This is a genomic window from Streptomyces aidingensis (assembly GCF_900112355.1).
In the GTDB taxonomy this organism is placed as follows: Bacteria; Actinomycetota; Actinomycetes; order Streptomycetales; family Streptomycetaceae; genus Streptomyces; species Streptomyces aidingensis.
In genome coordinates, this window is record NZ_FOLM01000002.1 from 55,238 (window position 1) to 261,517 (window position 206,280).

182 protein-coding genes, 4 tRNA genes, 1 pseudogene and 1 riboswitch are annotated in these 206,280 nt (G+C 73.7%); of the genes and pseudogenes, 81 read left to right on the plus strand and 106 right to left on the minus strand.

Going from position 1 to position 206,280, the window contains the following annotated elements:
* Window positions 1-100: 100 nt before the first annotated feature.
* Window positions 101-673, plus strand: a complete 573-nt coding sequence (locus tag BM242_RS04790; RefSeq protein ID WP_093837812.1) for a GtrA family protein — start codon at window positions 101-103, stop codon at window positions 671-673.
* Window positions 674-682: 9 nt separating this feature from the next.
* Here BM242_RS04790 and BM242_RS04795 read toward each other — a convergent pair whose 3' ends face one another.
* The 4 genes from BM242_RS04795 to BM242_RS04810 all read right to left on the minus strand — a co-directional run bounded on the left by BM242_RS04795 (window position 683) and on the right by BM242_RS04810 (window position 4,088).
* The gene (locus BM242_RS04795; RefSeq protein ID WP_093837400.1) at window positions 683-1,939 is read right to left on the minus strand and encodes an ATP-binding protein; all 1,257 of its coding nucleotides are present in this window, start codon (window positions 1,937-1,939) and stop codon (window positions 683-685) included.
* A gap of 12 nt (window positions 1,940-1,951) precedes the next feature.
* Entirely contained in the window at window positions 1,952-2,629 is a 678-nt protein-coding gene (locus BM242_RS04800) for a response regulator transcription factor (protein WP_093837401.1), read from the minus strand.
* Window positions 2,630-2,754: 125 nt separating this feature from the next.
* Window positions 2,755-3,375, minus strand: coding sequence for an ATP-binding protein (locus BM242_RS04805; RefSeq protein ID WP_245833833.1), 621 nt, complete (start codon window positions 3,373-3,375; stop codon window positions 2,755-2,757).
* Window positions 3,376-3,698: 323 nt separating this feature from the next.
* On the minus strand, window positions 3,699-4,088 hold the full coding sequence (locus BM242_RS04810; protein WP_093837402.1) for an STAS domain-containing protein: 390 nt from the start codon (window positions 4,086-4,088) through the stop codon (window positions 3,699-3,701).
* Between the two features lie 355 nt (window positions 4,089-4,443).
* Between BM242_RS04810 and BM242_RS04815 the strand changes: the two genes are divergently transcribed.
* Entirely contained in the window at window positions 4,444-5,349 is a 906-nt protein-coding gene (locus tag BM242_RS04815) for an RNA polymerase sigma factor SigF (RefSeq protein WP_093837403.1), read from the plus strand.
* A 149-nt stretch (window positions 5,350-5,498) separates the two neighbouring features.
* Here BM242_RS04815 and BM242_RS04820 read toward each other — a convergent pair whose 3' ends face one another.
* Complete coding sequence (locus BM242_RS04820; protein ID WP_245833834.1) at window positions 5,499-5,948, minus strand: SSI family serine proteinase inhibitor; 450 nt, start codon at window positions 5,946-5,948, stop codon at window positions 5,499-5,501.
* 157 nt (window positions 5,949-6,105) lie between these two features.
* On the opposite strand from BM242_RS04820, the gene BM242_RS04825 reads away from it, so the two are divergent.
* On the plus strand, window positions 6,106-6,819 hold the full coding sequence (locus BM242_RS04825; protein ID WP_093837404.1) for an MOSC domain-containing protein: 714 nt from the start codon (window positions 6,106-6,108) through the stop codon (window positions 6,817-6,819).
* Between the two features lie 27 nt (window positions 6,820-6,846).
* Here the strand turns inward: BM242_RS04825 and BM242_RS04830 are convergent, their stop codons facing one another.
* The 8 genes from BM242_RS04830 to BM242_RS04865 all read right to left on the minus strand — a co-directional run bounded on the left by BM242_RS04830 (window position 6,847) and on the right by BM242_RS04865 (window position 16,043).
* Window positions 6,847-8,298: an MFS transporter gene (locus BM242_RS04830; RefSeq protein WP_093837405.1), complete on the minus strand. Its 1,452-nt coding sequence runs from the start codon at window positions 8,296-8,298 to the stop codon at window positions 6,847-6,849.
* Between the two features lie 106 nt (window positions 8,299-8,404).
* On the minus strand, window positions 8,405-9,646 hold the full coding sequence (gene hutI / locus BM242_RS04835; protein WP_425443809.1) for an imidazolonepropionase: 1,242 nt from the start codon (window positions 9,644-9,646) through the stop codon (window positions 8,405-8,407).
* Between the two features lie 37 nt (window positions 9,647-9,683).
* Complete coding sequence (locus BM242_RS04840; protein WP_093837407.1) at window positions 9,684-11,054, minus strand: formimidoylglutamate deiminase; 1,371 nt, start codon at window positions 11,052-11,054, stop codon at window positions 9,684-9,686.
* A 106-nt stretch (window positions 11,055-11,160) separates the two neighbouring features.
* Window positions 11,161-12,390, minus strand: a complete 1,230-nt coding sequence (locus tag BM242_RS04845; RefSeq protein ID WP_245833836.1) for an allantoate amidohydrolase — start codon at window positions 12,388-12,390, stop codon at window positions 11,161-11,163.
* On the minus strand, window positions 12,387-14,051 hold the full coding sequence (gene hutU / locus BM242_RS04850; RefSeq protein WP_093837408.1) for a urocanate hydratase: 1,665 nt from the start codon (window positions 14,049-14,051) through the stop codon (window positions 12,387-12,389). Before hutU ends, BM242_RS04845 begins: the two co-directional genes overlap by 4 nt.
* A 121-nt stretch (window positions 14,052-14,172) precedes the next feature.
* Window positions 14,173-15,063 carry a MurR/RpiR family transcriptional regulator gene (locus tag BM242_RS04855; RefSeq protein WP_093837409.1) on the minus strand — a complete coding sequence of 297 codons (891 nt, stop codon included), beginning with the start codon at window positions 15,061-15,063 and terminating at the stop codon, window positions 14,173-14,175.
* Window positions 15,020-15,214 carry a DUF397 domain-containing protein gene (locus BM242_RS04860; RefSeq protein ID WP_093837410.1) on the minus strand — a complete coding sequence of 65 codons (195 nt, stop codon included), beginning with the start codon at window positions 15,212-15,214 and terminating at the stop codon, window positions 15,020-15,022. Before BM242_RS04860 ends, BM242_RS04855 begins: the two co-directional genes overlap by 44 nt.
* The gene (locus tag BM242_RS04865) at window positions 15,198-16,043 is read right to left on the minus strand and encodes a helix-turn-helix domain-containing protein (protein WP_093837411.1); all 846 of its coding nucleotides are present in this window, start codon (window positions 16,041-16,043) and stop codon (window positions 15,198-15,200) included. Before BM242_RS04865 ends, BM242_RS04860 begins: the two co-directional genes overlap by 17 nt.
* A 124-nt stretch (window positions 16,044-16,167) precedes the next feature.
* Here BM242_RS04865 and BM242_RS04870 point away from each other — a divergent pair, with 124 nt between their 5' ends.
* The 4 genes from BM242_RS04870 to BM242_RS04885 are packed head-to-tail and all read left to right on the plus strand — an operon-like array spanning window position 16,168 to window position 17,721.
* Window positions 16,168-16,380, plus strand: a complete 213-nt coding sequence (locus tag BM242_RS04870; protein ID WP_093837412.1) for a hypothetical protein — start codon at window positions 16,168-16,170, stop codon at window positions 16,378-16,380.
* Between the two features lie 5 nt (window positions 16,381-16,385).
* Window positions 16,386-17,048: a P-loop nucleotide/nucleoside kinase family protein gene (locus BM242_RS04875; protein WP_342746938.1), complete on the plus strand. Its 663-nt coding sequence runs from the start codon at window positions 16,386-16,388 to the stop codon at window positions 17,046-17,048.
* Window positions 17,049-17,077: 29 nt separating this feature from the next.
* Window positions 17,078-17,329 carry a hypothetical protein gene (locus tag BM242_RS04880; protein ID WP_093837413.1) on the plus strand — a complete coding sequence of 84 codons (252 nt, stop codon included), beginning with the start codon at window positions 17,078-17,080 and terminating at the stop codon, window positions 17,327-17,329.
* Window positions 17,329-17,721, plus strand: a complete 393-nt coding sequence (locus BM242_RS04885; RefSeq protein WP_093837414.1) for a type II toxin-antitoxin system VapC family toxin — start codon at window positions 17,329-17,331, stop codon at window positions 17,719-17,721. The genes BM242_RS04880 and BM242_RS04885 overlap by 1 nt, the downstream gene beginning before the upstream one ends.
* A gap of 11 nt (window positions 17,722-17,732) precedes the next feature.
* Here the strand turns inward: BM242_RS04885 and BM242_RS04890 are convergent, their stop codons facing one another.
* Together BM242_RS04890 and BM242_RS04895 are read right to left on the minus strand one after the other, a co-directional pair.
* The gene (locus BM242_RS04890) at window positions 17,733-18,170 is read right to left on the minus strand and encodes a VOC family protein (protein WP_093837415.1); all 438 of its coding nucleotides are present in this window, start codon (window positions 18,168-18,170) and stop codon (window positions 17,733-17,735) included.
* 1 nt (window position 18,171) lies between these two features.
* Window positions 18,172-18,786, minus strand: coding sequence for a DinB family protein (locus BM242_RS04895; protein WP_175541272.1), 615 nt, complete (start codon window positions 18,784-18,786; stop codon window positions 18,172-18,174).
* A 62-nt stretch (window positions 18,787-18,848) separates the two neighbouring features.
* Between BM242_RS04895 and BM242_RS04900 the strand changes: the two genes are divergently transcribed.
* Together BM242_RS04900 and BM242_RS04905 are read left to right on the plus strand one after the other, a co-directional pair.
* A complete protein-coding gene (locus tag BM242_RS04900) occupies window positions 18,849-19,850 on the plus strand; it encodes a helix-turn-helix transcriptional regulator (protein WP_217652370.1) in 1,002 nt (333 codons plus the stop codon).
* Between the two features lie 65 nt (window positions 19,851-19,915).
* Window positions 19,916-20,296 (plus strand): hypothetical protein, encoded by a 381-nt coding sequence (locus BM242_RS04905; RefSeq protein WP_093837416.1) that lies wholly within the window; start codon window positions 19,916-19,918, stop codon window positions 20,294-20,296.
* A gap of 361 nt (window positions 20,297-20,657) precedes the next feature.
* On the opposite strand, the gene BM242_RS04910 is transcribed toward BM242_RS04905, so the two are convergent.
* Window positions 20,658-22,034 carry a cystathionine beta-synthase gene (locus BM242_RS04910; RefSeq protein ID WP_093837417.1) on the minus strand — a complete coding sequence of 459 codons (1,377 nt, stop codon included), beginning with the start codon at window positions 22,032-22,034 and terminating at the stop codon, window positions 20,658-20,660.
* 197 nt (window positions 22,035-22,231) lie between these two features.
* Here BM242_RS04910 and BM242_RS04920 point away from each other — a divergent pair.
* The 3 genes and pseudogenes from BM242_RS04920 (at window position 22,232) to BM242_RS04930 (ending at window position 26,188) form a co-directional block, all read left to right on the plus strand.
* Window positions 22,232-23,383, plus strand: a pseudogene (locus BM242_RS04920) (SGNH/GDSL hydrolase family protein).
* A gap of 117 nt (window positions 23,384-23,500) precedes the next feature.
* Entirely contained in the window at window positions 23,501-24,721 is a 1,221-nt protein-coding gene (locus BM242_RS04925; protein WP_093837420.1) for an acetyl-CoA C-acetyltransferase, read from the plus strand.
* 414 nt (window positions 24,722-25,135) lie between these two features.
* Window positions 25,136-26,188, plus strand: coding sequence for a hypothetical protein (locus BM242_RS04930; protein ID WP_093837421.1), 1,053 nt, complete (start codon window positions 25,136-25,138; stop codon window positions 26,186-26,188).
* Here the strand turns inward: BM242_RS04930 and BM242_RS04935 are convergent.
* Entirely contained in the window at window positions 26,178-26,816 is a 639-nt protein-coding gene (locus tag BM242_RS04935) for a CGNR zinc finger domain-containing protein (RefSeq protein ID WP_093837422.1), read from the minus strand. The two genes, BM242_RS04930 and BM242_RS04935, sit on opposite strands and share 11 nt — an antisense overlap.
* 109 nt (window positions 26,817-26,925) lie before the next feature.
* Between BM242_RS04935 and BM242_RS04940 the strand changes: the two genes are divergently transcribed.
* Window positions 26,926-27,810, plus strand: a complete 885-nt coding sequence (locus BM242_RS04940) for an alpha/beta fold hydrolase (RefSeq protein ID WP_093837423.1) — start codon at window positions 26,926-26,928, stop codon at window positions 27,808-27,810.
* Window positions 27,811-27,848: 38 nt separating this feature from the next.
* Here the strand turns inward: BM242_RS04940 and BM242_RS04945 are convergent, their stop codons facing one another.
* Entirely contained in the window at window positions 27,849-28,214 is a 366-nt protein-coding gene (locus BM242_RS04945; protein WP_245833838.1) for a hypothetical protein, read from the minus strand.
* Window positions 28,215-28,305: 91 nt separating this feature from the next.
* On the minus strand, window positions 28,306-29,151 hold the full coding sequence (locus BM242_RS04950; RefSeq protein WP_093837425.1) for a Bax inhibitor-1/YccA family protein: 846 nt from the start codon (window positions 29,149-29,151) through the stop codon (window positions 28,306-28,308).
* A gap of 584 nt (window positions 29,152-29,735) precedes the next feature.
* Between BM242_RS04950 and lanL the strand changes: the two genes are divergently transcribed.
* Both lanL and BM242_RS29210 read left to right on the plus strand, forming a co-directional pair.
* The gene (lanL, locus tag BM242_RS04955; RefSeq protein WP_139238260.1) at window positions 29,736-32,489 is read left to right on the plus strand and encodes a class IV lanthionine synthetase LanL; all 2,754 of its coding nucleotides are present in this window, start codon (window positions 29,736-29,738) and stop codon (window positions 32,487-32,489) included.
* Window positions 32,490-32,533: 44 nt separating this feature from the next.
* Window positions 32,534-32,683, plus strand: coding sequence for a VenA family class IV lanthipeptide (locus BM242_RS29210; protein ID WP_175541273.1), 150 nt, complete (start codon window positions 32,534-32,536; stop codon window positions 32,681-32,683).
* 280 nt (window positions 32,684-32,963) lie between these two features.
* Here BM242_RS29210 and BM242_RS04965 read toward each other — a convergent pair.
* From BM242_RS04965 to BM242_RS05015, 11 genes are all read right to left on the minus strand, one after another.
* A tRNA-Leu gene (locus BM242_RS04965) sits at window positions 32,964-33,048 on the minus strand.
* A gap of 226 nt (window positions 33,049-33,274) precedes the next feature.
* On the minus strand, window positions 33,275-34,600 hold the full coding sequence (locus BM242_RS04970) for an SAM-dependent methyltransferase (RefSeq protein WP_093837428.1): 1,326 nt from the start codon (window positions 34,598-34,600) through the stop codon (window positions 33,275-33,277).
* 174 nt (window positions 34,601-34,774) lie between these two features.
* The gene (locus BM242_RS04975; protein WP_093837429.1) at window positions 34,775-36,148 is read right to left on the minus strand and encodes an NAD(P)/FAD-dependent oxidoreductase; all 1,374 of its coding nucleotides are present in this window, start codon (window positions 36,146-36,148) and stop codon (window positions 34,775-34,777) included.
* 428 nt (window positions 36,149-36,576) lie between these two features.
* The gene (locus tag BM242_RS04980) at window positions 36,577-37,572 is read right to left on the minus strand and encodes a Ppx/GppA phosphatase family protein (protein ID WP_093837430.1); all 996 of its coding nucleotides are present in this window, start codon (window positions 37,570-37,572) and stop codon (window positions 36,577-36,579) included.
* On the minus strand, window positions 37,569-38,168 hold the full coding sequence (locus tag BM242_RS04985) for a DUF501 domain-containing protein (RefSeq protein WP_093837431.1): 600 nt from the start codon (window positions 38,166-38,168) through the stop codon (window positions 37,569-37,571). The genes BM242_RS04980 and BM242_RS04985 overlap by 4 nt, the downstream gene beginning before the upstream one ends.
* A 123-nt stretch (window positions 38,169-38,291) precedes the next feature.
* A complete protein-coding gene (locus tag BM242_RS04990) occupies window positions 38,292-38,801 on the minus strand; it encodes an FtsB family cell division protein (protein WP_093837432.1) in 510 nt (169 codons plus the stop codon).
* 176 nt (window positions 38,802-38,977) lie between these two features.
* Window positions 38,978-40,258 (minus strand): phosphopyruvate hydratase, encoded by a 1,281-nt coding sequence (eno, locus tag BM242_RS04995; protein ID WP_093837433.1) that lies wholly within the window; start codon window positions 40,256-40,258, stop codon window positions 38,978-38,980.
* A gap of 315 nt (window positions 40,259-40,573) precedes the next feature.
* Complete coding sequence (locus BM242_RS05000) at window positions 40,574-41,239, minus strand: LysM peptidoglycan-binding domain-containing protein (protein ID WP_093837434.1); 666 nt, start codon at window positions 41,237-41,239, stop codon at window positions 40,574-40,576.
* Between the two features lie 4 nt (window positions 41,240-41,243).
* Window positions 41,244-41,440, minus strand: a riboswitch (cyclic di-AMP (ydaO/yuaA leader).
* A gap of 238 nt (window positions 41,441-41,678) precedes the next feature.
* Window positions 41,679-42,893, minus strand: coding sequence for a LysM peptidoglycan-binding domain-containing protein (locus BM242_RS30725; RefSeq protein ID WP_093837435.1), 1,215 nt, complete (start codon window positions 42,891-42,893; stop codon window positions 41,679-41,681).
* Window positions 42,894-43,093: 200 nt separating this feature from the next.
* Entirely contained in the window at window positions 43,094-44,392 is a 1,299-nt protein-coding gene (locus BM242_RS05010; protein ID WP_093837436.1) for a cytochrome P450 family protein, read from the minus strand.
* On the minus strand, window positions 44,349-45,950 hold the full coding sequence (locus BM242_RS05015) for a sensor histidine kinase (RefSeq protein WP_093837437.1): 1,602 nt from the start codon (window positions 45,948-45,950) through the stop codon (window positions 44,349-44,351). The genes BM242_RS05010 and BM242_RS05015 overlap by 44 nt, the downstream gene beginning before the upstream one ends.
* A gap of 190 nt (window positions 45,951-46,140) precedes the next feature.
* Here BM242_RS05015 and BM242_RS05020 point away from each other — a divergent pair.
* A tRNA-Gln gene (locus BM242_RS05020) sits at window positions 46,141-46,213 on the plus strand.
* 48 nt (window positions 46,214-46,261) lie between these two features.
* On the opposite strand, the gene BM242_RS05025 is transcribed toward BM242_RS05020, so the two are convergent.
* Window positions 46,262-47,062 carry a protein kinase gene (locus BM242_RS05025; protein WP_093837438.1) on the minus strand — a complete coding sequence of 267 codons (801 nt, stop codon included), beginning with the start codon at window positions 47,060-47,062 and terminating at the stop codon, window positions 46,262-46,264.
* A gap of 437 nt (window positions 47,063-47,499) precedes the next feature.
* On the opposite strand from BM242_RS05025, the gene BM242_RS30025 reads away from it, so the two are divergent.
* The 3 genes from BM242_RS30025 to BM242_RS30030 all read left to right on the plus strand — a co-directional run bounded on the left by BM242_RS30025 (window position 47,500) and on the right by BM242_RS30030 (window position 48,994).
* Window positions 47,500-48,276, plus strand: a complete 777-nt coding sequence (locus BM242_RS30025) for a Scr1 family TA system antitoxin-like transcriptional regulator (protein WP_245833839.1) — start codon at window positions 47,500-47,502, stop codon at window positions 48,274-48,276.
* Window positions 48,273-48,494, plus strand: coding sequence for a DUF397 domain-containing protein (locus BM242_RS05040; RefSeq protein ID WP_093837439.1), 222 nt, complete (start codon window positions 48,273-48,275; stop codon window positions 48,492-48,494). Before BM242_RS30025 ends, BM242_RS05040 begins: the two co-directional genes overlap by 4 nt.
* 149 nt (window positions 48,495-48,643) lie before the next feature.
* Window positions 48,644-48,994 (plus strand): hypothetical protein, encoded by a 351-nt coding sequence (locus BM242_RS30030; protein ID WP_245833840.1) that lies wholly within the window; start codon window positions 48,644-48,646, stop codon window positions 48,992-48,994.
* Here the strand turns inward: BM242_RS30030 and BM242_RS05050 are convergent.
* From BM242_RS05050 to BM242_RS05080, 7 genes are all read right to left on the minus strand, one after another.
* The gene (locus tag BM242_RS05050) at window positions 48,976-49,395 is read right to left on the minus strand and encodes a hypothetical protein (protein ID WP_093837440.1); all 420 of its coding nucleotides are present in this window, start codon (window positions 49,393-49,395) and stop codon (window positions 48,976-48,978) included. The two genes, BM242_RS30030 and BM242_RS05050, sit on opposite strands and share 19 nt — an antisense overlap.
* 3 nt (window positions 49,396-49,398) lie before the next feature.
* A complete protein-coding gene (locus tag BM242_RS05055; RefSeq protein WP_175541274.1) occupies window positions 49,399-50,085 on the minus strand; it encodes a DUF697 domain-containing protein in 687 nt (228 codons plus the stop codon).
* Window positions 50,086-50,190: 105 nt separating this feature from the next.
* Window positions 50,191-50,961 (minus strand): response regulator transcription factor, encoded by a 771-nt coding sequence (locus BM242_RS05060; RefSeq protein ID WP_139238261.1) that lies wholly within the window; start codon window positions 50,959-50,961, stop codon window positions 50,191-50,193.
* Complete coding sequence (locus tag BM242_RS05065; protein ID WP_093837443.1) at window positions 50,946-52,472, minus strand: sensor histidine kinase; 1,527 nt, start codon at window positions 52,470-52,472, stop codon at window positions 50,946-50,948. The genes BM242_RS05060 and BM242_RS05065 overlap by 16 nt, the downstream gene beginning before the upstream one ends.
* Window positions 52,473-52,573: 101 nt before the next feature.
* Window positions 52,574-53,971, minus strand: a complete 1,398-nt coding sequence (locus tag BM242_RS05070; protein ID WP_093837444.1) for a serine/threonine protein kinase — start codon at window positions 53,969-53,971, stop codon at window positions 52,574-52,576.
* Entirely contained in the window at window positions 53,968-54,537 is a 570-nt protein-coding gene (locus BM242_RS05075; protein WP_139238263.1) for a DUF3824 domain-containing protein, read from the minus strand. The genes BM242_RS05070 and BM242_RS05075 overlap by 4 nt, the downstream gene beginning before the upstream one ends.
* A 316-nt stretch (window positions 54,538-54,853) precedes the next feature.
* Window positions 54,854-56,770, minus strand: coding sequence for an HsdM family class I SAM-dependent methyltransferase (locus BM242_RS05080; RefSeq protein ID WP_093837446.1), 1,917 nt, complete (start codon window positions 56,768-56,770; stop codon window positions 54,854-54,856).
* Window positions 56,771-56,990: 220 nt separating this feature from the next.
* Between BM242_RS05080 and BM242_RS05085 the strand changes: the two genes are divergently transcribed.
* Both BM242_RS05085 and BM242_RS05090 read left to right on the plus strand, forming a co-directional pair.
* Window positions 56,991-57,809, plus strand: coding sequence for an Rv1352/Rv1906c domain-containing protein (locus tag BM242_RS05085; protein ID WP_139238264.1), 819 nt, complete (start codon window positions 56,991-56,993; stop codon window positions 57,807-57,809).
* A 198-nt stretch (window positions 57,810-58,007) separates the two neighbouring features.
* Window positions 58,008-58,673 (plus strand): Rv1352/Rv1906c domain-containing protein, encoded by a 666-nt coding sequence (locus BM242_RS05090; protein WP_093837448.1) that lies wholly within the window; start codon window positions 58,008-58,010, stop codon window positions 58,671-58,673.
* Window positions 58,674-58,676: 3 nt separating this feature from the next.
* On the opposite strand, the gene mfd is transcribed toward BM242_RS05090, so the two are convergent.
* The 5 genes from mfd to BM242_RS05115 all read right to left on the minus strand — a co-directional run bounded on the left by mfd (window position 58,677) and on the right by BM242_RS05115 (window position 67,650).
* Window positions 58,677-62,252 carry a transcription-repair coupling factor gene (mfd, locus tag BM242_RS05095; protein WP_093837449.1) on the minus strand — a complete coding sequence of 1,192 codons (3,576 nt, stop codon included), beginning with the start codon at window positions 62,250-62,252 and terminating at the stop codon, window positions 58,677-58,679.
* A gap of 222 nt (window positions 62,253-62,474) precedes the next feature.
* Window positions 62,475-62,993, minus strand: a complete 519-nt coding sequence (locus BM242_RS05100; RefSeq protein WP_093837450.1) for a GNAT family N-acetyltransferase — start codon at window positions 62,991-62,993, stop codon at window positions 62,475-62,477.
* A 207-nt stretch (window positions 62,994-63,200) separates the two neighbouring features.
* Window positions 63,201-65,786 (minus strand): ABC transporter permease, encoded by a 2,586-nt coding sequence (locus tag BM242_RS05105; protein WP_093837451.1) that lies wholly within the window; start codon window positions 65,784-65,786, stop codon window positions 63,201-63,203.
* Complete coding sequence (locus tag BM242_RS05110) at window positions 65,783-66,568, minus strand: ABC transporter ATP-binding protein (RefSeq protein ID WP_093837452.1); 786 nt, start codon at window positions 66,566-66,568, stop codon at window positions 65,783-65,785. Before BM242_RS05110 ends, BM242_RS05105 begins: the two co-directional genes overlap by 4 nt.
* 419 nt (window positions 66,569-66,987) lie before the next feature.
* Window positions 66,988-67,650: a DUF4352 domain-containing protein gene (locus BM242_RS05115; protein WP_139238265.1), complete on the minus strand. Its 663-nt coding sequence runs from the start codon at window positions 67,648-67,650 to the stop codon at window positions 66,988-66,990.
* A 428-nt stretch (window positions 67,651-68,078) separates the two neighbouring features.
* On the opposite strand from BM242_RS05115, the gene BM242_RS05120 reads away from it, so the two are divergent.
* The 3 genes from BM242_RS05120 to BM242_RS05130 all read left to right on the plus strand — a co-directional run bounded on the left by BM242_RS05120 (window position 68,079) and on the right by BM242_RS05130 (window position 71,256).
* Window positions 68,079-69,383, plus strand: coding sequence for a DUF6716 putative glycosyltransferase (locus tag BM242_RS05120; protein ID WP_093837454.1), 1,305 nt, complete (start codon window positions 68,079-68,081; stop codon window positions 69,381-69,383).
* A gap of 242 nt (window positions 69,384-69,625) precedes the next feature.
* Entirely contained in the window at window positions 69,626-70,264 is a 639-nt protein-coding gene (locus tag BM242_RS05125; RefSeq protein WP_093837455.1) for a SurA N-terminal domain-containing protein, read from the plus strand.
* Entirely contained in the window at window positions 70,261-71,256 is a 996-nt protein-coding gene (locus BM242_RS05130; protein WP_093837456.1) for a nucleoside triphosphate pyrophosphohydrolase, read from the plus strand. The genes BM242_RS05125 and BM242_RS05130 overlap by 4 nt, the downstream gene beginning before the upstream one ends.
* A 28-nt stretch (window positions 71,257-71,284) precedes the next feature.
* Here BM242_RS05130 and BM242_RS31020 read toward each other — a convergent pair whose 3' ends face one another.
* A complete protein-coding gene (locus BM242_RS31020) occupies window positions 71,285-72,391 on the minus strand; it encodes an SUKH-3 domain-containing protein (protein ID WP_342746939.1) in 1,107 nt (368 codons plus the stop codon).
* A 127-nt stretch (window positions 72,392-72,518) separates the two neighbouring features.
* Between BM242_RS31020 and BM242_RS05145 the strand changes: the two genes are divergently transcribed.
* Both BM242_RS05145 and BM242_RS05150 read left to right on the plus strand, forming a co-directional pair.
* A complete protein-coding gene (locus BM242_RS05145) occupies window positions 72,519-73,496 on the plus strand; it encodes an HNH endonuclease (protein WP_093837457.1) in 978 nt (325 codons plus the stop codon).
* A gap of 8 nt (window positions 73,497-73,504) precedes the next feature.
* Entirely contained in the window at window positions 73,505-75,772 is a 2,268-nt protein-coding gene (locus BM242_RS05150; RefSeq protein WP_093837458.1) for an SUKH-4 family immunity protein, read from the plus strand.
* Window positions 75,773-75,817: 45 nt separating this feature from the next.
* Here BM242_RS05150 and BM242_RS05155 read toward each other — a convergent pair whose 3' ends face one another.
* The gene (locus BM242_RS05155; RefSeq protein ID WP_093837459.1) at window positions 75,818-76,207 is read right to left on the minus strand and encodes a YciI family protein; all 390 of its coding nucleotides are present in this window, start codon (window positions 76,205-76,207) and stop codon (window positions 75,818-75,820) included.
* Window positions 76,208-76,468: 261 nt separating this feature from the next.
* On the opposite strand from BM242_RS05155, the gene BM242_RS05160 reads away from it, so the two are divergent.
* From BM242_RS05160 to BM242_RS05175, 4 genes are all read left to right on the plus strand, one after another.
* Window positions 76,469-77,476, plus strand: a complete 1,008-nt coding sequence (locus BM242_RS05160; RefSeq protein WP_093837460.1) for a coiled-coil domain-containing protein — start codon at window positions 76,469-76,471, stop codon at window positions 77,474-77,476.
* A 151-nt stretch (window positions 77,477-77,627) separates the two neighbouring features.
* A complete protein-coding gene (gene glmU / locus BM242_RS05165) occupies window positions 77,628-79,103 on the plus strand; it encodes a bifunctional UDP-N-acetylglucosamine diphosphorylase/glucosamine-1-phosphate N-acetyltransferase GlmU (protein WP_093837461.1) in 1,476 nt (491 codons plus the stop codon).
* Window positions 79,104-79,247: 144 nt separating this feature from the next.
* Entirely contained in the window at window positions 79,248-80,225 is a 978-nt protein-coding gene (locus BM242_RS05170; RefSeq protein ID WP_093837462.1) for a ribose-phosphate diphosphokinase, read from the plus strand.
* Between the two features lie 255 nt (window positions 80,226-80,480).
* Window positions 80,481-81,065: a 50S ribosomal protein L25/general stress protein Ctc gene (locus BM242_RS05175; RefSeq protein ID WP_093837463.1), complete on the plus strand. Its 585-nt coding sequence runs from the start codon at window positions 80,481-80,483 to the stop codon at window positions 81,063-81,065.
* Window positions 81,066-81,152: 87 nt separating this feature from the next.
* On the opposite strand, the gene BM242_RS05180 is transcribed toward BM242_RS05175, so the two are convergent.
* Complete coding sequence (locus BM242_RS05180; protein ID WP_093837464.1) at window positions 81,153-83,300, minus strand: peptidoglycan recognition protein family protein; 2,148 nt, start codon at window positions 83,298-83,300, stop codon at window positions 81,153-81,155.
* 285 nt (window positions 83,301-83,585) lie between these two features.
* Between BM242_RS05180 and pth the strand changes: the two genes are divergently transcribed.
* The 3 genes from pth to BM242_RS05195 all read left to right on the plus strand — a co-directional run bounded on the left by pth (window position 83,586) and on the right by BM242_RS05195 (window position 85,942).
* Window positions 83,586-84,194, plus strand: coding sequence for an aminoacyl-tRNA hydrolase (gene pth, locus BM242_RS05185; protein WP_245833841.1), 609 nt, complete (start codon window positions 83,586-83,588; stop codon window positions 84,192-84,194).
* Between the two features lie 104 nt (window positions 84,195-84,298).
* Window positions 84,299-84,793, plus strand: a complete 495-nt coding sequence (locus tag BM242_RS05190) for a hypothetical protein (protein ID WP_245833842.1) — start codon at window positions 84,299-84,301, stop codon at window positions 84,791-84,793.
* 249 nt (window positions 84,794-85,042) lie between these two features.
* Window positions 85,043-85,942 carry an LPXTG cell wall anchor domain-containing protein gene (locus BM242_RS05195; RefSeq protein WP_139238266.1) on the plus strand — a complete coding sequence of 300 codons (900 nt, stop codon included), beginning with the start codon at window positions 85,043-85,045 and terminating at the stop codon, window positions 85,940-85,942.
* A gap of 61 nt (window positions 85,943-86,003) precedes the next feature.
* On the opposite strand, the gene BM242_RS05200 is transcribed toward BM242_RS05195, so the two are convergent.
* The 3 genes from BM242_RS05200 to ppc all read right to left on the minus strand — a co-directional run bounded on the left by BM242_RS05200 (window position 86,004) and on the right by ppc (window position 91,178).
* Window positions 86,004-87,551 carry an MFS transporter gene (locus tag BM242_RS05200; protein WP_093837467.1) on the minus strand — a complete coding sequence of 516 codons (1,548 nt, stop codon included), beginning with the start codon at window positions 87,549-87,551 and terminating at the stop codon, window positions 86,004-86,006.
* Entirely contained in the window at window positions 87,433-88,194 is a 762-nt protein-coding gene (locus BM242_RS28795; RefSeq protein ID WP_139238267.1) for a hypothetical protein, read from the minus strand. Before BM242_RS28795 ends, BM242_RS05200 begins: the two co-directional genes overlap by 119 nt.
* A 200-nt stretch (window positions 88,195-88,394) precedes the next feature.
* Entirely contained in the window at window positions 88,395-91,178 is a 2,784-nt protein-coding gene (ppc, locus tag BM242_RS05205) for a phosphoenolpyruvate carboxylase (RefSeq protein ID WP_093837468.1), read from the minus strand.
* 352 nt (window positions 91,179-91,530) lie between these two features.
* Between ppc and BM242_RS05210 the strand changes: the two genes are divergently transcribed.
* Together BM242_RS05210 and BM242_RS05215 are read left to right on the plus strand one after the other, a co-directional pair.
* Window positions 91,531-92,601 carry an acyl-CoA desaturase gene (locus tag BM242_RS05210; RefSeq protein ID WP_093837469.1) on the plus strand — a complete coding sequence of 357 codons (1,071 nt, stop codon included), beginning with the start codon at window positions 91,531-91,533 and terminating at the stop codon, window positions 92,599-92,601.
* Complete coding sequence (locus BM242_RS05215) at window positions 92,598-93,317, plus strand: TetR/AcrR family transcriptional regulator (RefSeq protein ID WP_093837470.1); 720 nt, start codon at window positions 92,598-92,600, stop codon at window positions 93,315-93,317. Before BM242_RS05210 ends, BM242_RS05215 begins: the two co-directional genes overlap by 4 nt.
* A 130-nt stretch (window positions 93,318-93,447) precedes the next feature.
* Here BM242_RS05215 and BM242_RS05220 read toward each other — a convergent pair whose 3' ends face one another.
* Entirely contained in the window at window positions 93,448-93,858 is a 411-nt protein-coding gene (locus BM242_RS05220; protein ID WP_093837471.1) for a rodlin, read from the minus strand.
* Window positions 93,859-94,108: 250 nt separating this feature from the next.
* On the opposite strand from BM242_RS05220, the gene BM242_RS05225 reads away from it, so the two are divergent.
* Complete coding sequence (locus tag BM242_RS05225; protein ID WP_093837472.1) at window positions 94,109-94,606, plus strand: MarR family winged helix-turn-helix transcriptional regulator; 498 nt, start codon at window positions 94,109-94,111, stop codon at window positions 94,604-94,606.
* 24 nt (window positions 94,607-94,630) lie between these two features.
* Here BM242_RS05225 and BM242_RS05230 read toward each other — a convergent pair whose 3' ends face one another.
* The 12 genes from BM242_RS05230 to rsmI all read right to left on the minus strand — a co-directional run bounded on the left by BM242_RS05230 (window position 94,631) and on the right by rsmI (window position 108,428).
* A complete protein-coding gene (locus tag BM242_RS05230; protein ID WP_093837473.1) occupies window positions 94,631-95,380 on the minus strand; it encodes a response regulator transcription factor in 750 nt (249 codons plus the stop codon).
* Window positions 95,381-95,666: 286 nt separating this feature from the next.
* Window positions 95,667-96,869, minus strand: coding sequence for a galactokinase (galK, locus tag BM242_RS05235; RefSeq protein ID WP_175541275.1), 1,203 nt, complete (start codon window positions 96,867-96,869; stop codon window positions 95,667-95,669).
* A 55-nt stretch (window positions 96,870-96,924) separates the two neighbouring features.
* Window positions 96,925-97,908: a UDP-glucose 4-epimerase GalE gene (gene galE / locus BM242_RS05240; RefSeq protein ID WP_093837474.1), complete on the minus strand. Its 984-nt coding sequence runs from the start codon at window positions 97,906-97,908 to the stop codon at window positions 96,925-96,927.
* Complete coding sequence (gene galT, locus BM242_RS05245; protein ID WP_093837475.1) at window positions 97,905-98,966, minus strand: galactose-1-phosphate uridylyltransferase; 1,062 nt, start codon at window positions 98,964-98,966, stop codon at window positions 97,905-97,907. The genes galE and galT overlap by 4 nt, the downstream gene beginning before the upstream one ends.
* Before the next feature lie 228 nt (window positions 98,967-99,194).
* Window positions 99,195-99,878, minus strand: a complete 684-nt coding sequence (locus BM242_RS05250) for a response regulator transcription factor (protein WP_093837822.1) — start codon at window positions 99,876-99,878, stop codon at window positions 99,195-99,197.
* Between the two features lie 169 nt (window positions 99,879-100,047).
* Window positions 100,048-102,018: an outer membrane protein assembly factor BamB family protein gene (locus BM242_RS30730; protein ID WP_139238268.1), complete on the minus strand. Its 1,971-nt coding sequence runs from the start codon at window positions 102,016-102,018 to the stop codon at window positions 100,048-100,050.
* Between the two features lie 204 nt (window positions 102,019-102,222).
* Window positions 102,223-104,172: an ABC-F family ATP-binding cassette domain-containing protein gene (locus tag BM242_RS05260; RefSeq protein WP_093837477.1), complete on the minus strand. Its 1,950-nt coding sequence runs from the start codon at window positions 104,170-104,172 to the stop codon at window positions 102,223-102,225.
* A 35-nt stretch (window positions 104,173-104,207) separates the two neighbouring features.
* The gene (locus BM242_RS05265; protein ID WP_093837478.1) at window positions 104,208-105,128 is read right to left on the minus strand and encodes a 4-(cytidine 5'-diphospho)-2-C-methyl-D-erythritol kinase; all 921 of its coding nucleotides are present in this window, start codon (window positions 105,126-105,128) and stop codon (window positions 104,208-104,210) included.
* Entirely contained in the window at window positions 105,125-106,075 is a 951-nt protein-coding gene (gene rsmA / locus BM242_RS05270) for a 16S rRNA (adenine(1518)-N(6)/adenine(1519)-N(6))-dimethyltransferase RsmA (RefSeq protein ID WP_093837479.1), read from the minus strand. The genes BM242_RS05265 and rsmA overlap by 4 nt, the downstream gene beginning before the upstream one ends.
* 97 nt (window positions 106,076-106,172) lie before the next feature.
* Window positions 106,173-107,027 (minus strand): TatD family hydrolase, encoded by an 855-nt coding sequence (locus tag BM242_RS05275; RefSeq protein WP_093837480.1) that lies wholly within the window; start codon window positions 107,025-107,027, stop codon window positions 106,173-106,175.
* A gap of 58 nt (window positions 107,028-107,085) precedes the next feature.
* Complete coding sequence (locus BM242_RS05280; protein WP_245833844.1) at window positions 107,086-107,388, minus strand: hypothetical protein; 303 nt, start codon at window positions 107,386-107,388, stop codon at window positions 107,086-107,088.
* Window positions 107,389-107,450: 62 nt separating this feature from the next.
* Entirely contained in the window at window positions 107,451-108,428 is a 978-nt protein-coding gene (gene rsmI, locus BM242_RS05285) for a 16S rRNA (cytidine(1402)-2'-O)-methyltransferase (protein WP_175541299.1), read from the minus strand.
* Between the two features lie 303 nt (window positions 108,429-108,731).
* Here rsmI and BM242_RS05290 point away from each other — a divergent pair, with 303 nt between their 5' ends.
* Both BM242_RS05290 and BM242_RS05295 read left to right on the plus strand, forming a co-directional pair.
* Entirely contained in the window at window positions 108,732-110,438 is a 1,707-nt protein-coding gene (locus BM242_RS05290) for a dolichyl-phosphate-mannose--protein mannosyltransferase (RefSeq protein ID WP_093837823.1), read from the plus strand.
* 120 nt (window positions 110,439-110,558) lie between these two features.
* The gene (locus BM242_RS05295; protein WP_093837483.1) at window positions 110,559-112,211 is read left to right on the plus strand and encodes a penicillin-binding transpeptidase domain-containing protein; all 1,653 of its coding nucleotides are present in this window, start codon (window positions 110,559-110,561) and stop codon (window positions 112,209-112,211) included.
* Window positions 112,212-112,269: 58 nt separating this feature from the next.
* Here the strand turns inward: BM242_RS05295 and BM242_RS05300 are convergent, their stop codons facing one another.
* From BM242_RS05300 to BM242_RS05315, 4 genes are all read right to left on the minus strand, one after another.
* Complete coding sequence (locus BM242_RS05300; RefSeq protein ID WP_245833845.1) at window positions 112,270-113,064, minus strand: energy-coupling factor ABC transporter ATP-binding protein; 795 nt, start codon at window positions 113,062-113,064, stop codon at window positions 112,270-112,272.
* A 29-nt stretch (window positions 113,065-113,093) separates the two neighbouring features.
* Window positions 113,094-113,828: a cobalt ECF transporter T component CbiQ gene (cbiQ, locus tag BM242_RS05305; protein ID WP_245833846.1), complete on the minus strand. Its 735-nt coding sequence runs from the start codon at window positions 113,826-113,828 to the stop codon at window positions 113,094-113,096.
* Window positions 113,829-114,009: 181 nt separating this feature from the next.
* Window positions 114,010-115,044, minus strand: a complete 1,035-nt coding sequence (locus tag BM242_RS05310; RefSeq protein WP_093837485.1) for an energy-coupling factor ABC transporter permease — start codon at window positions 115,042-115,044, stop codon at window positions 114,010-114,012.
* A gap of 205 nt (window positions 115,045-115,249) precedes the next feature.
* Window positions 115,250-117,502 (minus strand): MMPL family transporter, encoded by a 2,253-nt coding sequence (locus BM242_RS05315; RefSeq protein ID WP_093837486.1) that lies wholly within the window; start codon window positions 117,500-117,502, stop codon window positions 115,250-115,252.
* A 238-nt stretch (window positions 117,503-117,740) separates the two neighbouring features.
* Here BM242_RS05315 and BM242_RS05320 point away from each other — a divergent pair, with 238 nt between their 5' ends.
* Both BM242_RS05320 and BM242_RS05325 read left to right on the plus strand, forming a co-directional pair.
* Window positions 117,741-121,091: a S41 family peptidase gene (locus BM242_RS05320; RefSeq protein WP_093837487.1), complete on the plus strand. Its 3,351-nt coding sequence runs from the start codon at window positions 117,741-117,743 to the stop codon at window positions 121,089-121,091.
* Window positions 121,092-121,199: 108 nt separating this feature from the next.
* Window positions 121,200-121,424 (plus strand): hypothetical protein, encoded by a 225-nt coding sequence (locus tag BM242_RS05325; protein WP_093837488.1) that lies wholly within the window; start codon window positions 121,200-121,202, stop codon window positions 121,422-121,424.
* Window positions 121,425-121,504: 80 nt separating this feature from the next.
* Here the strand turns inward: BM242_RS05325 and BM242_RS05330 are convergent, their stop codons facing one another.
* Genes BM242_RS05330 through BM242_RS05340 form a run of 3 tightly spaced genes read right to left on the minus strand, consistent with a single transcriptional unit; the run spans window position 121,505 to window position 124,882 of the window.
* Window positions 121,505-122,395 (minus strand): SDR family oxidoreductase, encoded by an 891-nt coding sequence (locus BM242_RS05330; protein ID WP_093837489.1) that lies wholly within the window; start codon window positions 122,393-122,395, stop codon window positions 121,505-121,507.
* A gap of 1 nt (window position 122,396) precedes the next feature.
* Window positions 122,397-123,347, minus strand: coding sequence for an alpha/beta fold hydrolase (locus tag BM242_RS05335; protein ID WP_093837490.1), 951 nt, complete (start codon window positions 123,345-123,347; stop codon window positions 122,397-122,399).
* Window positions 123,344-124,882 (minus strand): flavin-containing monooxygenase, encoded by a 1,539-nt coding sequence (locus tag BM242_RS05340; RefSeq protein WP_093837491.1) that lies wholly within the window; start codon window positions 124,880-124,882, stop codon window positions 123,344-123,346. The genes BM242_RS05335 and BM242_RS05340 overlap by 4 nt, the downstream gene beginning before the upstream one ends.
* Before the next feature lie 151 nt (window positions 124,883-125,033).
* Here BM242_RS05340 and BM242_RS05345 point away from each other — a divergent pair, with 151 nt between their 5' ends.
* Window positions 125,034-125,891, plus strand: coding sequence for a MerR family transcriptional regulator (locus BM242_RS05345; protein WP_093837492.1), 858 nt, complete (start codon window positions 125,034-125,036; stop codon window positions 125,889-125,891).
* Between the two features lie 24 nt (window positions 125,892-125,915).
* Here the strand turns inward: BM242_RS05345 and BM242_RS05350 are convergent, their stop codons facing one another.
* Complete coding sequence (locus BM242_RS05350) at window positions 125,916-126,575, minus strand: TetR/AcrR family transcriptional regulator (RefSeq protein WP_093837493.1); 660 nt, start codon at window positions 126,573-126,575, stop codon at window positions 125,916-125,918.
* A 144-nt stretch (window positions 126,576-126,719) separates the two neighbouring features.
* On the opposite strand from BM242_RS05350, the gene BM242_RS05355 reads away from it, so the two are divergent.
* On the plus strand, window positions 126,720-127,766 hold the full coding sequence (locus BM242_RS05355) for an ABC transporter permease (RefSeq protein WP_245833847.1): 1,047 nt from the start codon (window positions 126,720-126,722) through the stop codon (window positions 127,764-127,766).
* A gap of 128 nt (window positions 127,767-127,894) precedes the next feature.
* Here BM242_RS05355 and BM242_RS05360 read toward each other — a convergent pair whose 3' ends face one another.
* Window positions 127,895-128,380, minus strand: coding sequence for a GNAT family N-acetyltransferase (locus BM242_RS05360; RefSeq protein ID WP_093837826.1), 486 nt, complete (start codon window positions 128,378-128,380; stop codon window positions 127,895-127,897).
* A gap of 99 nt (window positions 128,381-128,479) precedes the next feature.
* Here BM242_RS05360 and BM242_RS05365 point away from each other — a divergent pair, with 99 nt between their 5' ends.
* The 3 genes from BM242_RS05365 to BM242_RS05375 all read left to right on the plus strand — a co-directional run bounded on the left by BM242_RS05365 (window position 128,480) and on the right by BM242_RS05375 (window position 130,506).
* Window positions 128,480-129,280: an exodeoxyribonuclease III gene (locus tag BM242_RS05365; RefSeq protein ID WP_093837494.1), complete on the plus strand. Its 801-nt coding sequence runs from the start codon at window positions 128,480-128,482 to the stop codon at window positions 129,278-129,280.
* A gap of 156 nt (window positions 129,281-129,436) precedes the next feature.
* Window positions 129,437-129,970: a hypothetical protein gene (locus BM242_RS05370; RefSeq protein WP_093837495.1), complete on the plus strand. Its 534-nt coding sequence runs from the start codon at window positions 129,437-129,439 to the stop codon at window positions 129,968-129,970.
* 299 nt (window positions 129,971-130,269) lie between these two features.
* A complete protein-coding gene (locus tag BM242_RS05375; protein ID WP_093837496.1) occupies window positions 130,270-130,506 on the plus strand; it encodes a hypothetical protein in 237 nt (78 codons plus the stop codon).
* A gap of 141 nt (window positions 130,507-130,647) precedes the next feature.
* Here the strand turns inward: BM242_RS05375 and BM242_RS05380 are convergent, their stop codons facing one another.
* Window positions 130,648-132,075: a helix-turn-helix domain-containing protein gene (locus BM242_RS05380; protein WP_245833848.1), complete on the minus strand. Its 1,428-nt coding sequence runs from the start codon at window positions 132,073-132,075 to the stop codon at window positions 130,648-130,650.
* Between the two features lie 215 nt (window positions 132,076-132,290).
* On the opposite strand from BM242_RS05380, the gene BM242_RS28400 reads away from it, so the two are divergent.
* A complete protein-coding gene (locus tag BM242_RS28400; protein WP_107365086.1) occupies window positions 132,291-132,455 on the plus strand; it encodes a lasso RiPP family leader peptide-containing protein in 165 nt (54 codons plus the stop codon).
* A 5-nt stretch (window positions 132,456-132,460) separates the two neighbouring features.
* Here the strand turns inward: BM242_RS28400 and BM242_RS05385 are convergent, their stop codons facing one another.
* Together BM242_RS05385 and BM242_RS05390 are read right to left on the minus strand one after the other, a co-directional pair.
* On the minus strand, window positions 132,461-133,288 hold the full coding sequence (locus tag BM242_RS05385; protein ID WP_093837497.1) for an endonuclease/exonuclease/phosphatase family protein: 828 nt from the start codon (window positions 133,286-133,288) through the stop codon (window positions 132,461-132,463).
* On the minus strand, window positions 133,285-134,388 hold the full coding sequence (locus BM242_RS05390; protein WP_093837498.1) for an aldo/keto reductase: 1,104 nt from the start codon (window positions 134,386-134,388) through the stop codon (window positions 133,285-133,287). Before BM242_RS05390 ends, BM242_RS05385 begins: the two co-directional genes overlap by 4 nt.
* A 77-nt stretch (window positions 134,389-134,465) precedes the next feature.
* Here BM242_RS05390 and BM242_RS05395 point away from each other — a divergent pair, with 77 nt between their 5' ends.
* Entirely contained in the window at window positions 134,466-135,086 is a 621-nt protein-coding gene (locus BM242_RS05395; protein WP_175541277.1) for a nucleotidyltransferase family protein, read from the plus strand.
* Window positions 135,087-135,144: 58 nt separating this feature from the next.
* Here BM242_RS05395 and BM242_RS05400 read toward each other — a convergent pair whose 3' ends face one another.
* The 3 genes from BM242_RS05400 to BM242_RS29215 form a co-directional block, all read right to left on the minus strand.
* Window positions 135,145-137,295 carry a B12-binding domain-containing radical SAM protein gene (locus BM242_RS05400; RefSeq protein ID WP_093837499.1) on the minus strand — a complete coding sequence of 717 codons (2,151 nt, stop codon included), beginning with the start codon at window positions 137,293-137,295 and terminating at the stop codon, window positions 135,145-135,147.
* Between the two features lie 256 nt (window positions 137,296-137,551).
* Window positions 137,552-137,731 (minus strand): hypothetical protein, encoded by a 180-nt coding sequence (locus tag BM242_RS05405; protein ID WP_093837500.1) that lies wholly within the window; start codon window positions 137,729-137,731, stop codon window positions 137,552-137,554.
* Complete coding sequence (locus tag BM242_RS29215; RefSeq protein ID WP_175541278.1) at window positions 137,725-137,901, minus strand: hypothetical protein; 177 nt, start codon at window positions 137,899-137,901, stop codon at window positions 137,725-137,727. Before BM242_RS29215 ends, BM242_RS05405 begins: the two co-directional genes overlap by 7 nt.
* A gap of 591 nt (window positions 137,902-138,492) precedes the next feature.
* On the opposite strand from BM242_RS29215, the gene BM242_RS05410 reads away from it, so the two are divergent.
* From BM242_RS05410 to BM242_RS05430, 5 genes are all read left to right on the plus strand, one after another.
* Window positions 138,493-139,344: a helix-turn-helix domain-containing protein gene (locus BM242_RS05410; protein ID WP_342746943.1), complete on the plus strand. Its 852-nt coding sequence runs from the start codon at window positions 138,493-138,495 to the stop codon at window positions 139,342-139,344.
* Complete coding sequence (locus BM242_RS05415; RefSeq protein ID WP_093837502.1) at window positions 139,341-139,553, plus strand: DUF397 domain-containing protein; 213 nt, start codon at window positions 139,341-139,343, stop codon at window positions 139,551-139,553. Before BM242_RS05410 ends, BM242_RS05415 begins: the two co-directional genes overlap by 4 nt.
* A 243-nt stretch (window positions 139,554-139,796) precedes the next feature.
* Window positions 139,797-140,027: a hypothetical protein gene (locus tag BM242_RS05420; protein WP_093837503.1), complete on the plus strand. Its 231-nt coding sequence runs from the start codon at window positions 139,797-139,799 to the stop codon at window positions 140,025-140,027.
* A 156-nt stretch (window positions 140,028-140,183) separates the two neighbouring features.
* Window positions 140,184-142,094, plus strand: a complete 1,911-nt coding sequence (locus tag BM242_RS30045; RefSeq protein ID WP_245833850.1) for a serine/threonine-protein kinase — start codon at window positions 140,184-140,186, stop codon at window positions 142,092-142,094.
* Complete coding sequence (locus tag BM242_RS05430) at window positions 142,091-142,921, plus strand: hypothetical protein (protein ID WP_093837504.1); 831 nt, start codon at window positions 142,091-142,093, stop codon at window positions 142,919-142,921. The genes BM242_RS30045 and BM242_RS05430 overlap by 4 nt, the downstream gene beginning before the upstream one ends.
* Before the next feature lie 51 nt (window positions 142,922-142,972).
* Here the strand turns inward: BM242_RS05430 and BM242_RS05435 are convergent, their stop codons facing one another.
* Entirely contained in the window at window positions 142,973-143,164 is a 192-nt protein-coding gene (locus BM242_RS05435) for a hypothetical protein (RefSeq protein ID WP_093837505.1), read from the minus strand.
* Window positions 143,165-143,373: 209 nt separating this feature from the next.
* On the opposite strand from BM242_RS05435, the gene BM242_RS05440 reads away from it, so the two are divergent.
* Entirely contained in the window at window positions 143,374-144,156 is a 783-nt protein-coding gene (locus tag BM242_RS05440; RefSeq protein WP_093837506.1) for a maleylpyruvate isomerase family mycothiol-dependent enzyme, read from the plus strand.
* 125 nt (window positions 144,157-144,281) lie between these two features.
* Window positions 144,282-146,153: a serine/threonine-protein kinase gene (locus BM242_RS05445; protein ID WP_093837507.1), complete on the plus strand. Its 1,872-nt coding sequence runs from the start codon at window positions 144,282-144,284 to the stop codon at window positions 146,151-146,153.
* 17 nt (window positions 146,154-146,170) lie between these two features.
* Here BM242_RS05445 and lanKC read toward each other — a convergent pair whose 3' ends face one another.
* From lanKC to BM242_RS05490, 9 genes are all read right to left on the minus strand, one after another.
* Entirely contained in the window at window positions 146,171-148,774 is a 2,604-nt protein-coding gene (gene lanKC, locus BM242_RS05450; RefSeq protein WP_093837508.1) for a class III lanthionine synthetase LanKC, read from the minus strand.
* Window positions 148,775-148,778: 4 nt separating this feature from the next.
* On the minus strand, window positions 148,779-150,062 hold the full coding sequence (locus BM242_RS05455) for an MFS transporter (protein WP_093837509.1): 1,284 nt from the start codon (window positions 150,060-150,062) through the stop codon (window positions 148,779-148,781).
* A gap of 109 nt (window positions 150,063-150,171) precedes the next feature.
* Window positions 150,172-150,363, minus strand: a complete 192-nt coding sequence (locus tag BM242_RS05460; protein WP_093837510.1) for a hypothetical protein — start codon at window positions 150,361-150,363, stop codon at window positions 150,172-150,174.
* Window positions 150,364-150,522: 159 nt separating this feature from the next.
* A complete protein-coding gene (locus tag BM242_RS05465) occupies window positions 150,523-151,167 on the minus strand; it encodes a GAF domain-containing protein (RefSeq protein WP_093837511.1) in 645 nt (214 codons plus the stop codon).
* The gene (locus BM242_RS05470) at window positions 151,167-152,066 is read right to left on the minus strand and encodes a S8 family peptidase (RefSeq protein ID WP_093837512.1); all 900 of its coding nucleotides are present in this window, start codon (window positions 152,064-152,066) and stop codon (window positions 151,167-151,169) included. The genes BM242_RS05465 and BM242_RS05470 overlap by 1 nt, the downstream gene beginning before the upstream one ends.
* On the minus strand, window positions 152,063-155,314 hold the full coding sequence (locus BM242_RS30735; protein ID WP_093837513.1) for an adenylate/guanylate cyclase domain-containing protein: 3,252 nt from the start codon (window positions 155,312-155,314) through the stop codon (window positions 152,063-152,065). The genes BM242_RS05470 and BM242_RS30735 overlap by 4 nt, the downstream gene beginning before the upstream one ends.
* Window positions 155,314-155,607: an aroma-sacti cluster domain-containing protein gene (locus BM242_RS31100; protein WP_425443810.1), complete on the minus strand. Its 294-nt coding sequence runs from the start codon at window positions 155,605-155,607 to the stop codon at window positions 155,314-155,316. The genes BM242_RS30735 and BM242_RS31100 overlap by 1 nt, the downstream gene beginning before the upstream one ends.
* A 19-nt stretch (window positions 155,608-155,626) precedes the next feature.
* Window positions 155,627-156,361 (minus strand): iron-containing redox enzyme family protein, encoded by a 735-nt coding sequence (locus tag BM242_RS05485; RefSeq protein WP_093837514.1) that lies wholly within the window; start codon window positions 156,359-156,361, stop codon window positions 155,627-155,629.
* Window positions 156,358-157,440, minus strand: a complete 1,083-nt coding sequence (locus tag BM242_RS05490) for a radical SAM protein (protein WP_093837515.1) — start codon at window positions 157,438-157,440, stop codon at window positions 156,358-156,360. Before BM242_RS05490 ends, BM242_RS05485 begins: the two co-directional genes overlap by 4 nt.
* A 442-nt stretch (window positions 157,441-157,882) precedes the next feature.
* On the opposite strand from BM242_RS05490, the gene BM242_RS05495 reads away from it, so the two are divergent.
* Complete coding sequence (locus BM242_RS05495) at window positions 157,883-159,802, plus strand: AfsR/SARP family transcriptional regulator (RefSeq protein ID WP_093837516.1); 1,920 nt, start codon at window positions 157,883-157,885, stop codon at window positions 159,800-159,802.
* 16 nt (window positions 159,803-159,818) lie between these two features.
* Here BM242_RS05495 and BM242_RS05500 read toward each other — a convergent pair whose 3' ends face one another.
* The gene (locus tag BM242_RS05500; protein WP_107365087.1) at window positions 159,819-160,814 is read right to left on the minus strand and encodes a helix-turn-helix domain-containing protein; all 996 of its coding nucleotides are present in this window, start codon (window positions 160,812-160,814) and stop codon (window positions 159,819-159,821) included.
* A gap of 541 nt (window positions 160,815-161,355) precedes the next feature.
* Here BM242_RS05500 and BM242_RS05505 point away from each other — a divergent pair.
* The 4 genes from BM242_RS05505 (at window position 161,356) to BM242_RS05520 (ending at window position 165,069) form a co-directional block, all read left to right on the plus strand.
* Window positions 161,356-162,297 (plus strand): ATP-binding cassette domain-containing protein, encoded by a 942-nt coding sequence (locus BM242_RS05505; protein ID WP_093837518.1) that lies wholly within the window; start codon window positions 161,356-161,358, stop codon window positions 162,295-162,297.
* A complete protein-coding gene (locus tag BM242_RS05510; protein ID WP_093837519.1) occupies window positions 162,297-163,133 on the plus strand; it encodes an ABC transporter permease in 837 nt (278 codons plus the stop codon). Before BM242_RS05505 ends, BM242_RS05510 begins: the two co-directional genes overlap by 1 nt.
* 62 nt (window positions 163,134-163,195) lie before the next feature.
* Window positions 163,196-164,398 (plus strand): sensor histidine kinase, encoded by a 1,203-nt coding sequence (locus BM242_RS05515; RefSeq protein WP_139238269.1) that lies wholly within the window; start codon window positions 163,196-163,198, stop codon window positions 164,396-164,398.
* A complete protein-coding gene (locus tag BM242_RS05520) occupies window positions 164,395-165,069 on the plus strand; it encodes a response regulator (RefSeq protein WP_093837521.1) in 675 nt (224 codons plus the stop codon). The genes BM242_RS05515 and BM242_RS05520 overlap by 4 nt, the downstream gene beginning before the upstream one ends.
* Window positions 165,070-165,335: 266 nt before the next feature.
* Here the strand turns inward: BM242_RS05520 and BM242_RS05525 are convergent.
* From BM242_RS05525 to BM242_RS05555, 7 genes are all read right to left on the minus strand, one after another.
* Window positions 165,336-165,409, minus strand: a tRNA-Ala gene (locus tag BM242_RS05525).
* A gap of 62 nt (window positions 165,410-165,471) precedes the next feature.
* The gene (gene sepX / locus BM242_RS05530) at window positions 165,472-166,548 is read right to left on the minus strand and encodes a divisome protein SepX/GlpR (RefSeq protein ID WP_093837830.1); all 1,077 of its coding nucleotides are present in this window, start codon (window positions 166,546-166,548) and stop codon (window positions 165,472-165,474) included.
* A gap of 128 nt (window positions 166,549-166,676) precedes the next feature.
* Window positions 166,677-167,312: a GNAT family N-acetyltransferase gene (locus tag BM242_RS05535; RefSeq protein ID WP_093837522.1), complete on the minus strand. Its 636-nt coding sequence runs from the start codon at window positions 167,310-167,312 to the stop codon at window positions 166,677-166,679.
* Window positions 167,309-167,875: a MogA/MoaB family molybdenum cofactor biosynthesis protein gene (locus BM242_RS05540; protein WP_093837523.1), complete on the minus strand. Its 567-nt coding sequence runs from the start codon at window positions 167,873-167,875 to the stop codon at window positions 167,309-167,311. The genes BM242_RS05535 and BM242_RS05540 overlap by 4 nt, the downstream gene beginning before the upstream one ends.
* Entirely contained in the window at window positions 167,872-168,351 is a 480-nt protein-coding gene (gene moaC, locus BM242_RS05545; protein ID WP_093837524.1) for a cyclic pyranopterin monophosphate synthase MoaC, read from the minus strand. Before moaC ends, BM242_RS05540 begins: the two co-directional genes overlap by 4 nt.
* A gap of 81 nt (window positions 168,352-168,432) precedes the next feature.
* Window positions 168,433-169,731, minus strand: coding sequence for a molybdotransferase-like divisome protein Glp (glp, locus tag BM242_RS05550; protein ID WP_425443811.1), 1,299 nt, complete (start codon window positions 169,729-169,731; stop codon window positions 168,433-168,435).
* Window positions 169,724-170,650 carry a UTP--glucose-1-phosphate uridylyltransferase gene (locus tag BM242_RS05555; RefSeq protein ID WP_093837525.1) on the minus strand — a complete coding sequence of 309 codons (927 nt, stop codon included), beginning with the start codon at window positions 170,648-170,650 and terminating at the stop codon, window positions 169,724-169,726. The genes glp and BM242_RS05555 overlap by 8 nt, the downstream gene beginning before the upstream one ends.
* Before the next feature lie 119 nt (window positions 170,651-170,769).
* Between BM242_RS05555 and BM242_RS05560 the strand changes: the two genes are divergently transcribed.
* Entirely contained in the window at window positions 170,770-171,381 is a 612-nt protein-coding gene (locus tag BM242_RS05560; RefSeq protein WP_093837526.1) for a 5-formyltetrahydrofolate cyclo-ligase, read from the plus strand.
* A gap of 91 nt (window positions 171,382-171,472) precedes the next feature.
* Here the strand turns inward: BM242_RS05560 and BM242_RS05565 are convergent, their stop codons facing one another.
* On the minus strand, window positions 171,473-174,265 hold the full coding sequence (locus BM242_RS05565) for a penicillin acylase family protein (RefSeq protein ID WP_093837527.1): 2,793 nt from the start codon (window positions 174,263-174,265) through the stop codon (window positions 171,473-171,475).
* A gap of 306 nt (window positions 174,266-174,571) precedes the next feature.
* Here BM242_RS05565 and BM242_RS05570 point away from each other — a divergent pair, with 306 nt between their 5' ends.
* The 5 genes from BM242_RS05570 (at window position 174,572) to mscL (ending at window position 178,945) form a co-directional block, all read left to right on the plus strand.
* Window positions 174,572-176,065 carry a potassium/proton antiporter gene (locus tag BM242_RS05570; RefSeq protein ID WP_093837528.1) on the plus strand — a complete coding sequence of 498 codons (1,494 nt, stop codon included), beginning with the start codon at window positions 174,572-174,574 and terminating at the stop codon, window positions 176,063-176,065.
* A 271-nt stretch (window positions 176,066-176,336) separates the two neighbouring features.
* On the plus strand, window positions 176,337-176,693 hold the full coding sequence (locus BM242_RS05575; protein WP_093837529.1) for an FmdB family zinc ribbon protein: 357 nt from the start codon (window positions 176,337-176,339) through the stop codon (window positions 176,691-176,693).
* Window positions 176,690-177,535: an S-methyl-5'-thioadenosine phosphorylase gene (locus BM242_RS05580; RefSeq protein ID WP_093837530.1), complete on the plus strand. Its 846-nt coding sequence runs from the start codon at window positions 176,690-176,692 to the stop codon at window positions 177,533-177,535. Before BM242_RS05575 ends, BM242_RS05580 begins: the two co-directional genes overlap by 4 nt.
* A 138-nt stretch (window positions 177,536-177,673) precedes the next feature.
* The gene (locus BM242_RS05585) at window positions 177,674-178,294 is read left to right on the plus strand and encodes an RcpC/CpaB family pilus assembly protein (protein ID WP_093837531.1); all 621 of its coding nucleotides are present in this window, start codon (window positions 177,674-177,676) and stop codon (window positions 178,292-178,294) included.
* Between the two features lie 78 nt (window positions 178,295-178,372).
* The gene (gene mscL / locus BM242_RS05590) at window positions 178,373-178,945 is read left to right on the plus strand and encodes a large conductance mechanosensitive channel protein MscL (RefSeq protein WP_093837532.1); all 573 of its coding nucleotides are present in this window, start codon (window positions 178,373-178,375) and stop codon (window positions 178,943-178,945) included.
* A 24-nt stretch (window positions 178,946-178,969) separates the two neighbouring features.
* Here the strand turns inward: mscL and BM242_RS05595 are convergent, their stop codons facing one another.
* Window positions 178,970-179,677: an AMP-binding protein gene (locus tag BM242_RS05595; RefSeq protein ID WP_093837533.1), complete on the minus strand. Its 708-nt coding sequence runs from the start codon at window positions 179,675-179,677 to the stop codon at window positions 178,970-178,972.
* Window positions 179,678-179,782: 105 nt separating this feature from the next.
* Between BM242_RS05595 and BM242_RS05600 the strand changes: the two genes are divergently transcribed.
* Complete coding sequence (locus tag BM242_RS05600) at window positions 179,783-180,823, plus strand: P1 family peptidase (protein ID WP_093837534.1); 1,041 nt, start codon at window positions 179,783-179,785, stop codon at window positions 180,821-180,823.
* A gap of 137 nt (window positions 180,824-180,960) precedes the next feature.
* Here BM242_RS05600 and BM242_RS05605 read toward each other — a convergent pair whose 3' ends face one another.
* The 3 genes from BM242_RS05605 to BM242_RS05615 form a co-directional block, all read right to left on the minus strand.
* Window positions 180,961-182,538 (minus strand): MFS transporter, encoded by a 1,578-nt coding sequence (locus BM242_RS05605; RefSeq protein ID WP_093837535.1) that lies wholly within the window; start codon window positions 182,536-182,538, stop codon window positions 180,961-180,963.
* Window positions 182,539-182,773: 235 nt separating this feature from the next.
* Entirely contained in the window at window positions 182,774-183,451 is a 678-nt protein-coding gene (locus BM242_RS05610; protein WP_093837536.1) for a TetR/AcrR family transcriptional regulator, read from the minus strand.
* Between the two features lie 426 nt (window positions 183,452-183,877).
* Window positions 183,878-184,891, minus strand: a complete 1,014-nt coding sequence (locus BM242_RS05615) for a sigma-70 family RNA polymerase sigma factor (protein WP_093837537.1) — start codon at window positions 184,889-184,891, stop codon at window positions 183,878-183,880.
* 441 nt (window positions 184,892-185,332) lie between these two features.
* Between BM242_RS05615 and BM242_RS05620 the strand changes: the two genes are divergently transcribed.
* Both BM242_RS05620 and BM242_RS05625 read left to right on the plus strand, forming a co-directional pair.
* Window positions 185,333-186,646 (plus strand): M6 family metalloprotease domain-containing protein, encoded by a 1,314-nt coding sequence (locus BM242_RS05620; protein WP_093837538.1) that lies wholly within the window; start codon window positions 185,333-185,335, stop codon window positions 186,644-186,646.
* A 136-nt stretch (window positions 186,647-186,782) separates the two neighbouring features.
* Window positions 186,783-188,240: an FtsW/RodA/SpoVE family cell cycle protein gene (locus BM242_RS05625; RefSeq protein WP_093837539.1), complete on the plus strand. Its 1,458-nt coding sequence runs from the start codon at window positions 186,783-186,785 to the stop codon at window positions 188,238-188,240.
* A 214-nt stretch (window positions 188,241-188,454) separates the two neighbouring features.
* Here the strand turns inward: BM242_RS05625 and BM242_RS05630 are convergent, their stop codons facing one another.
* The gene (locus BM242_RS05630; RefSeq protein WP_093837540.1) at window positions 188,455-189,267 is read right to left on the minus strand and encodes a universal stress protein; all 813 of its coding nucleotides are present in this window, start codon (window positions 189,265-189,267) and stop codon (window positions 188,455-188,457) included.
* Between the two features lie 168 nt (window positions 189,268-189,435).
* Between BM242_RS05630 and BM242_RS05635 the strand changes: the two genes are divergently transcribed.
* The 3 genes from BM242_RS05635 to BM242_RS05645 all read left to right on the plus strand — a co-directional run bounded on the left by BM242_RS05635 (window position 189,436) and on the right by BM242_RS05645 (window position 191,516).
* On the plus strand, window positions 189,436-190,098 hold the full coding sequence (locus BM242_RS05635) for a hypothetical protein (RefSeq protein ID WP_093837541.1): 663 nt from the start codon (window positions 189,436-189,438) through the stop codon (window positions 190,096-190,098).
* Window positions 190,089-190,161, plus strand: a tRNA-Arg gene (locus BM242_RS05640). Before BM242_RS05635 ends, BM242_RS05640 begins: the two co-directional genes overlap by 10 nt.
* A 362-nt stretch (window positions 190,162-190,523) precedes the next feature.
* Window positions 190,524-191,516, plus strand: a complete 993-nt coding sequence (locus BM242_RS05645; protein WP_175541279.1) for an NAD-dependent epimerase/dehydratase family protein — start codon at window positions 190,524-190,526, stop codon at window positions 191,514-191,516.
* A gap of 10 nt (window positions 191,517-191,526) precedes the next feature.
* On the opposite strand, the gene BM242_RS05650 is transcribed toward BM242_RS05645, so the two are convergent.
* Entirely contained in the window at window positions 191,527-192,852 is a 1,326-nt protein-coding gene (locus BM242_RS05650; RefSeq protein WP_093837542.1) for an NsdA family TPR-like regulatory protein, read from the minus strand.
* Between the two features lie 206 nt (window positions 192,853-193,058).
* On the opposite strand from BM242_RS05650, the gene BM242_RS05655 reads away from it, so the two are divergent.
* The 7 genes from BM242_RS05655 to BM242_RS05685 all read left to right on the plus strand — a co-directional run bounded on the left by BM242_RS05655 (window position 193,059) and on the right by BM242_RS05685 (window position 197,758).
* Window positions 193,059-193,304 (plus strand): hypothetical protein, encoded by a 246-nt coding sequence (locus BM242_RS05655; protein WP_093837543.1) that lies wholly within the window; start codon window positions 193,059-193,061, stop codon window positions 193,302-193,304.
* 295 nt (window positions 193,305-193,599) lie between these two features.
* Complete coding sequence (locus BM242_RS05660) at window positions 193,600-194,478, plus strand: endonuclease/exonuclease/phosphatase family protein (RefSeq protein ID WP_093837544.1); 879 nt, start codon at window positions 193,600-193,602, stop codon at window positions 194,476-194,478.
* Complete coding sequence (locus tag BM242_RS05665) at window positions 194,475-195,131, plus strand: hypothetical protein (RefSeq protein ID WP_245833851.1); 657 nt, start codon at window positions 194,475-194,477, stop codon at window positions 195,129-195,131. The genes BM242_RS05660 and BM242_RS05665 overlap by 4 nt, the downstream gene beginning before the upstream one ends.
* Before the next feature lie 110 nt (window positions 195,132-195,241).
* A complete protein-coding gene (locus BM242_RS05670) occupies window positions 195,242-195,694 on the plus strand; it encodes a glycine-rich domain-containing protein (RefSeq protein ID WP_139238270.1) in 453 nt (150 codons plus the stop codon).
* Window positions 195,691-196,383: a hypothetical protein gene (locus tag BM242_RS05675; RefSeq protein WP_093837546.1), complete on the plus strand. Its 693-nt coding sequence runs from the start codon at window positions 195,691-195,693 to the stop codon at window positions 196,381-196,383. The genes BM242_RS05670 and BM242_RS05675 overlap by 4 nt, the downstream gene beginning before the upstream one ends.
* A complete protein-coding gene (locus BM242_RS05680) occupies window positions 196,380-197,282 on the plus strand; it encodes a protein kinase domain-containing protein (RefSeq protein WP_093837547.1) in 903 nt (300 codons plus the stop codon). The genes BM242_RS05675 and BM242_RS05680 overlap by 4 nt, the downstream gene beginning before the upstream one ends.
* Window positions 197,279-197,758 carry a GNAT family N-acetyltransferase gene (locus tag BM242_RS05685; protein ID WP_175541280.1) on the plus strand — a complete coding sequence of 160 codons (480 nt, stop codon included), beginning with the start codon at window positions 197,279-197,281 and terminating at the stop codon, window positions 197,756-197,758. The genes BM242_RS05680 and BM242_RS05685 overlap by 4 nt, the downstream gene beginning before the upstream one ends.
* 1,161 nt (window positions 197,759-198,919) lie before the next feature.
* On the opposite strand, the gene BM242_RS05690 is transcribed toward BM242_RS05685, so the two are convergent.
* A complete protein-coding gene (locus BM242_RS05690) occupies window positions 198,920-199,192 on the minus strand; it encodes a hypothetical protein (RefSeq protein WP_093837549.1) in 273 nt (90 codons plus the stop codon).
* Between the two features lie 481 nt (window positions 199,193-199,673).
* Here BM242_RS05690 and BM242_RS05695 point away from each other — a divergent pair, with 481 nt between their 5' ends.
* On the plus strand, window positions 199,674-199,940 hold the full coding sequence (locus BM242_RS05695; protein WP_093837550.1) for a hypothetical protein: 267 nt from the start codon (window positions 199,674-199,676) through the stop codon (window positions 199,938-199,940).
* Window positions 199,937-200,383 (plus strand): hypothetical protein, encoded by a 447-nt coding sequence (locus BM242_RS05700; RefSeq protein WP_093837551.1) that lies wholly within the window; start codon window positions 199,937-199,939, stop codon window positions 200,381-200,383. The genes BM242_RS05695 and BM242_RS05700 overlap by 4 nt, the downstream gene beginning before the upstream one ends.
* A gap of 368 nt (window positions 200,384-200,751) precedes the next feature.
* Here the strand turns inward: BM242_RS05700 and BM242_RS05705 are convergent, their stop codons facing one another.
* The 3 genes from BM242_RS05705 to BM242_RS05715 all read right to left on the minus strand — a co-directional run bounded on the left by BM242_RS05705 (window position 200,752) and on the right by BM242_RS05715 (window position 203,950).
* A complete protein-coding gene (locus BM242_RS05705) occupies window positions 200,752-201,270 on the minus strand; it encodes a DUF6584 family protein (protein WP_139238271.1) in 519 nt (172 codons plus the stop codon).
* A 389-nt stretch (window positions 201,271-201,659) separates the two neighbouring features.
* On the minus strand, window positions 201,660-202,163 hold the full coding sequence (locus BM242_RS05710) for an ABC transporter transmembrane domain-containing protein (RefSeq protein ID WP_217652375.1): 504 nt from the start codon (window positions 202,161-202,163) through the stop codon (window positions 201,660-201,662).
* Complete coding sequence (locus BM242_RS05715) at window positions 202,160-203,950, minus strand: ABC transporter ATP-binding protein (protein ID WP_093837553.1); 1,791 nt, start codon at window positions 203,948-203,950, stop codon at window positions 202,160-202,162. Before BM242_RS05715 ends, BM242_RS05710 begins: the two co-directional genes overlap by 4 nt.
* A gap of 76 nt (window positions 203,951-204,026) precedes the next feature.
* Here BM242_RS05715 and BM242_RS05720 point away from each other — a divergent pair, with 76 nt between their 5' ends.
* Window positions 204,027-205,073: a helix-turn-helix domain-containing protein gene (locus tag BM242_RS05720; RefSeq protein ID WP_093837554.1), complete on the plus strand. Its 1,047-nt coding sequence runs from the start codon at window positions 204,027-204,029 to the stop codon at window positions 205,071-205,073.
* Window positions 205,074-206,280: the final 1,207 nt, after the last annotated feature.

Here is a 206,280-nt window from a genome sequence, read left to right on the forward strand (position 1 = left end):
GCGGCGGCCGGTCCACGGGCCGGGCGGCCGGTCACCCGGCGGCCCGGCCCGTACGGCGTAACCGGACGGCCGTACGGGCCGTCGGCTTAGCATGGCCGGCATGGCGACTGGCACGGCGACCGGCACGGCCGGACCCCGCACGCTCCGCGCCCGGCTGCGCGGGCTGCTGCGCGAGGCGGCCAAATTCGGCACGGTCGGCGCCCTCGGCTTCCTGGTGAACGTGGCGGTGTTCAATCTGGCGGCGCAGGCCGCCGGGCTGGGGCCGCTCCAGTCGGGGGTGCTGGCCACCTCGGCCGCCATCACCACCAACTACCTGGGCAACCGCCACTGGACCTACCGGCACGCGGACAAGAGCGGGCGGCGCCGCGAGGCCGGGCGGTTCCTGCTGTTCTCCGGCGCCGGAATGCTGCTGGAGAACGGCGTGCTGGCGATCTCGCACTACGGCCTGGACCTGACCTCGCCGCTGGCCGACAACATCGCCAAGAACGTGGTGGGCCTGGGCATCGGCTCGCTGTTCCGGTTCTGGTCCTACCGCACCTGGGTGTTCCACGGCGCCCGCACCCGGCACGCGGTGACCGCCGCCGCGCCGGAGGGCCGCCGCACCGGACCGGCGGGGCCCGCGGATGCCGCGGACCCCGCGGCACCGGCCGGCTCCGCCCGCCGTGCCGCATAGCCCCCCGGCCTAGGTCTGGGCCGGGGGCTCGTCGTCCTGGGCACGGCTGAGGAAGAGGGCGAAGACCGGGGGCCTGAGCTGGCGCAGCTCCAGCCGGCCGCCGTCCGCCTCGGCCAGGTCGCGGGCCACCGCCAGCCCCAGCCCGGTGGAGTTCCGGCCGCTCACCGACCGTTCGAAGACCCGGGAGCCGAGCGAGGGCGGCACCCCGCGGCCGGCGTCGGTGACCTCCACCACCACCTGGTTGCCCGCCGTCCTGGTCCGGATCGCCACCGTGCCGCCGCCGTGCATCAGCGCGTTCTCCACCAGCGCCGCCAGCACCTGGGCCACCGCCCCCGGGGTGCCGACCGCGCGCAGTCCCGGCTTGCCGGAGTGCACGATCACCCGTCCCCGGGCCCGGTAGGCCGGCCGCCACTCCTCGATCTGCTGGAGCACGATCTCGTCCAGGTCGAAACCGACCGCCGACTCCATCCGGCGCTCCCGGGAATTGGTGAGCAGCCGCTGCACCACATCGGTCAGCCGCTCCACCTGGTTCAGCGCGATGGAGGCCTCCTCCTTGACGGTCTCCAGATCGTCGGTGGCGATGATCTCCTCAAGCCGCATGGAGAGCGCGGTGAGCGGGGTGCGGAGCTGGTGCGAGGCATCGGCGGCCAGCCGCCGCTCGGCGGTGATCATCCGGTGGATGCGCTCCGAACTGGCGTCCAGCACATCGGCCACCCGGTCCAGCTCCTCCACCCCGTAGCGGCGGTGGCGGGGGCGCGGATCGCCGGAGCCCAGCCGCTCGGCGGACTCGGCCAGGTCGGTCAGCGGGGTCGCCAGCCGCCGGGCCTGGCGCAGCGCCATCACCGCGGCCGAGGCGATGGTGATCGCGGTCACCGCCAGGATGATCAGCAGCGAGCGGCCCACCTCGTCGCTCACCACGGAGCCGTCCTGCCGGACGGTGACGGTCTCGCCCCGGGTGCCCCGCTCGGTGGCCTCCAGCACCGCGCCACTGGGCTCCTCCCCCACCGTGAACGGCTCCTCGCCGTCGAGTTCGATGACCACCTGCCGCTCGGGCTGGACCAGTTCCGCCATGCTCTCCGGGGTGACCGGGCGGCCGGACACCAGCCGGCTCTCCACCTCGGTGACCAGCCGGGCGGCCTCGGACTGGAGCCGGTCCCGGGCGCTGGCGTCGATGGCCCGGGTCTCCACCAGCACCATGGAGATGCCGAAGACGGCGATGACCACCAGAACGACGGCCAGGGTGGAATTGATCAGACGGCGGCGCACGGCGGGGCGGTCTCACCCCTTCTCGAAGCGGAAGCCGACGCCGCGCACGGTGGCGATGTAGCGCGGGTTGCCGGCGTCGTCCCCGAGCTTCTTGCGCAGCCAGGAGATGTGCATGTCCAGGGTCTTGGTGGACGACCACCAGGTGGTGTCCCAGACCTCCCGCATCAGCTGCTCCCGGGTGACCACCCGGCCGGCGTCCCGCACCAGCACCCGCAGCAGATCGAACTCCTTCGCGGTGAGGTGGAGCTCCTCGTCCCCGAGCCAGGCGCGGTGGGACTCGATGTCGATCCGGATGCCGTGCACCGCGGGCGCCGGGGCGTGCTCGGCGGTGCCCCGGCGCAGCAGCGCACGGACCCGGGCGAGCAGTTCGGCGAGCCGGAACGGCTTGGTGACATAGTCGTCGGCGCCCGCGTCCAGGCCGACCACGGTGTCCACCTCGTCGGCGCGGGCGGTGAGCACCAGCACGGGCAGTCCCAGACCCTCGGTGCGCAGCCGGCGGCAGACCTCCAGGCCGTCCATGCCGGGCAGGCCCAGATCCAGGACGACCAGATCGACGTCGCCGCGCAGCCCGGCGCGGAGCGCGCCCGGGCCGTCCTCGCGTACCTCCACCTCGTAGCCTTCGCGTCGCAGCGCTCGGGCCAGCGGCTCCGAGATGGATGCGTCGTCCTCGGCGAGCAGTACTCGGGTCATGGGCTGATGGTAGACGCCGGATGCCGGTGATCGGCGTCCGCGGCGGTGAGGTGCGCGCAGCACCACAGGGAGGCGGATGAGGCGCGCTCCGCGCTCGCGGCGCGGCGGGGGGAGCGCGGAAGCGGTCAGGGGGCGGCTGTCAGCTCGGCCCAGACCGTTTTCCCGGCCGTGCCCCCGGCCGCACCGGCGGGGGCCTCCCCGGGCGCCGCCGCGGGACGGACCGGCAGCTCCGGGACCCCGGCCCCGGAAGGCCGGGAGTCCTCGATGACACCCCAGTCCCGGGAGAGGCGTTCGACGATGAACATGCCATGGCCGCCGGGACGGCCGGGCCGCCGGCCGGCCAGGGGCGCGGGGGTGCCGCCGCCCGCGTCGCTGACCTCGATCCGCAGCGTCCGGCGGGGGCCCCGGCGCAGCCGCAGCTCGCGCGGGCCGGCGGTGTGCAGGCAGGCGTTGGTGACCAGCTCGGAGACGATCAGCAGGGCGTCCTCGGCGGCGGCCCGCCGCTCGTCGTCGGCGGCCGGCAGCCAGCCCCAGTCGTACAGCGCCTCCCGGGCGAATTCCCGGGCGCGGGCCACCGTGCCGCTGATGCCGGACAGCCGCAGCCGACGGACCTGGCCGGGCGCATCGGCCGTACCGCCCGTACCGCCGCCACCGGCCGCCGCGGCCGGAGGCACGGGGGCGGGCCGCGGGCCGCGCGGCCCGGCGCCCTCGCCGCCCGGAGGGAACGGCTGCGCCATCGCGCCCATGCGCCTTCGCCTCCCCTCGGCCCCATGGCCCGGTGATCCAGTGGTCCAGTCGGCCCGTGCCGGACGCCCGCCCGGCCGCGGAACGCCGGGTACCGGCCCTGCCACCGGCCCCGCCGGGGGCCGTCACGGGCACCGTGCCGGGATTCGGATGTCCCCGGCGTCGGATGTGCCAGAACTCCTGCCCTGATAACCGGCTGGGACACCTGCCATCTGTGCGCCATAGTGTGACCCGCGTAACCCTCTGCCGCAAAGTGGTCACACGGCCCGTGGCGCCGGGACCGGTGGCGGTGCCGGTGTGCGGCCGCGGGCCCGGGCGGCGCCGGTCAGGCCCGGTTGCCGGGGACCGCGGCGAGCGCGGCCGCCAGGCTGTCGTGCAGGGTGAAGACCATGCCGGCTCCGGTGATCTCCAGCAGCCGGGCGACCCGGGGCTGCGGCGCGGCGAGGTGCACCCCGCCGCCCGCGGCCTCGGCCTCCAGGCGCGCGGCGAGCAGCGCGTTCAGACCGGTGGAATCGCAGAAATCGAGCCGTGCGCAATCGACCACAATCCACGGACAGCCGCCCGTGACGCAGGCGTGAAGTGATACACGCAACATCTCCGCGGAATGGTGATCGAGTTCACCCTGTGGCTCGACAACGGCGATCGGCGGGAGGCGGCGTGCATCAACCGTGAACCGACGCCGGTGGGCGCTTTCCGGCTGGCCGCCGCGGTCCATGCAGCCCCCTTCAGTTCTGTACAGCTTGCTGACTAGGTTCGAACCATAGCCCTTTGGGTGGAGGCCGAGTACCCGAACAACGCTGACATCAATCTGAATTCGGACATAGCGGACTTGCCTTGCCGAGGTGATCCCGGGTAGGGCTAGAAGAAGGCACGGCATCCGGCGGGCTTGTCCGCACGCCACCGGGGATCATCTTCCCCGATGCCGGGCACTGAATCGAATAGCAGGAATTCCGCGCACGGCAGACAACAGAGCACCCGGAAACCAGCGAGGGAGGCGCCGTACCGGCGGAGCACAGACTGACGACGGCTTCGGCGGCCGTAAGCCGAACCACAACGGAGGACACCTTTCCATGTCACCCGCCCCCCATCCCAACCGAACCGACGCCGATCCCCACACATCCCCCACACCTCACCACCGCCTCACCCCCTCCGCCCCGGCGATGGACGCGCTGCGCGAGGAGCTCGCCGAGATCCCGCCCTACGACGAGGTCGCGCCCTGGGACGCCCGGGAGCTGTCCAAGAGCCTTTTCGAACGGCTGCGGACGCTGGAGGAGGGCACTCACGAGTTCTCCTACGTCCGTAACACGCTGGTGGAACTCAACCTCGCCCTGGTGAAGTTCGCGGCCTCGCGGTTCCGCTCCCGCAGCGAGCCGATGGAGGACATCATCCAGGTGGGCACCATAGGTCTGATCAAGGCGATCGACCGGTTCGAGCCCGACCGCGGCGTCGAGTTCCCCACCTTCGCGATGCCGACCATCATCGGCGAGATCAAGCGCTTCTTCCGCGACACCTCCTGGTCCGTGCGGGTGCCGCGGCGGCTCCAGGAACTCCGCCTGGATCTGGCCAAGGCGGGCGACGAGCTGTCCCAGCGGCTGGACCGCGCCCCGACCGTGGCCGAACTCGCCGAACGGCTCGGCCTGAGCGAGGACGAGGTGGTCGAGGGCATGGCCGCGGCCAACGCCTACACGGCCAGCTCGCTGGACGCCCAGCCCGAGGAGGACGACGCCGAGGGCGCCCTCGCCGACCGGATCGGCTACGAGGACCACGGTCTTGAGGGCATCGAGTACATCGAGTCGCTCAAGCCGCTGATCGCGCAGCTCGCGCCGCGCGACCGCACGATTCTCTCGCTGCGCTTCGTGGCCAACATGACGCAGTCGCAGATCGGCGAGGAGCTGGGCATCTCCCAGATGCATGTCTCGCGGCTGCTCGCCCGCACGCTGAGCAGACTGCGCCGCAGCCTGCTGGTGGAGGAATGACCGCCGCCGGCACCGGCCCTCGCCGATCCCGGTCCGCACGGTCCTCCGAGTCCTGAGACCGGGTCAGGGCTCCGAGGACCAGGCGGCACAGGCCGGGGCCGGTGCCGGAGCCCGCTCAGGGGCGCCGCGGCCCGGCCGCGCGGCGGGGCTCAGAAGGCGAACACCGCGCCGGTGCGGCTGTGCATCTCACAGGTGTTGCCGAAGGTCTCGTGCCAGGCCACCGGCCGGCCGTGCCACGACCCGGTGGCGGACGCCGTCACCGGGTCGTATTCGCGGGTGCAGGGCTGGTCCCCCCGGGGCATCCGGCGCAGCTCACCGCCCGCGCCGTCCAGATCGGCGCAGGCCCGCGCCGGGTCCGGGTGGACGGCCGGCGCCCCGGACCCGGACCGCTGCGCCGCCGCGCCCCGCGGCGGGCAGTCCAGCTCCACCCAGCGGATCCAGGACAGTGCCTTGCCGCGCCCGCTGAGGGTGAGCAGCATCCGGCCCCCGGTCCCGCCGTCCGGCTGCTGCTGTTCACCGGCGGCGGCGGTCGGGGCGACGGCGGCGGCCACGGCGAGCAGCGCCACGGCGGCGGCGGCGAGCAGCGGCTGACGGGCCAACGGTCCTCCCTCGGGCGGGGCGGAGCGGACGGTGCGCGGCGGGCGGGGCCCGACGCCGAGTCTGCCGCCGCGCCACGGCCCCGTCCGGCAGCCCGGCGGCGACCGGGCCGCCCGTTCACCCGTCCGGCCAGGCCGGGACGTTCGTTAGGGTGAGGCCATGCTGCGATCTCCCCAAGAGGGTTCCCCGGCCGCCGCACCCGTCACCGCGCGGGTGCTGTCGGTCAACATCGGTACCGCGCGCGCCAGCGAGCACACCGACGCGGACGGCGGGATGACCGGCATCGGCAAGCGCCCGGTGAACGGGCCGGTGGCGGTCACCGCGCCGGGCCCCAAGGGCACCGGCGGCAGCGGCCTGGCCGGCGACTTCATCGGTGACCTGCGCCACCATGGCGGGGACGAGCAGGCGGTCTACGCCTACGCCCGGGAAGACCTGGACCGCTGGCAGCGGGAACTGGGCCGGGAGCTGCCGGGCGGCGTCTTCGGCGAGAACCTCACCACCCAGGGCATCGACGTCAGCGAGGTGCGGATCGGCGAGCGCTGGCGGATCGGCCCGGACCTGGTGCTCCAGGCCGCCTCGCCGCGCATCCCGTGCCGGACCTTCGCGGGCTGGCTCCAGGAGCAGGCCTGGGTGAAGCGGTTCACCCGGGCCGCCGCCCCCGGGGCGTACTTCCGGGTGATCGAGCCGGGCGAGATCCGGGCCGGGGACCGGATCGAGGTGCTGCACCGGCCGGACCACGAGGTGTCGGTGGCCTTCTTCTTCCGCGCCCGGACCACCGAGCCGGAGCTGCGCCCGCGGCTGATGGCGGCGGGCGACGCGCTGTCCGGCGAGGAGCTCGACTACGCCCGCAGATGGGCCGCGGACCCCTCCTGATCCCTCCCGTCCCCGGCCGGGCGGCGCTCAGGAAGCGGCCGGGGCGGCCGGGGCGGCCGGGGCCTCCAGGGCGCGCCGGATGGCGGCGGCGTTGAGCCGGCGCCGCATGAACCACATCAGGCCGAGGGAGAGCACGGTCACGGTCAGGAACGGGGCGCGCAGCGCGGCCTCCCGTCCGGCGGTGTGCTCCACCGCGGTCACCAGCGCGCCGCCCAGCGCCATACCGATCGGCATGCAGCCCCAGCCCAGCAGCCGGTAGCAACTGTTGACCCGGCCGAGCAGCCCGTCCGGGACCAGGGTCTGGCGCAGCGAGACGGTGATCACGTTCCACAGCACCACGGCCATCCCGGCCAGCACCGAGGCGGCGGCCACCAGCCAGACGGTGGAGGTCGCCCCGATGGTGAGATGGTCCACGGCGAAGACCACGGTGGCCAGCAGCAGACAGCGCGACGGGCCGATCCGGCGGCTGACCCGGGCGGCGAAGAAGCTGCCGAGGAAGCCGCCCAGCGCCCCGCAGGCGGACAGCAGCGCGAACGCCGCGGCCCCCAGGCCCAGGATCTCCTTCGCGTAGAGGATGAAGATCGAGAAGGCGGCGGCGCTCATGGCGTTGGACCAGGCCAGGGCGATGGCCAGCGGGCGCAGCAGGGGGTGGGACCACAGCCAGCGCATGCCCTCGGCGATCTCGGCGCGCATCGGCCGCCGGGGCGGCGGCGGCCCGGCGCCGGCGTCCGCCGGCCGCGGTCCGCGTCCGTCCCCGCGCCCGGCCCGGAAGGAGCCGCGGACGGCCAGCAGCACCAGCACCGACACCAGCGCCGAGACGGCGTCGAAGAAGAACGGCAGGGCCAGCCCCACGCCGATCAGCACCCCGGTGACCGGGCGGCCGACAAACTCGCCGAGCACCATCTGGGCACCCATCAGCCGTCCGTTCGCCGCCTCCAGCCGCTTGCGGTCCACCACCGAGGGCAGCAGCACCTGACTGGTGTTGTCGAAGACCACCTCGCAGCAGCCCAGCGCCAGCGCGACGGCGAACAGCAGCGGCAGGGTGATGGCATCGGCCCAGACCAGCAGGCCGGTGACCAGGACCACGGCGGCACGCAGCAGATTGACGCCCAGCATCAGCAGGCGGCGGTCCACGCGGTCCGCCCAGACGCCCGCCGGAAGGCTGAACAGCAGCCAGGGCAGCCGTACCGCCACGCCCATCAGGGCGACCAGAAGGGCGCTGCTGGTGAGTTCGGTGGTCAGCCAGGGGATGGCGATCAGCACCACGCCGTCGCCGATCTTGGAGACGGTGGACGCGGTCCACAGCTTCCAGAACGCCCCGCCCAGCCCGGGGCCGGGGCCGGGGGGCTGCGTCGTGACCGGGGCCGCCACCAGGCCGGCGGCGCCCGCCCCGTCCCGCTCCCCTTCTTGTTGCTCTTCTTGTTGCTCTTCTTGTTGCTGTTCTTGTTCCTGCTGCCGTTCCGGTGCCTGCCCGGTCATGTCACACCGCCCCCTGCCCTGCCACGCCGGAATTCTCCCGGCACTCTCGCAGAGGCCGGGCGACCGCCACCACCCGTTTCCCCGCGCCGCCCCGGCCGGGCGGTGGTCAGCGGTGGATCAGATGGCGTCCGCGCCGCCACACATCGGTCACCAGCGGCACCCCCGGCCGGTAGGCCAGATGCAGCGGGGACGGGGCGTCCAGCAGCACCAGATCGGCGCGGGTGCCCGGCGCGAGCCGCCCGATGTCGGAGCGGCGCAGCGCCGCCGCCCCGCCCGCGGTGGCCGCCCACAGCGCCTCGTCCGGCGTCATGCCCATCTCGCGCACCGCCAGGGCGATGCAGAACGGCAGCGAACTGGTGTAGGAGGAGCCGGGGTTGCAGTCGGTGGCGAGCGCCACCACGGCCCCGGCGTCCAGCAGCCGGCGGGCGTCCGGGTAGCGGGACCGGGTGGAGAACTCGCAGCCGGGCAGCAGGGTGGCCACGGTCGGCTCCGGGCCGCCGGCGGCCTGGGCGAGGGCGTCCACATCGGCGTCGGTGAGGTGGGTGCAGTGGTCGGCGGAGGCGGCGCCGAGTTCCACGGCGAGCTGCACGCCGGGACCGTAGCTGAGCTGGTTGGCGTGGATGCGGGGGAGCAGACCGCGCCGCCGCCCGGCGGTGAGCACCGCGCGGGCCTGGTCGCCGTCGAAGGCGCCCTTCTCGCAGAAGACGTCGATCCAGCGGGCGTGCGGGGCGCAGGCGTCCAGCATCGGGCCGGTGACCAGCTCCACATAGCGGTCGGGAGCCTCGGTGAACTCGGGGGCGACCACATGGGCGCCGAGGAAGGTGACCTCCTCGGTGCGTTCGGCGGCCACTTTCAGGGCGCGGGCCTCGTCCTCCACGGTCAGGCCGTAGCCGGACTTGGTCTCGGCGGTGGTGGTGCCCTGGCGCAGCATCTCGGCGAGGTGGCGGTCGAGGGTGCGGGCGAGCTGGTGGCCGGTGGCCGCGCGGGTGGCGGCGACGGTGGTGCGGATGCCGCCGGCGGTGTAGTGGCGGCCGGCCATCCGGTCGGCGAACTCCTGGCCGCGCTCGCCGGCGAACAGCAGATGGGAGTGGGAGTCGACAAAGCCGGGGACGGCGGTCCGGCCGCCCGCGTCATGATGACTGTCAGTAGCGGGTGCTCTACTGGTCGGACCGGCCCAGGCGACGCGGTCGTCCTCGATGACGACGGCGGCGTCCGGGATCGTGCCGAGCGGGCCCGCGCCCAGGGAGGGATCATTGGTGACCAGACTTGCGATATTGCTGATCAGAGTCGTCCTGGCGGTCACAGCCCCGTCCTCTCCGTCCTCTCCGTCCTCACTCCCCCTGCTCACCCTGCTCACCCTGCTCACCCTGCCGTCCGCACCGGCCTCACGGCGTGCACAGCGGGGCGATGGCCTCGGCCAGGCTGGCGGCCACATGCGGCACCGTCTGATGCACCCCGTCCCGGACGACATGCCGCCCGGCCACCACGGTGTGCCGGACGTCGGCCGCGGTGGCGGCGAAGATCACCGTCTCGGCGGCCAGCGCCACCGGCGGCCCCGCGGTGCGCACGCTGTCCAGCGCCACCGTGGTGAAGTCGGCCGGCGCGCCCGGTTCCAGGCGCCCGGCGTCCGGCCAGCCCAGGGCGGCCTGGCCGTGCTCGGTGGCGGCGGCCAGCAGGGCGTCCGCCGACCAGTGGCCGCGCCGCCGGGTGCGCATCCGCTCGCCCAGCTCCACGGCCCGGGTCTCGGCGAGGAGATCGATCATGGCGTGGCTGTCGCTGCCCAGGCAGACGGGGCTGCCCGCGTCGCGCAGCGCGGCGCCGGGGCCGATCCCGTCGGCGAGATCGCGTTCGGTGGAGGGGCACAGGCAGACGGCCGTGGCGCTGCCGCCCAGCAGGCCGATGTCCGCCTCGGTGGGATGGGTGGCGTGCACGGCGGTGGTGCCGGGGCCGAGCAGGCCGTGGTCGGCCAGCAGCCGGGTGGGGGTCCGGCCGTGCGCCGCCAGGCACTCCTCGTTCTCCCGGGGCTGCTCGGAGAGGTGGACGTGCAGCGGCGCGGAGCGCTCCCGGGCCCATTCGGCCACGGTGGCGAGCTGTTCCGCGGGCACGGCGCGCACCGAGTGCACGGCGGCGCCGATGCGGCTGGTGGCGCTGGGGGCCAGGGCGGCGGCGCGTTCGGCCCAGGTGTCGGCGGTGCCGTCGGAGAAGCGGAGCTGGGGGCCGATCGGGGGGCGGCCGAAGCCGCCGGCCAGATAGCAGGTGTCGAGCAGGGTGATGCGGATGCCTGCCTCGGTGGCGGCGGCGATCAGCGCCTCGCCCATGGCGTTGGGGTCGCGGTAGCGCAGACCGCCGGGGGCGTGATGCAGATAGTGGAACTCGCCCACGGTGGTGATGCCGGCCATGGCCATCTCGGCGTAGACGGCGCGGGCCAGCTCGAAATAGCTGTCCGGGGTGAGCCGTTCGGCGACGGCGTACATGGTCTCGCGCCAGGTCCAGAAGGAGCCGTGGGCGCCGCCCCCGGTGGTGTCCCGGGCCTGGGAGACGCCGCGCAGCGCGCGGTGGAAGGCGTGGCTGTGGGCGTTGGCCAGCCCCGGGATGGTCAGTCCGCGCAGCGAGACGGCGCCGACCGGAGGGTCGGGGACGCCGCTGCGCACGGACGAGATGCGCCCGGCCCGGTCGGTGGCGATCACCACCCCGGCCCGGACCGCGCCGCCGGTCCACACCTGGTCCGCCCAGTAGGTCTGGGGTGCCAGATTCATCGCCGGCCCTCCCCGCGTTCCCCGGGCCGCCGCCGGCCCGCCGCGGCCGGGGGCGGCGGCGTCGCCGGGGGCGGCGCGGCCGGTGGGCGGCGCGCCGGGTCGCTCCTCAGCCGCATGCCAGCGCCTCCAGTACGTCGGCCAGGGCGGCGACGCCCGCCGCGCAGTCGTCCTCGGTGGCGTGCTCCGCCGGGGCGTGCGAGACGCCGGTCGGGTTGCGCACGAACAGCATGGCCGTGGGCAGGTCGGCGGAGAGGATGCCCGCGTCGTGCCCGGCTCCGGTGGGCAGCAGCGGTGCGTCCCCGAGCAGGGCGGCCAGCCGGTCCCGCAGCCCGTGCGGGAACTCCACCAGCGGGCTGTAGGACTCCCGGGTGACCGCCACGCGCACGCCGTCCCGGGCCCCGCGCTCGGCCGCCGCCCGCCCGATGGAGTCGACCAGCTCCTCCAGGGTGGTGTGGTCCGGTGCCCGGGAGTCCAGCCAGCCGCGGACCAGTCCGGGCACGGCGTTGACGCCCCCGGGCCGGACCTCCACCTTGCCGAAGGTGGCCAGGGCCCCGGCCAGCCGGGCCTTCTTGCGGGCGGCCAGCACGGTGTTGGCGTAGGTGAGCATGGGGTCGCGGCGGTCCGGCAGCCGGGTGGTGCCGGCGTGGTTGGCCTCGCCGCGGAAGTCGAACCGCCAGCGGCCGTGCGGCCAGATGGCGGAGGCCACGCCGACCGGGCGCTTCAGCGCCCGGCCCTGCTCGATATGGAGTTCGACGAACGCGCCGATCCGGGCCAGCCGCCCGGGGTCGGGTCCCAGCCCGGCCGGGTCGTGCCCGGCAAGCTCCATGGCGCGCGCGAGCGTCGTGCCGCCGGCGTCCCGCAGGCCGCGGGCGTGCTCGGGGTCGAGCCGCCCGGCGGCCAGCCGGGAACCGGCGCAGGCCACCCCGAACCGGGCGCCCTCCTCGTCGGCGAAGGCCACCACGCCCAGCGGCCGGCGGGGCCGGGCCCCGCGGCGGTGCAGCTCGTCCAGCGCGGCCAGGGCCGAGACCACGCCCAGGGGTCCGTCGAAGGCGCCGCCGTCGGGCACCGAGTCCAGGTGCGAGCCGGTGACCACGGCGTCCCCGGCGGCCGGATCGCCCAGCCAGGCCCACTGGTTGCCGTTCCGGTCGGTCTCGTGGAGCAGCCCCCTGGCCTTGGCCGCCTGCTCGAACCAGCTCCGGCACTCGGCCTCCGCCGCCGTCCAGGCGAACCGCCGGTATCCGCCGGTGCCGGGGTCCCGCCCCAGCGGCAGCAGCTCCCGCCACATCTCCTGGAAGGAGGCTCCCGGGGCGAACGGCGGCGCTTCGGCGGCGCTCATCGGGCCTCCGTCTCGTTCATCGGGAGGCGGACCTGCTGCCGGCCGGCGATCTGTTCGGCCCGCTCATAGCCCGCGTCCGCATGCCGGATGACGCCCATGCCCGGGTCGTTGGTCAGCACCCGCCGGATCTTCTCGCCGGCCGACGGGGTGCCGTCGGCCACCGTCACCTGCCCGGCGTGCAGGGAGCGGCCCATGCCCACGCCGCCGCCGTGGTGGACGGAGACCCAGGAGGCGCCGGAGGCGACATTGACCATGGCGTTGAGCAGCGGCCAGTCGGCGATGGCGTCGGAGCCGTCCCGCATCGCCTCGGTCTCCCGGTAGGGGGAGGCGACCGAGCCGCAGTCCAGATGGTCGCGGCCGATCACCACCGGGGCGGCCAGCTCGCCGCTCGCCACCATGTCGTTGAAGCGTTCCCCGGCCCGGTCGCGTTCGCCGAGGCCGAGCCAGCAGATCCGTGCGGGCAGGCCCTGGAACCGGACCTTCTCCCCCGCCAGCCGCATCCAGCGGGCCAGCGGCTCATTGTCCGGGAACAGCTCCAGCACGGCCTTGTCGGTGGCCGCGATGTCCCTCGGGTCGCCGCTCAGCGCCGCCCACCGGAACGGCCCCTTGCCCTCGCAGAACAGCGGCCGGATATACGCCGGGACGAACCCCGGGAAGGCGAACGCGCGCTGGTAGCCGGCGGTCTTCGCCTCGCCCCGGAGGGAGTTGCCGTAGTCGAAGACCTCGGCCCCGGCGTCCTGGAAGCCGACCATGGCCGCCACATGACGGGCCATCGACTCCCGCGCCCGCCGGGTGTACTCCCCGGGCTTCTCCGCCGCGTACCGGGGGGCGTCCTCGAACTCCACCCCCAGCGGCAGATAGGTCAGCGGGTCGTGCGCGCTGGTCTGGTCGGTGACGATGTCCACCGGCGCGCCTTCGGCCAGCAGCCGGGGCACCACCTCGGCCGCGTTGCCCAGCACGCCCACCGACAGCGCCCGGCGCTCGCGCCGGGCCGCCACCGCCAGCCGCAGGGCCTCGGTCACGCTCTCCGCCCGCATGTCCAGATAGCCGTGGCCGATGCGGCGCTCGATGGCCCGGGGGTCGCAGTCCACGCACAGCGCCACGCCGCCGTTCATGGTGATGGCCAGCGGCTGGGCGCCGCCCATGCCGCCCAGCCCGGCGGTGAGCGTGAGGGTCCCCGCCAGGCTGCCGCCGAAGCGCTTCGCCGCCACGGCGGCGAACGTCTCGTAGGTGCCCTGGAGAATGCCCTGGGTGCCGATGTAGATCCACGATCCGGCGGTCATCTGGCCGTACATCGTGAGGCCGAGCTGCTCCAGGCGGCGGAACTCCTCCCAGGTGGCCCAGTCGCCCACCAGATGGGAGTTGGCGATCAGCACCCGGGGCGCCCATTCGTGGGTGGTCAGCACGCCGACCGGGCGGCCGGACTGCACCAGCATGGTCTCGTCCGGGCCGAGGGTGCGCAGGGTGCGGACCATGGCATCGAAGGACGGCCAGTCACGGGCGGCCTTTCCGGTGCCGCCGTAGACCACGAGCTGTTCGGGATGCTCGGCGACCTCGGGGTCCAGGTTGTTGTGCAGCATCCGCAGGGCGGCCTCCTGCGGCCAGCCGCGGGCAGAGCGCTCGCTGCCGCGCGGCGCGCGGACGATCCGAGGTGCGGACATGCGTGTCCTCCCACTGACGGCGACACGGCCCCGACGACCGCTATTCATTCACCCTAGGCGATGAATAGGTTCAGTCAACAACACTGTCGCCACCCACCATTTTGCCCGCTTATGGCGCGCTTCACCCGAGGAAGACGCCCCGCTCCTCGGCCCGCGCGTCAAACTCCTCCAGCCGGGTCTGGGCATCGGGCAGCGCGTCGCACATGGCCTCCAGCAGCACCCGGCCCAGCATCATCGGCGCGGCGGCCGTGTCGAAGGACAGCGCCGTCCCCACCGGAGCCGCCAGCAGCACGTCCCCGGGCTCGGCCACCGGGGCGAAGGCGCTGTCCGCCACCGTGACCACGCTCAGCCCGGCCCGCCGCGCCACCGCCAGCGCCTCGCGGACCTCCCGCGGATGGCGCGGCAGCGCAAAGCACAGCAGCGCCCCCGCCCCGGCCGCCGCAGCCGCCTCGATCCGGTCCAGCAGCACCGAGCCGCCCTCGTCCAGCACCCGCACATCCGGATGCACCTTGGCCGCGAAGTAGCCGAAGCCGCGCGCCTGCGCGGCGGCGGCCCGCAGCCCCAGCACCGGCAGCGGCCGGGACCCGGCCAGCAGCCGCCCGGCCCGCTCCACCGGCCCGGGATCGGCGAGCTGCGCCGCCAGCACCCGCAACTGCTCGATCTCGGCCAGCACCGCCTGCTGATACGGATGCGCCCCGCCCCCGGCCCGCGCCCCCGGGGCCTCCTCCGCGCCCTCGCGCAGCGCGCGGCGCAGCGCGGGATAGCCGTCGAAGCCGAGCGCCACCGCGAACCGGGTCACCGAGGGCTGACTCACCCCGGCCAGCTCGGCCAGCTCCACACTGGAGAGGAACGGCGCGTCGGCCGCCCGCCGCACCAGACAGTGCGCGATCCGCCGCTGCGCCGGCGTCAGCCGGTGCCCCTCCACCAACTTCAGCAGCCGCGCACTCGATTCCTCCACCCGCCCGAGTCTATGCAGGCCGCCGCACCATCCCCACGAACGCCCGCCAGGCATCCGCGCGGACCGTCAGACCCCCCGCCCCCGGCACCTTGCCATCCCGCACCGGCACCACACCAGGCACCCCGTCGCGCACCTCAAGGCACTGCGCGTTGTCGTTCCCGCTGAAGGAGGACTTCCGCCATGGACCCTCAACCGCTGGCTTCATTCTCGTAGTCCTTGATGTATCGGCCGATTATTGCGCTGGATTCCTCTTCCGAGAGTGCCAACCTCTGCACCGATTCGTACAGCTCCTCGTAGAAGGCCACTTCCCGGGCGCTCTCCACGGCACGAGCGGTGCCGAAGCTTTCGACAAGGCCGATCGTTCCCCCCTCTTCAAGGTCCAGCAGGAAGAGGCTACCCGACTGCATCCCGTGGTCGTATGCGCGGAAAGGAACGACGTGAATCTTGATCCGTGGATTCTCCTGATATGCGAGGAGTACACGCAATTGTCCGGCCATGACCCGCTGCGAATGCGCTGGGCGCGCCAGAGCAGCCTCGTCGATCACCGCACGATAAAACGGCGGATCATCCTTGCCGAATACCCGGACATGACGCCGGACCCGCGCCGCCGCCTTCTCCGCGATGTCCTCCTCCGAGTCCCAGGGAAGACCTTTGCGGAACTGCGAGCGCGCATAGTCCTCCGTCTGGAGGAGACCGGGAATCACACCGCTGGTGAATGCGCGCAGCCGTACTGCTTCGGTCTCCTTCGAGACGACTTCCCGGGCTCCCGGCTCGATCAGCAGCTCCCGGGCCATTTCCAGCAGGTCGGTGAATTCCCGGTGCGCTCCGAGCTTCTCGTCCAGCATCGCCGCCACCGCGTCGGAGGGGCGCTGCTTCATGGTTTCGATCCTGGCAATGTAGGACTGCGGATAGCCGGTCATGACCGCCACTTCCCGCTGGCTGATGCCGAGTCTTTCGCGGTGCGCCCTGAGCCGCCTCGCGATCATCGCATCCGGGCTCAATACCGACTTGTCCACATGTCGCGCGTCTGCCATTGCTCTCCCGCCCACTACTTCCTGTCGCTGGTATCGGTCCGGGCCGCATCACAGGACCGCCTCTCACCGATAGTTCACGTAGACATACCCGCAGTGAGCGGAAGCGGCCAACGGAGTGAGCCCCATGAACAACAGATCGATGCCCCCGGACCTGTCCGAGGTGCTGGCCCGCCTCAACCGTCAGCTCCGGGAGCTGGACCTGAGCGGCGACAACGCGACCGCCGTCGGCGGGGGCCTGGTGTTCCTCCCGGCCCTGACCCCGGGCGCCACGGCCCGCCTGGTCCGGCTGCTCGGCCTGGCGGCGGTCCGGGTCGCACCGTCCGCCGGGGAGGACTGACCACCGTGGCCTGCCGGCATCTGGGCGGACTCTCGCTGGACGGTGCGGGCAATTCCCGCTGCGACGGCTGCCACGGCGTCATCTACCGCGCCCATGCCGTCGCCGCGATAGGCGGAAGGGACTGGTGCGGCGGTGCCCGCGGCGGCACAGTTGGCCGGATGATCGTGTGGCTGAACGGGACATTCGGTGTGGGGAAGACGACGACGGCGCGGAAGCTGGTGGAGCTGCTGCCCGAGGCCCGGGTGTTCGATCCCGAGATCGTGGGCTTCATGCTGCGGCACTGCATCACCGAGCCGGTCCACGACTTCCAGGACTGGCCCGCCTGGCGGGCGCTCGTGCCGGAGACCGCGGCGCAGCTCCTGAAGCACTACGGCGGCTTGCTGGTGGCCCCGATGACGCTGCTGCGTCAGGAGTATGCGGCGGAGATCTTCGGCCGGCTGGCGGCCGGGGGCGTGCCGGTGCGGCACTTCCTGCTGCATGCGGAGGACGACGAGCTGGTCCGGCGGATCGAGGACGACACGGTCGAGACCGGGGCCCGGCAGTGGCGTCTCGGCCACCTGGCGCCGTACCGCGAGGCCCGGGCCTGGCTCGACGCGGAGGCGGAGGTCATCGACACCACCTCCCTCCCGCCGGACCAGACCGCCAAACTCGTCGCCGCCCGGCTCTAATGCTTCCCACCAAGGGTAGGATTGGACGCATGAGCGGTAGCAAAAAATACTCGATCAGTCTCCCCGAAGACCTCGCCGAGGTGGTACGTGCTCACGTCGGCCCGGGTGGCTTCTCCGCATACGTGGCCGAGGCCCTGGAGCAGCGGGTCGCCATGGACCGCCTGGGAGAGATCGTCGCCCACTTCGAGACCCATAACGACCCCCTCGCCCACGACGACGTGGAAGCAGCCCGCGCCCTGCTCCGCCATGACGAGCACCGCATGGGGCAGGACGCTGCTTGATGCCCGGCACGCTTCTCCTCGACAGCGAGGGACTCTCCAAGCTCTACCGCGACGACCGTTCTGTGGTGGCCTTCATCCAAGCCGCCAGGCAGGAGGGCATCCGGGTGACCACGACCGCCATGACCGCCCTGGAAGCCGACTACGACCGGGTCCACCCCGCCCGTATCCGCTGGGTGCTCTCGCGGATCGATGTCCGTGACGTGACCAGGGAAGTATCGGACCAGGCCGCGGAGCTCCTGCGCGGCAACAGCCTCCGGGGGCACAAGTACGCCATCGACGCCGTGCTGGGAGCCGTGGCCAGGAGAGCACGTCCCCCGGTCACGGTCCTCACATCCGATCCCCAGGACATCGGTCTTCTCTGCGGGCCCGCCATCAGGGTTGTCAAGGTCTGACCGGACTGTCGTCAGTCGAGGCAGAACTCGTTGCCTTCGGGGTCGGTCATCACAAGGTGGCCGGCGCCGAGCGGCGGGTGGGGCTCGAAGCGCCGGACGCGGGTGGCGCCGTGGGCGGCCAGCCGTACGGCCTCCGCCTCCAGGGCGGCCATCCGGGACTCGCCGGTCAGCCCGGGGGCGGCCCGCACATCCAGATGCACCCGGTTCTTGGCCTGCTTGCCCTCCGGCACCCGCTGGAAGAACAGCCGCGGCCCGGCGCCCTCCGGGTCGACCACCGCCGAGGCGTCGTTGCGCCGCTCGGGCGGCACGCCCATCGCCTCCAGGGCCTGCTCCCAGGAGGTGAACCCCTCGGGCGGGTCCATCAGCCGGTAGCCCAGGGCCTCGGCCCAGAACGCCGACAGCGCGGCCGGGTCGGCGCAGTCGAAGGTGATCTGTACCTCGCGTGCCATGTCAGTTCGCCTCCTGCCGGTCGGTCCCCCGCCGGGTGGTGTGCCGGTAGAGATCACGGAGCAGGCACACCTCGGACAGATGGTGGATCAGTTCACGGTTGATGTGCAGCACGAGTTCCGCCATGGGGTGCTCGGCGAACGGGCCCTCCGCCTCCCCGCAGGGGCGGGCGAGGCCGGTCTCCCCCAGGGCCTCGACCCCGGCCCGCCAGCCGGCGTACTCGGCGTCGAGCTGGGCCAGTGCCTCCGCCGCGGTCGGGGCGTAGGAGAACGACTGGTAGTCGGTGGGCGCGCGGCCGAAGTGCGCGGCGTTGCGCACCGCGAGCACACCAACGATCACATGGCCGAGCCGCCAGGCGATGGTGGTGAACGGCGCCGGATCGGGCTCCGGCATGGCGAAGTCGATGGTCATCGCGCCGGACCCGCCCTGCACCGGCGCGGTGCCGGTGCCGCGCGGGCGCACATTCCAGCAGCCGGGCGCCGGCTCCCAGAAGTATTCGTCGTCGGTGAGCCCGGCGAGGCGGTCGCGGACCTGGTGGGTCCAGTGCCAGTCGAACTGGTCGCGCAGCATCGGATTCCAGGTCTGGCCGGTGGTCCGGTGGAGTGTCTGGTGCGTCATGGGTACAGCCTCTCGCCAATAGCGGACAGTTCCGTTCCGTGTTCTGCGGGGACGATGGGACGATGGAGCGCGTGACCGCCGAGGGGACCACCGAGCGGGTGCTGCGGCTGCTGGGGCTGCTGCAGCGCCGGACGTCCTGGACCGCCGCCGAGCTGGCCGCCGAGCTGGGCGTCACCGACCGCTCGGTGCGCCGCGACGTGGAGCGGCTGCGCGCCCTGGGCTACCCCGTGCGGGCCACGGCGGGCGTCGGCGGCGGCTACCGGCTCGGCGCGGGTACCCGGCTGCCGCCGCTTCTGCTGGAGGACGAGGAGGCGATCGCCACGGCCGTCTCGCTGCGCCTGGCGGCGGGCGGCACGGTCGCCGGGGCGGGCGAGGCCGCGCTGCGGGCGCTGGCCAAGCTGGACCAGGTGATGCCGCCCCGGCTGCGCGCCGAGGTGCGGGCGGTGCACGGCGCCACCGAGACCCTGGTCGGGCCCGGGATCGAGATCGATGCCGAGCTGCTGGTGACGCTGGCCCGGGCGTGCCGCGACGCGGTGCGGGTGCGGTTCCGGTACGCCGCCGGGCGTGGCGGCGGGGGCGGGGACGGGGACGGGGACCGGGAACGCGAGCGCACGGTGGAGCCGGTGCGGATGGTCACCACCGGCCGCCGCTGGTATCTGATGGCCTGGGACACCGACCGCGCCGACTGGCGGGTCTTCCGGCTGGACCGGATGCGCGGGACGGTGGCGACGACCTGGCGGTTCCGGGCCCGGGAGCATCCGGACCCGGTCGCCCATGTGCAGCGGTCCGTCACCGGGGCGCCCTACCGGTATCTGGCCCGGGTCCGGGTGCACGCCCCGGCCGGCCGGGTGCGGGAGCTGGTGCCGCCCCAGGTGGGGCGGGTCGAGGAGGACCGGGAACGGGACGGGTGGTGCCTGCTTCTGGTCGGCGGGGACGACCCGGACTGGCTGGCCGCGCAGGTGGCCCGGCTGGGCTTCGAGGCGGAGCTGCTGGATCCGCCGGAGCTGCGGGAGGCCGCCGCGCGGCTCGCCCGCCGTCTGGCGGCCATGGCCGGGCCCGCCTGAGGCGGCGGCAAATGGTGGGGTTAGCCCCCGTGCGCTGGGCGTTGCGGGTCTCTACCGTAGGGGTCATGAGTACTCGTGACCCTGAGCTGAAGAAGGAGCTCGACGCGACCGTGGAGACCCGTAAGGAGCTCGGGGACGCGTACGAGACGGAACTGATCGAGAGCTTCCTGGAGAAGCTGGAGGAGCGCATCGACGCCACCGTGGACAAGCGGGTGCGCCGTCAGCTCGCCGAGCAGCAGCTGCTCACCCGGGGGTCCCGGCGTTCCGCCGGACGCGAGGGCGGCGGGCACGGGCCCGGGCCGGCCTTTGCCCTGGCCGTGCTCTCCCTGGTGCTGGCGATTCCCCTCTCCGCGATCGGCGCCGCCAATCTCGGGCTGCCCGGCCTGCTGGTGGCCTGGGGCGGGGTCGTCGGTGTCAACTACTTCTACTCGACCATGCGGCACTGAGCACACCGGCACCGCGCGCCCGCCGGCGGGCGCGCAAGGGGGGCGGCGGCCCGGTGGCCGCCGCCCCCCTTGCCTTGCCCTTGCCTTGCGCGGGAGAAGGATCAGGCGGGGACCGCCGCACCCCGGCGTGATCGCCAGGGGCGGGACGACGGCGGTCCCCGCGGGACGGCGGCGGCCTGGGTCGTAGGCTCTGCCGCTCGTCCGGGCGCTTGGAGGTCCGGGAGCCGCTCCGGAGGTCCTGGCGCCGACACCAAGAACTCTGCCGGACAGGTGTTAAGGCGTGATTGCCACACCGTGACGGGTCGGGATCAATTGCACGGCACCTCCGGCCGTCTCCGCGCCCCCGGCCCGGCCGCGGCGGCTACTGGGCCAGGAAGGACAGCAGGTCCTGGCGGCTGACCACGCCCCTGGGCCGGCCCTCCACCAGCACGATTGCGGCGTCCGCGGTGCGCAGCGCGGCCATCAGGTCGGCCACCGGCTCGCCGGAGCCGACCTGCGGCAGCGGCGCGCTCAGATGCTGCTCCAGGGCGTCGTCCAGGGTGGCGCGGCGGGCGAACAGCGCGTCCAGCAGATCGCGCTCCACCACCGAGCCGACGATCTCCGCGGCCATCACATCGGGGTGCCCGGCGCCCGGCTTGACCACCGGCATCTGGGAGACGCCGTACTCCCGCAGCACATCGATGGCCTGGCCGACCGTCTCGTCGGGGTGCATATGGACGAACTCCGGCATCCCGCCGGCCTTGCGGCGCAGCACATCGCCGGTCCGCAGCTCGGGTTCGCCCTCCTCCAGAAAGCCGTAGTCGGCCATCCATTCATCGTTGAAGATCTTGCTGAGGTAGCCGCGCCCGCCGTCCGGGAGCAGCACCACCACCACGTCGTCCGGGCCGAGCCCCCGGGCGGCCTCCAGCGCGGCCACCACCGCCATCCCGCAGGAGCCGCCGACCAGCAGCCCTTCCTCACGGGCCAGCCGCCGGGTCATCCGGAAGGAGTCCTGGTCCGAGACGGCGATGATCTCGTCCGGGACCGCCCGGTCGTAGGCGGTCGGCCAGAAGTCCTCGCCCACGCCCTCGACCAGATACGGCCGGCCGGTGCCGCCGGAGTAGACCGAGCCCTCCGGGTCGGCCCCGATGACCTTGACCCGGCCTCCGCTGGCCTCCTTCAGATAGCGGCCGGTGCCGGTGATGGTGCCGCCGGTGCCGACGCCCGCCACGAAGTGGGTGATCCGCCCCTCGGTCTGCTTCCACAGCTCCGGGCCGGTGGTCTCGTAGTGCGAGAGCGGGTTGTGGGCGTTGCTGTACTGGTCCGGCTTCCAGGCGCCGGGGGTCTCCCGCACCAGCCGGTCGGAGACGTTGTAGTAGGAATCCGGATGCTCGGGGTCCACGGCGGTGGGGCAGACCACGACCTCCGCGCCATAGGCGCGCAGCACATTGATCTTGTCCGTGGAGACCTTGTCCGGGCAGACGAAGATGCAGCGGTAGCCCTTGCGCTGGGCCACGATGGCCAGGCCCACCCCGGTGTTGCCGGAGGTGGGCTCGACGATGACGCCGCCCGGGCGCAGCCGGCCCGAGGCCTCGGCGGCCTCGATCATGCGCAGCGCGATCCGGTCCTTCACCGACCCGCCCGGGTTGAAGTACTCCACCTTGGCCAGGACGGTGGCCGTGACGCCTTCCGTCACGCTGTTCAGCCTTACCAGCGGGGTGTTGCCGACAAGGTCGACGATCGACTCGTGATAGTGCATGGGGTCTCCGGTCTGCGCACGTCATCGGGCGGATTCCGGCCGCCCTCAAGGGCAGCACTCTATTGTCCCGCGCAGCACGGACTTCGCCCCGGGTGCATGAGTGGACACACGTTGCAATTGGCGGCAGAACGGGCACGAAACAGAGAGTGTAGGGAAAACACCGGGCGCAACCGCGACACGGAGGAGGCGGTCGGCGGATGTCCATGGCAAGGGTGGCCCGGCGGGTCGCCACGGCGGCGGCCTACGGGGGCGGCGGGATCGGTCTGCTGGGCGGGGTAGCCGCCGGAATCCTGCTGGCCGAGATGCAGATGGCCCGGCGGAGCATCGGCGTCAACGACGACATCCCGCCGGACGCCGACGGGCTGTACGGCGCGGAGTACGGCGGGGTGCCGGGCAGCCGGGTGCCATGACGGCTGGCCTTCCTCGGTGACTCCACGGCGGCCGGGCTGGGCGTGCAGCGGGGCCGGGAGACCCCGGCGGCGCTGCTGGCCGCCGGGCTGGCGGCGATGTCCGAGCGCCCGGTGGAACTGCGCAATGTCGCCCTGTCCGGGGCCCGCTCGGACGATCTGGAACGCCAGGTGGACCTGGTCCTCGGCACCGGCAGGGGCACCGGCGAGGGCACCGGCGAGGGCACCGGCACCGGGGACGCCGCAGCCGGCCCGGGGGACGACGGCCCCGGGCGCCGGCGGCGGACAGTGCCGGATGTGTGCGTGCTGATCATCGGCGCCAATGACATCACCGGGCGGCTCTCCCCCGCCGCCTCGGTGCAGCATCTGTCCCGCGCGGTGGCCCGGCTGCGCGGGGCGGGTGCGCAGGTGGTGGTGGGCACCTGCCCGGATCTGGGCTCGGTGGAACCGGTCTGGCCGCCGCTGCGCTGGCTGGCCCGGAGGGCCAGCCGCCGGCTGGCCGCCGCGCAGACCATCGCCGTGGTGGAGCTGGGCGGGCGCACCGTGTCCCTGGGCGATCTGCTGGGGCCGGAGTTCGCCGCCCGGCCCCGGGAGATGTTCGGCCCGGACCACTACCACCCCTCGGCACAGGGCTATGCCACGGCCACGATGGCGATGCTGCCCACCCTCTGCGCCACCCTGGGCGTCTGGCCGGAGGAAGAACGGACGGCGGCCGGACGGCGGGAGAGCGTGCTGCCGGTGGAGCGCGCCGCGGCCGAGGCGGTGGCCGAGGGCGGCACGGAGGTCACGGCCGCGGACGGCGGGCGCCGCGCGCCCTGGGCGCTGCTCAGGCACCGCCGGCGCCACCGGGTCCGGGCCGGGGAGGCCGAGCCGGCCGTCCCGCGGCCACAGCACAGCACCACCGCCCCGGGCCCCGGCCACGGCCCCGGCGCGGCCTCGTGACCCTTCGGCCGGGTGCGGCTGGAATCACATGCGGCGGGTCGTGACCTTCGGGCTACGCAGGGGTAGCTTCCGACGGGTAACTTCTACTGAACAAGCGCTCAGCCGGGAGAGGCCGCCATGCCCGAAGCCGTGATCGTCTCCGCCGCCCGTTCGCCCATCGGCCGCGCCTTCAAGGGCTCGCTGAAGGACGTCCGGCCCGACGACCTGACCGCCGAAATCATCCGTGCCGCACTGGACAAGGTGCCGCAGCTCGACGCCCGCGAGATCGACGACCTGATGCTCGGCTGCGGCCTGCCCGGCGGCGAGCAGGGCCACAACCTGGGCCGGGTGGTGGCCGTGCAGCTCGGCATGGACCATCTGCCCGGCTGCACCGTCACCCGCTACTGCTCCTCCTCGCTCCAGACGACCCGGATGGCGCTGCACGCCATCCGGGCCGGCGAGGGCGACGTCTTCATCTCCGCGGGTGTGGAGACGGTCTCGCGCAGCGTGAACGGCAGCTCGGACGGCATGCCGGGCACGCACAACCCGCTGTTCGCGGATGCCGAGGCCCGCACCAAGAACCGCGCCGAGCAGGGCGGCGAGGACTGGCACGACCCGCGCGAGGACGGCGGGGTGCCGGACGTCTACATCGCCATGGGCCAGACCGCGGAGAACCTGGCCCGGCTGAAGAACATCAGCCGCCAGGAGATGGACGAGTTCGGCGTCCGCTCCCAGAACCTCGCCGAGAAGGCCATCGCCGACGGCTTCTGGCAGCGCGAGATCACCCCGGTCACCACCCCGGACGGCACGGTGGTGGCCGCCGACGACGGCCCCCGGCCCGGCGTCACCATGGAGGGCGTGGCCGGGCTGAAGCCGGTCTTCCGCCCCGACGGCCGGGTCACCGCGGGCAACTGCTGCCCGCTGAACGACGGCGCCGCCGCGCTGGTCGTGATGTCCGACACCAAGGCGCGCGAGCTGGGCATCACCCCGCTGGCGCGGATCGTCTCCACCGGTGTCTCCGGGCTCTCCCCGGAGATCATGGGCTACGGCCCGGTGGAGGCCACCCGTCAGGCCCTGGCCAGGGCCGGGATGTCCATCGGGGACATCGACCTGGTGGAGATCAACGAGGCCTTCGCCGCCCAGGTCATTCCCTCCTACCAGGACCTGGGCATCGATCTGGACCGGCTGAACGTCAACGGCGGCGCCATCGCCGTGGGCCACCCCTTCGGCATGACCGGCGCCCGGATCACCACCACGCTGCTCAACTCCCTCCAGTGGCACGACAAGCAGTTCGGCCTGGAGACCATGTGCGTGGGCGGCGGCCAGGGCATGGCGATGATCATCGAGCGACTGAGCTGAGCACCCCCGCACGCCCCGCCGGCCCAGGGCCCGGCGGGGCGTGCGGGCGCGCGGTGGCGCGGGGAGGCGCGGGGAGGCGGGAACGCGGGGGCGCACCGGAGGTGAGGGGTGAAGCACATTCGGGTGCGGTTTCGCGCCGGTAGCCGCCGAATGTGATGCAGATCACGGCACATCGTCCCGTTTATGGCAGTGATACCCAAGCGGCCCCAGGTTGTGACGTGCGCCGGACCGCTCCGCGTTCGCCCTGGTCAGAGCCGCATCGCCGAAAGCCCCCGGACGCCGCCCGGCCGATGCCCCGGCGCAGGGGACCAAGGTCCCGTCCAGATAGATGACGTTCCGCTCTGCTCCCCATGGCAAGGGCCGGGAAACCTGAGATAGGAATCAGGGGGACCCAATCCGACTGGGAGATCGTTCGTGAGCGCCATATCCCTCACCCTGCTGGTGGCGGCGGGGCTCTCCGCCGCGCTGTGCGGTGTCACCCTGTACACCGCGCGCAGCCTGCGCACCGAGGTCGCCGCGCTGCGGGCCGAACTGCGGACCACCCCCCGGTTTCCGCCGGCCAGGACGGCGCCGGACGAGGAACTGATCCGCGCGGCGGTCGCCGACGCACTGGCGGACGAGCGGGAACGCGAACTGGCCGAGGCGCGCGCCTTCTGGGCGGAGCAGGAGGTCCGCGAGGGCCGGCTCGGCCAGCTGCTGGCCGCGCGCTGCGATCCGGACATGTCCGAGGTGGACGAGGCCCTGCTGGACGCGCTGCTGGACGGCTGCCTGCCGCCGGGCGACAACGGCGGCGGCACGGCCGGCGGCTTCACCGGTTTCGGCGGCAGCGGCGGCTTCGGCGGCAGCGGCGGTTTCGGTGGCAGCGGCAGCGGGTCCGCCGCCCCCGGCGGGGCCCCCGGCCCCACGGCCGCCGAGGGCTTCACCGTCCCCGGCGCCGGGCCGGTCTTCCTGCCCCGGCAGGGGCCCGCCGGAAGCGGCCCGGACTCCGGGGACGGCGGGGATCCGGCCGAATCCGCGGAGCTGGCCGCCGCCCGCCGCCGGCATCCCTCCAACCCCGGCTTCAGCCTCTCCGGCGAGCCGGTGGACCCGGGGACCGGGGCCCGCGCCGCGGACCCCGGGCAGGAGACGGACCCGGACGAGCCGGGCGACGGCGACGGGGTCTCCTCCGAGGAGGAGCTGGCCCGCACGGCCGGCCGGCTGGCCCGGCTCGCCGAGGACCGCACCCCGCTGGCCGATGTCCGGCCCGGGCCGCTGGGCACCCTGGACGTCTATCTCTTCGCGGACGGCACCACCGTCTGCCTCTCCCCCGGTCACCGGGAGACCGCCGAGAAGCTGGCCGACGCGCTGCGCGCCGGCACCCCGCCGGTGCTGCTGGGCGGCTCCGGGGTCTCCGGCGCCTACGCCCTCACCTTCGCCTGCGGCGGCGAATCCGTCTATCTGCTGGCCGACCGCGTCGTCACCGCCTGAGTTCCGCGCCGGGGCCGCCGGCCCGGGAGTCCGGGGAGTCCGGGGAGTCCGGGGAGTGGTGACGGCGGTAGTAGCGGGCGACCCGGGTGCGGTTGCCGCAGCGGGCGGGTGAGCACCAGCGGCGGCGCGGATGCGCCGGCAGGAACAGCATCACGCAGTCCTCGGCCTCGCACTCCCGGACCCGGGCCACGGCCGGGCCGGTGAGCAGTTCGACGGCGGCCTCCGCCAGCACCGCCGCCAGCACCGCCGCCGGCTCTCCCGGGCGGTGCGGTTCCGCGATCAGGCGCGAGCCGTCCCAGCGCGCCCGGCGTACGGCGGGCGCGGCGCGCTGGGCGTCGTTGAGCCCCCGCAGCGCGGACGCCGGCGGTTCCCCGCCGGCGCGCAGCGCCCGCAGGGCGCCCGCCGCGTCCTCCCGCACCCGGTGGACCGCCGCCAGTCCGGCGGCGTCGGCCGTGGAGCCGGGCGGCAGCGGGCGGCCGTCCCCGAGCGCCCGCTCCAGTTCCAGCCAGGCGGCCAGCGCCGGGACGCTGCCCAGCAGGTCGGCGGTGGCGCCGCCGGGCCCGCGGGGCCGGGTGTTGATCAGATCGAGGGCCAGCGGCTCACCGGTCAGCGGGACGGCATCGGTCATGCCCTCATGCTACCTAATGCGATCTCTCGCCATTGACACATTAGACGTGCCCCGGATATGACTGTCGCGACATCGACTAATGCGTCTTACCCCCTAGGAGCCATGTGTCATGGTGATCGCGCACCTCCCCCGCACCCGGCACCGCCACCTCGACGTGGACGGGGTGCGGGTCTTCTACCGGGAATCGCTGCCGGACCGGCCCGACGCGCCGGTGCTGTTGCTGCTGCACGGCTTCCCGTCCGGCTCGCACCAGTTCCGCCGCCTGATCGACATGCTCGGCGGCCGGTACCGGATGATCGCGCCCGACTACCCGGGCTTCGGCCACACCGAGGCCCCGGAGGGTTTCCGCTACCGCTTCGACCGGCTGGCCGAGGTCGTCGAGGGCTTCACCGACCGCCTCGGCCTGGACCGGTTCGCGCTCTATGTCTTCGACTTCGGCGCTCCGGTCGGCTTCCGGATGGCCGTCCGCCGCCCCGAGCGGATCACCGGCCTGATCGTGCAGAACGCCAACGCCTACGAGGAAGGGCTCAGCGACGCCGCCCGCGACATGATCGCCAACCGGCCCGGGGTGCCCGGCGCCGAGGAGCGGGTCGGCGTGCTGTTCACCCCGCCCATGACCCGCGGCCAGTACGAGACGGGCACCCCCGACCCGGAACTGCTCGCCCCGGACGGCTGGACCCTCGACCAGCACTTCCTGGATCTGCCGGGCCGCCGGGCGGCCCAGGTCGCGCTCGCCCTGGACTACCACACCAATGTGGCCCAGTACCCGGTGTGGCAGCGGTGGCTGCGCACTCACCGGCCGCCCGCCCTGGTGGTCTGGGGCCGCGGCGACCCGTTCTTCACCGAGCGGGGCGCCCGCGCCTATCTGCGCGACCTGCCGGACGCCGGGCTGCATCTGCTGGACGCCGGCCACTTCGCCCTGGAGACCGGGCTGGACACCATCGCCCCCCTGGTGGACGGCTTCCTCGGGCGCCTCGCGGCCCCCGCCCGGTGACGGCGACCGGCGCTGGACCAGCGGCCCGCGGAGGCGGCCTAGGAGGCGGCCTCGCGGAGCAGCGCCAGGGCCTGCCCGGCCTCCCGCGCGGCGGCCTCGCCGGGCCCCAGCGCCCGCACCGCCTCGATCAGGTCGTGGCCGGTGACGGCGAGCTGGTCCCCGACGGCGAAGATCCCGGCGTCGGGCAGGGGCGGCAGCCCGGCGGGGCGGCCCTCCAGGCGCTGCGCCCGCCGCGCCAGCTCGGCGGCGAGCGCCCTGCCCCCGGCGGCGGCGCCGCGCCGCAGCGCGCTCTCCGGCAGCCGCCGCAGCCGCCCGGCCGCCCGCTCCACGGCCCGCTCCAGCGCTTCCAGCTCCGGAGTTACCCGCTCCGGAGTTACCCGTTCCGGCTCCTGTGCTCCCGCCATGCCGCGAGGATACGCGGGCACCAAACGGCCGGGCCGGCCGGCGGAGTGTCCGCCGGCCGGCCCGGCCGCTGTAGGGGTGGAGCCCCGCCGGTCATTCGCCTTGCAGGATGGCGATGATCCGCAGGAACTCCAGGTAGATCCAGACCAGGGTCAGGGTCAGACCGAAGGCGGCCAGCCAGGACTCCTTCTCCGGAGCACCGTAGGCGATGCCGTCCTCGACCATCTTGAAGTCCAGGGCCAGGAAGCAGGCGCCCAGGATGATGCCGATGGCGCCGAAGATCAGGCCCAGCGAGCCGTCCCGCAGGCCCAGGCCGTTGCCGCCGCCGATCATGGCGACGATCAGGTTGATCATCGCCAGGCCGATGAAGGCCAGCGCGGCGGCGATCACAAAGCGGGTGAAGCGCGCGGTCACCCGGATGATCCGCTGCTTGTACATGAAGAGCACGGCCGCGAACACGGTCATCGTGCCGAGCACCGCCTGCATGGCGGCCCCGGGCGCGTACTCGTTGATGTAGTTGCTGATCACGCCCAGGAAAACGCCCTCGACCGCGGCGTAGGACAGGATCAGCGCGGGCGAGGCCTGGCGCTTGAAGGACTGCACCATCGCCAGCACGAAGCCGATCAGGGCGCAGACGATGCCCACACCGATGGGCAGGTCCATCACCCAGGCGACGGTCGCGGTGGCGATCACCGTGCCCAGCGTGAGCGCGGTGCGGGAGACCACGCTGTCGATGGTCATGACCCCGGCCGGGGCCCCGGGGGCGCCCGGGTACGCCGGCGCGCCGGCCTGCTGCTGCGCATAGGGGTTCGTCGGCTGGGCGTACGGATTGGTCGGCTGCGCGTGGGGAGTCGCCGTCTGCGGCCCCGCATTGAACTGCGCGTAGCCACCACCCTGGCTGAACCCCCGGCGCGTGAAGACCGGGTTGCTGCTCCTCATCTCACTCCTCCATGGCCGCTACGGCACGACCTTGTCACCAGAGTAATGCTTTAGCAAAGAGTGCACCGTAGTCCACGGCATACAACGTCGGAAGGGGATGTTACCGTTCCGTCGCTCTCCCTCCCGCAGCGTAAGCCCGGCGGGGTACGGAGTCGCCAGTGGACTACCCCCATCTTTCCCGGAGATTCCTCCCTCGGTGAGATGACGGCAAACGGACGGTCACCGGCGGCCCGTTCACCGGGACCAGGGAACTCATCGCCGGCTTCGCGCTGATCGAGGTGCGTTCCGAGGAGGAGGCCGTCGAACGGGCCTCGCGTTTCGCCGACGTCTTCGAGGCCACCGGCACCGAGGGGGAGATCGGCGTCCGCCGGGTCTCCGAGGGCCGGCGGAGCCTGCCTGATCATCCCTCCGGCGGCCGGGGCCCGCGCGGGCGCACCCCCGAACCGAGAAGTATGTCTGTGCGCTTACCCGATGGGGTGATTCCGGGCAGCGGTGCGTTGGCGTGTCCGCGCCACGGGGCAGCTCCTTCCCCGCCGGCTCCGGTGAACCCGATGCCGCGCCCGGACCGGCGGAAGGGGGCAGTGATGACACATCGCGTGACGGAAGGCGGGCTGGAACACCTTCTCGACAACGCACTCCGCACGACCGGGACCGGCACCCGGTGGACGGTCACCACGGACGGAATGTGGTGCCGGGCGACGCCGGACTCCGGGGAACTGCGCGAACAGGGCTGGAAGCTGCACCTGTCGGCGACGGCCGCCTCGGCCGCGGCGGTCCTGGAACGGGCGCTCGGCGTGCTGCTGAGGGAGGATTCGGTGTTCAAGTTCGCCCGCTCACTGGCCCAGGTGACCATCCTGAACGCCCGCAGCACCCCGCGCGGCAGCTCCGGGAAATTCCTCACCGTCTACCCCGGCAGCGACGAGGCCGCGGCCCGCCTCGCGCGGGAGCTGCACCGGGCCACCTCCGGGCTCGCCGGTCCCCGCATCCTGTCCGACCGGCCCTACGCGCCGGGCAGCCTGGTGCACTACCGCTACGGCTCCTTCGTGGGCCGGCGGCGGCTCTCCGAGGACGGCCTGATGGTGTGGTACGTCCGGGATCCGGACGGCAATCCGGTGGAGGACAAGCGGACCGGCGCGTATCTGCCGCCCCCCTGGGCGATCTCCCCCTTCCCCGAGGAGCCGGGGGTGCCCGTCAAGCCGCCCGCTCCCAGGAGCACGGTCATGCTGGGCGGACGCTTCGCGGTGCGGGAGGCGATCCGGCACACCAACAAGGGCGGGGTCTACCGGGGTACCGACACCCGCACGGGGGCTCCGGTGGTGATCAAGGAGGCCCGGCCGCATGTGGAGGCGGACGCCTCCGGCCGGGATGTCCGGGACTGGCTGCGCGCCGAGGCCCGGATGCTCAAGGAGCTGGGGGGCCTGGGGCTGGCTCCGGAGGCGCTGGCGGTGTTCGAGCACGGCCGGCATCTGTTCCTGGCGCAGGAGGAGGTGCCGGGAGTCACGCTGCGCACCTGGGCCGCGGAGCACTTCCGCGACGCCGGCCCGGACCGCTACCGCGCCGACGCACTGGCCCTGGCCGGCCGGCTGGTGGACCTGGTGGCCGCCGCCCACGCCCGGCGCTGCGTCCTGCGGGATCTCTCCCCCGGCAACGTCGTGGTCCGCCCGGACGGCGAACTGCGCCTGATCGACCTGGAGCTCGCCGTACTCGACGACGGGTCCGCCGAGCCGACCCGCCTGGGCACCCCGGGCTTCAGCGCGCCGGAGCGTCTGACCGACGCGCCGGTGTCCCCCACGGCCGACTACTACAGCCTCGGTGCCACCGCCTGCTTCGTCCTGGCCGGGCGCGTGCCGCAGCTGCTGCCCGAGGAGCCCGCCGACCGCACCGCGGACGCGCGCATGGCCGCCTGGCTGGGGGCCTGCGCCGTACGGCTGCGGCTGCCGGCCGGTGTGGTGACGATGCTTCTGGGGCTGCTGAGGGAGGACCCGGCCGAGCGCTGGGACCCGGGGCGGGCGCGCGCGGCACTGCGGGCGTCCGCCGCGCCGCCGGTGTCCGGCCGTGCCCGCGTGGCCCCCGCCGCCGCGCCGGCGGTCGCCGGGCCCGCCCGGCCGGAGCCGCCGGACGGCGTCGGCGACGCGGTGGCCGGGATCGTGGACTATCTGATCGATTCCATGACACCGGCCGACGACGGACATCTGTGGCCGGTGTCCACCACCGCCGGAGAGACCGGTCCCTGCACCGTGCAGCAGGGCGCGGCCGGCGTCCTGGCGGTGCTCTCCAGGTACTACGAACTCACCGGCGACCCGCGTCTGCCAGGGGTGATCTCCACGGCGGGACACTGGATCGTGCGGCGCACCGGCACCCGCCGGGCCCGGCCCGGTCTGTACTTCGGCGGCCCCGGCACCGCCTGGGCCCTGTACGACGCGGGGCGGGCCGTGGACGACGACCGGCTCACCCACCACGCCCGGGCGCTGGCCCTGGCACCGCTGGAGACCTCCCCCAGCCACGACATCACCCACGGCACCGCGGGCAGCGGAATGGCGGCTCTCCATCTGTGGGAACGCACCGGGGACGCGCGTTTCGCGGAGCTGGCCGTGGCGGCCGCCGACCGGCTGGCCGCCGCCGCCCGCCGCGGGCCCGCCGGGGTGAGCTGGGCGGTACCCGCCGAAGCCGTCTCCCGGCTGGCCGGCAGACACCACCTCGGCTTCGCCCACGGTGCCGCCGGCATCGGATGCTTCCTGCTGAGCGCGTCAGCGGTCTCGGACCGCCCCGCTCACCTGGAGCTGGCCGTGGACGCCGGAGAGCAGTTGCTGTCCCGGGCGGTGGTGGCGGGCGGGGCGGCCAACTGGCCCGCCGAGGCCACCGACCCGCCGACCTCCCCCTACTGGTGCCACGGGGCGGCGGGCATCGGCACCTTCCTGATCCGGCTGCACCGGGCCACCGGCGATCCCCGGTTCGGCGACCTGGCCCGCCGCGGCACCCGGGCGGTGGCGGACCACGCCTCGCGCGCCCCGGTGACCCAGTGCCACGGGCTCGCGGGCAACGGGGACTTCCTCCTCGACATGGCCGACGCCACGGGCGAGGCCGCCCACCGCTCTCTGGCCGGGGAACTGGCCCGCCTCATCCTCGCCCAGCAGGCCCGCCGGAACGGCCATGTGGTCTTTCCCAACGAGTTCGGAGACGTCTCGGCGAGCTGGAGCGACGGTGCCGCGGGAATCCTGGCGTTCCTGCTCCGGCTGCGGCACGCCTCACCCCGGCACTGGATGGTCCGGCCGCCGGCACCGCCCGCCACCACCCCCCGAAGCACGGGAGACCGGCCCCGGCCGGCCTGCCCGTCATGAGCGGCGCAACCCGCGTCGCCGACCCTGCACAGAAGGAGAAGATCATGCCGAACAAGGACCTCGAACTGCTGGCCGAGCTGCACGCACTCCCGGAGACCGAGCCCGTGGAGTTCGAAGGGGCGCAGAACGGGACCTGCGCCTGCATCGGCCTGCTGACCGTGCTGAACACCGTCTGCATCGGCATCACCTGCTGATCAGGCCACCGCAAGGAAAACCTCTCCACGACGGGCACGGCGGGCACACCACCGGTGCTGCCGGCCGCACGGCCGGCGGCACCGGGCGCGCCGTGCCCACCGCCGCCCCACCGTTGCCGCCCAGCGGCGCGCCGGTGGGGCGGTCACTTCCGGGACGGCGCCCGGTGACCACGCACGCCCTGCGCGGAGCCAAGGCGCACCGTGCGCCCACGGTGCGCCCGAACGACGCGGCAGTGACGGCGATATCCGGACGTTGTTGCTGGTCACGGCCTGGGAGAGGTGGTGCCCGGAGCCGGACTCGAACCGGCACGGCCACCAGGCCAGCGAGTTTTAAGCTCACCGTGTCTGCATTCCACCATCCGGGCACAGTTCCCCAGGCCGTTCCGGACATCGGTGTCCTGCCGTAACTGTTCAGAAGCTTATCGTCAGGTCCCGGTCCAACCACCGTGCCGCAAAACAATGTTGTCCGATTTTATGAGTTCCTGATGGGCAGTCAGGGGCTTCCTGGCAGGTGCGAGCGGGGTGCGGCACACGCCGGCACCGGGGGTGCCTTCGGGAATTGACGTGAAACAACCGTCCGGAGCCGGTCGGCTACTGCCAGGTACGGGGGCGCAGCGGCAGACCGGAGCGCCCCGATCCGGTGGTGCGCACCGCGAGCACCTGGTTGACACCGATCTGCGCGCGTTCGAAGGCCAGCGCCGAGGCCGCCATGTAGAGCCGCCAGATCCGCGCCCGGGGCGCCCCGGCCAGCTTCACCGCGTCCTCCCAGGACTCCTCCAGATTCCGCACCCAGGCGCGCAGGGTCAGTCCGTAGTGTTCACGCAGTGACTCCAGATCGCGGATCTCGAAGCCGGCCTCCTCCAGCAGGGAGACCGTCCGCCCGACCGGGGACAGCTCGCCGTCCGGGAACACATAGGAGTCGATGAACGGGCTGAGCCGGTAGCCGCGCTCGTCGGTCACGGGCGGCCGGGCGATCTGGTGGTTGAGCAGCCGCCCGCCGGGACGCAGCAGCGAGTGCAGCCGCCGGGCGTACTCCCGGTAGCGGGCCTCGCCGACATGTTCCGCCATGCCGATGGAGGCGATGGCGTCGTACGGGCCGTCCGCCGTCTCCCGGTAGTCCTGTACCCGGATCTCGGCCCGGTCGGCCAGCCCGGCCTCCTCGATCCGGCGGCGGGCCAGCGCGGCCTGCTCGGCGGAGAGGGTGATGCCGACCGCGCGCACCCGGTACTCGCGCACCGCGTGCAGCACCAGCGAGCCCCAGCCGCAGCCCACGTCCAGCAGCCGGTTGCCCTCGCGCAGCCCCAGCTTGCGGCAGACCAGATCGAGTTTGGCCCGCTGGGCAGACTCCAGATCGGCGCCGTCGCCCCAGTAGGCGCAGGAGTACACCAGGGTGGGGCCCAGCACCCGGGCGTAGAACTCGTTGCCCACGTCGTAGTGGTGGCCGACCGCCTGCCGGTCGCGGTCCCGGCTGTGCCGCAGCCCGCTACGGTGGCGGAGCTCCTCGCGCGGCGGGGGCGGGGGCAGCCCGGGACCGGCCAGGGCAAGCAGCCCGGCCGCGGCGGCGAGCCGTTCCCGCGCCGCACGGTCCCCGGCCGGGCCGGGGCCGGCCCCGGCCGGGACGGCGGCGGGATGGTGCCGGGACGGCTCGCGCTCCCAGACCAGCCCGGCCAGGTTCTGGAGGGCCAGATACAGATCGCCCTCGATGTCCAGTTCCCCGGCCACCCAGGCGCGGGCCAGGCCGAGTTCGCCCGGCCGGTACAGGATGCGGCGCAGCGCGCGCCGGTGCCGCACCACCAGGACCGGGGCGTAGGGCTCGCCGGCCACCTCGCTGCCGTCCCAGGCGCGCAGCCCGAGCGGCAGCGGGGCGCCCAGCAGCACCTCGGCCAGATGGTGCAGCCGCTTCGCAAGCTCTGGCATGACGTCAAGACAACCACTCACGGGCTCCGGTGCGCAGCCCGGCCGGCCCGCCCGGCGCGGCGCGGGCGCGCCGGAGCCCGCCCGGACCGTGCCGCGGCCCGGCCGGGCGCCCCGGGAAGACATCCGGGAGGCGGCGCCCGGCCGGGCCGGTACGGTGCGGTGCGGCCGTGGCCGTCAGACGGCGGTCTTGTCCTTGCGCGGCTCGGCAGCGGCTGCCGCGGCGGCCACCGGCCTGGCGGCCTCGTAGAACTCCTCGCGCGGGTTCTCCATGGCGCCCAGCGAGACCACTTCGCGCTTGAGGAACAGCGCCAGGGTCCAGTCGGCGAAGACCCGGATCTTGCGGTTCCAGGTGGGCACCGCCAGACCGTGGTAGGTGCGGTGCATGTACCAGGCCAGCCGGCCGCGCAGCCGGATGTTCATCCCGCCGAACTTGATCATGGCGACGCCCTTGCGCAGACCGAGACCGGCCACCGCGCCCTTGTTGGCGTGCTTGTAGTCGGCCTGCGGGAAGCCGCGCAGCGCGGCGATCACATTGTCGCCGAGCCGCCGGGCCTGGCGCAGCGCGTGCTGGGCGTTGGGCGGGCACCAGTCGCCCTCGCCCGCCACCAGGTTGGGCACCTGGGCGTTGTCGCCGGCCGCCCAGATGTAGTCGGTGCCCTTGACCTGGAGGGTGGGCTCCACATCCACATGGCCCCGGGGTCCCAGCGGCAGGCCGTACTCGGCGAGCGTCGGGTGGGGCTTGACGCCGGCGGTCCACACGATGGTGCCGGAGTCCGCCTCGGTGCCGTCGCTGAGCACCACATGTCCGTCGACGCAGGACTTCATGGAGGTGCCGAGCAGGATCTCCACCCCGCGCTGCTTCAGATGCTCCCGGCCCCACTCGCCGAGCTTGGGGCCGACCTCGGGCAGAATCCGGTCGGCCACGTCCACCAGCAGGAACCGCATGTCCTCGCGCCGGATGGACGGGTAGTACTTGGCGGCGTCCCGGGCCAGGTCCTCGATTTCGCCCACGGTCTCCGCGCCGGCGAAGCCGCCGCCGACGAAGACGAAGGTGAGGGCCTTGCGCCGGATCTCCGGGTCGGTGGTGGAGTCCGCCTTGTCGAACTGCTCCAGCACATGGTTGCGCAGGCCGATGGCCTCCTCGATGCCCTTCATGCCGATGCCGTTCTCGGCCAGGCCGGGGATCGGGAAGGTGCGGGAGACGGCGCCGAGGGCGACCACCAGATAGTCGAAGGGCACCTCGTAGGCCGGACCGACCAGCGGGGCCACGGTGGCCACCCGGCGGTCCTGGTCGATCGTGGTGACCCGGCCGGTGAGGACCTCGGCCTTGGGCAGCACCCGGCGCAGCGGCACCACGACATGGCGCGGCGAGATGCTGCCGGCCGCCGCCTCGGGCAGGAACGGCTGGTACGTCATGTACGAGCGCGGGTCGACGACGGTGACCGTCGCCTCGCCGTAGCGCAGCTTCTTGAGAATGCGGCGCGCGGCATAGAGGCCGACATACCCGCCACCCACGACGAGGATTCGGGGACGCTCCGTGGTGCTCATGTCTTCGAGTATCCACCCGACCGGCGGGGGGTGCTCGTGAGGGTCTTCACAAGCTTCGAGCGCTTTCTGCTACACTCCGCCGCCCGCTGCCGGCCCGGCCGGTCCGCGGACCGCCGGACGAGTCCGGCTCGGGTCCCGCCACACCGCTTTGAACTGCGGCGACGCCCGGCCGACGGGGGCGGCGCGCCGGGCGTGCGGGCGGCCGTCACCCGGATGTCACCGGGCGGACATACCGCCCGGCGGGCCGGCCGGGGCCCGCAGGGGTTGAGCACCGGCCGGGGAGGCCGCGCCAGGGGCCGGGTGGCCCTCTTCTCATGTGAATAACTTCACGAAGTATTTCCGGGCCCCTCGGGCGGGTTTGCCCCCCGGCGCCCCGGATGTCCGCCCCGGATGCCGGCCCCCGCCGCCCGGCCGGACGGCGGGCCCGCTCAGCCGGCGGACCAGGCGATGCCGTCCAGGATGTCGTGCTCGCTGACCACGAGTTCGGGTGCGCCGAGATACTCCATCACCTGGTCCAGCACCATCGCACCGGCGGTGATGACATCCACCCGCCCCGGGTGGATGACCTTGCGGGCGGCCCGCTCGGCGTGCGTGGAGGACACCAGCCAGGCGGTCACCGCGGCGATCGCCGGGCGGTCGAAGCGGGAATGGTGCACGGCGCTCGCGTCGTACTCGTCCAGGCCCAGGGCCAGGGCGGCGACCGTGGTCACCGAGCCGGCCAGGCCCACCAGGGCGCGCGCCTCGTGCAGCGGCACGGTCCGCTCGGCCTCGGCGAGCGCGGCCCGCACATCGGCGGTGAGCGCCGACAGCCGGTCCGCGGTGAGCGGTTCCACCGGCCGGCCGTCCTCGGTGAGATGGCGCTCGGTCAGCCGGACACAGCCGATGTCCACGCTGCGCGCGGCCCGCACCCCGTCCCCCGGAGTGCCCAGCACGAACTCGGTCGAGCCGCCGCCGATGTCCACCACCAGGGCGGGCGCATCGGGCGCCGGCACCGCCCCGGCGCCGGCGAGTTCCCGGGTGGCACCGGCGAAGGACAGCCGGGCCTCCTCGTCGCCGCTGATCACCTCCGGGAAGACCCCGGTGATCTCGTGCACGCCGCGGGTGAACTCGTCCCGGTTCCCGGCGTCCCGGGAGGCGGAGGTGGCCACGAAGCGGGTGCGCCCGGGCGGCACCCCGTGCGCCCGGATCACCTCGGCATAGCGGCGGCAGGCGGCGAAGGTGCGCTCCAGCGCCTCGGGGGCGAGCCGGCCGGTGCGGTCCACGCCCTGGCCCAGCCGGACGATCTCCATCCGCCGGTCCAGATCGGTCAGGGTGCCGGCGGCCGGGTCGAGTTCGGCGACCAGCAGCCGGATGGAGTTGGTGCCGCAGTCGATCGCGGCCACCCGGACGGGCCCGGGAGCGGCGTCGGGGGCGGGGGCGGTCATGACAGCTCCTCCTCGGAACGCGACGGCCCCGCGGGGCCGTCCGGCAACTCGTGCGCGTTTTCACGAACCGGCGCGGGCGGGGCGGCGGCCGGCACGCACGGCCCCTTGCGCCACCACTCGGGAAGCAGCGCCAGCGCCTCGTCGCCGAGCGGGTTGACGCCGGGCCCGGCCGCCAGGGAGTGGGCGACCAGCACATGCAGGCACTTGACCCGGTCCGGCATGCCGCCCGCGCTGGGGAATCCGGCCAGCACCTCGATGGCGTCCCGGCGGGCCAGATAGTCCCGGTGCGCGCGGCGGTAGGCGGCGGCCAGCTCCGGGTCCCGGCCCAGCCGCTCGGTCATCTCCTTCATCAGTCCGCCGGACTCCAGGGTGCCGATGGCGGAGCCGGCGCGCGGACAGGTCAGGTAGTAGGTGGTCGGAAAGGGGGTGCCGTCCGGCAGCCGGGGAGCGGTCTCCACCACGTCCGGGTTGCCGCACGGGCAGCGGTGCGCCACGGCCCGCAGGCCGCGCGGCGGTCGGCCGAGCTGCTCCCGGCACGCCTCGATGTCGGCGTCGGTCGGCGGGGCCGGCTCGGTCTGCGGGGGCGGGGTTTCCATGCTGCGGGGCTCTGCGCTTCCGGCTCGAAGGATGAGGCCGGACCGGTTTCCGGTCCGGTCGGTACTGGCGGTACTGGCGGTACAGCGGTACGGGCGGTACGGGCGGGCCGCGGCGCGCCGGTCTCAGCGGGTGCGGGGATGGTCGGCACGGTCCACCGTGTCCCAGAGGTTGTCATACCAGGGCCGGCCGGCCGCGCTCCGGTCGCCGCGGTGCCGCCCGTCCGCCGCCCCGGCGCCGTCCTGCGGCCCCCCGGTCCCCGGCACGGTGAAGCCGATCTCACCGGGCCGCACATAATGCAGCCGGCGCCGGGCCTGCTGCTCCACATAGGCCGGATCCTGCCAGCGGGCCTTCTCGTCCCGCAGCTCCTCGACCCGCTCCCGGGTGGCGCGCTCCTGCCGCCGCAGCTCGTCGTTCTCGGCGCGCTGCGCGATGTACTGGCGCAGCGGGTAGGCCAGCGCGACCACCAGCGTGCACACCACCAGCGCCAGCAGGGCGGCCCGGCCGGTCAGCCGGGAACGGCGCGGCGGGCGGCGCAGCCGCCGGTTCTGCGCCCGGTAGACCCGGGCCGCGGCCTGCTCGCCCAGCACCCGCAGTCTGGTGGTCGTGGAGAATCTGCTCCGGCCCGCGGCCATGCGCTCACCCCTTGCCGACCTCGCCGGACTCGCCGGCCCTACTGACCCTTACCGGCCGCCGCCGGCCCCTGGCCGGCGGCCCCGCCGGGACGCACCCGTCCCCGGCCACCGTACGGGACGGCGGCCGGGGACGGGGTGAGGACCGGGCACGGCGGACGCCGCCCGGGCCCCGGGCGTCAGCCCTTGAAGCGCGGGAAGGCGCTGCGGCCCGCGTACACCGCGGCGTCGTCCAGGATCTCCTCGATGCGCAGCAGCTGGTTGTACTTGGCGACCCGCTCGGAGCGGGCCGGGGCACCGGTCTTGATCTGGCCGCAGTTGGTGGCCACGGCCAGGTCGGCGATGGTGACGTCCTCGGTCTCGCCGGAGCGGTGGGACATCATGCACTTCATGCCGTTGCGCTGGGCCAGCTCCACGGCGTCCAGGGTCTCGGTCAGCGAACCGATCTGGTTCACCTTGACCAGCAGGGCGTTGGCCGCGGCCTCGTCGATGCCGCGCTGCAGCCGCTCGGGGTTGGTGACGAACAGGTCGTCGCCGACGAGCTGGACCTTGTCGCCGAGGCGGGCGGTGATGGTCTTCCAGCCCTCCCAGTCCTCCTCGTTCAGCGGGTCCTCGATGGAGACCAGCGGGTACGCCTCGACCAGCTCGGCGTAGTAGTCGGTCATCTCGGCCGCGCTGCGCTGCTTGCCCTCGAAGGTGTAGACGCCGTCGCTGTGGAACTCGGTGGCGGCCACGTCCAGGGCCAGCGCGATGTCCTGGCCGGGGGTGTAGCCGGCGGCCTTGATGGCCTCCAGGATCAGGTCCAGGGCCTCGCGGTTGGAGGCGAGGTTCGGGGCGAAGCCGCCCTCGTCGCCCAGACCGGTGGACAGACCGCGCTCCTTGAGCACGGCCTTGAGCTTGTGGTAGACCTCGGCGCCCCAGCGCAGCGCCTCGGAGAAGGACTCGGCGCCGATCGGGGCGATCATGAACTCCTGGATGTCCACATTGGAGTCGGCGTGCGAGCCGCCGTTCAGGATGTTCATCATCGGCACCGGGAGCAGGTGCGCGTTGGGGCCGCCCAGGTAGCGGAAGAGCGGCAGGTCGGAGGATTCCGAGGCGGCGTGCGCGACCGCGAGCGAGACGCCCAGGATGGCGTTGGCGCCCAGCGAGGACTTGTCGGCGGTGGCGTCCAGGTCCAGCATCGCCTGGTCGATCAGCCGCTGCTCGGTGGCGTCGTAGCCGACCAGTTCCGGGCCGATCTGCTCGATGACGGCGAGCACGGCCTTTTCCACGCCCTTGCCGTTGTACCGGTTCTCGTCCTTGTCCCGGAGCTCCAGGGCCTCGAACGCCCCGGTGGAGGCGCCGGAGGGCACGGCCGCGCGGCCGGTGCTGCCGTCGTCGAGGCCGACCTCAACCTCGACGGTGGGATTTCCTCGCGAGTCGAGAATCTCCCGGGCTACGACGACGTCGATGGACGGCACGAGGTTCTCCTTCGTGTGGGTCAGTCATCAGCAGACCTGAGCCTAGCCGCCCCGGGGAGGCGCACTCGCCGTCCGTTCGGCCCCGCGCGGCGCCGACCGGCCGGACGACGGCCTTCCGGGAGACGTATCCGCAGGTCGGAGCGGGGAGATCTCATTTTGTTTAAGGACTGAAGAAAATCTGGTGGGCGTTCCGCCGGGCACCGGGGGACGGGCCTCGCCGCCCAGTCGGCGAGGACCCGGCCGCCCGGCGCCCGGCGGGGCCGCGAGGGCCGTCCCGGCCCGGCCCGAAGGAGAACCGGGCCGGGACGGGGGTGCTCAGAGGGTGAGCTGCTGGCCCGGGTAGATCAGGTTGGGGTTGTCGCCGATGACGTCCTTGTTGTCGGCGTAGATGTGCTCCCAGGCGGTGCCGTGCGCCTGGGCGATCTTGAACAGGGTGTCGCCGGAGACGACCGTGTACCGGTCACCGGTGGACTCCGCGGCCGGGGCCGGTGTGGTGGGCACGGCCTCCACGGTCACCTCGGCGGGGGCGGGCTCCTCGGCCTGCTCCACCGGGGCGGCCTCCTGGGCCTGGCCGCCGGAGGTGTCCACCTCGGCGGCCGGGCCGCCGGCGGTCAGACCGGCCCGGACACTGCACACCGGCCAGGCGCCGGGGCCCTGCATGGAGAGCAGCTTCTCGGCGGTGGCGATCTGCTGGTCCTTGGTGGCCAGGTCGGCGCGCGAGGCGTACTGGGTGCCGCCGGCGGCCTCCCAGCTCGACTGCGTGAACTGCAGGCCGCCGTAGAAGCCGTTGCCGGTGTTGATGGACCAGTCGCCGCCGGACTCGCACTGGGCGACGGCGTCCCAGGTGGAGACGGAGGCGGCCTGGGCACCGGTGGCGCCGATGACCGGAAGGGCCACGGCGGCGCCGGCCACACCGGCGGCGGAGACGAAACGGGTGGGCTTGGAGGGACGACGGTGACGGCCCTTGCCGGAGAACAGCATGGTTGTTCCTTCTCACCGACGCCTGCGAGGTGAGCTGTCGGGTTCGGGCGGTGAGTGCCCGGCCGGGGCGGAACGTCTGAAGAAACGTTTCGCCGTTGGCTTCACCCCAAGCCGTTCCGAACCGGCCGCGCTGGCTGCGCTGCCGTTCCGGACCGGCGACGTACCTGGGTCCCCCGCTCCTGCCTGCGGTGCTCGCTATGAACGTTGACATCTCCGTGGCCGGCGGCAGGACTCGGCGTTGACGGCCCGGAGCGCCCGTAGGGACGAGCGAGCGCGACACTAGATCGGGCCGGATCACGATTCAAGAACGATGAAGATCGAGTCTCCCGCGTCACTTGACTCCCATTGACACCCATCATCCCAGGTCAGACCAGATGTAAACGGTCAATCCGGGACGGAAAACTCCATCCCGGATCGAGACGATGGTCACACCGGCGGCTCACTCCAGATTGGCGCCGCGGTACTCCGTGGGGGTTTCCGCCGACTCGTCCGGGGTGTCCGCCGGCCTCTCCCCGGCGGCCTCCCCGGCGGTCTCTCCGGCGGCCTCCCGGGAGGAGCCGGCACCGCCCTCAGCCGCCGCCTCCGCGGCGGCTTCTGCCGGGGCGTCAGCCCCGGCCTCGCCGGCGGCCCCGTCCCCGCCCCGGGACTGACCCAGCACCAGCCGCTGCCCCGGAAGGATATGGTCGGGATTGTCCCCAATGACCGTTTCATTGGCCTCGTAGAGCGCGGTCCAGCCGCCCTCCACGGCGTTCTCGTCGGCGATGCCGCAGAGCGAGTCGCCCTCCCGCACCTCGTACTCCGTCACCCCGGCGTCAGCGGCGTCAGCGGCGTCAGCGGCGTCAGCGGTGCCGGCCCCGGCCTCATCGGCGGCACCGGCCGCTCCGCCGGCCTTTCCGGCCCCCTCGGCGGGCGCGGTGTCCTCGCCCCCGGCCCCGGTCCCGGCTCCGGTCCCGGTGCCGTCCTCGCCCGTGGCCCGGGGGGCGGCGCTCTCCGCCGCCCCGGCGGGCGCGTCCCCGTCCTCCGCACGGTCGGCGGCACGCCTGCCGGTGCCCGGGGCGTCGGCAAGCTCGGCGTCGCGCGGATCGGGCTCGCCGCGGTGCCGGCCGCCGGAGCGGTCCGCGGCCTCCTCCCGGGCCTCCTCGGCCCCGGAGCCGGTCAGCACCCCGGTGTCCGAGGCGGCGTCGGCGACGGCCTGTGCCGCGGCCTGCGCCGGTGAACCGGCCGGGGCCTCGTCGCCGGCGCCGTCGGCGGCGCCCTCACCCCGGCTGTACTCCCGCTGGAGCCCGCTGGTCAGCGCGCAGGACGGAAACGCCGCGGTGCCCTCGCCGGCCAGAATGCGTTCCGCCACGGTGATCTGCTGACTGCGGCTGGCCAGATCCGGCCGGTCGGCCAGCTCCTCGCCGCCGTACTGCTGCCAGAGGCTGAGCGGCAGCGCCAGGCCGCCGTAGTAGCCGTTGCCCTCGTTGGCGGTCCAGGTGCCGCCGGTCTCGCACTCGGCGACCCGGTCCCAGGTGGAGCTCTCCACCGCGGCCGCCGACCCCGCCGTCAGCAGTGGCAGTGCCACCCCTGCCACGCCTGCGCCGGTGACCCCGGCGGTGACCAGAACCTGCGGTGCCTGTCGGGGGCGGCGGTGGCGCCCATTGCCGGAAAGCATGACGACCAGTGGACCTTCCTCGGATCTTCGCGGCTCGCAGCAAGCCGCCTGGCAGCCCCGCACCACCCCGCCCAACCGGCCCGGAGACCCGGCCCGTTGCGAACACGGGTGCGGTTGACGGCAGAAGCTAGCCTGCTCTCCCGTCCGGTTACAAGCCGGTCCCGCACGGATCACGCGTAGATCACATTACTGAGGGAGCATCAGTTTTCGTCTTGTCCGAGTACGTGGGTTTGCGGGGTGAAAACAACGGGCAGCGCCCGCAATCCGCGCATAATCAGGCCACCCCGGCGCCGCAACTGGCCGGGGTCCACGGCCAGCCGCAGCTCCGGGAGACGGCTGAACAGCGTGCCGAGCGCCGTCCGGCCCTCCAGCCGGGCGAGCGGCGCGCCCAGGCAGTAGTGGATGCCGTGGCCGTAGCCCAGGTGCTGGCTGTCCTCGCGATGCAGACGCAGCGCGTCCGGATCGCGGAACCGGGCCGGGTCGCGGTCCGCCGCCGCCAGCACCACCAGCACCGGGTCGCCCGGCTCGATGCGCCGCCCGCCCAGCAGCAGCGGCTCGGTGGCGAACCGCCAGGTGGCCATCTCCACCGGGCCGTCCCAGCGCAGCAGCTCCTCCACCGCCGAGGCGAGCAGCCGCTCGTCCCCGGCCGCCGCGGCGGACCGGAACACCGCGCGCTGCTCCGGGTGCGTCAGCAGGGCCAGGGCACCGTTGCCGATCAGATTGACCGTGGTCTCGAATCCGGCGAAAAGCAGGATGAAGGCCATGGCCGCGGCCTCCTCCTCGGTGAGCTGCTCACCGTGGTCGGAGGCACGGATCAGGCCGGAGATCAGATCGTCGCCCGGCTGCCGCCGCTTGCGGTGGATCAGCTCGGCCAGATAGCCGCGCATGTGCTTCACCGAGCGCTGCACGCCGCCGCGTTTCCCCGCGGTGTGCAGCATCATCCCGGCCCAGGTGCGGAAGGAGTCCTGGTCCTCGGCGGGCACGCCCAGCATGTCGCAGACGGCGTAGATGGGCAGCGGGAAGGCGAAGGCGTCGATCAGATCGGCCTCGCCGTCCGCGGCGAAGCCGTCGATCAGCCGGTCGGTGAGGGCCTGCACCCGGGGCGCGAACTCGGCCACCCGGCGCGGAGTGAAAGCCTTGGAGACCAGGCGGCGCAGCCGGGTGTGATCGGGCGGATCGATATTGAGCAGATGGGTCATGAGATTGGCGCTGCGCTCGCCGGGGATGCCCACCCGGCCCCGGGAGTGCTCGGCCGCGCTGTGCCGGGCCGGATTCTTGCTCAGCCGGGGATCGGCCAGCGCCTGGCGGGCCTCGGCGTAGCGGGTGACCAGCCAGGCGGAGACGCCGCTGGGCAGCTCGGTCCGGTGCACGGGCGCGTGCTCGCGCAGCCAGGCGTACGCCGGATACGGATCGTCGGCGAATTCCCGGCTGAACAGCCCGGGGACGGGGCCGTGCTCAGGGGGTGACGGGACTGCTGCTGCCGGTGCCTGCTCGCTCATCGCTCCGTGGCTGGTCGTCATGGCCGGCGGTGCCGCACGGCCCGCCCTCCGTACCGTCGGCCGGCTCGGCCGCCGGCCCGTCCGCCGGTCCGGCGGCCCGCTCCGCGGCGGGGATGACCGCGGAGACCCGGAAGCCGCCGTCGTCGGTCGGCCCGGAGACAAAGCCGCCGCCCAGCGCGGTGACCCGCTCCCGCATGCCGACCAGGCCGTTGCCCCCGCTGGGCAGCCGGGCGCCGGGGCCGTCCGCCGCGCCGCCGCCGGTGGCCGGGGCCGCGTTCTGCACCTGGACCGCTATCTCGGCGGGCCGGTGGGCCAGCCGTATCCGGGTCGCCGCCCCGGCCGCGTGCTTGTGCACATTGGTCAGCGCCTCCTGGACCACCCGGTAGGCGGTGCCCTCCACCTGCGCGGCATAGCGGCGCGGCGTGCCCTCCACCGTCAGTTCCACGGCCAGCCCGGTGGCCCGGGACTGCTCCACCAGCGCCGGCAGCTCCCCCAGCCGGGGCCCGCCGCCGCCCGCGGGCGGGCTGCCGGCGGCGGCACCGGCCCCGGCCGCGCCGTCCGGCGCACCGCCCGGGCCGCCCGCACCGCCCCGCCCGTCCGGGCCGCCGGTACCGGTCCCGTCGTCCGCCCCGCCGGTGGCCGACGGGCCGGCCGCCGAGGAGGCCAGCGCGGCCAGCCGGGCGGCGGTCACCGCGCCGGACGGGGCCGGGCCGCGGTCGTCGGAGCGCAGCACGCCCAGCATGGTGCGCAGCTCGGACAGGGCCTGGCGGCCCATGTCGCCGATCAGCGCGGCATTGCGGGCGGCCTTCTCCGGGTCCTTGGGCGCCACCGCCTGGAGCGCCGCCGAATGCACCACCATCAGCGAGACCCGGTGCGCCACCACGTCGTGCATCTCCCGGGCGATCCGGGTCCGCTCCTCGCGGCGGGCCCACTCGGCGCGTTCCTCGGCGCGCTCGGCCAGCAGGCCGAGCTCCCGCTCCAGGCCGTCGGCGCGCTCGCGCAGCGACTCCACCAGCCGCCGCCGGGCCCTGGCATACATGCCGAACAGCACCGGCGGCACCACATGGGTCATGCCGAACATGGCGGCGATCACCAGCGTGAACCAGCCGGGCAGCGACTGCTCCTGATAGCCGCCGTCCTGGAGCAGATTGAGATAGGTGACGATCGTGGTGCCCACGCCCACCATGCCGGCCAGCGAGGCGGTGATCCGGCGCGGAGCCTCCGAGGTGGCCAGGGTGTAGAGGCCGATGAAGGCCATCAGCACGCCCATGGAGGCGGGCAGCACCGAGATGCCCACCAGCACCACCGCGACCGGCCACTGGCGGCGCAGCAGCAGCATCGCGCCGGCCAGCGCACCGGCGATCAGCACCGGGAGGACCGGCAGGCCGGTGCGGTCGGCGAAGCCGATCCCCTGGAGGGCGCTCTCCAGGGCGGAGAAGAACGCCAGCACCGCGTCGAAGACCACGCTGCGACGCCGGGGCCACCACCACAAGGAGCCCTGCGAGGGCTGGGCGCGGCCGTGCCCTCCGCCGTCGCGCTCCGCCCCCGGTTCCCTCATGGGGACCAGAGTACGGGTAGGGTCCACTCGGTTTCAGCGGGGTTTCGGCCCGCCCGGCAACGCGGCGGTGACCGCCGGGCAACGGCCCGGCGGCGGCGCGGTGCGGGCCCAAGGGCGTCGCGGGAGCGGCGGATCGACTGGCATAGTGTGGAGAGGCAAGCCGCCTGACGGACGAGGGTGGACTTGACTTTCCCCTGTGGTGTAATCAGGCAGCACAATGGGTTTTGGTCCCACAGGTTCAGGTTCAAATCCTGACAGGGGAGCCCTTTCCGCCCCACCCGCGCGCCCCGCCGGGCCCGGGCCCGGGCCCCTCACATGATCTTGGTGATCCCCCGGTACCGGGCCCAGGCTTCGATGGCATCCGCCATGGCCGCGAGCCACGACTCCTCGGGCTTCCGCATCGCCCGCACCCGGATCATCCGCGCGTACGCCACGGCGAACGCGTCAATCGCCTTCGGATCCGCCCACGCCCACGCCGGACACCCCGCCGCCCACGCCTCGGCCTCCTCGGGCGAGTGCCCCGCCGCGACGAGCTGCACGACGAACATCGCCGGGTCGATGAAGGCGGCACCCTGGGTGGGCCAGGACCAGTCCACCACCCATGACCGCTCTGCTCCGATGAGAAAGTTGCCTTCATTGATGTCCGTATGAAGGAGGGCGTCGCCCTTGAACAGGGCGGCGGCTCCCTCGTCGGCCCACCAGTCCCAACGAGTCTCCGGCCAGTCACGGACCACGCCCGGCAGCCCCAGCCTGCCGATGCGGCAGAGAAGATCCACGACGATCGGCAGGTCGGGCGAGCCCGGCGAGAATTCGGTGCACCGGGCCTCGATCGCCTCGAAGCCGATCGCGATCCACTCCTCGTCCTCCGCCGTCCACAGCAGCGCCGGGGCGAGCGACCGGACGAACGGATTGATCGCCTTCTCCCGCAGGATCTGGTCCCGCCGCCCACCCGGCCGGTTGCGCATCGCCTTGACGAAGAACCGCTCGCCCTCCCCGACCACCACCGCCGCAAGGTCCGTGGCGAACCCCCGTGCGGTCGGTCGGATCTCGGTCACCACTCCGGTGTGCGGACGGAGAAGCGCCCGGAAGCCATGGCCAGGATCAATCGTCATGGTCCTGACTCCTCGGGTTCACACTTGCCACCGGAAGCTTCCTTCAGTAGTTGCCGCCATCTTCCAGGACCTTCCCGCTCCTTGTGTCCGCGGTGTGCCGTTGCGGACGGCGGCCCGTGGTCACGACCAGCGGATGCGCGCCCGGGTACCTCCGCAGCACTCCGGGCAGGCGACCTTGAGCGTTTGCCGACACGTCGGGCATCCGTTGTAGCCACAGCAGTCAGGGCACCAGATGCGTCCGTGTCCCGCGCAGCAACCGCAGTGGCTCTCCGGCTTGCGGCCGTTCTCAAAGGATTCGCCAGGGCCGTCACCGTGTTTTGCTCATACCTGCGGCATGCGCACAGGCGCGGGCCAGCCGTTGTCCTATGGCGCACGGCGCATCCGGGGTGCAGGTCTCGCATTCGGCCGCGTGGAGCCGACGGGCGGAGTGCGTTGGGATGAGGTTCCAGGTTCCCGCGCACCGCGTGACGATTCCGGCGCCGATCAGCGACCCTGAAGCGGTGAAGCGCCGGACGTTCGTCGCCGATGCCGGAGCGCTCGCGGCCGCCGCGATCGTGCCCGGCGGAGCGGGGCCGCGGATCGGCGCTGCCGGTGTCGCACGGCTTCGCGCGGGACTCGACAGCCTGTATCAGGTCGACCACATGACGGGCAGCGTGCCGGCCATAACGCAGGCCCGTCACATCGAGAACAAGATCACGCTTGCGCTCGGGGGCGCCTCGTACACGGGCCGTATCGGCCGTGAGCTGCAGACCATGCTCGCCGAGCCGCACGGTCACCGCGCTTGGTACGGCTACGACGGTGGGCGTATCAACGAGGGGCGTGCCGCCCGCATGGAAGCGCTCGCGGCGGCACAGCTTGTCGACAACCCGCTGCTCCAGGTCTCCGTACTGGAAACGCTGGTGCTGCTCGCCGTCAAGGCCGGCCGCTCGCTCACCTTCCTGATCACGGCGGCCGGCACCCCGCACCTCCGGCTCCAGGTGCTGCCGTTCTCGGCCGGGGCTCCGGCCGCGCATATGAAGCCGTTCACCCTCTTGCGGTTGGCGGACTCCTCAACTGTGCTGTACAGCGAGAGCCGGGTGGGCGGCCGGATGTACGACTCCGCTCGCACGGTGACCGCCGCGCTCGATGATTATGATCTGCTCAGGGCACACGCGCTGTCCCCTGACCGGGCGTTGGTCCTGCTGGAGACCCTGTTGAAGGAGTACCGCGCATGAGCGCCGCCCCGGAGGCCAACTCGGCCATATGGATCAGGTCCTCCTACAGCGACGGCAGCGGGGGGCAGTGCGTCGAGTTCTGCCCGTCATTCGCCGGGGCCGGGGTGATCCCGGTCCGGGACAGCAAGGACCCGCACGGCCCGGTCCTGACGTTCCCGGCGGACGGCTGGGCAGGCTTCCTCTCCACCCTCCGGGCGGACGGCCCCGCCGCCGCCTGAGCACCGCCTGGCCGCACACACGACGAACCACCGGGCGGGGAGCCTTCGGAGCTCCGAAGGCTCCCCGCTCACGTCCGCAGAGCAGCGGTAAGTCGATCGTGTGCGGGTGTTCACGGATTCTCGTTCAGGATGCACAGCGGTTTCCGCCCGTGGCGCTGGAGGTGTTCGACGAGGCGCGGGTGGTCGCCGAACCGTGCTCGGTTCAGGAGGCGTGCGGCTGCGCAGAGCTGCGCCCGCCGGCCGTCCGAGAGGACACCGCGTGGTGGAGCAACGTGATGGAGCAGGAAGCCGTCGCCGTAGAGCACATGGACGGAACGGCCACCGCGCAGGCCGAGGACGCCTTCCGGCTGGTGTACGCCGAAGCGTTCGCCGAGCCGCCCCACAACGAGACCCCGGAGACCGGTCTGTCACCTTCGGCAACACCTTCGACCCGTCCAGCGCGCCCAGCGCCGATCTCGGTACTGGCTGCCCTATCGGCGGTCTACTTGGGCGGGGTGTAGCCGTTGGTGCCGTTCACGTAGTCGGAAGGGGAGAGGTACTGGGTGCCGTCGGCGGCGGTGATGGATTCGCCGGGGTCCGGGACGGAGACCGCGCTGCCGCCCTGGATCTCGGTGTGGTGTCCGAAGCGGACCTCGCCGTCCGCACCGGCCGGATCGGCGGCCCCGCCGTCCGTCATCAGGGTGTAGCCCGCGCCGGCCGCGCCCCCGGCCGGGTCCAGCAGGGCGGCCCCGGTGACCGCCGCACCCAGCGCGCCCAGCACCCTGCCGGTGACGCGTCCGGCGCGCTCGCGCTGTTCCTCGTCCGCGTCGAGCGCGGCGGCGACCGCGCGGCCCAGAGAGGTGCCGCCCCGGGTCGCGATACGGCCGGCGGCCATGGCGGCGCCGGTGGCCCAGAAACCCATGGCTCAGCCCTCCTTCCCCGACCGGCGGCCCTTGCGGCCCTCCGCGATCAGGCTGGTGGTGAGCCAGCTGACCGCCCGGCGGTTCAGCTCGGCCAGCAGCAGCTTGGCGATGTCCGTCTTGAGGAATTCGTCGAGCGGCCCGACCTCGTGGGTCGCGACATACTCGCAGAACCCGATCCAGGCGTAGCCGACCGCGGCCGTCCCCACGGTGGCGACCGAGGCGTTCACCGCCGCGCCGGCCACCGAGCCCGCACCGGGGATGAGCTTGACCAGGCTGCCCGCCGCATAGGTGCCGGCGCGGCGGGCGCCCTGGGCGAGCAGCACCGAGCCGAGCACCGTGAGGTCCTTGGCCACCGGCGGGTGACCGTAGTGCTCGGTGATCTTCTGCACCAGCGCCACCTGGGCGAGGGTGAGCGGTATCGCGTCGGCGAACGGCAGCGGCACGGCGCCGACCGCCGCCGAGAATCCGCAGGTGCCGAGCACCGCGCGCTGGGCGGCACGGCGGCTCTCCTTGCGCGCGGTCCTTTCGGCGGCGCCCGAGGTCTCCGTGCGGCGCGGCGGCGCCTCGGCCGAGGCGTCCGGCGCCCGGAACGCGGCAAGGTCGCGCAGGAGGTGGTGCGGGTCGAGCAGTTGCTCGGCCTCGGCGGGGCTGATGATGTCGCGTCGTCGGCTGCTGCCCGGCTGTCTCATGGGATCCTCCCGGTGCCAGCTGTCCCGGCGGGGTGCCGGGCGCTTCGTCCCTGCCAGCATCCGGCAGCGGACGGGCGGGAGGGAGGGAAATGTTCCTACGGCTGGTCAGGTGCGCGGCCGGTGGGTCCGGGAGGTGATCAGCCGGCGCAGTTCGGCGTCCCGGAAGAACCGGAGGTGGGTGCGCGCGAAGCCGTGCAGCTGGGCGAGGCGGGAAGGCCGGTGCTGCCGCAGCATCGCGTCCCCGGCCGCCGTCTCCGGCGGGTGCAGGAACGCGGGCCCGCCGAACGTCCGGTGCAGTTCCTCCACGTGGGGCCAGTGCCGGGCAAGGAACTTGTCCACCGTCTTCACATGCACATGGGCGGTCTGGGCCAGGACATTCCGGTTGGTGTAGTAGGGGAGTTGTTCCCAGATGGCGAGGTCGACGGAGGTCGGGAGGAGGCGGTCCAGCCAGGACGGGCCGTGCGCGGGCGGGCGGTAGCGGTCGCCGCGCAGCGGACCGGAGGGGCGGTCACCGCGCCCGACGGCGGTCACCAGCTCGCGGATCTGGGCACCGGTCGTCTCCTTGGTGATCAGCCCCACGGGGGAATGGAACTCGAAGGCGGCCAGCAGGAACAGCAGACGGTTCTCCTCGCTGTCGGCCGAGTAGATCACCGAAGGAACACCGTGTCCGGCAAGGGACCGCAGGGCGGTGAGTCCGCTGACCGGCTCCCTTCCGAAGTCGAGGTCCACCAGGGCCAGGCCGAAGCCGCCGGTGCGGAGCAGGCCGTCCAGCAGCCGGGGTGCGGGGACCCACACCGCCTCATGGCCGGTGCCGTCCAGGGCACGGGCCACGGCCTCCCCCGCCGGCATCACATTGTCGATCACCACGACTCGCATGACCTGTGCTCCCCCTGTCCGGATTCCCCGAAGTCCGGCGGCTGTACTTGCTCTTCCCCGGCCGGGCTCCGGGTACCCCGGTCACCGGAGTCCTGTGCCCGCCAGTGGGCGGAGGCGACGGTTCCGGAATTCCGGGCCACGTCTCCGGCAGCCGCGGCGGGGCGCCAGGTGAGCTCCCCGCCGTAAACGGTGAGCCAGTGCCGCAGCAGCCGGGAACTGCGGTGGGGCGGCCCGCCGGCCGCCGGGTCCTCCGCCACACCGGGGCCGTTGTCACGGACGGTAAGACACACTGTCGGGGGAGCCGTTCCGGAGGCATCCCGCAGCGCGCAGGACACCTCGATCCGCCGGGCTCCGGCGTTGAACGCATTGGTGAGCAGATCGGGCAGCACCCGCCGGGCGATCTGGTAGTCCACCGGGCCGAGGCTCAGCCGCGCGGAGTCCGCGTCCGTGGTGCAGCAGTCCTGCTGCGGGGCCGGGAAGGTGCGCAGCACCAGCTCCCACAGCTCGCCGAACCGGTGCGGGTCGGCGCGGTCGGAGCCGTACTGGATGTCCAGCCGCGCCTCCTCGGCCTGGAGCATGGCCTCGCGCACCAGACGGCGCACCTCCTGTGGATCGGGATCGGGCTCGTCCAGATACTGCCGGAGCAGGCTGAGGGAGTTGCGGCTGATGCTGTGCAGGGCGACGGCGCTCTCCTGCCGCCAGACCGCCCGGTGAGCCGTTTCGTCGGCGGCTGCCGCCCGCAGCAGCACTTCGTAGCAGGCCCACATCGGGTAGTAGAGCAGCGGTGTGGCGCACAGCGCGGCGTACCACGGCACCGGCAGGACACCGGCGGTGCCGTTGTAGGGGAAGAGATAGGCAACGAGCATCCCGCTGAAGACCAGGGGCAGCAGCGGGCGCAGCCGGCGCAGTCCGCGCGAGGGCGGCTGGTAGGGGCTGTACCAGCCGGCGTCGATCATCGCCTGGGCGGCGGCGGACAGCGAGTACAGCACGCCGAGGACGATTCCGGCGATGCGGATGCCCGGGGACAGGCCGGGCACCGGAAGCGGGCCGGTGAACAGCCACAGAGCGGACAGGGCACCGGCGGTCTCGGCGAAGCCGGAGGCGTCCATGGTGGCACGGCCGTTGACGCCCAGCAGATGGGCGGCGAGACGACGGGCCGGGGACAGCCGGGCGCCGGTGAGCCGCTCCAGGGTGCCCAGCCTGGTGTGCAGGTGGGCGAGCAGCACCGCGGCGCTGGTCACAGAGAGCTGGGCCACGGCGCGCAGGGGCTGCCCGGCGGCGGCGCCGGGCAGCACGAGCAGCAGCCACATCCCGGCGACGCAGGCGGCCCGGAAGTACACGCCCGCGCGCCAGAGACTTGTGCCCGCGCGCAGGGCGACACCGTAGGAGGGCGCGCTGCTCTCGGGTGTGGACACCCCGGACCGGGCGGCGGCGGGCAGGTGGGGCAGTGGCTCGGCAGGCCGGGGTGTCGGGCGGCTGCCCGCCCCGGTGTCCGCGTCGCTGCCGTGCACCCCTCGCCCCCCGTTGTGTGCGTGGGCCGAGCGTAGCGGGGCAGGTGCGGGGCCGGGGTCGTTTCCGGGCGCCCAGCCGGCGGGCGCTTGGGCGAGCTGCTTCAGGCGTAGCTGCCGAGACTGCGCAGGCAGTGCTGTTCGTCCTGGCGGAGCTGGGCGACGACCGGGTCGTACGGGCCGCGTTCGGCGGTGAACTCCTGGATCAGGCGGCGGATCTCCGGCAGCGCGCGGGCGAACTGGCCGGTGTCCAGCAGGGTCGCGGCGTACTGCTTGCGCAGGCTGCGCACCACCGCGGAGGTCTCGCCGTAGCGGGCGGCGGCCATCGGCAGGGCGTTGCTGAGCAGGTCGGCGACCCGGGCGTACTGGCCCTCGGCCAGCAGGCGCTTCACCTCGTCCAGGGTGGCGGAGAGGGTGGGCCCGGCGCCGTGGATGCCGCCGGCCGGGGTGCGGGGGTCGGGATGGCCGTAGCCGTGGGCGGGGGGCTGCGGCGGGCCCGCGGCCACGGACACGGCCGGGCCGGGCGCCGCGGGACGGGCGCCGCGGGGGGCCGGCGGCCAGGGGGCCATCGGGTGCCGGAAGGGGCGGGTCGGGTCCAGCGGGGTGTCCGGCGCCGGGCCGGGGGCCGGGCCGGACAGGCCGTGGCGCGCCAGCAGCGCGGTCAGGCCGGCATGGGTCCGGTGGGCGTCGGCCGGGCGGCCGGCCGGGTCCCGGGCCAGCAGTTGGTGCACCAGGGCGGCGAGTTCGTCCGGGGCGTCCGGGCGCAGGCCGCGCAGCGCGGGCGGGTCGTGGTGCAGCTTCTTGTAGAGCAGCCCGGCCGCGTTGGGCGCGCTGAACGGGGGTCTGCCGGTGAGGAGTTCATAACCGATCGCGCCCAGCGCGTAGAGGTCGGCGCGCGGGCCGACCGGCGGTTCGCCGACGCCCTGTTCCGGGGCCATGTAGACCGGTGTGCCGATCAGGGTGCCGGTGCGGGTGAGGCTGGTGTCCTCGTCGCCGCGGACGGCGGCGATGCCCAGGTCCAGCACGGTCACCCGGCCGTCCGGACGGACCATCACATTGCCCGGCTTGAGGTCGCGGTGCACGATTCCGGCGGCGTGCACCGCCACCAGCACCGAGCTGAGCTGGGCGAGGACGGCCAGCGCCCAGGCCACGGGGTACGGGGCCGTCTCGCCGTGCTCGGCAAGGTGGTCGGCCAGGCCGCAGCCGTCGACCAGTTGCATGACCAGGAAGAGTTCGTCGGCCTCGGCGCCGGCGTCGTAGACGGCGACCAGGCCGGGGTGGTCGATGCGGGCGGTGGCGCGGCATTCGCGCAGGAAGCGGCGGCGCAGTTCCTCGGGGTCGGTGGTGCCGGAGAGGGAGGCCAGGCGTTCGGCGTGCAGCAGCTTGACGGCGATCCGGCGTCCGCCGAGCGCGGTGTCCGTCCCGGCCCAGACCTCCCCCATGCCGCCGCGGCCGAGGGGTTCGGCGAGTTCGTAGCGTCCGGCGAGCAGCCGTGGGCTCACCGGTCGTCCTCCTGCTTGCGCAGCAGTTCGCCCAGCTCGTCGAGCTCATCGGCGACCTGCCGCATGCGCGGGGACGGCCCGGCGGAGGGCTGCGGCCGGGACTGGGGCGGTGCGGGAGGGAGGGTGGCCGGGCCGGGGGCCACCGGGCCGGGCCCGGCCGGGCCCGGGTGGTACGGAGCGGGCGTGCCGTGGCCGTAGGGCCGGTGGTGGGGCGGGTCCATCGGACCGGGCAGCAGCACCCCGGAGGGCGGGGGCGGGCCGGGGAACGGGCCGGGCGGCTCGGGCCGCCAGGGGCCGCCGCCGGCCAGCGCATAGGCCACCCCGCCGACGATCATGCACAGGGCGTAGCCGCCGCCGAGGGCGCTGAGGGTTTCCTCGCTCTCGGTGACCGGGTTCTCCGGAATGCGCCACATCATGATCCCGTAGACCACGGTGAGCGCCAGCCAGCCGGCGAAGACGGCCCAGTCGGCCGGGCGGCCCCGGCGGATGGCGAAGCGCAGCGGCGGCACCCAGGAGAGGAAGCCCAGGGACCACAGGGGGAAGGTGGCGAACAGGACGCGGGCCACGATCTGTCCGTTGCCGCCGCCCCTTCCCGCCGGCGCGGACGCATGGGACGGAACCGGGCCGTACATCGCCACTCCCTCTCCCCCCGTTTCCCCGTTTTCCGCGTGTTCCGCGTGTTCCGCGTGGTCCGCGTGTTCCGCGTGGTCCGCGTGTTTCCGTCCGCCCGTGCGCCCCGTCGCGGGCGGCGGCGGCTCGTTCCCGGGCCGGGCGGAACATCCGTCGGCCGGGACGAGAATATCCCGGGCGGGCCGCCGGACGGGCCGCCGTGGCCGGGACGTGACCGGCCCCGCCGGGCCGGGCCGCCGGCGGGGTGTCCGGTCAGTCGGGGCGGGGGGCGGGAAGGGTGCCGTCGGTGAGACCGTCGACCGCGCCCTGGACATAGCGGCGGCCCAGCGACAGGGTGCGCTCCAGTTCGGCCTCGAAGGCGGCCAGGTCGCGGAAGCAGCGGCCGTAGGCGTGCTGGGCCGCAAGCGGCAGCCGGGGCACCTTCAGCCGGCGCAGGTCGATCCGGGAGGCGGCGGAGGCATAGCTGCTGGCCTGGCGGGTGTTGCGGGTGTTGCGCAGAAAGCCGGCCAGGAACCAGGGGTCGAGCGCCGCCGGGTCGGGACGCAGCAGCCCGGTGTGGCGGTCCCCGGGCGCGAGGGCCGGCCGGCCGGCCGTCTCCTCGGTGACGACCCGCGCGAAGGCGGTGCTGTCGCCGAGCAGCGGGACGAGCACGTCCCCGGGGCGCGGCTCGGGCAGGGTCTCCTCGCCCGAGACGGTGTGCACGGTGAGGGCTCCGCCGCGGGCGAGCTCGGCGAGGGTGACGGTGGGCCGGCCGGCGGCGGGGGCGGGCCCGGCGGCGGGCAGTTCCGGGGTCAGCTCGTGGCTGCGCAGCAGGCCGTCCCGCAGCAGGCCGCGCACCCGGCCCAGGGCGTCCGGGCCGGATGCCTCGGCAGGCGGCGGCAGATGGCGGGCCGGCGCCAGGTCCACGTCCTCGTCCAGCAGGTCGATGGCCGGGATGGCGCGGCGCACGCCGGGGATGCCGATGCCGAGGCCGGCGCCGGTCCCGGAGCCGGCGAAGGCCGCCCAGGCGTCCAGCACGGTGCGCTGCACGGCCGGCCAGTCCACCGGGCGCCGGCCGTCGGAGCGGTGCTCGCGGTGGTGCGGGCCGGCGGCGTCCACCACCAGCAGCCGGGGACCGGGGCCGGGCGGGCCGCCGGGCCGGGTCAGCACCCACAGGTGCAGCGCCAGATTGTGCGGCGGGGCCGCGCCCGCCGGGAGGGCGATCACCGCGCGCAGCGCGCCGCGGCGCAGCAGCGCGGCCCGGATGCGGCGGCCGGTGCGGCGGGAGGCGGCGGCCGGCGGCATCAGCAGCACGGCGGTGCCGCCGGGGCGGAGCCGGGCCAGGGCGTGCTGCACCCAGGCGAGTTCGGATTCGGTGCGGGCCGGCAGTCCGTACTCCCACCGGGGGTCGTAGGTGAGCTGGTCGTGGCCCCAGTGGCGTTCGTTGAACGGGGGGTGGCAGAGCACCGCGTCCACCGTGCGGTCCGGGAAGACATCGGCGCGCAGGGCGTCGCCGGGGTGGATCTGGACGGCCGAGCCGCCGCGCAGGGCCAGCCGGAGGCCGCCGAGGCGGGCCAGGGAGGCGTCGGTGTCCTGGCCGAGGAGTTCGGCCGGCCGGTCGCGGCCGTCGCCGCGGGCGGCGGCGAGCAGGGTGGCGGGGCCGCAGGCCGGGTCGAGCACGGTGGCGGCCGGTCCGGCGAGGGCGGCCATCAGGGCGGCGGCCTCCGGCGGGGTGGGGCTGAGCTGGCGGGAGACGGTGTCCAGGTAGCGGTCGAGGAGAAAGCCGAAGGCGTCGGCGGGGGAGGTCTCGGCGGCCAGGGCGGCGGCGGTGGCGGCGATCGGACCGGCCTCCTCGGGGGTGCGGCTGCCGTGGTCCAGCAGTTGTTCCCCGATCCGGGCCAGGGTCGCGGCGAGCGTGCCGGTTCCGGTGCCGGCGCCGGTGCCGGCGGTGCCCTCGCGGGCCTCGACCAACTGCCAGAGCCGTTCCCGCAGCGGCACCTCGGCCAGCTTGCCGTTGCGGCGCAGCCACCGCTCGATCTCGGGCAGCGCGAAGGTGGGGCTGGTCTGGGTGCCGCCCACCGGGCGGGGGAAGTCCTCGTGGCGCCGCCGCCAGTTGCTGACCGCGGCGCGGCCGACGCCGGCCAGTCGGGCGATTCCGGCGGAGGTGACCTCCGCATCCTGTTCCGGCACTCGGCTCGCTCCCCTCGCTGTGCTGCTGGTCCAGAAGTGTGCACCAGTACCGCCCAGTATTCCGCGACGCCCTCGATACACAGCGATGCTCACCCGTTTCTCGAATCTCGTGTTGACTCGGTTCACAAGTCATGCTGTGATTACCTCACCGGCTCAGGGAGGGCCGGATCACCACGGACTTCGCTCCGTACACCCGCATCCGGGAGGGGACACCACAGCCATGGCTGAGCAGCTTCCGAACACCGTTCCGGCCGTCGAGCGTCCACGGGCCCGCCGCTTCGCGCGGAGGCGGATGCCGGCCCTGGCCGGACTGGCCGCCGCCGCCCTGACCGTGGGCGCGCTGACCGCCTGCACTCCCGAGGAGGACGGCCCCGAGGGCACCGGCGGCTCCTCGCAGGAGGACAGCGGCGGCGGGAACACGGCGGACGAAGGGGCCGAGGGCGCCGAGAACAGCGAGAACGGCGAGGACGGCGAGAACGGCGAGAACGGCGAGGACGCCGGGAACACAGCGGGGGGCGGGTCCAGCGCGGACGGCGGCGACACCGGCGAGGCGATCGACGGCAGCGCGGGACGTCTGGAGGTCGGCACCGACATCCCGCCCGGCCTGTACAGGTCGGTGGACAACGACTTCTGCTACTGGGAGCGGAACAACGGCGGCGAGGACGAGTTCGAATCGATCATCGCCAACGGCACGGTCGAGGGCCAGGCGTATGTGCAGATCGCCGAGACCGACGTCTACTTCGACACCGAGGACTGCGGCGACTGGACCCCGGTGCCGGAGGGTGTCACCGGCGAGCAGGCCACCGAGATCCCCGGCAACGGCGGCACCTTCATGGTCGGCGTGGACATCGCTCCGGGCACCTACAAGTCCGCGGGCAACACCGAGGAGTGCTACTGGGAGCGGCTGACCGACCTGTCCGGCTCCCTGGACTCCATCGCGGACAACAACTTCGCCACCGGCCAGGCCATCGTCACCATCGAGGACGACGACGCCTTCTTCACCAGCAACTTCTGCACCGACTGGGTCAAGCAGGACTGACCGCGCGGCACCCACCGCACGACACGCACCGCACGACCGAGGCCCGGCGGCTCAGCGCCCCGGGCCTCGTCACCGTCCGGGCGCCGCCGGCCCGCGCCGGGCGCCGCCGGATGCGCCCGCCAGCCCTTTTCGGACAGCGCAGCGTATCCGTATGGTCGCTTTCGGCAATCACCGGGTCATCATGGAGGGGAGCGGAAGGTGCGGAGCACCTCGCGACACCAGGGGACGGCCGTCGTCGCCGCCGCCGTCGCCGTCGCGTTTGCCGCGGCCGGGCTGACCGGCTGCGAGGACGCCGCCAGATCGCCCTCCGCGGACGCCGCGCAGGAGTCGGCGGAGGCGGAGAACGGCAAGAACGACGGCACCGCCGAGGGGTTCGGCGGGGACGCGGGCGAGCTGGAGGTCGGCACCGAGGTGCGGCCGGGCCTGTATGTCTCCACCGGCAACGAGTTCTGCTTCTGGCGGCGGGACAACGGCGGCGATGTGCCGGTGGCCAGCGACGCCCCGGTGGGCACCAGCTATGTCCGGATCGACGGGACCGACCTCACCTTCACCACCGAGGGATGCGGCGACTGGCGGCCGGTGCCCGAGCCCGCCCGGGCCCCGGAGGGCGGCCCGGCCCGGAAGTTCCCCGGCGACGCCGGGGTGCTGCTGATCGGTGTGGACATCGCCCCGGGGGTCTATCTCTCCACCGGCAACGACGAGGACTGCTTCTTCCAGACGATGACCGACGCCTCCCACGAGTGGCAGTCCCTGGGCGAGCCCGGCGTCGTGGCCGGCGACGGCACCGCCCGGATCGACGCGACCGAGGAGGGCACCTTTCTGCGCACCATGGGGTGCCAGGACTGGGCCGCCGGGCCCGAGTGACGGTCAGCCGAGGATGCCGGTGAGGAACTCCCCCGTCCAGGCCAGGAGCTGCCGGCCGGTGAGCGGCTTGCCGCCCACCCGGGCGGTGGCCGGGCGGGGCACCAGCACCTGGCCGGTGGCCTGCTTGATCACCGACCCCGGATGGAGCCGCTTCAGCCGCAGCTCCTGCGATTCCCGCAGCTCCACCGGGGAGAAGCGGATCTTGTTGCCCTGGAGCGTGATGTCGGACACCCCGCGGGAGCGGGCCAGCAGCCGCAGCCCGGCGACCAGCAGCAGATTCTCCACCGGCTCGGGCAGCGGCCCATAGCGGTCCGCCAGCTCCTCGCGGACGGCCCGCACGTCCTCCTCGCCGTTGATCTCCGCGATCGCCCGGTAGGCCTGGAGGCGCAGCCGCTCCCCCGGCGCGTAGTCGTGCGGCAGATGGGCGTCCACCGGAAGCTCGATCTTGACCTCCAGCGGCGCCTCCTCGGCCGGCTCCCCGCCCTCCGTGAGCGACTGCCGGTACTCGGTGACCGCCTCGCCGACCATCCGGACGTAAAGGTCGAAACCGACGCCCGCGATGTGCCCGGACTGCTCGGCGCCCAGCAGATTGCCCGCGCCCCGGATCTCCAGATCCTTCATGGCCACATACATGCCGGCGCCCATCTCGGTGTGCTGGGCGATGGTGGCCAGCCGCTCGTGGGCGGTCTCGGTGAGCGGCTTCTCGGGCGGATAGAGGAAGTAGGCGTAGCCGCGTTCCCGGCCCCGGCCGACCCGGCCGCGCAACTGGTGCAGCTGGGACAGCCCGAAGGTGTCGCCGCGCTCCACGATCAGGGTGTTGGCATTGGTGATGTCGATGCCGGACTCCACGATGGTGGTGGAGACCAGCACATCGAAGCGCTTCTCCCAGAAGTCCACCACCACCCGTTCCAGGGCGGTTTCCGACATCTGGCCGTGGGCGACGGCGATCCGCGCCTCGGGCACGGCCTGGCGCAGCCGGGCGGCGGCCCGCTCGATCGACTCCACCCGGTTGTGGATGTAGAACACCTGGCCCTCGCGCAGCAGCTCGCGGCGGATGGCGGCGCCGATCTGTCTCTCCTCGTAGGGGCCGACAAAGGTGAGCACCGGGTGGCGTTCCTCGGGCGGGGTGGTGATGGTCGACATCTCGCGGATGCCGGTGACCGCCATCTCCAGGGTGCGCGGAATGGGGGTGGCGGACATGGTCAGCACATCCACATTGGCGCGCAGCTTCTTGAGCTGCTCCTTGTGCTCGACGCCGAACCGCTGCTCCTCGTCGATGATCACCAGGCCCAGGTTCCTGAACTTGGTGCCGCCGGAGAACAGCCGGTGGGTGCCGATGACCACATCGACCGTGCCGTCGGACAGCCCTTCCTGGACGCGCTGGGCCTCGGCGTCGCTCTGGAACCGGGAGAGCGCCCGCACCTGGACCGGGAACTGCCGGTAGCGCTCGGTGAAGGTCTCCCAGTGCTGCTTGACCAGCAGGGTGGTGGGCACCAGAACGGCCACCTGCTTGCCGTCCTGCACCGCCTTGAAGGCCGCCCGGACCGCGATCTCGGTCTTGCCGTAGCCGACGTCGCCGCAGATCAGCCGGTCCATCGGGACGGACTTCTCCATGTCCAGCTTGACCTCGGCGATGGTGGTGAGCTGGTCCGGGGTCTCGGCGTAGGGGAAGGCGTCCTCCAGCTCCCGCTGCCAGGGGGTGTCCGGGCCGAAGGCGTGGCCGGGGGCGGCCATCCGGGCGGAGTAGAGCCGGATCAGGTCGGCGGCGATCTCCTTGACCGCCTTCTTGGCGCGGGCCTTGGTCTTGGCCCAGTCGGCCCCGCCCAGCCGGTGCAGGCTGGGCGCCTCGCCGCCGACATAGCGGGTCACCTGGTCGAGCTGGTCGGTGGGCACGAAGAGGCGGTCGCCCGGCTGGCCGCGCTTGGCCGGCGCGTACTCCACCACCAGATACTCCCGGGTGGCGCCCTGCACGGTGCGCTGCACCATCTCGATGTAGCGGCCCACACCGTGCTGCTCGTGCACGATGAAGTCGCCGGTCTGGAGGGAGAGCGGGTCCAGGGTCTTGCGGCGGCGGGCGGGCATCCGGGTCCCGGCGCCGCCGGCGGTCTTCTGGCCGGTCAGGTCGGTCTCGGTGAGCACGGCGAGGCGGAGCCCGGGGGCGGTGAACCCGGTCTCCAGCGAGCCGCAGGCCACATGCACCACGGACGGGCCGATGGGGCCGTCCAGATGCGCCTGGAGGCCGGCCGCGATGCCCTCGGAGGCGAGCACCTCGGTGGTGCGGGCGGCCGGCCCGTGGCCCTCGGTGAGGAACACCACCCGCCAGCCCTCGGCCAGCCAGCCCTTGGTGTCGGCCAGCGCACGGGCGATGTCGCCGCGGTAGCTCTCGGGGGCCTTCAGCCCCAGCTCCAGGGTGTCCGCACCGGCCTCACCCGCCGCACCGGTGTCGCCCGCCGTACCGGGCGCCTCGCCGACGGCGGTGAACGGCGACACGGTCCACCACATCATGCCCAGCTCGCGGGCGTGCTCGCGGACCTCGGCGAGCGAGCGCAGCGAGGCCGCGCCCAGGTCGACGGGCGCCTCTCCGCCGCCGGCGGTGGCGGCCCATGAGGCCTGGAGGAACTCGGCGCTGGTGGCCACCAGGTCGGCGGCCCGGGTGCGCACCCGCTCCGGATCGCAGACCACGGTCATGGTGTTGCCGGGGACGACGTCCAGCAGCAGCTCCATGTCGTCCACCAGGGCCGGGGCCAGCGATTCCATGCCCTCCACCGCGATGCCCTGGGCCAGCTTGTCCAGCATCTCGGCCAGCTCCGGATGCTCGGCGGCCAGCTCCGCGGCCCGCTCCCTGACGTGCGGCGTCAGCAGCAGTTCGCGGCACGGCGGCGCCCACAGGCCGTGCTCGGCCACCTCCAGGGAACGCTGGTCGGCCACCTTGAACCAGCGGATCTCCTCGATGTCGTCGCCCCAGAACTCCACCCGCAGCGGATGCTCCTCGGTGGGCGGGAAGACGTCCAGGATGCCGCCGCGCACGGCGAACTCGCCGCGCTTCTCCACCAGCTCCACCCGGCTGTAGGCGGCTGCCGCCAGCGCCTCGGTGACCTCCCCCAGATCCGCCGTCCGGCCGGCCCGCAGCGCCACCGGACGCAGCTCGCCCAGCCCCTTGACCTGCGGCTGGAGAATCGAACGGACCGGCGCCACCACCACCGAGACCGGCCCCGCGGCGGGGTCGTCGGCGCTGGGGTGGGCGAGCCGGCGCAGCACCGCCAGCCGCTTGCCCACGGTGTCGGCGCGCGGCGAGAGCCGCTCGTGCGGCAGGGTCTCCCAGGCCGGGAACTCCACCACGCCCTCGGGGGGCAGCAGCGAGCGCAGCGCCGCGGCCAGGTCCTCGGCCTCCCGCCCGGTGGCGGTGACGGCCAGCACCGGGCGGCCGGTGCGCCGGGCCAGCGCGGCCACGGTGAACGGGCGCGCCGCGGCCGGGCCGATCAGGTCGACATGGTGCCGGTGACCGGCGGACGCCGCCCGGACGGCCTCGGCGAGGGCGGCGTCTTCCACGACAGCATCGAGCAGGCCGTGCAGGCTCATATGGTTTCCATCCCGGTGGCTGAGTCGGCCCGGTGGGCCCGGTGACGGGGCGGGGCACGGAACACAACGAACACACAAAGCGCCCGACACGCGCTGCGGGCCGGGTTCCCTCCAGACTACGCCCCCACTCGCGAAACGCCTGTGGCGGCGGTCGCCCCCCGTGGCCGCCGCCGGGCGGCAGGCGTCGCCGGGTGCGTGCGGGTCCAGTGTGACGGAAGGAGGCTAGAGCCGGGAGAAGGGGGCGGCGTAGTGGAAGGGGCCGCGCAGCACGGCGGGGCAGGCGGCCAGCGGCCGGATCTGGAAGAACTCGCCCCAGGCGGGGTCGGGCGCCAGGATGCCGAAGTCCGCGGCCGGGCGGAAGCCGAAGCGGCGGTAGAAGGCGGGGCTGCCGAGCAGCCCGGCCAGCGGTTCGTCCAGGGCGTCGGCGGCGCCCAGCACCGCGTGCATCAGCGCCGAGCCCACGCCCCGCAACTGGTGGTCGGGATGGACGCTGAGCGGGCCGAGGCCGAGCACGGGGGTGGAGCCGACCCGGCCGCGGGTGCAGACCACATGGCCGAGGATGTCGCCGCCGGGGGAGTCGGTGGCGACCAGGGAGAGCCGGGGCAGCCAGCCCTCGTCCTTGCGCAGCTCGTCGAGCAGGGTGGTCTCGGCGGGCAGGGGGCTGCCGGGCTTGGCGAAGGCGGCGGTGGTGACGGCCGCGACGGCGGCTTCGTCGCCCGGGTTCTCACGTCGGATCAGCACCGCCTCAGTCTGCCGCCCGGGCAGGACCGGCGCAATGGGATTTCGAACACGCGTACCAATTCGAACACCTGGGCGGGCCGGGTGCCGAAGGCCGCGCGCGGCGGCAAGAACCCGCCCCGGGCGGGGGGCTGCCCGGGGCGGGTCCGTCTGCGGGATTGTTCGAGAGATTCCGAGAGATTCCGAGATACCGAGAGATACCGTCCGGGCTCACTCGGTGGCGATGGCCTGGAGAATGTTCATCCGCGCGGCCCGCCGGGCCGGCAGCACCGCCGCCAGCCGGCCGACGATCGCGGCACCCAGGAAGACCGCGATGATCGTCACCCACGGAATCGCCAGGACCTCCATGCCCTCCAGGGCGAGAAGCTGCTGCGCCGCGCCGCCCCAGGCCAGCCCCAGGGCCACCCCGAGCACCGTGCCGAACAGGGCGATCACCACCGACTCCAGCCGGACCATCTTCCGCAGCTGGCTGCGGCCCAGCCCGATCGCCCGCATCAGCCCGATCTCCTGGGTGCGCTCCACCACGGCCAGCGCCAGCGTGTTGATCACGCCCAGGATGGCCACGATGATCGCCAGCGCCAGCAGCCCGTACACCATGTACAGGAGCTGTCCGACCTGCTGCTGGATCAGTTCCTTGTAGTCGGCCTGGTCGCGCACCTCCATCTGCGGGTGCGCCTCCAGGGCGCTCTCCAGGGACGCCCGGGCCTGGTCGGCCTGGCCCGGCTCGGCCAGCGCGAACATGCCCCACGGCAGCGGCATCTGCTCCGGCTCCAGCACCGAGGCGGCGGTCTCCTCGCCCAGGAAGGCACCCGGGGCGTCGAACGACGGCGCCTCGGAGATCGCCCGCAGCGTGACGGTGACCGGCCCGGAGGAGTCCTCGATGTCCAGGGTGAGCTGGTCGCCCACGGCCAGACCGTGCTCCTCGGCGAGGTCCGCGGGCAACGCGATGCCGCCCGCCCGCAGCGCCTCGGACATGTCGCCCGCGACCACCGGGGTGTCCATCATCTCCGGGTAGCCGGGAGTGGTCAGACCCAGGTTCTGGTCGAAGGAGGCGTCGTCCGCGGTGGTGAGAGTGGCCTCCACCTCGCTGACCGCCACCACCGAGGACAGATGGTCCGCGGACCGCACCGCCTCGGCCGCCTCCGGCAGGATCGGCATCCAGTTGGCCGTCTGGATGATGTAGTCCGCACCCAGCGACTCGTCGATCTCCTCGGTCGCCGAGGCCACCATCGAGGTGCCCACCACGGACAGCCCGGCCACCAGTGCCAGCCCGATCATCAGCGCCGACGCCGTGGCCCCGGTGCGCCGCGGATTGCGCAGCGCGTTGCGCTCCGCCATCCGCCCGATGGAGCCGAAGCCGCGCAGCAGCACCGCGCTCAGCGCCCGCAGCACCAGCCCCACCAGGGCCGGGGCGGACAGCACCAGGCCGATCAGGGTCAGCGTCACGCCCAGCGCCAGCCACATCCCGCCGGTGCCCGCGCTGGAGGCGCCGCCGGCCGCCACCAGCGCGCCGAGGCCCAGCACCAGCATGGCCAGACCCACGATGGTGCGCAGCCGGCCGGCCCGCACATCGCCCGGGTTGCCGGCCTCGCGCAGCGCGTCCATCGGGGTCACCCGGGCGGCACGGCGAGCCGGGAGCCAGGCTGCCAGCAGGGTCACCGTGACACCGACCACCATGCCGATCACCGGCACCGAGACGCCGATGGTCAGATCGTCGGTGGAGAGGTTCATGCCCAGCGCGCCCATCAGCGCCATCAGGCCGACCGCGATGCCCAGCCCGGCGGCGAAGCCCAGCACCGAGCCCACCACACCGAGCAGCAGCGCCTCGATCAGCACCGAGCGGTAGACCTGCTTGCGGCTGGCCCCGATGGCCCGCATCAGCCCGATCTCCCGGGTGCGCTGCGCGACCAGCATGGTGAAGGTGTTGACGATCAGGAAGATGCCGACGAGCAGCGAGATGCCGGCGAAGCCGAGCAGCACGTACTGGAGGAAGTCGAAGACCCCCGCGATCTCACTGCGGTTGTCCTCGATGTACTCGTCGGCGGTCCGGATCTGGTAGTCCTCGGTGCCCAGCGCCGCGGCCACCCGCTCCTTGAGCTCCGCGTCGCCGACCCCGGGCGCGGCGTCCACGGCCAGCTCGGTGTAGGCGTCGTCGGCGCCGAGCAGGATCTGCTGGGCGGCCGAGGGCTCGAAGTACAGGATCGCGGCGCCGGGGTTGGTGATGGTGAAGTCGACGATGCCGGTGATGGTCAGCGAGTGGTCGCCGGTGACCGAGATCACCCGCAGCTCCTCGCCGATCTCCAGGTTCTTGTTGTCGGCGGTGGCGCTGTCCACCATGACCTCGCCCGGACCGGCGGGCGCGGTGCCGCGGGCCACCTCGGCGGTGCGCAGCTCCAGCTCGGTCCAGCCGACACCCACGGTGGGGGCGCCCGTGGTGGGGCCGATGTTCTCGTTGTCCGAGTCCACCGCCACGATGGACTCCGAGGCCACCACACCGGTGACCTCGGCCACCCCTTCCACACCGCGGATCTGCTCGGCGGCCGAGGCCGGCACGGTGTCCGGGCGGCCGGTGAGGCTGACGTCGTCGAAGCCGCCCTCGCCCTCCTCCTGGGCGGGGCCCACCATGACGTTGGACGCGCTCTCGGTGAACAGCCGGTCGAAGGTGGCCTGCATGGTGGAGGTGAAGACCAGCGTTCCGCAGACAAAGGCGACGGAGATCAGCACCGCCAGCCCGGAGAGGATCATGCGTCCCTTGTGCGCGACAAAGTTGCGCAGGGAGGTGCGTACCACGGTCATGAGGTGCGCCCCTGGGAGTCGAAGCCGCGCATCCGGTCCAGCACCTTGTCCGCGGTGGGGTCGGCCATCTCGTCCACGATCCGGCCGTCGGCCAGGAAGACCACCCGGTCCGCGTAGGCGGCGGCCACCGGGTCATGGGTGACCATCACCACGGTCTGGCCCAGCTCGTCCACCGAGCGGCGCAGGAAGCCGAGGATCTCCGCGCCGGCCCGGGAGTCCAGGTTGCCGGTGGGCTCGTCGCCGAACATGATCTGCGGCTTGCTCGCCAGCGCCCGGGCCACCGCCACCCGCTGCTGCTGGCCGCCGGAGAGCTCGGACGGCCGGTGACTGAGCCGGTCGGCCAGGCCCACCGTGCTGATCACATGGTCCAGCCACTTCTGGTCCGGCTTGCGGCCGGCGATGTCCATGGGAAGCGTGATGTTCTCGATCGCGTTGAGCGTGGGCAGCAGATTGAACGCCTGGAAGATGAATCCGACGTTGTCCCGCCGCAACTGGGTGAGCTGCTTCTCCCGCAGCCCGGTGAGCTCGGTCTCGCCGATCCAGACCCGGCCGGCGGTCACGCTGTCCAGACCGGCCAGGCAGTGCATCAGGGTGGACTTGCCGGAGCCGGACGGCCCCATGATCGCGGTGAAGGCGCCGCGCGCGATCTCCACGCTCACCTCGTCCAGCGCCAGGACCCTGGTGTCGCCCTCCCCGTACGCCTTGGTCACGCGCTCGGCGCGCGCGGCAACGGCCGTCCCTCCGCCGCCCCCGGTACCCGGTTCCGCTACCGCCGTGGTCACAACTGACTCCTCGATCGAAAATCTGATCCGGTTCTTATCCCGAAGGTAGGGAGCGGCGGCCCTCCCGGTCGTCGCCCCCGAGAACGAACCCGGCGGCGGCGGTGTCCGCAGAAAGTCGCACGGTCCCCTAAGGGGCCTCATTCCGCAGGATGGGGGGCGGCGCCGCGGCAGGCGCAAGCCGAAGTACGGCAAACCGGTACGGCCCCCGGCGAACGGCACGGTCCGCTTGCCGTGGCGGGGCGGCGGGCTCATCCTCCGGTCTGACCCCCGGTCCCCCGCGGGGCGGGTGACGGCGGACGGCGGACGGCGGAAAAAGCCGGCAGCGGACAGCACAAGGCGGCGGCGCCCGGTGCCCACCCCCGCGGGACACTGGACGCCGCCGTGCGGACCGGCAGCCGCCGGCCGGTTTCCCGGCCGGATCAGAGCCGGAGGTTCCAGTACGCCGGATCGAGATCGATGTCCAGCGGATCCACCGTGACATCGATGAAGTCCGCGCCCTCGGGCACATCGAAGGCGACTTCGCCGGTGAAGGTGCGGCCCGGCTTCAGGGTGCCCTGCGGCTCGGCGGCCAGCTCGCCGTCGAAGATCTCCGGCGCCTCCACCCCCGCGTCGCCGGCCCGCGCCGAGAACAGGAAGATGATCTCGGTCTCCTCGGCGCCGTTGTTGGTGACCGTCACGGTCGTCTTGCAGGGGGTCCCGGTGTACTCCACATAGTCGGCCGGGGTATAGGGCTCGGCGGCGGAGAGGGTGACCTCCAGACCGTTCGGGTAGCGGTGCGTCTCCCCCGCGGCGAGGAAGCCCTCGTCCGCCTCGGCGGGCGCGTCCTCCCCGCCGCCGTCCCCGGCCTCGTCGCCGCCGCCGTCCCCGCCGCCGTCCCCGGCGCCGTCGCCGCCGTCCCCTCCGTCGGCGGCGCCGTCGTCTCCCCCGTCGGCGTCCGGCTGCTGCGACGAGCCTTCTCCCGCGTCCGGCGGCAACGGTTCCTCACAGGCGGTCAGCCCGCCCAGCGCCAGTACCGCCGCCGCGACGGCCCCCGCGACCGCCGTCGTGCGCCGTCCCCGGCCGGTGGCCCGCTGCACTCTCATCTCGTCCTCTCCCCTTCCGGATGCGGTGCCGGACCCCCCGTGCGGACCCGGCGATCCCATGGCAGCAGCCCGCCCGCGGCCCCGGCCAGGGGCGGCGGCGAGCTGTTGCCCCGCCGGGACGAAGTCACGACCGGACGGCCGATTTCCGGACCGCCCGGTGAACGCGCCACCCCGCCGGTCCGCCGGGAACACCCACTGACCTGCCCGGTTGACCCACGGGCCAGCTCTGCGTCACCGTTGGTCAACACGGCGGCAAACACGGCGCGGCCGGCGGCGGACATCCCCGCCGGAGCAGCCCCGCGGCGCCGGCCGTCCCCGTCGAGGCGGTCCCGCGGCGGTCCGGCCGGCCCGGTCCCGGGGGCCTCTCGGCTTCGTCACAGCATCGCAACCGGGCACCGGTCCCGGTCCCAGTGAAGGACACTCAACGCATGGGAAGCGCCAGGCCACGCGCCGTCGTATTCGCCGACTCCGACAGCCGCTGGAAGTGGGCCGCGATGACCGCCCGGCAGATCGCGCCGGACCACGCCGTCGACGCGCGGTTCCTGCGCGGCGACTCCATGCCCTCGCAGCGCCAGATCGACGAGGTCGGCATCGTGCCCGACACCAGCAGGGTGGTCAGCCTGCCGGAGCTGGTGACGGAGCCCGGCCTGGCGGAGGCGGACCTGCTGGTGCTGGGCGTCACCGGCGGCAGCGTGCTGGCCGTGATCCACGCGCTGGGCACCGCCTGGCGGGAGCGGGAGCACCGCCCGGTGGTGGTCACCGGCTATGTCGGGGTGGTCTACGAGAACGTGGTGGACGGCGCCGTCCTGCGGGTCGGCGCGGACATCGTGCTGGCCAACAGCGCCGCCGACGCCGACACGCTCCGCGACATCTACGCGGGCGTGGGCGCCGATCCCAAGGCCGTGGTGGAGAGCGCGCTGCCGTACCTGGGCGGCAAGCGCTACGACCCGGAGGCCTGGCGGCGCGGGGAGCGGCCGTTCACGGTCTGCTTCGCGGTGCAGCCCTCGGTCCCGGCCTCCCGCGAGGAACGCGTCGGCATCCTGGCGAAGGCCGCCCGGCACGCCCGGCTGCACCCGGACCGGGAGGTGCTGATCAAGCTGCGCAACCGGCCCGGCGAGGGGGTCACCCACACCGAGGCGTACTCCTACGAGGAACTGTTCGGGCAGCTCGCCGACCCGCCGGCCAATCTGAAGCTGCTGTACGGCGAGATGGGCGGGGTACTGGACCGCACCGACCTGCTGGTCACGGTCAGCTCCACGGCCGCCATGGAGGCCATCCACCGGTCCATCCCCACCGGCATCCTCACCGACTTCGGCATCCGCGAGGCGCACGGCAACCACTTCTTCGTCTCCTCCGGCCTGCTCACCTCCTGGCAGGAGCTGGACGAGGGCAGGCTGCCGACGGTGGCCCCGGGCTGGGCCGAGCAGCACGGGCTCACCGGCCAGGACCCCTACCGGGAGGCCCGGGACCGGTACGCGGCGCTGCGCGGCTGCGCACTGCCGCCGCTGCGCCCCTGGTACACGCCGGAGCGGCACGGCGACTACCTCGGGAACGTGGTGCCGCGGCGCGGCATCGGGCTGGACGGGCTGCCGCTGGCGGCCGGGGACCCGGCGGGGGGCCGGCCGGGCGGGCGGCGGTGGCCGGGGCGGCTGCTGCGGCGCGGCGCGGGCCGGGTCTACCGGCTGGCGCGCCGCAGGCTGGGGCCGGCCCTGCGGCGGCTGGCCGAGGACTGAGCGGCGCGGGCCCGGGTACCGCGGCGGCGCGGGTGCCGGGCCGGGCCGGGCCGGGTGACAAAAACCCGGGCCCGTTCGTTGTCACCATGGCGGTCCCGGTTTCCCCCGCCGGGGCCGCCACCCGTACCGTTGGCACAGCCGCCTCGAACGAATGACCACGAAGCAGTGGTCACCGGCCGCGCCCGCTGCCTAAGATCGCGGCGAGCCGCCCATGCCCACGCCCACCCCGCCGGAGGGTCCCAGTGAAGCGCCGCACGTCCGCCCTCTCCCTGTCCGCCGCAGCCGCCGTGCTGCTGACGGCACCGATGCTGACCGGCTGCTCCACGGACAGCCACCCGGGCGCCGCCGCCGTGGTCGGGGACGAGGTCATCTCCATCGCCGAGGTGCAGGACTACGTCCAGGAGGTGCGGGACGGCCAGCTCGCGCAGCCGGACGCCGAGCAGTCGCTGGCCGAGTCCAGCTCGCTGACCCGGAGCATCGTGCACCAGCAGGTGTTCAACGCCCTGGTGAAGGCCGCCGCCGAGGACGCCGGGATCGAGGTCACCACCCGGGAGGTGCAGGACCAGCGGGCGCTGACCGAGGAGCAGCTCGGCGGCCCGGAGGCGCTCGACGAGGCGGCGATCGCCGAGTTCATCGCGCCCAGCAAGGTGGACGACACCTTCCGCAGCGCCCTCTACCAGGACAAGCTGTGGCGCCACTACGGCAACGACGACGCACGGATCACGGCCGCGCTCAAGGAGGCCGCGACCGAGGTCGGCGTCACGCTCAATCCCCGCTACGGGGACTGGGACGAGGAGCAGTTCGCCATCACCGAGCCGGACACCCCGTGGCTGAACACGCTGGCGGAGGAGCCGGGCGTCCCGGAGGCCCTCCCCGAGTGAGCGCCCCCGCCCCGCCCCGGCCCGCGCCGGCCGCCGGCCGGATCGTTCTGCTGACCACCAGCCACCGGGTGGCGCCCGGACTGCTGTCCTGGGCCGCCTGGCAGGAGCTGCGCGGCGCGGACCGGGTGCTGTGCCGGGACGCCGGGCATCCGCAGCTTCCCTTTCTGGCGCAGGCCGGGGTGGCGGTGGAGCTCACCGCGCCCGGGGAGCTGCCCGCCGCCCGCGAACTGGCCGGATACTGCGCGGACGGCCGCACGGTGGTGGTGCTGGCGGCCGGCGAGGGCGAGTCCCGGCTGACCGACGGGCTGGCGGCGCTGGCGGGTTCCGGGCGGCAGGCGGCGGTGCCCGAGCTGGAGCTGCTGCCCGGCTCCTGGGATCTGCCCGGCGCCCGGCTGCTGGATCTGGTGCAGGTGATGGACCGCATCCGCGCCGAGTGTCCCTGGTCTTCCCGCCGCACCCACGCCGACCTGGCCAAATACGGGCTGGAGGAGGCGTATGAGCTGGTCGAGGCGATCGAGACGGGCAATCGCGCGGAGCTGCGCGAGGAACTGGGCGATGTGCTGCTCCAGGTGATCTTCCACGCCCGCATCGCCGAGGAGGACGGCGACGAACCGTTCTCCGTCGACGATGTCGCGGCCACCATCGTGGCCAAGCTGATCCATCGCCATCCGCATGTGTTCGGCGACGCCGAGGCCGAGACCCCGCAGGACGTCAAGGAGCACTGGCTGCGCACCAAGGCGGCGGAGAAGCGCCGCGCCTCGGTGACGGACGGGGTGCCGCTGGACCAGCCCGCGCTGGCGCTGGCCGCCAAGCTGGTGAGCCGGGCGCGCGGCGCCGGGCTGCCGGTGGAGCTTCCCGCGGGCGAGGGCATCGGCTACCGGCTGCTGGCGCTGGCCGCCGAGGCCGAGGCGGCCGGCGTCGACCCGGAGACCGCGCTGCGCGCCGCCACCCGCGCCTACCGCGACGCCATCCGCCGCACCGAAACCGCCTGAGCCGCCGCGCCGCGCCCGCCGGCACCGCTCACCGGGCCTCGGCCGGTCCGCCGGCCGCTCCGTCGCGGGCGTCCCCGGGCGGGCCCGGCGGCGGGCCGAGGCGGTGCGGGCGGGCGCCGGTGAGCAGGACGGTCAGCGCGGAGCGGACATCCGGGCCGAGAAACCAGTCCCCGCTGTGGTCCAGGCAGTACACCCGGCCCTCCCGGTCCACGGCCAGCAGCGCCCCGTCGCAGCCCGCCTCGTCCCCGTCACCGTCCCCGGCACGGGCCCCGGCACCGGCCCCGTCCGCCGGCAGTCCGGTCGCGCCCAGCGGGCTCAGCACGGTGCCCAGCGCCCGCCCCAGATCGCCCAGGGTGCGCGGCCAGTGCCGGCCCAGCATCGGGTCCAGCACCACCGGCACCGGCACATGCACCGCGCCCGGCCCGGTGGGCAGCAGCCGCAGCCCGCCGTACTCGGCCCAGGCCGCCCGCGCGGCCGGTGTCACGGTGTGCCGGTGGCCCAGCGGCGAGCGGTGTGCGGCCAGTTCGCGGCTCCACCGCTCGGCCTCCACCGCCGCCCGGTCCGGCCGCTCCGGCCACCGGCCGGCCCCGGCCGGCGCGGCCGGTGCCGCCGCACCGCCGCCGGCGGTCCCCCGGGCCCCGCCGGTGGGCAGCCGCAGCGCCGTGGTCGCCTCCGAGGACGGCGCCACGCTGCGCAGCCCGAAGTGCGCGAGCAGGGTGGTGCACACATGGCAGTGCCGGGCGTACGCGCCGTGCCGCGGATCGCCCTCCTCCCGGATGTGCCGGGTGGTGATCCGGGCCCGCCGCAGCGCGGCCCGCGCCTCCTGCACGGTGCGCGCGCCCGCTTCCGTGATCCGCCGGGAGATCAGCACCGTCTCCGGGCAGCGGCCGGCATGGCGCTCCGAGCGGTCGCTGCCCAGCGACTCCAGCACCGCCCGGACCAGCGGATGCGGCTGTGGCGCGGGGCCGGATCGGTGGGCCGTGGCGGTCAGTGTCCCGGCCCCCGGCTGGGACAGTGCCGCGGCCAGGGTCGGCAGAATGCCGTCCCGGCGGCGGCGCAGCACCGGCGTGGCCGGACGCGCCCAGCCCAGCCGGGGATCATGCTTCGGCCGGCTGTCGTCGGAAATGGCATACATCGCGGTGGTTCCTCCCCCGTACGGTCCGCGAGCCCGCCCCCGGTCAGCATTCCACAAGCTGTCGGTGGAAACCGGGACCCCATAGGCTGTGCGCAACCAGCAAGCATCAGCAGGGGGCCAGACAGCCATGACGACAGGTCGGCTCGGGCAGCGGCACACCGCGCCACCCAACCGGGCCTACGCCGGGCAGGTCGTGCAGTTTCCAGACCCGGTGCGCGCCGCCCGCTACCCGGGCGGGGTCCGGGTGGACGCGGACGGCTACCCGGACTTCGGCCCGTACGCCCGCGCCGCGGCCGAGATCGCCGAGCCGCCCGAGGGCTTCGGCGTGGACGAGCTCCGGCTGACCGACTACGTCTCGGCCAATGCCGCGCTGCACGCCTCCGGCCACGAACTGTGGGCCAGCCTGCCCCCGGTCGCCACCCCGCACGGCTGGACCTGGCACCACGTGCCGGACAGCCGCCGCCTGGAGCTGGTCCCGGTCGAGGTCAAGGCGCTGCTGCGGCACCACGGCGGGGTCGCCACCGCCGCCGTGGACCACGACAAGCGCGGCACCCGCCCGCTGGCCGAGACCAGGCCCGTGCACTTCCCGGTGCCGCACTCCGGCGCGGTGCGCGAGGAGCGGCTGGCCGCCGCCGAGGAGAAGCTGGGCTACCGGCTGCCCGAGTCCTACCGGTCCTTCCTCAAGGCGGCGGGCGGTTCGGCGCCCAAGGGCGTGGCCCTCGACGCCGAGCTGGGCCTGCTGATCGACCAGCCCTTCTTCACGCTGCGCGAGGAAGCCGCGGTCAACGATCTCGTGTACATCAACAAGTGCCTGCGGGACCATCTCACCAAGGACTACCTGGGCATCGCCTTCGTCCAGGGCGGGCTGCTGGCGCTGAAGGTGAAGGGCCCGGAGGCCGGCGCGGTCCGGCTGTGCGCCTTCGACGACTTCCGGGACCGTGACGGGCTTCCGGTCGAGGAGCGCGTCAACACCCTGCTGCTGCCCTGCGGAGCGGATTTCGACGAGTTCCTGCTGCGGCTGGCGGGCAATCCGCCGGAGCTGGAGACGGTGGCCAGGCTGATGGTGGACGGCGGTTTCGCCCACGCCGTCCCGGTGGGGAGGTGAGGGGCCCGATGGTGACGTTCGCACAGGCCCAGGAGCGCGCCGAGCGCTGGGTGAACGGCCCGGCGTCCGCGACGGCGCCGCGCGAGGTGCGCATCCGCGAATTCGATCTGGGCTTCGTCGCCTGGGCGGAGGACCGGGAGGGCAACCCGGCCAGCGGCGGCCGGCTGGTGATCGCCCGGGACAGCGGGGAGACCACGCTCTGGCCGGCGCTGCCGGTGAACGAGGTCATCCAGGCGTACCAGGCGGAGTACGGGACGCCGCCGGGCGGCGCGCCGGCCGCCCCGGAGCCCCCGCAGCGGGTGGATCTGGAGGCGACCTCCTTCCTGCTGACCCCGCCGGAGTGGCTTCAGGAGGCCGCGGACCGGGCCGGTGTCCCGGATCACCGCGCGCCGGCCGCGGACCGCGGCGGCGCCGCCGACGGCGGGGCCCCCGCGCCCGCGGCCGGGCCGCCCGAGCCGGCGCCCGCCGCGCCCGCCGCCGGCTCCCCGTGGGGCGGTTTCACCGACACCTCCGGCAGCGCCTCGGACGATGCCTCGGTGGCCCCGCCGATGACGGTGATCTCCCCGCCCGTACCGGAGCGGGACGAACCCTCCGCCGGCGGCGCCGCCGACCCGGAGGCCCGCACGGCCGTGCTGCCGCAGGGCAGTTCGCTGCCGAAGACCCAGCTCGCCCCCTCGGTCGGGCCGCAGCCGCCCGGCCGGCCGCCGGGCGCGGGGGCCGAACCCGGCATCCCGCCGCCCGGCGCCCCGGGTGCCCGGCCGCCCGCCCCGTCCTCCGGCGGGGCGGCCGACCTGGCCGACGCCGACACCGCCAAGGCCGCCCCGCCGCCGCGCGGAAGCGGCCCGGTGCCGCCCCCGCCGCCGCCCGCGCCCGGCACACCCGCGGCGGGCACCGGCGGCGGGGGGACGGGGAGCCCTCCCGCGGCCGACGACCACGGCAGCGGATACATCCCGACCCGGATGGTCCCCGCCGACGAGATCCAGGCCCAGGTGCTCGGCCGGCGGCCCGGCGGGGCCGGCCCGGCCACGCCGCCGCCGCCCGGCCCGCCGAACCCCTCGCAGGGCGGCGGGGTGCACCAGGCGGCCACCGTGCTGGCCTCCTCCGGCTCCGGCATCGGCCCGGTGGCGCCCACCCCGCCGGGCGCCCCCGGCGCCCCCGGCGCTCCGGGTGTTCCCGGCGCCCCCGGCGGGGCGCACACCCCGCCTCCCCCGCCCGCCCCCGGGCCCGGCGGCCATGGCGGCGGCTACGGCTACCCCGGCGGCCCGGGCGGCTACGGCTATCCGCAGGCGCAGCCCGCCGTGCCGATGGTCGGCTCCGGCTACATGGCGGTGCTGCGCTACCGCGGCCCGGACGGCTCGGAGCAGCGGCTGATCCGCCGCTCCGCCCCCGGTCTGCCGCACCCCGAGTGGCAGCTCTACCACGAGCTCAACGCGATGGGGGTGCCGCCGCAGCAGGTCATCGAGCTGTACACCGAGCTCCAGTGCTGCGAGCTGCCCGGCGGCTACTGCGCCCGGCTGGTGCGCGAGACCTGGCCGCAGGCGCGCACCACCCACACCGCCCCGTACGGCACCGACTACGGCTCCCGCCAGGCGGGGGTGCGGCATCTGGTGGAGCACGCCGACGAGCTGGAGCAGTACGCGGACGGCCCGCCGCGCGCCGCCCCGGTGCGGGCGCCGCTGCCGCAGCAGCCGTCCGCCCCGGCGGTCGGCCTGGACGTGATCGGGCAGGAGCTGGCCGCCGCGTTCGGCCCGCAGGGCGTGTTCCGCTACGACCAGCAGTCGGTCTCCCGGCAGGGAGTTCCGGACATCGTGGCGCAGACCCTGGTGTGGTCCGGGGTGCCGCTGATGCTGCCGCCGTTCTTCTGGGCGCAGGCGCAGCCGGGCCGGCCGATACCGACGCTGGCCGAGCTGGCCGCCGAGCGGCACATCATGCCGGCCGCGGACGCCGGCTCGTATCTGGTGCTGGGCAACGACTTCGGCCGGCAGTTGTGCGTGCAGTACGGCACGGCCTATGTGGTGGCCGTGCCGCTGGAGGGCGGTCCGGGCGGACAGCCGGCGGTGCCGCAGTTCGTCAACGCCTCGGTGCCGCAGTTCGCGCGCTCCATGGCGCTGCTGGGGCGCATGTGGCCGCTGCGCTACGGGCTCAACCCGGAGCAGGCGGGCCGGTGGACCACGGACTTCCAGAACCAGCTCGGCTCGCTGGACGCGCAGGCCGTCGCCGACCCCGAGTCCTGGTGGTCCGTCCTTCTCGAACAGATGTGGGACGGGCTGCTCTGAGCCGTCGCCGCGGCCCCGTCCCCCGGGGCCGCGGCGTCCGGCCGGTCAGGCCTCGGGGGCCTGGCCGACCGGGCGGATCTCGACGGGCTGCCGGGTCGGCCTGCCGCCCGGTCCGGGGCAGGTGGAGATGCGCAGCGCGATCTCCACGGCCCGCTCCTTGCCGGCCACATCGACCAGCCAGTAGCCCACCAGCACCTCCTTGCTCTCCGGGTACGGGCCGTCGGTCACCACCGGGCCGTCGTTCTCGCCGCCGAAGGCGCAGGCGAGGGTGATCTCATCGGTCAGGCCCTGGCCGTCCACCCACTCGCCCGAGTCCGTGAGGTCCTTGTCCAGGGCGTGCATGAAGTCGACCATGGCCCGGATGTCCTCCTTGTCCCACGTGGCGACCTCGCCGAAGGCCGACACCGGGGCGTTCATCAGCAGCATGTACTTCATCGCTTTGGCTCCTTGGCAGTGGTGGCGCTACCGTTCCGAGCGCCTTGCACGGGAGACGTCGGAGCCGGCCGCCCGGCTTCGACATCCGGCCACGGGTTCCCGGATATTCTTCCCGCGCCCCTTCCCGCCCCGGCGGGAGAGGATCTTGGCCGGAAATGTGGTGGCGCGCGGCGGATCTCCGGCCGAGGTACATACCGGGCGGAAGCGTCCTGCATGCTGGAAGCGGTTCACCCGCCTCCGGTCCGCCGAAGGAGCCCCGCGTTGACTCCCAAGCCCCCCTCCAGCTCCCCGTTCGGATTCGTCCCGGCCCGCCGCGGCTACCGCCCCTCGCAGGTGGACGCCCGGGTGTCGGCGCTGCTCGACGCCCGCGACCGGGCACTGGACCGGCTGGCCGCGCTCAGCGTCCGCGAGGAGGAGCTGCGCCGGGCGGTGGAGCGGCTGACCGCGCAGGCCGCGGCGCTGCCGCCGCCCTCCTTCGAGTCGCTGGGCGAGCGGGCCCTTCAGTTGCTGGCGGAGACCGAGGCCCAGGCCGCCGAGCTGCTGGCGGAGACGGAGGCGGCCGGGCAGCGGATACGCGAGCAGGCCGAGGAGGAGGGCCGGGCGCTGCGCGACGCGGCGCGCGAGCGGGCCCGGCAGCGCCACGAGGAGGCCCGCAAGGCGGCCGACGCGGTGCTGGACGAGGCGCAGCGGCAGGCGGCGGCGCTGCTGGACGACGCCCGGCGGACCGCGGCCCGGCTGCGCGAGGAGGCGCGGGAGCGCCTGGCGGAGGTGGCGCGCCGCTGCGACGCCCTGCTGGCCGGGCAGCGCGAGGAGCACGCGGCCCGCGAGCGGTCCTTCCAGGAGCGGCAGGACGCGGAGGAGCGGGAGACCGAGGAGCGGATCGCGCGGCTGATGACGGGCGCGGAGGAACTGCTGGCCGGCGCCCGGGAGACGCTGGCGCTGGCCGAGGAGGAGGCCCGCAACCGGGAGGAGGACGCCCGGGCCCGGGGCGAGGAACTGCTCGCCCGGGCGCGGCTGGGTCAGGACCGGATCGAGCGGGAGACGGACCGGCTGCTGCGCGAGCACCGCGCGGAGACCGAGGAGATCCGGGCGCAGCTGAGGCACGTCCGCCTCAGCCTGGCCGCCCTCACCGGCCGCTCCCTGCCCCAGGACAGCCAGGACGACCAGGACGACCAGGACGACCAGAACGGGCGGAACGAGCGGAACGGGCAGGACGGGCAGCCGGTCCGGGAGACCGCCGCCGGACCCGTCCGCGGAACCGCCACCTGAGCCGGGCCGGCCGCCACGCCCCCGCCGCGGCACGGCCGGCGGGCGGCGCGGCGGTCAGCGGGTAGGGTTCGGGACATCGGCAGGTGCCGGTGGTGCCGGGGAGGAACGCCGCCGGCACAGCACCCGTTCACGCATCGAAGGGCACGTTCACGTGAGCTCCATCCGCCCGGCCGCCGTCCTCGTCCTCGCCGCGGGTGAGGGCACCCGCATGAAGTCGGCCAAGCCCAAGGTTCTGCACGAGATCTGCGGTCGCTCACTGCTCGGTCATGTGGTCGCGGCGGCCCGCGGGCTGTCCCCCGAGAATCTGGTGGTGGTGGTCGGCCACGGCCGGGAGGCGGTCACCGCGCATCTGGCGGCCGTCGACCCGCAGGCCCGGGTGGCCGTCCAGGAGCGGCAGAACGGCACCGGCCACGCCGCCCGCGCCGCCCTGGCCGCGCTGGCCGAGGACGGCCGCGGCGTGTCCGGCACCGTCCTGGTGGTGTGCGGCGACACCCCGCTGCTCACCGCGGAGACCCTGGGCGGCCTGGCCGGCGCGCACACCGCGGACGGCAACGCGGTCACCGTGCTCACCGCCGAGGTGCCCGATGCCACCGGCTACGGCCGGATCGTCAGGGACGAGAGCGGCGCGGTCACCGCGATCGTGGAGCACCGCGACGCCACCGAGCGGCAGCTCGCCCTGCGCGAGATCAACTCCGGGGTGTTCGCCTTCGACGGCAAGCTGCTGGCCGAGGCGCTGAACCGGATCGGCACCGACAACAGCCAGGGCGAGGAGTACCTCACCGATGTGCTGGGCATCCTGCGCGCCCAGGGCCACCGGGTGGGCGCCTGCCGGGCCGCCGACCACCGGGAGATCGCCGGCATCAACAACCGCGTGCAGCTCGCCCAGGCCCGGCGGATGCTCAACGACCGGCTGCTGGAGCGGGCCATGCTGGCCGGGGTCACCGTGGTCGATCCGGCGTCCACCTGGATCGACGCCATGGTGGGGTACGAGCCCGACGCCGTGGTGCACCCCGGCACCCAGCTGCTGGGCACCACCCGCCTCGGGGCGGGTGCCGAGGTGGGCCCCAACTGCCGCCTCACCGACACCGCGGTGGGCCCGGGCGCCACCGTGACCAACACCGTGGCGGACGGCGCCCGGATCGGGCCGGACGCCGTGGTCGGCCCGTTCGCCTATCTCCGTCCCGGTACCGAGCTGGGCGCCGGGGCCAAGGCCGGCACCTATGTGGAGATGAAGAACGCGGTGCTCGGCGACGGTTCCAAGGTGCCGCATCTGAGCTATGTGGGGGACGCCACCATCGGCGACCACACCAATATCGGCGCGGCAACGGTGTTCGTGAATTACGACGGCGAACACAAGCACCACACCACCATCGGCTCGCACTGCCGCACCGGCTCGGACAATATGTTTGTGGCTCCGGTCACGGTGGGGGACGGTGCCTACACCGCCGCCGGCTCGGTGATCACCCGGGACGTCCCGCCCGGCTCGCTGGCCGTCGCCCGAGGCCAGCAAAGGAATATCGAGGGCTGGGTGGCCCGCAGGCGCCCCGGTTCGGCAGCCGCCAGGGCCGCCGAGGAGGCCCGGCGGGCGGCGGACGACGCGGCCGGGAAGGGCTCCTCGGCGGACTGACCGGTACGCGACGCGTGGTGGTGGCAAGTACCGTAGAGGTGCCCCGCGAAATGGCCGAAAGGTAACCGCCCGGCGAACACCGGGCACCACCGCAGGCCCCACGTGGCCCCCGACGACTCCATGCAAACGTCAAGGAGACTTGCTGTGACCGGGATCAAGACGACCGGGCAGAAGAAGTTGATGCTCTTCTCCGGCCGCGCCCACCCCGACCTGGCGAAGGAGGTCGCGGACGAGCTCGGTGTCAATCTGGTTCCGACCACCGCCCGCGACTTCGCCAACGGGGAGATCTACATCCGGTACCAGGAATCCGTCCGCGGTGCGGACTGCTTCCTCATGCAGAGCCACACGGTGCCGGTCAACAAGTGGATCATGGAACAACTGATCATGATCGATGCGATGAAGCGGGCCTCGGCCCGTTCCATCTCGGTGGTGATCCCGTTCTACGGCTACGCCCGCCAGGACAAGAAGCACCTGGGACGCGAGCCCATCTCGGCCCGGCTGATGGCCGACCTGTTCAAGACCGCCGGCGCCGACCGGATCATCAGCGTGGACCTCCACGCCGACCAGGTGCAGGGCTACTTCGACGGGCCGGTGGACCACCTGTTCGCGCTGCCGCTGCTCACCGGCTACATCGGCGGCCGGGTGGACCGGGACCGGCTGACCGTGGTCTCGCCGGACGCCGGCCGGGTCCGGGTGGCCGACCGCTGGGGCGACCGGCTGGGCGCACCGCTGGCCATCGTGCACAAGCGCCGCGACGCCAAGGTGGCCAACAAGGTCTCGGTGCACGAGGTGGTGGGCACGGTCAGGGACCGGGTCTGCGTGCTGGTGGACGACATGGTGGACACCGGGGGCACCATCTGCGCCGCGGCGGAGGCCCTGTTCGCCAACGGGGCGGCCGATGTGATCGTGGCCGCCACCCATGGCGTGCTCTCCGACCCGGCCGCCGACCGGCTGAAGAACTCCGAGGTGAGCGAGTTCGTGTTCACCAATTCGCTGCCCACCCCGGAACAGCTCCAGCTCGACAAGATCACCGTGCTCTCGCTGGCCCCGACCATCGCCCGCGCGGTGCGCGAGGTCTTCGAGGACGGCTCGGTGACCAGCCTGTTCGAGGAGCACGCGTAACCTCCGCCGCGACGGCGGCGGGAGATCGATTCGGCCGCGGCCTCCCCGCCGGGTAGACTGACCTGGTTGCTCGGCGAGGGAGGCCGTATCCGCGTTCCGCGGAACCTGCGGCTCATCCGTTATCGGCGCGCTCCTCGTATGACGGTGTGTCCGCCCCGTGGCGGCCGGTCCGGACGTGCGGCGGGCCGTCGGCCGCCCGCCGGCAGTACCGGCAACCGTTCATCCGCTGTCACGCGATTCACGAGGAGCGCCACCATGGCCGATGTGAAGATCTCCGCCGAGATCCGCAAGGAGTTCGGCAAGGGCTCCGCCCGCCGGGCCCGCGCCAAGGACCGGATTCCCGGCGTCATCTACGGCCACGGCACCGACCCGGTGCATGTGCTGCTGCCGGGCTACGACCTGATGATGGCGCTGAAGAACCCCAATGTGCTGATCACGCTGGATGTCGAGGGCCGCCAGGAGCTGGTCATCCCCAAGGCCGTGCAGCGCGAGGTGCTGGTCAACCGCCTGGTCCATGTGGACCTGCTGGTGGTCAAGCGCGGCGAGCAGGTCACCGTGGACGTGCCGGTGCACATCGAGGGCGACCTCGCGCCGGGCCAGCACGTGACCGAGCAGCTTCTGAGCACCGTGCGGATCGAGGCCGAGGCCACCCACCTCCCGGAGTATGTGGTCGCCTCGGTGCAGGGCCTGGCCGGCGGGGACCATGTGCTGGCCAAGGACCTCAAGCTGGCGCCCGGCTCCGTCCTGGGCATCGACGGCGAGGAGGTCGTGGTCGCCATCTCCTCCGCCCAGGCCGCCGAGGCCCCGGCGGAGGGCGAGGGCGGGTCCGAGGAGGCCTGAGCCGGCACCGGAACGCCGGACGGCCCGGACCCCGTCGGGGGTCCGGGCCGTCCGGCGTTCTGAACGCTGCCGGCCCTCAGCCGGCCCTCAGCCGACAGAGATCAGCCCGTCGACCACCACGGTCGGCCGGCCGCTGGTGCCCACCACCTCCACCGTCACGGTCCGTTCCTCGGTCGTGGGGTAGGACATGGCGAACACCATCTGCCGGTGCGCGATGTCGGAGGAGCGGGTGTCCACCGTCTTGACCAGGCTGCCGTCCACAAAGACCCGCACCTGGCCGGTGTGCCCGGCCCGGGAGACCACCAGACCGACCGAGCGCGCGGTGACCTCCCAGGTCAGCCTGGAACCCTCGGTCCTGCTCTGGTACGTCCCGCCGCCCAGGTAGCCGGAGCGCGAGACGCCGTTCCAGTCGCCGGAAGCGGCGGCCGAGGACTCCTGGTTGATCAGCGGGGTGTAGACCTCGTTGCCCAGGGTCGAGTTGCCCACCATGTCATAGGCGCGCATCCGCCAGTCGGTGGTGACCCCCGCGGGCGTCGTGCCCTCGACGCTGCCGCTGGTGGCACCGTGCGGGAAGGTCTTCGGGAACGGCCCCCACAGCTTGGCGTAGTCCAGCGCCGTCTCGTCCGTGGCGCCCCAGTACATGGTGACCGGCACCGCATCGGCCTCCACCGTGGTGCCGGCGCGCAGATTCAGCCGCGGGGTCTTGGTGAAGACCGGGGCCACGGAGTCGGCCACCACCTGCTGCGAGCCGGTGGTCTTGGACCTGCCGGACAGATGCGTGCCGCGCACCGAGATCTGGTGTGCGCCGTGCGCCAGCGCCACCTCGGCGGACCGGGCGGTGCCGGGGAGGGTGGCCGCCGGCTCGCCGTCCACCAGCACCTCGAAACCGGCCAGCAGGGCGGAGGGGGTGCGGGTGCTCCACTCGACGGTGACGCCGGACCGGGTGTGCGGCACGGAGCCGATGTCCGTGGTGCCGGACACGCCGGTGAGCTTCAGGCCGGCCGGCGGGCCGCCGGCATAGATCCGGATGGAGCTGAGCTGGTCGTAGAGCCGGTTGCCGGGGCACTCGGTGTTGTAGCCGTCCCGGTGGCCGAAGATCCGCGGCATGACCCGGGTCTCGCCCGTCTCCCAGGACTCGCCGAAGTAGTTGGTGCCGGCGGCGCCCGGGGTGAGTTCCACGCTGCCGCGCGGATCGGCGTCGTACTGGCCCAGCTTGTACGCGGCGACCCCGGCCACCGCGGTGAGCACCGGGGTGGTGCCGGCCACCGCGGTGTAGTCCCCCAGCACGGCGATGCCGGTGGTCTCGCTGTTGAAGCCGTAGGTGTGGGCCCCGAACACCGGCATGTCCACGCCGCCCTTGCGGCCCTCGAAGATCCGGCCGCACTTGTCGACCAGGAAGTTGTAACCGATGTCCCGGTAGTCCTGGCTCTGCATGTGGTACGCCATGATGCCGCGCACCACGGCCGCCGAGTCGTTCTCGGTGGGGGTCGCCCCCATGCAGGTGTAGTCGTTCTCACCGGCGGTGTGGTGCACCACGGCGGCCTTGACCTCGCCGCCGGGCAGGTACTGCACCGGCTCGGTGACCGCGTCCTCGTCCGCGCCCCACTCCGCCCGGGTGGTGATCGCCGGCTGCGGCGCCCCGGAGGTGGAGTAGGCGGCGGGCACCGCGTCGAGCGTCCGGACCTCGCCGGCGGCCTGGCCGCCGGTGCCCTCCCCCTCTTCGACGCTGGGGTTGACCAGGTCCAGCCGCAGCCCCTCGGGCAGGCCGGAGGTCTCCCCGGACGCCGTGACCACCCGGGCCTCCACGCCGTCGGAGGGTCCCGCCCAGAGCGGCTCGGTGGCGCCCCGGCCGGCGTCGTCCTCCCGGGTCTCCATCTGCGGGGCCGGCTCCAGCTCCTGCCAGCCGGACCATTCGCCGTCGAGCGCGCTGCGGGTCCTGACCTCCACCGTGCCCTGCGGCTCGTCGGCCGGATCGGTCCAGGTCACGCCCAGCATGCTGAACCGCTCGGTGTCGGTGCGCGGCACCTCGGCCCGCTTGCCGCCGTCCTTGACCCGCAGCTTCTCGTGAAACGTTTCCGCGTGCACTTCGCCCTGGAGCACCTCGGGTGCGCGCGGGCGGTCCGGCACGCCGGACGCCTCCTGCACCACGATCGTGCCCGCCGCGGCGACCGCGACGGCCAGCCCCGTACCCCATATCCGGGGGGTGATCCGGGTTTTGCCCCTGTGTCTGCTCATGTCCCCTGCCCCGCACGTCGGTTGGCCGCCCAGGCGATCCGGTGGGACCGCGGCGGGCCCATGAAGGGCTCATCCTGCCATGCGTGTATCAAGCAGTCACAGCCGCCCCGCCCGGCGCACCGCCCCATGCCCGGCCGGCCCGGCGCCGGGCCGGTTCTCGGTACGCTGAACGGGGACGGCGCACAGCCCTCCCCGCCCACCCCGCAGTGCACAGCGCAGCGCAGTGCAGTGCAGTGCAGTGCAGTGCAGTGCAGTGCAGCATCTCCCGGACAAAGGAAGCCGAGCGTGACCGACGCCACGACCGCCACGACCCCCTGGCTGGTGGCCGGCCTGGGCAATCCCGGGCCGGAGTACGCCGGCCACCGGCACAATGCCGGCTTCATGGTGGCGGACCTGCTGGCCGAGCGGATGGGCGGCCGGTTCAAGGCCGCCGGACGGGGCGCCCGGGCGCAGGTCTGCGAGGGCCGCCTCGGCGCGCCCGGCAGCCCGGAGGCGCAGCGGGTGGTGCTGGTCAAGCCGATGACCTACATGAACCTCTCCGGCGGTCCGGTCGCGTCCATCGGCGGCTATCTGAAGATCCCGCTGGAGCGGACCGTGGTGATCCACGACGAGCTGGACATCCCGTTCGGCGCGCTGCGGCTGAAACGCGGCGGCGGGGACAACGGGCACAACGGCCTGAAGTCCGTCACCGGCACGGTGGGCCGCGACTATCTGCGGGTGCGGTTCGGGGTGGGCCGGCCGCCGGGCCGGATGGAGGTGGCCGCCTTTGTGCTCCGGGACTTCTCCGCGGCCGAGCGCAAGGAGCTCGACCATCTGGTGGACCGGGCCGCCGACGCGGTGGAGACCCTGATCGGCAGCGGACTGGAACGCGCCCAGAACACCTACAACAGTTGACGGACGGTAACCGCCGGTGACCGCGGCCCGCCCGGCGCGGCCGGGACCCGGGGGCGGGCCGGACAGCTCTTGACCAATGGCCCCGGCTGCCCAAGGATCTGCCCATGTCCCGCGCTGCCACCACGAGAAACGCCGGGCCCCGGCTGCTGCTGCCGGCGGCCCGCGGCGCCGCCGTGGCGCTGCTGACCGCGCTGGTGGTGGCGGCCGGGGTCCACACCTCCTGGGACACCGCACGCTATGTGATGATCCCGGACGACCGGCAGAGCGGCCGGCTGACCCTGGAGAGCTGCGACAAGGACGCCTGCACGGGGTCCTTCGAGCCGGACCGGGAGGACGGCACGGCGGCCCGGGAGGCGGTGCGGATGGCACAGCCGATCGGGCGCACCGAGGGCGAGACGGTGCCGGTGGTGCTGCGGCCGGACACCGACGATGCGATGCGGACCGGGCTGCCCGGGGTGCTGTACTCCTGGCTGCCGCTGACCGGGGCCCTGCTGCTGGCCGCGGTGGTGATCGCGGGCGGGCTGCGGCTGTACCGGATCGGCTGGATCGTGGCCGGATCCGGCCTCACCCTGCTGGTCGCCACATTTCTCGCCTGGTGAACGGAGACTGACGAACCACCAGGTGAACGGCGGATGACGGCTCGGCATTGCCCCTCGAACGAATATTCCGACCCCCAAACCTCTGTTACAGAACTGTTGCAGTGGCTTTGTCGGATTTAGCCGGGCAAACCAGGCACAAGCCATGATGCGTAACTTGCCATCTCACCCGATTGCCAGAAGTCTTATGGCCCGCTCAACGTTTGTTCCGTTGTTTCCGTTGTTCTAGTCCCCCCGGTAATGGACGGCCACATGCGCAACCTGACCCTCAAGGGCGCCTTCGCGGCGTCCGCCGCCGCGGCCCTGCTCGCCGCCGGCGCCGCCCCCGCCTTCGCCACCGGCAAGGGTGAGCCCCACACCTACCTGGACGTGCCGTTGCACCTGGAGGAGCAGGGCGAGACCCCGATCTCCGCCGAGGACGCTCCCGGCGGCACCTGCCCCGACTGGATCACCGACGAGCAGGACGGCTGGCACTTCGTCGTGCCGGGCAAGGGCACCTTCAAGTCCCTGACCGTGGAGTTCGAGATCGCGGGCGTCATCGAGCTGGACGACCCCGAGGACTTCGGCCCGCCGAACGCCAAGCACGCGTACGTGGCCACCGAGGTGGGCGACAAGCTGCTCAGCGGCTCCGCCGACATCGAGGGCACCACCAAGGACAAGATCAGGTTCTTCAACCTCTCGCACGCCTGCCCCGGCACCCCGGGCGAGACCACCGGCGAGACCACCACCGGTGACACCACGGAGGGCACCTCCGGCGACACGACCGAAGGCACCTCCGGCGACACCACCGAGGGCACCTCGGGCGACACCACCGAGGGCACCTCGGGCGACACCACCGAAGGCACCTCCGGCGACACCACGGAGGGCTCGACCACCGAGGGCGAGACCACCGAGGGCACCTCCGGTGAGACCAGCGAGGGCACCAGCACCGAGGGCGTCGCCGGTGGCGATGAGACCGAGGGCCAGGCCGGCGGGGACGAGACCGAGGGCGTGGCCGGCGGCAGCGAGCCGGAGGACGACGGCGGGAACCTCGCCGAGACCGGTTCCTCCGCCCCGGTCGTGGCCATCTCCGTGGCTGCCGCGGCGCTGCTGGGCGCCGGTGGCTACCTGGTGATCCGCCGCCGCAACGCCGGTGGCAACGCCGCCGCCTGAGCCCGCGCGACGGCGATCGGCATCCCGCACCACCCCGCGGCCCCGCCGCTGACCGCTCCGGTCAGCGGCGGGGCCGCCGCCGTATGCCCATCACCATCAGCGCGGCCAGCACGCACAGCGCCCCCGAGGAGAGCCAGGCCAGGTCGTAGGAGCCGGTGACGTCCCGGACCACGCCGGCGCCGTAGGCGACCAGCGCGGCACCGATCTGGTGCGAGGCCAGTACCCAGCCGAAGACCACCGCGCCGTCCTCCCCGAAGTGCTCCCGGCACAGCGCGATGGTCGGCGGCACCGTGGCCACCCAGTCCAGGCCGTAGAAGACCACGAAGAACAGCATCGGCGGCTGCACCTCCCCGGCGAACAGCATCGGGAGCAGCAGCAGCGACAGGCCGCGCAGCGAGTAGTAGACGGCCAGCAGCCGGCGCGGGTCGAAACGGTCGGTCAGCCAGCCGGAGAAGACCGTGCCGAAGAGATCGAAGATGCCGATCAGCGCCAGCAGCGAGGCGGCCACCGGCACCGGCATGCCGTGATCGTGGGCGCCGGGCACGAAATGCGTGCCGATCAGGCCGTTGGTGGACGCGCCGCAGATCGCGAAGGTCCCGGCCAGCAGCCAGAAGACGGGGGTGCGGGCGGCGGCGCGCAGGGCGCCCAGCGCCCGCCGGGCCGCGCCGGCGGGCGCGGTGGCCGGGGCGAGGTACTCCGGTCCGGCACCGTAGGGCCGCAGGCCCAGATCCTCCGGGCGGTCGCGCAGCAGCCACACCACCAGCGGCACCACGGCCAGCGCGCAGCCCGCCACCACCAGGGCGGCGGCCCGCCAGCCGGGGCCCTCCACCAGGAGGGCGACCAGCGGCAGGAAGACGAGCTGGCCGGCCGCGCCGCCGGCCGTCAGCACGCCGGTGACCAGGCCGCGCCGGGCCACGAACCAGCGGCCGGAGACGGTCGCGGCAAAGGCCAGGGCCATCGAGCCGGCCCCGAAGCCGACCAGCACCCCCCAGCAGAGCACAAGCTGCCAGTGGCTGGTCATGAAGACGGTCAGGCCGCTGCCCGCGGCGATCAGCAGCAGGGCGCCGGCGACCACCCGGCGGATGCCGTACCGGTCCATCAGGGCCGCGGCGAACGGCGCGGTCAGGCCGTAGAGCAGCAGGTTGACCGAGATGGCGAACGAGATGCCGCCGCGTGACCAGCCGAACTCCTCGTGCAGCGGGTCGATGAAGACGCCGGGGGTGGCGCGGAAGCCGGCCGCGGAGACCAGCACCACAAAGGCGATCAGCGCCACCCACCAGGCGGGATGGATCCGTGGCCCGGCCCGCCGCCCCTTGGCGGGGGTGGGCGCGGAGGGTGCCGCGGCGGTGGAGGCGGGGGGCGATGGCGGGGCTGTCCGGTCTGTCTGGGGCACCCGCCGATCATCCGTGCCGCCCGTCCGGCCCCACGAGTGGCCCGAAGGCCGATGCACGCAAGATTCGGGCCAAGGCCAAGGGCCGGCCAAGGGAGCGTCAGCCGATGGTGCCGGTGGTGCGTTCGAAGCGGACGTCGGCGGGGAGATGGCCGTAGGGCTCCGCTCTGGGGTCGGGGACGGCTTCCGCCAGATACCCGGCCAGCTCGCCGGCGTCATGGCCCAGCAGGTCCTCCTCCAGGCCGATCGCCTGGCCCTGCTCCAGTGCCTCGGCCGGGGTCAGCACCCGGCCCTCGCTCTCGCCGTTGCCGATCACCCCCTCGTCGTAGGGCAGCACACCGCCGGTGCCCAGCGGGCCCCAGCCGTCGCTGAACCGCGCCAGGGCGATGATGTAGCTGTGCCCGAGCTCCAGCCGGGGGCTGGACTCCACCGCGAAGGCGCGCCGCCGCTCGCCCTCGAAGAACCAGCCGACGGCGGTGAACTCCACCTCGTCCGGCAGCGCGGGGGCATGCTCCCGGCTCCACAGCGGTTCGGTGATTTCCACCCGCACCGTGCGGCCGATCAGTCCCTCACCGATCTCGCGCTCCTCGGCCGAGGGCGCCAGATCGGTCTCGCCGGCCACATTGACCACGGCCACATGGTCGGCGTAGGTCACCCAGTCCGTGCCGGTCCAGGAGGGGACCCGCTCGTCGCCCGCGGCGGTGATCTGCGAGCCGTCCGCGTCACCCGGGCCGCCGCCGGGCCAGACCGAGACCACGGCGACGGCCGCGATACCGGCCACCGCCAGCGCGAAGGTACCGGCCACCGCGGTCAGTACCGGCCGCCCGGAGGGCCGGGCGCTGAGGTCCTGCGTGGTGCCCATGGGTGCTCCTCGGCCGTCGGCTCGCTCGGCGCCGGCTGCGCAACGCCCGCCCTACCCAACACCTTTCCCCGGTTACCCGCAAACCCCGACGCGCCCGCACGCATACGGCCGGGACGCGCCTGCGCGGCGCGTCCCGGCCGGTACGGATGCCTATGCCGGTGCCGGTGCCGTGGGCGGGCGGCGGGAACGCCGCCCGCGGCTCAGCCGGTGTTGCGCAGCCCGGCGGCCACGCCGTTCACGGTCAGCAGCAGGGCGCGGTTCAGCAGCTGGTCCGGCGCCTCACCACGCTCCCGGGCGGCCCGCTGCCGGGCCAGCAGCGCCACCTGGAGGTAGGAGATCGGGTCCAGATAGGCGTCCCGGATCTGGAGCGTCTGCTGGAGCACCGGGTTGGCCTCCAGCAGCTCCCGCTCCCCGGTGATCCGCAGCACCTCGGCCACGGTCAGCGCGTACTCGGCCTCGATGGTGCCGAACACATGCCGCAGCTCCTGCGGCACCAGGGTCTCCACATAGTGCCGGGCGATCCGCAGGTCCGTCTTGGCCAGCGTCATCTCCACATTGGAGAGGAAGTTGCGGAAGAAGTGCCAGCGCTCGAACGCCTCGGCCAGCACCCCGTCCAGCCCGGACTCCCGGGCCGCCTTCAGCCCGGAGCCGACGCCGAACCAGCCCGGCACGATCTGCCGCGACTGGGTCCAGCCGAACACCCACGGGATGGCCCGCAGCCCGTCCAGCCCGGCCCCGCTGTCCGGCCGGCGGGAGGGCCGGGAGCCGAGATGCAGCTCGGCGAGCTGGTCCACCGGGGTGGCGGCGAAGAAGTAGGCGGGCAGGTCCGGGTCCTCCACCAGCGAGCGGTAGGCGTGGTGCGCCGCGTCCGACACGGTGTCCATGGCCGCGTCCCAGCGGGCCAGGTCCTCCTCGCTCTGCCGCGGCGCGGTGTGCAGCGCGGAGGCCTGGAGGGTGGCCGCCACGGTCAGCTCCAGGTTCTCCCGGGCCAGCGAGGGCACCAGGTACTTGTCGGAGATGACCTCGCCCTGCTCGGTGACCTTGATCTCGCCCTCCAGGGTGCCCCAGGGCTGGGCCAGGATGGCGTCGTGGGTGGGCCCGCCGCCGCGGCCGATGGTGCCGCCGCGGCCGTGGAACAGCCGCAGCCGGACGCCGTGCCGGTGGGCCACGTCCCGCAGCCGCCGCTGCGCCCGGTGGATCTCCCACTGCGAGGTGGTGATGCCGCCGAACTTGGAGGAGTCGCTGTAGCCGAGCATCACCTCCTGGATGTCGCCGCGCAGCGCCACCAGCTTCCGGTAGGAGGGGTCGGAGAGCATGGTGTCCAGCAGCACATCGGCGATCCGCAGCTCGTCGGTGGTCTCCAGCAGCGGCACGATGCCGATCTTCGCCCAGCCCGCGTGCAGATCGACCAGCCCGGCCTCGCGGGCCAGCACGGCGGCGGCGAAGACATCGTCCGCGCCCTGGCACATGGAGATGATGTACGACTCGATGACCTCCGGGCCGAAGGTCTCCAGTGCCCGCCGGACGGTGGTGAACACCCCGAGCGTCCGCTCTCCGGCCGCGTCCAGTGGAGCCGGGGTCGGGGCCAGCGGGCGGCGCGAGCGCAGCTCCTTGGCCAGCAGCCGGGTGCGGTACTCGCGCGGCATGTCGGCGTAGCGCCAGGACTCCTCGCCCAGCCGGTCGAAGAGCTGGCCCAGCGCGTGGTGGTGGGCGTCGGCGTGCTCCCGCACGTCCATGGTGGCCAGTTGCAGGCCGAACGCGGCGATGGTGCGCATGGTGCGCTCCACCTGCCCGTCGGCCACCAGCCCGCCGCGGTGCTCGCGCAGCGAGCGCTGCACGATGGCCAGGTCGTCCAGCAGCTCCCGGGTGCCCAGATAGTCGCGGCCGGCCTGGTGCGGGGCGTCCTTGGCCAGCCGGGCGCGGGTGTTGAGCAGCTTCTGCCGGATGCAGGTGACCTTGAGCCGGTAGGGCTCCTCGGCGTTCAGCCGCTTGTAGCGGGGAGAGATCTCGGGCAGCAGCTCAAGATCGCGGTCCAGGGACTGCAGCAGTTCGGTGGTGGCGCCGGCGTTGCGGATCGAGCCGGAGAGCAGGGCGCGCAGCTCGTCCACGTGCTCCAGGGCGCGGCCGATGCCGTGCTCGTGCTGGAGGATCAGCACCTCCCAGGTGACGCCGGGGGTGACATTGGGGTTGCCGTCCCGGTCGCCGCCGATCCAGGTGCCGAAGGTGAGCGGCCGGGTGCCGGGGGGCAGCGGGGCGCCGGCCCGCTCCAGCTCGGCCTCCAGATCCTCCAGCACGTCCCCGACCGCGCCGCGGTGCAGCTCGTCCAGGTAGTAGACGGCGTTGCGCGCCTCGTCGGCGGGCTCGGGCCGGACCACCCGCAGCTCGTCGGTCTGCCAGATCAGGTCGATCTGCTCGGCCAGCCGCAGCTCCGCCCGGCGGCGCTCGCCCGCTCCGGCGGCGCGCTCGGCCGCATTCAGCAGGTGGGCGATCCGGCGCAGCTTGGTGAGCACCGAGCGGCGGGCCGCCTCGGTGGGGTGCGCGGTGAACACCGGCCGCACCTGGAGGCGGGCGACGGTGTGCCGCAGATGCTCGGGGTCGGCTTCCTTGAGCATGTCGGCGGTGCGGGCCAGCCGTCCGCCTTCGGTGCCGCGGCGGGCCTTCATCTCGCGGCCCCGGTGCACCTGCTCGGTGACATTGGCCAGGTGGAAGTAGGTGGAGAAGGCCCGCACCAGCTTGGCCGCGGTCTCCAGATCGGTGCCGGCCAGCAGCTCCGCGGCGGCCTCGCCGTCGGTCCTGGTCAGCAGGCGGACCCGTTCGACCAGGTCGAGCAGGTCGGGGCCGTCCTGGCGGACCAGCGTCGCCCCCAGCAGCTCGCCCAGGCGGCGGATGTCGGCGCGCAGGGCGCTGTTTGTCGTCGCCTCCGGAACGCCGCTCGCCTCCGCGGCCGGCGTCCGGTGCTCCGGGGTGGTGTCGGGACTGCTCACAGGTGCGGCTCCTCGCAACTTGTCAACCGTCGTATACGTCCGGATGGGGGGGCGGACCGCGCTGTCCGACCGGTCCAGGATATGCGCTGCCTTCACAGGTAGCCCGGCCCGGTCACCTGCTGGTCGCGGCCGGCCGGACTCCGGGTTGCGCGAAGCGGTACGGGCAGGGCGGGGCCGGGCCGCGCCCGGGGCGCGCGGCGGGCGCGCACCGCCGCGGCGCGCCACTGTCACTCCCCCGGACCTTCACCACTTCCCAACTTACGGTGCCGTAGCTTACGGTTCCGTAGGTGGCGCGGTGTCCTGACTCGCCGCGCGCAACTTCCCCCGTCTTCTCCCCCACGAGGTGCCACCTATGACCACAAGCCCCGGCCTGATGTCCACGGAACAAACCGACGAGACCGCAAATCCCGCCGGGACCCCGGTGTGGAATCTGCCGCAGCCGGAGGACGAAGCGACGCCCTCCGCCACCCTCGGGGGCGAGCAGCGCCGTTCGGTGGAGCAGATCACCCTGCTCGCCTTCATCGTCATCCCGTTCCTGGCACTGGTCGCCGCGGTGCCGCTGGCCTGGGGCTGGGGGGTGAGCTGGCTCGATCTCTCGCTGATGGTGGCCTTCTACTTCATCGGCTGCCACGGCATCACCGTGGGCTTCCACCGCCTCTTCACACACGGCTCCTTCAAGGCCAACCGCCCGCTGAAGATCGCCCTGGCGATCGCCGGCTCGCTGGCCGTGGAGGGGCCGCTGGTGCGCTGGGTCGCCGACCACCGCAAGCACCACAAGCACTCCGACGCCGAGGGCGACCCGCACTCCCCCTGGCGCTACGGCGAGACCGTACCGGCCCTGATCAAGGGCCTGTGGTGGGCCCACATGGGCTGGATGTTCGACCGTGAGCAGACCCCGCAGCAGAAGTACGCCCCGGACCTGGTCAAGGACAAGGACATCCGGGCGATCTCCCGGCAGTTCGTGCTGTGGACCGTGGTCTCGCTGGCGCTGCCCGGCGTGATCGGCGGTCTGGCCACCTGGTCCTGGCAGGGTGCGCTGTCCGCGTTCTTCTGGGGCTCGCTGGTGCGGGTCGCCCTGCTGCACCACGTCACCTGGTCGATCAACTCCATCTGCCACGCGGTGGGCAAGCGGCCGTTCAAGTCCCGCGACCGCTCCGGCAACGTGTGGTGGCTGGCCGTGCTGTCCTGCGGCGAGTCCTGGCACAACCTGCACCACGCCGACCCCACCTGTGCCCGGCACGGGGTGGACCGCGGCCAGATCGACTCCAGCGCCCGGCTGATCCGCTGGTTCGAGCAGGCCGGCTGGGCCCATGACGTGCGCTGGCCCAAGCAGTCGCGGATCGACGCGAAGCGGGTGCCCCATGAGGCCCGGCGGACGTCGAAGCGAAATGCGGAGGAGAGCGTCACCGCCGACACGGCATGATGACGGACGTGGCGACGGACAACAGCAGCGGTGCCGGGGGCGGCGGGGACACCAGGACCGGCGGCGGCAAGGAGAAGCAGGGCGGGCGCGCTCCCCGGCGGACGCGGCGCCGGATGACCGGCACCGAGCGCCGCGAGCAACTGCTGGACGTCGGCCGCACGCTGTTCGCGGCGCGCGGCTTCGACGGCACCTCGGTGGAGGAGATCGCCTCCCGGGCCGGGGTCTCCAAGCCGGTGGTGTACGAGCACTTCGGGGGGAAGGAGGGCTTGTACGCGGTGGTGGTCGACCGGGAGATGGGGCGGCTGCTGGACATGATCACCGGCGCGCTCACCGCCGGCCATCCGCGCCAGTTGCTGGAGCAGGCCGCGTTCGCGCTGCTGGACTACATCGAGCAGCACACCGACGGCTTCCACATTCTGGTGCGGGACTCCCCGGTGGCCCAGTCCACCGGCACCTTCGCCTCACTGATCGGGGACATCGCCACCCAGGTCGAGGACATTCTGGGCCGGGAGTTCAAGGCCCGGGGGTACGACGCCAAGCTGGCCCCGATGTACGCCCAGGCGCTGGTCGGCATGGTGGCGCTGACCGGGCAGTGGTGGCTCAATGTGCGCAGGCCGGGAAAGGCCGAGGTCGCCGCCCATCTGGTCAATCTGGCCTGGCACGGGCTCCAGGCGCTGGAGCATACGCCCAAGCTGATAGGCCCGCGCCGCTCCTGACCGGCGGACGCACGACACCCCCCTTCCCGGGCGACCGGGAAGGGGGGTGACATCCGGAGCGTCGGCCCTTCCGGAGACCGCCCGCCCCGCGGCCCGCGCAGGAGGGCACGCGGCGCGGGGCGGAGGCTGGTCAGCGCTTGGCGCCCGAGACGCTCGTGGCGCCGTTCTCCGACAGCAGGCTGAGGCGCGACAGGATGTGCGACAGCGGGTCGTCCCCGTCGTTGAGAACGGAGTTCTCGGCGCAGGTGAGGTCGTTGTCGCTCGACAGGATGTCCTGGAGACCGAGCGCGATGATCGGCACCTGGATGTCGTTGATCGGCGGGGCGATGCAGAGGTCGTTGAGCGAGCCGTTGATCAGCGCGATGTTCGGGCTCATGTAACCGCTGGTGGTCGTGTTGCCATACGCCGAGACCGCGCCGTTGCCGTTGACGACCTTCTGGCCGTCCGTGTCACCGACAGCCATCGCCGGGGTGGCGGATGCTCCGGCGGCACCGACGGCCGATGCCAGGACGGCCACCGAAGCCAGCGTCTTCTTGATCACAGATTTGTCCTTCCGCGTTCAGGATTGCCCCGCTCTCGGAGCGCCCTGCACAACCCGGCGGAACGGGCACACGTTGCTATTGTTCACCCGCCTGGAGCAGCAAGGTACCCCGTTCAGTGCACAGCGGAGCACGCAGCGCCACGCTTTCACCCGGACGGTGACGGCCATCGCGAGCGCCTACACATTCTTGATGTCAAGAAGGTTTCGCTCAAGAGGCTTCATATCGACACAACCACTACACTGGGGCCGCATGGAGGACGAGGTCGATCGACTGGTGAGGGCGTGGCGGCGCGAGCGCCCCGATCTCGACGTGGAGCCGCTGGAGGTCCTCAGCCGGGTGAGCCGGCTCGCCCGCCACCTGGACCGCGCCCGGCGGCTGGCCTTCGCGGAACTGGGCCTGGAAACGTGGGAGTTCGACGTGCTCACCGCGCTGCGCCGGGCGGGCACGCCCTACCAGCTCTCCCCCGGACAGCTGCTGACCCAGACCCTGGTCACCTCCGGCACCATGACCAACCGCATCGACCGGCTGGCCAAGAAGGGACTGGTGGAGCGCGGACCGGACCCCAGCGACCGGCGCGGGGTGCTGGTCCGGCTGACCACCGCCGGACAGGATCACGCGGACCGGGCGCTGGCCGGGCTGCTCACCCAGGAGCGGGCCATCCTGGCCCGGCTGACCACCGCCCAGCGGCGCGAGCTCGCCTCCCTGCTGCGCGAGCTCACCGCCCCCTTCGACAATCCCGCCGTCTGACCGCCCCGCACCGGCCCGGCGCCCTCAGTCGGCGGGCGGGATGCCCGCCCGGCGGGCCAGGGCCACCGCCGCCAGCGTGGAGTGCACGCCCAGCTTGCCCAGCACGTTCTGCATATGGGTGCGGACGGTGTGCGGCGAGAGATACAGCCGCTCGGCCACGGCCTTGCGGCCGAGGCCGGCCAGCATGCAGCGCAGCACCTCCAGCTCGCGCGGGGTCAGCGACTCCACCAGCCGCTGCCGCTCGCTGCGGTGGTGCCGGTCCCGGGTCAGCTCCCGCAGCACGCCGGTCAGCAGGGCGGGCGGCAGATGGGTCTCGTCGCGCAGCACGCCGCGCACCACCAGCAGCAGCTGGGCCAGCGAGCTGTCCTTGGCGATCCAGCCGCAGGCGCCGGCCGCGAGCGCGCGGGCCGCCACCGGGGCGTCGTCCTCGGTGGCCAGCATCACCGGACGCAGCGCGGGAAAGCGCTCGTGCAGGGCGTCGATCACGGCCGTCATCTCGGGCGCCTGGCCACCCGCACCGCCCGGCGGCGGCGCGGTCCCGGCCGCGGCGCCCTCCTCGCCCGCGGCGGCGGGCGCGGCGGAGGTCAGCCCGGTGTCCAGCAGCACGACCTGGAAGGGCGAACCCATCGCACGGGAGCGGTCCAGCATCTGGGTGGCGGCCGGCACACTGCCCGCGGCGACCGCCTCCACATCGGGTTCCGCGCTGAGCGCGGTGGCCAGGGACTCGGCAAAAACACGGTGCTCATCGACGATGAGCACGCGAACGCGGTCCAACGCTGCCCCCTGTCCTGCGCCCCGTGGTCAACTGGCCGTCGGCAGGCGGCGCGGGCGGACGCGGCACCGCCGCTTTGGCACCGGCTCTGCCCGGACGGCCGCCGCCGTACGGACCGGTGCCCGGCGGCAGATGCCGCGCCCACCTGTCTCGCCCCCTGATCAGCACCAGCCCCCACCGGTGCCGGAACTCAGCCTACGGCCGCCGGGCCGCCGCGGAAGCGGTTTGCGCGAAGTCCGTGACGCATTCTCGCTATTACTTCGCTCACCCTCCCCCACCTCCGCCCCGTCAGGTGAGGGCGCGGGCCCCGGCGGAGGGGGTGGTGGTGAAGACCCGGGGGACGGGGTGGCCGGCCGCGGCGGCGGCCTCGGTCACCGCCCTGCCGACGCTCTCGGCCGCCTCGGCCTCCACCAGAACGACCGCCGAGCCGCCGAAGCCGCCGCCGGTCATCCGGGCGCCCAGCGCGCCCGCCGCGGTGGCCGTGGCCACCACCAGGTCCAGTTCCGGGCAGGAGACCTCGAAGTCGTCGCGCAGCGAGGCGTGGCCGGCGGTCAGCACCGGGCCGATGGCGCGGTGACGGCCGGCCGCGAGCAGCGCGGCGACCTCGGCCACCCGGGCGTTCTCGGTGACCACATGACGGACCCGGCGGCGCAGCACCGGGTCGGTGAGCCGGGCCAGGGCGGCGTCCAGGCCGTCCGCCGGGATGTCGCGCAGGGCGGGCACGCCCAGTGCCTCGGCGCCCGCCTCGCAGGACGCGCGGCGCTCGGCATAGCCGCTGTCGGCCAGGCTGTGCCGCACCCCGGTGTCCACCACCAGCAGCCGCAGCCCGGCCGCGGCGGCCTCGAAGGGCACCTGGCGGAAGGTGAGGTCGCGGGTGTCCAGATGCAGCACATGCCCGGCGGCGCAGCAGGCCGAGGCCATCTGGTCCATGATCCCGCTGGGCACGCCGACATAGGCGTTCTCGGCGCGCCGGCCGGCGCGGGCCAGCCGGGGCCCGGTCAGGCCCAGCCCGAACAGGTGGTCCAGGGCCAGCGCGGTGGCCACCTCCAGGGCGGCCGAGGAGGACAGCCCGGCGCCGGCCGGGACCGTGGAGCGCACCGCCAGCGAGACGCCGCCGAGGTCGTGGCCCGCCTCGCGCAGCGCCCAGGCCACGCCCGCCGGATAGGCGGTCCAGGCGGGCACGCCGGCCGGGCGGGCGCGGCCCGGCCGCAGATCGTCCAGCGGGAGCTCGGCGATCGGGCCGGGCTGGTCGGCGGAGTACACGGCGAGCGTGCGGTCCGCCCGGCGCGCCCCCGCGACCAGCGTGGTGTGCGGCAGGGCGAACGGCATCACAAAGCCGTCGTTGTAGTCGGTGTGCTCGCCGATCAGGTTCACCCGGCCCGGCGCGGCCCACACCCCGTGCGGCTCGGTGCCGTAGGTGTCCCGGAAGAGCGCGGCCATCCCGGCGGCGGGGCCGCCGGACCCGGCCGGGGGTGTGGGGGCGACGGTCATGAGATGTCGGGTTCCCTTCGTCCTTCGTTCTGCGGCGCGCGGCGCGGCCGGCCGGTCAGGCGCCCGGGCCGGCGGTGCCGGACGGGGCGGTGCGCCGGGCGAACTCCCAGGCGTCGGAGATGATCCCGGCCAGCTCCGGCCGCCGGGGCTGCCAGCCGAGCCGGGTGCGGGCCCGCTCCGCGGAGGCCACCAGCACCGCGGGGTCGCCGGCCCGGCGGGCGGCGGCCACCTCCGGGATGTCCCGGCCGGTGACCTTGCGGGCGGTCTCGACCACCTCGCGCACCGAGAAGCCGGCGCCGTTGCCCAGGTTGCAGATCAGATGCTCGCCGGGGGTGGCGGCGTCCAGCGCCAGCAGATGCGCCTCGGCCAGGTCGTCCACATGGATGTAGTCGCGGACACAGGTGCCGTCCGGGGTGGGGTAGTCGTCACCGAAGACGGAGACGGACTCCCGCTCGCCCAGCGCGGCCTTCAGCACCAGCGGAATGAGATGACTCTCCGGGTCGTGGCGCTCGCCGCAGTCGCCGTGCGCCCCGGCGACGTTGAAGTAGCGCAGCGAGACCGCGGCCAGGCCGTGCGCCGCGCACTCCCCGCCGATCATGTGGTCCACGGCCAGCTTGCTGGCGCCGTAGGGGTTGGTGGGCGAGGTGCGGGCGTCCTCGGTGATCGGCACCGTCTCCGGCTCGCCGTAGACCGCGGCGGTGGAGGAGAACACAAGGGTGCGCACGTCCTTCTCCCGCATGGCGCGCAGCAGTTCCATGGAGCCGCCGACGTTGTTGCGCCAGTACTTCTCGGGGTTCACCACGGACTCGCCGACCTGGGAGCAGGCGGCGAAGTGCAGCACGCCGTCGTAGGAGGAGTCCAGCCAGCGGGCGGCCTCCTGGATCCGGCCCTCGACGAACGCGGCGCCCTCGGGCACCCCGGCGCGGAAGCCGGTGGACAGGTCGTCCAGCACGGTGACGGTGTGCCCGGCCGCCAGCAGATGGGCCGTGACCACCCCTCCGACATATCCCGCGCCACCCGTGACCAGGTACTTGCTCACCGGCTTGCCACCTCACGAAGTCGCTGTGCCGCCGCCTCCGGCAGCACATCACTGACAAAAGCCCGCATGCCGGATTCCGAACCGGCCAGATACTTCAGCTTCCCGGCGCCGCGGCGGATGGTGAACAGTTCCAGGTGCAGGGCGAACGCCTCGCGCGCCGCCGCCGGCAGCCCGGCCCTCTCCGGTGGCGCCTGGTGCCAGCCGGAAATATACGGGGTGGGTCCGGCGTCCTCGCCGAAGATGCGGTCGAAGCGGCGCAGCAGTTCCAGGTAGACGCCGGGGAACTCGGCCCGGGCCGCCTCGTCCAGCGCGGGGAGGGCGGGCACCCGGCGGCGGGGATAGAGGTGCACCTCGTACGGCCAGCGGGCGGCGTACGGCACAAAGGCGGTCCAGTGCGCGGTCTCCAGCACCACCCGCTCGCCCCCGGCGCGTTCCCGGGCCACCAGGTCGTCGAAGAGATTGCGGCCGGTGGCCCGGTGGTGGGCGGCGACCGAGTCCAGCACCCGGGCGGTGTGCGGGGTGACATAGGGGTAGCCGTAGATCTGGCCGTGCGGGTGGGCCAGGGTGACGCCGATCTCCCGGCCGCGGTTCTCGAAGCAGTAGATCTGCCGCACGCCGGGGTGCTCGGCGAGCGCGGCCGTGCGGTCGGTCCAGGCGTGCAGCACCAGGGCGGCGCGCTCCTCGTCCAGGGCGGCGAAGGAGGCGGTGTGGTCGGAGGTGAAGCAGACCACCTCGCAGCGCCCGGTGGAGCCGCCGAACGAGGGGAAACGATTCTCGAAGACCGCGACCTGGTAGTCGGGGTCGGGGATCTCGGTGAGCCGCCCGCCCGCGGAGGGGCAGAGCGGGCACTGGTCCGCGGGCGGCAGATGGGTGCGGTCCTGGCGGTGGGCGGCGTAGCCGACCGGCTCGCCGAGCAGCGGATCGGTGCGGACCTCGGAGGAGGCGACGGCGCGGCCGAGATCGCGCCGGTCGGGCAGCCCGCGGGGGCCGCCGGGACCGGCCGCGTCGTAGTAGATCAGCTCACGGCCGTCGGCCAGCTGGGTCACCGTCTTCTTCATGCCTGCCCGCCCGTCCGCTGCTCCCGGTTCTCCCGGCCCGCACAACACCCAATTCTTCAACAGAATCAAACATAATGAAGCATACATCGACAGGGGGCGTCAACCGAGGGCACCGGAGAAGCCGGAGAACGGCAGAAAGCGGCGTCCGGGCGGCATGGCTTTCGGCCGCGCCCGGCGCCGGCAGCGGCAGCGACGGCCGGGCCGGGCCGGGCCGGCGGGAGCTGAGTATCAGTCGGCGGGCCCGGCGGCGCCGGGAAGATGGCCCAGCAGCCCGGTGCGGACCGCCAGCGCCGCCGCCTCCAGCCGGGAGGCCGTGCCCAGCTTGGTCAGCAGCCGCTGGATATGGGTGCGGGCGGTGCTCGGCGCGACCCCGAGCCCGGCGGCTATCAGCCGGGTGTCGTCCCCGTCCACGATCCGGCGCAGCACCTCGGCCTCGCGCTCGGTGAGCAGCCCGGCCAGCCGGGCGCCCTCGGCGTCCGGCCCGGTGCGCGGATTGAGCAGTTCGGCGAAGGCCTCGCGCAGCAGTTGCGGGGCCACCGCCGCCTCCCCGGCCTTGGCCTTGGCCAGGGCACGCTCCACACCCTCGATGCGCTCGTCGTGCCGCACATAGCCGCGCGCCCCCGCGGCGAACGCCGCGGCCACCCCGCGCGGGCTGGGCACCGGACCCAGCACCACCACGGCCACCCGGGGACACTCCCGGCGGATCCGCAGCACCGGGTCGAGCACCCCCTCGGCCTCCGGCGCCCCGGTGCCCAGCAGACACACCTCCGGCTGCTTGGACACGGCGAGTTCGGCGGCCCGGCCGACCGGGGAGGCCGCGCCCAGCACCCGGTGCCCGCGCACCCGCAGTGCCGAGGCCAGCGCCTCGGCCACCAGCCGACGGTCATCGACGACGACGACTCGAACGCTCATCATGCCTCCCTCATGGCAACAGCGGCGGACGGTGAGTGGAACCGGACGGATGGCCGGTGGCCGCGCCGGAAAGCGTCGCCGGGGCAGGCGGCAGGGCCTGCCCCGGCGGCGGCAACGGTACTGCGCATCGGGCCGCGAGGAGACGGCCGGCCCGAGGGCCGGCACGCCGTCACTCGTAGACGAGCACCACCGGCTCCTCGACCCGATGGCTGTAGAACTGCTGCGAAACCAGGAAAAACCGGTTGTTCTTCCAGTACGCGCGGTTCTCGTAGCCATAGATCGAGTTGTAGAGGGTGTACTCCTTCTCCCGCGCCGCGTTGTCCAGAGTCATCACCGGCTCGGCCTGCTCGGTGGCCGGATCGATGGCGACGACCATGCCCTCCAGGTCGTAGTCGGAGAGCTGGTAGGCAAGGATTTTGCCGTCGATCTCACCAATCGGGATGATCTGTCCGCCGTTGATCGGCTCCACCTCGTACGGCGCGGTGCCGGTGGCGAGGTCGAAGGCGATCACGGTGTTCTCCACATCGGAGCCGGCCAGGTAGAGCATGTTGTCGATCACCACGCTGCCGGGGCAGTTCGCCAGGGTGTTGACCTCGCAGGGGTCGTTGTGGCGCTCCTCGTCGTACGGCAGCACATGCTTGATGCCGGTGCGGTTCTCGTCGATCACCCAGAGCTGGCGCTGCGAGCTGGCCCAGTCGGTGCCCACGTCCATCTTGACCACCAGCGGCTCCACCGAGAGCACGGACTCGAAGCGGGCCTCCTCGCCGTCCACCTCTGCGGGCCACTCCCACTCCCAGACCTCCTGGCCGGCCTCGTCGGTGAACCGGAGGCTGCCGGTCTCGCCGAGGAAACCGCAGCCCATCTTGGACAGGAAGTGGGTGTCCTCCCAGTTCCAGTACGCCTCCTCGACGCACTCCTCACCGGGGCTGGTGGACCAGAGCTGCTTCTGCTCGCTGATGGACCAGCCCTGGCCGCCGACCGCGGTGCCCACGGCCACGGTGTCGCCGAGAATGGCCGGGATGTCATAGGTGCTGGGCGTGATGTCGCCGGTCAGCGCCTCCGTCCAGACCTCCTGGCCGGTGGCCAGGTCCACGACGGTCAGATGCTCGCAGTCCCGGCCCTGGAGCACGGCGATGCGGTTCTGGGAGGCCTCGGGGGTGGCCTTGCAGTCGCCCTTCTCCAGCGGCAGCGTCCAGGCCTCCTCACCGGTGGTCAGATCCCAGGCGACCAGGCCCTCGCGCATGAAGCGGACGAAGGTGTCCTCGATGACGTAGAAGCCGTCCGCGTAGATCAGGCCCTCGTCCTCGGTGACCTCCGGCTGGGGAACCTCCAGGACCAGCCCGGCCTCGATCACCTCGGCGGGCAGGCCCTCCTCGGTGCCGCCTCCGCCGCCGGTGGCGGCACCGCCCTCGTTCTCCGCCTCTTCGCTCTTCTGGTCTTCCTTGCCCTCCGCGTTCTTCTCCGGCTCCTTGTCCCGGCCGGAGTCGGCGGAGGTGTTCTTGTCGTCGTCACTGCCGAGCAGGTACCAGGCCCCGAAGCCGCCGCCGATCAGCACGGCCAGCACCACACCGATCACCAGCACCAGCAGCGGGCCGCGGTTGCCGCCGGACTTGGCCGGGGCACCGGGCGCGCCGGGCTGCCCCGGGAAACCGCCGGGCGGCGGGGTGGTGTACGGGCCGGCCGGAGCGCCGTAGCCGCCGGGCACGGTGCCCGCCAGGCCCGGCTGCTGGGCGCCCGCCATGGGCGGGGGCGGCGGGGGCGTGGGAATGGCGCCGGGCTGCTGCGGATAGCCGTACCCGGGCGCGCCGCTCTGGCCGCCCTGGCCGGGCGGCGGGGTGCCGGGCGGGGCCGCGGGCGGCGGCGCCGGAGTGCCGAACCCCCCGGCGGGCGGCGGCGCCGGGGCACCGAACCCCCCGGCGGGCGCGGCCGGCGCGGCGGGGGCGGCGGGCGGCGGCGGAGGGGTGCCGGGCTGCACACCGGGCTGGGCCAGGACCGTCGGTGCCGCCTCCGGCCCGGGCGGCGGAGGCGGCGGGGTCCCCGGCTGCCCGGCGCCCGCCTGCTGCGGATCTTCCTCCGGGGGCTGCGGCGGCTGCTGCGGAGGCCCCGGCGGCGGGCTGGGCGGTGGCGGCGGCTGTGACATGACTCCCCCTGCGTAGGGCAATGCGGGCATACGGAACCCCTGGCCGTCGGATTCCGGCCAGGGTCTTTCTACCACCGGACACTGTCACCGACGGCTCCGGTTCCCCGTTCCGGCCAAGCCGTGACCACCCCGCAACCGTTTTCCCGCCCCACCGGTCCCGCCCGCCACGTCACACCCGCCCCAACAGCCGCGCGGGCAGCGCCGCTAGAGCCCTTCGGAGAGTTCCAGCCAGCGGGTCTCCAGCGAGTCGCGCTCGCCGGTGATCTCGCGCAGCCGCCGGTCCAGGTCGGCGACCCGGGCGAAGTCCGTGGCGTGCTCCGCCATTTCGGCGTGCAGCGCGGCCTCCTCGGTGCCGATCCGGTCCAGCCGGCGCTCGATCTTCTGCAACTCCTTCTGCGCGGCGCGGGACTGCTGCGCCGGCTTGGCCCGGGCCGATGCCCCCGATGCCCCCGCCGCCGGCGGCGCCGGTCCCCGTTCCGGGGCCGGGGCGGACACGGACGCGGACGCGGCTGCCGCGGCCCGGCGCCGCTCCAGATACTCGTCGATGCCGCGCGGCAGCATCCGCAGGGTGCCGTCGCCCAGCAGCGCGTACACCACATCGGTGGTGCGCTCGACGAAGTAGCGGTCGTGACTGATCACCACCAGCGTGCCCGGCCAGCCGTCCAGCAGGTCCTCGAGCTGGGTGAGGGTCTCCACATCCAGGTCGTTGGTGGGCTCGTCCAGGAACAGCACATTGGGCTCGTCCATCAGCAGCCGCAGCAACTGGAGCCGCCGGCGCTCGCCGCCGGAGAGGTCCCCGACCGGGGTCCACTGCTTCTCCTTGCCGAAGCCGAACCGCTCACAGAGCTGACTGGCGCTCATCTCCCGGCCCTTGCCCAGGTCCACCCGGGAGCGCACCGCCTCCACCGCCTCCAGCACCCGCCACTGCGGCGCGAGTTCGGCGATCTCCTGGGAGAGATAGGCCAGCCGCACCGTCTTGCCGACCGTGATCCGTCCGCCCAGCTCCAGTTGCGACGGCGCCGAGGAGCCGGCCGAGGGCGCGGACGGCAGGGCCGCGGTGTCGCCCGAGGCGGCGCGGCCCGCGTCGTCCCGCCACCGGGCGGCCACCGCCAGGGCGCGCAGCAGCGAGGTCTTGCCGGCGCCGTTCACCCCGACCAGACCGATCCGGTCGCCGGGACCGAGCTGCCAGGTCAGGCCGGACAGCAGCACCCTGCCGTCCGGGGCGCCCGGCCCGCCGACCCGCAGCGAGACGTCCTCCAGCTCGAACACGGTCCGGCCCAGCCGGGCGCCCGCGAAGCGCATCAGCTCGGCGTTGTCCCGCGGCGGCGGCACATCGGCGATCAGCGCGTTGGCCGCCTCGATGCGGAACCGGGGCTTGCTGGTCCGGGCCGGCGCGCCGCGGCGCAGCCAGGCCAGCTCCTTGCGCATCAGGTTCTGCCGCCGGGCCTCGTCGGCCGCGGCGATCCGCTCCCGCTCGGCACGGGCGAAGACATAGTCGCTGTAGCCGCCCTCGTAGGCGTGCACGGTGCCGCGCTGCACATCCCACATCCGGGTGCAGACCTGGTCCAGGAACCAGCGGTCGTGGGTGACGCAGACCAGCGCGGAGCGGCGCCCGCGCAGATGCCCGGCCAGCCAGGTGATGCCCTCCACATCCAGGTGGTTGGTCGGCTCGTCCAGCACGATCAGGTCCTGCTCGGCGATCAGCAGCCGGGCCAGCGCGACGCGCCGCCGCTCGCCGCCGGAGAGCGGGCCGATCACGGTGTCCGGCCCGGCCGGGAATCCCGGCATGTCCAGGCTGCCGAACAGCCCGGTGAGCACATCGCGGACCCGGGCGTCGCCGGCCCATTCGTGCTCGGCCCGGTCGCCGATGATCTCCTGGCGGACGGTGGCGGAGGGGTCGAGGTCGTCGTGCTGGGCGAGCACCGCCGAGCGCAGCCCGCCGGCGTGCGTCACCCGGCCCGCGTCCGGCTCCTCCAGCTTGCTGAGCACCCGGATCAGGGTGGTCTTGCCGTCCCCGTTGCGGCCCACCACGCCGATCCGGTCGCCCTCGGAGACACCGAGGGAGAGGCCGTCCAGCAGGGCGCGGGTGCCGTAGACCTTCTGGACCGATTCCAGGTTGACGAGATTCTTGGGCGGCTTGGCGGCAGTGGTCATGGTGGTTCGTCCCAGGGGAAGGCGCGGGCGGGCGGTCAGACGATGTGGGCGCCGGGGGCCGGGCCGGTGGTGGCCCGGGCGGCACGGCAGGTGCCGGACGCCTCCAGGACCTGGGCCAGGGTGTGCCCGGCCGCCGTGTCCTTGACCAGAAAGGCGCAGGTGGGGCCGGAGCCGGAGACGATACCGGCCAGCGCCCCGGCGGCCAGGCCGGCGTCCAGGGTGCGCCGCAGCGCGGGGCGCAGCGAGAGGGCGGCCGGCTGGAGGTCGTTGCCGCTTGCCGCGATGGCGGCGGCCAGGGCGGCGGGGTCGCCCCCGGCCAGGGCGGCCAGCAGCGCGGGCGCCGGCGCCGGCTCCGGCACCCGGGAGGCCGCGGGCTCGCCGCCGCGCAGCCGGTCGCACTCGCGGTAGACCTCGGGGGTGGACAGGCCGCCGTCGGCCAGCGCGAAGACCCAGTGGAAGCGGCCGGCGACCGGCAGCGGGGTGAGCCGCTCGCCCCGGCCGCGGCCCAGGGCGGCGCCGCCGAGCAGGCTGAACGGCACATCGGAGCCCAGCTCGGCGGCGAGACCGAGCAGCTCCTCCCGGTCCGCGCCGGTGCCCCAGAGGGCGTCGCAGGCCAGCAGCGCGCCGGCGGCGTCGGCGCTGCCGCCGGCCATGCCGCCGGCCACCGGGATGTCCTTGTCGATATGCAGGTGGACGGCTGGCGGGTGACCGTGCCGGGCGGCCAGCAGGGCGGCGGCGCGGGCGGCCAGATTGCCCTCGTCCAGCGGCACCAGCTCGGCGCCCGGGCCGGAGCAGGTGATCCGCAGGGTTTCGGCGGGCGCGGCCGTCACCCGGTCGTGGAGACCGACCGCGAAGAAGACATTGGCCAGGTCGTGGAAGCCGTCCGGGCGCAGCGGGCCGACCGCGAGCTGGACGTTGACCTTCGCCGGGACACTCACCGTGACACCGGTCGTCATGCGCGGCGGTCCTCCTTCGTGATCTTCGGGATCTTCGGGGATTCCGGGGATTCCGGGGACTTCGGGGGGTGTGCGGCCGGGGCGGGCGGGCGGTGCTCGGCGATCCGGGCGAAGTCCCCGACGGTCAGCGCCTCGCCCCGGGCCTGCGGGGAGATCCCGGCGGCGGTGAGCGCGGCCTCCGCCGCGGCGGCCGAGCCGGCCCAGCCCGCCAGCGCGGAGCGCAGCGTCTTGCGGCGCTGCGCGAAGGCCGCGTCCACCACGGCGAAGACCTCCCGGCGGGCGGCGGCGGTGCGCGGCGGGGGCCGGCGGACCAGGGAGACCAGGCCGGAGTCGACATTCGGCGCGGGCCAGAAGACGCTGCGCCCGATGGCCCCGGCCCGCCGCACCTCGGCGTACCAGGCGGCCTTGACCGAGGGCACCCCGTAGACCCGGGAGCCGGGGGCGGCGCTGAGCCGGTCGGCGACCTCGGACTGCACCATCACCAGGGTGCGCTCGATGCCGGGGAAGGTCTCCAGCATGTGCAGCAGCACCGGCACGGCCACGTTGTAGGGCAGATTGGCGACCAGCGCGGCGGGCGGCGGGCCGGGCAGCGCGGTCACCCGCAGCGCGTCCTGGTGCACCAGGGCGAAGCGGCCGGCCGCCGCGGGCAGCCGGGCGGCCACGGTGGCGGGCAGCGCGGCGGCGAGCCGGTCGTCGATCTCCACGGCGGTGACATGGCCGTCGGGGCCGACGGCCTGGAGCAGGGCCAGGGTCAGCGAGCCGAGGCCGGGGCCGACCTCCACCACGGCGTCGCCGGGGCGCAGGGCGGCGGCGCGCACGATGCGGCGCACGGTGTTGGGATCGATGACGAAGTTCTGGCCCCGCTGCTTGGTGGGACGGACGCCCAGTGCCGCCGCCAGTTCGCGGATGTCGGCGGGGCCCAGCAGCCCCTTGTCGTCGGACGTCATCACCGGTGCAGTTTACGGGCGCCGGGCGGGGCGGCCCCTGCGGTCCTCGGGGACAGTCCTCGGGGACGGTCCTCGGGGCGGTGCCCGTGGGCGGCGCTCAGCCGGCGCCGAAGGCGCGCAGGGTGTTGGCGGCGAGATGGCGGGCGAGGGTGTCCTCGTCCAGGCCCTTGACCTCGGCCATGGCGCGCAGGGTGTGCGGGATCAGATAGGGCGCGTTGGGACGTCCGCGCCAGGGCACCGGGGTGAGGAACGGCGCGTCGGTCTCCACCAGCAGCAGCTCGGGGGGCGCGGCGGCGAGCGCGTCGCGCAGCGGCTGGGCGCCGGCGAAGGTGACGTTGCCGGCGAAGGAGAGGTAGTAGCCGCGCTCGGCGCAGTGGCGGGCCATGGCGGCGTCCCCGGAGAAGCAGTGGAAGACGGTGCGCTCGGGGGCGCCGTCCTCCTCCAGCAGGCGCAGCACGTCCGCGTGGGCGTCGCGGTCGTGGATCATCAGCGTCTTGCCGGTCTCCTTGGCGATGGCGATGTGGCGGCGGAAGGACCGGTGCTGCGCGGCGATGCCCTCGGGGCCGGTGCGGAAGTAGTCCAGGCCGGTCTCGCCGACGGCGCGCACCTCGTCGTGGGCGGCCAGGGCGGCGATCTCGTCCAGCGCCGCGTCCAGGGCCGCCGGGCCGCCGTCCCGCTCCAGCCGGGGCGCCTCGTTGGGGTGCAGCGCCACGGCGGCCCAGACGGCCTCGTGCTCGGCGGCGGTCCGGACCGCCCAGTGCGCCCGTTCCACGTCGCAGCCGACCTGCACCACGCGGGTCACGCCGGCCGCGGCGGCCTTCTCCAGCGCCTCGGCGACCGTGGTGTCCTGCATGTCGAGGTGGGTGTGGGCATCGGTGACCGGCACCGGCAGCGGCTCGGGCAGCGGCGGGATCTCGGCCCGCGCCGCCCGCGCGGTCTTGGACATCGGCATGCCGCCGATCCTACGGAACCGCCCGCGGCGGCCCGCGGCCTGCCGGTGGTGAGCGGTGTCAGGGGGTGGTGGCGGGGCCGGGCTGCTGGGCGGCGGCGGCCGGGGCCGCCTCGCGGGCGCGGTCCACGGCGGCGACCAGGCCGGCGCGCATGATGCGCACCCGCCGCCCCTCGCACGCCGGGCAGCGCAGCCGGGCAAGCGGCGAGGGAACCCGCTCCTCCCCGGCGAAGTACAGCACATAGGGCTGCCCCTGCGGGTCGAGGTGATGCTCGATGCGGTAGGTCTGCTCCCACCCGTACCCGCAGTTCAGGCAGGCGAAGGCGTAGGACTCGAACACGGTGTCCCGCCGGGTGTCTCTCATGGCTGCTCCCTGGGGCGCGCGGCGCGCCCGGGGAGTCCCTCCGGTCCGGTGCCGCGCGGAACTCATGCCGGGCCCGGTGCTCCCGTGCCGTGCGCGCCGTCTGTGCCGTCTGTGCCGTCTGTGCTGTGTGTGCTGTGTGTGCTGTCCCTGCCGTCCGCGTCATGCGACGTGGTGCCATTATGCGATGATTTCTTCGCTTTGACCACGGCGTCGTAAATGTTCCGTTTCGGCAGGCCGACCGCCCGGGCAACCTCGGAGATCGCCTCCTTGCGGCGGGTGCCGGCCGCCTCCAGCGCGGCGACCCGCCGCGCCAGCCCGGCCTCGTCCACCCCCTCGGCCGCCGCCCCGGCGGGCGCGCCCGCCACCACCACGGTGATCTCGCCGCGCACGCCCTCCCGTGCCCAGCCGGCCAGCTCGGCCAGCGGGCCGCGCCGGACCTCCTCATGGGTCTTGGTCAGCTCCCGGCACACGGCCGCCCGCCGATTCCCGCCGAACGCCTCCGCCATGGCCGCCAGCGACGCGGCCAGCCGGTGCGGCGCCTCGAAGTAGACCAGGGTGCGCGGCTCACCGGCCGCCTCCCGCAGCCGGGCGGCGCGCTCCCCCGCCTTGCGCGGCAGAAAGCCCTCGAAGCAGAACCGGTCCACCGGCAGCCCGGAGAGCGCCAGTGCGGTCAGCACCGCCGAGGGCCCCGGCACCGCCGTCACCCGCACCCCCCGGTCCACGGCCGCCGCCACCAGCCGGTAGCCGGGATCGGAGACCGACGGCATCCCGGCGTCCGTGACCAGCAGCACCCGGGCGCCCCGCGCCAGTTCCCCGGCCAGTTCGGCGGTGCGGGCGGCCTCGTTGCCCTCGAAGTAGGAGACCACCCGTCCGGCCGGGCGGACGTCCAGCGCCCGGGCCAGCCGGTGCAGCCGCCGGGTGTCCTCGGCGGCGACGATGTCGGCGGCGGCCAGCTCCGCGGCCAGCCGCGGCGGGGCGTCCGAGACCTCGCCGATCGGGGTCCCGGCCAGCACCAGCACCCCGCCCGCCGGCTCCGGCACGGCGTCGCGGCGGCCCGCTGCCGCCGGGCCGCCCGCCCGGCCGCGCTCCCGGTCTCGCTCCCGGTCGCCGAATCGTTCCCCTGACTCCGCCGCGTACTCAGTCACCCGGCCATCCTCGCAAGGATCGGCGCCACCGGATGCCAAGATGGGGCCTGCGGGCATCGACGCACCGGCGACCACAGCGACGGAAGGGCCACGGGGGAACACGGTGAGTGACGCAGGGCTGAGCAGCGGACGGCCGCCCGGGCCGGCCGTGCCCGCCGGGCCCCGGGCCGGAAGGGCAGCGTGACCAGCAGCCGGACCATGCCGCCCCACCAGGCCCCGCCGGACCCGGTCGCCGGACCGCCGGACTGGGCGGACCGGCTGCGCCGGTTCGGCTACACCGCCCCGCCCCGGCGCGGGGTGCGCGAGCGGCTGGTGCCGCCCTTCCCACAGCCGGGCACCCGGCTGTGGCGCTACTTCGGGCTGGCGCCCGGCACCGCCCTGAGACTGGCCCGGCTGACCGCCTGGGGCGGCCCGCTGCTGGTCGCCGCGCTGGCCGGGGCGCTGCGCTTCACCCGGCTCGACTCCCCGTACGCGGTGGTCTTCGACGAGACCTACTACGCCAAGGACGCCTGGTCGCTGCTGCACCGCGGCTATGAGACGTCCTGGCCGAAGGACGCCAACGACCGGATCCTGGCGGGCGAGGTGCCGCTGGGCGACAGCGCCGCCTATGTGGTGCACCCGCCGGTCGGCAAGTGGATGATCGCCCTGGGCGAGTGGGCCTTCGGCATGAACCCGTTCGGCTGGCGCTTCATGGTGGCGCTGCTCGGCACGCTCTCGGTGCTGATGGTCTGCCGGATCGGGCGGCGGCTGTTCCGCTCCACCGCCCTGGGCTGCCTGGCCGGGCTGTTCATGGCGCTGGACGGGCTGCACTTCGTGATGAGCCGCACCGCGCTGCTGGACCTGGTGCTGATGTTCTGGGTCCTGGCGGCCTTCGGCTGCCTGCTGATCGACCGGGACCGCACCCGGGCCCGGTACGCCGCGGCGCTCGCCGCCGCCCAGCCCCGCGGCACCCCGCCCGGCGAGCTGCGGCCGGTGGTGGAGGTCGGGCAGTGGCTGCCGCTGGACTGGCGGCCGTGGCGGATCGCCGCCGGGGTCTGCCTGGGCCTGGCCTGCTCGGTCAAGTGGAGCGGGCTGTGGGTGCTGGCCGCGTTCGGGGTGCTGACCGTGCTGTGGGACATGGCCTCCCGCCGCACCGCCGGGGCCGCCCGCCCGTTCCGGGGCGCGCTGGTGCACGACGCGCCCCCGGCGTTCTTCTCCCTGGTGCCGGTGGCCGCCGCGGTCTATCTGGCGTCCTGGACCGGCTGGCTGGTCACCTCGGGCGGCCACTACCGCAACTGGGCGGCAGAGAACTCCGACACCGGCAACGGCGTGCTCAACGCGCTGAGCAGCCTGGCCCACTACCACTCCGAGATGTACGGCTTCCATGTCGACCTGGCGAAGCCGCACCCGTACGAGTCCAATCCGTGGTCCTGGCTGATCACCGCGCGTCCGGTGTCCTACTTCTATGTCTCGCGCGAGCCCGGGGAGTCCGGCTGCGAGCACGCGTCCGGCTGTGCCCGCGAGGTGCTGGCGCTGGGCACGCCGGTGCTGTGGTGGACGGCCTGCGCCGCGCTGGTGTATGCGCTCTACCGCTGGTTCTTCCGCCGCGACTGGCGGGCCGGCGCGGTGCTGTGCGCGGTCGCCGCCGGCTATCTGCCCTGGATGCTCTACCAGCACCGCACCATCTTCTTCTTCTACGCGGTGGTGCTGGTGCCGTTCCTGTGCCTGGCGGTGGCGATGCTGGCCGGTGCCCTGCTGGGGCCGCCGGGGTGCTCGGAGCCGCGCCGCGCGGTCGGCATCGTCGCCACCGGCCTGCTGGTGCTGGCCGTCGCCTGGAACTTCGTCTACTTCTACCCCCTCTACACCGGCATCGAGATCCCGCTGGACGCCTGGCGCGCCCGGATGTGGCTGCCCACCTGGGTGTAGCGGGCCCGCACCGCGGCGCGGGCGGCCCGTGCGGGCGGCCGGATCGTGCGGGTGCGGTGAACCCCCGGGTACGGGTGGGGCGGTAGGGTGCGGGGTCAGTCTCGGGTGGAGGGGAAGCGGATGCGCAAGGGACGGCGGACCGCGGTGATGTCCGGGGGCGTGGCGCTGGTCGCGCTGGCGGCGGGGGTAGGGGCCTACGCGCTGGTGGACACGTTCGGCCGGCCGGATTCCCCGGCGCAGCGGCCCGAGGTGACGGCGGTCGCGGACGGCGAGGAGACCGCCGGGCCGGTCGGCGCCGAGGAGAGCGCCGCCGCGGCGGAGACCTTCCTCACCGCCTGGGCGGCCGGTGATCCGGTGGCGGCCTCCGCGGTCACCGACGACCCGGCCGCGGCGCAGACCGCGCTCCGGGCGTATGCCGAGGATCTGGGCATTGCCGGGCTGACCGTCACCCCGGGCAGCCCGGCCGTGGACGGCGCGGTGCCGTTCTCCGTGACCGCGGTGGTGGCCTGGGGCGAGGAGCCGGAGCAGCGCGCCGAGTGGAGCTACGAGTCGGCCCTGACCGTGGCCCGCGGCGAGGTCACCGGCGAGCCGCAGGTGGTGTGGCGGCCGGAGCTGCTGCACCCGGCGCTGGGCGAGGGCCAGAAGCTGGAGACGGCCCCGGCCGGCGAAGCGGCACCGGTGCGGGTGCTGGACCGGGACGGCGGCGAGCTGACCGCCGCGGAGCATCCCGCGCTGGCCGGAATACTCACCGAGCTGGCCACCCGCTACGAGGAGCACTCCGGCGGCACCCGGGCGATGGCGGTCCGGATCGCGGACGCCTCGGGCGAAACGGTCCAGCAGGTGCAGCAGCTCTCGGAGCCCGTGCCGGGCGAGGTGCCGACCACCATCGACCCGGCGGTGCAGCGGGCCGCCGAGGCGGCGCTGAAGGACACCGCGCACGGCGCCCTGGTGGCCCTGGAGCCGAGCACCGGCGCCATCCTGGCCGTGGTCAACGCCCCGGCCGACGGCTTCGACACCGCGCTGCAGGGCAGCTACGCACCCGGCTCCACCTGGAAGATCGTCACCGCCGGGATGCTGATCGACGCCGGACTGGCCGCGCCGGGCGCGGCCCATCCCTGCCCCAAGTTCTTCGAACACGGCGGCTGGAAGTTCCAGAACCTCAACGAGATGGAGATCAGGGGCGGGACGTTCGCGCAGTCCTTCGCCGCCTCCTGCAACACCGCCTTCATCAGCCAGGCCCCGCAGCTGGCGGACGACCGGCTCGCCCAGTACGCCCTGTCGGCCTTCGGCATCGGCCAGACCTGGAACACCGGGGTGCCGTCGATGGACGGCACGGTGCCGGTGGAGTCGGACGCGCAGATGGCGGCGCAGCTCATCGGCCAGGCCGGGGTGCGGGCCAATCCGATGGTGATGGCCTCGGTGTCGGCGACCGCCAGCACCGGGCAGTTCCGGCAGCCGCATCTGGTGCCGCCGGACTTCGACGGGCGGTCGCTGGCCCGGGCGGACGGGCTGTCGCCGCAGACCACGCAGAGCCTGCGGCAGTTGATGAATCTGACCGCCACCAGCGGCACCGCGGCGGCGGCGATGTCCGGGCTGGGCGGGGACATCGGCGCCAAGACCGGCTCGGCGGAGGTGATGGACCAGGAGAAGCCCAACGCCTGGTTCACCGCCTACCGGGGGGATCTGGCGGTGGCCGCGGTGGTGCCGGAGTCCGGGCACGGCGGCACGGTCGCCGGCCCGCTGGTGGCCCACGTGCTGCGCAGCGCCGGCTGACGGGCCGGCACCGCCGCCCCGCCCGGCCCGGCCGCCCGGCCCGCGTCGGCCGCGCCGCTCAGGCCGGCGGCACGGCCGAGGGGTCGAAGCCGAAGGGCAGCTCCAGCCGGTGGGCGCGCAGCAGTTCCGGGTCGGCGAGCAGCCCGGCGGTCGGCCCGTCGGCGGCGATCGTCCCGCCGCTGAGGATCACCGAGCGCGGGCACAGCTCCAGCGCGTACGGCAGGTCGTGGGTGACCATCAGGACCGTCAGCTCCAGGGAGCGCAGGATCTCGGCCAGTTCCCGGCGGGCGGCCGGGTCCAGATTGGCCGAGGGCTCGTCCAGCACCAGGATCTCCGGCTCCATGGCCAGCACGGTGGCCACGGCGACCCGGCGGCGCTGCCCGAAGGAGAGGTGGTGCGGCGGGCGGTCCGCCCAGGCCGCCATGCCGACCCGTTCCAGGGCATGCGCCACCCGCCGCTGAAGCGCGTCGCCGCGCAGCCCGGCGTTGGCCGGGCCGAAGGCCACGTCCTCGGCCACGGTGGGCATGAAGAGCTGGTCGTCCGGGTCCTGGAAGACGATGCCGACGCGGCGCCGGATCTCGGCGATGTGCTCCCGGTCCACGGGCAGCCCGGCGACCCGCACGCCGCCCTCGCCGCCGCCGAGGATGCCGTTGAGATGCAGCACCAGGGTGGTCTTGCCGGCGCCGTTGGGGCCGAGCAGGGCGACCCGCTCGCCGCGCGCCACGGTGAGGTGCACGCCGCTGAGCGCGCGATGGCCGTCGGGATAGGCATAGCCCAGCCCGCGGACCTCCAGCGACGGCGGCGGGCCGGCCGGGGTGTCGCGGACGCCGGCGCCGCCGGATTCTGCGGTCACGTGCTCACGTCGTCTCATCTCGGGGAACGTTAGCGGGTGGCCAGGGCGAGCAGGCACAGGACCAGGGCGGCCCCCGGCAGCGCCAGGGCCCGGGCCCAGGCCGCGGCCCCGGCCGGGGCGCGGTGCGGGACGGGCATGCTGCCCCGGTAGCCGCGGCTGAGCATGGCCAGATGGACGCGTTCGCCGCGTTCGTAGCAGCGGATGAACAGGGCACCGGCGGTGCGGGCCAGCACCCCCCAGTGCCGGGGACCGCGCGCGGTGAAACCGCGGGACTCCCGGGCGATGCGCATCCGCCGCAGCTCACCGGTGACCACGTCCAGGTAGCGGATCATGAAGGCGGCGATCTGCACCAGCAGCGGGGGCAGCCGCAGCCGCTCCAGCCCGAGCAGCAGCTGCCGGACGTCGGTGGTGGCGGCCAGCAGGACGGAGGCGGTCACCCCGAGGGTGGCCTTGGCCAGGATGTTCCAGGCGCTCCACAGGCCCGGCTCGCTGAGCGACAGGCCGAGCACGCCGATCCGGGGTCCCTCGGCGAGCAGCGGCAGCAGCAGGGCGAAGGCGACGAACGGCACCTCGACCAGCATGCGGCGCAGCAGGAGCCCGGGCGGCACCCGGGCGGCCACGGCCACCGCGGCGAGCAGCAGGGCGTGGCCGCCGAAGGCCCACATGGCCTCGCGCGGGGTGGCGACGACCAGCAGGACGAAGCCGAGCAGCGCGACGAGCTTGCAGTGCGCGGGCAGCCGGTGCACCACCGTCTCCCGCCGCACCAGCAACCGCTCCGCGACTCCCCGGCCCCCGGCGGAGCGCGCCGCACCACCGGCCCCGGGCCCGGCGGAGGCCACCGCATCGGCGGGGGAACCGGCGGAGCCGTCCGCGGGGCCGGTCCGGGGGGCCGGTGGGGGGCCGGGGGCGGGGGCGGGGGCGGGGGGCATGGCGGGGCCTTCCGGATCAGGCGTCGGCGGGGAGCGGGGACCGGCCGGAGCGGTCCCCGGACCGTTCGCGGGCGTTGCGGCGCAGGGCGACGAAGCCGGCCGAGGCGGCGGTCAGGGTGACGCCCACGCCGATGACACCGGCCAGGCCGACCGAGAGCCGCTCGTTGTCGATGTCGACCACCCCGTAGTCCTCCAGCCAGGAACCGGCCAGCGGGTGCTCGCGCTCCTCCTCGTCCAGGCCGTGGTCGCCGGCCACCGTCTCCAGGCCGTCCGGGGACGAGGAGGCGAAGCCGCTGACCACGGCGGCGCAGATCAGGGTGGCGGCCAGGCCGCCGATCCACACCACGCGCGCGGGCCGCCGCACCGGCCGCGCCCGGCGCATGCCGTGCACCAGGTCGGGCCGGGCGGCCAGCACGGAGCCCACGGTCAGCGCGGTGATCACGCCCTCGCCGACCCCGATCGCCGTGTGCACCCCGACCATGGCGCCGAGCACCGTGCCGATCGGCACCTCGGCGGTGCCGCCGACGGCGTAGAGCAGGGTGAAGACCACCGCCGCCGCGGGTACCGAGACGAAGGCCGCGGTGAAGGAGGCGGCGGTGACGGTTCCCCGCCGCTCGGGCAGCACCCGCAGCAGCAGCCGGAAGACGCCCCAGGCGACCACCACCGCCACCACACCCAGCAGCGTGATGTTGATGCCCAGCGCGGACAGTCCGCCGTCCGCGAAGAGCAGCGCCTGCACGGTCAGCACCACGGAGAGCACCAGGATGCCGGTGTACGGGCCGATGAGTATCGCGGCCAGCGCCCCGCCCATCAGATGGCCGCTGGTGCCCGCGCCCACCGGGAAGTTGAGCATCTGCACGGCGAAGACGAAGGCGGCCACCAGGCCGGCCAGCGGCGCCACGCGTTCCGCTCCGCCGCCGGGCGCACCGCCGGCCGTCCGGTCGGCCAGCTCGCGCCGGGCGCCGCGCAGGGAGACGGCCACCGCGGTCGCGGCGATCGCCGCGCCGGCCACGGAAACCGGGGCATCGAAGAAACCATCGGGGACGTGCATCTGCGGTCTCGTCTCTCGCGCGAAGCGCGGCAGGGCTGTGCTCTGACGATCAGATGATAAGACCTTGTTGCGAAGGATTTGCAAGAGCGCTCACCATGCGAAAACGCACACCCCGCCGTACGCCCCGCGCACGCCGGAGCCCGGCCGCGCCCCCGCGAGGGGCGCGGCCGGGCTCCCGGACGGGGGTCCCTGACCGGGTCCCGGCTCAGCCCACGGCCACCGGCTCCCGCTCCTTCTGCAGTTCGGAGCGGCCCTTGCCGTTGGCCTCCAGATAGCGCTCCAGGGTGGCGCCCTCCACGTCCACATCGGGCAGCACCCGGTCCAGCCAGCGCGGCAGCCACCAGGCGCGCTCGCCCAGCAGGCCCATCACGGCCGGCACGATGGTCATCCGGACCAGGAAGGCGTCGATCAGGATCGCCATCGCCAGGCCGAAGCCGATCATCTTGACCATCGCGTCACCGGCGCTGATGAAGCCGGAGAACACGCTGATCATGATGATCGCGGCGGCCGTGACCACCCGGGCGTTGAGGTTGAAGCCGGAGACCACCGACTGGTGCGAGTCCTCGCCGTGCACATGGGCCTCGCGCATCCGGGTGACCAGGAAGACCTCGTAGTCCATGGCCAGACCGAAGATCACACCGATCATAAAGATGGGCATCATGCTCATGATCGGGCCGGTCTCCGGGACGCCGATCAGCGAGGCGGCCCAGCCCCACTGGAAGACCGCCACCACGGTGCCGAGCGCGGCCAGCACCGAGAGCAGGAAGCCCAGGGCGGCCTTCAGCGGCACCAGCAGGGAGCGGAACACCAGCACCAGCAGCACGAACGCCAGTCCCACCACGATGGCCAGGTAGGGCACCAGGGCGTCCGACAGCACGGTGGAGAAGTCGCTGTTGGCGGCCGTCTGGCCGGACACCAGCACCTCCATGCCGGTCTCGTCCTGCACACCCGGGGCCAGCTCGCCGCGCAGGTCCTCCACCAGGGCGGTGGTGCCCTCGTCGGCGGGTGCGGAGTCCGGGAAGACGACCAGGGTGGCGACCTCGCCGGCCTCGTTGAACTGGGCCTGGCCGGCCGCGGTCACCCCGTCGAAGGTGTCCAGCCGCTCCGAGACCAGGTCGGCCGCGGCCTGCGGGTCGGCCGCCTCCCGGCCGTCCAGCACCAGCATCAGCGGGCCGTTGAAGCCGGGACCGAAGCCCTCCGACAGCATGTCGTAGGCCTTGCGCATGGTGGTGTCCTCGGCCTGCATGCCGTCGTCCGGCAGCCCGAGCTGGAGCGCGGACACCGGCAGCGCCAGAGCCACGGCCCCGGCCACCGCCACGACCAGCACGGTCACCGGGCGGCGCAGGATGGCGGCGGCCCAGCGGGAGCCGCGGTTGGGGCCGCCCTGCTTGCCGAAGGTGGTGGGCAGGGTGGCCGGGACCCCGGTCTCCGGGTTGGCCCGGCGCGCCTTGCGGCCGAAGATCCGCTTGCCCGCGATGCCGAGCGCGGCCGGCACCAGGGTGAGCGCCACCAGCACCGCGATCACCACGGTGGCCGCGGCGGCCAGACCCATCTTGGTCAGCGGCGGGATGTTGACGATGGACAGACCCGCCAGCGCGATGATCACGGTGAGGCCGGCGAAGACCACCGCGGAGCCGGCGGTGCCGGCCGCCCGTCCGACGGCCTCCTCACGGCTGTGCCCGGCGACCAGCTCCGAGCGGTAGCGGGAGGCGATGAACAGGGCGTAGTCGATGCCGACCGCCAGGCCGATCATCATGGCCAGGATGCCGGTGGTCTCGTCCAGGCCCAGGGTGACCGCCAGCGCGGCGATGCCGGACATGCCCAGCGCCACGCCCATCAGCGCGGTGATCAGCGGCAGACCGGCCGCCACCAGCGAGCCGAAGGTGATGAAGAGCACGATGGCGGCCACCGCGATACCGATGATCTCGCCATGGCCGAAGTCGGCCTCGCCGTAGGCGACCTCACCGCCGGCCTCCACGGCCAGACCGGCGTCCCGGCCGATGTCCATGGCGCCGAACAGTTCGTCACGCATCTCGGCGGTGATGTCCGCCCAGGTGGCGTCGTAGTCCACGGTGGCGTAGGCGGTGGTGCCGTCCTCGCTGACGCCCTGGGCCTCGAACGGGTCGGAGACCCCGACCACCTTCTCGGCGTCCGCGAGGTCGGCGAGGACCTCCTGGACGACGGCCTGGTTCTCGGGGGAGTCCACGCGCTCACCCTCGGGCGCCTGGAACACCACGCGGGAGGAGATGGCCTCCGAGTTGGAGCCCGGGAACGCCTCCTCCATGAGATCGAAGGCCTCCTGCGACTCCGTCCCCGGGAGCGCGAAGTCCTGCTCGACCTCGCCGCTCTGGGTGGAGGCGGCAAAACCGACGGCGAACAGCAGGACCAGCCAGGTCAGTGCCACCCACCATCGGCGCCGGAAACAGAACCGGCCGAGTTTGTACAGGAAAGTTGCCACGACGGAGATACCCCCACTCCGGAAAGCTGCAGATCTCGCAAGGAAGCGATAGAGAATTCAGTGAGTTCGTGCAGGAAGACGCGCCGCCCCGGCGGGGGGATGAGCGTGACCTGCCCTTTGTGACACACGTCACCTCCAAGCCCGGGAACCGGCTCCGCAGCGATTCCGCGCCCTCGGCGCCTCACCCGTCCACGGGGCAGGCGGGGCGGACTTGCCGGAAGCGCCCGGGGGCCGAAGCATGGGAGGTGTGAGCGAGTCGGCTACGGACGACCGCGGCTATCTGCGGTTCCCGCATCTGCACGGCGATCGGCTCTGCTTCGTCGCCGAGGACGATCTCTGGCTGGCGCCGCTGCCCGGGCCGGGCGCCCGCGACGGCGGCGGACGCGCCTGGCGGCTGACGGTGGACCGCACCCGGTGCGCCACCCCCCGCTTCTCCCCCGACGGCACCCGGATCGCCTTCACGAGCTGGCGCACCCTGGACCCGGAGATCCATCTCGTCCCGGCCGGGGGCGGCCCCGCCCGGCAGCTCAGCCACTGGGTCTCCACCGACACCCGGGTGCGCGGCTGGGCGGACCACCGCCGGGTGCTGGCGGTCAGCTCGCACACCCAGCCGTTCTCCCACCGCACCTGGGCCCATGCCGTTCCGGTGGACGGCGCCCCGGGCGAGAAGCTGCCCTGGGGCCCGGTCGCCGACATCGCGGTCACCGGCAACGGCGGCGGCCGGCGCACCCTGCTGCTCAGCCACAAGGCGCCGCACGAGCCCGCCTCCTGGAAGCGGTACCGCGGCGGGGCCATGGGCAGGCTCTGGCTGCACGGCGAGCGGCTGCTGCCGGATCTGGAGGGCCATCTGGACTGCCCGATGTTCGTGGCCGGCCGGATCGCCTTCCTCTCCGACCACGAGGGGGTCGCCAACCTCTACTCCTGCGCGCCGGACGGCGGGGATCTGCGCCGCCACACCGACCACGACGCCTTCTACGCCCGGCATGCCGCCACCGACGGGCGGCGGGTGGTCTACCAGTGCGCGGGCGAGCTGTGGCTGGTGGAGGACCTCGCCCCGGGCGGGGTGCCGCGCCGGCTGGGCATCACACTGGGCGGGGCGCGCTCCGGGCGGCGCCCCTACCAGGTGCCGGTGGCCTCGAACGTGGACGGCGTGGCCGTGGACACCACCGGCCGGGCCAGCGCGGTGTGCGTGCGCGGCGCCCTGTACTGGCTGACCCACCGGGACGGCCCGTCCCGGGTCATCACCGCCACCGCCGGCGTGCGGGTGCGGCTGCCGGTGATGCTGGGCGGCACCGGCCGGGTCGCCTATGTGACGGACGCGGCGGGCGAGGACGCCATCGAGGTCTCCTATCTGCCCCGGGCGGGCGGCGGCCGGGACCCGGTGCGGGCGGCGGCCGGCCGGCTGGGCCGGGTGCTGGAGCTGGCCGCCGCGCCGGACGGCGAGACGGTGGCGGTGGCCGGCGAGGACGGCCGGCTGCTGCTGGTCCCGGTGCCCGACCCGGACACCCCCGGCGAAGCCGCCGGCGCCGGGGCCGGGATCACGGAGGTGATCCGGTCCCTGAACGGGCCGGTGCGGGATGTGGCCTTCTCCCCCGACGGACAGTGGCTGGCCTGGGCCCATCCCGGCACAGGCCGCTCCCTCACCCAGATCAAGATCGCCCGGCTGAACGGCGACGAGGCCACCATCCTGGACGTCACCGACGGCCGCTTCGAGGACGAGGAACCCTGCTTCACCCAGGACGGCCGCTATCTGGCCTTTCTCTCCTGGCGCGGCTTCGACCCGGTCTACGACGTGCACACCGGCGACCTGTCCTTCCCCATGGGCTGCCGCCCCTATCTGGTGCCGCTCTCCTCGGCCACCCCCTCGCCGTTCGCCCACACCCCGGAGGGCCGGCCGGCCGCCGGCGGGCTGGACCCGGCCGAGGCCCCGCCCGGCGACGGCTCGGTGCTGGTGGAGGCCGACGGCCTGGGCAGCCGGGTGACGCCCTTCCCGGTACCCGCCTCCAAATACTCCGGGCTGCGGCCGGTCAGCGGCTGCGGGCTGGTCTGGCTGCGCTGGCCGATCTCCGGGGTGCTGGGCCAGACCTTCGCCAATCCCGAGGACACCTCGCCCGGTCCCACCCTGGTCCACTTCGACATCCCCCGGGGGAAGTCCACCGAGCTGACCCGGGATGTGGACTGGTTCTCGCTCAGCGGGGACGCCGCCCGGATGGTGATCGCGGACTCCGGCGACCTGCGGGCCGTACCGGCCACCGAACTCCCGGACAGCGAGACCACCGTCCACATCGATCTGCGGCGGATCGTGCACCACGCCGACCCGGCCGCCGAGTGGCGGCAGTCCTTCGAGGAGGCCGGGCGGCTGATCCGGGCCTACTTCTGGGAGCCGGAGATGTGCGGCGTCGACTGGAAGGCGGTGCTGGACCAGTACCGGCCGCTGGTGGAGCGGGTGGCCACCCCCGACGAGTTCGCCGATCTGCTCCGCGAGACCCTGGGCGAGCTGGGCACCTCGCACGCCTATGTCGTCCCGGCCCGGCGCAACGAGGGCCCGCCGCACTACCAGCGGGCCATGGGGCTGCTGGGCGCCGACTTCCTGCCCGACCGGGAGTCCGGAAGCTGGCGGCTGGCCCGCGTCCTGCCCGGGGACTCCTCCGATCCGCGGGCCCGTTCCCCGCTGGCCGGCATGGGGCTGCCGGAGGGCTCGGTGCTGACCCATGTGGACGGCCGTCCGGTCGATCCGGTGGCCGGCCCCTGGCCGCTGCTGGCCGGCACCGGCGGCTCCACCGTCGAGCTCACCTTTGTGGAACCGCTTCCGGCGGCGAACGCGGCGAACGCGGCGCCGCCGGAGGAGCCCGCGCCGCGGCCGAGGCGGATAGCGGTCAGCCCGCTGATCGACGACCGCCCGCTGCGCTACCAGGACTGGGTGACGCTGCGCCGGGAGACGGTGCACCGGCTCGGCGGCGGGCGCTGCGGCTATGTGCACATCCCGGACATGGGCGGCTCCGGCTGGGCGCAGTTCACCCGCGATCTGCGCCGGGAGTTCTCCCGCCAGGCGCTGATCGTGGATGTGCGCGGCAACGCGGGCGGCAACATCAGCGAGCTGGTGGTGGAGAAGCTGACCCGCACCATCCTGGGCTGGGACCTGACCCGCAACGCCCAGCCGGTCAGCTATGCCTCGAACGCGCCGCGCGGCCCGGTCGTGGCGGTCACCGACGAGGCCACCGCCTCGGACGGCGACATGATCACGGCCGCCTTCAAGCTGCTCGGCCTGGGCCCGGTGATCGGCTGCCGGACCTGGGGCGGGGTGGTCGGCATGACCGGCCGGCACCGGCTGGGCGACGGCACCGTGATCACCGTGCCGATGAACGCCGCCTGGTTCGAGGGCTACGGCTGGGAGGTGGAGAACCGCGGGGTGGAGCCGGACGTGGAGGCCGTGCGTTCGCCGCTGGACTGGGCGGAGGGCCGCAATGTGGTGCTGGAGGCCGCGGTCCGCATGGCCCTGGAGCTGCTGGCCGACTCCCCGGCCGCGTCCCCGCCGGACCTGTCCGGCGTGCCGGACCGCCGCCGTCCCCCGCTGCCGCCCCGCGGCTGAGCCCGGGCCGGCCTCACCCGGGCACCCTGTCCGGAATGCACCCTTCGTTCATGCATGTCAGGCTGGGGGCGGACCGCACCGGACCAACCATCGAGGAGTGACACGAGCATGGGCATGGGCGACAAGTTCAAGGACAAGGCCAACGAGATGATGGACCAGGCCAAGGAGAAGATGAACGAGCGCCAGAAGCAGAAGGACGAGCGCTCCGCCCAGGAGGAGTCCGGGGAGACCCGGCGGGGCCGCCAGGGCGAGCAGGAACAGGGCGAGCAGGGCGGTCTGCGGGACCGCGCCGAGGACACCTGGGACGACATCCGCCGCCGCGACGAGCGCTGAGCGGCCGGCGGCCACGACGCCGGGGCGCCTCCCCTCGGGAGGCGCCCCGGCGCGTGCGGCCGGCGGTCCGGGCGGGAGGATCAGCCGCCGCGGGCCTGCTCGTCCGCCGCGCCGCCCGCCCCGACCAGCCCCCGGCGCCGGCCGGCGGCAGCGGCCGGCCGCATCGCGAACCTCCGCATCTCCCGCTGCCCCAGGACCCCGATCAGGGCGGGCAGATACGGCCGCACCGGCTGCATGCCGCGCAGCCACCACTGGCCGTAGACATGGGCGGAACGCCGCTCGATGCCGGCCACCAGCCGTTCCACCGCCGGCCCGGCCGGATAGGTGCGGCCGGCCGGCCAGGGCAGGGTGCGCCGCATCTCGCGCAGCACCTCGTCCTCGTCCGCGCCGCGCACCATGTCGGTGTCGGTCCAGCTCAGATAGGCGACCCCGACCCGTACGCCCCGGTGGCCGACCTCCGCCCGCAGGCTGTGCGCGAACGCCTCCGCCCCGGCCTTGGAGGCGCAGTAGGCGGACATCATGGGCGCCGGGGTGATCGCCGCCAGTGAGGCGATCTGGAGGAAGTAGCCGCCGCCGCGCAGCAGTGCGGGCAGGAAAGCCCGGCAGGTGACGGCCCCGCCGACCAGATTGACCTCGATCACCCGGCGCCAGGTCCGGTCCTCCACGTCCGCGAACAGCCCTCCGGCGGCGACACCCGCGTTGGCCACCACGATGTCCACGGCGCCGAAGTGCGCGGCCACCTCGCCGGCCACCCGGCGCATGGCGGCGTCGTCCGTGACATCCGCCTCCCAGCAGGCCGACTCGCCGGGCAGCGCGGCGGAGACCTCGCGCAGCCGCTCCGGCTCCAGGCCGACCAGCGCCACCCGGGCGCCGCGCGCCGAGAGCTGCCGGGCCAGCAGTTCGCCGATGCCCCGGGCGGCCCCGGTGACCACCGCCACCTGCCCGGTCAGTGCCCTGCCGCGAAACCGCATCTCACCCCACCTCCCCGTGCTGGGTCCCGTGCTGGGTCCCGTCCGGCTCGCCGGGGTCCGGCGGGGCGAGATGGCGGCGGGCCAGTTCGCGCAGAATGCCGGCTATCCGGTCCGGGTCCTCCAGCGGGGTCATGTGTCCCAGGCCGTCCAGCAGGACCGGCCCCTCGCAGTCCGGCAGCGCGCGGGCCATCCGGTGGGCGTGCACCCGGGGCGTCAGCCGGTCCCGGGTGCCGTGCACCACCACGGCCGGCACGGTCAGCCGGGGCAGCCGGTCCATCAGGGACAGCCCGGCCAGCACCCGGCCCCATTCGCCGCGCACCCGGCGCGGGCAGGCCGCCACCATCCGCGCCACGTCGGCCCGCAGTTCCGGCCCGGCACCGGGCCCCATGGTCACGTAGTGCAGCACCCGGCGGCTGACCGGGGTGACCGGCCCCATCGGCAGCGAGGAGGTGAGGAAGGCCCGCTGCATCAGCGTGCGCAGGCGCGGCGGGGACGTCACCGGGGCCACCCGCGCCTCGGTGGTCAGCCCGCCCATGCCGGTGCTGCACAGCATGGCCGCCGCGGCCCGCTCCTCGAACTCCGGGCGTCCGGCCGCCGCCACAATGGTCATCCCGCCCATGGAGTGGCCGCCGATCACCGCCCGGCGGGCGGCGGGCACGGTGGCCGCCAGCACCGCGCACAGGTCGTCGGCCAGGGCCTCGGTGGAGCAGGCGCCCGGGGTGGCCGGGGAGCGCCCGTGCCCGCGCTGGTCGTAGCGGACCACCCGGTGGTCCCCGGCCAGCCTGCGGACCACCGGCTCCCAGAAGGCGGTGTTGCAGGTCCAGCCGTGCGACAGCACCACGGCCGGCGCGTCCTTCGGACCGAGGATCTCGGTGTGCAGCCGGGCGCCGCCGGTGGACTCCACGGTCAGCACCTGCGGGGCGCCGGTCACGGCAACGGCGGTGCGGCTCATCGGGCGGCTCCCTCGCGGTCACGGTCGCGGTCGCGGTTCTGGTCACGGTCACGGTCGTGGTCGCCGGCCCGCAGCACCTCGTACTCGGCCGCGTCCACGGCACGGGTGATCCGGCGGAACTCGGCGGTGGTGCCGGGCCAGACCGTGGTGTTGCGCCCCTGGTCGTCCAGATACCAGGAGACGCAGCCGCCGGTGTTCCACACCGAGCGGGCCATTCTGCGCTGCACCCAGGCGTTGTACTTCTCCACCGCCGCCCGCCGGGGCACCAGCGCGCTGCCCCGGCCCAGCTCGCCGAGCCGGCGGAGGAAATCGGCCAGGTAGTTGAGCTGGGACTCGATCATCAGGATCATCGAGCTGTTGCCCAGGCCGGTGTTGGGCCCGATGACGAACAGCAGATTGGGGAAGCCGGCCGCGGTGGAGCCGCGCAGCGCCTGCATGCCGCTCTCCCGCCAGGTCTCGGCCAGGGTGGTGCCGTCGGCGCCCTTGATCCGCCGGGCGATCGGCATGTCGGTGACATGGAAGCCGGTCCCGAAGACGATCACATCCGCCTCGGCCTCGGTGCCGTCCGCGGCGGTCAGGGTGGTGCCGCGGATCTCGCGCAGCCCGGACGGGATCACCTCGACATGCGGCTTGACCAGCGCCGGATACCAGTCGTTGGAGAGCAGGATGCGCTTGCAGCCGATGCGGTAGTCCGGGGTGAGCGCCGCGCGCAGCTCCGGGTCCCGGACGGTCCTGCGCAGATGCCGGACGGCCAGCCGTTCGATCACCTTGAGCTGCCCCGGATGCTTGGCGAACGCCCCGACCTGTAGCTCCCTGATTCCCCACAGCATCTGCCGGCGCAGCGCGCGGGTCAGCGGCACCTTGCTGTGCAGCCACTGCTCGGCCGGGCTGATCCGGCGGTCGGCGCGGGGCAGCACCCAGGGCGGAGTGCGCTGGAACACGGTCAGCCGGGTGACCTCGCGCTCGATGGCGGGCACGATCTGGACGGCCGAGGCGCCGGTGCCGATCATGGCCACCCGCTTGCCGCGCAGCGGGTGGTCGTGGTCCCAGCGGGCGGAGTGGAAGACCCGGCCGGGGAAGGTCTCCAGGCCCGGCACGTCCGGGACGCGGGCGTCGGACAGCGGGCCGGTGGCCGAGACCAGCACATCGGCGGTGAGGGTGCCGGTGGCGGTGTCCACCACCCAGTGCAGTGCGTCGTTGTCCCAGCGGGCCGCGGTGACCTCGGAGTCGAAGCGGATGTGCGGGCGCAGCCCGAAGGTGTCGGTGACCCACTCCAGATAGGCCCGGATGTGCTCCTGGCCGGAGAAGTTGCGCGGCCAGCGCGGATTGGGCGCGAAGGAGAAGGAGTAGAGATGGGAGGGGACGTCGCAGGCGCAGCCGGGGTAGGTGTTGTCCCGCCAGGTGCCGCCGACCGCACCGGCCCGCTCCAGCAGGACGAAGTCGGTGATGCCCATGCGGCGCAGCCGCACGGCGGCACCCAGCCCGCCGAACCCGGTGCCGATCACCGCCACATGGACGTGCTGCCGTTCGTGCATGCCGCCTCCCTGGATGATTGCGCCAGTAATCACTGGCATCGAGGGAGCGTAGAGCAGTTTGCTACCAGCGGGTAGGGGTCGGCCGCGCAAAATTCCCGCAATCTTCACCGGCCCCGACGGCATCGCCACGCCCTGCCCTAAGCTGCGGGCCATGGGCGACCAGCAGGGCGACACACACGGTGACCGCGGCCGGCCGCCGTCCGGGCCGGAGCCGGCCGCCGAGGCGGAGCACCCGGCGGACACCGGCGGCGGGCGCGAATACCGCACCGCCGAACTCGCCGAGGCGGCCGGGATCACCGTGCGCACCCTGCGCTTCTACCGCGAACGCAGGCTGCTGCCGCCACCGCGCCGCGAGGGCCGGATCGCCTGGTACAACGACACGCATCTCGCCCGGCTGCGCACCATCGCCGCCCTGCTGGAGCGCGGCCACACGCTCAGCGGGGTGGCCGAGCTGATCGCCGCCTTCTCCGGCGGCCGGGACCGCGGGGAGACGGCCGAGCTGCTGGGCCTGGCCGAGCGCCCGCCGTGGGCCGAGGAGGAACCGGTCCGGCTCACCCCCGAGGAACTGGCCGGCTATTTCGAGGGCGAGGTCAGCGCCGGCAATCTGGCCGCCGCGCTGGACATCGGCTATCTGACGGTGGACGGCGAGGAGCTGGTGCATGTCAGCCGCGGCCTGCTGGAGGCGTCCTCGGAGCTGGTGCGCACCGGTCTGCCGCTGGCCGCCGTGCTGGACGCGGGCCGGCGGCTGCGCGAGCAGGCGGACGCGCTGGCCGGGCTGTTCACCGGACTGCTGCGCACCCATCTGCTGCCCACCGCGCTCCCGGGGCGACGGCCGGGCGCCGCGCTGTCCGAGGCGGAGGTGAAGAAGGTGACCGAGCTGGTGGAGCGGCTTCGCCCGCTGGCCAAGCAGGTGGTGAACGCGGAGATCTCGCTGGCCGTGGACCGCCGGCTGCGCGCCGAGCTCGACGAGCGCACGCGGCCCGGCGCGCCGGCCGACGGGCACGGCTGACCGCCGCCCGCACCCCCGGCGCCGTTACCGCTCCGTCCCGCCGGCCCCGGACGCCTCCTCCGCCCCGGGCGGGCTCATGCCGGTGAGCGCCCGAAGCCCGGCCTCCAGCACATCGAGCTGGCCCAGGTCCAGCCGGCCGGACTCGCCCAGCATGGGCTGCTGGAGGATGAAGCCCTGCACGGTGGCGACCATGGTGCGGGCCACACTGCTCGGCGGGACGCCCGGATCGAGCCAGCCCAGCTCCTGGTACTTGCGCACGATGGCGCTCCAGCCGTCCACCACCACGCCGAGCCCCTCCCGCAGCCGGGCGGCCAGCTCCGGGTTCCGGGTGGTCTCCGCCCACACCTGGATGATCAGGGTGGGGGTGATCCCGCGCTCGTTGAGCATCTCCCACATCCGGCGCACCACCTGCATGACCGTCTCGGCCGGGCGGAGCGGCATCGGGTCGCGGGAGCGCTCGGCGAAGGACGCGCCCAGCGTCTCCAGCACCCCGTTGACGATCGCCGCGATCATCTCGTCCTTGCTCCGGAAGTACCGGTAGACCGCACCCGCGGAGAGGCCGACCTCCTGCAGCACGTCCTGCATGGAGGTGGCGTGGAAGCCGTTGCGGGAGAAGCAGGCCGCCGCTCCGTCGAGGATCTGCTGGCGACGGGCGTCGAGGTGCGCCTGGGATACACGAGCCATGCCTCGAACAGTAAAACGAACATTCCTTCTTGACAAGAGGAGCCTCCCGGGATCACGCTGGAAGCAGAAAAAACGAACGATCATTCTCTGCGTTGGCAGATGCAGAGATCGCCGGCGGCCGACCGCCGCCCGCTGGAGGTCCCCATGTCAGCTCACCAAGCCGCCGAGCCCGCCGCCCGCCGACCCGGCCGGCCGCCGTCGCCCCGCGCGCTGGCCGCCGCGCTGCTCCTGATCCCGCTGCTGGCCGCCACCGCCCTGTGGGCGTTCGCCTGGCCGGCCGCCCGGATCGCACCCAACGACCTGCCGATCGGCGTGGCCGGCCCGGCCCAGGCCACCGCCCCGCTGACCGAGCGGCTGGAGGAACGGGACGGCGCCTTCGACGTCGAGCACTTCGCGGACCGGGCCGAGGCCGTCGCCGCCCTGGAGGACCGGGAGATCTATGCGGCGCTGGTCGCCGGACCGGAACCGGAACTGCTGCTCGCCTCGGCCGGCAGCCCGGCCGTGGCCGAGGTGATGCGGCAGGCCGTCACCGGAGCGCTCCCCGAGGGCACCGCGCCGACCGTCACCGATGTGGTACCGGCACCGCCCCGTGATCCGCGCGGCATCGCCTTCGCCGCCAGCGTGCTGCCGCTGGCCCTGACCGGCATCGCCATCGGCTCCGTCACCACCATGCTGGGGCTGCGCGGCGGCCGGGCGGTACTGGCGCTGCTGACCGCCACCGCCCTGACCGGCATGGTCGGCGCCACCCTGCTGCACGGCTGGCTCGATGTGCTGGAGGGCAACTGGTGGACGGTGGCCGGGGTGTTCATGCTGGGCGCACTGGCGGTGGCCGCCACCAGCAGCGGCGTGGCGTCGGTGCTCGGCGCCCGCGGTATCGCGCTGTCCGCGCTGACCATGGTCTTCTTCGGCAACCCGTTCTCCGGCGCCAATGTCGCGCCGGAACTGCTGCCGGACCCGGTCGGCATGCTCGGGCAGTTCCTGCCGCCGGGCGCCTCCGCCATGCTGATGCGCTCGGTGTCCTTCTTCGACGGCAGCGGCGGCGGATTCCCGCTGCTGGTGCTGGCCTGCTGGCTGACGCTGGGGCTGTCCCTGCTCTTCCTCGGCGGGCGCCGGGCCGCCCGGCGCGGCCCCGCCGCGGACCGCTCCCCCGCGGGCGCGCCGCTGCCCCAGCCCACCGGCTCCCACGCGTAGCCGCGGCCCGGGGCTCCGGCTCCGGGCTCGGGCTCCGGGCTCGGGCTCCGGGCTCGGGCTCCGGGCTCGGGCTCCGCCGGTGCGGGTGCCCGCCCCCGGGAACACCGGGGCGGGCACCCGCTCCCGTGTCACGGCAGGAGCGGCTTGGCGAAGCAGCGGCTGCTCTCGTGGCAGCGGTAGTAGCCGAACTTGCGCGGTGCCGGCCGATAGCCGCTGGAGCAGTACAGCGCGATCGCCTCCGGCTGCTGGTCACCGGTCTCCAGCACCATCCGCCGCCGGCCGGCCGCCCGCGCGTCCTGCTCCAGCCTGGCCAGAATCCGCCGGGACAGCCCCTGGCGGCGGGCCTGGCGGATCACGAACATCCGCTTCAGCTCGGCGTCGCCGCGCTGATAACCCTCCGCCTCCGAGTCCTGGGACCGCCAGCCGCCCGTGCCGACCGGCCGGCCGGCGTCGTCGTAGACCACCAGGAACAGTCCGTTCGGGGGCGCGAACATGCCCGCCTCCAGCACCGTGCGGTCGCCCCCGTCGCCATAGCGCTCGTGGTACTCCCGCTGCACCAGATCGTTGAGCGCGGACGCATCCGGATGGTCGAAGGGCACGGTCACGAACTTCATGGCGATCATCGTACGAGAGTGCGAGAAGAGGACCCCGGGAATATTCGTTTCGCGTATGCTGCGGCGCGACACCGGCCTGGAACCACACCGGAGAACGCTGTGCACACCGTCACGACCGTAAATGTGAACGGCCTGCGGGCCGCCGCCAGGAAAGGCTTCGGAAGCTGGCTGGCGGGAACCGGCGCCGATGTGGTGTGCCTCCAGGAAGTACGCGCGGAACCCGGCCAGCTCGACGACGGGCTGCGGCGGCCGGAGGGCTGGCACGCCTACTGGGCACCGGCCGCGGCCAAGGGCCGGGCCGGTGTGGCGCTGCTCACCCGCAGCGAGCCCGAACGGCTGCGGATCGGCTTCGGCGAACCCGAATTCGACGACTCCGGCCGCTATCTGGAGGCCGACCTGCCCGGTCTGACCGTGGCCAGCCTCTATCTGCCCTCCGGCGAGGCGGGCACCGAGCGCCAGGCCGAGAAGGAACGCTTCATGGCCGCCTTCCTGCCCTATCTGGCCGGACTGCGCAAGCGGGCCGCGGACGACGGCCGCGAGGTGCTGATCTGCGGGGACTGGAACATCGCCCACCAGCCGGCCGATCTGAAGAACTGGCGGGCCAACCAGCGGAACGCCGGCTTCCTGCCGGAGGAACGCGCCTGGCTCTCCCGGGTGTTCGGCGAGGAGGGCGGCTACACCGACGTGGTGCGCGCCCTGCACCCGGACACCGCCGGACCGTACTCCTGGTGGTCCTACCGGGGCCGGGCCTTCGACAACGACACCGGCTGGCGGATCGACTACCACGTCGCCACCCCGCAACTGGCCGGACGCTGCGTCAAGGCCTATGTGGAACGGGCCGCCACCCATGCGGAGCGCTGGTCCGACCACGCCCCGGTCACCGCCGTCTACGGGCCCTGAGCCCGGGCCGGCGGCCCCTGCCGTCGTGGCGGCGGTCAGACCGGGGGGTGGCCGGGCCGCCGCCACGACACCGGGCCCCCCTTGTCCCGCCGCCGCCGCGCCCGCCACACTGGCACCGCGGCGACGGGCCGGGCGGAACGCGGGGAGGGCACGGCGATGGCCGGCGAGGCGGAAAAGGCGCTGGGCGCGCTGGTGGGGCGCTACGAGACGGACAACCGGCGGCGCGGCACCGTGGCGCTGATCGCGCTGCTGGTGGGCCTGGCCGCCACCGCCGTGACCGTACCCGTGGTGATCGAGACCTTCGACAGCGCCGGCGCGCAGGGCGGAACGGGCTCCGGACGCCTGGCCGGGCTGCTCGGCGGTGTGGCACTGCTCGGCCTGTGGGGCGGGATCTCCCGCGGCAGCCAGTACCTGCGGCTGCACGGCGAGGTGTTCCACCTCCGCGAGGGCGGGCTGGTCCACCGCCGCACCGGCGAGACCCGGGTCATCCCGTGGTCGCAGATCCGCGGTGTCCGGGACCGGGGCCAGTCCAACTTCGTCTCCCGGCCCCTGGGCTGGGACGTGCACTGCACGATCCGGGTGCGCGGCGGACGCCGCCTGCTGATCACCGGCTTCACACCCGGCGCCGAGCGCCTGGTGGCCGCGGTGGACGCGGCGGCACGGCAGGGCGTTCCGCCCCGGGCCGTCTAGGCGGTGTCCTGTCGATCTTCGTGGATCAGCCCGCGGCGTCAGATGCGGTGCATCGCAAGGCGCCGGATCGCAGCTCGTACTTGGCCGTACTCGCGCGATTCGGGAACGCAGCGAGGTGCCGTAGCCGGCGTCGCGGGCCCGCGAAGATCGACAGGACACCGCCCAGCGCCGGTCGGGTGAGCGTGCTGCGCCGGACGGGGCGGCGGGCCGCGCGCCCCGCCCAGGGGCCCCGCCCCCGCCCGGAATCCTTGCGGCTGTCCGGCAACCAGCCACCCACGGCAGCGAGGAGGGAGCCAGCCATGGCCCAGTGCGAGGTCTGCGGCAACGACTACCGGATGTCCTTCGAGATCCACGCGGCGGGCTCGGTGCACACCTTCGACAGCATCGAGTGCGCGGCCCAGCGGATGGCCCCCATCTGCGAGCACTGCAACTGCCGCATCCTGGGCCACGGCCTGGAGACCGAGGAGGGCCAGTTCTTCTGCTGCGCCCACTGCGCCCGGATGATGGGCCAGCCCCAGCTCGTCGACCACGCCTGACCGACCGGACCCCACCACCGGGCGACGGCGCCGCCGCCCGGGCTGCGTCATCGGACACCGGGACCACCGGGAAACCCTCCACGCCGACGAGCCCGGCGGCACACCGCCGCCTCCCGCCGCCGTCCAGCCGGACCGAGGCACTCACCTCTCGCCGGCGGACGCCCGTCCCCGGGAATCGATGAAGGCGGGCAGCGCGCGTACCGCGTCTCGGAGTTCGCGGACGGCTCGGTGCTCGGCGACATCGTGGAGACATCGGTCCAGGGCCGCCAGACGGGCGCGGGCGGTGGAGCGGAGCCGGCCCGCCGGAACGCTCTCCAGGACCGCGGTGGCGCGGGCGGCGGCGTCCGCCGGCTCGCCGGCCGCGGCTTCGACGCGGGCCAGCAGCAGCGTGGCCGCCGCCCAGCCGGGGGTCCCCGGCGTACAGGCGTCGGCGGACGCCATCGCCAGCGGCCGGGCCTGGTCCACGCGGCCCAGAGCGATGCAGGCTTCCGCGGCATGCAGCCGGTGTTCGGCCCCGTCGTACCCGAAACGGCCGGGCTGCTCCTCGGCCGCCGCGAACGCCTCATCGGCCCGACGGCGGGCGTCCTCGGCCTCCCGGGCACGGCCCTGGGCGGCCAGGGACGGCAACAGGGCCCACCCCAGGAGCTGCGCGCGGGCCAGCGGGCCCTGGGCCGCGGCCACGCCGCGTTCGGCCAGTTCCACGGCAACGGCTGTCTGACCGCGGGAGCGGGCGACCATGCTGCGCGCACCGCAGGTCCAGGCGACCAGCCGGACATCGCCGACCCGGGCACCGCAGCCGGCGGCCGCGGTCAGGTGCACCTGGGCCCCCGAGTGGTCAGCCAGGTGGTAGGCCACATTGCCCATCAGGGCCGAGAGCCGGCCGACAGTGCGGTGCAGCTCGATGGCCTGCCGGTCCGAGGCGCGGGAGAGCGGGGCGGTCAGCAACTCCCGCGCCGCGCGCACCCCGCCGAACAGCACATGCGGGGGGTGGCGGCTGTAGTTGAGGGCGTAGTGCTCGGCCGCGGCAGCGGCGGCCTCCGGCACCGCGGGTCCGGCGACCCCCGGATCGGCCAGCAGCGCCAGACGCAGAGATTCCTTCACGGCCGGCAGACCGGCGGCAGTGGTCATCGGCGGCTCTCCCCGGGTGAGCGGCATGGCGTCATCGTCGCGACCGTACCGGAGGGCGGCAGGCGCAGACAGGGCAAGCAGGTGTCGGCGCGTCAGCCCCAGTTCCTCCGGAGAAGCCCCGTACGCGCGGGCGATCATCACCGCGTACTCCGCGCTGGGGCGCTCCCTGGGGTCGTGCTCCCAGCGGCACAGCATCGACTCGTTCATGCCCGGCAGGCCCAGCCCTTCGGCGTGGTAGCAGGCGGCAACCTGCGCGATGGCCTCCGCCCGGGACCACCCCAGGGCCAGCCGCCATGCCTCCAGGGCGGTGACCTCCGGCAGGGCCGCGCGGACGGCCGCGGCGATCCGGCGGGTGGCATATCCGTTCCGCTGGCCGTCCCTGCGGATGCGCGCCGCTTCCCGCTGGATCGCCGCGCGGCGAGTCCGGGTGACCACAGCCATGCCATCTCCCCGCGAGTGTGACGACTCGGATGCTTACCGTAGCCAGCCCGGCGCCGGCTGGGGAGAGTGCGGCCGGGCACAGGCGCCGCTGTGCCATTGCGGGTTCTCGCAATGCACCCGGCCGTCGCCGGCAATGACCTGGCGTGCCGTGGCCGCGAGCCTGGAAGTGCCGGACCGACCGGCCCGGAGACGCCCCTTTTCGTGGAGGTATTTCGATGGCGCACAACCCCGGTTACCAGCCCCCGGCCGTGCAGGACGCCGGAGCGGTGGTCGAGGTGACCCTGGGCAACAACAACTTCGACACCAACGACGACTTCTCTGCCAAGTCCTACGTGTTGAACTTCGCCGTGCCTCCTACGATCACCCACCACGGGGTGTGAAGAGGCTAGAGGTGGTCTTCGTCGAGGGTGAGCTTCAGGACGAGGGCGGAGTGGTCGGTGAGGCCCTGCTCGCGCGGTTCGTGGTCGTAGCGGCAGGAGAGGAGACGGCCCGTGTGGGTGGTGGCGATGAAGGCGTGGTCGAAGCGGTAGCCGTTGCTTGACCGGCCGAACCAGGAGTGCTCGACGGCGTCGGGGTGGAGGTGGCGGTAGGCGTCGGTGAGGCCGGCGGCGGCGAAGGAGCGGTAGAAGTCGTACTCCCAGTCGCCGAAGACGCTGTGATGGGGGGTGTGACCGGGCTCGACGATGTTGAGATCACCGGCGACGAGGAGAGGACCGTCGCAGCGGGCAACGAGGCCGGGCAGGGTGGTGGAGACGTCTTGCTGGAAGGCGCGCTTGTCCTCGTTGCGGCGTTCCTTGGGGCCTCGGGAGGGCACATACAGGCCCAGCAGGGTGAGGCGGTGATCTCCGATGCGGACCGTCGCACACGGGGCGCGGTGGGGGAGGACGGCGATGCCGCTGGGCCGCGGTTCCAGCTCGGCGGAGCGGGAGGCGAGCACGGTGCGGTAGTCGCGGCCGGCCGGTTCGGGGGCGAGGACGGAGGCGTATCCGTGGCCGGCGAGGGCGGTGGTCAGCGCGGTGCCGCCGGGGCCGGTACCGACCTCGGTGAGGACCATCAGGTCCGCTGACTCCTGGGCGGCGAGCCAGGCCGCCTGGCGGCGGGCCCGCTCGGGCGATGCGTGCTGGACGTTGAACACCAGCAGCCGCGCGGTGGTCGTGGATGCCTGGTACCGGGGTGTGGCCGGGGCGAGGAGGGAGAGCTGGTCGGCGGTCACTGTGGGGCGTCCTTCTCGTCGAGGAAGACCTCACCGGCGGCGTCCAGGCGCTGCTGGAGGCGCTGGGCGGTGGCGCGGACGAAGGCGAGGTCTTCCGCTGTGAGCGGGGTACCGACGGACGTCAGGTTCTGGGCGGCCTGCTCGGGGGTGGTGAAGCCGACCAGGACGGCGGCGTTGTCGGCGTGCTGGAGACAGTACTGGAGCGCGACGCGGACCAGGTCCCCGGTGCCGGAGCCGAAGCGTTCCCGCAGGGGAGCCAGGCCCTGGTGGATGGTGGCCAGTGCTTCGGCGGTGAACCAGCGCTTGCGCAGCCGGTGATCTCCCGGCCCGAAGTGAGGCGCCGTGCCGGGGACGTACTTGCCGGTGAGCAGGCCCTGGGCGAGGGGCTTGTTGATCAGGACGGAGGCGCCGTGGTCGGCGGCGAAGGCGAAGATGTCCTGCCCGGCCGGTGGGGGCGGGGTGAGTGCGTTGTGGCGGACGGCGAGGTATTCGGGCTTGACCTGGTCGAAGAGGTAGCGGAAGCGGGCGTGCTTGTCCTCGCGCTGGTCCTTGGGGACGGTGAGGCGGTCGGTGGCGAAGCGGTGGGGGCCGCGCATCCCGACCGCCCGGATCAGCCCTTCGCGCTGGAAGGCCCGCATCTGCTCGTTCGCGCCGTCGAGGTAGCGGTCTTCGGGTCCGAACTTGGAGTTGTGCAGGAAGTAGATGTCCAGGTGGTCGGTGCGCAGGTTCTCCAGGGTGGTCTCCAGCTGGCGGCGCATGTGGGAGGGCAGGTAGGCGTGGGCGGCGGTGCCGGCGAAGTAGCCGGTCTTGGAGGAGAGCACAATGCTGTCGCGGGGGACGGTGGCCACCAGGTGCCCGATGAGGCGTTCGGAGTGGCCGTGGCCGTAGACGTCGGCGGTGTCGAAGAGATTCGCTCCCAGGGAGTAGGCGTTCTCCAGACCGCGCAGGGCGGCCGTGTCGTCGGCGGTGGACCAGCCCATCGGCAGGCCGAGGTTGGTGTCCGGGCCGCCGATCGCCCAGCAGCCGACCCCGATGGGGTGAACGGTCAGTCCGGCGGTCAGGGTGCGGCGGGGCAGCGTGCTGCCTTCTGTGTCGTTCATTGCACTTCCCTCTTTTCATCGCTTTTCTGGCCAAAAGCCCCGTGGGGTGGGTGGGGATGGGGCTAGGGTCATGCGCCGTGACGACACCACCACCTGCCACCGATCTGAACCTGGACGCGGTCACCGCCAAGGGCTGGGCCGAGCGCGGCGACTTCACCCCCGCCGAGTACGAGCGGGCCGAGCAGTTCTATGACGCCATGCGCGTCCACGACGACCACCTCACCCGCGTCCGCGCCGAGGCGGCGGCGCTGATTGAGGAGTGGACCGGCCATGCTCCGCGCGATGTCGGCTCCTTCGGCACGCGGCTGAACCTGGAGACCTCGGACCTGGACCTGGGCATCGGCTACCCGGTGGACCAGCGCGAGGTGCTGCGGAAGGCCCTGGACGGACATGCCCGTTTCCTCGGCGAGCGCGCCACCCGGTTCTCCACCACGCGCCTGGTGTTCTCCTTCACCCTGGAGGGCATCGAGGTCGATCTGAGCGCCCTGACCGTGGAGGACTTCACCGTCGCCTGCCGGATGCTCGACCAGATCGCCGAGAACATGGACCACGAGGAGCGCGTCTGCCACACCTGGATCAAGCACCTGCTGCGGGCCTCCGGTCGGCTGGAGGAGTACGCGGGCTGGAAGCTGGTGACCTACCGGCGGTTCTGCCCCGAGTTCAACTGGGTGCCCATCCCGGAGAAGACCGGCACGTGAGGCGGCCGGTGGCCCGCCACGTCGTCCGCGGCGGGCCACCGCCGGGCGGGCCGCCTGGTCAGGTGCCACAGGGGTCCGCCGCGTTGATCAGCTCCCACCCCGACGTGGACGTCCACCGGCCGTGTTCGCGCCGCAGCATCCGCGCGTGCTCAGGCCCGAGCACACCCGCCACCTCAGTCACGGTGTCGTCCATGCGCTGCCGCAGCCGGTCGATCTCCGCCTCCAGCAGGGTGCCGATCCACCCCGACAGTGCCGCCTCCCCGCCAGTACCTGGTCCGGGCGCCTGGTCTTCCACGGCCCTGATCATCTCGCCCAGCACGGTGTAGGCGGCGTCCTTGAGGACCACCCTGGCCTGGCGTACGGCCTGGCGCGGGGTGCCGTCCAGGACCTTCTCCAGTGACTTGAGGGTGTAGTCCAGCGCGAAGTTGCGGTCCACCCACCGCTGGGCCCAGGTGCTGGCCACCCCGATCCGCCAGTCCGCGAACCGCGCGTCCACCCGGCCCATCGAGGGCCGCGGCGCCCCCGCCAGCCCGGCTTCGGCCACCTTGCGGGTGTAGGCGGCGCCGATCAGGCACTCCATCGACACCAGCATGTAGGAGATGCCGGTGTGCAGCGGCCGGCCGGTGGTGTGCTCGGCGACGAAGGCTTCGTCGCGGACCCCGTGCACGATCTCGTCCGCGCTCATCCCCGGCAGGGGACGCAGCAGCAGGTCCGTGCGGCCCTGGAAGGCGCAGCTGGCCTTCAGCTCTTCCAGGGTCATGAGGTGGTCGAAGGTGATGTAGGTGAAGCGGGTGGGGATGCCCAGCGCGGACAGGGTGCGGATGGCCAGCGCGTTCTGCTCGCCGGTGGTCTCCTTGTTGAACCGGGCCAGGATGGAGTCCACGCCGGATTCCACGCCGAACAGCATCCGCCGCAGCCCTCGGTCCACCAGAGCCCGCCACATGCGGGCCCGGTCCGTATGCCAGCCGAGGTCACGGGCGGGGTCGGTGACCTGATCGACGCGGCAGCTCGATTCCCAGGCGAACCCCGCCTCGTGCACCACCCGGGCGACGTCCAGGGCCCGGCTCGCGGCGTCCGGGCCACGGCCGATGAACTCCTCATCGACCAGGTACAGGGTGCGGGAGACGCCCGGGTAGCGGTCGAAGACCTGCCGCATCTGGGCCAGCATCCACGGCAGCCGGTCCGGGGCGGCGCCGGACCAGGTGCCCTTGTGGCCGCGCGGGCAGAACGAGCAGAAGTTCGTACACCCGCGGCTGGTCTCCAGCTGGGCAACGCCGTGGTGCTCGAAGGTGGCGGGCAGCAGATCCAGTTCGGGGAGGATGTCGGCCGTCGCGTCCCGGGAGGCGGGCTTGGCCGTGCGGCGCCGCTTGACCGTCAGGGCGCCGCCCCGCGCGGCACCGATGTAGCCCAGCGCCGGGACGTCATCGAGTCCGATATCGCCGTGCCAGTGGGCGAGGAGCCCTTCGATCGTGGCCTCCCCGCCCGCACGGGCGACCAGCAGCTTTGGGTAGCGCTCCAGCAACAGGTGTTCGTTCCGCGCGGTCAGGGAGCCGCCGACCACGACCATCGGCGGCTCGGGGAGCGCGAAGGCCACGTCCAGCAGCGCGGTGAGCAGATCGTGCTGGCCGAAGGTCGCCGAGACTCCGAGGATGTCCGGCCGGTCCCTGATCACCTGGGCGGTTAAGTCCTCCAGGGTGACACCGAGCTGCATGTCCGCCAGCGCGACGGTGCCCCGCAGCGTGGAGCGGGCGGCGCGGGCGACATCGCTGATGCCCAGCGGGAACCGTGGCAGCGGGAAGTACTCCGGGTGGTACAGGGCCGCCAGCAGCACCCGCGGCCGGGCCAGACGCGCAAGCGCATAGGCGTCCACGGCGGCCGGGCTCAGCCACGTCTCCGGCCGGGCCAGACGGAGGTGGCCGTCGAGCCATCCGGGCCAGTAGCGGGTGGCGTGCGGCTGTCCGGACAGGTCCGCCACCACCCACCGCCCATCGGGGCGTTCTGCGTCGGGGCGTTCGAGGAACAGCAGCCTGCGTTCCAGGGTGCCGGTGACGTGCACGCGGCCCGGAGCGTGCTCGCCCAGGGCGGCCTGGAGACCGTCCGGGGTGATCGACAGCTCGCTGAGGGTGCGGGCCAGGGCAGGGCCTGCGCGGCCTGGCCCTCCGGCCAGACCAAGCGCACTGAGCGCCTTGGCTCCGGTGTCGGTGGGCATTCCGGGCTCCTTCCGTCGGGCGGCGACTCGCGGAGGCGAGCAGGGACCGTGCGGTGCTGCGTGGGGCGGCGGGGAAGGGCTGGAGGTGGAGGACCGCCAGGCGGGCGGGGCGACTGGTCACCGCCCGCCCGGCGGCCGGTCCAGGCGGTGGCCCAGGCCGCGGCGAGGGTGAAGCCCATGCCGAAGCCGATGGCCCAGATGAACAGCGGGGCGGCGAACCGGCCCAAGGTGTAGAGGAAGCGGCGGACGGCACGGATCACGAGGAGTGCTCCGCCTTCTGGTGGCGGCGCATACGGACGTTCGCGTCGGAGACCGCCGAGCCGTCCCCGGCCGCGGAGGCACGCTGCCGGAAGCGGTCCAGGTGTGTGCAGGTGGCACAGCCCTTCACGGCGGTCGGCTGGTCCTCGTCCGGGTGCCGGAGGTGGGGAGTCAGCATGAGACGGCCCCCTGGCTGACGACGTGCTGGTGGCCGCTGGCCATCCTCGCCAGCATGTCGGCGGCCTTCCCGAGCAAACGCAGACGTTCGGCGGTGGCGTCCTCGTCACCGGCCTTGCCGGCGGCGAGGGAGACGGCTTTGCGGATGGTCTCGTGGTGGCTGTCCCGCACGTCCTCACCGCGTGGGAGGACGCCCAGGCTCGGGCGTCGGGGGCCAGCGCGTGGATGTAGCCGCACAAGCGGCGGCGCAGGGCCGCAGTGAGTTCGCCCTGGGGCCGCCCGTGCCGGGCCAGGGCGAGAGCCAGGACCACGTCCTGGTGGACCTCGCGGAGGTCGGGGGCGGCCCCCTGGCGGGGGGATGCTGGTGCTCTGTTCGCCATGGACGGCTCCCAGGGTGGGGTCTCCCGGCCCCGCCTGAAGGGCAGGCGCGGGCCGGGAAAGTACAGGGGAAGCAACCGGGATCGTGACCGAGGTCAGGGCAGCCCGGTCTCACTACTGCGCGTGCGATGGCGATCATGAAGTGATGCACCATCACGTTCTCTCGCCCTGGCAGGATGTACTCGTTTCCGCGATGGACGCAACCTTTGGTCCTGAACTCGCAAAGAAAGAACGTGAGTTCGTTGGACTTTCGATCCTCGGTGCGGGCAGACTTTTCCCGAAGTCGGGCCCGCTCACCCGAAGAAGGGACGAACAACCACGGTCCGCTTCCCGTCAACCCGAAATGAGGTCAGCAAGGTGCCCACTCCTCCGCTGGTCCAGACTGTGCGCCGGCGCCGTCTCGGCAGTGCACTGCGGGGCTTCAGAAACGCCTGCGGCATGAGCATCGACTCGGCCGCGGCGGCCATGCGCTGGAACGTCAGCAAGCTGAGCCGCATCGAGAACGCCAAGGCCCACCTGCCGATCAAGGACGTGGCCCTGCTCCTGCGGCAGTACGACGTCACCGACCCCGATGTCATCGCCGCCCTGGAGGCGCTGTCCAAGGACGCGAACAAGACCGGATGGTGGTCCACCTACGGCGATGTCCCCGGCGCCTCCTACAAGGACTACATCGGGCTGGAGGACGACGCCGAGTCCACCCACACCTACACGCCCGGCCTGATCCCCGGCCTGCTCCAGATCGGCCAGTACGCGCGGGAGATCATCGCGGGTACGGCGATCACCCGCACCCCGGACGAGGTCAGCGCCCTGGTCGAGGTCCGCAAGAAGCGCCAGGCGATCCTCACCGACACCACGCGGCCGACCGGGCCGCTGAAGTTCTGGGCGGTCATCCACGAATCCGCACTGCACTACCGGTCCGCGGCTGTACCGACGCTGATGCGCGACCAGCTACGGCACCTGCTCGACCTCACCGATCTGACCAACATCAACATCCAGGTGATGCCGATACTCGCCACCCCGCACCCCGGGATGGTGGGACCTTTCCACGTCGTCCGCTTCCCCCAGCCCTGGCCCACCGTGATCAACGTGGAGAACATCCGGGGCGGGAGCTTCGCCGAGGGAACCGAGGACGTGAAGGTCTACGAGGCGGCCTTCGAACGCATCCAGGCCGCCGCACTTCCCGTGGAGGACTCCCGGGAGAAAATCAAGCAGATCATGGAGGACAGCACCGCATGAACCCCAGCCGCCTTCACACCACCGCACTCCCCACCACGGGGTGGTACAAGTCCAGCTACAGCGACGGCGGCGAGCAGTGCGTCGAGGTCGCCACTCTCCCCGGCGGCCTCGCCGTCCGGGACTCCAAGGACACCACCATCCCTGCCTTCCAGGCCACCACCAGCGCCTGGACCACCTTCATCCACGCCATCGAGACCGACTGCATCTGAACCACGCATCCGGTGGTCCCTTTTCAAGGCGACTGAGGAGGGACCACCGGCGTGTCTATCCCCTCACCCCTGGGGAGATGCGGCGGCCGCCAACCGCCCTCCTCACCCACGCGAGCGATCTGTGCCGCCCGCGGCCGCACAGGGTCCCCAGGTCGGCTCCATACGCTGTGTACTCATCGAGTCACCCCCCAGGGGCGTGCGTATGGACTATACAGACCAGGACGTCCGGGAGGGCGCCGGCCGATGGACGACCGGCGGGGCCGATCTGACGCGGCTCCCCTGTGGCCGGACGCCATAGGCGTCATCCTGGCCGATCACCCTCGTTCCCCCTCCTTGAAAATCCTGCGCTGCTGGATCGCCGAATGGCATCACGGCGGACGGCCGGACCTGGGCCACTTCACCCCTGTGCTGGTCCCCACCCGCGAGGAGAACCCCGACGGTGACGGCTGGCACCTGCGCCTGGCCCGCCGCTGAGCCACGGGGACGACGGGTGGTTGTCGACCGGTTGTTACCGGGCGGGCGGTGGCAACCGGCGGCCCGGCTGGCATCATCGTGCCCGAGGGGGCGCACATCCGGGTCCCCGCGGCCCGGATGCCGGACAGGGACGAGGTGACCAGGGGGGACGGACGCATGTCAGACTTTCACGGCCCGGGCGCCGGCGAGGACTGGACGGTGCCCGGTTACGCCGGCACCCGGGAACTGGGTGCCGGAGCGGGCGGCCGGGTGGTCATCGCGGTGCACGGTGCCTCCGGCCGGTCCGTGGCCATCAAGTACCTGGGCGAGGGCCTCCGTTCGGACGACGGCTTCCGCCGGGCGTTCCGCACCGAGGCCGAACTGCTCGGCAGCCTCGACTCCCCGCATGTGGCCGGCCTCTACGAATATGTGGAAGGGCCGCGCGGCGCCGCCATTGTGATGGAGCTGGTCAACGGCGTTCCGCTGCGGGCCCTGCTCAAGCAGGAGGGGCCCACCGGTCCCGAGGCGGCGCTGACGGTGCTCAAGGGCTCGCTGCTCGGTCTCGCCGCGGCACACGCCACCGGCGTGGTGCACCGCGACTACAAGCCCGAGAACGTGCTGGTCGGCCAGGACGGCAGCTCCAAGCTGGTGGACTTCGGCATCGCCACGCGCAGCGGCGGCCAGGTCTCCGGCATCAGCGGCACCCCGCCGTACATGGCGCCCGAGCAGTGGCGGGGCGCCCCGGCCGACGCCGCCACCGATGTCTACGCCGCCACCGTCACCTTCTTCGAATGCCTCACCGGCCGCCGGCCGTACAGCGGGGCCGGCTTCGCGGAGCTGGCGGTGGCGCACACCAGCGCACCGATCCCGCTGGAGGATGTGCCGGAGCAGGTGCGGGAGCTGGTGGCACGGGGGATGGCCAAGGACGCCGCCGACCGCCCGGCCGACGCCCTGGCCTTCGTCGGGGAACTGGAGCGGGTGGCCGGGCAGGCTTACGGCCCGGACTGGGAACAGCGCGGGCAGCGGAAGCTGGCGGCGCTCGCCGCGCTGCTGCCGCTGCTGTTCCCGTGGCCGGACGGGGCACCGGCGGGCAGCACGGATCTGGCGGTCACCATGCTGCCGGGCCGCAGACCGCCCGCGCCGCAGGGCACCCCGCCGGGCCGGGACATCGGAAGCTGGCTGGTCTCCGGCGGTGCGCTGCTGGCGGGCGCGCTGATCATCGCGGGCACCGTGCTGCCCGGGGTGTGGGCGGCGGGCGAGGGCGAGGCCCGTGCCGAGGCCACCACCATGCCCAGCCCGCGGGACACCGACGGCGTCCCGCTCGACATCGGCGACCCGGAGCCGGAGGCCGGCCGGCCCGAATCCCCGGCGGAGACGGAGCCGGAGACGGAGCCCTCGGGCGATCCCTCGCCCGGGGAGACAAAGGAGCCGGACGACGAGGCCACCGGCGGCGGCACCGACACCGGCGGGGCGACCGCCTCGGCCGGCACCACCGGGGACACCACCACCGGCGGTACCACCGGCGGCACCGCCACCGGGGGAGCCACGGGGTCCGGAACCACTTCGGGCGCCGCCGACGGCGGGGGCAGCACCTCGACGGGCACCACCGGCGACACCACCACGGGCACCACGGCCGGAACCGACAGCGGCGGCACCACCACCGGAGACACCACGGCCGGAACCGACGGCGGGGGCACCACCACCGGAGACACCACCACCGGCGGCACCGAGGAGCCGCCCCCGGCGACCGGCGTCAAGGCCGTCAGGTTCACCAACGCCTCGCTCGTGAGCTGCGGGGCAGGCTGCTCCGCCGCCTACGCGGAGGCGCAGATCTACCCCGACGGAGCCGGCCCCGTGACCCTGTCGGCACAGTGGTACCAGGCGTCGGGGCCCGACGACCCCGGCAAGCCGGTCGGCAGGCCCGTGACGAAGACCTTCGAGGGCGGCAAGGCGTATACGTGGCAGCGTCAGCTCAACGACGTCACCACCCATACCTGCCGGATCTGGTACCGGCTGGTGGTGACGCCCGTGTCGCCCACGCCCGGCAAGGGCAATCCGGTCACCATCGACGCGGGGTGTCTCCATTGACCCGGCCGCCCGAGGACCCCCGCACCGGCGCGGCCTGGCGGGGGCTCGGCAAGGACGCGGACGGCGACGGGGACGAGGCGACGGTCCGGCTGCCCGGCGGCAGCACCGACGGCGCGCCGACCGCCGGGCCGGCGGACGAGGACGCCGAGGATTACAGCGCGACCGAGCTGGACGGCTCCTGGGACAACGGCGGAGGCGGCGGCGCCGCCCCTGCCGGTGCCCCGCTGCCCGGTGACCGGCAGCCGACCGCCCTCGCGCCCGGCCCCGGCCCGCAGGGGACCGCGCCCACCCTGCGCGACCCGGACCCGGACCCGGACCCGGGCGGCGACGGCGTGCTGCGCTTCGGCCCGGGTGTGCCCGCCGCGCAGCCGCCGGCCGGCGCCGCCGCGGCCGGTATCTGGCGCGGCGAGGCGCCGCCCGCTCCCCCGCCCCGGCGGCGCCGGCTGCTGCGCCGCTACGGCCTGGCCGTGGCGGTGCTGATCGGGGTGGCCGCCTTTCTGCTCTGGGACCGCTCCGGTCCGGCGCTGGAGATCACCGCGGTCACCGCGCGCACCGACGCCACATTCGCCTGCGATTCCACCGCCGATGTCGTCGGGGTGGTCCGCACCAACGGCCGGCCCGGGACCCTCACCTATCAGTGGACGCGCAGCGACGGCACCTCCTCGGGCGTGCTCAAGGAGCAGGTCACCCGGGGCCAGACCGAGGCGCTGCTGCATCTGCTGTGGACGTTCCGGGGCGAGGGGACCGTGGCGGCGACCGCCCAGCTCAGAATCACCGGGCCGAGCACCCACACGGCGTCCGTGTCCTTCACCTACACCTGTCCCTGATGTCCCTGATGTCCCTGATGTTCCTGACGTCCCTGACGTCCTGATCGGCCGTCAGGGCAGCAGACGTTCGACGGCCGCGGCGCCCTCCTCCTCCAGCAGCTTGCGGGCGCGCGCCACACGCTCGGGGGTGGGCTCGCGGCCGGAGAGCCGCACCAGGTCCTCCGGATCGATCGGACGGTCGCCGCCGCTGTGCAGCAGGCGGTCGGGGGTGGGCAGATTCTCCTCGGCGGACTGTTCGGTCATCAAAGGCTCCCTCCGTGCCCGGCGGCCGGATCTCCCCCCACGCTATGCCGGACGGCCGGCCGCCGCATGCCGGGCGGGGGCACGGCTCAGGCGGTCCGCGGCACCGGGTGGACACCGGATGGATCGCGCCGGGCGGGCGCGGGGCCGGTCGCGGCGGTCGTGTTCCCGCGCATCGCCCGCTTGTCAGTGGCACGTGCTACCACAGCCTCATGACCGAGCCCACGACTGGCGGCGGCACCCCCTCCGCCCTGCCCTATCCCGAGCTTCTCGCCCTGATCGAGGAGCGGTCCGCCGCCTTCCGGAAGACCGTGGCCGCCGCGCCGGACCTCAGGGCCCGGGTGCCGGGCTGCCCGGAGTGGTCGCTGCGCGATCTGGTGGCCCATCTCGGGGACGTCCACCGCTCCTGGGCGGCGGCGGTCGCCGCCGGCCCCTCGGACGCCCCGCCCACCGAGGGGCAGCTCGGCGACCTCGCACCGCACGGCGATCTCCTGGCCTGGTCCGCGGAGTCCACCGGGCTGCTGCTCGCCGCGCTCCGGGCCGCCGACCCGGCCCGCGGCTGCTGGACCTGGTGGGGCGGCTCGGGCGCGCCGCAGACCGTGGGCGCCGTCGCCCGGCACCAGCTCCAGGAGGCCGCCGTGCACACCTACGACGCCCAGGAGGCCGCGGGCCGTCCGGAGCCGGTTCCCACGGCGGTCGCCCTGGACGGCATCCCGGAGTTCCTGACGGTCTCGCTGGGCACCGCCGGTCCCTGGCCGCACGCCCCGGCCTCCGTCGTCCTCGCCACCGCGGAAGGCCCGGCCTGGACCCTCTCCCTGCCCCTCTCGCCGCCCGCCGGCCACCCGCCCGCCGGCGGGCCGCCCGCCGCCACGCTGCGGGGCCCGGCCGGCCGGGTGCTGCTGGCCCTGCACCGCCGCGTCCCGTACACGGCGCTGGACATCACGGGCGATCACGCCACCGCCGCCCGGCTGATCGCCTGGCCCGATCTGAGCTGATGCCGCGGCGGATCCGCCCTGCCCGCCGCCCTGCCGCTCTCGTTCCGCTCTCCGCCGGGAGCGGGGGCGGTGGACGCCAACAAGTAATGTGTGGTGCGGCGTTCTGGAAGACCTATGGGGGAACGATGACCGCGAGCAACGGGGGAGCAGCGGGAAATCACGGCCTGAAGCCGCTGCGCCCGGGGGACCCGGCCGAGGTGGGCCGGTTCCGGCCCGCCGCCCGGCTGGGCACCGGCGGCATGGGGACGGTCTATCTCGCCCACACGCCCGGGGGCCAGCCGGTGGCGCTGAAGGTGGTCCGGCCCGAGCTGGCCGAGGCGCCCGACTTCCGCCGCCGTTTCGAACAGGAGGTGCGGGCCGCCCGCCGGGTCCAGGGCCTGTACACGGTCCCGGTGCTGGACGCGGACACCGAGGGCCCGATGCCCTGGCTGGCCACCGCCTATGTGGCCGGACCGTCGCTCAGCGAGGCCGTCACGCTGCACGGCCCGCTGCCCGAGGCCACCGTGCTGCTGCTGGTCGCGGGGGTCGCCGAGGCATTGCAGACGATCCACGCGGCCGGTGTGGTGCACCGGGACCTCAAGCCGTCCAATGTGCTGCTGGCCGCCGACGGTCCGCGCGTCATCGACTTCGGGATCGCCCGGGCCACCGACGCCACCTCGCTGACCGGTACGGACAGCCGCATCGGCACCCCCGCCTTCATGGCCCCGGAGCAGATCACCACCGGCGAGGTGGGCCCGCAGGCCGACATCTTCGCGCTGGGCCTGCTGGCGCACTACGCCGCCACCGCACGGGGCGCCTTCGGCGAGGGCGACCCGCAGGCGCTGCTGTACCGGGTGGTGCACGACGAGCCCGATCTCAGCCGGCTGCCCGCCGGACTGTGGAGCCTGATCGGCGGGTGCCTCGCCAAGGACCCGGCCGCGCGGCCCGCGCCGGACCGGCTGATCGAGGCCTGCCGGGGGCTGGCGCCCGGCGCCGAGCTGCGCCGGGACACCGGCTGGCTGCCGGCCGGGGTGACCGAGGAGATCGCCGCGCGTGCCGCCCACCGCGCACCGGCGCCGCCCGGCCCGGCGGCCCCGGGGGCGCATGGGATGCAGCCGGGTCCGGCCACACCGCCGTCACCGGCCACTCCGGCCACACCGGCCACACCGGCCGGGGGCTTCGGCGGCTTCGGCCCGGTCCTCGCGCACACCCCGCCCCCGCCGGGGGCCACACCGGGCCTCACCCCCCACCCGGGGCCGCCGCCGGCCGGCGAACCGCCCGCGCCCCGCGCCCGGCGCCGTACCCGGATCGTGGTGCTCGCGGCGGCCGTCGCCACGGCGGTCGCCCTGCTGACGGGCGGCGGCTACGCGGCCGGCGTCTTCGGCGGGGGCGGCGGCCAGGCGTCCGGAGCCGGCAGCACCGACGGCACCGACAGCACCGACGGCCCGGAGGAGACCGGGACGCCGGGAGGCGGTGACGCCGCCGCCCCGGCGGTGCCCGGGTCCTCCCCCGCCGCCGACTCCTCCCCCTCGGCCACCGAGGACCCGGCGGACGACGCCGAGGAGCAGCAGGACCCGCAGGACGGCGCCGATCCCGGCGGCGACGGCGACTCCCCGGGCGGCGACGACCGGCAGGGCACCGACGACCGGACCGGCGCCGACCCCGGCCCCACCGAATCGGCCAAGCCCGACCCGGAGCCCACCCGGTCGGATTCACCCGAGCCCACCAGGACCGCCACCACCGCCCCCGACCCCGGCGCGCCCGGCCGCAAGTACTGCACCTACGCCGCCGACCGCGACCGGGCCTGGGCGGAGGGCCACGCGGGCGAGTCGGTCAAGGAGATCCAGTGCCTGCTCAACCGCAACTACGGCTACGGCCTGGATGTGGACGGCATCTTCGGTCCGCTCACCGACGACGCGGTGCGTGACATCCAGCGCTGCTCCGGCATCGCGGTGGACGGCGAGGTCGGCCCCGACACCTGGGGCTATCTGGACAACCCCAAACCCTCCTGCGTCTGACGGCCCGGCGGGCGCGCTCAGTCCGGGACCAACGCGCCGAGCAGGCCGCCCGGGGGCCGGTCGACGACGCAGTGCAGCGCCAGCAGCACCCCGGCCGCGCCGGTGGCGAGGTCCGCGGAGAACCGCAGCAGCCGGGTGCCGGGAATCAGCAGGGTGCCGTCCCGGTGCACGGCGTGCCAGGCGAGCCGGGCGGCCTGGGCGGTGACCTCCCGCTCGTCGCCGTCCAGGGCGCGGAGCACGGCGGCCAGCCCGGCACGGCCCTGCATCAGCCCGGGTTCGCGGACCGTGGCGAGGCCGCAGGCGAGGCGGGTCCCGGCCAGGAACGCGGACAGCCCGGGGTCGTCGCCCGTCTCGGCCAGACACTCCCGGGCGACCAGGGCGATGCCGCCGCTGCCCTCGCCGACGTAGGGCAGATGGCGGTAGCCGTCCCGCTGGACATAGGCGGCGCCGTCCTCCCGGGTGACGCATCCGGCCAGGTCCCGGGCGATCAGCCGCCGGGCCGCGCGCAGCCGGTCCCGCTCGCCGGTGAGCCGGTACAGCCGGAGGTTCAGCAGCGCGGCCCCGGCCGCGCCGTGCAGCAGGCCCACCGGGACGTCGCCGGCCGGAGCCGCGGCTGCCAGGGCCTCGGCGGTCAGGGCCTCGGCGGTCAGGGCTTCGGCGGTGCGGGCCGCGTCGTCGTACAGTTCGGTGTCGCCGGTGAGGCGGGCGAACCGCAGCAGGGTGAGGGCGGCCCCGGCGGTGCCGCCGGCCAGGCCGGCGCCGCGCGGCGGGGGTGCCTGGCGGGCGCGGTGCAGGAGTTCCAGTGCCTCCGCCCGGCGGCCGAGGTCGTACAGCACCGAGGCGGTGCCGTACGGCCCGCCGAGCAGTCCGCCCCCGGCGGCCGGGTCGGCGCGGCCGGCCGCGGCGGCGAGCCAGTCGGCGTATTCGGGTGGCACGTCCTCCCCCGACCGGTGCAGGGCGAGCAGCACACCGGCGGCTCCATGGGCGAGGGTGTGGCCGCCCTGGGCGAACACCTCGGGCGCGCCGGGGAAAAGGCGGTCGTCCCGCTCGGGGGTGGCGGCGGCGTGCAGCCCGGCGGTCAGCAGGCGGCGGACGGCGGGCCAGTCGGGGCGGGCGGGCGGGTCCCCGGCGTCCAGCCACCCTGGGTCCGCGGCGGGGATGCCGAACAGCCGGCGGACGGTCCGCTCGTCCCCGTCCCGGTCCCCTTCTCCGTCCCCCGCGGCCCGCGCGCCGGGCCGGGCCGGCCCGCCACCGCCGGGGAAGCGGGCGCGGGCCAGGCGTTCCAGAGTGGCCCGCTTCCCCGGGTGCAGTTCGGTGAGTTCGGCCATCGGCAGCAGCAGCATCAGCCGCAGCGCCTCCAGTTGGTGGTGGTCGGCGGCGGCGCCGGTGACGCCGCGCGGCACGGTGAATCCGGCCGCGGCGGCCCGCGGCGCGGCGCTGTCGGAGACCTCGGCGGCGTACTCGAAATCGACCAGCACGACGGAACCGTCGGGGCGCAGGATGATGTTGCCCGGATGCAGATCGCCGAAGGCGAGGCCGCGTCCGTGCACCCGGTCCAGGGCCCGTCCGACGCGCTCCGTCACCTCCCGCACCCAGCCGCCGTACGCCGCCAGGTCCTGCTCGGTGCAGTCGCGCCGCACCAGCGGGGTGCGGGTGATGGCGGCGTGCAGCAGCGGCTCGCCCTCGATGTACTCCTCGACGAGGTAGTGGTGCTCCCACATGGTGCGCAGGCCCAGCACCGCGGGGACGCAGTCCAGCCCGTCGAGGCGGCGCAGCGCCTGGTACTCGCGGCGCAGCCGGGCGACCGCGTCGGCGCCGGTGCGGTCCAGGCCGCTGTGCGGGCGGGCCTCGCGCAGCACCACCCGGTGGCCGGTCCGCAGATGCTCGGCGAGGTAGATGCCCCCGGCGTTGGTGAAGTGCAGCGCCCGGACAATGCGGTAGGGCAGGCCGTCCACGGTGGCGGACTCCAGGGCCGCCAGGTGGGGGACCAGCACCTCCGGAGGGGTGATCCAGTCGGGGACGGTGAACACCGGTGCGCGGTCGTCGGGACGCGGCCGGCCGTCCGGGCCGAGGAGGGCGGGAACCGGGGCGCCGTCCGGGCCGGGGCAGTGCATGGCGCGGAAGGCGCCGTAGCGGACGTACACCGGTCCGTCGCCGATGCGCAGATCGGTGAGGATATAGGGGCCCGGCCGGCCGGCCAGGGCGGCGGAGAGTTCCTCGACCAGCTTGGCGAACTCCGCGTCGTCGGCCGGGTAGAGGGTGATGAACTTGCCGCTGTTCTGGCGCGGGGTGTGGGTGGCGTTCAGCACCCGCAGGGCCTGCGGGCTGCGCAGGAACTTGAACGGGGTGCGGCGGGCCAGACAGGCGGCGGCGACCGTGGCCAGGGTGTCCCCGGCCTGCTCCGGGACGGCGGAGACATGGATCTTCCAGCCCTGGCCCGGGACACGGGCGCCCTCCGGCTCCAGAGCGGTCCACAGCCCCCGGTCGGAGCGCCGCCAGCCGTCCGGCACCGGGCCGCGGGCCGGCGGGTAGCGGTCCGCGCGGTCGTCCATCCGCCCGGGCACCTCGTAGTACAGCCGGTCGGCGAGACAGTACATCTGCGTCGTCTGCGGATCGGGCATCGGGCTACTCCCTGTCGGATGCGGGCGCCGGCGCCGCCTCGGATCCGGCCCCGGGCGCCGCCCCGGGCGCGGGCCCGGGCGCGGGCCCCGGCGCACTGCCCACGGACGGGGCCCAGGTCATGACGGCGGCGCAGACCAGGAAGACGGACCCGAGTGCCGCGAACGCGCGGGCGGGACCGGCCGCGCCGAGCAGCAGCCCGCCGGTCAGCGGGCCGAGCGGGGTGGCCAGCGAGGAGACCAGACTCGCGCTGCTCTGCACCCGGCCGGTGAGGCGGTCGGGCGTGGCGAGCAGCACCAGGGTGAGGAACTTGATACTGGCGACGGCGGCCAGCGCGGTGCACAGGCCCACGGCCACGCCCATGAAGAGGGTCTGCTGCCACAGCGCCAGGGCGCCGGCCAGCCCGGCGCAGGCCCAGCAGGTGGCGGCGAGCGGCAGCCGGGACCAGCCGTCCACATCGACCCGGGGCGCGATGAGCGCGCCGGCGAGCGAGCCGCAGGCGCTCAGCGCCACCACCGTGCCCGCGCCCAGCCCGGAGGCGCCGCCGCGCGAGCCCAGGGCGAGGGCGGCGAACATCAGGCCGCCGAAGGCGGCGTTCATGCCGAAGCCGAAGGTGAGCAGGGTGGTCCGCAGGAACGGACTGCGCCACAGGAAGCCGATGCCCGCGGTGAGTTCCCCGCGGGAGAGCGGCCGGGCGCCGCCGCGGGCCGGGCGGGAGCGGGTACGCAGCATGGCCAGGCACAGCACGGCCACGGCCAGGCCGGCGGACTCGGCCAGGAACGGCAGGGCGGGGTGAACGCCGAAGAGCACGCCGCCGAGCAGCGGCCCGGCGATCCGGGCGACGGCGGCGCGGGCCTGGAAGCGGGACGCGGCGGCGCCCAGGAGTTCGCGCGGCACCACGGCCCGCAGCATGCCCGAGGCGGCCGGGCCGCACAGGGTGGTGAGCACCGCGCCGGCCGCGGTGACCAGCAGGATGAGCACCAGCGGCGCGGCCCCGAGCAGGACCGCGGCGCCCAGTCCGCCGGCCAGTACCGCGCAGGCGCCCTGGGTCAGCATCATGAGCCGCCGGCGCTCGGCGCTGTCCGCCACTGCGCCCGCGGGCAGCATGCTGACCAGCATGGCGACGCCGGACACGGTGCCGACCGTGCCGGCCGCGGCGGGCGAGCCGGTGGCGCGCAGCACCAGCAGCGGCAGCGCGAGCGCGGAGAGCTGCGCGCTGAGGCCGGCGAGCAGGCCGCCGGCGTAGAGCAGACGGAAATCCCGGAGGGAACGGAGTCTGGGTGCCGTCATGACCGTTGCCTTCTCTGCCATGGCCCTTCCCGTGGTGTCGCGGCGGCCGGCACCCGTCTCCGGGTGCCGGCCGGCCCGGCCGACGGTCCCCGCCGGTCCTCGGCAGCGGTCAGTTCTCGACGACGCTCAGCACGCTGATGCAGTTGCCGCCGCCCTCGCCGGGCGCGGCGACGCCGGACGTGCCCTGCTGCTCCAGGATCTTCTTGACGGCGTGCGCGACGACCTCGGTGACCTCCTCGATGGAGGGGCTCTCCGGGGCGTCGGCGTTGTCCGGGGTCTCGGGCATCTCGTTCTCGGCCATGTCCTGTGTCCTTTCGAGAAGGGACGGAAGAGGCGAAGGGGGGCACTGCCCTGCCGTTGCCGGGAATTCCTTCCGGTTTTCCCCGCAAGAACAAGGTAGGCGGGGGCGGTTGGCGTACGGGAAAGCTCCGGTATGGAAATGGTTCGGCCGGTGTTCCGGTCAGGAGCCGGGAGAATCCAGCAGTTCCCGGAGGGCGTTGACGAGTTCCAGGCCGCGGGCGCGGCCGGCCGGGTCCAGGACGGCGGCGGTATGTGCCCGGACGGCCGCGTGCTCGTACCTCTCGCGCTGTTCGCGCCGGTCGGTCACCACATACAGGGCGGCGGCGGCCTGCCGGGCGAAGAGAGCCAGCAGGTCCAGCTCGGAGAGGCTGGAGCGGGACTGCTCGACGGGGTCCAGCACCTCCAGCACGCCGAGAACCCGGTCGCCGTGCGCCAGCGGCGCGGCCATCAGGGCGTCCGGCACGTATCCGGTGGACTCGGCCACATCACGGGCGAACATGCCCTGATGGCGCAGGTCGTCGGCGATCATCGGCTCCCCGGAGACCAGCACCCAGCCGGCCAGGCCGCGGTCCGCGGGGAAGCGGGAGCCCACCAGGAAGTCCTCCCCCTGTCCGGACACCGCCTGGAAGACCAGCTCGCCGGCCGCTTCGTCGTGCAGCAGGACCGAGCCGGCCCGGGCCCCGAAGATGGCGCGGGCCGTGTCCACCACGGACTGGAGCAGGGCGGACTCCGCGTCCCCGCCCTCGGCACCGGAGGGCTGCCGGAAGGGGTCCGGCGGCCGGGTCAGGCCGTTCGACTGACTCATCATTCACCTCTGTCTGCGTCACCGACTGATGTACCGACTGATTCGCCGACGGGTTCTCCGGCGGGTTCTCCGGCTGCCGCGGCGGCGGTGCGGACATTCGCCGCCGCGAGATAGAGCGCGTTCTTCACCTGGAAAGGGGTCAGGCCGGGGTGACTGCCGAGCAGCCGGGCGCACAGCCCGCTGATGAACGGGGTGGCAAAACTGTTTCCGGTGGTGCGGATGCAGGTTCCGTTCAGCCAGGCCACATAGACGTTCTGGCCGGGCGCGAAGAATTCCACCGGCGGATCGGGGTTGTAGAGGAAAAGGCCGGGATCGTCCTCCCGGTGGCTGCCGACCGAAATTACCGAGGAGAACCGCCAGGGGTAGCTCTCCACCGGGGAGTTGTGCGCCGAGGCGACCAGCGTGACCCGGTCGAAGTACGCCTGGTCGGCCAGCGAGCGCAGCGCCTCCAGAAACTGCCGGCGGGTGGTGGACAGGCTGAGGTTCACCACCGGGAAGCCCTGCTCCACCGCCCATCGCAGGCCGGTGAGCAGCGCGGCCCCGGTGCCGGTGAAGCCCTTGCCCAGCACCCGCACGCTGTACAGCTCGCACTCGGGCGCCACCCGCCGGATGAGTCCGGCGCAGGCGGTGCCGTGGCCGCAGGCGTCCCCGCCGTCGGTCTCCCGGACGGTCAGCTCGCCGGTCCCGTCCCGCACCACCTCGTATGCGCCCTGGATACGGCCGATGGAGCGGTGGCCGTCCTCGACACCGGTGTCCACCACGCAGACCCGCACCCCGGCGCCGTGCGACCAGGCCCAGGGGTCCGGCACCACCTCATGGCTGCCGCCGTCCCCCGGGGCGAGCCGGTCGGGCGGGCGGTCACCGAGGCTCCAGGTGAGCCGGGCCGTGGCGCTGCTCATGACATCACCTCCGGGGGCGGGTCGGGGAATGCCGCGGCCCGGGCCTGTCCGGGCCGGTGCCCCTTGGCGGCGAAGTGCCGCCGGGCGGCGGCAGCGGCGTCGGCGGCCTGCCGGGGGCGGTCCAGGGCGTGCAGGGTGCGGGCCAGATCGAGGGCGGCCGTGCCGCGCACCACGGGGGAATCGGTGCTCTCCGCGGCTTCGGCCGCGCGGCCGGCCAGTTCGAGGGCGCGGCCGGTCCGCCCGGCCAGGGCGTGGGCGCGGGCCCGCAGCCCGTCGGCGTCCGCGGACTCGGCCGGGGGCAGACCGGCCTCGCGTGGGTCGGGCAGGTCCAGGGCCGCGGAGCCGTCGGCGTCCTCCAGCAGCGTGCGGGCACGCAGCCGTTCGATGGCGGCCGGGGTTCCGGTGTCGCCGAGTTCCCGGCAGGCGCGGCCGGCGGCGTCCAGCAGCGCCGGCACCTGGCCGGTGCGGCCCGCCAGCGACTCGATCTCGGCGGCGAACAGCGGGACGAAGACAGCGGCTTCGGCGTAGCCGAGGCCCCGGGCCAGTTTCTCCGCCTCGGCCAGCCGCTCGCGGGCCTCGGTCCAGCGTTCCTGGAGCGCGAGAAGAACGGCGAGCGGACAGCCGAGCACGGCCCGTACGGTGGGCCGCCCGGTGCCGTGTCCGTCCAGCAGCTCCCGGCAGCGGGCCACCGCCTCGGGCACGGGGGTGGGGCCGCGCCACAGCGAGATGCCCACCGCGCCCAGCGCCATGGCGCGTTCCGGTTCGGCGTCGGCGCGGGCGGCGTGGGTCAGCGCCCGGTGCAGCAGGGACTCGGCCTCGGCGTGACGTCCCCGGCGCTGCCGCTCCTGGGCGGTGCGGACGCAGGCGCGGGCGATGCCCTGATCGTCGCCGGCCGCCGTGAACAGCGGCAGGGCGCGGCGGGCGGCGTCCGCGGCCGATCCGTGCCGGGGGTCGAGGGCGGCCAGGGCCAGTTCGGCGTGGGCCGCGCCGAGTCCGTCACCGGCCGCCCGGGCGGTGCGGAGCGCCTCGGTGAGCAGGGCGCGGCCCTCCTCGGCGGCCCCGGCGGCGGCCCGGACCTCGCCGAGGCGGCGGGCCGCCTCGGCGGCGAACGGGTCGGCCGGGACGCACAGCTCCCGGGCCCGGGCCAGCAGGTCCGCGGCCCAGGGCAGGTCGGACCTGGCCTGGGCGGCGGCCCCCGCCCGCAGCAGGGTCCGGGCGGCGCGGTCCCGCAGGTCCCGGCCGGCCGGGTCGGTGCCGCCCGGCCCGCCGAGCTGGGTGCGGTAGTGGTGGGCGCGGGCCAGATGCGGGCCCACGGCCGCGTCGGGGGCGCCCTGGGCGGACAGCACCTCGGCGGCCTTCAGGTGGCGGCGCGCCCGCACGGCCTTGGCCATGCCGTCGTAGGCGGCTTCCTGGACCAGTCCGCTGCCGAAGCGGAGCCCGGGGTCGGCGGTCAGGGTGCGGCGGACGGGCTCCAGCATCCGGCGTCTGACCAGCCGGCGCAGCAGCCCCGCACAGTCCGCCGCGGGGTCGGCCGCTGCGGGTTCCGTCTCGGTTACGGCCAGGGCGGCCAGCTCGGTGCGGCCGAACTCGCGGCCCAGCACCGCGGCCAGCTGGAGCAGGGTGCGCTCCTCCGGGTCGAGGGCGTCGATGCGGGCCCCGAGCAGTCCCTGCAGGGTGGGCGGCAGGCCCGTGGCGGCCGGGGCCCGGCCGGCGGGCGCGCCGGCGGACATGGCCAGCAGATGTTCCAGCAGATGTTCCAGATGGAGCGGATTGCCCTCGGCCCGCTCCAGCGCGTCCGCCAGCACCTGATCCGGGGCCCGGGCGGGAGCGGCGGCGGCCCGGCGCGCATGGGCGGTGACCTCGGCCGGGCCGTCGGCCGGGCCTCCCGTCATGGCGGCGGCCAGGGCGGCGGCCTCGTGCCGGGCCAGGCCGCCGAGGGTCAGGGAGAGCGACCGGAGCCGGCCGCTGCCCCAGCCCGGGTGGCGTTCCAGCAGCTCCGGCCGGGCGGCGCAGACCACGGCGACGGCCGCGTCGTCGAGTTCGTCCAGCAGCCGGCCGGTCATCTCCAGCAGTTCGGCGGTGGCCCAGTGCACGTCGTCCAGGACCAGCACCAGCGGCCGGTGCCGGGCCAGCACGGACAGCAGGACGTGCAGCGCCAGACAGGTGTCGTCCGGGGACGGACTGGGGGTGCCGTCCGCCAGCAGGCCCCGGCGCAGCAGGGTCCGGGCGGCGTCGGCCTCGGCGCGCTCGCCGCCGGTGAGCGCGGCGAACGGGCCGGGCCCGGCCCCGGCCAGGGCCTGGCCGACGGCGTCGGCGAGCGGTGCCAGACTGCCGTGCTCGCCGTAGGGGCGGCAGCGGCCCGCGCCGTGCACGGCCGCGGCGGCGCCGGCCCGGCCCCCCAGCCATTCGCGCAGCAGCCGGGTCTTGCCGGCGCCGGCCTCGCCGTAGACGGTGACGAGGTGCGAGCGCGGCTCGGCGGCCAGCCGGTCCAGCAGCAGCCCGAGCTGCGCCAGTTCCGGCTCCCGGCCGACGAAGGGGGTGTCGAAGCGGCGGGTCCGTTCCGGGTCGTCCGCGTGCAGATCCAGCAGCCGGCGGGCCGGTACCGGGTCGCGCTTGCCGCGCAGGGCCAGCTCGCCGACGTCCTCGGTCACGGCGGCGGGCCCGGCCGCCAGCGCGGTGGCGGGACCGATCAGGATCTCGCCGGCGGCGGCCTGCTGCTCCAGCCGGGCGGCGACATTGACCACCTCGCCGGTGACCAGGGCCTGGCGGGCGGCCGGGTCGGTGCCGGCCACCACCTCCCCGGTGTTGACCCCGATCCGCACCCCGAGCCGGACCCCGTAGTCCCGGCCGAGGCCGGTGTTGAGGGTTTCCAGGCCGGCCACCATGTCCAGGGCGGCGGCCAGAGCCCGGCGGGCGTCGTCCTCGTGCCGGACGGGCACGCCGAAGACCGCCATCACGGCGTCCCCGATGTACTTCTCCACGGTGCCGCCATGCGCCTCGATGCGGTCCCGCATCAGGGTGAAGTACCGCAGGGTGACGGCGCGCAGGGCCTCGGGGTCGAGCCGCCCGGCCAGGGCGGTGGAGCCCACCAGGTCGCAGAAGACGACGGTGACGACGCGGCGTTCCTCCGGGGCCCCGCCTCCGGGCGGCGCGGCGCAGGGGGTGCCGCAGCGCGGGCAGAACGCGGCTTGGGCGGGCGGTGGTTCGGCGCACGAGGGGCACGGGGCCGGCCGGGACGGCGGAGACATCAGAACAACGCTCCTCCGGCGATCTCCTGGTGTGCCATCACCTCGGGTTCGGCGGCGTCCAGGCGTTCCTTCAGGTCCAGCAGCAGTGCCACCTCGGCCGGGCTCAGCTCCCGGAAGACCTGGAGCTGCTCCTCCGGCAGGGCGTGGAGGGGAAAGCCCGCGCGCTCCAGCGCCGCCAGCGGATCACCGCCCCGCCCGTCCCGCGCCTCACGCTTGTCACGCTTCTCATGCTTCTCATGCTTCTCATGTGCCTCGTGTCCCGCACGTTGCCCGTCTCCGCTGCCGTTCCTCATGATCTGGTCCTCCTGCGGTTCAGTGGATGGCCGCCGGGGCCGGGCGGGCGCCGGCGGCGGCGAGCTGACGGAAGAGTTCGGCGACGGCGTCCACGGTGTGCAGCGCGCTGACCGCCACCGCGGTGCGCTGCCGGACGGTCAGCGGCAGCCGGTCGAGCAGCCGGTCCAGGTCGTCGCGGTGGCCGCCGTCCAGGTCGGCGTGACGGCGCACGGTGCCGAAGGCGGCGTCCGGCAGCCCGGTCTCGCGGGCCAGCCGGCCGGCCAGCCACGGCGCGGGGGCGTTGCCCTCCAGGACCGCGATGTAGCCGAGCAGGGTGACCGGATGGTGGTACTCGATCCAGTAGTACTGGGCACCCACCAGCCGGGCCACGGCGGCCGGCGGGGTGTCCCCGGCGATGCCGCCGGGGTCGGCGCCGGCCGCGGCGGCATCGGCGAGCAGCCAGTCGTCATGGCCGCGCTCCTCGTCGATGTGGTGGTGCAGGTAACGGGCGAGCGGGGCGGCGACCGGGTCGGCGGCGAGCGCGGCGCAGCGCAGGGCGGCCAGTTCCATCAGCGGTACCGAGGCGCGGATCACGTGGTACATGGCGCCCAGATAGCGGGTGTAGCGGGCGGTCAGCCCGGCTCCGGGCCGCCAGAGGCGGGCGGTGGCGCGGTGCAGCACGGGCTCGGCCAGGGCCAGCTTGGCGCGCAGGGCGGCGCTCGCCGGCCCCGGCGCGGCGGTGCCGGGGCCGGCGCCGGTGCCGGTGTCGGTCATGGGGCGGCTCCGTGGGGTGACTGGACCAGATGGGCGTAGGGGGCGCAGCCGTAGCGGCGCAGCAGGGCGGCCGGGCCGGCGGCGCGCTGCAGCCGGGCGCTCTCCCGGTCGAGCAGCGCGGCGGCGGGGCGGGTGCCGTCGCGCCGGGCGGCGGCCAGCGCGTCGGGCCGGCCGGCCAGGGCGTGGCAGGCGGCGCAGGCACCGCCGGGGGACGGCGGGGCGGCGAACGGGGCGAGGAGACGGGCCGGTCCGGCGGTCCGGATCATCCGCAGCACCCCGGACTCCACACAGCGGCGGCGGATGTCCGGCCAGGTGTCGTCCGCGATATGGCCCAGCCGCAGATGCGCCGGGACCGGCCGGCGGTCCACGGCGCGCTGATTGCAGCAGGCCACGACGGTGCCGTCGAAGGCGATGACCGGCCAGGCGGCCATGGCGCACGGCGCCGGGCCGGCCGGCGGCGGGCGCAGGCGCGCGGCATGGGCCGGGGCGGCCCATGCCGCGGCCCGGCCCGCCGGCCGCACGGTATTCACCAGCATGGGCACCCGGCCGGTGAATTCGTCCGAGACCGCGGCGATGAGTCCGGCGAGATACGGATCATCCGGTCCCGATCCGGTGGCGTGAATACTCACCGGCAGTCCGGCGTCCATGATCCGGTGCAGTGCGCGAAAGGTGTCGCGGCGCGGTATCTCGCGTTCGTGGAATATGTCGATGCTCGCCGAGAAATGGTCCACGGCGGCCACGGCACGCATGACCGGCCGCGGGATCCGGCCGTCGCGGGCGAAGAACATGCCGCTCAGCAGCGCGGTGCGGGTGCCGGCCGGGCGGACGAGCGCGGCGAGTTCGCGCACCAGTGCCGGGCGCAGCAGCGGCTCGCCGCCGGTGAGCATCATCACCTCGGGCCGGCCGGCGGGGGTGAAGCCGCCGGCGAACCGGAGCAGGGCCGCCGCGGGCGTGTCCTCCCCGCGCGGGCCGGAGGAGGTGGAGCAGTGGGCGCAGGACAGCGGGCAGCGCCTGGTGAGCGTGGCCAGCAGTCCGGCCGCCGGTTCGGGACGGAGCGCAATGAGGTCGCCCAGGCGCATGGTTCACCTCCGCCGTTCGCCGGTCCCCCGTACCCGTCGGTCCGCAATCTCCGGCGACAGCCTGCAACGCGGCGGTTCGGGGGCGGTTGGCGGCCGGTTGTGTTCCGCCATATTCCGGTTCCGGCCGGCGACACAGAACTCTCGCCCTGTATGCAGATATTCCTCACCATATGACGGCTTCGTCCCCCGGGTCTCTTACTGCATGCAGCTTGATGCATCTCTGCTGCCCTTGGCCGTGATTGACGGTCCTGGGCATGCTGAAAGTACCGGTGCTTTCCCGGGAATGCCGAAGAATTCGCAACCGCGTTCCGGAGGCGTACATGAACCGCGTTCACCGCGCTGTCGCAGTTTCTTCCCGAGTATCCCGCCGAGCAGCTCTCCGAACCGACGACACCGGCTGGGGAGGGCGTTGAAGCCCGTGCAGGAAATCCGCTTCCCGGCAATGGACCACAGCGCGGGAACAGTCCCGGACAACGACGGCGCGGACACCCAAAGCAGAGCGGCGGACCTGTGGTTCTCCCTGCTCGGGCCCCTCACGGTCATCCGGCGGGGCGCACCGCTTGCGCTGGGGCCGCTGAAGCAGCAGCTCTTTCTCGCGGCACTGCTGACCCGCCCCAACGCGCCCGTCTCCGTGGACACCCTGACGGAGGTGGTGTGGGACGGCGAGCCGCCCCGCACCGCGCGCAAGAACCTCCAGGTCTACGCCTCAGCCCTGCGCAAGGTGCTCGGCGGCCCGGACCGCCCGGACCGCCCGGACGGCGGGAACGGCCGGCTGCGGCACGGCCCCGGCGGCTATGTGCTGCGGCTCGCGGCCACCGAGTGCGACGCACTGCTCTTCGAGGAACTGGCCCGGGCCGGCCGCGCGGAGTCCGCACGCGGCACCGCGGGCCGGGCCGCGCGGCTGCTGGAGCAAGCGCTCGGCCTGTGGCGCGGTGAGCCCTTCGCCGGGCTCGCGCCGCGCGCCGCGGCCCTGCGCGACGCCGCGGACCGGCTGCGCGCCCGCCGCCTCGCGGTCTACGAGTCCTGGGCCGAGGCCCGGCTGGAGGCCGGGGAACCCGCCGCCGTGGCCGAGACGGCCGGCGAGATGGTGACCCGCCACCCGCTGCGCGAACGGCTGCGGGTCATCCAGCTCACCGCGCTGCACCGGTGCGGACGCCGCTCGGAGGCGCTGGCCGCGTACGACGACTGCCGCCGGCTGCTGGCCCGCGAACTCGGGCTGGCCCCGGGCGCGGCCCTGGAGCGGGCCTACCGGGCACTGCTCGACGACACCCCCCCGGACCCGGCACCGGCCCCCGCCCCGGGAGCGCGGCCGTCCCGGGACGGCCGCGCCGGGCCCTGCCGGCTTCCGCCCGCCCTGGACGACTTCACCGGCCGGGCCGGTCCGCTGGCCGGGCTGCGCTCGGCGCTGCAGCGCACCGGGGGCGGTCCGGTGGTGCTGGCCGGGCCTGCGGGGGTGGGCAAGACCACACTGGCGGTGCACGCCGCACACCATCTGGCGGAACGTTTCCCGGACGGCCGGGCGGCGGCCCGGCTGCGCACCGAGGACGGCTCGGCACGGCCGTGGACCTCGGTGCTCGGCGAGCTGTCCCGGGCGCTGGGCTGCACCGAGCCGCTCTCCGGGGACCGGGAGGAGGCCGCGGCGGCCTGGCGGGCCTGGCTGGCCGACCGCCGGGTGCTGCTCGTACTGGACTCCGCGCCGGACGAGGCGGCCGTCCGGCCGCTGCTGCCGGACGCCGGGGCAAGCGCCGCGCTGGTCACCGCGCGCGGCCGGCTGCCGGGCCTGGAGCCGGCCCGGCGGATCGAACTCGCGCCGTTCGGACGGGACGAGGCACTGGAGCTGCTGGGCCGGATCACCGGCCCGGCGCGGCTCGCGGCCGACCCGGGCTCGGCGGCCCGGATCGTCACGGCCACCGGCGGGCTGCCGCTGGCCGTGCGGGTGGCCGGCAACCGGCTCGCGGTGCTGCGCCATCTGCCGCTGAGCCGGTACGCGGAGCGGCTGGAGCACCCCGGGGAGGCGCTGGACGAGCTGGCCGCGGGCGGGCTCAGCGTCCGCGCCCGGCTGGCCGACGCCTGGGGCGGCCTGCCGGCCGGGGAGCAGGCGGTACTGCGCGGGCTCGGCGCCCTGGGCGGGCCGGTATTCACACTGGCGGACGCGAGCCGGGTGCTGGGCCTGGGTGAGCGGGAGGCGGCCCGCGCCCTGGACGCGCTGATCGAGTCCTGTGTCCTGGCACCGCCGGAGACCGGCCCCGGCCCCGATGCGGCGGAGGCGGAGGTGACCGCACACGGCACAGCCGGCCTTGAGCGGTACGAACTGCCCCGGCTCACGCTGCTGTTCGCCCGCGAACAAGCCGGCCCCGGCTGAGCCGCGAGAGCGGCGCTCAGGGCGCGGCCCCGGGGGCGGCCGGCGGCTCCGACAGCTGCACCCGGGCCAGATAGCCGGCCTGGAATCTGCTGTAGGCACCAAGCTGCTCCATCATCTCGGCGATGTGCTTGCGGCAGGTGCGCAGCGACATGCCCAGCCGACGGGCCACCACCTCGTCCTTCATCCCCTGCGCCAGCAGCCGCACAATCGCCATCTTCACCTCCTCCCGCGCCGGGCTCTCGCTCCACGCCGGGTGATAGGGCTCGGCCAGCGACCAGGCATGGTCGAAGGCCGCGCACAGATACGCGACGGTCGACGGATCGTGGATGACCACCGCGGCGTCCGGGTCGTCCCGGTGCGGAATGAAGACGATCTCGCTGTCAAAGGCGATCATGCGCCCGAACAGCTCGCTGAGCGTGCGTACTTCGGCACCGTGCTCGCTCATCCGCCGCACATACTCCTGGGTGGGCCGATGGTGCCGGGCGGTGTGCTGGTAGAGGGTGCGCATCCGCACACCGCGGCGCAGCATGTCCAGGTCCCGGGCGTACGCCTGCTCCAGCACATGCGGCGACCGGCCGCCGCCGGGCTGGCAGGTGCGCACCTCCCGGCGGCAGCGCGCCGCGGTGTCGGTGATCAGCCCGACCACCGTCTCCAGCTGGGTGACCTCCAGCAGCGGCTCATGCACCCGCTGGTGCCTGCGGCCCTCGGCGTAGAGCGGTGCCAGCAGGCCGATCTCGTGGCGCAGCCGCTCGGTGTCCGCCAGCCGGCGGCGCAGTACCTCCTCGTGCGGGGTGACCAGCGCGGCGATGGCCACCTCGGGCGCCACCGGAACATACCGGGCGGGATCGTGCCCCAGCCGCCGCACCAGGCAGAGTGCGGACAGGGCGGCCAGGGACTCCGACAGCTCGGTCTCGCTCAGCCCCACCGCGCCGGTAACGCGTCCGGAGTCCAGTTCCCCGTGCCGGCAGACCCACTGGAAGAGCCGCACATCGTTCTCGGACAGCCGCGGCACCCCGCCCCCCGCACCCTGCGGATCCTCCTCCGGCAAGGCTGCCGCCGCCGGTACCGCGGGCGCTGACAACCGCGGCGAAGCGCCGGCGCCGGTCCCGTTGTCGTCCATGTCTGCTCCAGCGTGGCGCGGTGGCGCTCGGCTCTCGGTCAGCATTTCCGCACGGAAGTACGAGGCGGGCCTACGAAAGGGTAGACGCCGGTGAAGAGCCTGTGAAGACCACCTCCCAGCACCGCCGGGGAGGAGGCGTCCCCGCCCGGCACGCGGACGCGGCTGGCATGCGGAGGCAACTGGCTGTCACATGCGGGTGTGGCACATTGCCCCATCGCCGAATGTCCAGCAGCGCGGCAGCGGCGGCCGAACGGAGTGATCGGACGGGATCTCGTCAACCGTTCGTGCACCTCACGTGCTCGATCGACGTTGCCGAGCTCGCGGCTACTGCGGACGCAGTAGCCGCGAGCGCCTGCGCAGAGACGACGACAGGCGCAGTTGTGCTGCGGACGATGGGACGTGCACAGCCACCCCTGCGAGGAGCACCGACAAGATGATCGAAGTCACCAACCTCACGAAACGCTACGGCTCGCACGTCGCCGTCGATGACCTGAGCTTCACCGTCAGACCCGGTGTAGTCACCGGCTTCCTCGGTCCCAACGGCGCGGGGAAGTCGACGACGATGCGCGTGATCCTCGGGCTCGACAGGCCCACCGTGGGGCGGGCGCTGGTGAATGGCCGACCGTTCGAGGAGCATCGGGCGCCACTCCGCGAGATCGGGGCGCTGCTCGACGCGAAGGGCACCCACCCGGCCCGCTCTGCCCGCGATCACCTGTTGGCGCTTGCCGCTACCACAGGCATCTCGAAGCGCCGCGTCGCCGAGGTGCTCGACCTTGTGGGCTTGAGCGAGGTGGCCGATCGCCGCAGCGGCGGCTTCTCACTCGGCATGGGCCAACGCCTCGGCATCGCGTCCGCTCTGCTCGGCGATCCGCACACGGTGATGCTGGACGAGCCGGTGAACGGCCTCGATCCGGAGGGAATCCTGTGGATCCGCAAGCTGCTCAAGTCGCTGGCAGACGAGGGACGCACGGTTCTCGTGTCTTCGCACCTGATGAGCGAGATGGCGCTCACGGCCGAGCACTTCATCATCGTCGGCCGGGGACGTTTGATCGCCGATATGTCGGGCTCCGAGCTCACCGCGATGACCAAGCCTTCCAGCGTCCGTGTGCGGTCGCCGCACGCCGGCCGGCTTCGTGATCTGCTCGGACGCGACGCCACCGACATCGTGATCCGCGGCGACGACCTGTTCGACGTCGTCGGTATGGATGCGGACGAGATCGGTGCTCGAGCGTGGTCGGCGCAACTGCAGCTTCAGGAGCTGACACCCGCACGAGCCTCGTTGGAGGACATCTTCATCGGTCTCACCGAGGACGCCGTGGAGTACCACGGCGCCACCGATTCCACCAACAACACGCACGAACTGGAGAGCTCGTGATGAACACCACCACAACAAGACCGGTCTCACTGGCTGCATCGCCGCCGGCCGACGACGTGCAGGCCCGCAAGGTCACCCTTCCCCGGGTCATCCGATCGGAGTGGATCAAGCTGCGATCTGTCCGCTCGACGATCGTCACGCTGGGCCTGACCGCCTGTGCCGTCATTGCCACCGGTGTGCTGGTGTCGATGCTCAGCAATGGCGTCCCCATTACTGCCGAAGACGAGACGATCTACGACCCCGCAGGCAACAGTCTGTTCGGGGCGACGCTCGCCCAGCTCGTGCTCGGCGTCATGGGCGCGCTGGTCATGACGTCGGAGTACTCGACGGGTCTGATCCGCACGACGCTCACCGCAGTGCCCCGGCGGGTGCCGGTGTTGTGGGCCAAGGTGATCGTCGTCGCTGCTGCTGCGTTCGCCACGATGGTGGCGTCGCTGTTGGTGGCGTTCTTCGTCGGACAGGCCGTCTATGGCGGAGGCGGGCCGTCGGCGTCGCTGTCCGACCCGGGTGTGCTCCGAGCGGTGCTTGCGGCGGCGTTGTTCCCGACCGTGATCGCGGTGATGGGCGTTGGCTTCGGCGCGTTGATGCGGCACACCGCGACAGCGATAGGTATCCTGGTCGCGATCTTGTTCGTCGTGCCGGTGCTGTTCGAGACGCTGGGCGGGGTGTGGGGCCGTGCCTCCGAGTACCTACCGGCCGAAGCGGGACAGACGCTGATGACGGTCGTCAGGTATTCGGGCGATATGTCACCGGGCACTGCTCTGCTCGTGCTGATCGGCTGGATCGGGGTTCTGCTCGCCGCAGGCACGATCGCCCTCAAGCGCCGGGACGCGTGAGCATCGTCGGCCTGCGATGTGCTCCACATCGCACCAACGCACAGGTCCTACGGGTGTCTGCCTTGTCCAAAGTCCCGGGCGTCGACCGCTCGTGGCCGGCACTGCGCCCTGTCGTCGCCGATCTGGCGATCGCCGCCAGTGTCTGCGCTGGGGGCCTGACCCACGAGGTGGTCGACGCCGGCGACGTCGGCGCCAGCCTCGATGCGGTCGACTTCGTAACGTGCGCCGGCGCAGCGGCGCTGATCCTGCTGCGCCGGCGCGCCCCGCTGACGGTGTTGGTGGTCGCTGTGATCGCCGCCGTGTGGTCGCTGATCCCTGACGATGGCCCAGGTGTGCTCCGGGTCGCAGCGATCATCGTCCTGTACACCGTGGCGTCGACGTCGGGCCGCAGGACCGCCTGGACGGCCGGCGCTGTGACGGCAGCTGCGCTGTACGTGACGGCGGCGATCACATCACCGGGCCCGTGGTACGACGGCGAGAATTTGGAGCTGATCGCCTGGGCCGGTGTCGCCACAGCGGCAGGCGACGCCGTGCGCAGCAGGCGGGCATACACCCTGGCACGGCAGGAGAGAGCGACAGCGCTTCGAGATCGCGCCGAACGCGCAGAGCATGCGCTCGAGGAGGAGGCCAGGCGGCGAGTGATCGAGGAGCGCATGCGTATCGCTCGCGAGCTGCACGACGTGATGGCTCACCACATCGCAGTGATCAACGTCCAAGCTGGGGTCGCCGCACACCTCCTACGGGACAATCCGACCGGTGCGCAGGAAGCTCTCACGCACGTCCGTCGCGGAGCCGCAAGCGTGCTCGACGAGCTGAGCAGCATCCTCAGCGTGATCCGCCGGCCCGACGAAGCGGCCTCGACGACAGACCCTCTCCCCACCCTCGACGACCTGCGACGCCTCATCGCCGACTTCGCCAAGGTCGGCCTCGAGATCGAATGGCACACGGCCGGCGCGCCTCGACCGGTGGCGCCGACGATCGGCCTCGCCGCCTACCGGATCATCCAGGAATCCCTGACCAACGCCCATCGCTACGGCCGCCATCAGCGAGCCACCCTGCGACTCACCTACGAACGCGATGCGCTGCGCATCGAGATCCTCAACGACATCGACACCGACCGACCGACCGGAACGCGACGAGGACACGGCACCGTCGGCATGCGAGAGAGGGCCGCCGCCGTCGGCGGCACGATCGAGATCGGGCCAACCGCCGACGGCCAGTTCCGCGTCCATGCCACCCTCCGCACCGAGCAGGCCGAACCATGACGATCCGCGTGCTGCTCGCCGACGACCAGGCGCTTATCCGTGCGGGCTTCAAAGCCCTCATCGACTCCGCTCCCGATCTCACCGTCGTCGCCGAAGCGGCAACCGGCGCCGAAGCCGTGACGCAAGCCCGGTCGAGCCGGGCCGACATCGTGCTGATGGATATCCGCATGCCCGACATGGACGGCATCGCGGCGACACGAGCTATCACGACGGACGACGACATGGCCGGCGTCCGTGTCGTCATCCTCACCACCTTCGAGATCGACGACCTCGTGATCCGCGCCGTCCAGGCCGGAGCCAGCGGGTTCCTCGGCAAAGGCGTCGGCCCCGCTGAACTCCTCGACGCGATCCGCATCGTCGCCTCCGGTGAGGCACTGCTCTCCCCGCGAGCGACGAGCGGTCTCCTGGCCCAGCTCCGCCACCACGAGCGGCCCCTCCCGACGACCGAATCCGAACGGTTCAGCAGCCTCACCGCACGCGAGCGCGAACTCACGACGCTCGTTGCAACTGGACTCAGCAACGACGACATCGCCGAACGCCTCCACCTCTCACCTCTCACCGTCAAGACCCACGTCAACCGGGCCATGATGAAACTCGGCGTGCGCGACCGCGCCCAACTTGTGGTCCTCGCCTACGAAGGTGGGCTCATCCAGCCCGGCCGGCACCCCTGACCCGCGATGACTGACAACCGGCGAGACGCCTCCAAGGGTCGACGTCGGGTTGGCAACGCCGATCTTGGACGCCTTCGCCGCGTCGGTCGCGGACCCGCAACCAGCCGAGACCCCTTGGAATCACTCATCCAGGCGCCTCAGCCCGCCTCACTGAAGCGCCCAGGCGTGAACGTTTCGGCCCATCAAACGCCGAGATCCCGTCCGATTGGAGTGATCGGACGGGATCTCGTCAACCGTTCGTGCCTGGATTCGTGAACGGTCCTGTGTGGACCTGAGGGGATTTGAACCCCTGACCCCCTCGTTGCGAACGAGATGCGCTACCAGGCTGCGCTACAGGCCCGTGTGGATGTCCTTGAGGACGCTGGAAACTGTAGCACCCCGGGCGGGGCGGGCCGAAATCGGTTACTCGCCGGCGGCGCGGGGGCGGCGGTCGTCCTCGGCGTACTGGTCGAAGAGCGGGGTGCGGCGGGGGCCGCGCGGGTCGCGCTCCTCGCGGACGGGACGCTCCTCGCGCGGGGCGGAGGCGCTGGAGCGGGCGGCGCTCCAGGTGCCCGGGGCGTCCAGGTCGACGCCCCGGGTGTGGCGGGGGGCGACCGGGGCGCTGACATAGGTGGGCAGCGGGACGGGGGCGGGTTCCCAGCCCTCCGGCCCCTCCGGGAGCGTCTTGCGGCGCTGCTGGTCGACCCACTCGGCGTGGTCGGTCTGCTCCACCACGGCGCGGCGCCCGTCGGCCACGGCCGGCGGGCGCTCCCGGTCCCGGTCCCGGTCCCGCTCCGCGGTCCGGTCCGGGGCGGGGACCGCCGGGCGGGCCGGGGCGGGGTCCTCGGCCGCCGCGCGGGGCGCGACGGGGCCGCGGCTGCGCTCGCGGTCGCGCAGCCGCCGGGCGGCCTCCTCGGCCTGCCGGCGGTCCTGGACATGCGCCAGCCGGCGCCGCTCCTGGCGCCGGACATGAATGATGTAGTTGCTGAGCAGGACCGCGAAGAGGGCGGGGAGCCAGAGGAAGGCCCGCCCCTGGGCGGCGGTCAGCAGCCCGCCGAGGGCGAAGGCGAGCAGCAGCACCATGGTGGTGCGGCGCCGGCGTGCCAGGACCTTGGCGCGGGCGGCGGCGGCAGCGGGCGCCGGCGAGGGTGCGGGCGCGGGGGGCGAGGGGGGTGAGGGATCGGCGGGGCCGACGGGCCGGGCGTAGGCGCGCAGGTCGACCGCGGCCTCCTCGCCGTTCTCGCCGGCCGGCATCCCCTCCGCCGTCTCAGCGGTGACCTCTTTCACGGGTTCCACGGCTTCCACGGCTTCCACGGCTTCCACGGCACGCTTGCGCCGCCGCTCGGTCAGTACCCTCCCGGAGAGCACCCGCTTCGCGGTGCTGAAGCGTTCCGTCGGGCGTGCGTCGTTGAGCTCGTCCTGGCGGCGGAGCCACATGGGAACGAGATACGCGGCCCAAGCCCCGACGATCATTGCGAAGATGAGGCCACTGCTGTTCACGGTCACACGGTAGAGGGGTTTGCGCTTCGGCATCTGCCACATTGCGCGGTGTGTTGCACGATCGAGGCGTATCGCCGGTCATTTCGTCGGATCGTTATCAAGGAATCCCGGAAATTCGAATGTTTGTTTTATTCGGTCAGGGACGGCGACGGCGGGGACGAACGCAGCGCATGCCAGCGCGTCAGCAGGCCGTTCGGGACCTCCTCGGCGGTGAGGGCATAGACCAGATGGTCCCGCCAGGCACCGTCGATATGCAGGTAGCGGGGCCGGACGCCTTCTTCCCGGTAACCGAGTTTCTCCGCCACCCGGCGGCTGGGCAGGTTTTCCGGGCGCACGCAGATCTCCAGGCGGTGCAGCCCCAGCGTGAAGAAGCAGTGGTCGGTGACCAGCGCCACGCCGGTCGGCATCACCCCGCGCCCGGCCACCGCCCGGTCGATCCAGTAGCCGATGTGGCCCGCGCACATCGAACCCCAGGTGATTCCGGAGACGGTGAGCTGCCCGACCAGCCGCCCCCGGTATTCCACGACAAAGGGGAGCATCCGGCCGGCCCCGGCCTCCCCGCGCAGATGGCGCACCATCTGGCGGAACGTCGGCCGGCGCGCGGGCAGATGGCCCGGCGTCGGCGGTGGCAGGGTCGCCTCCCAGGGCCGCAGCCACTCGCGGTTGCGCCGGTTGACCTCCATCCATGCGCGGTGGTCGCGCTGGCGTATCGGACGGAGCATGACATCGCCGTCCGCCAGTTCGACGGGCCAGTGGGCATTCATGGGGTATCTCGCGTCTCGGGGGGCGGCGGTATGCGCGGATGATCCCCGCCGTGGATCTGCTGCACGGCGTGGAGCAGCAGCGGCTCCAGGACGGCCAGACCGTCGCGCACCCCGCCCGCGGAACCGGGCAGGTTCACGATCAGCGTACCTCCGGCCACCCCGGCCAGCCCGCGCGAGAGCGCGGCGGTGGGCACCTTGGCCATCCCGGCGGCCCGGATCGCCTCGGCGATCCCCGGGATCTCGAAGTCCAGCACCCGGCGGGTCATCTCCGGGGTGCGGTCGGTGGGCGTCAGACCGGTGCCGCCGGTGGTGAGCACCACGTCGTAGCCGGCCGCGACCGCGGCCCGCAGCGCGGCCTCGACCGGCTCGCCGTCCGGCACCACCTGCGGTCCGTCGGCGGCGAAGCCCATCCGGCGCAGCCCGTCGGCCAGCAGCGGGCCGCCGGTGTCGGCGTAGACCCCGGCCGAGGCGCGGTTGGAGGCGGTGACGGCCAGTGCCCGGTAGGGCGGCGGCGCGGCGGGGGCGCCGGCGGCGCCCACGCCGCCGGCCGTGGCGCCGGTCATGAGCTCCGGCTCCAGTCGCCCGAGGTGCCCCCGGTCTTCTCCTCGACCCGGATGTCGCTGATCACCGCGCCCTTGTCCACCGCCTTGACCATGTCCACCACGGTGAGGGCGGCGACCGAGACCGCGGTCAGGGCCTCCATCTCCACGCCGGTGCGGTCGGCGGTGCGGACGGTGGCGGTGATCAGGACGGCATCGGGGGCGAGGGAGAGACCGACATCGACGCCGGAGAGGGCGAGCGGGTGGCACAGCGGCACCAGGTCGGGGGTGCGCTTGGCGCCCATGATCCCGGCGATGCGGGCGACGGCCAGCGCGTCACCCTTGGGCACGCCCTCGCCGCGCAGCAGGTCCACCACGCGCGGCGACACCAGTACCCGCCCGCTGGCCCGCGCGGTGCGGGCGGTGATCTCCTTCGCCGACACATCGACCATCCGGGCGGCGCCGGAGTCGTCCAGATGCGTCAGGTGTGAGCTGCTCATGAGGAGTGAGCGTACCGCCAGGACCTCGCGGACCGCCCGGGTGCGGGAAGCGGCCGGGACCGCCGGGGCGGCCGGGGGCCGTCAGTCCGCGGGGGCGAGCAGGACGACCTCAAGTTCGGTGCCGGGGGCCACCTCGGTGACGTCCTCCGGGACGGTCAGCAGGCAGTCGGCCTGGGCCAGGGCCGCGATCAGATGGGAGCCGGCCCCGCCCACCGGCCGGACCGTGCCGCCGGCCGGGTCGTGCAGGCCCCGCAGGAACTGGCGCCGCCCGGCGGGCGAGGGCAGCGGAGCCCCGGCCGCCAGCCTGGCCCGGGTCCGCGGCCGGTGCAGCCGGCGGTGACCGGCCATGGCGCGCAGCGCGGGCCGGACGAAGATCTCGAAGGAGACATAGGCGGAGACGGGGTTGCCCGGGAGGGCGAGCAGCGGGATGCGGTCCGGGCCGACCAGGCCGAAGCCCTGCGGCTTGCCCGGCTGCATGGCCAGCCGGCGGAACTCCACCCGGCCGGGGCTGCCGTCCAGATCGGCCAGTGCCTCCTTGACCACGTCATAGGCGCCGACGCTGACCCCGCCGCTGGTGACGATGAGGTCGGCGCGGACGAGCTGGTCCTCCAGGGTGGCCCGCAGGGTGCCCGCGTCGTCGGCCACCGCCGCCACCCGGTAGGCGTCGGCGCCCGCCTCCCGGGCCGCGGCGGCGAGCAGAAAGCCGTTGGCGTCGTAGATCCGGCCCGGACGCAGCGGGTCGCCGGGCTGGGTGAGCTCGCTGCCGGTGGAGATCACCACCACCCGGGGGCGGGGCCGCACCCGCACTGCGGGGCGGCCGATGGCGGCGAGCAGCCCGAGCTGGGGCGCGCCCAGCACGCTGCCCGCGGGCAGCGCCACCGCGCCGGCGCCCACATCACTGCCGCGGCGGCGGATGTGCGCGCCGGGCGCGGGGGTGCGGTGCACCCGCACCTCGCCGCCCGCGCCCTCCGGGCGGGAGCTGTGCGGGGCCATGGACTCGGCCGGGCCGCCGCCGCTGCCGCCGTCCGTCCACTCCACCGGGACCACCGCCTCGGCGCCCGGCGGCACCGGGGCACCGGTCATGATCCGGGCGGCCTCGCCGGGCCGGACCACGGGCGGGGCGCCGCTGCCCGCCGCCACGTCGCCGACCACCCGGAGCACGGCCGGATACGCCTCGGACGCGCCCTCGACATCGGCGAGGCGCACCGCGTAGCCGTCCATCGAGCTGTTGTCGAACGGCGGCAGCGCCTGCGGGACCAGGACGTCCTCGGTCAGCACGCAGCCGTGGGCGTCCGCCAGGTTCAGCTCGATCGCGTCCAGCGGGCGCATGGCCCCCAGGATGTCCGCCAGGTGGTCGTCGACGGACGTCAGGTCAGCCAATCTCCTGCATCTCCCCGTTGACGTACTTGACCAGCCAGTCACGGAAGTCGGGGCCGAGATCGGAGCGCTCGCAGGCCAGCTTGACGATGGCGCGCAGATAGTCGCCGCGGTCACCGGTGTCGTAGCGGCGCCCGCGGAAGACCACGCCGTGCACCGGGCCGCCGATGGCCGGGTCGGCCGCCAGGGTCTGCAGGGCGTCGGTGAGCTGGATCTCGCCGCCGCGGCCGGGCGGGGTCTGCCGCAGCACGTCGAAGACGGCCGGGTCCAGCAGGTAGCGGCCGATCACCGCGTAGTTGCTGGGCGCGTCGGCCGGGGCGGGCTTCTCCACCAGGCCGGTGACCCGGACCACGTCCTTCTCGCCGGTGGTCTGCACGGCGGCGCTGCCGTAGAGGTGGATCTGGGACGGGTCCACCTCCAGCAGCGCGACCACCGAGCCGCCGTGCTCCTCGCGGATGCGGGCCATGGTGGTCAGCAGCGGGTCCCGGGGGTCGATCAGGTCGTCGCCGAGGAGGACGGCGAAGGCCTCGCCGCCCACGTGCGGGGCGGCGCACAGCACGGCGTGGCCCAGGCCCTTGGGGTCGCCCTGGCGCACGTAGTGGATGGCGGCCAGGGCGCTGGACTCCTGGACGGCGGCCAGCCGCTCGGCGTCCCCCTTGCGCTGGAGCGCCTCTTCGAGCTCGTAATTGCGGTCGAAGTGGTCCTCCAGCGGACGCTTGTTCCGGCCCGTGATCATCAGGACGTCCGTCAGGCCCGCGCTGGTGGCCTCTTCCACCACATACTGGATGGCCGGCTTGTCCACCACCGGCAGCATTTCCTTGGGCGTGGCCTTGGTGGCGGGCAGGAATCGCGTACCGAGGCCGGCGGCGGGAATCACTGCCTTGTTGATCCGGGGAGCAGAGCTCCGGGGACGAGAGGTCATGTGGTCACCTTATATCCGTTTAGGCTGCTCACACAGCGTACCGATCCGGAGGCGCTTGTGGCGGGAACAGTCGGAAACGGTCGGCAGTCAGGAAAGGAACCGCGGGAGACTTGGGCAGTGTGAGTGACATCGGCGCACGGAAACGAGCCGTCCGCAGGGATCTGCTGGCGGTGCGGGCCGCGATGGCGGACGACGAGCTGGAGCAGGCGGCCCGGGGCCTGGCGCACCACGCGCTGACCCTGCCCGAGGTGGCGGACGCCCGGACGGTGGCCGCCTATGTCTCGGTCGGGCACGAGCCGGGCACCGGGCAGCTGCTGGACGCGCTGCGCGGGCGCGGCACCCGGGTGCTGCTGCCGGTGCTGCTGGCCGACGACGACCTGGACTGGGCGGAGTACGCCGGCCGGCCGGCACTGGCGGAGTCGGAGCATCCCGCGCAGCCCGGGCGGATGCGGCTGCTGGAGCCGGGCGGGCGGCGGCTGGGGCCGGACGCGGTGCGCGAGGCGGAGGTGGTGCTGCTGCCGGGGCTGGCGGTGGACCGGCGCGGGGTGCGGATGGGCCGCGGCGGCGGTTCATACGACCGGGCGCTGGCCCGGCTGGCGGCGGCGGGCTCCGATCCGGCACTGGTGGTGCTGGTGTACGGCCACGAGGTGGTCGGCGCCCTTCCGGACGAGCCGCACGACCGCCGGGTCCACACCGCCGTCACGCCGTACGGCGTGCACCGTTTCCGCTGACCCCGGCGGCCGGCCCCGGAGCCGGGGCGCCGGAGCCGGGGCGCCGGGGTCAGCCGCCGGGAGTCAGCCGCCGGGAGTCAGCCGCCGGGAGTCAGCCGCCGGGAGTCAGGGTGAGGGTGTGTGCGGTGGTGCCGGCCAGGGCCTCCTCGGTCCAGGCCCAGGGGAGGTATTCGCCGCGGGCCCACCTGCCGGTCTGGTCGGTGTAGTTGTCGTGGTAGGCGTGGCCGGAGTTGCCGGAGAGGTTGATCCACTCCGAGTCGTCGAAATCGGCCAGGCTGACGATCATCCGCATGGACGGCACCCAGGTCACCTTGTAGCCGCCGGCCGCGTTCCAGCCGGTGGCGTTGACCGCGTCCTTGCCGCCGGAGAGATTCCACGGCCCGCGGTTGAGCAGCCAGCGCACCGGCCCCGGCCCCTCCGCGCCCAGCGTCGGGTTGATCAGCGAGAGCTGGTGCAGCCGCCCCCAGCTCCAGGTGTCGATGTCCTTGCCGAGCAGCGAGGTCAGCTCCCAGCGGGCGTCCTTCATGGCCTTGGCCAGCAGCTCGTCCCGGTTGGCCGAGGCCGGGTCGTCGCGGTTGGCGGGCGAGTGCCACCACTCGCTCTCCGGCTGCTCCAGCAGGATGCGCACCACCTCGAACCAGCGGTCGCCGCCGTCCGGCTGTGCGGTCTCCGGGGAGCGGTCGCCGCACTCGCGCTCCAGCACCGGCCGCCCGTCCTCGTCCTCCAGCGGCGCCGAGTCGTCGGCCGGGCGGACCCACAGGCACTGGCCCTCCACCCGCACCTCCTTGGGCAGCTTGTGCCCGAAGGCCAGCTTCAGCAGGTGCCGCCAGACCGCGTTGTAGTAGGCGGCGGCTGCGGAGTCGGAGTCCTGGGTGTAGTCCCAGCCCTCCAGCAGCTGCTGGGCCTCGCGGATGTAGGGGTCGTCGATGTCCACCTTCAGCAGGTAGGGGGTGAGCACCTTGGCCATCTCGTTGCTGTTGTCGAGCTGGAAGGAGCGCATGTCCCCCATGGAGATCTTGCCGCCGTCCGCGATCACCGTCTGGATCAGGTCGTCGATGCGCTGGCTGCGGGTGCCGTAGGACCAGTCGTCGGTCAGCAGATACGGATAGCCGTCGTCCACCACGGCCTGGTTGGCGGTGACGATGTAGCCGCGCTCCGGGTTGTACTCCCAGGGCAGCTCGTCCTGCGGGAGGTAGCCGGTCCAGTCGTAGGCGGAGTCCCAGCCGGGCGCGGGCAGCCGGCCGTCGCCCTTGCCGCGGACCGGGATCAGCCCGGGCGCCTGGTAGCCGATGTTGCCCTCGGTGTCGGCGTAGAGCAGGTTCTGCGAGGGCACCGCGAACAGCCGGGCGGCCTGCCGGAAGTCGTCGAAGTTCTGTGCCGTATTGAGGGCGAAGACGGCGTCCATGGTGCGGGACGGCTCCAGGGCGGTCCAGCGCAGCGAGACGGCGTAGCCCTGGCCGCGGTCCGGGGCGGTGCTGCCGACCGGGGCGTGCTCGCCGACATTGCTGAGCTCGTCGCTGCGGTCGGAGAGTATCGGCCCGTTCTCGGTGGAGCGGACGGTGAACTCGCGCGGTTCGCCGCCCGCCACCGAGATGGTCTCGGTGCGGGTGCGGTACGGGATCATCTCGCCGTCCCGCAGATAGCGGCCGTTGTCCAGCCGCTCCAGATAGAGGTCGCTGACATCGGCGCCGAGGTTGGTCAGGCCCCAGGCGATCGTGGAGTTGTGGCCGATGATCACGCCCGGCATGCCGGAGAAGGTGAAGCCGGCCACGTCGAAGGGGCACTCCTCGCTGACCTCGGCGCAGCGCAGGCCCATCTGGTACCAGATGGAGGGCATGGACGGGCCCAGGTGCGGGTCGTTGGCCAGCAGCGGCCGGCCGGTGGTGGTGTACTCGCCGGAGATCACCCAGGAGTTGGAGCCGATGCCGCTGCCGTAGGGGCCGAGCAGCGCGGGGATGTCGTCCAGGGTGGCGGCGAGGGAGCCGAGCTGGGTGGCGACGCCGTCCAGCGCCTCCCCCGCCCCCTCGTCGTCCGTCCCGCCGTCCGCCGCGCCGCCGCCGGCGGCGTCCCCGGTCCCGGTCTCCTCCCCGGTCCCGTCCTCGTCCCCGGTCCCGGTGAGGTCGGCCAGGCCGGTGGTGTCACCGCTCGGCCGGTAGGCGCCGTCGGTGATCTCGCCGCCGTCCACGATGGGGCGGTTCCGCTCGTAGGGGTAGGGCGGGTAGAGGTCGTCGATCTGCTCCTGGCTCAGCCGGCCCTGGAGCAGGGCCCGGTCGATCTCGTCCTCCATGTTGCCGCGCAGGTCCCAGGCCATGGCCTTGAGCCAGGCGACGGAGTCGACCGGGTCCCATTCCTCCGGGGTGTAGTCGCTGACGAAGCCGAGGGCGGCGTATTCGACGGAGATCTCCTTGCCGCTGCGGCCCGCCAGATAGGCGTTCACGCCGTCCGCGTAGGCCCGGAGATAGCGCTTGGTGTCCTCGGAGAGCAGTTCGTCGTACTCCCGCTGGGCGATGTCGCGCCAGCCGAGGGTGCGCAGAAAGATGTCGGTGGAGACCTGGGAGTCGCCGAACATCTCGGAGAGCCGGCCGGCGGTGAGATGACGGCGCACGTCCATCTCCCAGAACCGGTCCTGGGCGTGCACGAAGCCCTGGGCCATGAAGAGGTCCTCGGCGGTTTCCCCGGTCAGGGCGGGAATGCCGTACGCGTCCCGCTCCACGGTCACCGGCGCGGACAGGCCGTCCATCGTGACCTCGCCGCTGAGCTGCGGGAACGAGGCCCGTACGGTGGCGACGGACCACCAGGTGCCGTAGCCGAAACCGGCCAGCAGCAGCAGGACAACGACGATTCCGAGGATGCGGAAGCGGCGCAGGGACTTCTTCGCGGGCATCGCTGTCCTTCGCGGGCGACGGTCGGACTCGGAGCAACCTTAGACACTCCGCCAGACGGGTGGCGCCACGGGGAGGCGGGGAAGGCGACGACATGATCCACAAGATGGTAAATTTCCCGTAAAGCGCCTGAATCCATCCGCATGTAGCGTCCAACTAATTCGGCTGTCGCCCGGCCGCCGGGTGCGCGTTCCCCGCGCCGTTCCGCATCCCCGGCCGCCCCGCCGCGGCCCGGGGGGCCGGCCCGTTCGCAAGCCGGACGCCCGGAAGGGAGGACCGTCCTGACCGTCGACCGCCTCAACGAGCTGATGTTCGCCGGTGCCCTGGTCCTGCTCGTCGCCGTGGCGGCGGTGCGGCTGACCTCCCGCAGCGGGCTGCCCACCCTGCTGCTCTATCTGGGCATCGGCATGCTGATCGGCCAGGACGGCCTGGGCGTGGAGTTCAGCGATGCCGAGCTCACCCAGGTGCTGGGCTATGCGGCACTGGTGGTCATCCTGGCCGAGGGCGGTCTGGGCACCAACTGGCGGCACATCCGGCCCGCCGTGCCCGCCGCCGCCGTGCTGGCCACCTTCGGCGTGGCGGTCAGCGTGGCGGTCACCGCCGCCGCCGCGCACTATCTGGTCGGGCTGGACTGGCAACTCGCCCTGGTGATGGGCGCGGTGGTGTCGTCCACGGACGCCGCCGCGGTCTTCTCGGTGCTGCGCAGGGTGCCGCTGCCGCGCCGGCTGAGCAGCACCCTGGAGGCGGAATCCGGCTTCAACGACGCGCCCGTGGTGCTGCTGGTGGTCGGCTTCTCGGCGGCGGAGGGGCTGGGCAGCGGGGAGGCCGGAGTCGCCGGCTGGCTGCTGCTGCCCGCCGAGATGCTGCTCCAGCTGGTCATCGGACTGGCGGTGGGGCTGGTGGTGGGCCGGCTGGGCGCGTATGCGCTGCGGCAGGTGGCGCTGCCCGCGGCCGGCCTCTACCCGATCGCGGTGCTGGCGCTGGCGGTGCTGGCCTATGCGGCCGGCGCCCTGGCCCAGGGCAGCGGCTTCCTGGCGGTGTATGTGGCCGCGCTGGTGATGGGCAACGCGCGGCTGCCGCACCGGCCGGCCCTGCGCGGTTTCGCCGACGCCATGGCGTGGGTGGCGCAGATCGGGCTGTTCGTGCTGCTCGGCCTGCTGGTGAACCCGGCGGAGCTGGTGGCGGACTTCTGGCCGGCGGTGGTGATCGGGCTGGCGCTGACCCTGGTGGCCCGGCCGCTGTCGGTCACGCTGTCGCTGCTGCCGTTCCGGCGCCCGTTGCGGGAGCAGGTGCTGCTCTCCTGGGCCGGGCTGCGCGGTGCCGTGCCGATCGTGCTGGCCACCATCCCGATGGTGTCCGGGCTGGCGGGCAGCGACCGGGTGTTCAACATCGTCTTTGTGCTGGTGGTGGTGTTCACCCTGCTCCAGGGGCCGACCCTGCCCTGGCTGGCCCGGCGGCTGAGGCTGCGGGAGGGCGAGCAGGCCACCGATCTGGACATCGAGTCCGCGCCGCTGGACCGGCTGCGCGCCCATCTGCTGTCGCTGACCATTCCGGAGGGTTCCCGGATGCACGGCGTGGAGGTGGCCGAGCTGCGGCTGCCGCCGGGGGCCGCGGTGACCCTGGTGGTGCGGGACGGGGCGAGCTTTGTGCCGGAGCCGGTGACCGTGCTGCGGCGCGGGGACGAGCTGCTGGTGGTGACCACCGATCCGGTGCGGGACGCGGTGGAGCGGCGGCTGCTGGCGGTGGGCCGGGGCGGCAAGCTGGCCGGCTGGCTGGGGCGGACGGGAACGGCGTCGCGCTGAGGCGCCCGCCGTGCGCGCTTCTCCCGGCCCGCGGGAACACGCCCCGCACTCACCCGCACACGCTCCGCGCATGCGGGGAATGCGCCGGGCGCCGGAATACGGACCTTCGTCCGGGCGTCTCGGGACGGCCGGCAGTGGACTTCGGCGCCGGGAATGTTGCACGATGGACCGTCGTTAGCACTCACTGACGAAGAGTGCCAGGGAGCACCGGCGGGGCCGGGCGGAACAGCAGCCCGGACGGCCCGGGCACCTACACAACCGGAGGATCATCGTGCCGACGTATCAGTACCAGTGCACTGAATGTCAGCAGGGCCTTGAGGTCGTCCAGAAGTTCAGCGACGACGCACTGACCCAGTGCCCGAGCTGCGAGGGCCGCCTGAAGAAGGTGTTCTCCTCGGTCGGCATCGTGTTCAAGGGCTCGGGCTTCTACCGCACCGACAGCCGCAACAGCTCCAGCGGCGGCACCCCGGCCGGCTCCTCCGGCGGCGAGAAGAAGGAGAAGAAGGAGACCGCGTCGGCCTCCTCCGGCTCCTCGGGTTCCTCGGGTTCCTCGGGTTCTTCGGGTTCCTCATCGTCCGGATCCTCCTCCGCCTCCGGCACCAAGACGGCCTCCGCCTCCGCCGCATGAGCGGCGGGGCCGGGCAGCGGGCGGACATCGGGGTCATCGGCGGGTCGGGGTTCTACTCCTTTCTCGACGATGTGACGGAGATCACCGTCGACACTCCGTACGGGCCGCCCAGTGACTCGCTGTTCCTGGGCGAGGCGGGCGGCCGGCGGGTGGCGTTCCTGCCCCGGCACGGCCGCGGGCACACCCTGGCGCCGCATCTGATCAACTACCGGGCCAATCTGTGGGCGCTGCGCTCGGTCGGCGTGCGCCAGGTGCTGGGCCCGTGCGCGGTGGGCGGGCTCCAGCCCGCCTACGGGCCGGGCACCCTGGTGATACCCGACCAGCTGGTCGACCGCACCAAGGGCCGGGTGCAGAGCTACTACGACGGACTGCCCAGGCCGGACGGCGCGGAGCCGAACGTCGTCCATGTCAGCTTCGCCGACCCCTACTGTCCCTCCGGCCGGGAATCGGCGCTGGCCGCCGCCCGGGCGAACGGCTGGGATCCGGTGGACGGCGGCACCATGTGCGTGGTGGAGGGCCCGCGCTTCTCCACCCGGGCGGAATCGCGCTGGCACGCCGCCCAGGGCTGGTCGGTGGTCGGCATGACCGGGCACCCGGAGGCGGTGCTCGCCCGTGAGCTGGAGCTGTGCTACACCTCGCTGGCCCTGGTCACCGATCTGGACGCGGGCGCGGAGACCGGCGAGGGCGTCTCGCACACCGAGGTGCTGGAGGTGTTCGCGCGGAACATCGCCCGGCTGCGCACGGTGCTCTTCGATGTGATCACCAAGCTTCCGGAGAGCGAGCGGGACTGCCTGTGCACCCGGTCGCTGGGCGGGCAGCCGACCGGCATCCCCCTGCCCTGACCGGCCCTTCCCCGGCCGGTTCGCCGGCCGGTTCGCCAGCCGGCCGGTTCCCCGGCCCGCCTCCGGGGACGGCGCCCGGGGCCCGGAGGTTGTCCACAGGGCTCGCGGGCCGTCGGCGGCAGCGGGCACCGTGGAGCCATGAGCATCGCCGGCTCCGCCCGCCGTCCCGGCGGCCCCTGTGCCGTCCCGTCGTTCGATCCCGTGCTGCCGCCGCGCGGCAGGCACCGGCTGCGCCGCGCCGTCCGGCGGCGGCGGCGCGCCGTGGCCGCGTCCCTGGCGGTGGCCGCCGCCGCGCTGGCCGCCGCCGCGCCCCGGGATTCCGGCCGCCCGGCCGGGCCGCTCGTCGCCGAGGCCGCCGATCCGCCGGAGGACGGGCGGGCCACGGCGGCCGGTTCCCGGCCCGCGGCCCGGCCCGGGTCCGCCGTCCCGGACCGCCCGGAGCGCTCCGCTCCGGACGGCGGGGCGCTGGTCGCGGCCCCCGTCCGGATCGCCGATCCGGGCGCGGCCCGGCTGCTCTCCCCCGGCGACCTGGTCGATGTTCTCGCCACCGGTCCGGCGCCGCCCGGAGCCGGCCCGCCCCGGACCGCCCGCCTGGTGGCCCACCGGGCGGAGGTGGCCGCGGTGCCGCCCGGCGTGGAGACTGATGCCCCGGGCGACGCGGCCCGGGGAGCGCTGGTGGTGCTTGCCGTGCCGCCGGAAACCGCCGCCCGGCTCGCCGCCGCGGCGGCCGATTCCGAGCTCGCGGTGACGCGATGGTGAGCCGCTCGTTGCCCGTTGACAGGAGGCGCTCGCGGCCCCGGCCGCGGGAGCGCTCCGGCCGTAACCACACCAGCACACATGCGCGATCAGCGGAAAGGCAGTCGGGTGAGCGAGAAGCAGAACGTCCTGCACGGGTTCAGGGACTTCATCATGCGCGGCAATGTGGTCGATCTGGCCGTTGCCGTGGTCATCGGGGCGGCGTTCACCAAGGTGGTGAACGCCGTCGTGGAGGGCACGATCAATCCGCTGGTCGGCGCGTTCGGCACCCAGGACCTGGAGATGTACAGCTCCTGTCTGAAGGGCCCGTGCGAGACGGTGAACGGCGAGGCGGTCGGCATTCTGATCCGCTGGGGCAGCGTGATCAGCGCCGGGCTGACCTTCCTGCTCACCGCCGCCGTGGTCTACTTCATCATGATCCTGCCGATGGCCCGGCTCAAGGCGCGGCTGGACGCCCGCAAGGCGCCGCAGGACGAAGCCCCGGCGGCCAAGACCGAGCTGGACATCCTCACCGAGATCCGCGACGAGCTGATCGCGCAGCGCACCGCGGCTCCGCTTGCCACCGTGGCGGCCACCGACGGGCCTCAGGCCCCCGCCACCGCGCCGGACGGCGGCCCGGGCCGGACGGTGGCCCCGCCGCGTTCCGGAAGCTGACGGGCCCGCCGTCGCCCGGCGGGCTCAGAGATGGTGCGGGGGCTTCTCGTCCAGGAAGCGGGCGAGATCACCGGCGGTGCCGCCCTCCGGGGCGGGGTGCCCGCCCCAGCCCAGATCGCTGTCGTCCCGCCCCGTCCCGGCCAGCGGGTCGTCGAAGATCAGCGAGTCGGGCGGGGGCTCCGGGAGGTCCTGGCTCATGTCCTCAGGGTACGGGCCGGTGCCGGGCAGGCCCTCGTGGCCGGGCGGCTCGCCGACCGCCGGCGTCTCGTGCCACCACAGATCCCGTCCGGGGGTCCAGGGCACGGGGCGGGCCAGCAACTGCACCACCAGTACGGTCTCCACCCGGGTGCTGCCGGCCAGGGCGCGCTCCAGCGCGGCCTTGACCGGCAGCACGGTTCCCTCGTGCCGGCAACTGTCGGCGGTGACCACCACCCGCGCCCCCGACGTGCGGAGCCGGTGGCGCACCAGGCCGCTGCCGTCCCCCGGCGGCAGACTGACCCGGAGCGCGCCGATCCGCACGCACGCGAGGGTGATCACCAGCGACTCCAGACACATGGGCAGGGCGACCGCGACCCGGTCCCCCGATCGCACGCCCAGGCCCGCCAGGAGCGAGGCCGCACGCTTTCCCCGGTCGAGCAGCTGGACATGGGTCAGGACATCGGCCGGAGCGGTGCCCGGCTGGTGGGCCCGGCCCGTGGCGCCGGGCCGCTCCCCCGTGTGGTCGAGCGACATGCGGCAAGCCTTCCCGAGTGCCGTCGACAATCGATAAACACGCCGGTGAGCGCCGTGTTGACAGCTCCTCAGGGGGCGGGCGGCGCCGCGTGGTAGGGATGAGTCATGCGGGACGCGATCACGGATGTGGCGGGGCTGCGGGTCGGACATGCGCAGTGGATCGGCGGCGGCCGGCTGACCGGGGTGACGGTCGTGCTGGCCCCGGAGGGCGGGACGGTGGCCGCGGTGGATGTGCGCGGCGGCGGCCCGGGCACCCGGGAGACCGACGCCCTGGATCCGCGCAATCTGGTGGAGCGCATCGACGCGGTGGTGCTGGCCGGGGGCAGCGCCTTCGGGCTGGCCGCGGCGGACGGGGTGATGGCCTGGCTGGAGGAGCGGCGGCGCGGCTATCCGGTCGGCCCGGAGCCGGAGCAGGTGGTGCCGGTGGTCCCGGCGGCGGTGCTGTTCGATCTGGGCCGGGGCGGTGACTGGCGGGCCCGGCCGGACGCGGCGCTGGGGCGGGCCGCGGCCCGGGCCGCGGCGGCCGGCGACGGCGGCACGGTGCCGGAGGGCAATACCGGGGCGGGCACCGGCGCGGTGGCGGGCGTGCTGAAGGGCGGCACCGGCACCGCCGCCGTGCGGCTGGCCTCGGGCGCCACGGTGGCGGCGCTGGTGGCGGTGAACTCCTCCGGCTCGGTGCTCGATCCGGACACCGGCGCGCTGTACGGGGACCCGGGCCGGGTGCCGGCGCCGGAGGTGCACGCCGCGGCCCTGCGCCGGCTGGCCGAGGCGGAGCGGGCGTCCGCGCCGCGTCCGGCCCCGGGCACGGCGCCCGGCGGGCCGCTGAACACCACGCTGGCGGTGGTGGCCACGGACGCGGCGCTGTCCCGGCCGCAGGCGCAGAAGCTGGCGGGCACCGCCCATGACGGACTGGCCCGCGCCATCCGCCCGGTGCATCTGCTGACCGACGGCGACACGGTCTTCGCCCTGGCCACCGGGGCCCAGCCGCTCTCCGCGGAGCAGCCGGCCGTGGCCGCGGTGAACGAGATCCTGGCCGCGGGTGCGGAGGTGCTCTGCCGCGCCGTGGTGCGGGCGGTGCTGGCCGCCGGATCCGTCACCACCCCCGCCGGTCACTTCCCCGCCTACCGCGACCTCTACGGCTTCTGATCGCGGGCGCACCGGGACAGACGCATGGGACAGGCCCCGCGGCGGGGCCGCGGGGCCTGTCGGAACGCCGGGTGCCGGCACCGCGCGGCCGGCGGGGGTCAGTCGCCGGGGGCGGTCAGTCGCCGGTCAGCGGGCGCTCAGTGGGCGAAGACCGGGACGGCGTCCCGGGGTTCGTCCGCCTCGCCCGCACCGGCGTCGGCACCGGGCTGCTGGTCGCCCGGGGCCCGGCTGTTGATCAGCACCCCGGCCAGGGCGGCGGCCAGCAGCAGGATGCCGAAGGCCCACCAGATCGCGGTGGTGAAGCCGTGCACCATGCTCTCCAGTTGCAGCAGCTGCGCCGCCGGATCGGAGGTGGCCTCGGCCGCGTGCGAGGCGAGGTAGGAGGTGGTGGCGCTGGCCGCGATGGTGTTCAGCAGCGCGGTGCCGATGGCGCCGCCGACCTGCTGCGAGGTGTTCACCATGGCGGAGGCGATGCCGGAGTCGGTCGGCGCGACCCGCGAGGTGGCCAGGATGGTGGCCGGCATGAAGGCGGTGCCCATGCCGAGGCCGAGCAGCACCTGGGCCGGCATGATCAGCGTCCAGTAGTCGGTGTCCAGGCTGAGCTGAGTGAGCATCAGCATGGCCAGGGCGGCGACCAGGAAGCCGGGCACCATCAGCAGCCGCGGCGGCAGCTTGACCATCAGCCGGGTGCCGATCTGGGTGGAGCCGAAGATCATGCCCACCACCATGGGCAGGAAGGCCACGCCGGTGAGCAGCGGCGAGTAGTCCAGCACCACCTGGAGGTAGAAGGTCAGGAAGAGGAACAGGCCGAACATGGCGATGATCGCGATGCCCAGGGAGAGGTAGGCACCGCCGCGGTTGCGGTCGGCGACCACGCGCAGCGGCAGCAGCGGCGCCTTGACCCGGGCCTCGACCGCCACAAAGGCCAGCAGCAGCACACCGGTGGCCACGAACATGGTGATCGTCAGCCCGTCGCCCCAGCCCGACTCCGAGGCCCGGCTGAAGCCGTACACCAGGGCGGCCAGGCCCAGGGAGGACAGGATCACACCGGGTATGTCCAGCGAGGAGCGGTTGCGCGCCTCCGCGGGCTCCCGGATCAGCGCCAGGGCACCGGCCGCGGCGATGGCCGCGAAGGGAATGTTGACGTAGAACGTCCAGCGCCAGTCCAGGTATTCGGTGAGCACGCCGCCGAGCAGCAGGCCGATGGCCGCGCCGCCGCCCGCGATGGCGCCGTAGATGCCGAACGCCTTGGCGCGCTCCCGCATGTCGGTGAAGAGCACGGAGAGCAGGGACAGGGAGGCCGGGGCCAGCAGGGCGCCGAACATGCCCTGGAGGGCGCGGGCGCCGAAGAGCATCGCCTCGTTGACCGCGGCGCCGCCGAGCGCCGAGGCGGCGGCGAAGCCGAGCAGCCCGACGATGAAGGTGCGGTTGCGGCCCCACAGATCGGCTATCCGCCCGCCGAACAGCAGCAGGGCGCCGAAGGCCAGGGAGTAGGCGGTGATCACCCATTCCCGGTTGCCGTCGGAGATGCCGAGGTCGTGCTGGGCGGAGGGCAGGGCGATGTTCACGATGGTGGCGTCCAGCACCACCATCAGCTGGGCGAGGGCGATGAAGAACAGCGCCCGCCATCGGCGTGGGTCCGCTCCGGGCGGTGACGGGTCGCCGGGGGCGGCGTCACCGGCCGGGGCGGAGGGGGTGAGGGACTTCTCTGGCATGCGGATTCCTCGAAGCGTGGGTCGATCCACTCGGGCGGATCTGTGGACAGCGGGTGGTGCGATGAGCGGAAGAGACCGGGCACGCGAGGGGCACACCCGGGGAGGTGACGCGGGGACTGGTTCACCCCGCGGCCCGGCGGGGGCCGCGTGGTCGGGGAGGAGAACCGCGGGGGCGGTGCGGGGCGACGGTGGCCCGCACCGCGCTCGGCGGTACGCGGGAATCAGGGCGAATGGTTCACGGCCGGTCCCACAGGTCGTCCAGGGCGGTGGGGCGGCCCGGCAGCACGGAGCGGCCGGGGGCGCGCAGCCCGTCCAGGAAGATCAGCAGATGGCGGCGCGTCTGCTCCTCGCCCCAGGAACAGGAGGACGGCCCGGGCAGCGGGCGGGTCAGCCGCCCGATGGCGATCAGCAGATCGCCGGTGCCGATGTCGTCCCGCAGCTGCCCGGCCCGCTGTGCCCGGCCGACCAGCTTCTCCACCACGGACTGCAGGCGGGCGGAGGCCTCCATCAGGCTCCTGTCCTCCCGGCCCCAGCCGCTGGGGAGCAGGGTGCACATGGCGCCGAGCCGCTCGTCGATGGTGGCGAGCAGAATCCGGCCCAGGATGTGGAAGGCGTCGTGCTCGGCCTCCAGCGCGGCGCGGGCGCGTTCGGTGATCCGCTCGGTGACCGTGCACATCACCGCACTGACCAGCGCCTCACGGCTGGGGAAGTGGCGGTAGAGGGTGGCGTTTCCCACGCCGGCGCGGCGGGCGATCTCGTCCAGGGCGGCCTCGGCGCCCTGCTCGCCCAGCACCTCGCGGGCCGCCTCGACGATCCGCTCGCGGTTGCGCACGGCATCGGCGCGCAGCCGCGGGCCGGCCGTGGCGGTACCGGCCGTGGTGCCGGCCGTGGTGGCCTGCTCCTGCCGCGTCATGCTGCCTCCCCGGTGCTCGCGCCGCCATGGCATGGCGGGCCGCGACGGCTCCGGCCCGCCGAATGCCGGCCGGACATATGTCTGCGTCGTTGTCCGCGTCGACTCCGTGTCTATCGGATGCCACTGACAACCGGTGCCCGGGCCATCGGCCCGCCGGTCACCCATGACCCGAAACCGGGGAATCTCTCCCCGTTTCAGAGGCGACATTAGCTCAAACGGGGAGGCGATCCCCACTTATTTCCCGGGGCGGCCGTGAGCTGCCTCACATGCCAGCACAGCAGACGGCGGGCCGGCCCCGGGAGAAACCCCGGGGCCGGCCCGCCGTGCATCCTGCTCTGCCGCTCTGCGCTCTGCCGCTCTGCCGCTCTGCCGCTCTTCCGTCCTGCCGTCCTGCCGTCCGTCTGCCTGCGGCCGATGTCCGGGCCGTCAGGCAGCCGCGTCGAAGCCGGAGGCACTGGCCATCTTCTTCAGCTCCAGCAGCGCGTGCTTCTCGATCTGCCGGATCCGCTCCCGGGTCAGCCCGTGCTGCTTGCCGACCTCGGTCAGCGTCCGCTCCCGGCCGTCCTCCATGCCGTACCGGGCACGGATGATGGAGGCGGTGCGCTCGTCCAGCCGGCCGATCAGATCCTCCAGGCCCTCCCGGCGCAGGGTGACCATCACCGACTGCTCCGGCGAGGCCGAGGAGGTGTCCTCCAGCAGATCACCGAACTGGGTCTCGCCCTCGTCGTCCACCGACATGTTCAGGCTGACCGGGTCCCGCGCCCAGTCCAGGACGTCCTGCACCCGCTCGGCGCTGGCGCCCAGCTCCGCGGCGATCTCGCCGGGCTCCGGCTCGCGGCCGTGCTCGCGGTTGAACTCCCGCTGCACCCGCCGCACCCGGCCCAGCTCCTCCACCAGATGCACCGGCAGCCGGATGGTGCGCGCCTGGTCCGCGATGGACCGGGTGATCGCCTGGCGGATCCACCAGGTGGCATAGGTGGAGAACTTGAAGCCCTTGGTGTAGTCGAACTTCTCCACCGCCCGGACCAGACCGGCGTTGCCCTCCTGGATCAGATCCAGCAGCGGCAGCCCGCTGCGCGGATAGCGCCGGGCCACGGCCACCACCAGACGCAGATTGGACCGGATGAACAGATCCTTGGCCCGCTCCCCCTGGCGGACTATCGCGGCCAGCTCCTCCCGGCTCGCCGACGCGGCCCGGCCGCCCTCGGCGGGACGCTCTTCGCCGTCCAGAATGCGCTGCGCGTACAGTCCGGCTTCGATCGCGAGAGACAGCTCGACCTCCCGGGCGGCGTCCAGCAGCGGAGTGCGGGCGATCTCGTCGAGATACATGCCCACCAGGTCACGCTCGATGGCGTCACCTTCCGTGCCGACGCGTGCCCGGTCCGTCGCTCCGCCCTGGGTGACGGAGTCCTCACGGCGGACGACGGCCTGGATAGTCATACGCGTGCTCCCTTGCGAGTCATACAGCTTGACGCACGAGTCATGGACGACCGCGGTTCACCCGGGCAGCGGGCCCGGATACCGGCGACACCCCCTCGGGTCGCCCCCGGCGCGCCGTCCGTAACGAAACAACGTCGAGAAACCGGACATGATTCCCAAGTGCCGCATCTTTTTTCTGTGATGCGGTACACTGCGCGGCTCACCGTCCGCAGGTGAGCGATTGCGCAACGCACAACCATCACCCCCCTCATCCCTTGAGACGAACCGGACCGCCGAAAGGTTGCCGGTCCGGCCCTCACTCGAACGGATGGTCCGGGCGGCGGCCCGCCCCGCCCCGCCCCACAGTGGTTCCCCCCGGGGTCCCACCGGTCCCCGGGATTTCGCGGCACCGGCCAGCCGCCGAGGAGTCGCCGAGGAGCCACCCACGAGGGGGTGCCGACGATGCCGACACCGACCCGCAGCCCGATACGCAGGCCCCCGCCCCCGCGGCGCGGACCGATACGCCCGCCGCTGATACCCGGCCGCCGGGCGCTCACCGCGCTCGGCGGGACACTCGCCCTGATCCTGGCCAGCCTCACCGTTCCCGACCCGGCTCTCGCCCACGCCGGCCACGCCGCCCCCGCGTCCGCCGCGCTGAGCTGCGCACCGAAGTCACCGCACACCGGCCTGAACGCCGGGCTGCCCACCCCCGAGGGCTACGCCCCCAGCCGCGGCACCGTCACCGCGCTCACCCTCTTCATCGATTTCCCCGGCTCCGAGGCCACGATCCCCACCACCGAACGCTTCGCCGAATTCTTCCCCGGGACCAGCGAATACCTCGCCACCAGCTCCTACGGAAAGCTCCGCTACCGCGCCGAGCCCGTGCACCGCTGGCTGCGCATGTCCCGGCCCTTCGAGGACTACGGCATCGACCGCGGCGTGGGCTGGCACCCGGACGATCCCGACGGATACAACCGGCTGATGCGCGAGATTGTTTCCGCGCTCGGCGACGAGACCGACTTCGCCGCCTACGACCTGGTCAATGTGCTGGCCACGCCCAACGCCGGCCCGCACGCCCTGGAGCAGGTGCTGTCCGTCTCCTTCGCCGGCCGCCCGCTGGTGGACACCCCCTCCGGGCCGCTGCGCAACATCAGCTTCATCTGGTCCACCCAGCCCGGCGAATCCCCGCACCGGGTGCTGGTGCACGAGAACGGCCACGCCTTCGGCCTGCCCGACCTGTACTGGACCGGCGCGGGCGTGCCGCCGCTGCTCACCGGCCACTGGGACGTCATGGAGCAGGACTGGGGACCCAGCAACGATCTGCTGGCCTGGCACAAGTGGAAGCTGGGCTGGCTCGCCCCCGGCCAGGTGGCCTGCGTCACCGCCCCGGGCGGCAGCGAGCACCTGCTCACCCCGCTCGGCGACCCGGCCGGCGACGGCGTCCGCATGGTGGCGCTGCCCACCGGTCCGCACCAGGTGATCGTGGCCGAGGTGCGCGCCCCCAGCGAGCTCGACCGGGCGGTGTGCCGGACCGGCGTGCTGATCAGCCGGGTGGACACCCGGGCGCGCAGCGGCGAGGGCCCGATCCGGGTGGCGGACGCCACCCCGGGCAGCAGCGGCTGCCTGGCCGCCCCCGACCCCCAGGTGACCGCGGAGCTCACCGACGCGCCGTATCTGCCGGGCGACACCTTCCGCGACCACCGGGCCGGCATCACCGTCCAGGTACTGGAGGCGGACCGGGACGGCCGCCACCGCATCCGCGTCACCCGCGACTGACGGCACCACACCGCCCCGGCCTCCGGCGGGGGTGCCCGGCAGGGCGCGTGTTGCTACATTGCGGCAGGCGCCGCAGGCCGAAGCGCGGGCGCGCGCCGCCGGCCGGACAGGGGGCACAACAGGCGTGAGCGACACGATGCAGGACATCCGGCGGTGGGTCGCGCACCGCCGCAACACCGAGCTGGTGCTGGTGCTCTTCGCCTGGCTGATCGGCGTCTTCGGCCATGCCGCCGCCGGCCTCGCGCTGACCGACGAGATCCCCTCCGGGCTGCCGCCCTACGCCCTGGGCCTGGGCGCGCTCGCCCTCGCCGCACATCTGGCGGTGCGCCGCTTCGCCCGCCACGCCGACCCGGTGATCCTGCCCGTCACCGTGCTGCTCTGCGGCCTCGGCCTGGTGCTGATGGACCGGCTCGACCACTCGTACGCGATCCGCTTCCCGGACAACTACCAGGGCCTGCCGGTCGCCCCCGACCAGGTCATCTGGACGGTCATCGGGGTGGCGGTGATGGTCACGGTGCTGATCGTCCTCAAGCACCACCGGCTGCTCCAGCGCTACACCTATCTCGGCATGGCCGTCTCCATGGTGCTGCTGGTGCTGCCCGCCTTCTTCGGCGCGGACCAGTTCGGCGCCAAGCGGTGGATCAGCCTGGGCCCGATGTCGGTGCAGCCCGGCGAGTTCGTCAAGGTGATGATCTGCGTCTTCTTCGCCAGCTATCTGATGGCCAACCGCGATGCGCTGGCCCTGGCCGGGCGGCGCTTCCTGGGCCTGGCGCTGCCGCGCGGCCGGAACGCCGGCCCGGTGCTGCTGGTCTGGGGCGTCAGCCTGATCGTCCTCTTCTACGAGCGCGACCTGGGCACCTCGCTGATCTTCTTCGGGGTCTTCGTCGTGATGCTGTACATCGCCACCGAGCGGACGAGCTGGGTGGCGCTCGGCCTGGTGATGGCGGTCGGCGGCTCGGCCGCGGTCGCCGCCACCCAGTACCACGTCAAGGCCCGGATCGCCGCCTGGCTGGACCCGATGTCCATCTACCTGCCGGAGGACCAGCGACCGCCCGGGGTGATCTCGGACCAGCTCGCCCAGTCGCTGTTCGCCTTCGGCGCCGGCGACCTCACCGGCACCGGCCTGGGCCAGGGCCATTCCTACCTCATCGGCTTCGCCGGACGCAGCGACTTCATCCTGGCCACCGCCGCCGAGGAGCTGGGCCTCGCCGGGGTGACCCTGATCCTGCTCTGCTATGTGCTGCTGATCTGGCGCGGCATGAGCGCGGCCATGAAGGTCACCGACCCGTTCGGCAAACTGCTGGCCGCCGGGCTGTCCTCGGTCCTCGCCCTCCAGGTGTTCGTCGTCGCCGGCGGCGTCTCCGGACTGATCCCGCTGACCGGCAAGGCACTGCCGTTCCTCGCCCAGGGCGGATCGTCCACGGTGGCGAACTTCCTGCTCATCGGGCTGCTGATCAAGATGAGCGACGCCGCGGGGCAGGCCGCCACGCTGCCCGAGGGCAACGCCACCATCCTGGTCCCGGCCATCACCGACGCCACCCTCCCGCCGCCCACCGGGGCCGGACGGCCCTCCGGCAGGGCCGCCCGGCCCTAGGCCCGCCGCCCGCCCCGTAGTTGACTGCTGCCCGGAGCCGAGGACATCGGGTGACAGACGCGGGGAAGCGGAGCGAGAGCGCGCACCGCGCAATCCGGGTCCGCGAGGCGGACGATCGTCCTCGGCTCCGGCTCCTGCCCGGGGCCGTGTCCCGCACGCACCGCGCGGCGGGAGCCGGCGCTCCCCGCTTCCCGCTTCCCGTGGCCACGCCGGCTCAGCCGTGCGGGACCACGGCCACCGGGCAGGCCGCGTGATGCAGCAGCGCATGCCCCACCGGCCCCACCCGGGAGCCCAGACCGCCGTGCCGCCCGCCGCGGCCCACCACCACCAGCTCGGCGCCGGGCGTGGCGTCCAGCAGCACCTCGGACGCCTGGCCGGTCATCACCGTCTCGTCGACCTCCTGCCCCGGGTAGCGGTCCCGCCACGGCTGGAGGGCACCCGCCACCTGCGAGGCCACCGGCGCGGGATCGCTGCGGGCGTGCACGGCGCGCAGCGGCAGGCCGCGGGCGGCGGCCTCGGCAAAGGCGAAGTCCAGCACCTCGCCGTCCGGCTCCTCCAGCCGCTTCAGCCCCAGCACCACCTCCGGCGCGGGCTGCTCCGGCGCACGCCGTTCCGTCCCCGCGCGCACCACCACCACCGGACAGTCCGCCCACGCCACGGTCTGCATGGAGACCGAACCGAGCAGAAAGCCGGCCACCGTGCCCAGCCCGCGGGAGCCGAGCACCACCACATCGGACTCGCGGGAGGCGTCCAGCAGCGCGGCGGCCGGGCCGCCGGCCACCGACTCGGTGGTCACATCCAGCCCGGGATGACCGGCCAGCAGCCGGTCCCGGGCCTCCCGCAGCACCTGCTCGGACGCCTGCTGGTCCACCTCCGGAGCGCCCATCGGCTCCAGCGGGGACGCCACCCCCCAGCCGTGCACCAGGCGGAGCCCGGTCCTCCGCCGCAGCGCCTCGGCGGCAGCCCAGTCCGCCGCCGCCCGGCTCTCCTCCGAACCGTCGATACCAGCGGTGACACGTCGAGACATCGGCAACCTCCAGCCGGGGGTGGTGGGCGTCCCCTACCACCTTGGCCCCCCGCACCCGTGACGGCACCCCGAGCCGGGACGCACCCTCGCCCATCCGGCCGCATCGACCGCCGCGCTAGCGGGCACCGCCAGCATGGCCCCGGGACCGATACGCAGGGAGCACCGGACATGCAGCAGCCGCCCGCCGCCCTCACCCTGGCCGCCACCTTCGCCCTGGGCGACCTCCCCCGGCTCCTCGGGACCGCCGCCGCCCACACCCTCTCGGCGACCCATCACCACATCCTCGCCGCCCTCCACACCCCGTCCGCCGTCCTCGCCGGCCCGGCCACCACACACGGCGCGCTGCTGCTGCGCGGCGCCGACCTGCAACGCTTCGGCCCGGTCGACGACGGGCTGCTGGCCGGACTCCACACCCGCTACCCGCCCGCGGTCCGCACCTTCCGCGCGCTCACCCGGCTCCCCCTGATCGTCGGCTTCCTGCCCTCCGCCCGCCCCGACCCCCGCCTGGAACAGTGGGAGGACGACCTCGCCACCGCCCTCACCGGACTCCCCGGCGTGACCCTGATCCACCCCGCCGACTGGACCCGCCGCCACCCCGTGCCGCGATGGTTCGACGACCGCACCGACGAACTGGCCCATCTCCCCTTCACCCCGGAATACCAGACCGCCATCGCCCGCACCCTCACCGAGACGGCACGCACCACCGGATGCCCCGCCCGCCAACAACCCGGCCGCGAGCGGCAACCGCCAGCCGCTACACTGTCCGGCGGCAGCGCGGCCGGATCACCCCCCTCCCACCACGATCCCCCGCACCGCCCCCCGCCCTCGTAGCTCAGGGGATAGAGCACCGCTCTCCTAAAGCGGGTGTCGCAGGTTCGAATCCTGCCGGGGGCACAACACCCCGCGGCGCCCTCATCCAGGGCGGCCACCTCCTCGGCCGCCTTGCGTGCCTTCTGTTCCGCCTTTTCCAGCCGTGCCTTGGCCTTGGCTCGGCACAAGCCGAAACGGTCGCGGTCACGACCTCACCGAACTTCTGAGCGGCATCGCCGGGGAACGAGAACTCCACACCGCCCAGGCGCCGGCTCATGTCCTGCTCTGGCGCATCACCCACCAGCCCAGCAGGCGGGCGCTCGCAGCTGCGAGCCGCAGCGCGGCGGCCCAGCAAGGGCGGCATGTCGGTGATGCGGCACTGCCGCCCCCAGAGCCGTGCGGCGGTCCTCTGGTGTCGACTGCGTCCTGCGGGCAGGATCGTGCCCATGCGAGTTCTGATCATGGGCGGTGGCTGGTTCCTGGGCCGGGCGGTCGCCGAGGAAGCCCTGCGGCGCGGATGGAAAGTGACGACGTTCTCCCGGGGTCGTTCAGGACGCGATGTGGCCGGGGCGAAGCCCGTGCGCGGGGACCGTACCCGCGGCTCCGACCTGCGGCGGCTGGCCGGGGCCGGCCCGTGGGACGCGGTGGTGGACACCTCCGCTGCGGAGATGCCGCCCCGGGTCGTGCTCGCCGCGGCTCGCGCCCTGGAGCCGGTGGCGGGCCGGTATGTCTACGTGTCGACTGTGAACGCCTACCGTGGCTGGCCGAATGAGCCGCTGACCGAGGCGTCGGAGCTGCACGACGCGCCGGCCGACGCGGACATCGGGGAGGACTACGGGCGGCAGAAGGCCGGTTCCGAACGCGCCGTGTGGGAGACGTTCGGCAGGGACCGTTCGGTGATCCTGCGGCCGGGGGTGATTCTGGGGCCCGGGGAGTATGTCGGACGGCTGCCGTGGTGGTTGACCCGGGCGGCCCGCGGCGGCGAGATCCTTGCTCCGGGTGATCCGGCGCAGGTGATCCAGCCGGTGGATGTCCGAGACGTGGCGGCCTTCGCGCTCGACCGGGCGGCTGCGACGGATGCCGGTGCGTACAACGTGGTCACCCCGCTCGGGAGGGAGACCATGGGGGGCTTTCTCGCCGCCTGCCTGGAGGTCACCGGCCACCGGGGCACGCTGCGCTGGGTGCCGGACGACGTGCTGTTGCGCCACGGGGTACGGCAGTGGACAGAACTGCCGCTGTGGCGGACCACGGCCGGGGCGTGGGCGGTGGACTCGGCGCTGGCGCAGGCCGCGGGCCTGAGATGCCGGCCGCTGGCCGCCACCGTGGAAGACACCTGGCGGTGGCTGGCCGGCGGGGAGGACCCGGTGGAGCATCCCCGCCGGGCCGAGCACGGTATCGCTCCCGAGCGGGAGGCGGCGATACTCGCCGCACTCGGATAGCTCAGGTAGCTCAGCACTCCAGGGCGAGGCGGGAGACCGCCCCCAGCGCTCGTCCTGCGGCGTGGGCTGACCAGTGCTCGATGCGTCCTCCCAGCTCCCGTGCTGCGGAGGCATCGCCCTGGCCGGTGCGCATCAGCTCCATCCGCACCGCTGAAACCCGTTCCAGCAGGCCGGCGGTCCGCCATGGGGAGTCGAGCGCGAGTACTTTCTCCAGGGCATCCGCCGCGCCTTCGACCTCTCGGCGCAGCACCCGGGCACGGGCCAGATCGGTGCGCGCCTTGGCCTCGGTGGAGATGGACCGCTGACCGGCGGGGGCCGCACCGAGGAGGGACAGGGCGCGTTCCGCCTCGGCCTCGGCACCATGCGCGTTGCCCATCAGCAGGTGGCTGGTGGCGTTGGACATCGCGATCCGGTCCCGTGGCATGCCGAATTCGCCCGCGACATCGTCATGCAGTTCGTCGCGTTCCCCGGTGGCGTCCTGGGCGGTACGCATGACCGCCACCGCATCGTCCTGCTGCCGCAGGTGCGCCAGGGCGCGGCCCTGGATCACGGCCAGGCGGTGCCGGGCGGTGTCCCCCAGGCCGCCGAATCGCCCCGCCTCACGGACCATCCGTACGGCCTCGGCCGGCCGGCCGTCCCAGTAGGCCATGTACGCCAGGGCTCCGCGGGCGTACGCCTGAAGCGGCCCGTGATCGATGACCTCTCCGTACAGGGCAGCGGTCCTGGCAAGCTGTACGGCCGAGGGAAGCGACCCGAGGTCGAAGCTGACGGAGCCCAGCAGGGCGGCTGCCTGTCCCGCCTGCAGGTACAGCCGGTCGCGCTGGCGGGACCGCTGGGTGCGGTCCAGCATGTCGCGTGCCGCGTCCAGCAGGTGGCTGCCGCGGTCGAATGCCTCACGAGGAGGAGTCCGGTGGTAGGCGCGGGCGAGCGCCCGGACGTCGTCCTCCAGTTGGTCGATGCTCAGGTCGGGCAGCGCCTGGGCTGCGGCGTCCCGGGCGTGGTCGGCCGCGTCGCGAGCGGTCATCAGCAGCTCACCTTCATCAATCACTGACGCCGTGGCAACGGCGCTCTCCGGGTCGGGCTCGGCGAGCAACTCGACGGCGGGACGGCCGAAAAGATGCTCCAGGACGGCCGGAGCCGGAGGAGCGGGCAGCGTGCGGACCTTCCCGGCGGTCCACCGGCGGTAGGTCTGCTCCGCGACCGTCGCGGTCGCCACTCGCGGACGGCCGTCACGACGGGCGACCTCCCCTGCGGCGCGCTCGTAGGCCCGCCGGAAGTCCTCGTAGGTCCAGCCGCGTTGGCGAGCGAGCTGGTGCAGCAGCGTGCGGGCGTCCATCAACTCTCCCCGGGCCGGCTCGTCCCTCGCAGTGTGCCCAGCGCCGTCCGGCACTGTGCTCCGTCGGCGGCATGTGGCACCTGCGAGGCATCTCCATGACACGCAGCGTCATTTCATGGTGCCTGAGCGATACCGGAGATGACATGGTGCGAGCCGCTGAACACCGCGAATCTGGGAGCGATCCGCCAGAAGGGACGGTGTTGGACATGGAACGCGCGGAGTCGCGACCGGAAGTCCCGGTGCCGCACGGTTACAGCGAGCCCGTACAAGGCCTGCGGCGTTGCTACCGGTGCGGCACCCTGACGCAGCCCGGTGTCCCGGTCCGCGACATCGAGTCCGACTACCCCGACGGAATGCGTCTGTACGCCTGCCTGGACTGCGTGACACCCGCCGAGCGCGAGTTCGCCGCCCGGCTTCCGGCCCCCGGTGGTGTCGTGGGCGAAGCCCGGTGAGCGGACGGCACCGGCGTCCCCGGCTTCCGGAAGCCGATGGGGTGTTCGCCGGGCTGGTGCTGATCACCGCCAACCTTCTGGGGACCGGTGCGATGGTCTACAGCTCAACCGCCACCAGCACCACCCCGTTCGCCGCCCCTGACATGCCGCCCGCCGGCGGCCAGAGCCCGCCTTCAGCCCGGCCAGAAGGGCCGCCGACCTGATGACTTCCCAGCGCTGCGGACGATGGCACGTCTCGCCTCCAGGCCCGGAGGAAACGGCACCATCAACCCTCCGTACAAGAGATGAGAACGGCATGACGACCGTGGTGCGCTTCGGATCCTGGAACCTCTGCAACGGCGGAATCGACCCAGGTGGGAACGAGACCCGCCGCAAAAGCCAGATCACCATCGCGGCCCAGCTCGGCGACCAGGCCAAGGACAAGGACGGCAACGGCGGGGAACTGGATCTGCTCGCCGTGCAGGAGTTGACGCACTGGGACGAGCGCGGCTGGTGGCGGCTGCACGAGCTGGCCGACTCCCTGGGCATGGTCCCCCTGGACCCGGTCACCTCGCACATCGGCAATGGCCGCAACCACCTGGCGGTCCTCTACCGGCCCGGACGAGTACGCGTCCTGTCCTGCCAGGATGTCGGCCGGGGCGCCTTCCACCACGGCCTTGCTCGCGCTCACCTGGCCGTGGAGGGCCAGGAGTTCACCGTGCTGGCCACGCACCTGGCGTGGAGTGACGGCGACACCCGGCTGCGGGAGGCACGCTGGATGACGGACAACGCCGGTACCTTCCCCGGCCAGCCGCCGCGCGCGGTGCTGCTGGGCGATTTGAACTGCCTGGCCCAGCAGGACCCCGAACCGGACTGGACCGCCGTCCCTCCCAACATGCACCCCCGCTACCGCACCGTCCACGCCGACGGCACCTTCGGCCCCGCCGACCGCCGCGCCCTGCGGGTGCTGCTCAACTCCGGCTGGACCGATCCGCAGACCACCGTGCGCCACCCGCGTAAGGCGACGGTGGGCTACTGGTACAAGAACGAGCCCACCCCGCTGCACCTGGACCACGCCCTGACCGCAGGCGGTTTCCGGCCCCTGACCTACCTCACCCACGACACACCCGAAGCACGGGCGGCCTCCGATCACCTGCCCATCACCCTCACCGCCGCGATCGGGGCGACGGCGTGACCACCGTGGCGGCAACGGCCGCCGTCATCCCCTACATCACCGCCCGCCACGGCGAGGAGCCCGACTTCGCCGCCAACCTCGGCCTCCTGCCGGGCGGGCAGGGCCTGCGCTACCTGGCCGAGGAGCCCGGCGACCGCGACGCGCAGGGCGTGCTGTGGGGCAGGGTCTCCCAGTCCCGCGACGGCGACCGCCTGACCGGCGCCCCCCGCTTCGCCGAGGTCCACCCCTCCCGCCAGCGCGAGGCCATGGCCTGGCTGCGCTGCCAGGTCTGCATGCGCCCGGCCAGCCGCACCCGCGCCGGATGGCTGTTTCTGGAATCCGCCGGCCGTTCCGCGGACCGGCTGGAGGGGATGCTGACCGCGCAGCCTCCCGCCTGTGCCGAACACGCCCGCCTCGCGGCCGAGCGCTGCCCCCACCTGGCCGCAGGAGGGTTCATCGCCGTCCGCGCCCGCCTGCCGCGTCTGTACGGAGTGATCGGCACCCCCTACCGCCCGGCTCCCGGAGGCAGGTTGGAACCGATGGCCGCCGACGATATCCCCGTGCCCTACACCGACCGCGACCGGCTGCGCTGGCTGGTCGCCTCACAGCTCGTGCGCAGGCTCCAAGGCGTCACCGTGGTGGCCCTTGCCCCACCGGCAAACCACCACCCGTGACCCACTGGGCCTTGCTGGTGACCAGCGCGAAGGCTTCCTGACCTCCTGCCGCGGCGAAGTGCCGCCGGCAGGCTCTCGCTGATGTTCCGCTGAGACAAAGGAGAGCTCACATGGCTACAGCCCTTCAGTACACACCCGTCACACGGGAGGAGGTCCGAACGGACTTGGGCCGGTTCCTCACCCTGTTCACCGAGCTGGAGGATCGCGACGGCGTGATGCCGATGTTCTCCGCCGCGATCGACGCCGAGTGGCACCGGCTGCTGGACGACCCGGACGCCTACGGCCGGTTCTGCGACCGGCACACCGGTGGCGCCCGTATCGGGCACCGTCCGCTCACGGGTCAGGGCACCGTGGAATGGGTGCCCGCCTACCAGGAGCGGTACGGCACCCTTCCGCCCGCATGGTTCGCCGACGCGGCCGGCACCGTGGACGCAGCCGCATACGGCGCCTACCTGCGCACCGGAACGGTCGTCACCGGCTGGGACTGCTCGCCGATCGAGGGTGGGGACGACACGGACACCGACGACGACGGCGCGGCCCCCCGCCCCTCGGTCCGGCGGTGACCCGTACCACCGCCCAGGTGCCCCCGCCCGGCGCGGGGGCACCCGCTGTCCTCGGCCCCTGCCGCCTCGTGGCCGGCGGGGACGGAGGCGGCCCACGGCTGGCGGGCTGGATTGACGCCCTGAGCGTGCACTGCCCCTACCTCGGGCCGTCTCTGCGACGCGGGCTGACCCGCCTCCACCACTACCAGGTCCTGCCCGCAGCGCCCTTCGGGGATGTCGAGGCCGCGGTGTTCACGGCCGGAGCCTGGGCGGCCAAAACGGTCCGCGCTCGCCGCACCGCGGGCCGGGGGTGGGCGTGCGAAGTCATCACCCTGGACTGGCCGGCACCGGACCCACAGCCGGCCGCGATCCTGAACCGACCCCACTGGGCGATCAAGTGCGCCTGGGCACCCGTCGGTGTACTCCCTGGAAAATTCGCTCCCGGCGCGGGCCGCCCCGACCGGGCCGGGCGGACGGTTCCGGACCCGCCGCTGCCGGTGCTGGCCGTCCGCGACAGCGTCCCCGCAGCAGATCCGGATCTGCTGCGCTCCACCCCGGGCATCGGCCGCGTCCTGGCCCAGGCCCGGGAGGACGGCCGGGACATCCTGGGCTCCGTCCCCGGAGTACGGGAGGCTGGTGACCCCCTGCAAGCCTGGCCCGCCATCAATCACTGGGCCTCCCACCTGACCGACCTGGAGTCCTCGTCGTGACCACCACCGAGCCGGAGACACCCCTGGACGCGCTGAGCACGCACACCGGCCGCCCCGTCAGCCGTGCACGGCCGGTCACCGAGCGCCGGGGCTCCCGCACCTGGGATGCGACCCTCGCCGGTGGCATCCGGGTGGCGCTGAAGGCGAACACGCCCGGCCGGCAGCCGGAACGGCGGGACAAGATCGCCGAACTGGCCCGGGAAGCCAAGGTCTTGGAAGCCCTGGCCCAGGCCCGTGCCGTCGAACCGGGCTACCTCCTCGCAGCGGGCAGATGGCGCGAAGGGCGGTGGCTGGCTGTGCGCTGGATCAGCGGCACCCCGCTGTGGACGGCGTTCGAACCCGCCCGCACCACCGGCCACCGCACCCCGGAACACCGGGAGCTGCTGCTGCGCACCGCCGCCTCCTGGGCGGCCCGGCTGGCCGCCCTGCACGTCGCCGGCTGGACCCATGCCGATGTCCAGCCCACGAACACGCTCATCGCCCCTGACGGCACCGCCCACCTGATCGACTACGCCCTGGCCTGCGGCCCCGACGGCGGCCGGGACCGGGCGCCGTACCGGGGAGCCCTCACCCACACCACCGCACCCGAGACCGCCGCCGCCCTGCTGGCCACGGACGAGGACACCCACATCCAGGCCGGGCCACCGGCCGACATCTGGGGCCTGGGCGCCTCCCTGCTGTGGGCCTGGACCGGCAAACGTCCCGTCGCCTACCTCGCCGACGCGCCCCGCAGGGACAAGCTCACCGCCATCGCCACCGGCCGCACCGTCGACCTCGCCACCGCACGGCCCTGGCCGTTCCCCGAACTGGAGGAGCTGATCAACGCATGCCTGACCCCCGACCCGGCCCGGCGGCCACCGGCCCACCAGCTCACCCGGGCGGTGAACACCCAGGTGTGACCATCCGCCGGGCGGTACCGGAAGACACCGAGGAACTCCTGCGTCTGCGCCGAACGATGTTCACCGCCCTCGGCCCCATACCCGCCGCACCGCCGGACTGGGAACAGGCATGCACCAAGGCCTTCCGCGACCGCCTCACCACCGACCCGGCATTCGCCGCCTGGGTCGCCGACACCGGCACCGGACGACTGCTCTCCTGCGCCATCGGCACCTACGCGCCCCGGCTGCCCAGCCCCCGCAGCACCGCCCCTCACCTCGGCACCGTCCAGGCAGTCGTCACCGACCCCGCCCACCGCCGCAAGGGCCACGCCCGAGCCTGCCTGACCGCCCTCCTGCACTGGCTCACCACACAGAACTGCTCCCACGTCGAACTCCGCGCCTCCGACCAGGGCGCCAAGCTGTACACCGCACTCGGATTCTCGCAGTCGGGCGACGCACTGATGACCTGGCGACCAACTCCGCCCAGCGAACGGTGATCGGATAGAGACCCGAATGATCACCTTCAAAGTCCGCAACGACCAGCTGGTCGCCTCCCTCAACCGGCAGATCGCCGGGCCGGCATCACCGACGGCGCAATCGTCTCGCTCATCGGGGTCGCCCAGGACTGAGGAATCTCGCGTTTTCCGGACAGGGATGTGACCGGTTATTTCATGAAGCGAATCGGAGGCACTGATGGTCGGCGTGCGCCTCGCGTGGAGGGCGATAGCCAATGGCCGAGTGGAGACGTCTGGGATTGTTCCAGTGTTCGATAACCGGTTATTATCCCGACGGGCTGACTCTCGGGTGAGATAGGCCACCCGAGGTCCTCGTTCGCCCTTGAGCGCTTCGATGAAAGACTCGGGCCATGGCATTGTAGTAGCAGATTTCTACCCGGCTGGCGAAGTCCCATAATGCGAGACTCCGGAGAGCGAGCCGAGCATTCGGCGATATATGCGAATCTCGCCCTCGCGCACCTACCGCCGCGATATGAAGATTGACCCACACTTGCCCAAAGAATTCGCCTACCGCGCAGAGGTGCCCCCTCGGTCAGCAAGACTACGCTCGCCCAGCACCATGTCAATGAACGTTTGAGACTTTGGAAATCCTTCACGGAGCGCCCGGTTGAGAGCCTTCCTGGCAAAGGTTTCAGCGTCTCTTTTCCCAGCGGTGATCTTCTCGGCCTCCGGATACTTACCTCCATGCACAAGGATACTGCGGAGGTTATAAAGGTTACCCATCCGCTTATAGACGTCCTGGCGCTCCTCTACCGTTGATGCGAGGTAGTGCGCCCCGTGGACCTTAAAGCGATAGCTCAAGTCAGAATGTCCAACCTGGCTGTCATTGGGAGCAGAACAGCTTCGAGTGAAATAACGAAATCCAAGAGCGCTTCAACGTCGCTCTCCTTCGCCATGCCCAGCTGGTACCGATGTAGCGCTAGATGCGGTCCCGGTATTCGTGCCGTAGCGCAGCGAGAGCCCGGGCGTAGCGGGCCTGCCGTACGGGGTCCGGGCTGCGGCCACTCCGGCTTCGATCTCGGCCACGGTGATCACGCTCAGGAAGCGATTGGGCCGGGCCGTGGGCCGGAACCAGCAAGGACGCGCGGGTCGGGCTTCGCCCGGGTCGTCAGCTCGGCAACGAGATTGGTGTCAACAGGTAGATCACTCGGCGTCCGTCCGCGCGTCATAGGAGCGGGCGCCGAACTCCAGACCTTCGAAGGGCCGGGAGAGCAGGAACTCCTCGAAGCCGTCGTTACTCAGGGTCACCCAGCGGTGCAACATCTCCGGAAGTGCCTCGATCTCCGTATCGGCAAGCTCTGCGTCGAAGTGCCGGCGCTGGTCCTCGGGCAGGGACTCCCGGATGTCACGGATGGTCCGCAGCGGATTCGACGACGGGGGCGGCGGGTGAGGCACACCGCTCGGGGCTGTGGTCATCGGCTTCGCCTCCGCTTGATCATCCGCCTACTGCTGCTGGTTCCAGGCTACGGGCTCACGCCCGCCTGCCCACAGATTCGGGCGAGCGAGAGGCACGCCGGCCCGGCGGCAGACCGGCACGGATTCGGCACACACGAGGGCGGGGACGGCTGAGAACTCACGGGAACGGGGGAGGAGGGATTCCGCAGGTCAGGTGCCTTGATGCCGGTGTCTGGGCAGGTCACGGGCGGCGGCGGGAAGAACTCTTGAAGCGGGGGTGTCGCAGGTTCGAATCCTGCCGGGGGCACTGGTTGACGACAGATGTGCGCAGGTGAGGCCGGGATGCCCCGGCCTCACGGCCGTTCGGGCGCGTATGCAGACTGGTCCGGCGGGGTCGGGCAACGGACTCCCGTCTCCCGGATTTCGCCCAGATGATCAACGCGCAAGGTGCGTTGTCCATCGCAGTGGGCCTTATGGACGCCGAGCATGACATACTTGAAGTATGGCAACACGGAAGATCACCATCACCGTGCCGGAAGAGCTGGTGGAGTCGATCAAGGAGCGTGTCGACGCACGCGGAGTGTCCGGTTACATTGCGGCGGCCGCCGCCCACCAGGACGCCATGGACCGGCTGCGCGAACTGGCCGAACGCCTCGAGGAAGAACACGGCGCCGTAACCGACGACGAGCAGCAAGCCGCGCTGGACCGCATCGCCGCCATCGACGGCTGGCATGACGAGCAGGACTCGCAAGCGGAAGAGGCCGCGTGAGCCGCACTGCCCGAGCGAAGGTGCACCGGCCCAGGCAGCGCGTCTTCGTGTTCGACTCCGAGGCTCTCTCCAAGGCGGTACAGGGGGACCGGGACATGGTCGCGTTGATCAAGACGGCTCCACGGCTCGACATCCCGATCGTCACCTCGGCGCTCACGACCCTGGAGGCATGGAACCCGCGCGAAGGGTCGAGGCAGGCGCTGTGGAGCTGGACGCTGTCCCGGATTCGCATCGTGCACACGGACGACCAGGTGATCAGCCTGGCGCGCGACATGCTCAAGGCAGCCGGCCTGCACGGGCACAAGTACGCCATCGACGCCGTCCTGGCGGCCGTGGCCGGGCGGGAATCCGCGCAAGGGGCCCAAGCGACCGTCTTCACCTCCGACACCGACGACATGGGGCAGCTCCTCGCCGGCCACTCCGTGCGAGTCGAGAAGGTCTGACGAAACGCCCGCATCTCATCTTGGCCACTCCCCCGAGCGAACCACGCCTCCGCCGGACGACGCCCGCCGGCACACATTCAGCACACACCGGAACGGGAAACACCGGGAACGCGGGGAACCACCGAGGAGTGGTTGCGCAGGTCAGGCACTCCGCGGCCATCATCAATGCTGGTCAGCGGCCTTGCCGGAGGAAACTGCCAAAGCGGTGTCGCAGGCTCGAATCCTGCCGGGGGCACCAGAACACGAAGATGTGAGCGCAGGCAGAGCCGGGGGGTGCCCCGGCGCCACGCTCGTTCTCGCGGAACCTTCGGCCCACTCTCCCCACGCTCTCTCCCGGGGTGAGCAGCGGGAGGCGATCCGGTGCGCACTCAGCCCAGCACGGCGTCTACGACAGTGGCGAGCCCGGTGACGAGCAGAGCCAGTAGGGCGAGGCAGCCGACTGCGCACGCGGCACCGGCAAAAGGGCTCTCCTTGGGGCCGTCCCCGTCCCGGCCGGGACGGGGACGCCTGTAGGGCACGGACTCGCCGCAGTCACGTTCTGCCGCGGCATGCAGGGACCGGAGACGAGCAGCCGCCGTTGGTGTGGAGAGCTCTTCGGCGCTGCCGGCCCAGCGGAGCGACCACAGGCGCTCCCTGGGTGAAGGGAAGAGGGCCTCGAACGCGGCGGTCTCATGGGGGTCCCGGAGCTCGGAGAGGTAGTTCCAGCGGCCGGCCTGGGCGGGCTCGCCCAGCAGCCGGTAGACATGCGCGAGTTGTTCGCGAACTTCGAGGTCGCACGGATACGTGCCCATGAGCCCGTGCAGACGCTGCCGAGCTCGGAGCGCGCCGGCGAGGTCTCCGGCGGCGGCCTCTGCGGCCGCGGTGCGCAGCGTCCTGTCTCTCGGCATGGCGGCATTGTGCCGGGTGACCGTATGTGCGCCCGCGCCGCCCACACCCAGACAAGCGGGAGGTCCGGTGCCGACCAGCCAACGAGTTCCCCTGTCTCCTGGGCCACGCGGATTTCACGTTCCTCTGTGGAGCGGCAGACCTCGCAGCTCTGGAAGACTCCAGGCGCGCTGGGAGAGCCGGACAGCCGGACACCGTCGGCCCCGGCCACTCCGGACACCACAGTCCGGGCAGCGTCACCCGGCGGGGTGGGCCGGCCTTGGTGACGGCGATGGCCAGGCGCACTGAGATCTACGTTTATGCAGGTCACGGGGCCGGGACGGAAAGAAACTCCTCTCCTCCCAACGGATCGGTGTCTGCTCCGTCCGGGCAGCCCCCGAAGACCGCATCCTCAGCGGCGGGGCACGGCGGCCAGGCCGGCCAGCCCGAGCTGCCAGTTGAAGGCGAGCATCACGGCGACGATCGTCAGCGGCGTCACACAGGCGGAGATGAACGGCGCCAGCAGGTGCGCGATCACGCCCATCGCCCGCAATACGCCCTGGCTTGCGAGGACGGACACCTCGCCGGTGCGGCCGGGCCGGTACCAGCCGATGGGCAGCCGGGCGAGGTGTTCGCCGAGGCGCTCGTACATGCCGTGCAGCATCGTCGTGCCCACGCGGAAACCGGAGCGGTCGCTGATGTACCGCAGCACCGCACAGACCGCGACCGCCGCGCCGAAGGCGGCCAGCCAGGGCAGGGCGTCCTCGGGTGTGGTGCCGAAGAGCGCGCGCAGCACGGGCACCAGCAGCGCGTACGACAGTCCCTCGGCGAGGGCGGCCGCCGTCATCAGGGCGACGGTGCGGCGCACCGGCCCGGCGTACCCGGGGCCGAGCACACGCAGCAGCGTGCTGATCATCGGGCCTCTTTCCCTTCCATGGCACCGGCTTCCACGGCACCGGCGTGGATCTTCCAGAATTCGGCGAATGCGCCGCCCCGCGCCAGGAGTTCCGCGGTCGTGCCCCGCTCCACGATCTCGCCGTCGCGCAGCATCACGACGGTGTCGGCGCCGGCGATCGTCTCCAGGCGGTGGGCGATGACCAGCGTCGTCCGCTGCTCCCGGGACTGCGCCAGCGCCGCACGCACCGCCCGCTCGGTCTGCGGGTCGGCGAAGGCGGTGGCCTCGTCGAGGACCAGGACGGGGGTGTCCGCGAGCAGGGCGCGGGCGATCGAGACGCGCTGCGCCTCGCCTCCGGAGAGGCGGGCGTCCTCGCCGATCACCGAGTCGTAGCCGCGGGGCAGTTCCCGTACGCGGTCGTGGATGACCGCCCGGCGGGCGGCGCGGACAACGGCGTCGCGGTCGGCGTGCGGGACGGCGAGGGCGATGTTGTCCGCGACCGAGGCGCGCAGCAGCCGGACGTCCTGGAACACGAAGGACACCCGCCGGTACAGCTCCTGGCTGCCCACCTCACGCAGGTCGACGCCGCCGAGGAGCACGGAGCCGTGCGTCGGGTCGTGGAACCGCGGCAGCAGCTGCACCAGCGTGGACTTGCCGCTGCCGGACGGCCCGACCACGGCCGTGATGGTCCCCGGCTCCAGCACCAGGTCGATACCGCGCAGCACCTCGCGCCCGCCCCCCGCGCCCCCGTACCCGAAGCGGACGTCCCGCAGCTCCACCCGGTGTCCCTGGGGCGCCACCGGCCGTACGGGCTCGGGCAGCGACGGCTCGGCGAGTACGTCCCGGATGCGGCCGACGGCGCGCCGCGCGGCCTGCAGGTCGTCGAAGCCGTGCCCGAGCGCGGCCACGGGCGCGGTCAGCCCGAGGCCGAGAAGCAGGAAAGGCAGCAGGTCCGCCGGGGCGAGCCCGCCCCCGGTGATCCGGTACGCGCCGCCGGCCAGCACCGTCAGCAGCACGAACGGCGGCGACAGCGCCACCTGCATCCCGGCGGCGACCCCGGAAAGACCGCGCACCATCCGGTAGAAACTCCGGGTGAAGTCGCCCACCGCGGTACGGAACCTGCCGTGCGCCCGCTCCGACCCGCCGAACGCCTTCACCACCGCGATGCCCTGCACGAACTCGACCACCGACGCCGAGATCCGCCCCATCGCGGCGTCGAACTCCTGCTGCTCGCGCAGCCGCGCGGGGGTCATCATCAGCGGCACCAGCGCGACCGCCAGCAGCACGGGGATCAGCGTGATCAGCGTCAGCCGCCAGTCCACCGTGAGGAGGTAGCCGAGCGAGACCAGCGGCACCACGAAGGCGGAGACCAGCTCGCCCGGCGTGTGCGCGATGAGCGGGTGCACGGCGCTGACGTCCTCGCCCACCAGCTTCGCCAGCTCCCCGCTGCGCCGCCGCGCCAGCCGGCCGATCGGCACCCGCCCTAGCCGCGCGGCCAGTTGCCGGCGCAGCGACAGCTGCACCCGGGTGTCGAGGAGGTGTCCGGCGCCGGACGAGGCGGCCGTGAACAGCAGCCGCACGAGCAGCCCCGCCGCACCCGCGAGCACGACGTTGCGCACGTGTCCTTCGTCGGCCGGCCCCTGCGCCAGCAGCGTACGGCCGAGCTCGACGACCGCGAGGAGCGGCGCCAGGCCGGCGACGGCGCCGATGACCTGCAGGACGACGACGGCGGCGAAGCCGCCCGCGTACGGGCGCAACAGGCGGGCCACGCCCGGTGGTGGCGGCGCGGTGGTACCGGTGGAAGTCATGCGCCCACCCTGGCCGCGGCCGCGGCCCGCTGGATTGAAGAAATGTTCCGTCCCGGCGGGCCCGTAGCATGGACGCATGTCAACTGCCGTGCGTCGGCGCGTCGCTGCCCCCGTGTGGCAGGTCACGCGCCCGGCCCGGCCCGGCCGCGTACCCGGTGTCGTCCTGGCGGGGCTGCGCCACCGCGGCCCGGCTCCGGTCGACCACCGGCTCGACCCGCACCCCGTGCTGACGCTCGCGCTGGCCTGCGGCGAGGCCGCACTCGGCATCGACGAACCGACGGGGCGGCAGCACCGCGGCAGCATGGTCACCGGGCTCGGGTTCGGCACCGGCGGTGCGGCGCGGGTGCGGGCCGCGAACCGGGCCGCGAACGTCGAGTGGATGCAGGTGCGCCTGTCCCCCGCCATCGCGCGCGCCGTGCTGAGCGTGGGCCCTGCTGAGCTGGAGAACTCCGTGGTGGCCCTGGACGACCTGTGGGGAGAGCGGCGGGCGGCCCGGCTGGGCGAGCGGCTGGCCGGGACCGCCTCATGGGAGGAACGTTTCGCACTCGTCGAAGCGTTCCTCGCCCGGCGGACCGCCGCGGGCCCCGCCATCGAGCCGGAGCTGGCCTGGGCCTGGGACCGTATCGTCGCCGGGCACGGCCGGGTGCGGGTCGAGGAGCTGGCCGACGAGCTGGGCTGGAGCCGCAAGCGCCTGTGGTCCCGCTTCCACGCGCAGCTCGGCCTGCCTCCCAAGCGCGCCGTGAAGCTGGTCCGCTTCGACCGGGCCGCCACCCGCCTGGCCGGGGGCCAGGCGGCGGCCAGGGTCGCGGCCGACTGCGGCTACGCCGACCAGTCGCATCTGCACCGGGACGTCGTGGCGTTCACCGGCGTGACCCCCGCGACCGTGGCCGGTCAGTCGCTCGTCGCGACGGCCGACTTGGCGTGGGTGGACCATGTGCCACGCCTCTCGGCACGACGGGGCGATGCCCCAGCCTCCCGTTCCGGCGGGGCCGCACCGGCCACCGCCGCCGGCCTGCGGAGATACCCGACGTGGGCAGGTTCCCGGGCGGAGTCCGCGGATGTACGGTCCGGTCACCGGCGCCGGCAGCCCGCTCACGCCGCCGATGCGGGCGACTCCGGCTGACGGCGGCTTCACGGGACCGTGCGATCCGGGCATCGCGCGCGAAGGACCCCTCGTCGTCCCGGGGTGGGGTACCGGTGGCACCGTTGCCGCCCGGTGTCGCCCGGAGGGGCGCTGGTGCTGCCCCGCGGGCGGGTTGGGCACCGCCGGGTTTGAGGCCATGATCGAAGAGGCGACTGGCTCGCCGAGTGGATCGAGACGTACCGTCACTGGACCGGCTGAGGCAGGGCACCCCACACCTCACGGGAACCGGCCTGTCCGGGAGGGCTGAACATGGCTGACCCGGTACAGGGCACGCATCAGGGTGGCGGCGAACCGTCGCTGACCGACCTCATCGAGCGCAGTGCCGAGTTGAAGGAGCAGCTGGTCGCCTTCGGGCGGAGCACCCGCTTCGACCGGTGGTTGACGCCCCTCCTGCTTGAGGCCGCAGGGCCTGAGCGGAGCGGAAGCTGGACGAGGGCGAGGCGATCCGGACCATCGACCACTTCCTCCTGCGGTACCGCCTGCCGGACGGTTCGACCGTGGTGGACGGGTTCGCCGCAGGACGGAAGGGCTTGACCGCAGTCGACCGGGAGATGCTGCTCGGCTGGCGGGAGCCGGTGGACGGCATCTTCGAGGTCCAGCGCAAGGAACATAAGGAAGGGATGCGCTCGTCCTGCTGAATCTGGTCGACGACCTGGAGTACCGCACGTACTCGAACGCCGGTCGGGCGGCGTTCCGCGGCGTGTCCGAGGGGAGCTTCCTCCACACCTGCCTGGTACCGGTCCACTCGGCGGGCGGGGCGTGGCTGGTATCCGGGGCGGTGAGGAGCTACCCCGAGTCCAGCGCCAGCGAGATCGCCCAGGCCGCTCTCCACCTGGCCACCAGCCGGCCCGAACTGGTTTTCCGCAATCCCGAAAAGCTTGAGCAGGGATGGCAACGGATGCGGGAGGACCGGGCCGCGCTCGTCGAGTTCTGCGGCGGCGACGAACTGGTCCTTCCCCCTGCCGAAGGCGAGGAGCTCCTCAACGCCTACTACCGCCACCGCCATGAGACCGCCGTCACCGGACAGCCCGGGCCGAGCCCGGGGCAGACGGCCACCCGGCCCGGACCTGCCGTTTCACGAGATGGACCCGGTGACCATCCCCGCGGGTGCGGGGAGCAGGGCGTCGGCCTGTGTGCGTCCTACCGGCTGCCGGGACCATCCCCGCGGGTGCGGGGAGCAGCGCCG

Bases quoted from the DNA above. Each gene is read 5' to 3' on its own strand.
- BM242_RS04790 (WP_093837812.1), top strand. From the start codon at position 101: ATGGCGACTGGCACGGCGACCGGCACGGCCGGACCCCGCACGCTCCGC.
- BM242_RS04800 (WP_093837401.1), bottom strand. From the start codon at position 2,629: ATGACCCGAGTACTGCTCGCCGAGGACGACGCATCCATCTCGGAGCCG.
- BM242_RS04805 (WP_245833833.1), bottom strand. From the start codon at position 3,375: ATGGGCGCGATGGCGCAGCCGTTCCCTCCGGGCGGCGAGGGCGCCGGG.
- BM242_RS04810 (WP_093837402.1), bottom strand. From the start codon at position 4,088: ATGGACCGCGGCGGCCAGCCGGAAAGCGCCCACCGGCGTCGGTTCACG.
- BM242_RS04815 (WP_093837403.1), top strand. From the start codon at position 4,444: ATGTCACCCGCCCCCCATCCCAACCGAACCGACGCCGATCCCCACACA.
- BM242_RS04825 (WP_093837404.1), top strand. From the start codon at position 6,106: ATGCTGCGATCTCCCCAAGAGGGTTCCCCGGCCGCCGCACCCGTCACC.
- BM242_RS04830 (WP_093837405.1), bottom strand. From the start codon at position 8,298: ATGACCGGGCAGGCACCGGAACGGCAGCAGGAACAAGAACAGCAACAA.
- BM242_RS04840 (WP_093837407.1), bottom strand. From the start codon at position 11,054: ATGAATCTGGCACCCCAGACCTACTGGGCGGACCAGGTGTGGACCGGC.
- BM242_RS04845 (WP_245833836.1), bottom strand. From the start codon at position 12,390: ATGAGCGCCGCCGAAGCGCCGCCGTTCGCCCCGGGAGCCTCCTTCCAG.
- hutU (WP_093837408.1), bottom strand. From the start codon at position 14,051: ATGTCCGCACCTCGGATCGTCCGCGCGCCGCGCGGCAGCGAGCGCTCT.
- BM242_RS04855 (WP_093837409.1), bottom strand. From the start codon at position 15,063: ATGCCTGGCGGGCGTTCGTGGGGATGGTGCGGCGGCCTGCATAGACTC.
- BM242_RS04860 (WP_093837410.1), bottom strand. From the start codon at position 15,214: ATGAAGCCAGCGGTTGAGGGTCCATGGCGGAAGTCCTCCTTCAGCGGG.
- BM242_RS04865 (WP_093837411.1), bottom strand. From the start codon at position 16,043: ATGGCAGACGCGCGACATGTGGACAAGTCGGTATTGAGCCCGGATGCG.
- BM242_RS04870 (WP_093837412.1), top strand. From the start codon at position 16,168: ATGAACAACAGATCGATGCCCCCGGACCTGTCCGAGGTGCTGGCCCGC.
- BM242_RS04880 (WP_093837413.1), top strand. From the start codon at position 17,078: ATGAGCGGTAGCAAAAAATACTCGATCAGTCTCCCCGAAGACCTCGCC.
- BM242_RS04885 (WP_093837414.1), top strand. From the start codon at position 17,329: ATGCCCGGCACGCTTCTCCTCGACAGCGAGGGACTCTCCAAGCTCTAC.
- BM242_RS04890 (WP_093837415.1), bottom strand. From the start codon at position 18,170: ATGGCACGCGAGGTACAGATCACCTTCGACTGCGCCGACCCGGCCGCG.
- BM242_RS04895 (WP_175541272.1), bottom strand. From the start codon at position 18,786: ATGACGCACCAGACACTCCACCGGACCACCGGCCAGACCTGGAATCCG.
- BM242_RS04900 (WP_217652370.1), top strand. From the start codon at position 18,849: ATGGAGCGCGTGACCGCCGAGGGGACCACCGAGCGGGTGCTGCGGCTG.
- BM242_RS04905 (WP_093837416.1), top strand. From the start codon at position 19,916: ATGAGTACTCGTGACCCTGAGCTGAAGAAGGAGCTCGACGCGACCGTG.
- BM242_RS04910 (WP_093837417.1), bottom strand. From the start codon at position 22,034: ATGCACTATCACGAGTCGATCGTCGACCTTGTCGGCAACACCCCGCTG.
- BM242_RS04925 (WP_093837420.1), top strand. From the start codon at position 23,501: ATGCCCGAAGCCGTGATCGTCTCCGCCGCCCGTTCGCCCATCGGCCGC.
- BM242_RS04935 (WP_093837422.1), bottom strand. From the start codon at position 26,816: ATGACCGATGCCGTCCCGCTGACCGGTGAGCCGCTGGCCCTCGATCTG.
- BM242_RS04940 (WP_093837423.1), top strand. From the start codon at position 26,926: ATGGTGATCGCGCACCTCCCCCGCACCCGGCACCGCCACCTCGACGTG.
- BM242_RS04945 (WP_245833838.1), bottom strand. From the start codon at position 28,214: ATGGCGGGAGCACAGGAGCCGGAACGGGTAACTCCGGAGCGGGTAACT.
- BM242_RS04950 (WP_093837425.1), bottom strand. From the start codon at position 29,151: ATGAGGAGCAGCAACCCGGTCTTCACGCGCCGGGGGTTCAGCCAGGGT.
- lanL (WP_139238260.1), top strand. From the start codon at position 29,736: ATGACACATCGCGTGACGGAAGGCGGGCTGGAACACCTTCTCGACAAC.
- BM242_RS29210 (WP_175541273.1), top strand. From the start codon at position 32,534: ATGCCGAACAAGGACCTCGAACTGCTGGCCGAGCTGCACGCACTCCCG.
- BM242_RS04970 (WP_093837428.1), bottom strand. From the start codon at position 34,600: ATGCCAGAGCTTGCGAAGCGGCTGCACCATCTGGCCGAGGTGCTGCTG.
- BM242_RS04975 (WP_093837429.1), bottom strand. From the start codon at position 36,148: ATGAGCACCACGGAGCGTCCCCGAATCCTCGTCGTGGGTGGCGGGTAT.
- BM242_RS04980 (WP_093837430.1), bottom strand. From the start codon at position 37,572: ATGACCGCCCCCGCCCCCGACGCCGCTCCCGGGCCCGTCCGGGTGGCC.
- BM242_RS04985 (WP_093837431.1), bottom strand. From the start codon at position 38,168: ATGGAAACCCCGCCCCCGCAGACCGAGCCGGCCCCGCCGACCGACGCC.
- BM242_RS04990 (WP_093837432.1), bottom strand. From the start codon at position 38,801: ATGGCCGCGGGCCGGAGCAGATTCTCCACGACCACCAGACTGCGGGTG.
- BM242_RS05000 (WP_093837434.1), bottom strand. From the start codon at position 41,239: ATGCTGTTCTCCGGCAAGGGCCGTCACCGTCGTCCCTCCAAGCCCACC.
- BM242_RS30725 (WP_093837435.1), bottom strand. From the start codon at position 42,893: ATGCTTTCCGGCAATGGGCGCCACCGCCGCCCCCGACAGGCACCGCAG.
- BM242_RS05010 (WP_093837436.1), bottom strand. From the start codon at position 44,392: ATGAGCGAGCAGGCACCGGCAGCAGCAGTCCCGTCACCCCCTGAGCAC.
- BM242_RS05015 (WP_093837437.1), bottom strand. From the start codon at position 45,950: ATGAGGGAACCGGGGGCGGAGCGCGACGGCGGAGGGCACGGCCGCGCC.
- BM242_RS05025 (WP_093837438.1), bottom strand. From the start codon at position 47,062: ATGACGATTGATCCTGGCCATGGCTTCCGGGCGCTTCTCCGTCCGCAC.
- BM242_RS30025 (WP_245833839.1), top strand. From the start codon at position 47,500: ATGAGGTTCCAGGTTCCCGCGCACCGCGTGACGATTCCGGCGCCGATC.
- BM242_RS05040 (WP_093837439.1), top strand. From the start codon at position 48,273: ATGAGCGCCGCCCCGGAGGCCAACTCGGCCATATGGATCAGGTCCTCC.
- BM242_RS05050 (WP_093837440.1), bottom strand. From the start codon at position 49,395: ATGGGTTTCTGGGCCACCGGCGCCGCCATGGCCGCCGGCCGTATCGCG.
- BM242_RS05055 (WP_175541274.1), bottom strand. From the start codon at position 50,085: ATGAGACAGCCGGGCAGCAGCCGACGACGCGACATCATCAGCCCCGCC.
- BM242_RS05060 (WP_139238261.1), bottom strand. From the start codon at position 50,961: ATGCGAGTCGTGGTGATCGACAATGTGATGCCGGCGGGGGAGGCCGTG.
- BM242_RS05085 (WP_139238264.1), top strand. From the start codon at position 56,991: ATGGCTGAGCAGCTTCCGAACACCGTTCCGGCCGTCGAGCGTCCACGG.
- mfd (WP_093837449.1), bottom strand. From the start codon at position 62,252: ATGAGCCTGCACGGCCTGCTCGATGCTGTCGTGGAAGACGCCGCCCTC.
- BM242_RS05105 (WP_093837451.1), bottom strand. From the start codon at position 65,786: ATGACCGTGGTACGCACCTCCCTGCGCAACTTTGTCGCGCACAAGGGA.
- BM242_RS05115 (WP_139238265.1), bottom strand. From the start codon at position 67,650: ATGAGAGTGCAGCGGGCCACCGGCCGGGGACGGCGCACGACGGCGGTC.
- BM242_RS05120 (WP_093837454.1), top strand. From the start codon at position 68,079: ATGGGAAGCGCCAGGCCACGCGCCGTCGTATTCGCCGACTCCGACAGC.
- BM242_RS31020 (WP_342746939.1), bottom strand. From the start codon at position 72,391: ATGTATGCCATTTCCGACGACAGCCGGCCGAAGCATGATCCCCGGCTG.
- BM242_RS05145 (WP_093837457.1), top strand. From the start codon at position 72,519: ATGACGACAGGTCGGCTCGGGCAGCGGCACACCGCGCCACCCAACCGG.
- BM242_RS05150 (WP_093837458.1), top strand. From the start codon at position 73,505: ATGGTGACGTTCGCACAGGCCCAGGAGCGCGCCGAGCGCTGGGTGAAC.
- BM242_RS05155 (WP_093837459.1), bottom strand. From the start codon at position 76,207: ATGAAGTACATGCTGCTGATGAACGCCCCGGTGTCGGCCTTCGGCGAG.
- BM242_RS05175 (WP_093837463.1), top strand. From the start codon at position 80,481: ATGGCCGATGTGAAGATCTCCGCCGAGATCCGCAAGGAGTTCGGCAAG.
- BM242_RS05180 (WP_093837464.1), bottom strand. From the start codon at position 83,300: ATGAGCAGACACAGGGGCAAAACCCGGATCACCCCCCGGATATGGGGT.
- BM242_RS05190 (WP_245833842.1), top strand. From the start codon at position 84,299: ATGTCCCGCGCTGCCACCACGAGAAACGCCGGGCCCCGGCTGCTGCTG.
- BM242_RS05195 (WP_139238266.1), top strand. From the start codon at position 85,043: ATGCGCAACCTGACCCTCAAGGGCGCCTTCGCGGCGTCCGCCGCCGCG.
- BM242_RS05200 (WP_093837467.1), bottom strand. From the start codon at position 87,551: ATGACGCCGGCGAGCTGGCCGGGTATCTGGCGGAAGCCGTCCCCGACC.
- BM242_RS28795 (WP_139238267.1), bottom strand. From the start codon at position 88,194: ATGGGCACCACGCAGGACCTCAGCGCCCGGCCCTCCGGGCGGCCGGTA.
- BM242_RS05210 (WP_093837469.1), top strand. From the start codon at position 91,531: ATGACCACAAGCCCCGGCCTGATGTCCACGGAACAAACCGACGAGACC.
- BM242_RS05215 (WP_093837470.1), top strand. From the start codon at position 92,598: ATGATGACGGACGTGGCGACGGACAACAGCAGCGGTGCCGGGGGCGGC.
- BM242_RS05225 (WP_093837472.1), top strand. From the start codon at position 94,109: ATGGAGGACGAGGTCGATCGACTGGTGAGGGCGTGGCGGCGCGAGCGC.
- galK (WP_175541275.1), bottom strand. From the start codon at position 96,869: ATGACCGTCGCCCCCACACCCCCGGCCGGGTCCGGCGGCCCCGCCGCC.
- galT (WP_093837475.1), bottom strand. From the start codon at position 98,966: ATGAAGAAGACGGTGACCCAGCTGGCCGACGGCCGTGAGCTGATCTAC.
- BM242_RS05250 (WP_093837822.1), bottom strand. From the start codon at position 99,878: ATGAGCGTTCGAGTCGTCGTCGTCGATGACCGTCGGCTGGTGGCCGAG.
- BM242_RS30730 (WP_139238268.1), bottom strand. From the start codon at position 102,018: ATGTCACAGCCGCCGCCACCGCCCAGCCCGCCGCCGGGGCCTCCGCAG.
- BM242_RS05260 (WP_093837477.1), bottom strand. From the start codon at position 104,172: ATGACCACTGCCGCCAAGCCGCCCAAGAATCTCGTCAACCTGGAATCG.
- BM242_RS05265 (WP_093837478.1), bottom strand. From the start codon at position 105,128: ATGACGACCGGTGTCACGGTGAGTGTCCCGGCGAAGGTCAACGTCCAG.
- rsmA (WP_093837479.1), bottom strand. From the start codon at position 106,075: ATGACGTCCGACGACAAGGGGCTGCTGGGCCCCGCCGACATCCGCGAA.
- BM242_RS05275 (WP_093837480.1), bottom strand. From the start codon at position 107,027: ATGCCGATGTCCAAGACCGCGCGGGCGGCGCGGGCCGAGATCCCGCCG.
- BM242_RS05280 (WP_245833844.1), bottom strand. From the start codon at position 107,388: ATGAGAGACACCCGGCGGGACACCGTGTTCGAGTCCTACGCCTTCGCC.
- BM242_RS05290 (WP_093837823.1), top strand. From the start codon at position 108,732: ATGCCGCCCCACCAGGCCCCGCCGGACCCGGTCGCCGGACCGCCGGAC.
- BM242_RS05295 (WP_093837483.1), top strand. From the start codon at position 110,559: ATGCGCAAGGGACGGCGGACCGCGGTGATGTCCGGGGGCGTGGCGCTG.
- BM242_RS05310 (WP_093837485.1), bottom strand. From the start codon at position 115,044: ATGCACGTCCCCGATGGTTTCTTCGATGCCCCGGTTTCCGTGGCCGGC.
- BM242_RS05320 (WP_093837487.1), top strand. From the start codon at position 117,741: ATGGGAGGTGTGAGCGAGTCGGCTACGGACGACCGCGGCTATCTGCGG.
- BM242_RS05325 (WP_093837488.1), top strand. From the start codon at position 121,200: ATGGGCATGGGCGACAAGTTCAAGGACAAGGCCAACGAGATGATGGAC.
- BM242_RS05330 (WP_093837489.1), bottom strand. From the start codon at position 122,395: ATGCGGTTTCGCGGCAGGGCACTGACCGGGCAGGTGGCGGTGGTCACC.
- BM242_RS05335 (WP_093837490.1), bottom strand. From the start codon at position 123,347: ATGAGCCGCACCGCCGTTGCCGTGACCGGCGCCCCGCAGGTGCTGACC.
- BM242_RS05340 (WP_093837491.1), bottom strand. From the start codon at position 124,882: ATGCACGAACGGCAGCACGTCCATGTGGCGGTGATCGGCACCGGGTTC.
- BM242_RS05345 (WP_093837492.1), top strand. From the start codon at position 125,034: ATGGGCGACCAGCAGGGCGACACACACGGTGACCGCGGCCGGCCGCCG.
- BM242_RS05350 (WP_093837493.1), bottom strand. From the start codon at position 126,575: ATGGCTCGTGTATCCCAGGCGCACCTCGACGCCCGTCGCCAGCAGATC.
- BM242_RS05355 (WP_245833847.1), top strand. From the start codon at position 126,720: ATGTCAGCTCACCAAGCCGCCGAGCCCGCCGCCCGCCGACCCGGCCGG.
- BM242_RS05360 (WP_093837826.1), bottom strand. From the start codon at position 128,380: ATGAAGTTCGTGACCGTGCCCTTCGACCATCCGGATGCGTCCGCGCTC.
- BM242_RS05370 (WP_093837495.1), top strand. From the start codon at position 129,437: ATGGCCGGCGAGGCGGAAAAGGCGCTGGGCGCGCTGGTGGGGCGCTAC.
- BM242_RS05375 (WP_093837496.1), top strand. From the start codon at position 130,270: ATGGCCCAGTGCGAGGTCTGCGGCAACGACTACCGGATGTCCTTCGAG.
- BM242_RS05380 (WP_245833848.1), bottom strand. From the start codon at position 132,075: ATGGCTGTGGTCACCCGGACTCGCCGCGCGGCGATCCAGCGGGAAGCG.
- BM242_RS28400 (WP_107365086.1), top strand. From the start codon at position 132,291: ATGGCGCACAACCCCGGTTACCAGCCCCCGGCCGTGCAGGACGCCGGA.
- BM242_RS05390 (WP_093837498.1), bottom strand. From the start codon at position 134,388: ATGAACGACACAGAAGGCAGCACGCTGCCCCGCCGCACCCTGACCGCC.
- BM242_RS05400 (WP_093837499.1), bottom strand. From the start codon at position 137,295: ATGCCCACCGACACCGGAGCCAAGGCGCTCAGTGCGCTTGGTCTGGCC.
- BM242_RS05405 (WP_093837500.1), bottom strand. From the start codon at position 137,731: ATGCTGACTCCCCACCTCCGGCACCCGGACGAGGACCAGCCGACCGCC.
- BM242_RS05415 (WP_093837502.1), top strand. From the start codon at position 139,341: ATGAACCCCAGCCGCCTTCACACCACCGCACTCCCCACCACGGGGTGG.
- BM242_RS05420 (WP_093837503.1), top strand. From the start codon at position 139,797: ATGGACGACCGGCGGGGCCGATCTGACGCGGCTCCCCTGTGGCCGGAC.
- BM242_RS30045 (WP_245833850.1), top strand. From the start codon at position 140,184: ATGTCAGACTTTCACGGCCCGGGCGCCGGCGAGGACTGGACGGTGCCC.
- BM242_RS05435 (WP_093837505.1), bottom strand. From the start codon at position 143,164: ATGACCGAACAGTCCGCCGAGGAGAATCTGCCCACCCCCGACCGCCTG.
- BM242_RS05440 (WP_093837506.1), top strand. From the start codon at position 143,374: ATGACCGAGCCCACGACTGGCGGCGGCACCCCCTCCGCCCTGCCCTAT.
- BM242_RS05445 (WP_093837507.1), top strand. From the start codon at position 144,282: ATGACCGCGAGCAACGGGGGAGCAGCGGGAAATCACGGCCTGAAGCCG.
- lanKC (WP_093837508.1), bottom strand. From the start codon at position 148,774: ATGCCCGATCCGCAGACGACGCAGATGTACTGTCTCGCCGACCGGCTG.
- BM242_RS05455 (WP_093837509.1), bottom strand. From the start codon at position 150,062: ATGACGGCACCCAGACTCCGTTCCCTCCGGGATTTCCGTCTGCTCTAC.
- BM242_RS05460 (WP_093837510.1), bottom strand. From the start codon at position 150,363: ATGGCCGAGAACGAGATGCCCGAGACCCCGGACAACGCCGACGCCCCG.
- BM242_RS05465 (WP_093837511.1), bottom strand. From the start codon at position 151,167: ATGAGTCAGTCGAACGGCCTGACCCGGCCGCCGGACCCCTTCCGGCAG.
- BM242_RS05470 (WP_093837512.1), bottom strand. From the start codon at position 152,066: ATGAGCAGCGCCACGGCCCGGCTCACCTGGAGCCTCGGTGACCGCCCG.
- BM242_RS30735 (WP_093837513.1), bottom strand. From the start codon at position 155,314: ATGTCTCCGCCGTCCCGGCCGGCCCCGTGCCCCTCGTGCGCCGAACCA.
- BM242_RS31100 (WP_425443810.1), bottom strand. From the start codon at position 155,607: ATGAGGAACGGCAGCGGAGACGGGCAACGTGCGGGACACGAGGCACAT.
- BM242_RS05485 (WP_093837514.1), bottom strand. From the start codon at position 156,361: ATGACCGACACCGGCACCGGCGCCGGCCCCGGCACCGCCGCGCCGGGG.
- BM242_RS05490 (WP_093837515.1), bottom strand. From the start codon at position 157,440: ATGCGCCTGGGCGACCTCATTGCGCTCCGTCCCGAACCGGCGGCCGGA.
- BM242_RS05495 (WP_093837516.1), top strand. From the start codon at position 157,883: ATGGACCACAGCGCGGGAACAGTCCCGGACAACGACGGCGCGGACACC.
- BM242_RS05505 (WP_093837518.1), top strand. From the start codon at position 161,356: ATGATCGAAGTCACCAACCTCACGAAACGCTACGGCTCGCACGTCGCC.
- BM242_RS05510 (WP_093837519.1), top strand. From the start codon at position 162,297: ATGAACACCACCACAACAAGACCGGTCTCACTGGCTGCATCGCCGCCG.
- BM242_RS05520 (WP_093837521.1), top strand. From the start codon at position 164,395: ATGACGATCCGCGTGCTGCTCGCCGACGACCAGGCGCTTATCCGTGCG.
- BM242_RS05535 (WP_093837522.1), bottom strand. From the start codon at position 167,312: ATGAATGCCCACTGGCCCGTCGAACTGGCGGACGGCGATGTCATGCTC.
- BM242_RS05540 (WP_093837523.1), bottom strand. From the start codon at position 167,875: ATGACCGGCGCCACGGCCGGCGGCGTGGGCGCCGCCGGCGCCCCCGCC.
- moaC (WP_093837524.1), bottom strand. From the start codon at position 168,351: ATGAGCAGCTCACACCTGACGCATCTGGACGACTCCGGCGCCGCCCGG.
- BM242_RS05555 (WP_093837525.1), bottom strand. From the start codon at position 170,650: ATGACCTCTCGTCCCCGGAGCTCTGCTCCCCGGATCAACAAGGCAGTG.
- BM242_RS05565 (WP_093837527.1), bottom strand. From the start codon at position 174,265: ATGCCCGCGAAGAAGTCCCTGCGCCGCTTCCGCATCCTCGGAATCGTC.
- BM242_RS05570 (WP_093837528.1), top strand. From the start codon at position 174,572: ATGTTCGCCGGTGCCCTGGTCCTGCTCGTCGCCGTGGCGGCGGTGCGG.
- BM242_RS05580 (WP_093837530.1), top strand. From the start codon at position 176,690: ATGAGCGGCGGGGCCGGGCAGCGGGCGGACATCGGGGTCATCGGCGGG.
- BM242_RS05585 (WP_093837531.1), top strand. From the start codon at position 177,674: ATGAGCATCGCCGGCTCCGCCCGCCGTCCCGGCGGCCCCTGTGCCGTC.
- mscL (WP_093837532.1), top strand. From the start codon at position 178,373: ATGCGCGATCAGCGGAAAGGCAGTCGGGTGAGCGAGAAGCAGAACGTC.
- BM242_RS05595 (WP_093837533.1), bottom strand. From the start codon at position 179,677: ATGTCGCTCGACCACACGGGGGAGCGGCCCGGCGCCACGGGCCGGGCC.
- BM242_RS05600 (WP_093837534.1), top strand. From the start codon at position 179,783: ATGCGGGACGCGATCACGGATGTGGCGGGGCTGCGGGTCGGACATGCG.
- BM242_RS05605 (WP_093837535.1), bottom strand. From the start codon at position 182,538: ATGCCAGAGAAGTCCCTCACCCCCTCCGCCCCGGCCGGTGACGCCGCC.
- BM242_RS05610 (WP_093837536.1), bottom strand. From the start codon at position 183,451: ATGACGCGGCAGGAGCAGGCCACCACGGCCGGCACCACGGCCGGTACC.
- BM242_RS05615 (WP_093837537.1), bottom strand. From the start codon at position 184,891: ATGACTATCCAGGCCGTCGTCCGCCGTGAGGACTCCGTCACCCAGGGC.
- BM242_RS05620 (WP_093837538.1), top strand. From the start codon at position 185,333: ATGCCGACACCGACCCGCAGCCCGATACGCAGGCCCCCGCCCCCGCGG.
- BM242_RS05625 (WP_093837539.1), top strand. From the start codon at position 186,783: ATGCAGGACATCCGGCGGTGGGTCGCGCACCGCCGCAACACCGAGCTG.
- BM242_RS05630 (WP_093837540.1), bottom strand. From the start codon at position 189,267: ATGTCTCGACGTGTCACCGCTGGTATCGACGGTTCGGAGGAGAGCCGG.
- BM242_RS05635 (WP_093837541.1), top strand. From the start codon at position 189,436: ATGCAGCAGCCGCCCGCCGCCCTCACCCTGGCCGCCACCTTCGCCCTG.
- BM242_RS05645 (WP_175541279.1), top strand. From the start codon at position 190,524: ATGCGAGTTCTGATCATGGGCGGTGGCTGGTTCCTGGGCCGGGCGGTC.
- BM242_RS05650 (WP_093837542.1), bottom strand. From the start codon at position 192,852: ATGGACGCCCGCACGCTGCTGCACCAGCTCGCTCGCCAACGCGGCTGG.
- BM242_RS05655 (WP_093837543.1), top strand. From the start codon at position 193,059: ATGGAACGCGCGGAGTCGCGACCGGAAGTCCCGGTGCCGCACGGTTAC.
- BM242_RS05660 (WP_093837544.1), top strand. From the start codon at position 193,600: ATGACGACCGTGGTGCGCTTCGGATCCTGGAACCTCTGCAACGGCGGA.
- BM242_RS05670 (WP_139238270.1), top strand. From the start codon at position 195,242: ATGGCTACAGCCCTTCAGTACACACCCGTCACACGGGAGGAGGTCCGA.
- BM242_RS05690 (WP_093837549.1), bottom strand. From the start codon at position 199,192: ATGACCACAGCCCCGAGCGGTGTGCCTCACCCGCCGCCCCCGTCGTCG.
- BM242_RS05695 (WP_093837550.1), top strand. From the start codon at position 199,674: ATGGCAACACGGAAGATCACCATCACCGTGCCGGAAGAGCTGGTGGAG.
- BM242_RS05705 (WP_139238271.1), bottom strand. From the start codon at position 201,270: ATGCCGAGAGACAGGACGCTGCGCACCGCGGCCGCAGAGGCCGCCGCC.
- BM242_RS05710 (WP_217652375.1), bottom strand. From the start codon at position 202,163: ATGATCAGCACGCTGCTGCGTGTGCTCGGCCCCGGGTACGCCGGGCCG.
- BM242_RS05715 (WP_093837553.1), bottom strand. From the start codon at position 203,950: ATGACTTCCACCGGTACCACCGCGCCGCCACCACCGGGCGTGGCCCGC.
- BM242_RS05720 (WP_093837554.1), top strand. From the start codon at position 204,027: ATGTCAACTGCCGTGCGTCGGCGCGTCGCTGCCCCCGTGTGGCAGGTC.